201 protein-coding genes and 1 tRNA gene (2 of these 202 only partly in view) are annotated in these 226,624 nt (G+C 72.6%); 108 read left to right on the forward strand and 94 right to left on the reverse strand.

Annotated features, from left to right (window positions below):
• The 11 genes in view from BDZ31_RS04520 to BDZ31_RS04570 are tightly spaced (at most 60 nt apart) and all read left to right on the forward strand, a layout consistent with a single transcriptional unit that may run on beyond the window.
• A protein-coding gene (locus BDZ31_RS04520) for a hydantoinase B/oxoprolinase family protein (protein WP_183339407.1) crosses the window boundary here: on the forward strand, window positions 1–1,183 show its 3' portion. Its footprint begins 449 nt before the window's first position; the window shows 1,183 of its 1,632 coding nt (coding positions 450–1,632); its start codon lies beyond the left edge, outside the window; its stop codon occupies window positions 1,181–1,183.
• Between the two features lie 15 nt (window positions 1,184–1,198).
• Entirely contained in the window at window positions 1,199–2,851 is a 1,653-nt protein-coding gene (locus tag BDZ31_RS04525; protein ID WP_183339409.1) for an ABC transporter substrate-binding protein, read from the forward strand.
• A gap of 37 nt (window positions 2,852–2,888) precedes the next feature.
• Window positions 2,889–3,917, forward strand: a complete 1,029-nt coding sequence (locus BDZ31_RS04530) for an ABC transporter permease (protein WP_183339411.1) — start codon at window positions 2,889–2,891, stop codon at window positions 3,915–3,917.
• Entirely contained in the window at window positions 3,914–4,834 is a 921-nt protein-coding gene (locus BDZ31_RS04535) for an ABC transporter permease (RefSeq protein WP_183339413.1), read from the forward strand. The genes BDZ31_RS04530 and BDZ31_RS04535 overlap by 4 nt, the downstream gene beginning before the upstream one ends.
• Window positions 4,824–5,819 carry an ABC transporter ATP-binding protein gene (locus BDZ31_RS04540; protein WP_183339415.1) on the forward strand — a complete coding sequence of 332 codons (996 nt, stop codon included), beginning with the start codon at window positions 4,824–4,826 and terminating at the stop codon, window positions 5,817–5,819. The genes BDZ31_RS04535 and BDZ31_RS04540 overlap by 11 nt, the downstream gene beginning before the upstream one ends.
• Window positions 5,804–6,820, forward strand: coding sequence for an ABC transporter ATP-binding protein (locus BDZ31_RS04545; protein ID WP_183339417.1), 1,017 nt, complete (start codon window positions 5,804–5,806; stop codon window positions 6,818–6,820). Before BDZ31_RS04540 ends, BDZ31_RS04545 begins: the two co-directional genes overlap by 16 nt.
• 34 nt (window positions 6,821–6,854) lie before the next feature.
• Window positions 6,855–7,583, forward strand: coding sequence for an aspartate/glutamate racemase family protein (locus BDZ31_RS04550; RefSeq protein WP_183339419.1), 729 nt, complete (start codon window positions 6,855–6,857; stop codon window positions 7,581–7,583).
• Entirely contained in the window at window positions 7,580–8,671 is a 1,092-nt protein-coding gene (locus tag BDZ31_RS04555) for a M24 family metallopeptidase (protein ID WP_183339421.1), read from the forward strand. The genes BDZ31_RS04550 and BDZ31_RS04555 overlap by 4 nt, the downstream gene beginning before the upstream one ends.
• The gene (locus BDZ31_RS25810; protein WP_183339423.1) at window positions 8,668–9,984 is read left to right on the forward strand and encodes a Rid family hydrolase; all 1,317 of its coding nucleotides are present in this window, start codon (window positions 8,668–8,670) and stop codon (window positions 9,982–9,984) included. The genes BDZ31_RS04555 and BDZ31_RS25810 overlap by 4 nt, the downstream gene beginning before the upstream one ends.
• Complete coding sequence (locus BDZ31_RS04565) at window positions 9,981–10,832, forward strand: SDR family NAD(P)-dependent oxidoreductase (RefSeq protein WP_183339425.1); 852 nt, start codon at window positions 9,981–9,983, stop codon at window positions 10,830–10,832. The genes BDZ31_RS25810 and BDZ31_RS04565 overlap by 4 nt, the downstream gene beginning before the upstream one ends.
• Before the next feature lie 60 nt (window positions 10,833–10,892).
• On the forward strand, window positions 10,893–11,657 hold the full coding sequence (locus BDZ31_RS04570) for an SDR family NAD(P)-dependent oxidoreductase (RefSeq protein ID WP_183339427.1): 765 nt from the start codon (window positions 10,893–10,895) through the stop codon (window positions 11,655–11,657).
• 103 nt (window positions 11,658–11,760) lie between these two features.
• Here the strand turns inward: BDZ31_RS04570 and BDZ31_RS04575 are convergent, their stop codons facing one another.
• On the reverse strand, window positions 11,761–12,723 hold the full coding sequence (locus tag BDZ31_RS04575; protein ID WP_183339429.1) for a dihydrodipicolinate synthase family protein: 963 nt from the start codon (window positions 12,721–12,723) through the stop codon (window positions 11,761–11,763).
• Window positions 12,724–12,781: 58 nt separating this feature from the next.
• Between BDZ31_RS04575 and BDZ31_RS04580 the strand changes: the two genes are divergently transcribed.
• The 5 genes from BDZ31_RS04580 (at window position 12,782) to BDZ31_RS04600 (ending at window position 17,433) form a co-directional block, all read left to right on the forward strand.
• The gene (locus tag BDZ31_RS04580; RefSeq protein WP_183339431.1) at window positions 12,782–13,942 is read left to right on the forward strand and encodes an FAD-dependent oxidoreductase; all 1,161 of its coding nucleotides are present in this window, start codon (window positions 12,782–12,784) and stop codon (window positions 13,940–13,942) included.
• Between the two features lie 405 nt (window positions 13,943–14,347).
• On the forward strand, window positions 14,348–15,217 hold the full coding sequence (locus tag BDZ31_RS04585; protein ID WP_183339433.1) for a substrate-binding periplasmic protein: 870 nt from the start codon (window positions 14,348–14,350) through the stop codon (window positions 15,215–15,217).
• On the forward strand, window positions 15,217–16,002 hold the full coding sequence (locus BDZ31_RS04590) for an amino acid ABC transporter ATP-binding protein (RefSeq protein WP_343075519.1): 786 nt from the start codon (window positions 15,217–15,219) through the stop codon (window positions 16,000–16,002). The genes BDZ31_RS04585 and BDZ31_RS04590 overlap by 1 nt, the downstream gene beginning before the upstream one ends.
• Before the next feature lie 7 nt (window positions 16,003–16,009).
• Window positions 16,010–16,681, forward strand: a complete 672-nt coding sequence (locus BDZ31_RS04595; protein ID WP_183339435.1) for an amino acid ABC transporter permease — start codon at window positions 16,010–16,012, stop codon at window positions 16,679–16,681.
• Window positions 16,678–17,433: an amino acid ABC transporter permease gene (locus BDZ31_RS04600; RefSeq protein WP_183339437.1), complete on the forward strand. Its 756-nt coding sequence runs from the start codon at window positions 16,678–16,680 to the stop codon at window positions 17,431–17,433. The genes BDZ31_RS04595 and BDZ31_RS04600 overlap by 4 nt, the downstream gene beginning before the upstream one ends.
• A gap of 50 nt (window positions 17,434–17,483) precedes the next feature.
• Here the strand turns inward: BDZ31_RS04600 and BDZ31_RS04605 are convergent, their stop codons facing one another.
• Both BDZ31_RS04605 and BDZ31_RS04610 read right to left on the reverse strand, forming a co-directional pair.
• The gene (locus BDZ31_RS04605) at window positions 17,484–18,410 is read right to left on the reverse strand and encodes a type IV toxin-antitoxin system AbiEi family antitoxin domain-containing protein (protein WP_183339439.1); all 927 of its coding nucleotides are present in this window, start codon (window positions 18,408–18,410) and stop codon (window positions 17,484–17,486) included.
• Between the two features lie 47 nt (window positions 18,411–18,457).
• Window positions 18,458–20,200: a 2Fe-2S iron-sulfur cluster-binding protein gene (locus tag BDZ31_RS04610; protein ID WP_183339441.1), complete on the reverse strand. Its 1,743-nt coding sequence runs from the start codon at window positions 20,198–20,200 to the stop codon at window positions 18,458–18,460.
• A 152-nt stretch (window positions 20,201–20,352) separates the two neighbouring features.
• On the opposite strand from BDZ31_RS04610, the gene BDZ31_RS04615 reads away from it, so the two are divergent.
• Window positions 20,353–21,186 carry an IclR family transcriptional regulator domain-containing protein gene (locus BDZ31_RS04615; protein WP_183339443.1) on the forward strand — a complete coding sequence of 278 codons (834 nt, stop codon included), beginning with the start codon at window positions 20,353–20,355 and terminating at the stop codon, window positions 21,184–21,186.
• Between the two features lie 52 nt (window positions 21,187–21,238).
• Here BDZ31_RS04615 and BDZ31_RS04620 read toward each other — a convergent pair whose 3' ends face one another.
• From BDZ31_RS04620 to BDZ31_RS04645, 6 genes are all read right to left on the reverse strand, one after another.
• Window positions 21,239–22,048: an IclR family transcriptional regulator domain-containing protein gene (locus BDZ31_RS04620; RefSeq protein ID WP_183339445.1), complete on the reverse strand. Its 810-nt coding sequence runs from the start codon at window positions 22,046–22,048 to the stop codon at window positions 21,239–21,241.
• Window positions 22,045–22,989, reverse strand: coding sequence for a 3-hydroxyacyl-CoA dehydrogenase (locus tag BDZ31_RS04625; protein ID WP_183339447.1), 945 nt, complete (start codon window positions 22,987–22,989; stop codon window positions 22,045–22,047). Before BDZ31_RS04625 ends, BDZ31_RS04620 begins: the two co-directional genes overlap by 4 nt.
• Window positions 22,986–24,614, reverse strand: coding sequence for an aminomethyl-transferring glycine dehydrogenase subunit GcvPB (gcvPB, locus tag BDZ31_RS04630; protein WP_343075520.1), 1,629 nt, complete (start codon window positions 24,612–24,614; stop codon window positions 22,986–22,988). The genes BDZ31_RS04625 and gcvPB overlap by 4 nt, the downstream gene beginning before the upstream one ends.
• Window positions 24,611–26,008 carry an aminomethyl-transferring glycine dehydrogenase subunit GcvPA gene (gene gcvPA, locus BDZ31_RS04635; RefSeq protein WP_343075521.1) on the reverse strand — a complete coding sequence of 466 codons (1,398 nt, stop codon included), beginning with the start codon at window positions 26,006–26,008 and terminating at the stop codon, window positions 24,611–24,613. Before gcvPA ends, gcvPB begins: the two co-directional genes overlap by 4 nt.
• Before the next feature lie 10 nt (window positions 26,009–26,018).
• Window positions 26,019–27,182 (reverse strand): ATP-NAD kinase family protein, encoded by a 1,164-nt coding sequence (locus tag BDZ31_RS04640; RefSeq protein ID WP_221242807.1) that lies wholly within the window; start codon window positions 27,180–27,182, stop codon window positions 26,019–26,021.
• 79 nt (window positions 27,183–27,261) lie between these two features.
• Window positions 27,262–28,650: an aminotransferase gene (locus BDZ31_RS04645; protein ID WP_183339448.1), complete on the reverse strand. Its 1,389-nt coding sequence runs from the start codon at window positions 28,648–28,650 to the stop codon at window positions 27,262–27,264.
• Between the two features lie 131 nt (window positions 28,651–28,781).
• Between BDZ31_RS04645 and BDZ31_RS04650 the strand changes: the two genes are divergently transcribed.
• From BDZ31_RS04650 to BDZ31_RS04660, 3 genes are all read left to right on the forward strand, one after another.
• Window positions 28,782–30,248, forward strand: a complete 1,467-nt coding sequence (locus tag BDZ31_RS04650) for an NAD-dependent succinate-semialdehyde dehydrogenase (protein ID WP_183339450.1) — start codon at window positions 28,782–28,784, stop codon at window positions 30,246–30,248.
• Between the two features lie 147 nt (window positions 30,249–30,395).
• Window positions 30,396–33,785 carry a pyruvate carboxylase gene (locus BDZ31_RS04655; RefSeq protein ID WP_183339452.1) on the forward strand — a complete coding sequence of 1,130 codons (3,390 nt, stop codon included), beginning with the start codon at window positions 30,396–30,398 and terminating at the stop codon, window positions 33,783–33,785.
• 161 nt (window positions 33,786–33,946) lie between these two features.
• Window positions 33,947–35,326, forward strand: a complete 1,380-nt coding sequence (locus BDZ31_RS04660) for a GAF domain-containing protein (protein WP_183339454.1) — start codon at window positions 33,947–33,949, stop codon at window positions 35,324–35,326.
• 197 nt (window positions 35,327–35,523) lie between these two features.
• Here BDZ31_RS04660 and BDZ31_RS04665 read toward each other — a convergent pair whose 3' ends face one another.
• From BDZ31_RS04665 to gad, 3 genes are all read right to left on the reverse strand, one after another.
• Window positions 35,524–36,354 (reverse strand): TetR/AcrR family transcriptional regulator, encoded by an 831-nt coding sequence (locus BDZ31_RS04665; protein ID WP_183339456.1) that lies wholly within the window; start codon window positions 36,352–36,354, stop codon window positions 35,524–35,526.
• Window positions 36,355–36,472: 118 nt separating this feature from the next.
• Entirely contained in the window at window positions 36,473–37,114 is a 642-nt protein-coding gene (locus BDZ31_RS04670; protein ID WP_183339458.1) for a TetR/AcrR family transcriptional regulator, read from the reverse strand.
• A 155-nt stretch (window positions 37,115–37,269) separates the two neighbouring features.
• Window positions 37,270–38,646, reverse strand: a complete 1,377-nt coding sequence (gad, locus tag BDZ31_RS04675; RefSeq protein WP_183339460.1) for a glutamate decarboxylase — start codon at window positions 38,644–38,646, stop codon at window positions 37,270–37,272.
• Window positions 38,647–38,840: 194 nt separating this feature from the next.
• On the opposite strand from gad, the gene BDZ31_RS04680 reads away from it, so the two are divergent.
• Window positions 38,841–39,458 carry a TetR/AcrR family transcriptional regulator gene (locus BDZ31_RS04680; RefSeq protein WP_183339462.1) on the forward strand — a complete coding sequence of 206 codons (618 nt, stop codon included), beginning with the start codon at window positions 38,841–38,843 and terminating at the stop codon, window positions 39,456–39,458.
• Between the two features lie 7 nt (window positions 39,459–39,465).
• On the opposite strand, the gene ilvD is transcribed toward BDZ31_RS04680, so the two are convergent.
• On the reverse strand, window positions 39,466–41,367 hold the full coding sequence (gene ilvD / locus BDZ31_RS04685) for a dihydroxy-acid dehydratase (protein WP_183339464.1): 1,902 nt from the start codon (window positions 41,365–41,367) through the stop codon (window positions 39,466–39,468).
• Between the two features lie 93 nt (window positions 41,368–41,460).
• Here ilvD and BDZ31_RS04690 point away from each other — a divergent pair, with 93 nt between their 5' ends.
• Complete coding sequence (locus BDZ31_RS04690; protein WP_183339466.1) at window positions 41,461–42,018, forward strand: TetR/AcrR family transcriptional regulator; 558 nt, start codon at window positions 41,461–41,463, stop codon at window positions 42,016–42,018.
• A 79-nt stretch (window positions 42,019–42,097) separates the two neighbouring features.
• Here BDZ31_RS04690 and BDZ31_RS04695 read toward each other — a convergent pair whose 3' ends face one another.
• Entirely contained in the window at window positions 42,098–43,534 is a 1,437-nt protein-coding gene (locus BDZ31_RS04695; protein WP_183339468.1) for an FAD-binding protein, read from the reverse strand.
• Window positions 43,535–43,654: 120 nt separating this feature from the next.
• Here BDZ31_RS04695 and BDZ31_RS04700 point away from each other — a divergent pair, with 120 nt between their 5' ends.
• A complete protein-coding gene (locus tag BDZ31_RS04700) occupies window positions 43,655–43,939 on the forward strand; it encodes a putative quinol monooxygenase (RefSeq protein WP_183339470.1) in 285 nt (94 codons plus the stop codon).
• Between the two features lie 106 nt (window positions 43,940–44,045).
• Here BDZ31_RS04700 and BDZ31_RS04705 read toward each other — a convergent pair whose 3' ends face one another.
• The 3 genes from BDZ31_RS04705 to BDZ31_RS04715 all read right to left on the reverse strand — a co-directional run bounded on the left by BDZ31_RS04705 (window position 44,046) and on the right by BDZ31_RS04715 (window position 46,691).
• Window positions 44,046–45,122: a hypothetical protein gene (locus BDZ31_RS04705; RefSeq protein WP_183339473.1), complete on the reverse strand. Its 1,077-nt coding sequence runs from the start codon at window positions 45,120–45,122 to the stop codon at window positions 44,046–44,048.
• 169 nt (window positions 45,123–45,291) lie between these two features.
• Complete coding sequence (locus BDZ31_RS04710; RefSeq protein WP_183339475.1) at window positions 45,292–45,984, reverse strand: 3-oxoacid CoA-transferase subunit B; 693 nt, start codon at window positions 45,982–45,984, stop codon at window positions 45,292–45,294.
• On the reverse strand, window positions 45,981–46,691 hold the full coding sequence (locus BDZ31_RS04715; RefSeq protein ID WP_183339477.1) for a CoA transferase subunit A: 711 nt from the start codon (window positions 46,689–46,691) through the stop codon (window positions 45,981–45,983). Before BDZ31_RS04715 ends, BDZ31_RS04710 begins: the two co-directional genes overlap by 4 nt.
• Window positions 46,692–46,793: 102 nt before the next feature.
• Here BDZ31_RS04715 and BDZ31_RS04720 point away from each other — a divergent pair, with 102 nt between their 5' ends.
• The gene (locus BDZ31_RS04720) at window positions 46,794–47,726 is read left to right on the forward strand and encodes a LysR family transcriptional regulator (protein ID WP_183339479.1); all 933 of its coding nucleotides are present in this window, start codon (window positions 46,794–46,796) and stop codon (window positions 47,724–47,726) included.
• A gap of 8 nt (window positions 47,727–47,734) precedes the next feature.
• Complete coding sequence (locus BDZ31_RS04725) at window positions 47,735–48,205, forward strand: protein-tyrosine phosphatase family protein (protein WP_183339481.1); 471 nt, start codon at window positions 47,735–47,737, stop codon at window positions 48,203–48,205.
• Between the two features lie 60 nt (window positions 48,206–48,265).
• Here BDZ31_RS04725 and BDZ31_RS04730 read toward each other — a convergent pair whose 3' ends face one another.
• Window positions 48,266–48,559 (reverse strand): hypothetical protein, encoded by a 294-nt coding sequence (locus tag BDZ31_RS04730; protein ID WP_183339483.1) that lies wholly within the window; start codon window positions 48,557–48,559, stop codon window positions 48,266–48,268.
• Between the two features lie 604 nt (window positions 48,560–49,163).
• On the opposite strand from BDZ31_RS04730, the gene BDZ31_RS04735 reads away from it, so the two are divergent.
• From BDZ31_RS04735 to BDZ31_RS04780, 10 genes are all read left to right on the forward strand, one after another.
• Complete coding sequence (locus BDZ31_RS04735) at window positions 49,164–50,075, forward strand: LysR substrate-binding domain-containing protein (protein ID WP_183339485.1); 912 nt, start codon at window positions 49,164–49,166, stop codon at window positions 50,073–50,075.
• 188 nt (window positions 50,076–50,263) lie between these two features.
• Entirely contained in the window at window positions 50,264–51,820 is a 1,557-nt protein-coding gene (locus BDZ31_RS04740; RefSeq protein ID WP_246344720.1) for an ABC transporter substrate-binding protein, read from the forward strand.
• A 15-nt stretch (window positions 51,821–51,835) separates the two neighbouring features.
• On the forward strand, window positions 51,836–52,852 hold the full coding sequence (locus BDZ31_RS04745) for an ABC transporter permease (RefSeq protein ID WP_183339489.1): 1,017 nt from the start codon (window positions 51,836–51,838) through the stop codon (window positions 52,850–52,852).
• Window positions 52,849–53,751 (forward strand): ABC transporter permease, encoded by a 903-nt coding sequence (locus BDZ31_RS04750; protein ID WP_183339491.1) that lies wholly within the window; start codon window positions 52,849–52,851, stop codon window positions 53,749–53,751. Before BDZ31_RS04745 ends, BDZ31_RS04750 begins: the two co-directional genes overlap by 4 nt.
• On the forward strand, window positions 53,748–54,716 hold the full coding sequence (locus BDZ31_RS04755; RefSeq protein ID WP_183339493.1) for an ABC transporter ATP-binding protein: 969 nt from the start codon (window positions 53,748–53,750) through the stop codon (window positions 54,714–54,716). The genes BDZ31_RS04750 and BDZ31_RS04755 overlap by 4 nt, the downstream gene beginning before the upstream one ends.
• Window positions 54,713–55,705 carry an oligopeptide/dipeptide ABC transporter ATP-binding protein gene (locus BDZ31_RS04760; RefSeq protein ID WP_183339495.1) on the forward strand — a complete coding sequence of 331 codons (993 nt, stop codon included), beginning with the start codon at window positions 54,713–54,715 and terminating at the stop codon, window positions 55,703–55,705. Before BDZ31_RS04755 ends, BDZ31_RS04760 begins: the two co-directional genes overlap by 4 nt.
• The gene (locus BDZ31_RS04765) at window positions 55,702–56,619 is read left to right on the forward strand and encodes a nitrilase-related carbon-nitrogen hydrolase (RefSeq protein WP_183339497.1); all 918 of its coding nucleotides are present in this window, start codon (window positions 55,702–55,704) and stop codon (window positions 56,617–56,619) included. Before BDZ31_RS04760 ends, BDZ31_RS04765 begins: the two co-directional genes overlap by 4 nt.
• 151 nt (window positions 56,620–56,770) lie before the next feature.
• Window positions 56,771–58,600, forward strand: coding sequence for a serine hydrolase domain-containing protein (locus tag BDZ31_RS04770; RefSeq protein WP_183339499.1), 1,830 nt, complete (start codon window positions 56,771–56,773; stop codon window positions 58,598–58,600).
• Window positions 58,601–58,883: 283 nt separating this feature from the next.
• Window positions 58,884–59,741: a hypothetical protein gene (locus BDZ31_RS04775; RefSeq protein WP_183339501.1), complete on the forward strand. Its 858-nt coding sequence runs from the start codon at window positions 58,884–58,886 to the stop codon at window positions 59,739–59,741.
• Between the two features lie 25 nt (window positions 59,742–59,766).
• Window positions 59,767–60,462, forward strand: coding sequence for a hypothetical protein (locus tag BDZ31_RS04780; protein WP_183339503.1), 696 nt, complete (start codon window positions 59,767–59,769; stop codon window positions 60,460–60,462).
• Between the two features lie 149 nt (window positions 60,463–60,611).
• Here BDZ31_RS04780 and npdG read toward each other — a convergent pair whose 3' ends face one another.
• A complete protein-coding gene (npdG, locus tag BDZ31_RS04785; RefSeq protein ID WP_183339505.1) occupies window positions 60,612–61,283 on the reverse strand; it encodes an NADPH-dependent F420 reductase in 672 nt (223 codons plus the stop codon).
• 346 nt (window positions 61,284–61,629) lie between these two features.
• On the opposite strand from npdG, the gene BDZ31_RS04790 reads away from it, so the two are divergent.
• Window positions 61,630–62,301, forward strand: coding sequence for a cupin domain-containing protein (locus BDZ31_RS04790; protein WP_183339507.1), 672 nt, complete (start codon window positions 61,630–61,632; stop codon window positions 62,299–62,301).
• 61 nt (window positions 62,302–62,362) lie between these two features.
• On the forward strand, window positions 62,363–63,121 hold the full coding sequence (locus tag BDZ31_RS04795; RefSeq protein WP_183339509.1) for an isochorismatase family protein: 759 nt from the start codon (window positions 62,363–62,365) through the stop codon (window positions 63,119–63,121).
• A gap of 45 nt (window positions 63,122–63,166) precedes the next feature.
• Here the strand turns inward: BDZ31_RS04795 and BDZ31_RS04800 are convergent, their stop codons facing one another.
• Complete coding sequence (locus BDZ31_RS04800; RefSeq protein WP_183339511.1) at window positions 63,167–64,621, reverse strand: gamma-aminobutyraldehyde dehydrogenase; 1,455 nt, start codon at window positions 64,619–64,621, stop codon at window positions 63,167–63,169.
• A gap of 182 nt (window positions 64,622–64,803) precedes the next feature.
• On the opposite strand from BDZ31_RS04800, the gene BDZ31_RS04805 reads away from it, so the two are divergent.
• From BDZ31_RS04805 to BDZ31_RS04980, 36 genes are all read left to right on the forward strand, one after another.
• Window positions 64,804–65,439, forward strand: coding sequence for a cupin domain-containing protein (locus tag BDZ31_RS04805; protein WP_183339513.1), 636 nt, complete (start codon window positions 64,804–64,806; stop codon window positions 65,437–65,439).
• A 68-nt stretch (window positions 65,440–65,507) separates the two neighbouring features.
• Window positions 65,508–66,413: an EamA family transporter gene (locus BDZ31_RS04810; protein WP_183339515.1), complete on the forward strand. Its 906-nt coding sequence runs from the start codon at window positions 65,508–65,510 to the stop codon at window positions 66,411–66,413.
• Between the two features lie 127 nt (window positions 66,414–66,540).
• Complete coding sequence (locus tag BDZ31_RS04815; protein WP_221242809.1) at window positions 66,541–67,443, forward strand: dihydrodipicolinate synthase family protein; 903 nt, start codon at window positions 66,541–66,543, stop codon at window positions 67,441–67,443.
• 37 nt (window positions 67,444–67,480) lie between these two features.
• Window positions 67,481–68,416 (forward strand): DUF6282 family protein, encoded by a 936-nt coding sequence (locus tag BDZ31_RS04820; RefSeq protein WP_183339519.1) that lies wholly within the window; start codon window positions 67,481–67,483, stop codon window positions 68,414–68,416.
• A complete protein-coding gene (locus BDZ31_RS04825; RefSeq protein ID WP_183339521.1) occupies window positions 68,413–69,465 on the forward strand; it encodes a hypothetical protein in 1,053 nt (350 codons plus the stop codon). Before BDZ31_RS04820 ends, BDZ31_RS04825 begins: the two co-directional genes overlap by 4 nt.
• Window positions 69,466–69,486: 21 nt before the next feature.
• Entirely contained in the window at window positions 69,487–70,227 is a 741-nt protein-coding gene (locus tag BDZ31_RS25815; protein WP_183339523.1) for a hypothetical protein, read from the forward strand.
• Window positions 70,224–71,225 (forward strand): LLM class flavin-dependent oxidoreductase, encoded by a 1,002-nt coding sequence (locus tag BDZ31_RS04835; RefSeq protein WP_183339525.1) that lies wholly within the window; start codon window positions 70,224–70,226, stop codon window positions 71,223–71,225. The genes BDZ31_RS25815 and BDZ31_RS04835 overlap by 4 nt, the downstream gene beginning before the upstream one ends.
• 130 nt (window positions 71,226–71,355) lie before the next feature.
• On the forward strand, window positions 71,356–72,477 hold the full coding sequence (locus tag BDZ31_RS04840; RefSeq protein ID WP_221242810.1) for an extracellular solute-binding protein: 1,122 nt from the start codon (window positions 71,356–71,358) through the stop codon (window positions 72,475–72,477).
• 32 nt (window positions 72,478–72,509) lie between these two features.
• Entirely contained in the window at window positions 72,510–73,328 is an 819-nt protein-coding gene (locus BDZ31_RS04845) for an ABC transporter permease (protein ID WP_183339529.1), read from the forward strand.
• Window positions 73,329–73,330: 2 nt separating this feature from the next.
• The gene (locus tag BDZ31_RS04850) at window positions 73,331–74,182 is read left to right on the forward strand and encodes an ABC transporter permease (protein WP_246344726.1); all 852 of its coding nucleotides are present in this window, start codon (window positions 73,331–73,333) and stop codon (window positions 74,180–74,182) included.
• Window positions 74,183–74,214: 32 nt separating this feature from the next.
• Complete coding sequence (locus BDZ31_RS04855) at window positions 74,215–75,339, forward strand: ABC transporter ATP-binding protein (protein WP_183341004.1); 1,125 nt, start codon at window positions 74,215–74,217, stop codon at window positions 75,337–75,339.
• Window positions 75,340–75,350: 11 nt separating this feature from the next.
• Complete coding sequence (locus tag BDZ31_RS04860) at window positions 75,351–76,097, forward strand: SDR family oxidoreductase (protein ID WP_183339533.1); 747 nt, start codon at window positions 75,351–75,353, stop codon at window positions 76,095–76,097.
• A 10-nt stretch (window positions 76,098–76,107) separates the two neighbouring features.
• A complete protein-coding gene (locus tag BDZ31_RS04865) occupies window positions 76,108–76,788 on the forward strand; it encodes a cupin domain-containing protein (protein WP_183339535.1) in 681 nt (226 codons plus the stop codon).
• Complete coding sequence (locus BDZ31_RS04870) at window positions 76,785–77,429, forward strand: DUF1989 domain-containing protein (protein WP_183339537.1); 645 nt, start codon at window positions 76,785–76,787, stop codon at window positions 77,427–77,429. Before BDZ31_RS04865 ends, BDZ31_RS04870 begins: the two co-directional genes overlap by 4 nt.
• Complete coding sequence (locus BDZ31_RS04875; protein WP_183339539.1) at window positions 77,422–78,012, forward strand: DUF1989 domain-containing protein; 591 nt, start codon at window positions 77,422–77,424, stop codon at window positions 78,010–78,012. Before BDZ31_RS04870 ends, BDZ31_RS04875 begins: the two co-directional genes overlap by 8 nt.
• Window positions 77,996–78,196 (forward strand): hypothetical protein, encoded by a 201-nt coding sequence (locus BDZ31_RS04880; protein ID WP_183339541.1) that lies wholly within the window; start codon window positions 77,996–77,998, stop codon window positions 78,194–78,196. The genes BDZ31_RS04875 and BDZ31_RS04880 overlap by 17 nt, the downstream gene beginning before the upstream one ends.
• 6 nt (window positions 78,197–78,202) lie before the next feature.
• Window positions 78,203–78,994, forward strand: a complete 792-nt coding sequence (locus BDZ31_RS04885) for an SDR family oxidoreductase (RefSeq protein ID WP_183339543.1) — start codon at window positions 78,203–78,205, stop codon at window positions 78,992–78,994.
• A gap of 79 nt (window positions 78,995–79,073) precedes the next feature.
• The gene (locus BDZ31_RS04890) at window positions 79,074–79,916 is read left to right on the forward strand and encodes an EamA family transporter (protein ID WP_183339545.1); all 843 of its coding nucleotides are present in this window, start codon (window positions 79,074–79,076) and stop codon (window positions 79,914–79,916) included.
• A 31-nt stretch (window positions 79,917–79,947) separates the two neighbouring features.
• Window positions 79,948–81,276, forward strand: a complete 1,329-nt coding sequence (locus tag BDZ31_RS04895) for an NAD(P)/FAD-dependent oxidoreductase (protein ID WP_183339547.1) — start codon at window positions 79,948–79,950, stop codon at window positions 81,274–81,276.
• The gene (locus BDZ31_RS04900) at window positions 81,273–81,650 is read left to right on the forward strand and encodes a RidA family protein (RefSeq protein WP_183339549.1); all 378 of its coding nucleotides are present in this window, start codon (window positions 81,273–81,275) and stop codon (window positions 81,648–81,650) included. The genes BDZ31_RS04895 and BDZ31_RS04900 overlap by 4 nt, the downstream gene beginning before the upstream one ends.
• A gap of 178 nt (window positions 81,651–81,828) precedes the next feature.
• A complete protein-coding gene (locus tag BDZ31_RS04905) occupies window positions 81,829–82,923 on the forward strand; it encodes an extracellular solute-binding protein (protein ID WP_183339551.1) in 1,095 nt (364 codons plus the stop codon).
• A 23-nt stretch (window positions 82,924–82,946) separates the two neighbouring features.
• Window positions 82,947–83,864, forward strand: coding sequence for an ABC transporter permease (locus BDZ31_RS04910; protein ID WP_183339553.1), 918 nt, complete (start codon window positions 82,947–82,949; stop codon window positions 83,862–83,864).
• The gene (locus BDZ31_RS04915; protein WP_183339555.1) at window positions 83,861–84,664 is read left to right on the forward strand and encodes an ABC transporter permease; all 804 of its coding nucleotides are present in this window, start codon (window positions 83,861–83,863) and stop codon (window positions 84,662–84,664) included. Before BDZ31_RS04910 ends, BDZ31_RS04915 begins: the two co-directional genes overlap by 4 nt.
• Window positions 84,665–84,671: 7 nt before the next feature.
• Entirely contained in the window at window positions 84,672–85,826 is a 1,155-nt protein-coding gene (locus tag BDZ31_RS04920) for an ABC transporter ATP-binding protein (RefSeq protein ID WP_183339557.1), read from the forward strand.
• Window positions 85,819–86,559: an SDR family NAD(P)-dependent oxidoreductase gene (locus BDZ31_RS04925; protein ID WP_183339559.1), complete on the forward strand. Its 741-nt coding sequence runs from the start codon at window positions 85,819–85,821 to the stop codon at window positions 86,557–86,559. The genes BDZ31_RS04920 and BDZ31_RS04925 overlap by 8 nt, the downstream gene beginning before the upstream one ends.
• Window positions 86,560–86,574: 15 nt before the next feature.
• The gene (locus BDZ31_RS04930; RefSeq protein ID WP_183339561.1) at window positions 86,575–87,780 is read left to right on the forward strand and encodes an MFS transporter; all 1,206 of its coding nucleotides are present in this window, start codon (window positions 86,575–86,577) and stop codon (window positions 87,778–87,780) included.
• A gap of 110 nt (window positions 87,781–87,890) precedes the next feature.
• Window positions 87,891–88,583 (forward strand): cupin domain-containing protein, encoded by a 693-nt coding sequence (locus tag BDZ31_RS25820; RefSeq protein WP_183339563.1) that lies wholly within the window; start codon window positions 87,891–87,893, stop codon window positions 88,581–88,583.
• 302 nt (window positions 88,584–88,885) lie between these two features.
• A complete protein-coding gene (locus tag BDZ31_RS04940) occupies window positions 88,886–90,403 on the forward strand; it encodes an ABC transporter substrate-binding protein (RefSeq protein WP_183339565.1) in 1,518 nt (505 codons plus the stop codon).
• Entirely contained in the window at window positions 90,400–92,337 is a 1,938-nt protein-coding gene (locus tag BDZ31_RS24750; protein ID WP_183339567.1) for a dipeptide ABC transporter ATP-binding protein, read from the forward strand. The genes BDZ31_RS04940 and BDZ31_RS24750 overlap by 4 nt, the downstream gene beginning before the upstream one ends.
• A complete protein-coding gene (locus BDZ31_RS04950) occupies window positions 92,334–93,242 on the forward strand; it encodes an ABC transporter permease (RefSeq protein ID WP_183339569.1) in 909 nt (302 codons plus the stop codon). The genes BDZ31_RS24750 and BDZ31_RS04950 overlap by 4 nt, the downstream gene beginning before the upstream one ends.
• A complete protein-coding gene (locus BDZ31_RS04955) occupies window positions 93,223–94,236 on the forward strand; it encodes an ABC transporter permease (protein WP_183339570.1) in 1,014 nt (337 codons plus the stop codon). Before BDZ31_RS04950 ends, BDZ31_RS04955 begins: the two co-directional genes overlap by 20 nt.
• Window positions 94,237–94,261: 25 nt before the next feature.
• Window positions 94,262–94,963: a cupin domain-containing protein gene (locus BDZ31_RS04960; protein ID WP_183339572.1), complete on the forward strand. Its 702-nt coding sequence runs from the start codon at window positions 94,262–94,264 to the stop codon at window positions 94,961–94,963.
• A 5-nt stretch (window positions 94,964–94,968) separates the two neighbouring features.
• Window positions 94,969–95,688 (forward strand): FadR/GntR family transcriptional regulator, encoded by a 720-nt coding sequence (locus BDZ31_RS04965; RefSeq protein WP_221242811.1) that lies wholly within the window; start codon window positions 94,969–94,971, stop codon window positions 95,686–95,688.
• A gap of 146 nt (window positions 95,689–95,834) precedes the next feature.
• Window positions 95,835–97,370 (forward strand): Re/Si-specific NAD(P)(+) transhydrogenase subunit alpha, encoded by a 1,536-nt coding sequence (locus tag BDZ31_RS04970; RefSeq protein WP_183339574.1) that lies wholly within the window; start codon window positions 95,835–95,837, stop codon window positions 97,368–97,370.
• A gap of 3 nt (window positions 97,371–97,373) precedes the next feature.
• Window positions 97,374–98,822, forward strand: a complete 1,449-nt coding sequence (gene pntB, locus BDZ31_RS04975; protein WP_183339576.1) for a Re/Si-specific NAD(P)(+) transhydrogenase subunit beta — start codon at window positions 97,374–97,376, stop codon at window positions 98,820–98,822.
• 76 nt (window positions 98,823–98,898) lie between these two features.
• Window positions 98,899–99,966 carry a protein kinase domain-containing protein gene (locus BDZ31_RS04980; protein WP_183339578.1) on the forward strand — a complete coding sequence of 356 codons (1,068 nt, stop codon included), beginning with the start codon at window positions 98,899–98,901 and terminating at the stop codon, window positions 99,964–99,966.
• A 20-nt stretch (window positions 99,967–99,986) separates the two neighbouring features.
• Here the strand turns inward: BDZ31_RS04980 and BDZ31_RS04985 are convergent, their stop codons facing one another.
• From BDZ31_RS04985 to BDZ31_RS05060, 16 genes are all read right to left on the reverse strand, one after another.
• Complete coding sequence (locus BDZ31_RS04985) at window positions 99,987–100,544, reverse strand: hypothetical protein (protein WP_183339580.1); 558 nt, start codon at window positions 100,542–100,544, stop codon at window positions 99,987–99,989.
• Window positions 100,541–101,605: a hypothetical protein gene (locus tag BDZ31_RS04990; protein WP_183339582.1), complete on the reverse strand. Its 1,065-nt coding sequence runs from the start codon at window positions 101,603–101,605 to the stop codon at window positions 100,541–100,543. Before BDZ31_RS04990 ends, BDZ31_RS04985 begins: the two co-directional genes overlap by 4 nt.
• 213 nt (window positions 101,606–101,818) lie before the next feature.
• Window positions 101,819–102,274: a hypothetical protein gene (locus BDZ31_RS04995; protein ID WP_183339584.1), complete on the reverse strand. Its 456-nt coding sequence runs from the start codon at window positions 102,272–102,274 to the stop codon at window positions 101,819–101,821.
• A gap of 568 nt (window positions 102,275–102,842) precedes the next feature.
• On the reverse strand, window positions 102,843–104,789 hold the full coding sequence (locus BDZ31_RS05000; RefSeq protein ID WP_183339586.1) for an ATP-dependent nuclease: 1,947 nt from the start codon (window positions 104,787–104,789) through the stop codon (window positions 102,843–102,845).
• A gap of 141 nt (window positions 104,790–104,930) precedes the next feature.
• On the reverse strand, window positions 104,931–106,160 hold the full coding sequence (locus BDZ31_RS05005) for a tyrosine-type recombinase/integrase (RefSeq protein WP_183339588.1): 1,230 nt from the start codon (window positions 106,158–106,160) through the stop codon (window positions 104,931–104,933).
• Window positions 106,161–106,319: 159 nt separating this feature from the next.
• Window positions 106,320–106,568, reverse strand: coding sequence for a helix-turn-helix domain-containing protein (locus BDZ31_RS05010; RefSeq protein ID WP_183339590.1), 249 nt, complete (start codon window positions 106,566–106,568; stop codon window positions 106,320–106,322).
• The gene (locus BDZ31_RS05015; protein ID WP_183339592.1) at window positions 106,565–107,467 is read right to left on the reverse strand and encodes a replication-relaxation family protein; all 903 of its coding nucleotides are present in this window, start codon (window positions 107,465–107,467) and stop codon (window positions 106,565–106,567) included. Before BDZ31_RS05015 ends, BDZ31_RS05010 begins: the two co-directional genes overlap by 4 nt.
• Window positions 107,464–110,034 (reverse strand): type IV secretory system conjugative DNA transfer family protein, encoded by a 2,571-nt coding sequence (locus BDZ31_RS05020; protein ID WP_183339594.1) that lies wholly within the window; start codon window positions 110,032–110,034, stop codon window positions 107,464–107,466. Before BDZ31_RS05020 ends, BDZ31_RS05015 begins: the two co-directional genes overlap by 4 nt.
• 839 nt (window positions 110,035–110,873) lie before the next feature.
• Window positions 110,874–111,398, reverse strand: coding sequence for a hypothetical protein (locus BDZ31_RS05025; protein ID WP_183339596.1), 525 nt, complete (start codon window positions 111,396–111,398; stop codon window positions 110,874–110,876).
• 172 nt (window positions 111,399–111,570) lie between these two features.
• Complete coding sequence (locus BDZ31_RS05030; RefSeq protein WP_183339598.1) at window positions 111,571–112,350, reverse strand: hypothetical protein; 780 nt, start codon at window positions 112,348–112,350, stop codon at window positions 111,571–111,573.
• A gap of 2 nt (window positions 112,351–112,352) precedes the next feature.
• Window positions 112,353–113,486 (reverse strand): DNA-processing protein DprA, encoded by a 1,134-nt coding sequence (locus BDZ31_RS05035; protein WP_183339600.1) that lies wholly within the window; start codon window positions 113,484–113,486, stop codon window positions 112,353–112,355.
• Window positions 113,428–113,688, reverse strand: a complete 261-nt coding sequence (locus tag BDZ31_RS05040; protein ID WP_183339602.1) for a hypothetical protein — start codon at window positions 113,686–113,688, stop codon at window positions 113,428–113,430. Before BDZ31_RS05040 ends, BDZ31_RS05035 begins: the two co-directional genes overlap by 59 nt.
• Window positions 113,688–113,942 (reverse strand): helix-turn-helix domain-containing protein, encoded by a 255-nt coding sequence (locus BDZ31_RS05045; protein ID WP_183339604.1) that lies wholly within the window; start codon window positions 113,940–113,942, stop codon window positions 113,688–113,690. Before BDZ31_RS05045 ends, BDZ31_RS05040 begins: the two co-directional genes overlap by 1 nt.
• On the reverse strand, window positions 113,939–114,394 hold the full coding sequence (locus BDZ31_RS05050; RefSeq protein WP_183339606.1) for a hypothetical protein: 456 nt from the start codon (window positions 114,392–114,394) through the stop codon (window positions 113,939–113,941). Before BDZ31_RS05050 ends, BDZ31_RS05045 begins: the two co-directional genes overlap by 4 nt.
• A gap of 404 nt (window positions 114,395–114,798) precedes the next feature.
• A tRNA-Phe gene (locus BDZ31_RS05055) sits at window positions 114,799–114,871 on the reverse strand.
• A gap of 70 nt (window positions 114,872–114,941) precedes the next feature.
• Entirely contained in the window at window positions 114,942–115,457 is a 516-nt protein-coding gene (locus BDZ31_RS05060; protein ID WP_183339607.1) for a nitrogen regulation protein NR(II), read from the reverse strand.
• Between the two features lie 99 nt (window positions 115,458–115,556).
• On the opposite strand from BDZ31_RS05060, the gene BDZ31_RS05065 reads away from it, so the two are divergent.
• A complete protein-coding gene (locus tag BDZ31_RS05065) occupies window positions 115,557–115,931 on the forward strand; it encodes a hypothetical protein (protein ID WP_183339609.1) in 375 nt (124 codons plus the stop codon).
• Between the two features lie 30 nt (window positions 115,932–115,961).
• Here the strand turns inward: BDZ31_RS05065 and BDZ31_RS05070 are convergent, their stop codons facing one another.
• The 5 genes from BDZ31_RS05070 to BDZ31_RS05090 form a co-directional block, all read right to left on the reverse strand.
• The gene (locus BDZ31_RS05070; RefSeq protein ID WP_183339611.1) at window positions 115,962–116,675 is read right to left on the reverse strand and encodes a rhomboid family intramembrane serine protease; all 714 of its coding nucleotides are present in this window, start codon (window positions 116,673–116,675) and stop codon (window positions 115,962–115,964) included.
• A 123-nt stretch (window positions 116,676–116,798) separates the two neighbouring features.
• The gene (locus tag BDZ31_RS05075; protein WP_183339613.1) at window positions 116,799–117,587 is read right to left on the reverse strand and encodes a peptidoglycan DD-metalloendopeptidase family protein; all 789 of its coding nucleotides are present in this window, start codon (window positions 117,585–117,587) and stop codon (window positions 116,799–116,801) included.
• Window positions 117,588–117,760: 173 nt separating this feature from the next.
• Entirely contained in the window at window positions 117,761–118,306 is a 546-nt protein-coding gene (locus BDZ31_RS05080; RefSeq protein WP_183339615.1) for a hypothetical protein, read from the reverse strand.
• A gap of 263 nt (window positions 118,307–118,569) precedes the next feature.
• Window positions 118,570–120,873, reverse strand: coding sequence for a DEAD/DEAH box helicase (locus tag BDZ31_RS05085; protein WP_183339617.1), 2,304 nt, complete (start codon window positions 120,871–120,873; stop codon window positions 118,570–118,572).
• Between the two features lie 57 nt (window positions 120,874–120,930).
• Window positions 120,931–121,368 (reverse strand): Lrp/AsnC family transcriptional regulator, encoded by a 438-nt coding sequence (locus BDZ31_RS05090; protein ID WP_183339619.1) that lies wholly within the window; start codon window positions 121,366–121,368, stop codon window positions 120,931–120,933.
• 109 nt (window positions 121,369–121,477) lie between these two features.
• Here BDZ31_RS05090 and BDZ31_RS05095 point away from each other — a divergent pair, with 109 nt between their 5' ends.
• Both BDZ31_RS05095 and BDZ31_RS05100 read left to right on the forward strand, forming a co-directional pair.
• A complete protein-coding gene (locus BDZ31_RS05095; RefSeq protein ID WP_183339621.1) occupies window positions 121,478–123,574 on the forward strand; it encodes a DUF6421 family protein in 2,097 nt (698 codons plus the stop codon).
• Window positions 123,571–124,620, forward strand: coding sequence for a threonine aldolase family protein (locus BDZ31_RS05100; RefSeq protein ID WP_183339623.1), 1,050 nt, complete (start codon window positions 123,571–123,573; stop codon window positions 124,618–124,620). Before BDZ31_RS05095 ends, BDZ31_RS05100 begins: the two co-directional genes overlap by 4 nt.
• Window positions 124,621–124,711: 91 nt before the next feature.
• Here BDZ31_RS05100 and BDZ31_RS05105 read toward each other — a convergent pair whose 3' ends face one another.
• Complete coding sequence (locus BDZ31_RS05105; protein WP_183339625.1) at window positions 124,712–125,746, reverse strand: penicillin-binding transpeptidase domain-containing protein; 1,035 nt, start codon at window positions 125,744–125,746, stop codon at window positions 124,712–124,714.
• A gap of 78 nt (window positions 125,747–125,824) precedes the next feature.
• Here BDZ31_RS05105 and BDZ31_RS05110 point away from each other — a divergent pair, with 78 nt between their 5' ends.
• Window positions 125,825–126,646, forward strand: a complete 822-nt coding sequence (locus BDZ31_RS05110; protein ID WP_183339627.1) for an HAD family hydrolase — start codon at window positions 125,825–125,827, stop codon at window positions 126,644–126,646.
• Between the two features lie 33 nt (window positions 126,647–126,679).
• On the opposite strand, the gene BDZ31_RS05115 is transcribed toward BDZ31_RS05110, so the two are convergent.
• From BDZ31_RS05115 to BDZ31_RS05125, 3 genes are all read right to left on the reverse strand, one after another.
• Window positions 126,680–127,810: an NAD(P)H-dependent glycerol-3-phosphate dehydrogenase gene (locus BDZ31_RS05115; RefSeq protein ID WP_343075522.1), complete on the reverse strand. Its 1,131-nt coding sequence runs from the start codon at window positions 127,808–127,810 to the stop codon at window positions 126,680–126,682.
• An 84-nt stretch (window positions 127,811–127,894) separates the two neighbouring features.
• Complete coding sequence (locus BDZ31_RS05120; RefSeq protein WP_183339629.1) at window positions 127,895–128,269, reverse strand: hypothetical protein; 375 nt, start codon at window positions 128,267–128,269, stop codon at window positions 127,895–127,897.
• A 29-nt stretch (window positions 128,270–128,298) separates the two neighbouring features.
• On the reverse strand, window positions 128,299–129,144 hold the full coding sequence (locus BDZ31_RS05125) for a glycerate kinase (RefSeq protein ID WP_183339631.1): 846 nt from the start codon (window positions 129,142–129,144) through the stop codon (window positions 128,299–128,301).
• A gap of 178 nt (window positions 129,145–129,322) precedes the next feature.
• Here BDZ31_RS05125 and BDZ31_RS05130 point away from each other — a divergent pair, with 178 nt between their 5' ends.
• From BDZ31_RS05130 to BDZ31_RS05145, 4 genes are all read left to right on the forward strand, one after another.
• Window positions 129,323–130,180, forward strand: coding sequence for a D-alanyl-D-alanine carboxypeptidase family protein (locus tag BDZ31_RS05130; RefSeq protein ID WP_183339633.1), 858 nt, complete (start codon window positions 129,323–129,325; stop codon window positions 130,178–130,180).
• A 79-nt stretch (window positions 130,181–130,259) separates the two neighbouring features.
• Window positions 130,260–131,441, forward strand: coding sequence for a PspC domain-containing protein (locus tag BDZ31_RS05135; protein WP_281381467.1), 1,182 nt, complete (start codon window positions 130,260–130,262; stop codon window positions 131,439–131,441).
• Window positions 131,438–132,649 carry a sensor histidine kinase gene (locus BDZ31_RS05140; RefSeq protein ID WP_183339637.1) on the forward strand — a complete coding sequence of 404 codons (1,212 nt, stop codon included), beginning with the start codon at window positions 131,438–131,440 and terminating at the stop codon, window positions 132,647–132,649. Before BDZ31_RS05135 ends, BDZ31_RS05140 begins: the two co-directional genes overlap by 4 nt.
• On the forward strand, window positions 132,646–133,326 hold the full coding sequence (locus tag BDZ31_RS05145; protein WP_183339639.1) for a response regulator: 681 nt from the start codon (window positions 132,646–132,648) through the stop codon (window positions 133,324–133,326). The genes BDZ31_RS05140 and BDZ31_RS05145 overlap by 4 nt, the downstream gene beginning before the upstream one ends.
• A gap of 13 nt (window positions 133,327–133,339) precedes the next feature.
• Here the strand turns inward: BDZ31_RS05145 and BDZ31_RS05150 are convergent, their stop codons facing one another.
• Both BDZ31_RS05150 and BDZ31_RS25825 read right to left on the reverse strand, forming a co-directional pair.
• Window positions 133,340–134,287, reverse strand: coding sequence for an ATP-dependent DNA ligase (locus tag BDZ31_RS05150; RefSeq protein WP_183339641.1), 948 nt, complete (start codon window positions 134,285–134,287; stop codon window positions 133,340–133,342).
• Window positions 134,214–135,242: an EamA family transporter gene (locus BDZ31_RS25825; RefSeq protein ID WP_183339643.1), complete on the reverse strand. Its 1,029-nt coding sequence runs from the start codon at window positions 135,240–135,242 to the stop codon at window positions 134,214–134,216. The genes BDZ31_RS05150 and BDZ31_RS25825 overlap by 74 nt, the downstream gene beginning before the upstream one ends.
• Before the next feature lie 71 nt (window positions 135,243–135,313).
• Between BDZ31_RS25825 and BDZ31_RS05160 the strand changes: the two genes are divergently transcribed.
• Complete coding sequence (locus BDZ31_RS05160) at window positions 135,314–136,234, forward strand: LysR family transcriptional regulator (RefSeq protein ID WP_183339645.1); 921 nt, start codon at window positions 135,314–135,316, stop codon at window positions 136,232–136,234.
• An 88-nt stretch (window positions 136,235–136,322) separates the two neighbouring features.
• On the forward strand, window positions 136,323–137,420 hold the full coding sequence (locus tag BDZ31_RS05165) for an acyltransferase family protein (RefSeq protein ID WP_183339647.1): 1,098 nt from the start codon (window positions 136,323–136,325) through the stop codon (window positions 137,418–137,420).
• A gap of 3 nt (window positions 137,421–137,423) precedes the next feature.
• On the opposite strand, the gene BDZ31_RS05170 is transcribed toward BDZ31_RS05165, so the two are convergent.
• A complete protein-coding gene (locus BDZ31_RS05170; RefSeq protein ID WP_183339649.1) occupies window positions 137,424–138,221 on the reverse strand; it encodes an SDR family NAD(P)-dependent oxidoreductase in 798 nt (265 codons plus the stop codon).
• Window positions 138,222–138,330: 109 nt separating this feature from the next.
• Here BDZ31_RS05170 and BDZ31_RS05175 point away from each other — a divergent pair, with 109 nt between their 5' ends.
• Entirely contained in the window at window positions 138,331–139,047 is a 717-nt protein-coding gene (locus tag BDZ31_RS05175; protein WP_183339651.1) for an iron dependent repressor, metal binding and dimerization domain protein, read from the forward strand.
• A 41-nt stretch (window positions 139,048–139,088) separates the two neighbouring features.
• Here the strand turns inward: BDZ31_RS05175 and BDZ31_RS05180 are convergent, their stop codons facing one another.
• From BDZ31_RS05180 to sucC, 3 genes are all read right to left on the reverse strand, one after another.
• Window positions 139,089–140,189 (reverse strand): aminotransferase-like domain-containing protein, encoded by a 1,101-nt coding sequence (locus BDZ31_RS05180; RefSeq protein WP_183339653.1) that lies wholly within the window; start codon window positions 140,187–140,189, stop codon window positions 139,089–139,091.
• A 104-nt stretch (window positions 140,190–140,293) separates the two neighbouring features.
• The gene (gene sucD / locus BDZ31_RS05185) at window positions 140,294–141,172 is read right to left on the reverse strand and encodes a succinate--CoA ligase subunit alpha (protein ID WP_183339655.1); all 879 of its coding nucleotides are present in this window, start codon (window positions 141,170–141,172) and stop codon (window positions 140,294–140,296) included.
• Window positions 141,169–142,323, reverse strand: coding sequence for an ADP-forming succinate--CoA ligase subunit beta (gene sucC / locus BDZ31_RS05190; RefSeq protein WP_183339656.1), 1,155 nt, complete (start codon window positions 142,321–142,323; stop codon window positions 141,169–141,171). The genes sucD and sucC overlap by 4 nt, the downstream gene beginning before the upstream one ends.
• Window positions 142,324–142,407: 84 nt before the next feature.
• Here sucC and BDZ31_RS05195 point away from each other — a divergent pair, with 84 nt between their 5' ends.
• Window positions 142,408–143,088, forward strand: a complete 681-nt coding sequence (locus BDZ31_RS05195; RefSeq protein ID WP_183339658.1) for an HAD family hydrolase — start codon at window positions 142,408–142,410, stop codon at window positions 143,086–143,088.
• 25 nt (window positions 143,089–143,113) lie between these two features.
• Window positions 143,114–143,908: an MBL fold metallo-hydrolase gene (locus BDZ31_RS05200; protein WP_183339660.1), complete on the forward strand. Its 795-nt coding sequence runs from the start codon at window positions 143,114–143,116 to the stop codon at window positions 143,906–143,908.
• A 56-nt stretch (window positions 143,909–143,964) separates the two neighbouring features.
• Here BDZ31_RS05200 and BDZ31_RS25830 read toward each other — a convergent pair whose 3' ends face one another.
• From BDZ31_RS25830 to BDZ31_RS05250, 10 genes are all read right to left on the reverse strand, one after another.
• Window positions 143,965–144,447 carry a GNAT family N-acetyltransferase gene (locus BDZ31_RS25830; protein ID WP_183339662.1) on the reverse strand — a complete coding sequence of 161 codons (483 nt, stop codon included), beginning with the start codon at window positions 144,445–144,447 and terminating at the stop codon, window positions 143,965–143,967.
• A 76-nt stretch (window positions 144,448–144,523) separates the two neighbouring features.
• A complete protein-coding gene (gene accC, locus BDZ31_RS05210; protein WP_183339664.1) occupies window positions 144,524–146,329 on the reverse strand; it encodes an acetyl-CoA carboxylase biotin carboxylase subunit in 1,806 nt (601 codons plus the stop codon).
• A gap of 10 nt (window positions 146,330–146,339) precedes the next feature.
• Window positions 146,340–147,383 carry a phosphatase PAP2 family protein gene (locus tag BDZ31_RS05215; protein ID WP_183339666.1) on the reverse strand — a complete coding sequence of 348 codons (1,044 nt, stop codon included), beginning with the start codon at window positions 147,381–147,383 and terminating at the stop codon, window positions 146,340–146,342.
• Between the two features lie 85 nt (window positions 147,384–147,468).
• Window positions 147,469–148,776 carry a sulfate adenylyltransferase subunit 1 gene (locus BDZ31_RS05220; RefSeq protein WP_183339668.1) on the reverse strand — a complete coding sequence of 436 codons (1,308 nt, stop codon included), beginning with the start codon at window positions 148,774–148,776 and terminating at the stop codon, window positions 147,469–147,471.
• A complete protein-coding gene (gene cysD, locus BDZ31_RS05225) occupies window positions 148,776–149,681 on the reverse strand; it encodes a sulfate adenylyltransferase subunit CysD (protein ID WP_183339670.1) in 906 nt (301 codons plus the stop codon). The genes BDZ31_RS05220 and cysD overlap by 1 nt, the downstream gene beginning before the upstream one ends.
• Window positions 149,678–150,619 carry a sulfite exporter TauE/SafE family protein gene (locus BDZ31_RS05230; RefSeq protein ID WP_183339672.1) on the reverse strand — a complete coding sequence of 314 codons (942 nt, stop codon included), beginning with the start codon at window positions 150,617–150,619 and terminating at the stop codon, window positions 149,678–149,680. Before BDZ31_RS05230 ends, cysD begins: the two co-directional genes overlap by 4 nt.
• A gap of 52 nt (window positions 150,620–150,671) precedes the next feature.
• Complete coding sequence (locus tag BDZ31_RS05235; protein ID WP_183339674.1) at window positions 150,672–151,346, reverse strand: phosphoadenylyl-sulfate reductase; 675 nt, start codon at window positions 151,344–151,346, stop codon at window positions 150,672–150,674.
• Window positions 151,347–151,388: 42 nt separating this feature from the next.
• Entirely contained in the window at window positions 151,389–152,042 is a 654-nt protein-coding gene (locus BDZ31_RS05240; RefSeq protein WP_183339676.1) for an HAD-IA family hydrolase, read from the reverse strand.
• A gap of 4 nt (window positions 152,043–152,046) precedes the next feature.
• A complete protein-coding gene (locus BDZ31_RS05245; protein WP_183339678.1) occupies window positions 152,047–153,879 on the reverse strand; it encodes a nitrite/sulfite reductase in 1,833 nt (610 codons plus the stop codon).
• 103 nt (window positions 153,880–153,982) lie between these two features.
• Complete coding sequence (locus tag BDZ31_RS05250; protein ID WP_183339680.1) at window positions 153,983–154,198, reverse strand: hypothetical protein; 216 nt, start codon at window positions 154,196–154,198, stop codon at window positions 153,983–153,985.
• A gap of 100 nt (window positions 154,199–154,298) precedes the next feature.
• Here BDZ31_RS05250 and BDZ31_RS05255 point away from each other — a divergent pair, with 100 nt between their 5' ends.
• Window positions 154,299–155,267, forward strand: coding sequence for an SGNH/GDSL hydrolase family protein (locus BDZ31_RS05255; RefSeq protein ID WP_183339682.1), 969 nt, complete (start codon window positions 154,299–154,301; stop codon window positions 155,265–155,267).
• A 17-nt stretch (window positions 155,268–155,284) separates the two neighbouring features.
• Here BDZ31_RS05255 and BDZ31_RS05260 read toward each other — a convergent pair whose 3' ends face one another.
• The 7 genes from BDZ31_RS05260 to BDZ31_RS05290 all read right to left on the reverse strand — a co-directional run bounded on the left by BDZ31_RS05260 (window position 155,285) and on the right by BDZ31_RS05290 (window position 165,742).
• Window positions 155,285–156,808 carry a glycosyltransferase family 39 protein gene (locus BDZ31_RS05260; protein ID WP_183339684.1) on the reverse strand — a complete coding sequence of 508 codons (1,524 nt, stop codon included), beginning with the start codon at window positions 156,806–156,808 and terminating at the stop codon, window positions 155,285–155,287.
• Between the two features lie 89 nt (window positions 156,809–156,897).
• Entirely contained in the window at window positions 156,898–158,466 is a 1,569-nt protein-coding gene (locus tag BDZ31_RS05265) for an acyl-CoA carboxylase subunit beta (RefSeq protein ID WP_183339686.1), read from the reverse strand.
• Between the two features lie 66 nt (window positions 158,467–158,532).
• Window positions 158,533–159,021, reverse strand: coding sequence for a DUF2269 family protein (locus BDZ31_RS05270; protein WP_183339688.1), 489 nt, complete (start codon window positions 159,019–159,021; stop codon window positions 158,533–158,535).
• A gap of 126 nt (window positions 159,022–159,147) precedes the next feature.
• Complete coding sequence (locus BDZ31_RS05275) at window positions 159,148–162,150, reverse strand: hypothetical protein (RefSeq protein ID WP_183339690.1); 3,003 nt, start codon at window positions 162,148–162,150, stop codon at window positions 159,148–159,150.
• A 98-nt stretch (window positions 162,151–162,248) separates the two neighbouring features.
• On the reverse strand, window positions 162,249–163,037 hold the full coding sequence (locus BDZ31_RS05280; RefSeq protein ID WP_183339692.1) for an ABC transporter permease: 789 nt from the start codon (window positions 163,035–163,037) through the stop codon (window positions 162,249–162,251).
• Window positions 163,030–163,986, reverse strand: a complete 957-nt coding sequence (locus BDZ31_RS05285) for an ABC transporter ATP-binding protein (RefSeq protein ID WP_183339693.1) — start codon at window positions 163,984–163,986, stop codon at window positions 163,030–163,032. Before BDZ31_RS05285 ends, BDZ31_RS05280 begins: the two co-directional genes overlap by 8 nt.
• 142 nt (window positions 163,987–164,128) lie before the next feature.
• Window positions 164,129–165,742: an acyl-CoA mutase large subunit family protein gene (locus BDZ31_RS05290; RefSeq protein ID WP_183339695.1), complete on the reverse strand. Its 1,614-nt coding sequence runs from the start codon at window positions 165,740–165,742 to the stop codon at window positions 164,129–164,131.
• Window positions 165,743–165,944: 202 nt separating this feature from the next.
• Here BDZ31_RS05290 and BDZ31_RS05295 point away from each other — a divergent pair, with 202 nt between their 5' ends.
• Window positions 165,945–166,667 carry a molybdenum cofactor biosynthesis protein gene (locus tag BDZ31_RS05295; RefSeq protein WP_183339697.1) on the forward strand — a complete coding sequence of 241 codons (723 nt, stop codon included), beginning with the start codon at window positions 165,945–165,947 and terminating at the stop codon, window positions 166,665–166,667.
• 4 nt (window positions 166,668–166,671) lie between these two features.
• Here the strand turns inward: BDZ31_RS05295 and BDZ31_RS05300 are convergent, their stop codons facing one another.
• The 3 genes from BDZ31_RS05300 to BDZ31_RS05310 all read right to left on the reverse strand — a co-directional run bounded on the left by BDZ31_RS05300 (window position 166,672) and on the right by BDZ31_RS05310 (window position 168,781).
• On the reverse strand, window positions 166,672–167,136 hold the full coding sequence (locus BDZ31_RS05300; RefSeq protein WP_183339699.1) for a hypothetical protein: 465 nt from the start codon (window positions 167,134–167,136) through the stop codon (window positions 166,672–166,674).
• Window positions 167,137–167,582: 446 nt separating this feature from the next.
• Entirely contained in the window at window positions 167,583–168,251 is a 669-nt protein-coding gene (tenA, locus tag BDZ31_RS05305) for a thiaminase II (RefSeq protein WP_183341009.1), read from the reverse strand.
• Window positions 168,248–168,781, reverse strand: coding sequence for a ferritin (locus BDZ31_RS05310; RefSeq protein ID WP_183339701.1), 534 nt, complete (start codon window positions 168,779–168,781; stop codon window positions 168,248–168,250). The genes tenA and BDZ31_RS05310 overlap by 4 nt, the downstream gene beginning before the upstream one ends.
• Window positions 168,782–168,893: 112 nt before the next feature.
• Here BDZ31_RS05310 and BDZ31_RS05315 point away from each other — a divergent pair, with 112 nt between their 5' ends.
• Both BDZ31_RS05315 and BDZ31_RS05320 read left to right on the forward strand, forming a co-directional pair.
• Window positions 168,894–169,841 carry a UDP-glucuronic acid decarboxylase family protein gene (locus BDZ31_RS05315; RefSeq protein ID WP_183339703.1) on the forward strand — a complete coding sequence of 316 codons (948 nt, stop codon included), beginning with the start codon at window positions 168,894–168,896 and terminating at the stop codon, window positions 169,839–169,841.
• Window positions 169,842–169,897: 56 nt separating this feature from the next.
• Entirely contained in the window at window positions 169,898–171,433 is a 1,536-nt protein-coding gene (locus tag BDZ31_RS05320) for a sugar transferase (RefSeq protein ID WP_183339705.1), read from the forward strand.
• A gap of 18 nt (window positions 171,434–171,451) precedes the next feature.
• Here the strand turns inward: BDZ31_RS05320 and BDZ31_RS25835 are convergent, their stop codons facing one another.
• From BDZ31_RS25835 to BDZ31_RS05345, 5 genes are all read right to left on the reverse strand, one after another.
• Window positions 171,452–173,722 (reverse strand): tetratricopeptide repeat protein, encoded by a 2,271-nt coding sequence (locus BDZ31_RS25835; protein WP_183339706.1) that lies wholly within the window; start codon window positions 173,720–173,722, stop codon window positions 171,452–171,454.
• Window positions 173,697–174,341: a hypothetical protein gene (locus BDZ31_RS05330; protein WP_183339707.1), complete on the reverse strand. Its 645-nt coding sequence runs from the start codon at window positions 174,339–174,341 to the stop codon at window positions 173,697–173,699. Before BDZ31_RS05330 ends, BDZ31_RS25835 begins: the two co-directional genes overlap by 26 nt.
• Before the next feature lie 421 nt (window positions 174,342–174,762).
• Entirely contained in the window at window positions 174,763–175,692 is a 930-nt protein-coding gene (locus BDZ31_RS05335; RefSeq protein WP_183339708.1) for a hypothetical protein, read from the reverse strand.
• Window positions 175,689–176,540 carry a glycosyltransferase family 2 protein gene (locus BDZ31_RS05340; protein ID WP_183339709.1) on the reverse strand — a complete coding sequence of 284 codons (852 nt, stop codon included), beginning with the start codon at window positions 176,538–176,540 and terminating at the stop codon, window positions 175,689–175,691. Before BDZ31_RS05340 ends, BDZ31_RS05335 begins: the two co-directional genes overlap by 4 nt.
• A gap of 162 nt (window positions 176,541–176,702) precedes the next feature.
• Complete coding sequence (locus BDZ31_RS05345) at window positions 176,703–177,152, reverse strand: hypothetical protein (protein WP_183339710.1); 450 nt, start codon at window positions 177,150–177,152, stop codon at window positions 176,703–176,705.
• 429 nt (window positions 177,153–177,581) lie between these two features.
• Here BDZ31_RS05345 and BDZ31_RS05350 point away from each other — a divergent pair, with 429 nt between their 5' ends.
• The 5 genes from BDZ31_RS05350 (at window position 177,582) to BDZ31_RS05370 (ending at window position 188,398) form a co-directional block, all read left to right on the forward strand.
• Window positions 177,582–179,948 (forward strand): hypothetical protein, encoded by a 2,367-nt coding sequence (locus tag BDZ31_RS05350; RefSeq protein ID WP_183339711.1) that lies wholly within the window; start codon window positions 177,582–177,584, stop codon window positions 179,946–179,948.
• Window positions 179,949–180,025: 77 nt separating this feature from the next.
• Window positions 180,026–182,830, forward strand: coding sequence for a hypothetical protein (locus BDZ31_RS05355; RefSeq protein ID WP_183339712.1), 2,805 nt, complete (start codon window positions 180,026–180,028; stop codon window positions 182,828–182,830).
• Between the two features lie 485 nt (window positions 182,831–183,315).
• Window positions 183,316–183,813, forward strand: coding sequence for a hypothetical protein (locus BDZ31_RS05360; protein WP_183339713.1), 498 nt, complete (start codon window positions 183,316–183,318; stop codon window positions 183,811–183,813).
• On the forward strand, window positions 183,798–185,570 hold the full coding sequence (locus tag BDZ31_RS05365) for a TolB-like translocation protein (RefSeq protein WP_183339714.1): 1,773 nt from the start codon (window positions 183,798–183,800) through the stop codon (window positions 185,568–185,570). Before BDZ31_RS05360 ends, BDZ31_RS05365 begins: the two co-directional genes overlap by 16 nt.
• 41 nt (window positions 185,571–185,611) lie before the next feature.
• Window positions 185,612–188,398: a hypothetical protein gene (locus BDZ31_RS05370; protein WP_183339715.1), complete on the forward strand. Its 2,787-nt coding sequence runs from the start codon at window positions 185,612–185,614 to the stop codon at window positions 188,396–188,398.
• 201 nt (window positions 188,399–188,599) lie between these two features.
• Here BDZ31_RS05370 and BDZ31_RS05375 read toward each other — a convergent pair whose 3' ends face one another.
• The 4 genes from BDZ31_RS05375 to BDZ31_RS05390 all read right to left on the reverse strand — a co-directional run bounded on the left by BDZ31_RS05375 (window position 188,600) and on the right by BDZ31_RS05390 (window position 193,453).
• A complete protein-coding gene (locus BDZ31_RS05375) occupies window positions 188,600–189,589 on the reverse strand; it encodes an NAD-dependent epimerase/dehydratase family protein (protein WP_183339716.1) in 990 nt (329 codons plus the stop codon).
• Window positions 189,586–190,881: a nucleotide sugar dehydrogenase gene (locus tag BDZ31_RS05380; protein WP_183339717.1), complete on the reverse strand. Its 1,296-nt coding sequence runs from the start codon at window positions 190,879–190,881 to the stop codon at window positions 189,586–189,588. Before BDZ31_RS05380 ends, BDZ31_RS05375 begins: the two co-directional genes overlap by 4 nt.
• Window positions 190,882–190,894: 13 nt before the next feature.
• Window positions 190,895–191,752, reverse strand: a complete 858-nt coding sequence (locus BDZ31_RS05385; protein ID WP_183339718.1) for a WecB/TagA/CpsF family glycosyltransferase — start codon at window positions 191,750–191,752, stop codon at window positions 190,895–190,897.
• A 192-nt stretch (window positions 191,753–191,944) separates the two neighbouring features.
• Window positions 191,945–193,453 (reverse strand): glycosyltransferase family 39 protein, encoded by a 1,509-nt coding sequence (locus BDZ31_RS05390; RefSeq protein ID WP_183339719.1) that lies wholly within the window; start codon window positions 193,451–193,453, stop codon window positions 191,945–191,947.
• 102 nt (window positions 193,454–193,555) lie between these two features.
• Between BDZ31_RS05390 and BDZ31_RS05395 the strand changes: the two genes are divergently transcribed.
• Window positions 193,556–194,482 carry a glycosyltransferase gene (locus BDZ31_RS05395; protein WP_183339720.1) on the forward strand — a complete coding sequence of 309 codons (927 nt, stop codon included), beginning with the start codon at window positions 193,556–193,558 and terminating at the stop codon, window positions 194,480–194,482.
• 35 nt (window positions 194,483–194,517) lie between these two features.
• On the opposite strand, the gene BDZ31_RS05400 is transcribed toward BDZ31_RS05395, so the two are convergent.
• Window positions 194,518–195,306, reverse strand: a complete 789-nt coding sequence (locus BDZ31_RS05400) for a hypothetical protein (RefSeq protein WP_183339721.1) — start codon at window positions 195,304–195,306, stop codon at window positions 194,518–194,520.
• Window positions 195,307–195,368: 62 nt separating this feature from the next.
• Between BDZ31_RS05400 and BDZ31_RS05405 the strand changes: the two genes are divergently transcribed.
• Together BDZ31_RS05405 and gmd are read left to right on the forward strand one after the other, a co-directional pair.
• Window positions 195,369–196,505 (forward strand): glycosyltransferase family 4 protein, encoded by a 1,137-nt coding sequence (locus tag BDZ31_RS05405; RefSeq protein ID WP_183339723.1) that lies wholly within the window; start codon window positions 195,369–195,371, stop codon window positions 196,503–196,505.
• Between the two features lie 36 nt (window positions 196,506–196,541).
• Window positions 196,542–197,513, forward strand: coding sequence for a GDP-mannose 4,6-dehydratase (gene gmd, locus BDZ31_RS05410; RefSeq protein WP_183339725.1), 972 nt, complete (start codon window positions 196,542–196,544; stop codon window positions 197,511–197,513).
• A gap of 9 nt (window positions 197,514–197,522) precedes the next feature.
• On the opposite strand, the gene BDZ31_RS05415 is transcribed toward gmd, so the two are convergent.
• The 3 genes from BDZ31_RS05415 to BDZ31_RS05425 are packed head-to-tail and all read right to left on the reverse strand — an operon-like array spanning window position 197,523 to window position 200,540.
• A complete protein-coding gene (locus tag BDZ31_RS05415) occupies window positions 197,523–198,371 on the reverse strand; it encodes a methyltransferase domain-containing protein (RefSeq protein WP_183339727.1) in 849 nt (282 codons plus the stop codon).
• Between the two features lie 35 nt (window positions 198,372–198,406).
• Complete coding sequence (locus BDZ31_RS05420) at window positions 198,407–199,543, reverse strand: glycosyltransferase family 4 protein (RefSeq protein ID WP_343075524.1); 1,137 nt, start codon at window positions 199,541–199,543, stop codon at window positions 198,407–198,409.
• 7 nt (window positions 199,544–199,550) lie between these two features.
• A complete protein-coding gene (locus BDZ31_RS05425) occupies window positions 199,551–200,540 on the reverse strand; it encodes a GDP-mannose 4,6-dehydratase (protein ID WP_183339729.1) in 990 nt (329 codons plus the stop codon).
• Between the two features lie 206 nt (window positions 200,541–200,746).
• Here BDZ31_RS05425 and BDZ31_RS05430 point away from each other — a divergent pair, with 206 nt between their 5' ends.
• Window positions 200,747–202,234, forward strand: coding sequence for an oligosaccharide flippase family protein (locus tag BDZ31_RS05430; protein WP_183339731.1), 1,488 nt, complete (start codon window positions 200,747–200,749; stop codon window positions 202,232–202,234).
• A gap of 4 nt (window positions 202,235–202,238) precedes the next feature.
• Here BDZ31_RS05430 and BDZ31_RS05435 read toward each other — a convergent pair whose 3' ends face one another.
• Both BDZ31_RS05435 and BDZ31_RS05440 read right to left on the reverse strand, forming a co-directional pair.
• The gene (locus BDZ31_RS05435; RefSeq protein ID WP_221242813.1) at window positions 202,239–203,147 is read right to left on the reverse strand and encodes a class I SAM-dependent methyltransferase; all 909 of its coding nucleotides are present in this window, start codon (window positions 203,145–203,147) and stop codon (window positions 202,239–202,241) included.
• A 44-nt stretch (window positions 203,148–203,191) separates the two neighbouring features.
• Window positions 203,192–204,388: a glycosyltransferase family 4 protein gene (locus BDZ31_RS05440; protein WP_183339735.1), complete on the reverse strand. Its 1,197-nt coding sequence runs from the start codon at window positions 204,386–204,388 to the stop codon at window positions 203,192–203,194.
• Window positions 204,389–204,523: 135 nt separating this feature from the next.
• Here BDZ31_RS05440 and BDZ31_RS05445 point away from each other — a divergent pair, with 135 nt between their 5' ends.
• The 3 genes from BDZ31_RS05445 to BDZ31_RS05455 are packed head-to-tail and all read left to right on the forward strand — an operon-like array spanning window position 204,524 to window position 207,826.
• Window positions 204,524–205,702 carry a glycosyltransferase family 2 protein gene (locus BDZ31_RS05445; protein ID WP_183339737.1) on the forward strand — a complete coding sequence of 393 codons (1,179 nt, stop codon included), beginning with the start codon at window positions 204,524–204,526 and terminating at the stop codon, window positions 205,700–205,702.
• 1 nt (window position 205,703) lies between these two features.
• Entirely contained in the window at window positions 205,704–206,345 is a 642-nt protein-coding gene (locus tag BDZ31_RS05450; protein WP_183339739.1) for a hypothetical protein, read from the forward strand.
• Entirely contained in the window at window positions 206,342–207,826 is a 1,485-nt protein-coding gene (locus BDZ31_RS05455; protein WP_183339741.1) for a DUF2142 domain-containing protein, read from the forward strand. Before BDZ31_RS05450 ends, BDZ31_RS05455 begins: the two co-directional genes overlap by 4 nt.
• 41 nt (window positions 207,827–207,867) lie before the next feature.
• Here the strand turns inward: BDZ31_RS05455 and BDZ31_RS05460 are convergent, their stop codons facing one another.
• From BDZ31_RS05460 to BDZ31_RS05475, 4 genes are read right to left on the reverse strand one after another with little or no spacing between them, the layout of a single operon-like run.
• Complete coding sequence (locus BDZ31_RS05460; RefSeq protein WP_183339743.1) at window positions 207,868–209,991, reverse strand: rhamnosyltransferase WsaF family glycosyltransferase; 2,124 nt, start codon at window positions 209,989–209,991, stop codon at window positions 207,868–207,870.
• The gene (locus tag BDZ31_RS05465; RefSeq protein WP_183339745.1) at window positions 209,988–210,287 is read right to left on the reverse strand and encodes a hypothetical protein; all 300 of its coding nucleotides are present in this window, start codon (window positions 210,285–210,287) and stop codon (window positions 209,988–209,990) included. The genes BDZ31_RS05460 and BDZ31_RS05465 overlap by 4 nt, the downstream gene beginning before the upstream one ends.
• A gap of 15 nt (window positions 210,288–210,302) precedes the next feature.
• A complete protein-coding gene (locus BDZ31_RS05470) occupies window positions 210,303–211,145 on the reverse strand; it encodes an ABC transporter permease (protein WP_183339747.1) in 843 nt (280 codons plus the stop codon).
• Window positions 211,142–212,401, reverse strand: a complete 1,260-nt coding sequence (locus tag BDZ31_RS05475; protein WP_183339749.1) for an ABC transporter ATP-binding protein — start codon at window positions 212,399–212,401, stop codon at window positions 211,142–211,144. Before BDZ31_RS05475 ends, BDZ31_RS05470 begins: the two co-directional genes overlap by 4 nt.
• Window positions 212,402–212,586: 185 nt before the next feature.
• Between BDZ31_RS05475 and BDZ31_RS05480 the strand changes: the two genes are divergently transcribed.
• Complete coding sequence (locus BDZ31_RS05480) at window positions 212,587–213,765, forward strand: class I SAM-dependent methyltransferase (protein ID WP_183339751.1); 1,179 nt, start codon at window positions 212,587–212,589, stop codon at window positions 213,763–213,765.
• 38 nt (window positions 213,766–213,803) lie between these two features.
• On the opposite strand, the gene BDZ31_RS05485 is transcribed toward BDZ31_RS05480, so the two are convergent.
• Window positions 213,804–216,911 (reverse strand): glycosyltransferase, encoded by a 3,108-nt coding sequence (locus tag BDZ31_RS05485; protein ID WP_183339753.1) that lies wholly within the window; start codon window positions 216,909–216,911, stop codon window positions 213,804–213,806.
• A gap of 411 nt (window positions 216,912–217,322) precedes the next feature.
• On the opposite strand from BDZ31_RS05485, the gene BDZ31_RS05490 reads away from it, so the two are divergent.
• The 4 genes from BDZ31_RS05490 to BDZ31_RS05505 all read left to right on the forward strand — a co-directional run bounded on the left by BDZ31_RS05490 (window position 217,323) and on the right by BDZ31_RS05505 (window position 222,462).
• The gene (locus BDZ31_RS05490) at window positions 217,323–219,056 is read left to right on the forward strand and encodes a hypothetical protein (RefSeq protein ID WP_183339755.1); all 1,734 of its coding nucleotides are present in this window, start codon (window positions 217,323–217,325) and stop codon (window positions 219,054–219,056) included.
• Window positions 219,057–219,117: 61 nt separating this feature from the next.
• Window positions 219,118–220,110, forward strand: a complete 993-nt coding sequence (locus tag BDZ31_RS05495) for a COX15/CtaA family protein (RefSeq protein WP_183339757.1) — start codon at window positions 219,118–219,120, stop codon at window positions 220,108–220,110.
• A gap of 100 nt (window positions 220,111–220,210) precedes the next feature.
• Window positions 220,211–220,951, forward strand: a complete 741-nt coding sequence (locus BDZ31_RS05500; protein WP_183339759.1) for a response regulator transcription factor — start codon at window positions 220,211–220,213, stop codon at window positions 220,949–220,951.
• 8 nt (window positions 220,952–220,959) lie between these two features.
• Window positions 220,960–222,462, forward strand: coding sequence for a sensor histidine kinase (locus BDZ31_RS05505; protein WP_183339761.1), 1,503 nt, complete (start codon window positions 220,960–220,962; stop codon window positions 222,460–222,462).
• On the opposite strand, the gene BDZ31_RS05510 is transcribed toward BDZ31_RS05505, so the two are convergent.
• Together BDZ31_RS05510 and BDZ31_RS05515 are read right to left on the reverse strand one after the other, a co-directional pair.
• Window positions 222,459–223,334 (reverse strand): SDR family oxidoreductase, encoded by an 876-nt coding sequence (locus BDZ31_RS05510; RefSeq protein WP_183339763.1) that lies wholly within the window; start codon window positions 223,332–223,334, stop codon window positions 222,459–222,461. The genes BDZ31_RS05505 and BDZ31_RS05510 overlap by 4 nt on opposite strands.
• Complete coding sequence (locus tag BDZ31_RS05515) at window positions 223,331–223,942, reverse strand: carboxymuconolactone decarboxylase family protein (RefSeq protein WP_183339765.1); 612 nt, start codon at window positions 223,940–223,942, stop codon at window positions 223,331–223,333. Before BDZ31_RS05515 ends, BDZ31_RS05510 begins: the two co-directional genes overlap by 4 nt.
• Window positions 223,943–224,104: 162 nt before the next feature.
• Here BDZ31_RS05515 and BDZ31_RS05520 point away from each other — a divergent pair, with 162 nt between their 5' ends.
• Window positions 224,105–226,192 carry a hypothetical protein gene (locus BDZ31_RS05520; RefSeq protein WP_183339766.1) on the forward strand — a complete coding sequence of 696 codons (2,088 nt, stop codon included), beginning with the start codon at window positions 224,105–224,107 and terminating at the stop codon, window positions 226,190–226,192.
• Window positions 226,193–226,447: 255 nt separating this feature from the next.
• Here BDZ31_RS05520 and BDZ31_RS05525 read toward each other — a convergent pair whose 3' ends face one another.
• Window positions 226,448–226,624: the final stretch of a hypothetical protein gene (locus tag BDZ31_RS05525; RefSeq protein WP_183339768.1), read on the reverse strand. It continues 1,005 nt past the right edge of the window; only the last 177 of its 1,182 coding nucleotides appear in the window; its start codon lies beyond the right edge, outside the window; its stop codon occupies window positions 226,448–226,450.

The following is a 226,624-nucleotide window of genomic DNA, read 5'->3' on the forward strand; positions in this document are numbered from 1 at the left end:
CCTGCGGATCCCGCCGATGCGGATCATCCACGCCGGCGAGAGCGACCGGCGGCTGATCGACATGATCGCGCTCAACTCGCGCTATCCGACGGAGCTGGTCGGCGACATGATGGCCCAGGTGACCGCCTGCCGCACCGGCGTCGAGCGCTTCCGCTCGATCGTCGCGCGCTACGGCTGGGAGCAGGTCGAGGCCGCGACCGAGCGCTTCTTCGCGCAGGCCGAGGCCGAGGACCGCGCTGCCGTCGCCTCGATCCCCGACGGCACCTACCGCGCCGAGGGCGCGCTCGACAACGACGGCATCAACGCCGACCCGGTCCCGGTCGTCGTCACGGTGACGATCGACGGCGACCGCATGATCGTCGACCTCGAGGGCTCCTCGCCCGAGAACGAGGGCTCGGTCAACAGCGGCATCGTCCAGACCCACTCGGCGATCCAGCAGGCGTTCAAGTTCGTCGTCAACCCGGACGCGCCGGTCTGCGGCGGCAACTTCCGCAACCTCGAGATCGTCGTGCCGAAGGGCAGCTGCTTCGACCCCTCGCCGACGGCCGCCTGCCTCCACTACGGCCCGCACCTGATGCTCGCGATGGACCTGCTCGTGCGCGCGCTCAGCGAGGCGATCCCGGAGCGCACCGCCGCCGGCCACGTCGGCGACTCCTGGAACATCACCTTCGTCAACGAGCGCGGCCACGCGCCGTTCCTCTGCGGCGAGTCGCTGATCGGCGGCTGGGGCGCCCACCCCGGCGGCGACGGCGAGAGCGCGCTGGTGCACTCGGCCGCCGGCGACTTCAAGAACTTCCCCGTCGAGATCATCGAGCAGCGGTACCCGCTGCGCCTGCGCGAGTTCTCGCTGCGCGAGGGCTCCGGCGGGGCCGGCGCCCATCGCGGCGGCCTCGGCACGGTGCGCGTCTACGAGACGACCGACGCCTGCCGTCTCAGCCTCTGGTTCGAGCGCCACGACACACCGTCGTGGGGCCTGGCCGGCGGCGGCGACGGCGCGCCGCCCGAAGTCTGGGTGACGCGTCCGGGCGGCGAGCGGGAGCTGGTGCTCAAGTGCAATGCGCTGGCCGTCGAGGCCGGCACGGTGATCGAGGTGCTCACCGGCGGAGGCGGCGGCTGGGGCGACCCGGCGCAGCGCTCCGCGCAGTCCGTGGCCGAAGACCGTCGACTCGGCCTGATCAGCTAGCAGGAGCAGAGGTACGTGTTCAGCAGACCCACCCTTCCCGGCGCCGGGCGCCTGCGCGCAGTGTGCGCCGCGCTCGTCGCAGTGGCGCTCGCGGCGCTGCTCGCCGCCTGCGGCGGCAGCGACAGCGACTCGAGCAGCGGCGGCGGCAGCGCCGGCGGCTCCTCGGGCGACACGTCGACGCTGACGATCGGCGTCGCCGGCGATCCCGAGACGCTCGATCCCGAGTTCGGCCAGGCGCAGCGCGCGAACGAGACGCTCAAGAACATCTACGCGCAGTGGACGCGCTACGAGACGGCCGACGCCGGCGACGGCGACCTCAGAGCCGACCTCTCCAAGCCGCCGGTCGGCGAGGCGCTCGAGTCCTACAGAATCAGCAGAGACGGCAGAACGGTCACGCTGACCGCCCGCGAGGGCTTCAGACTGCCGTCGAGCGGCCAGCTGACCGCCGACGACATGCTCTACAAGACGAGCCGTCTGCTCGGCCTCAACGCGGCCTCGGTCTTCGATCTGAACATCCTTGGCGTCACGAGACCCGAGCAGATCAGAAAGGTCGACGACCGCACGATCGAGCTGTCGCTGCCCCAGCCGTCGCCGATCGTCGGCGCGATGCTGCGCGATCAGGACGCCGGTCTCGTCGACACCGAGCTGGTCAGAAGAAACGCCACGGGCGGCGACGAGTGGGCGAGAGCGTTCGTCGGCAGAACGGGCGCGCCGACCGGCGCCTACCTGATCGAGGACTACCAGCCGGGCAACCAGCTGGTCCTGAGAGCGAACCCGGACTACCCCGAGGCGCCGTTCTTCGAGCGGGTCGTCCTGAAGGTGATCCCGTCGGCCGACGAGCGCGCCCAGCTGCTGCGCAACGGCACGATCGACATCGCCGCCGACCTCACCTCCGACGGCATCACCCGTCTCGCCGACGCCGACGGCGTCCGCGTCGTCTCCGTGCCGGGCCTCCAGCAGACCCAGCTCGGCTTCGTCAGCGACAAGGCGCCGTTCGACGACGCGCGCGTCCGCCAGGCGATCGCCGCCGCGATCCCGTACGACTCGCTCAGGGACAACGTCCTCGGCGGCGAGTCGAGCGCCCCGGGCGTCTGGCCGACCCAGTCGGTCTGGTACGACGACTCGATCCCGAGCCCGTACGCGACCGACGTCGAGAAGGCGAGAAGCCTGCTCGCTGAGGCCGGCGTCGACAACCTCACTTTCGACGTCGAGATCAGCGACGCCGACGCCGACGCCGAGGCGCTCGCGATCCCGGTCCAGACCGCGCTCGCCGACATCGGCGTGACGATGAACATCAGAAAGCTCAACGCCGCGCAGTTCCAGGAGAACCTGGGCAGAAGAAGCGCGCAGGCGTGGATCCGCTCCGGCATGGGGCCGTACGTCGACGACCCGTACTACATGGCCTTCCTCACGTGGATGACCAGATCGGTCGTCAACTGGTACGGCTACTCCAACCCGGTCGTCGACAGAGCCGGCGCGGAGCTGGCGAGAACGCTCGACGAGGGCAAGCGCAGAGAGCTCGCCTCGACGATCCAGAGAGAGCTCGCCAACGACGTCCCGATGATCTCGCTCGGCGAGCCGAACTTCCGGCTGCCGGTCCGCGAGGACATCAGAGGCGTCCTCTGGGAGCCGGACGGCCTGCTCACCTACCGCCTGCTGAGACGGTAGGCGCCGGCCCGCAGCGACCGACTGGAGCGATGCTCGGATGAGAAGCTCGTCCTTCTGGCTCGTCTACCTGGGGCGCCGCGTCGCGGCGGCGCTCCTGGCGCTGTTCGGCGTCGCGCTGCTCGTCTTCGTCGTCACGCGCCTGCTCGGCGATCCGGTCAACCTGATCCTGGGAGCGCGCGCGACGCCGGAGCAGATCGCGGCGTTGAGAAGAGAGCTGGGCTACGACAAGCCGATCGTCGAGCAGTTCCTCACCTACATCGGGAACCTGCTCCAGGGCGACCTCGGCGTCTCGCGCTACACGCAGTTGCCGGTCACCGAGGAGCTCGCCAACCGGCTCCCCGCGACGTTGGAGCTGGCACTGGCGGGCCTCTTCCTCGGCCTGCTGTGGACCGTCCCGCTCGGCGTGATCGCGGCGACCCGCCCCGGCGGGTGGGTCGACCGCGTCAGCCAGGCGATCGTCGAGTTCGGGGTCGCGATCCCGAGCTTCTTCTGCGGCCTGCTGCTGGTGCTGCTGTTCACCTACCTGCTCGGCATCACGCCGCCGCCGGTCGGACGGCTCGACATCGGCACGGCCGCGCCGGCGAGAGTGACCGGCCTCTTGACGGTCGACTCGCTGCTGGCGGGCGACCTGAGAGCGTTCGGCAGCTCGCTGAAGTACCTCGCGCTCCCTGCGATCACGCTGGCGCTGACCTCCTGCCCGCCGATCCTGCAGCTGACGCGCAACACGATGATCGGAGCGCTGCGCTCCAACTACGTGCGCGGCGCGCGCAGCTTCGGCCTGCCGGAGCGGACGGTGCGCTGGTACGCGCTGAAGAACTCGCTCGTCCCCGTCTTCACGATGACGGCGATGACCTTCGGCTTCCTGATCGGCGGCACCGTGCTCGTCGAGACGGTCTTCTCGTGGCCGGGCATCGGCCTCTACGCCGTCCAGAGCATGCAGCGCTTCGACTACGAGCCGGTGCTCGGCGTCGTGCTGCTGGCGTCGGCGATCTACATCCTCGTCTACCTGATCGCCGATCTCGTCTCGATGGCGATCGACCCGCGCGTGCGAGAGGGGGCGTCATGAGCGTCGGAAGGCTCGAGGGCGCCGGCCAGGGGCCGGAAATCGCCCTCCACACCGCCGACGACCTCGGCCCGGAGCCCCGTCCCCAGGGGCCGCGGCGCGGGCTGCGCGCCCGCGCCGGCCGCGCCGGCTTCTTCCTCACCGGCTGGTGGGCGCTGCTGCTGCTGTTCGGCCTGGTCGCGATCTTCGCGCCGCTGATCGCGCCGTTCGACCCGGTCCGCGCCGACCTGACAGCGAGACTGCTGCCGCCGTCGGGAACCCATCTGTTCGGCACCGACCAGAACGGCATGGACGTCTTCTCGCGCGTGCTGTGGGCGACGCGCACCGACTTCACGATCGCCTTCGTCGGCGTCGCGATCTCGCTCGCGGTCGGCGTCCCGCTCGGCGCCGCCAGCGGATATCTCGGCGGCTGGCTCGACGAGGGCCTCAACCGCTTCGCGGAGATCATCCAGTCGATCCCGCTGTTCCTCTTCGCGCTGATGGTCTTCGCCGCGATGGGCAACAACCGCACGGTCCTGATCGGCATCGTCGGCTTCGTCAACGCGCCGATCTTCTTCAAGCTCACTCGCGCGGTCGTGCTGCCGATGAAGTCGCTCGACTACATCGCGGCCGCGACCTGCGCGGGGCTGCGCGCGCCCGCGATCATCGTGCGGCACGTGCTGCCCAACGCGCTCGGGCCGGTCGCCTCCCAGCTGTCGATCTCCTGCGCCTACGCGCTGCAGATCGTCGCCGGGCTCAGCTTCCTCGGCCTCGGCGTCCCGGTCCCCGAGCCGGAGTGGGGGTCGATGATCCAGCAGGGCGCGGGCCGCATCGTCGACGGGGACTGGTGGATCTCGGTCTTCCCCGGCTTCGCGGTGCTGCTCGCGGTGATGGCGTTCGGCGGCATCGGCCGCCAGCTTGCGAGGGCGTATGACCACTGAGACGACGCCGCGGGAGCGGCGCACCGCGCTGCGCGGGCTCCCCGGCGAGCCGCTGCTGGAGGTCGCCGGCCTGGAGGTCGCGACCGCCGCCGGCGTGAAGCTGCTGCACGGGATGGAGCTGGCGGTGCCGGCGGGCGCGCGCGTCGGCATCGTCGGCGAGAGCGGCTCGGGCAAGTCGATGACCGCCGCCGCGGTCCTCGGGCTGCTGCCCGACGGCGTGCGCGCGACCGCCGGCAGCGTCCGCCTGCGCGACCGCGAGCTGTCGGGCCTGCCCGAGCGCGAGCTGCGCGCGATCCGCGGCCGCGAGATCTCGATCGTCTACCAGAACGCGGTCACCTCGCTGAACCCGCTGATGCCGGTCGGCGAGCAGATCGCGCGCGTCTGCCGGACCCACACCGGCGTCTCGAAGGAGGCGGCCCGCGAGCGGACGGTCGAGCTGCTCGACCGGCTCGGGATCGCCGACGCGAGATCGCGCGCCAACGACTACCCGCACCACTTCAGCGGCGGCATGGCGCAGCGCGTCGCGATCGCGATGGCGCTGATCTGCGACCCGGCGCTGCTGATCGCCGACGAGCCGACGACCGGCCTCGACGCGACGATCCAGGCGCAGGTGCTCGACGTGATCGACGGCTCGGTGCGCGAGCGCGAGGCGGCGCTGCTGCTGATCTCGCACGACCTCGGCGTGATCCGCGCGATGTGCGACCACGTCGCGGTCGTCTACGCCGGCGAGCTGCTCGAGTTCGGCGCCACCGAGGAGGTGCTCGGCAACCCGTTGAGCCCCTACACCGCCGGGCTCGTCCGCTGCCTGGAGCCGGCCGACGGCGAGATCGCCTACATCCCGGGCCGCATCCCCGCGCCCGGCACGCCGCGCAGGGGCTGCGTCTTCGCGCCCCGCTGCGAGCAGGCGACCGACAGCTGCCGCACCCGCCAACCCGAGCTCTCAGAGCTCCGACCCCACCACTGGGCCTCATGCCACCATCAGTGACCTCGGAGACGACCGCCGCGCCGGTCCTCGAGCTGCGCGAGCTGCGCAAGACGTTCGCGCCGCGCGGCCTGCTGGCGCGCCGCAGAGGCGTCGCGGTCCCGGCCGTCGACGGCATCGACCTGCGGCTCGAGCAGGGCAGCACGACCGCGCTCGTCGGCGAGAGCGGCTCGGGCAAGTCGACGCTGGCGCGGCTGATCCTCCATCTGCACAAGGCCGACTCGGGCGAGATCCTGTTCGGCGGCGAGCAGGTCCAGGGCCTCTCCGAGCGCGACTTCCGCCGCTTCCGCGCGGACGTCCAGATGGTCTTCCAGAACCCGCTCACCTCGTTCGACCCGATGCACACGATCGGCTCCTCGATCAAGGAGACGATGCGGCTGCGCCCGCCCGCGGGCGACCCCGACGCGCGCGTCCGCGAGCTGCTGGAGGAGGCCGGCCTGTCGGCCCGCTTCGCCGACCTGCGGCCGCGAGACGTCAGCGGCGGCGAGCTGCAGCGCGCCGGCATCGCCCGCGCGCTGTCGGTGACGCCGAAGCTGGTCGTGATGGACGAGCCGACCTCGGCGCTCGACATGTCGATCCAGGGCCAGGTGCTGGAGCTGCTCGCGCGCCTGCAGCGCGACCACGACCTCACCTACCTGATCGTCACCCACGACCTGCGCACCGTGCGGATGGTCGCCGAGCGCGTCGTCGTGATGTACCTCGGCCAGGTCGTCGAGGAGGGCCCGACGCACGAGGTCTTCGACGATCCCCGCCATCCGTACACGCGTGGGCTGCTGTACGCCCACGACCTCGCCGACCGCGACGCCGAGCGCGACGCGAACGTCCGCATCCGCGGCTCGCTGCGCTACCCGACCGCGGACGAGAGGGGCTGCCGGCTCGTCGGCCGCTGCCCGCTGGCGGTCGACCGCTGCAGGGAGCCGCAGCCGCTCGCGGAGACCGGGCCCGATCGCCGCGCCCGCTGCTGGCGCGGCGCGCAGGGGCCGCTTGACACGGCCGGCGCCTGAGGCCGCCGGCGACGCACGACCAACAAGGAGCAGGATGCGGATCCGATACGTCAATCCGGTCGGGAGCGACGCGATCGACGCGTACTTCGCGCGCCAGCTGGCCGGCGCCGGCGGAGCCGACGCCGAGATCGAGGTCGTCCACGCGCAGGCCGGCGCCGACTCCGACAGCCCCTTCCTGCCGCCGGCGACCGCCTCCCACGGGGCGATCCTCGAGGCGCTGGCGAAGGCGCAGGCCGACGGCTGCGACGCGGCCGTGATCGGCTGCAGCGGCGATCCGACGCTGCTGGAGGCGCGCCGCGCCTTCGAGATCCCCGTCACCGCTCCGCTCGACAGCGCGCTCCATCTCGCCGCGCAGCTCCATCAGCGGGTCGCGATCCTCGTCGCCGACGGCTTCGAGGCGGCGATCCTCTTCAAGGATCTCGCCCGCCTCTACGGCCTCGACCACCTCGTCGCCGAGGTCCACACGATCCCGATGGACTACCCGGAGACGCACGGCGGCGCCGACCACGAGGCCGAGACGATGGCCGTGATCGAGCGCCACCGCGAGGTGCTGAGCGGACGGGCGCTCGAGCTGGCGCGCGGCTCGGTGGAGCGCGGCGCCGGCGTCGTCTACGCCGGCTGCACCTTCTGGACCGGCGAGATGCTCGACCCGTTCCGCGCGGCGCTCGGCGTGCCGGTGCTCGACCCCGGTCGCGGCGCCGTCGCGATGGCCGCGGCCGCCGTCCGCGCGAAGGCCGGCATCCCGGCGGGGGCGGCGGCATGAGCGCGCTGCGGACGCGCTACGAGCGGGCGCGCAGACTGGCCGAGGCCGCCGGGCTCGACGGCCTCTACGTGACCGCCGGCGCCAACTTCACGTGGCTGACGGAGGAGAACGCCCATCCCGGCGGCTGGCCGCTGTGGGCGTCGGTGCTGATCGTGCCGGTCGACGGCGACCCGGCGCTGGTCGTCAGCAAGATGCACGCCGACATCTTCGACCTCGAGCGGATCCCGGTCGACCACGTCTTCCAGTACGTCGACGGCGAGGACCCGGCGCCGGCGCTGCGCGCCGCGCTCGCCTCCGCCGGCGTGTCGGCCGGGCAGCTGGGGGCCGACGACGCGCTCTGGCTCGGCGACGCCGACCTGCTGGCGCAGGTCGCGCCCGAGGTGCGGCTGCGCCGCAGCTCGGCCGTCTTCGACCGCCTGCGCGCGGTCAAGGACGCCGCCGAGGTCGAGCATCTGCGCAAGGCGTGCGCCGCCCACGACGCCGGCTACCGGCGCGCCTTCGAGGTGATCCGGCCGGGAGTGACGGTCGCGGAGGCCGGCGCCGAGGTCGTGCGCGCGATGCTGGCGGCCGGCTCCGGCGAGCTGGCGCTGTCGGGCGTCTTCCATCACCTCAGCGACCGTCCCTTCGCGGCCGGCGAGGTCGTCGACCTCGACCTCTTCCCCGGCTCGCACGGCGGCTACCACGCCGACACGGCCCGCAACCTCTTCCTCGGCGAGCCCTCCGCCGAGGCGCGCAGACTGTACGCGGCGACCCACGCCGCCTACGACGCCGCGATGGCGGCGGTCCGCCCGGGCGTCCCGGCGCAGGAGATCCACCGGGTCGCCGCGGCGACGATGGAGGCGGCCGGCTACAGACAGGTGTGGAAGATCGGCCACGGCGTCGGCCTCGCGCCGATCCACGAGCCGCCGCTGCTGCAGGTCGGCAACGACGAGCCGCTGGAGGAGGGGATGGTCTTCACGATCGATCCCGGCGCCTTCCTCGCCCGCGACACCCCGATCCACATCGAGGACACCGTGCTGGTGACCGCCGACGGCGCGGAGGCGCTCAACCGCTTCCCGCTCGACCTGGAGTCGCTGATCGTCGCGTGAGCGGGCGGGTCGTCAGCGGCCTCGTCGACGGCGCCGACGTCTACAGCTCCCGGCTCGCGGCCGCGGCCGGCTACGCCTTCCTCGGCGGGCCGGCCCGCGGGCCCGACGGCCGGCTCGCAGCAGAGGCGGCGGTCGCCCATCCCTACCGCCGCTCGCCGACCGCGCACGCGCGGGCGCAGGCGCAGGCGCTGCTCGACGGCGGCGCCGCGCTGCTGGCGCCGCTCGGCGCCGGCCTCGACGACCTCGTCCAGCTGGAGCAGTACGTCGCCACCGGCGCCCACGCCTACGGCTACCTGACGACGCTGCGCGGACCGCGCGGGATCGCGACCCGGCGGCCGGCGAGCGCGCTCGCCGCGAGCGGGCCGATGGCGCCGCCGGAGGCGGTCGTCAACGCGCTGCTGATCGCCGCGCTGCCGCAGGGCGGCCGCGCGAAGGAGATCGTCGTCCCCTTCAGGGGCGACGCCGCCGCGCACCTCCCCGACCCCACGATGCGCGAGGCGCCGTACGCCGAGGTCGTCGGCGCCGGTCCGTACCTGTTCACGCTCGGCGACGTCGCCTTCGAGCTCGGCGCCGGCGTCCACCCCGACGTGCGCCAGCCCGACTGGACCTGGTTCGGCAGCGAGATCGCGGCCGAGGCCGAGCACAACCTCGCGCTCCTCTCCGAGCGCCTGGAGGCGGCCGGGAGCGACCTCGCCCACGTCGTCCACGCGACCGTGATGGTCGCCGACACCGCCGACCTGCGCGAGCTCGACGACGTCTGGGAGCGGGCCTTCCCGCAGGCGCCGCCGGCGCGCACCGTCGTGCCGGTGACCGGGCTCGCGTCGCCGCGCCGGGCCGGCGCGCGCGGCCATGGCGAGAACGCCGTCCGCTACATGACGATGTGCCGCGCGGTGCGCCGCGACGCCGGCCCCGCGACCGTCGTGCCCGACGGCTCCGGCGTGCTCGGCGCCGCCTCCGGCGCCGTCTCCGCCGCCGGCCTGCTGTGGGTCTCCGGGCAGTGCGCGGCCGACCCCGACGGCCTCCCGGCGGGCTCCGGCGCGACCGCGCAGGCGGCGGTCGCCTTCGAGCGCGTGCGCGCGCTCTGCGAGGCCGGCGGCACGTCGCTCGGCGAGCTGCTCGTGCTGCGCGCCTTCGCCGCCGACCGGGAGGCGATCGACGCCGTCCACGCGCTCGTGCGCGAGGCCTTCCCGGCCGACCCGCCGGTCGTGATCGCGCTGCCCGTCGCCGGGCCGCCGGCGATCGACGGGGTCCGTGTCACGCTCGACGCGATCGCGCACGTCCCCACCGCCGCCCCGACCGAGGTCCAGCCATGACCGCCCCAGCTCCCCTCCCGCTCCTGCACGGCCGCGTCGCGCTCGTCACCGGCGGCGCCAACGGCCTCGGCGCGACGATCGCGCGGACGCTCGCCGCGGCCGGCGCCCGCGGCGTCGCGCTCGACCGCGACGTCGCCGGCGCGACGCCGCCCGACGGCTGGGTCGCCCACGCCGCCGACGTCACCGACGAGCAGGCGCTGCGCGCCGCCGTCGCCGCCTGCGTCGAGCGCTTCGGCCGCCTCGACGTCGTCGTCGCCAACGCCGGCGTCGTGCCGCCGTGGCGCGAGACCGCCGCGATCGAAGCGGACGAGTGGGACCGCGTCAGCGCCGTCAACGTCCGCGGCGTCGCGACCACGATCGCCGCCGCCGTCCCCGCCCTCAAGGCCGCCGCCGCGGCCCCGCCCGCCGCCGCCGCGCCGGGGCCGCCCGCCGCGCAGGGGCTCGCCGCCGCGGCCCCGCCGGCCGCCCGCGCGACCGCCTCCGTGATCGCGCTCGCGTCGATCAACGCGCGCAAGGCCCATCCGCGGCAGGCGCTCTACAGCGCCACCAAGCACGCGGTCGTCGGGATCGTCCGCGCGACCGCGCTCGACCTCGGCCGCGACGGCATCCGCGTCAACGCCGTCGCGCCCGGCGCGATCGCGACCGACGCGCTGCTCGACCGCATGGCGAGACGCGCCGCGGCCGGCGGCCTCGCCGCCGACGAGGCGCTCGCCGCGGCGGCGGGCGAGACCGCGCTCGGCCGCATCGCGACCGCCGAGGAGGTCGCCGACGCCGTCCTCTTCCTCGCCAGCGACCTGGCGTCCGGCATCACCGGCCAGGTGCTCGCCGTCGACGCCGGCGTCCCCTGATCCGCGCCCGCGCCCCGCGGCGCGGGCGCCGCACCACCAGCAACTGAAGGAGCATCCGACATGCACGATCTCAGCGGCAGGACGATCCTGCTGACCGGCGCCTCGAAGGGCATCGGCGCCGCGACCGCGGAGGCGCTCGGCGCTGCCGGCGCCCACGTCGTCGCCCACTACGGCGGCGACCGCGCCGGCGCGGAGGCGGCGACCGCGGCGATCCCGGCCGACCGCAAGCTGCTCGTCCAGGCCGACCTCGCCGACCTCGGCGCCGTCCGCGGCCTGTGGCGCGAGGCGGTCGCCTGGCGCGGCCGCGTCGACGTGCTCGTCAACAACGCGGCCGTGATGCTCGACTCCCCGCTCGCGGCCGACGACGACCAGTGGGACGCGGCGTGGGCGCGCTCGCTCGACGTCAACGTGAAGGGCCCGGCGTCGCTGCTGCGCGACGCGACCCGCCACCACCTCGAGCGCGGCGGCGGCGTGATCGTGACGATCTCCAGCTGGGCCGCGCAGCGCGGCGCCGGCAACCCCGACCTGACCGCCTACTCGGCGTCGAAGGCGGCGATCAAGGCCGCGACGCAGACGATCGCGCGCGCCCACGCCGTCGACGGCGTGCTCGCATACGTCGTCGCGCCGGGCATCGTGCGGACGCAGATGTCGGAGGTCTCGGCGCAGCGGACCGGCGGCGAGGAGGCGCTGACCGCCAGCCTCGCGATGAAGGAGTGGGTCCCGCCGTCGGACCTCGCCGACCTCGTCTGCTACCTCGCGACCGGCCGCTGCCGGCATCTGACGGGTGCGACGCTCGACGTCAACGGCGCCTCCTACGTCCGCTGATCGCAGCGCGCGGCGCGCTGGCGCTCCGCTGTCGCGCGGCGACGGCGGAGCGCCGGTGCTCCGCCCGGGCGCGCCGCCGCGGCGCGTCCGGGCGGTCGGCCGCTCAGGCGGCGGCCGACGCGGGGGAGACGGGGGCGGCGGCCTCGAACTTCGCCGTCAGCTCCTCCATCTCGACGATCACGGCGCGCAGCTCGGCGACCTTCGCCTCGCCCTCGGCGCCGAGCGATCTGAACGACTTCAGCGGCGGGCGGACGTCGCCGACCGGGTAGCCGGCCGCGGCCGCGAGCGCCTTCGAGTAGCACTGGTAGCCGTAGAGCGGATGGCCGTCCTGGAGGATGAAGTCGATCTTGTCGAGCAGCACCTCGATCTGCTTGGCCTCCTCGACGCGGCCGGCGTCGATCAGGTCGCAGATCACGCGCGAGGGGCGCGGCGTGTAGTTGCCGAACGGGTTGACGTAGCCGACGGCGCCGAGCAGGTAGGACTCGACGATCCGCTCGCCGGCGAAGACGTTCATGACGCCGTCGGTCGCCTCGATCACGTCGTAGACGCGCGCGACGTCGGTGCTCGCCTCCTTGATGTAGCGGATCTGCTCGTGGTCCCGCGTCAGCTGCGCGACGAATCTCGCCGACATGTCGACGTTGGTCGTGTGCGGGTTGTTGTAGAGCATGATCGGCACGTCGACCGCGTCGCAGATCGCGGCGTAGTAGCCGGCCATCTCGTCCTCGGTCGGGGTGATGTAGTACGGCGGCGAGATCATCAGGCCGTCGGCGCCGAGGGCGACCGCCTCGCGGCTGTAGCGGACCGCGTTGGGCGTGTGCATGTTGGCGGTGCCGACCAGCACCGGCACGCGGCCGGCGACGTGTCTCACGGCCGTCTCGACGAGCGCCGTGCGCTCCTCGTCGCTGACCGACAGGAACTCGCCCGACGTGCCGAGGACGACGATGCCGGGGACGCCCTCAGCGAGGTTCCAGTCGATCAGGCGCTTCATCGCGTCCAGATCGACGTTGGCGCCGTCCTCGGTGAACGGCGTGATCGTGACGGTGTAGCTCCCACGAAACTCCGACATGGTCTCCTCTGCGAACGAATGTGCGAACAGCGAACATCACGTACGATACGCCCTCACCGTGGTCAGCGCACCTCCACAGACAACTGAGGTCCTCGTCGTCGGCGGCGGGATCACCGGCGCTGCGACCGCGTACCGGCTCGCGCAGGCCGGCGTCGAGACCGTCCTGATCGACCGCTTCGACCTCGGCACGCAGGCCTCCGGCGCCAACGCCGGCTCGATGCACGGCCAGATCCAGTTCTCGCCCTTCCGCGACAACGGCGAGGTCTGGGCGCGCAGATGGGCGCCGTCGCTGGAGCTGCTGGACGCCTCCGTCGAGATCTGGAAGGGGCTGAACGACGAGCTCGGCGTCGACGTCGAGCTGAGACTGGGCGGCGGGCTGCTGGTCGCCTCCGACGAGAGGCAGCTGCGGATGATCGAGCGCAAGGTGGCGCTCGAGAACGCCCACGGCGTCGCCTCGCAGCTGCTCTCGCGCGACGACCTGCGGCGGGTCGCCCCGTACGTCGCCGACGAGATGGTCGGCGGCGAGCTCTGCCCGATCGAGGGCAAGGCCAACCCGCTGCTGGCGACGCCGGCCTTCGCGGCCGCCGCGCTGCGCGCCGGCGCCCGGATCGAGCGCCACTGCGAGGTGCAGGCGATCGAGCGCACGCGCGACGGCTTCGAGCTGAGCACGACGCGTGGCCGCTTCCGCGCGCCGAGACTGGTCCTCTGCGCCGGCGCCGACACCGCGCCGCTCGGCCGCATGCTCGGCGTCGAGTTGCCGATCGAGGGCCATCCGATGCAGGTCAACGTGACCGAGGTCGTGACGCCGCTCGTCCCCCACCTCGTCTACTTCGCGGGCGACAGACTGACGCTCAAGCAGGCGGGGATCGGCTCGCTGCTGATCGGCGGCGGCTGGCCGGCGACCGTCCACCCCCGCACCGGCCGTCCGGCCGTCGACCTCGACGGCGTCCGCCGCAACCTCGCCGTCGCGCGACGGGTGGTGCCGGCGGTCGGCCGCGCGCGGCTGCTGCGGACGTGGGTCGGCGTCAACAACGGCGTGCCCGACGAGATGCCGATCATCGCCGCGCTCGACGACGTCGCCCCGGGGCTGGTCGTCGGGACCTTCCCGTACCTTGGCTTCTCCGCCGGCCCGGTGATGGGCGAGATCCTCGCCGCGCTCGCGCGCGGCGTCGAGGTCCCGTTCGACCTCGCCCCGTTCCACCCGTCGCGCTTCGGCTGACGGCGCCACCGCGCCGCGTTCGCACCGCGTCCGGCAGGTGCGCATGGCGCACGGAAGGGTCTCTCCGGCGACCGCCCGGACGCGCAGATCTCGTCGCACCGTGTTTTTGATCGGCAAGGTGTGCGCATTTCGCGTCATTTGTGCGACAGGCAGATGGCGTGGGAGCGCGCCAGGCCCCTGCTATCCAGGAAGGAGCGCACTCGGTCGTGCGCATTGCGCCCTCTCGCGCGATATGCGAACATTCGCCTGGCTGACACCGCTTCGCCGTCCGTCATGGCGATCGCAATCCCCCCACGAACGTCTCGCCGCACCCCACAGCGGCGGGGCTGAACGGAAGCAGGAGAGACAGTGGATCACCACGAGAGTGCTCCAAGAGCAGAGGCAACGCAGGCCACCCGCCGCCGGATGCTGCTCGCTGGCGCCGGCGTGCTCGCGGCCGGCGCCGTCACCGGCTGCGGCCTGACCAAGAGCGAGGACAGCTCCGCCAGCTCCGGCGCCGCCGCCGCCGGCGAGAGCGCGCTCGCACGCATCAAGAAGGACAAGAAGGTCCGCTTCGGCGTCGACCTCTCGTTCGCGCCGCTGCAGTACCGCGACCCGAGATCGAAGGAGCCGACCGGCTACTCGATCGAGGTCTCCAAGCTGCTCGCGGCCGCGCTCGGCGCCGAGGCCGAGTGGGTCGAGGTGCCGTTCCAGGAGCTGATCTCGGCGCAGAAGGCCGGTCGCTTCGACATGGTCGGCATCCCGGTCGTCAACACCGCCGAGCGCGCGCTCGAGGTCGCCTTCGCCGCCGCTCCCGCCTTCCTCGAGGGCACCTACCTGTTCCAGCGCAGAGGGCTCGGCCTCTCCAGAATCGAGCAGCTCAACGACGGCAGCAAGACGATCGCGCTGCTCGCCGGCTCGGCCCAGGTCAACACCGCCAAGCTGCTGTTCCCGAAGGCGAAGCGCAAGGAGCTGCCCGACGACGTCGCCGCGACCGCCGACGTCTCGACCGGCCGCTCGGACGCGCTGTTCGTCGGCGACTACGCGATCGGCGACGCCCGCCGCAAGGGCCTCGAGCTGATCCAGCCGAGACCGGTCGCGACCGCCTGGAACACGTACTTCCTGCCGCAGGGCGACATCATCCTGCAGCAGTTCGTCACGACCTTCCTGCAGCAGAAGGCCAGCGACCTGACGCTCGCCAACCTGTGGCAGCAGTTCGTCGCCTCGGACATCGAGAGATACGGCGTCCAGTCGGCGCCCGTGAAGGACCCCTACCTGGCTGCCGCCTACGCCTGATGAGCGCTTCGACCTCGTCCCTGCTGGAGCTCCGGCAGGTGACCAAGCAGTTCGGTGAGACGACCGTCCTCCATCCGACGGACCTCCAGGTGGAGAGGGGCGAGGTCGTCTGCGTCATCGGGCCGAGCGGCTCCGGCAAGTCGACGCTGCTGCGCTGCGTCAACTTCATCGCCCCGCCGACCACCGGCACGATCGTCTTCGACGGCGAGGAGTACCGCCCGCCGAAGGACCATCGCTGGATCCCGGCGCTCGGCATACCGGAGGAGCAGCGCCTCACGAGACTCCGCACGCAGGTCGGCATGGTCTTCCAGCAGTTCAACGTCTTCCCGCACCTGACCGTGCGGGAGAACGTGGCGCTCGGCCTGCGCAAGACCTGCGGGCTCGGCAAGAAGGCGGCCGACGCGCGCGCCGTCGAGGAGCTGGGGAAGGTCGGCATGGCCGAGAAGGCCGCCGCCTACCCCGAGCAGCTCTCCGGCGGTCAGAAGCAGCGCGTCGCGATCGCCCGCGCGCTGGCGCTGGAGCCGAAGCTGATGCTGTTCGACGAGGCGACCTCGGCGCTCGACCCGGAGCTGGTCGGCGGCGTGCTGCAAATCATGCGCGACCTCGCGGCCGGCGGCATGACGATGATGGTCGTCACCCACGAGATGCGCTTCGCGATGGACGTCGCCGACCGCGTCATCTTCATGGACAGAGGCGGGATCGTCGAGCAGGGGACGCCCGAGCAGTTCAAGTCGCCGCAGCACGAGCGCACGCGGGCCTTCCTGAAGTCGATCAACCACGGGTGAGCGCGCGATGGTGTTCGCCTTCGACACGACCGTCATCTCGGACCATTCGAGCGAGCTGCTCGACGGGCTCCTGCTGACGGTCGAGGTCGCCGCGCTCGGCTTCGCGATCGCCGCGCTGCTGGGCCTGCCGCTCGCGCTCGCCGGGCGGTCGCAGTCGCCGCTGCTGCGCGTGCCGGCGACCCTGTGGGTCGGGCTGGCGCGCGGCGTGCCGCTGCTGATCGTGATCTTCTGGCTCTACTACGCCGCGGCGCAGGAGGGCCTCTTCAGCCTCACCGCCTTCCTCGCCGGCGCGCTGTCGCTCGGCCTGACCGGCTCGGGCTACATGTCCGAGATCTACCGCACCGCCTTCTCGGCGGTGCCGTCCGGGCAGCGTGAGGGCGCGGCCGCGATCGGCCTGTCGCGCTGGCAGACCTTCCGGCTGGTGATCTTCCCGCAGGCGCTGCGGACCGCGATCCCGCCCGGCATGAACGTCTTCGTGATGCTGCTGAAGGGCGCGACGCTGCTGTCGGTGATCGGCCTCGCCGACATGTTCTACACCGCCAAGCTGGTCGCGGTGAACGAGTTCAAGCCGTTCGAGCTGTACACGGCCGCGGCCGTGCTCGTGATCGCCGTCACGCTCGTCGCCGCGCTCGCGGCCGGCGTCGCCGAGCGGCGCATGTCGAAGGGGGTGCGTCGATGACGACGACCGTGTTCGCGGCCCTCGACTTCGGGCCGGTCTGGGAGATGCGCAGCGAGCTGCTGAGCGGCATCGGGACGATGGCGCTCGTCTCCGTCGTCTCGTTCGCGATCGCGATCGTCGGCGGCCTCGTGCTCGCCGGGATGCGGCAGTCGAGATCGCTCCCGATCAGCTGGGCCGGCTTCGTGCTGATCCAGGTGCTGCGCGGCATCGCGCTGTACGTGCTGCTGCTGTGGCTGTTCTTCGGCCTCGCGGCGCAGGGCGGCTTCCAGTTCGAGCCGATCCCGGCCGGCATCTTCGCGCTGGCGCTGCTCAACAGCGCCTACCTGGCGGAGATCTTCCGCGCCGGCTACGAGGCGGTCCCGCCCGGGCAGAAGGAGGCGGCGCTGGCCTGCGGCCTGCCGAAGCGGACGTGGTTCGGCAAGATCCACCTGCCGCAGGTCACGCAGATCACGCTGCCGGCGATGGGCAACGTCTTCGTCGACATCATCAAGGACACCTCGATCCTGTCGGCGATCGGCGTCGCGGAGCTGCTGCGCGAGAGCCAGCGGTGGGCGCAGTTCTACGAGCTGCCGTTCGAGTTCTACACCGCCGCCGCTGCGATCTACATCGCGATCGTCACGCTCGTCACGTTCGGCTGGCGCCGCCTCGAGCGCCGCTTCAGCCGCCACCTCCACACCGCCCCGCGCGTCCGACGCTCCCGCGGCCTGCTGTTCGGGATCGGCGGCAGACCGTCGACCACCACCGCCTCCTGAGCTGAGCCCCCGCGCGCGTGGCCTTCGGGCCGGCGCGGGGGCGGCGCCGGTCACCGCTCGCCGTGCGCCAGCGCCGCGCCGATCGCGGCCGCGACCCGCGCGGGCCGCTCCGTGACGTCGGCGTGCGTGAAGCGCAGCACGCGCCAGCCGCGCAGCTGGAGCGCGTTCGCCTTCTCGCGGTCGCGCTGGAAGGCGCGGCGGCCGCGGTGGAACGCCCAGCCGTCGCACTCGACGGCAAGCCCCGCCGCGCGCCAGACGGCGTCGACCTCGACCCCCTCGATCGACGCGTTCAGCTCCGGCGCCGGCAGGCCGTGGTCGCGCACCACGGCGAGGAGCGCGATCTCCAGCTCGCTTCGCGTCAGCGTCGCGCCGGTGCGGGCGTAGTCGGCGATCGCCGCGCGCAGCCGCGCATGGCCTGCACCGGGGCGATGCGCGACCCGCTCCATCGCGGCGCGCAGCTCCCGCGCGTCGAGCCCACGCACCCGCTCCGCCTCCCCGAGCGCGTGCGCCAGCCGGTCGCGCGTGAGCACGTCGGCGAGGTCGACCAGCGTCCGCGCCACGGTCGTCACCGGGATCCCGGCGACGGCGGCGGCGTCGGCCGGCGTCACCCTCCTGCGCTCGTACACGCGCAGCGCCCCGCTCGCCGCAGCCGCTCGAGTCGGCGACGTGACCTCGATCCGCCCTCCCGGCGCCCACCACCGTCCGATGCCGTGGAGACGAGCCGCGTCGCGGTGGCTCAGCACGGCTCCTCGTCCGCTCGCGAGCACGGCCGCGAGCCAGAAGCCGTCCTGCGTCAGCCTGCGATGCCCGGCGGCATAGACGCCACGATGGAGTTGGACGAGCGTGCCGCGCCGCAGCCGCGTCTCGATCGCCCCGCGGTTGAGGCCCGCCGCAAGCAGCTGTCTCCGCGACATCACCCCATACTGATCGTGCGCCAGCGCCGCGACGACCGGATCGATGGCGCTTTGTACAGGCATGTCCTGTACAGAGCGCCAATGATCGCCGGGCTCGCCCCCGGCGGGGCTCAGCCGGCGGTGAGGTCTTCGATGCGGCGGGGCTTGAAGGGGGCGGAGGGGGCGAAGAGGTCGAGCTCCTCGGGCGGCCGGGCGGCGCGGCGGGCGCCGATCTCGGCGAGCAGGCCGCCGCAGTAGCGGCCCTGGCAGCCGCCCATGCCGGCCCGCGTGACGCGCTTCACCGCGCCGATGTGGCCCATGCCGGCGTCGAACGCCTCCTCCACGGCGCGCAGCGGGACGTTCTCGCAGCGGCAGACGGGCGTGTCGGGCGCGGCGAGCTGGTCGACCAGGCGGGGCGCCGCGTAGGCGGTCCAGAGCGCGTCCTGGAAGCGGCGCGCTCTCGCGTGCTCGCGCTCGGCCGACCGCTCGACGGCCGCCTGCGCCTCCGGCACGGTGCGGCCGAGGCTGCGGACGGCGTCGAGGCCGGCGAGCGTGCCGGCCGCCTGCGCGACGCGCGCTCCGCCGATCCCGCCGCCGTCGCCGACGACCCAGAGGCCGTCGACCGAGGTTCGACCCCGCGAGGAGCGCTCGACGACGAAGCCGCCCTCCTGCTTCGACCAGCGGTGGGTCGCGCCGAGCGAGCGGGCCAGCTCGTTGGAGGGGAGGAAGCCGAAGCCGACGCAGACGGCGTCGACCTCGTAGCTCTTCTCGCTGCCGGGGACGGCGCGGCCGTCGGCGTCGATCTTCGCGACCGTCGCCCGCTCCACCCGGCCGTCGCCCTCGGCGCGCACCAGCGCGCGGCCGTGGAGCACGGGCACCCGTCCGCGCGCGAGCGTCGCGCCGTAGCCGGCGCCCTGGACGATCAGGTCGGGGGCCGCGGCCGCCATCCGCGCCAGCGCCGGCGCACGGCGCGGGTCGGTCAGCCTGGCCAGCTCGGCGAGCGCGACGACCTTCGCGCCGCCGCGCACCAGCTCGGCGGCGACCTGCATGTTGAGCGGGCCGTTGCCGGAGACGAGCACGCGGGTGCCGGGGGCGACCTGGTACGCGCGCAGCAGCGTCTGCGCCGCGCCGGTCGTGATCACGCCGGGGAGCGTCCAGCCGGGCAGCGGCACGCCGCGCTCATAGGCGCCGGTCGCCGCGATCAGCGCGCGGGGACGGAGCGTCAGGTCGCCGTCGGGCGTGGTCGCCAGCAGCTCGTCGACGGCGGGCGCGCCCCAGATCTGGACGCCGGCGAGCAGCTCCACGCCGGCGGCGCGGGCGCGCGCGATCAGCCTGCGGCCCGAGCGGTACTGCGCGTCGAGGCGCCGCTCGTCGGAGACGAGCGCCTCCGGCGGCTGCTTGTAGTACTGCCCGCCGAGCTTGGCACGCTCGTCGGCGAGGACGACGTCGAGCCCGGCCTCCGCGGCGGCGACGGCGGCGGCGAGCCCGGCCGGTCCCCCGCCCACGACGAGCAGGTCGCAGACGCGCTCGCGGGCCGGCGCGGGGGCGCCGGCCGTCTCCTCGTCGCGCGCGGCGAGCGCCGCGAGGTCGGGGCGCGCCGGCTGGTGCGCGACGGCCATCCCGTCGCGGACCGGCGTCATGCAGGCGCGGAAGCCGGGCTCGCCGTCGACCTCGACGAGGCACTCCTGGCAGACGCCCATCCCGCAGAAGATCCCGCGCGTGTCGCCGTCGATCGTCTCGCGGCAAGAGAGCTCGCCGGCGGCGACGAGCGCGGAGGCGACGGTGTCGGTCGCGCGCGCCTCCAGCCGCCGGCCGGCGAAGGTGATCTGGATCGTCTCGGGGGCGGCTTCGAGGCCGGTGCTGCGAATTCGCACTTGTCAGTCGCTGACGGAGAGGGAACGGGTTAGGATGTGCGCATAGCGGTCAGTCCGTGCGGTCTACGAACGATTGTACATTCCGACCGACGTCACGACGCTTCAGGAGAGAGAGCCGATGTCCCAGTCCACCGCTACAGTTCCCCGCCACCGTGGCCGCTGAGCTCGTACCGGAAGGGGCAGACCGGGACTACGTCGCGTCGCTCGCGCGCGGCCTCAGCGTGATCCGGGCCTTCAGCCGCGCCCGCCCGAGCATGACGCTGAGCGAGGTCGCCGCCTCCGCCGACATGAACCGCGCCGCCGCGCGCCGCTTCCTGCTCACGCTGGTGCGGGAGGGGTATGCCGAGACCGACGGCAAGTACTTCCGGCTGCGCCCGAAGATCCTCGAGCTCGGCTTCTCGGCGCTCTCGTCGCTGACCTTCGCCGAGATCGCCGAGCCGCCGATGGAGGACCTCGCCGCCGAGCTCGGCGAGACCTGCCTCGCCGCGGTCCTCGACGGCGACGACTGCGTCTACATCGCGAAGGCGAGCGCGCCGCGCGTCGTCTCGGTCGACATAGACGTCGGCAGCTCCCTGCCGGCCTTCGCGATGTCGACCGGCCGCGTCCTGCTCGGCGCGCTCGGCGACGAGGAGCTCGACCGCTGGCTCGACGAGTTCCGTCCGGCCAAGTACACCGACCGCACCGTCACCTCCCGCGCCCGCCTCAAGCAGGATGTCGCGGAGGTGCGCGAGCAGGGCTGGTCGATCGTCGACCAGGAGTACGAGATCGGCTTCCGCTCGCTGTCGGTCCCGATCAAGGACCAGGGCGGCGCGATCGTCGCCGCGCTCAACATCTGCTGCCCGAGCCCGCGGGTCTCGCTCGAGCAGATGCGCAAGGAGTTCCTGCCGGCCGCGAGACGGACGGCCGAGGAGATCCAGCGCTCGCTGCCGGAGGAGTACCGCAGGCGCGCGAGCGACCTGCGCAAGCCGACGCGGCGCGTCCGCTAGCGCGGCGAGCCGAGCGCGCGGGCCGGCGCGGGAGCCCGCGCCGCCCGCGCGCTCAGCGCGCCAGGTCGGCCTCGATCGCCGAGGCGGCCCGCCGCAATGCCGGCAGCAGGACCCGCTCGGCCTCCTCGCGCGTGCGCCGCGCGACGTGGGTCGAGACGTTGATCGCCGCGACCGTGCGGCCGCTGCGGTCGTGGATCGGGACGCTGATCGCCAGCAGCCCCTCCTCCAGCTCGCCCTCGACGACGGCGTAGCCGCCGCGGCGGATGCAGACGAGCAGCTCGCGCAGCTTCGCCGGGTCGGTGACGGTGCTCGGCAGGTGCTGCTCCAGCCTCGCGCGCGCGAGGTAGGCGTCGAGCTGGTCGTCGGGGAGCGCGGCGAGCAGCACGCGGCCCATCGAGGTCGCCGCCGCCGGCATCCGCGAGCCGACGTTGACGTCGGCGGTCATGATCGCCGGCCCGGTCGCCTTCGCGACGTAGACGACGTCGTCGCCGTCGAGGATCGAGACCTCGCTGGAGTCCTGCACGTCGGCGACGAGCTGCTCGATGTGGCGCTGGGCGACCTCGGGCAGCGTCAGGCTCGACAGGTAGGCGTAGCCGAGCTCGAGCACGCGCGGCGTCAGCGAGAACTGGCGCCCGTCGCTGGCGACGTAGCCGAGCTCGGAGAGCGTCAGCAGGAAGCGGCGCGCGGCGGCGCGCGTCAGGCCGGTCGCGGTCGCGATCTGGGTCACCGTCTGCGACGGCGTCTGCGGACCGAAGCTGCGGATGATCGCGAGCGCGCGGTCGACCGACTGGACGAAGTCGCGCGAGCGCGGGGCGGGCGCCGGCGCGGCTCCGTCGGGCCGCTCGGGCGCGACGTCGGTCACAGTCCCAGCTCCCGCCGCGCGCGCTCGAAGCCCATCAGCGTCTCGTCGCGCCACGCGACCCGCTCCTCCCACTGCGCGAGCGGCAGGCGGGCGCGCCGCTGGCGCGTCACCTCCGCGACCAGCTCGGGCGTCCACGGGTCGTCCTGGCCGCGCTCGGCGCCCATGCGGGCATAGGCCGGCCCCATCTTCTCGGCGTGCGAGGCGATCCCGCCGCGCGTGTTGAGGTCGACCGTCTCGAACGGGCCGATCGCGGCCCAGCGGCGGCCGAGGCCGTCGCGCATCACGCGGTCGACGTCCTCGACGGTCGCCACCCCGTCGCGCACGAGGCAGTAGGCCTCGCGCAGGACGGCGCCCTGGAGGCGGTTGAAGAGGAAGCCCTCGACCTCGGCGCCGACGCGCACCGGTCTCATCCCGGCGGCCTCGAACAGCGCCTCCGCGCGGTCGACGACGTCGGGCGCGGTGAACGGCGCCGGCACCAGCTCGACGACCGGCAGCAGGTACGGCGGGTTGCCGGGATGGGCGACGAGGCAGCGCGAGCGCCCCGGCAGGTCGGCGGCGAAGCGCGACGCCGGCAGCGCCGAGGAGGACGAGGCGAGGATCGCGCTCGCGGGCGCGAGCAGGTCGAGCCGCTCGAACAGCTCGCGCTTCAGCTCGACCCGCTCCGGTGCGCACTCCTGCACGAGCACGGCGTCGCGGACCGCGTCGGTCAGCTCGGCGTGGCGCGCCACGCGCGCCGCGATCGCGGCCGGCTCCTCCGACAGCAGCCGGTGCCCGGCGAGCAGCGCGAGCCGCTCGTCGAGCTCGGCGGCCGCGGCGTCGAGGCGCGTCGGATCGGGGTCGTGGAGCGCGACGCGGTGGCCGGCGCGGGCGAAGACGATCGCCCACGCGACCCCGATCGAGCCGGAGCCGACGATCGCCACCGGCCCGGCGAGACCGCTCACGACCCGGCCTCCGGCGCGCCGACGCCCACGCCGCCTGCGGACCGCGCCCCGACCGGGCCCTCCTCGCCGGCCGCCGCCCGCTTCTTCAGGTGCGAGCGCCACGTCGTCGCCCACTGCCGCGGGTCGTCGATCCCGGAGGGGTCGACCTGCGCGATCGCGTGGTTGTGCGGCGCGGTGCGGACCAGCTCGGGATCGGCGTACGCCTCCTCGATCACGTGCGCGAGCACGTCGATCCAGGTGTCGACGTCCTCCTTGGACCACAGCTCGCCCGGCTCGGGCGTGATCGGCTCGGGCGTGATCCACGGCTCGTGCGCCAGCCACGGCGCGTCGACGCCGAAGTCGACCATCCGGTTGGAGATGTCGTGGACGTCGACGCCGGTCTCCTCGCGCACCTGCTCCAGCGACCAGCGCGTCATCTCCAGGCGCGGCTTGTCGACGCCCGGGTTGGTCTGCTGCACGCCTCTCACCTGCGCGAGGCGGGTGTCCATGTAGTTGTTCGCGAGCACCGACAGGTCGGCGGCGTCGCGGATGCCCTTGGCGCCGAGCGCGCGGACCCACGCGTACGCCTTCACGACGACCGGGACGTTGCCCCAGAACTCGCGCACCTTGCCGATCGACTGCGGCGCGTCCTCGACCTGCTCCAGCCCGTAGCGGCCCTCCTCGTCGCGCGTGACGAGCGGGCGCGGCAGGAACGGCACCAGCTCCTCCGAGCAGCCGTAGGCGCCGACGGCCGGGCCGCCGCCGCCCTTCGGCGCGCCGAAGGTCTTGTGCAGCATGTACATGCAGGCGTCGAAGCCGAGCTCGCTCGCGCGGACGCGGGACATGACGCCGTTGAAGGTGGCGCTGTCGTAGAAGGCGAGCCCGCCGGCCTCGTGGACCAGCTCGACCCATTCCCTCACGTCCGGGTTGTAGATCCCCATGTCGTCGGGGTTGCCGATCATCAGCGCCGCCGTCCGCTCCGACAGCGCCGCTCTCAGCGACTCGATCGTCGGGTAGCCGTCGGGGCCGAGCGGCAGCGTGATCACGTCGAAGCCGGCGGCGGCCGCGGTCGCGGCGTTGCACGGGTGGGTCTGGATCGTCGTGATCACCTCGGTGCGCTGCTCCAGCTCGCCGCGGGCGGCCAGCCACGCGCGCGTCACGCATGCGTGCGTGTAGGCGGCGTCGGCGCCGCCGCCGGGCTGGAAGACGAACCGCGCCATCCCCGACAGCTCGCAGGCGAACCGCTCGAAGTCGTGGACGAGCTGCAGCACGCCCTGGAGCGTCTCGACCGGCTGGGCGGGGTGGACCTCGGCCAGCTCCGGCCGCGCCGTCACGTGCTCGTTGACGCGCGCGTTGTACTTCATCGTGCACGTGCCGAAGAGGTTGATCCCCATCATCCCCAGCGTCATCTGGGAGAGGTGGAGGTAGTGGCGCTGGACCTCGAACTCGCTCAGCTCCGGCAGCGCCGGCGCCTGCTCGCGGCGCAGGCCGGCGGGGACCAGCTCCTCCAGCGGGGCGAGGTCGTCCTCGACCTGCGGCAGCAGCTGCCCGCGGCGGCCGGGCCGGCCCATCTCCATCACGACCGGCTCGTCCCACTTCGCGCCGTGGAAGCGGGGCAGCGGGCGGGTCGGCTCGAAGGCGCTCACGCGATCACCTCCGCGAGCGCGGCGACGGCGCGGTCGACGTCCTCGCGCGTGTGGACCTCGGTCACGCACCACAGCGCCGACTGGCCGAGCTGCGGATGGCTCTGCGACAGGTCCTGCCCGCCGAAGATGCCGCGCTCCAGCAGGCCGGCGTTGATCTCGGCGACGGTGCGCCCGGTGCCCTCGAACGACACGACGAACTCCTTGAAGTGATCGGGGTAGCGGACCTCGACGCCCGGCAGCGCGGCGATCCGGCGCGAGGCGTCGCGGCTGCGGCGGACGATCGTCTCGCCCAGCTCCGCGAAGCCCTGCGGGCCGAGCAGCGACATGTAGGTCGCGTTGACGATCGCCCACAGGTAGACCGAGTTGCCGGTCCAGTCGTTGCCCTCCTCGCGGCGGCCGTAGGAGGACTGCTCGAACAGCGTCATCGAGAAGCCGCGCTCGCCCTCGCCGCGCGTCGGCGCGATGCTGACCTGCAGCGTCGGGTACTGGCGCGCGTATCGCTCCTCGTCGCGCGTGGCGATGAAGCCGCCGCTGCCGCCGCCGCAGTTCATGTGGACGCCGAGCGGCTGCGTCGGGCCGACGGCGATGTCGGCGCCCCAGGCGCCCGGGGGCGAGAGGATCCCAAGGCTGAGCGGGTCGACGCCGGCGATCGTCTCGGCGCCGGCGGCGCGCGCCAGCCGCGCGATCTCGGCGACCTGCGTCTCCAGCGCGCCGAGCGCGGTCGGGTGCTCCACGTAGACGGCGGCGGTGCGGTCGGAGAGCTTCGCCCGCAGGTCGTCGAGCTTCAGCCGGTCGCTGGTCGGGTCGACCTCGACCTCGACGATCGCGATGTGGTCGCGGACCTCCGGCGGGGCGCAGTAGGAGCGGATGACGGCCAGCCGCTCGCGGTCGAGCGTCGTCGGCACGAGCACCTCGCGGCGGCCGGTGATCCGCGCCGCCATGCGGATCGCGTGGCCGGCGGCGCAGCCCCACGAGTAGACGGGCAGGCCGGCGAAGTCGAGCTCGAGCAGCTCGCCGAGCTGGGAGGCGAACTCGAACCACGCCTGGTTGCGGCCGAGGTCGGAGGAGGGCGTGCCCCACTCGGAGGTGACGAACTCGGTCCGCTGCGCGATCTCGTCGCAGACGGCCGGCACGTGGTGCTGCCAGACGCCGCCGCCGAGGAAGGAGAGGTTGGCCTCGCAGGAGACGTTCCGCTGCAGCGTCGTGCGCAGGTGGCGGTGCAGCTCGGCCTCCGAGCGCAGCGGCGGCGGCAGTCTCAGCTCGCCCCGCAGACGATGGTCGGCGGGGATCTGCGCGAACAGCTGCTCGACGTCGGCGACGCCGACGGCGTCGAGCAGCTCCTGGCGCAGCGCCGGCGCCGAGTTCGCCATGTAGGGGTGGGCGGTGCGGGTCACGTGGCCTCCATCAGCTCGTGACGGCGCACATCAGCGTCTCGCGCGCGGCGACGCGGACGCGGACGTGGCCGCTCAGGTCGTGGTCGAGGTCTGGGTCGCCGGTGTCGACGCGCAGCTGCGGCGGGTCGAGCGCGAGCAGCTTGCGGCGGTCGGCGACGACGGTGATGCGGGAGCGGTCGACGCGGCGCAGGACGGCCGGCGACAGCGGCTGGTTGCCGCGCCCGAGCAGGCTGCCCTGGCCGCCGACGACGCCGAGCACGAGGTGGGCGGCGGGCGGCGCGCCGGGGGCGGCGGGCGTTTCGGCGGTCGCGCCGGCTCCGGCGGTCGCGCCGGCGAGCAGCGCGAGCAGCTCGGCCTCGGTCGCGTCGCGGGCGACGAGCCGGCCGTCGCGGGCGGCGTCGACGCCGCGCAGCGACGGCTCGAGGCCGAGCGCGCGCTCGATCCGGGCGGTCGTCGTGCCGGGGCCGAAGAGCGTCAGCGCCGCCGGGTCGACCTCGGCGGCGACGCGGGCGCAGGCGGCCTCCAGCGCGCCGTCGCCGCCGCCGGCCGAGGCGGCCTTGGGCCCGAGCCGGCAGCCGGGCGCGCGCGGCACGAGCGCGACGCCGTGGAGGACGGTCGAGAGCGGCGCGCGGTCGGGAGCTGCGTCGATCTGCCTACCGCTGCGGTAGGCAGATCGACGCAGCTCGGTGTCGGCGGGCTCGGCCGCGTCGGCGATCTCGGCTTCGGTCAGCGCGTGCGGGCCGGGGTCGCGCAGGTAGGCGGCGGCGGCCTCGCCGGCCGCCTCCGGGGTGGCGCCGAAGCAGGCCGAGTGCATCTTCACGCCGGCGGGGATCCCAAGGATCGGGACGCGGCTGTCGGCGGCGGCGCTGACGTCGCGCGCGGTCCCGTCGCCGCCGGCGAAGAGGATCAGGTCGACGCCCGCGGCGGCGAGCGCGGCGGCCGCGGCGCGGGTCTGGGCGGCGCTGCCGGGAGTGGGGACCTCGACGACCTCCAGCTCCGCCGGCGCGCGCTCGGCCAGCCGCGCGAGCGCGCGCCGGGCGCGCTCGGCGGCGACGGGGACCGCGCCGCGCTCGAGCGCGCGGTGCAGCAGGTCGGGACCGTCGGTCCCCTTCAACCCGACGCGCCCGCCCATGCCGGCGATCGGGTTGACGATCACTCCGACGCGTCGCGTCAAACGGAGCCCTCCGGCCTGGAGGAACGAGCGGCCGGGCGGGCTCCCGCGACGTGCGCCGAGGCGGCGGACCGAGCTGCGGTCACGCCTTCTCCCGCGCGAGCGCGTCGGCGACGGAGTCGACCGCCTCGCGCGCGATCGCGACGATCTGGTCGATCTCCTGCTCGGCGATCGTGAACGGCGGCGAGAACGAGATCGTGTCGGCCGCCGGCAGCGCGCGCGTGATCATGCCGCGCTCGAGGCAGGCGCGCGTGATGCGGGCGGCGACCGCGAGCGACGGGTCGAACCGCTTCGGCTGCTCGCCGCGCTCGGCGACGAACTCGACCGCGGCGACGAGGCCGAGCCCGCGCACCTCGCCGACGAGCGGATGGTCGCCGAGCGCCTCGTTCAGACGCGCGCGCAGGTGGTCGCCGCGGGCGCTGACCTGGGCGACGAGCCCCTCCTCCTCGACCACCTCGAGGTTGGCGAGCGCGGCCGCCGCGGCGAGCGGATGGGAGCTGTAGGTGTAGCCGTGCTGGAAGACGCCGCCGTCGCCGGACAGGACCTTCCAGACGTGCTCGGAGACGACGACGCCCGAGAGCGGCACGTACGCCGAGGTGACGCCCTTGGCGATCGTCATCAGGTCGGGCTCGATGCCGAGCACGTGGCTGCCGAACCAGCCGCCAAGGCGGCCGAAGCCGGAGACGACCTCGTCGGCGATCATCAGCACGTCGTGCTTGCGCAGGACCGCCTGGATCGCGGGGAAGTAGCCCTCCGGGGGCGGCAGCACGCCGCCGGCCGCCTGGACCGGCTCGGCGATGAAGGCGGCGACGGTGTCGGGCCCCTCGGCGACGATCAGCGCGTCGAGCTCGGCGGCGAGGCGGGCGGAGAAGGCGGCGTCGTCCTCGCCCGGCCGGCGCTCCCACAGCGAGTACGGCGGGGTGACGTGGCGCACCTGCGGCAGCGGCAGGTCGAACTGCGCGTGCATCGCCGGCAGGCCGGTGAGGCTGGCGGAGGCGACGGTGACGCCGTGGTAGCCGCGGTGGCGGGCGATGATCTTCTTCTTCTGCGGGCGGCCGAGCAGGTTGTTGTAGTGCCAGACGAGCTTGACCTGCGTGTCGTTTGCGTCCGAGCCCGAGGAGCCGAAGAAGACCTTCGACATGCCGAGGTCGCCGGTCAGCTCGATGATCTTGTCGGCCAGCAGCGCGGGCTGGTCGGTCGCCATCGAGGAGAACGAGTGGTAGTACGGGAGCTTGACCGCCTGCCGATGGATCGCCTCGGCGACCTTCGGGTGGCCGTAGCCGACGTTGACGCACCACAGGCCGGCCATCGCGTCGAGGTAGGTGCGGCCGTCGGCGGCGGTCAGCGTGCTGCCGCTGCCGGAGACGATCATCGCCGGACCGCCGTCGCGCTCGTGCGCGCCGGGGATCGAGAAGGGGTGGAAGACGCGGCGGCGGTCGAGGTCGCCAGGGGTGGAGGTCGTTGCAGTCATCTCGTCGTTGTTCGCATTGCGGTCAAGTGCTCGGTATGCGAACCTTCGCACACTGGCTATGCGCTGTCGAGTGCGCCACGCGCACCTTTGTACGCAGTGTCGCACTGACTGACCCGAAGGAGACCACCCCGATGACGCTCACCGCCCTTCAGCTCGCGGACGCGGCGCTGCTGCGCGAGGACCTCTACGTCGACGGTGCCTGGAAGGCCGGCGCCGGCGGTGAGCGTGCTGCGGTCGTCGATCCGGCGACCGGCGTCGAGATCGCGCGGGTCGCCGAGGGCACGCGCGCCGACGCGGCCGCCGCGGTCGCCGCCGCGCAGGCCGCCTTCCCCGCCTGGTCGCGCCGCACCGCCAAGGAGCGCGCCGCGCTGATGCGCCGCTGGCACGACCTGATCGTCGAGCACGCCGACGACCTCGCGCGGCTGCTGACCGCCGAGCAGGGCAAGCCGCTCGCGGAGGCGCGCGGCGAGATCCTCTACGGCGCCGGCTTCGTCGAGTGGTACGCGGAGGAGGGCAAGCGCGCCTACGGCGACGTGATCCCGACCAACGGCGCCGGCAGACGGCTGTTCGCGATCCGCCAGCCGATCGGCGTCTGCGCCGCGATCACCCCGTGGAACTTCCCGATGGCGATGATCGCCCGCAAGGTCGCCCCCGCGCTCGGCGCCGGCTGCACGATCGTCGTCAAGCCGGCCCCCGCGACGCCGCTCTCCGCGCTGGCGCTGGCCGAGCTGGCCGACCGCGCCGGCATCCCCGCGGGCGTGGTCAACGTCGTCACCGGCCCCGCCGAGGAGGTCGGCAACGAGCTGGCCGTCAACCCGGCCGTGCGCAAGCTGACCTTCACCGGTTCGACCGCCGTCGGCCGCCTGCTGCTGGAGCAGACGGCGCCTACCGTCAAGAAGGTCTCGCTCGAGCTCGGCGGCAACGCGCCGTTCATCGTCTTCGACGACGCCGACCTCGACGCCGCCGTCGAGGGCGCGATCGCCTCCAAGTTCCGCAACTCCGGCCAGACCTGCGTCTGCGCCAACCGCGTCCTGGTGCAGGCCGGCATTCACGACGCCTTCGTCGAGCGGTTCGCCGCCGCGACGGCGGCGCTGAAGGTCGGCAACGGCTTCGACGACGGCGTCGAGCAGGGGCCGCTGATCGACGCGCGCGCGCTCGCGAAGGTCCAGGACCACGTCGACGACGCGACCTCCAAGGGCGCCACCGCCGTCACCGGCGGCAAGCCGCACGAGCTCGGCGGCACCTGGTTCCAGCCGACCGTCCTCGCCGGCGTCACGACGGAGATGAAGATCGCCGAGGAGGAGACCTTCGGCCCGGTCGCGCCGGTCTTCCGCTTCGAGACCGAGGAGCAGGCGGTCGCGCTCGCCAACGCGACCGAGTCGGGCCTCGCCGCCTACCTCTACACGCGCGACAGCGGCCGCGTCTGGCGCGTCGGCGAGGCGCTCGAGTTCGGCGTCGTCGGGGTCAACACCGGCCTCATCTCCTACGAGGGCGCGCCGTTCGGCGGCGTCAAGCAGTCGGGCCTCGGCCGCGAGGGCTCGCGCCACGGCCTCGACGACTTCATGGAGCTGAAGTACCTCTGCCTCGACGGCGTCTGAGCCGGCGGGGCGAGCGGGTCGCGTCGTAGGGCGCGACCCGCCCCCCATGCGGAATTCCGTTTCCGCGGAGGGTTCGCCATAGTGCCTCTCCGAGTGCGTGGCACGCGCACGGGAGACGACGATCCGCGAGCTGGAAGCAGGCGGCAGATGATCAAGAAGGTGCTCGTCGCCAACCGCGGCGAGATCGCGATCCGGGCGTTCCGCGCCGCGAACGAGCTGCGCATCCGCAGCGTGGCGCTGTACGCGCCGGAGGACCGCGACTCGGTCCACCGGCTGAAGGCCGACGAGGCGTACGAGGTCGGCACGCCCGGTCACCCGGTCAGCACCTACCTCGATCCCGACGTGGCGGTCGAGCTGGCGCTGCGCGTCGGCGCCGACGCGATCTATCCGGGGTACGGCTTCATGTCGGAGAACCCGGAGCTGGCGCGCCGCTGCGCCGCGGCGGGGATCGTCTTCGTCGGCCCGCCGCCGGAGGTGCTCGGGCTCGCCGGCAACAAGACCCGCGCGCGCGACGCGGCGATCGCCGCCGGGGTTCCGGTGCTCCAGGCATCCGAGCCGGTCGCGAACGGCGCGGAGGCGATGGAGGCGGCCGAGCAGATCGGCTTCCCCGTCTTCGTCAAGGCCTCCCACGGCGGCGGCGGCCGCGGCATGCGGCTCGTCACCGACCCGGCGAAGCTCGCCGCGGCCGTGACCGAGGCGCGCGCCGAGGCCGAGGCCGCCTTCGGCGACGGCACCGTCTACATCGAGCAGGCGCTGATCCGCCCGCGCCACATCGAGGTGCAGCTGCTCGCCGACGCGACCGGCGACGTCGTCCACCTCTACGAGCGCGACTGCTCGCTCCAGCGCCGCCACCAGAAGGTGATCGAGATCACCCCGGCGCCGAACCTCGACCCCGAGCTGCGCGACCGCATCTGCGCCGACGCGGTCAAGTTCGCCCGCCACGTCGGCTACGTCAACGCCGGCACCGTCGAGTTCCTGCTCGATCCCGCCGACGGCCGCTACGCCTTCATCGAGATGAACCCGCGGATCCAGGTCGAGCACACCGTGACCGAGGAGACGACCGACGTCGACCTCGTGCGCGCGCAGCTGCGGGTCGCCGGCGGCGCGACGCTCGCCGACCTGAGGCTGTCGCAGGAGACGATCCGCCAGCGCGGCGTCGCGCTCCAGTGCCGCGTCACGACCGAGGACCCGGCCAACGGCTTCCGCCCCGACTCCGGCCGCATCACGGCATACCGCTCGCCGGGCGGCGCCGGCGTCCGGCTCGACGAGGGCTCGGCCTTCGTCGGCGCCGAGATCTCGCCGTTCTTCGACCCGCTGCTGGTGAAGATCTCCGCGCGCGGCCGCGACCTGCAGTCGGCCGTCTCGCGGGCGCGGCGCGCCGTCGCCGAGCTGCGCGTCCGCGGCGTCAAGACCAACCAGGGCTTCCTGCTGGCGCTGCTCGACGACCCCGACGTGCTCGCCGGCGACACGCACACCACCTTCGTCGACGAGCGGCCCGACCTGTCGGCCGCCGGCCCCGGCCAGGACCGCGCCAGCCGCCTGCTCGGCCGCCTCGCCGAGGTGACCGTCAACCACGAGCCCGCGACCGCCCAGCTCTCCGGCGACCCGCGCGGCAAGCTGCCGCCGCTCTCGGCCGGCGACCCGCCGGCCGGCTCGCGCCAGCGGCTGCTGGAGCTGGGCCCGGCCGCCTTCGCGCAGGCGCTGCGCGCGCAGACCGCCGTCGCGGTCACCGACACCACCCTGCGCGACGCCCACCAGTCGCTGTTCGCGACGCGGATGCGGACCCACGACATGCGCGCCGTCGCGCCCCACCTCGCGCGCGAGCTGCCGGGCCTGCTGTCGATGGAGGTGTGGGGCGGGGCGACCTTCGACGTCGCGCTGCGCTTCCTGCACGAGGACCCGTGGGAGCGGCTCGCCGAGCTGCGCGAGCTGGTCCCGAACGTCTGCCTGCAGATGCTGCTGCGCGGCCAGAACCTGCTCGCCTACTCGCGCTTCCCGACCAAGGTCGTGAAGGCGTTCGTCGCCGAGGCGGTCGAGACCGGCATCGACGTCTTCCGCATCTTCGACGCGCTCAACGACGTCGAGGGGATGCGGGCGGCGATCGAGGCGACGCTGGAGACCCCCGCGATCGCCGAGGGGACGCTCTGCTACACCGGCGACCTCTCCGACCCGCGCGAGCGGCTCTACACGCTCGACTACTACCTGAAGCTCGCCGAGCAGCTCGTCGACGCCGGCGTCCACGTGCTCGCGATCAAGGACATGGCCGGCCTGCTGCGCGCCCCCGCCGCCCGCCAGCTCGTCACCGCGCTGCGCAGGGAGTTCGACCTGCCGGTCCACCTCCACACGCACGACACCGCCGGCGGCCAGCTCGCGACGTACATCGCCGCGATCGAGGCCGGCGTCGACGCCGTCGACGGCGCCGCCGCGCCGATGGCGGGGATGACCAGCCAGCCGTCGCTGGCGGCGATCGTCGGCGCGACCGCGACGACCGAGCGCGACACCGGCCTCTCGCTCGACGCGCTGCTGGCGCTCGAGCCGTACTGGGAGGCGGTCCGCAGCATGTACGGCGCCTTCGAGACCGGGCTGAAGGCGCCGACCGGCCGCGTCTACCGTCACGAGATGCCGGGCGGCCAGATCTCCAACCTGCGCCAGCAGGCCGACGCCGTCGGCCTCAGAGGGCGCTTCGAGGAGGTCGAGGCCGCCTACGAGCGGGCCAACGCGCTGCTCGGGAACATCGTCAAGGTGACGCCGTCGAGCAAGGTCGTCGGCGATCTCGCGCTGTTCGCCGTCTCGGCCGGGATCGACTTCGACGAGCTGGAGGCGAGACCGGCCTCCTTCGACCTGCCCGACTCGGTGATCGACTTCCTGCGCGGCGGCCTCGGCGTCCCGCCGGCCGGCTTCCCGCAGCCGTTCACCGACCGGGCGCTGGAGGGCCGCGCGCCCGCGCCGGCGCCGCTGGAGGTCGAGGGCGAGCTGGCCGAGCGGCTGGCGCAGCCGGGCGCCGAGCGGCGGGCAGCGCTCGCCGAGGTGCTGTTCCCCGGCCCGGCGAGGGAGTTCGCGGCCGCGCAGGCGGAGTGGGGCGACGTCTCGCTGATCCCGACGCCCGAGTTCTTCCGCGGCCTGCGCGAGGACGAGGAGCTGGCGATCGAGCTCGGCCCCGGCGTCACGCTGCTCTACGAGCTGGAGGCGATCGGCGAGGCCGACGCGCGCGGCATGCGGACGGTGCTCGTGCGCGTCAACGGGCAGATGCGTCCGGTCGAGGTGCGCGACCGCTCGGTCGACGCGGCCGGCGAGCAGATCGAGCGCGCCGACCCGACGCAGCCCGGCCAGGTGCCGGCGCCGGTCACCGGCATCGTCACCGTGCTGGTCGAGCCCGGCCAGCAGGTCGCCGAGGGCGATCCGGTCGCGACGCTGGAGGCGATGAAGATGGAGTCGACGATCACGGCACCGCTGTCGGGCACCGTCGAGCGTCTCGCCGCGGCCAGCGGCAGACGGCTCGAGCAGGGCGACCTGCTGCTCGTGCTCGCGCCGGCCTGACCGGCGACCGCGCGGCGTTCGGGGCCGGTTCGTCGCCGGCCTTCGTCGCCGCCGGTCGGATCGGGCAGAAAGACACACATGTCTATCGCGGTCGAATAGGCTGGCGCCTGCCCGCGCGGTGAGCCACGACCGGCGCGGGCAGGAGGAGGGACCGACCAGGCATGAATCGAAGCCGGCGCATCGACGCCGACGATCTCGCGCGCCGTGTCGCGAACGCGGTCGGCGACGGGAGCGTCGTGCGGCTGCACGACGCCGAGGCGCGACTGCTGCGCCCCGTCGCGACCGCCCACCGCGACCCGTCCGACCGCGCTGCGCCGGGCGCGCGCCAGACTGGACCGCCCGATCTCGACGACGAGCGCGGCTGGACGGCGCAGGCGTTCCGCACCGGCCGGCCGGTCCGGCTCGCGCAGGTGCGGCTGCCGGTCCGCGACCGCGGCGAGCTGGACCGCCTCCCGTTCGAGCGCTACGTCGGCGCGGTCCTGATCGTCCCGCTGCGCGTCGACGGCGAGACGGTCGGCACCGTCACCGCCTTCCGGGCTCCCGGCAGCGTGCCGTACACGTTGCGCGAGCAGGCGCTGGTCGAGTCGCTGCTCGGCAGAGCGCTCCGGCGCAGCGGCGGCGGCGCGCCGCAGGAGCGGGAGCCGACGGTGGGGGAGCGCGAGCCCGCGGCGGGGGAGCTGCTCGCGCGCAGCGACGCCGCCGTCTGGGCGACCGACCTGCAGGGGCGGACGCTGTTCGTCAGCCCCGCGATGAGCGAGCTGCTCGCGCTGCCGGCCGGCGACGTCGCCGGCTTGCCGATGACCGACTTCGTCGACGTGCCGCCGCTGTCGCTGACGGGGATGGTCCCCGACGAGCCCGAGCGCGGCGACCGCCGCCTGCGGCGCGCCGACGGCACGCAGCTGTGGCTGCAGACCAGCTCGACGCCGCTCGTCGACGCCGGCGGCCGTCGGCGCGGCACGCTCACGACGGTCGCCGACGTGACGGAGCGCAAGACCGAGGAGGTCACGCTGCGGTTGCGGCTAGACGCGACCCGCGGCCTGCTGCGGCTGGTGAGCGAGGTCCTGCGCGGCAGCGACCGCGCCGCGCTGCTCGACGCCTCGGTCGCGGTCGCGGCCGAGCTGCTCGACGCGTGGCGGGTCGGGGTCTTCGAGCTCGGCGACGACGGGCTGCTGCGGCTGCGCGCCGGCCGCGGCTGGCCGCGCGGCGCGATCGGCGGTCGCGAGCTGCCGGCGCTGCGCTCGCCGGCCGAGCTGGCGCTGCGCTCGGACGAGCCGCTGGTCGTGCGCGACCTCGACCGCTGGGAGCGGCTCGTCCGCACCGAGAGCGTCGGAGAGGAGGTGCGCAGCGGCTGCTGGATCGGGATCGGCGGTCGCGGCGTGCTGGCCGTGCTCGAGCGCGAGCCGCGCGCCTTCTCGGCCGACGAGGTCGACCTGCTCGCCTCGCTCGCCGAGGCGCTGACCGCCTGCATGCCGCAGCAGGCGCGCCGCCGCGGCGGCGCCGCTGCGCCGCCCGCGCAGGCGATGCTCGCAGAGCCGGTGTAGGGCTGGGCGCGGTCGCGCCGGAGCGCCGCGCGGGCTCCCGCCGCGCGTGCGACGGCGCGGACGGGCGCAGTGCGGTGCGACCCGCGCGGGCTCACGCCGCGCGTGCGACGGCGCGGACGGGCGCAGTGCGGTGCGACCCGCGCGGGCTCACGCCGCGCGTGCGACGGCGGGCGCCGTGCGGCGCGGCCGCCCGCGCCCTACCGCGCGGCCGGTCTGCGGCCGCTGCGCCGCGGCGGCACGGGGCGCTCGTCGTCGCCGCTCGGCGTGGCGCCGGAGCGCGGCCTGCGCCCGCTGCGGCGCGGCGGGATCGCCCTGGTCGGCGGCGTCTTCGGCGCGGCCGCGGACGGCCGCTCGGCCGCCTCGGCCCGCAGGCGCTCCATCTCGGCGACGGCCGCCTCGTGGCCGAGGAACGGCATCATCGCCCAGTACATGAGCTCGGGCAGCAGCCGCGGCAGCTCGTCGATCGTGCCGCGCAGGACGCGACCGTAGACGATCTCGTACATGCCGCCGGTGACCGCCTCGGCGGTCAGCCCGGGCAGCGCGCGCGGGGCGTCGGCGCGGCCGGCGTCGAGCAGGTAGTAGAAGCCGCGCACGGCGGCGTCGCGGCGCGCGAGCGCGCGCGGCCCGACCGCGTGGACGTCGACGATGCACAGCCGCGTCAGGTCGGGATGGTCGGCGAGGAAGCCGAGGAAGGCCCGCAGCGCCGCGCGGATCGCGTCGACCCAGTCGTCCTCCTGCTCGAACGCCTGCGTGACGCCGCCCATCAGCAGCGAGACCGCCATGTCGTAGGCGGCGAGGAAGCACTCCTCCTTGTCGGCGAAGTGCTCGTAGAAGGTCTTGCGCGAGACGCCCGAGCGCGCGATCAGGTCGGTGACGCGCGTCTCCGGGTAGCCCTGCTCGGCGACGCACGCGACCAGCGCGTCGAGGATCCGCTCGCGCTGCGACTGCGCGACGAAGTCGCGCGAAAGCCCGTGCCGACCGGCCGGGAGCTGCCGTCCCGGCTGCTGGGTCCATGGTGCGGGCGTCATGAGCCCGTGTCCCCCAGTCTCCTCACGGTCGCTCATCCTACAGAAACTCGCTGTTTCCGTTTTTGGTGCATTGCAGTCATTCCCCCCGGATGCGGCGCCCCCCGATCGGCTTCCCCCGTCACTCCTCCTCGTCGCGGTCCACGAGCTGGCCGAGCCCCGCGTCCATCAGCTCCCCGAGCAGCTCCGGCAGCTGCTCGGTCTCCCCGCGCGCGATCCGCGAGTAGAGGATCCCGTAGATGCCGCCGGCGATCGCTTCGCTCACCAGCGACGGCGCGGAGTCGCCGCGGGCCTCTTCGCGCGGGAACTCGATGAAGCGGGCGAACTCGAGGATCGCCGCGTCGCGGCGCTCGCGCGCCCGCGGCCCGGCCGCCAGGACCTCGACGACGCACATGCGCGCGAAGGCCGGCTCGGCCGCGCAGCAGTTCAGGAACGCGCGCAGCCCCGATTCGACCCGCTCGCGCAGCGACCGCCACCTTCCGCCCTCGTGGTAGGCGGCGCCGACGAGCATCCGCGCGCGCAGCAGCGCGGCGTCGTAGGCCTGGAGGAAGCAGTCCTCCCTGTTCTCGAACAATTCGTAGAACGTCTTGCGCGACATTCCCGCGCGTCTGAGCACGTGCGCGACGGCGGTGTCGGCGTAGCCGCGCTCGCCGACCTCCGCCACGAACGCGGCGAAAAGGCGCTCGCGCTTGGCGACGAGCGCGAAGTCGGGCGGTTCGAGGCCGTCGGCGAAGGCGTCGTTCGGGGCTGGAGCCATCTGCATGGCGCGAGACTAGTGCGTCGCAGAGCGCTTGACAACCAAAAACTCACCGTTCTATGGGGACCGCGAAAAGAGCGGCCTGGTGAGAGGAAACTCCGGGGACGCTGGAGGTTCCGGGTGGGCGCGGGCGGAGACCGCCCGCGCCCTCCCGCGGCGCTCTAGTAGCCGTGGCCGCTGTGGACCGGGCCCGGCACCCGGTGGCCGGCAGCCCTTCTGCGCAGGTCGGCGATCGAGGCGGAGACGTCGTCGGCGAGCGCGTCGGCCAGCTCGCGCGTCTGGTTGACCTTCACCAGCATCCGCATGATCTGCTGGTCGTCGTTCTGCGGCGGCAGCATGTAGGCGGGCACCATCCAGCCGCGCCGCTGGGCCAGCTCGCCGACGAGGTCGGTCGCGGTGAACGGCTCGTCCTCGCGCACGCGCGAGATCACGAGCGGCAGCCGCGGCTCGTCGTCGTCGAACAGCTCAAGAGCGTCCTCCGCTCGCAGCCGGTCCGCGAGCGCGGCGGCGTTCTTGTCCATCGTCCGCACGAGCGAGGCGTAGCCCTGCCGGCCGAAGCGGACGAAGTTGTAGTACTGGGCGAGTATGAACGCCGAGCTGCCGGAGAAGTTGAGCGTGAAGGTCGCGTCGCGCTCGCCGAGGTAGTCCTCGTAGAAGACGAGCTGCTCGGGCAGCTGCTCCTCGTCGCGGAAGACCAGCCAGCCGACGCCCGGGTAGACGAGCCCGAACTTGTGGCCGGAGACGTTGATCGACTTGACCGACTCCAGCCGGAAGTCCCAGTCGAAGTCCGGGTGGCTGAAGGGGAAGACGAAGCCGCCGCTGGCGGCGTCGACGTGCATCGGCACGTCCAGGCCCCTGCCCTTCAGCTCTCTCAGGTGGGCGTCGATCTGCGCGACCGCGTCGCACTCGCCGGTGAAGGTCGTGCCGACGACGGCGACGACCCCGATCGTGTTCTCGTCGATCAGCGGCGCCAGCTCCTCGGCGCCGACGGTCGTCTGCCCGCGCGGCAGGTCGGCCTGCCGCGGCTCGACGTCGAAGTAGCGGCAGAACTTGTCCCACACGACGTGCACGTCGGCGCCGTAGACGAGGTTGGGCCGGTCGGCCGGCTTGCCGGCCGCGGCGCGCGCGTTTCTCCAGCGCCACTTCATCGCCAGCGCCCCGAGCATCACCGCCTCCGAGGAGCCGGCCGTCGCGGTGCCGGGGGCCTCCGGCTCGCCCGGCCCGTGGAAGAGGTGGTGGAGCATCCGCACGCAGCGGTTGGCGATCTCGGCGGTGCGCGGATACTCGGCGTGATCGATCCAGTTGCGATGGAGGTTCGTCGCGATCACGTCCTGTGCCTCGGGCTCCATGAACGTCGTCACGAATGTGGCGAGGTTCTTCGCCGGGTCGCCGTCGAGCAGCATCTCCGACTCGACCAGCGCCCGCGCGACGCGCGGGTCGCGGCTGTGCTCCGGCAGCTCCCGCACCGGCGCCGGCTCGGTGAAATAGCGCTCGGCGAAGTTGACCTCTCGCCCGTTCTCGGTCCGCTCGTCCAGCATCAGGCCCGTCCCTTCCTGGTCGCGTGGCGGTCGCGGCGACGCTACCGCAGCGGTCGACCGCGCGCCGGCCGATTTTCGGCGCGGGCGCCGACGCGCGCGCCCGCGGCGCGGAGAGGAGCGGCTGCCGATCGCCTCGCCGGGGACGCCCGGCGACGCGACGTCCGGACCGGTCGGTCGGCATCATGCGACGGGCGATGGCGACGCGAACCGAGCCGCGCGGAACGCGCGGCAGCCATGATCCCGAGCAGACGCGCCGGCTGCTGATCGACAGCGCGCTGGCGCTGTTCAGCGACCGCGGCTTCCACGGCACCTCGGTGCAGGAGATCGTCGAGCGCGCGCACGTGACGAAGGGCGCCTTCTACCACCACTTCGACAGCAAGGAGGACGTCCTCGCGCTGATCCACGAGCGGTTCCTCGACGCGTGGCGCGCGTCGCTGGAGCGGATCGTCGCCGAGCTCGCGTCGCCGGCCGACCAGCTGCGCGAGGCGATCCGCGAGTCGGTGCTGGCGGTCGCGCGCCACCGCCAGCAGGTCGCCGTCTTCTTCCAGGAGCGCCGCTGCCTGACCGGCAGACGCGCGCTCGAGGTCGACCGCAAGCGCGACGCGATCGACCGCGCGATGGACGCGATCGTGCACGCCGGCGTCGAGCAGGGCCTCTTCGACCGGCGCACGACCGCGCGCGTCGCCGTCCTCGGGATCGTCGGCATGTCGGCCTGGGTCCACCAGTGGTACCGCCCCGAGGACCCGATGCCGGCCGACCGGGTCGCCGACGAGCTGGCCGCCCTCGCGCTCGACGGCCTGCTCGTCCGCTGACCAGGGCCTACGCGACCGGCGTGCCGCCGGCGTCGCGCTCGGCCATCGCCGCGACCGCGCGCTCGACGGCCGCGACATCGCGGACGGCGCCGGTGTCGGCGGAGGTCGCCATCGCGGCGTAGGCGCGCAGCGCCGGGGAGACCTGGCGCGGGCGCGGCGCGGCGGGGGCGTAGCCGCCGTTCGCCTCCAGCTCGCGGCGCCGCTCGGCCAGCTCGTCGTCGGAGACGGCGAGGTTGATCGTGCGGGCGGGGATGTCGATCTCGATCGTGTCGCCGCTGCGCACCAGCGCGATCGCGCCGCCGCTCGCCGCCTCGGGCGAGACGTGGCCGATCGAGAGGCCCGAGGTGCCGCCGGAGAAGCGGCCGTCGGTCAGCAGCGCGCACTCCTTGCCGAGGCCGCGGCCCTTCAGGTAGGAGGTCGGGTAGAGCATCTCCTGCATGCCGGGGCCGCCGCGCGGGCCCTCGTAGCGGATCACGACCACGTCGCCCGGTCTGACGCCGCCGGCGAGGATCGTCTCGACGGCGTCCTCCTGCGACTCGACGACGACCGCCGGGCCGCTGAATCTGAGGATCGACTCGTCGACGCCGGCCGTCTTCACCACGCATCCCCGCGTGGCGACGTTGCCGTAGAGGATCGCGAGGCCGCCGTCGGCCGAGTAGGCGTGGTCGACGTCGCGAATGCAGCCGTCGGCGGCGTCGAGGTCGAGCGACTCCCACCGCTCCGACTGCGAGAAGGCGGTCGCCGAGCGTCTGCAGCCGGGCGCGGCGTGGAACAGCTCGACGGCGACCTCGGCCGGTCTCGGGCCGCGCACGTCCCACGTCTGCAGCCACTCGTCCATCGTGCGCGCGTGGACGGTCGTCACGTCTTCGTTCAGCAGGCCGCCGCGGCGCAGCTCGCCGAGGATCGCGGGGATGCCGCCGGCGCGGTGGACGTCCTCCATCAGGTAGTGGCCGTTGGGCGCGACCTTGCAGACGCACGGCACGCGGCGCGAGATCGCGTCGATGTCGGCCATCGTGAAGTCGACCTCGGCCTCCTGCGCGGCGGCGAGCAGGTGGAGGACGGTGTTGGTCGAGCCGCCCATCGCGACGTCGAGCGTCATCGCGTTCTCGAACGCCTCGCGGGTCGCGACGGCGCGGGGGAGGATCGAGGCGTCGTCCTCGCCGTAGAACCGTCTGCACAGCTCGACGGCGGTGGCGCCGGCCGCCTCGTACAGCTCCTTGCGCGCGGTGTGGGTCGCGAGCGTCGAGCCGTTGCCGGGCAGCGAGAGGCCGAGCGCCTCGGTCAGGCAGTTCATCGAGTTGGCGGTGAACATGCCCGAGCAGGAGCCGCAGGTCGGGCAGGCGGCCTCCTCGATCAGCGCCATGTCGTCGTCGCTGACCGACGGCGAGACGGCCTCGGCCATCGCGGTGATCAGGTTGAGGCCCTTGCGCACGGTGCCGTCGACCAGCGTCGCGGTGCCGCCCTCCATCGGGCCGCCGGAGACGAAGACGGTCGGGATGTTCAGCCGCAGCGCGGCGTTCAGCATCCCCGGCGTGATCTTGTCGCAGTTGGAGATGCAGACCATCGCGTCGGCGCAGTGGGCGTTGACCATGTACTCGACGCTGTCGGCGATCAGGTCGCGCGAGGGCAGCGAGTAGAGCATCCCGTCGTGGCCCATCGCGATCCCGTCGTCGACCGCGATCGTGTTGAACTCGCGCGGGACGCCGCCGGCGGCGATCACCGCGTCGGCGACGACCTCGCCGACCGGCTTCAGGTGGGTGTGGCCGGGGACGAACTGGGTGTAGGAGTTGGCGATCGCCACGATCGGCTTGCCGAAGTCCTCGCGCGCTACGCCGGCCGCGCGCAGCAGGGCGCGGGCGCCGGCCATGTTGCGGCCGTGGGTGACGGTGCGGGACCGCAGCGGTGCCATGGTGGTTCGTCTCCTCGTCGGTGCCGGGGTTTCGAGTCGCCGCAGGAGGTCGGAACGGGGATTCCGGGCGACGGTCTGCGATAGAGTACCGGAATGGCCGTTCCGCCGCCATGGACATCGCTCACCTCCGACGAGAAGCGGGCGCGGACGCTCGCCGTCGCCAACGAGCTGTTCGCGCGCCAGGGGATCGCGGTCTCGATGCCGGCGCTCGCCGAGGCGGTCGGCGCCGGCGTCGGCTCGATCTACCGCCAGGTCGGCAGCAAGGAGGACGTGATCGCCGCGCTCGTGATCGAGCGCTCGCGGGTCCTGCGCGAGCGCTTCCTCGCGACGCTGGAGGAGCCCGACCCGTGGGCGGCGCTCGCCGCCGCGACCCACGCGACCGTCGACGACTGCGTCGCCGACGCGCTCACGCAGACGGCGTGGGACGAGGCCGCCTTCGCCTCCAAGGCGGTCCGCGAGGCCCGCGCCGGCGCGACCGAGGCGCTCGCGCTGATGACCGAGCGGGCCCGTGCCGCCGGCGAGCTGCGCGACGACGCGACCCACGAGGACCTGCGGATCGTCTTCTGCGCGCTGCGCGAGCTCGGCGGCATCGGCCCCGACGCAGCCCACCGGCTCGCCGAGCTGGTGCTGCGCGGGATGCGCGCCGGCTGAGGCGACTCGCGCCGCCGCGGCGCCCGGCTCCCTCCGCGCGTGCGGCGGCCGCGCGGGGGCCGCTCGTCCGGCCGCCCGCTCACCACGGCGGCGGGAAGCGGCCCGCCGGGTCGTAGCGCTCGCGCACCGCGCGCAGCCGCTCCCACGCCTCCGCGCTGAAGCAGTGCGGCGCGCGCTCGGGGTGGCGCAGCACGTCGGTCTCGTTCAGGTAGCAGCCGGCGCGGAACGGCTCCATCGCCGCGGTCGTCGCGTCGGCCCAGTCGCCGTTGCGGTCGTCCGCGGCCGGGTCGTCCCACTTCGCCGCCCACGACAGGAAGCCGCGCGCCGCGACCGAGGCGGCGGCGTCGTGCGGCAGCTCCGGCGCGGTGCGGAAGTCGACCATGCCGAAGCTGCGGCGGTCCGGCGCGGCGGCGACCCGCTCGGCGAGCGCGGCGGCGGCGCCGACCGGGTCGTCGCTCCAGATCGTGTCGCTGACGACGCGCAGCCGCTCGCCGGTGATGCCGCCGCGGGCGTACAGCCGCGGGAAGTCGATCGGCAGCGGGCCGACCTGCTCGAGCGCGCCGGGCGGCGCGGCCGCGGCGAGGTCGCGGAGCGCGGCGCGGGCCTCGTCGGGGTCGTCGTGGAAGGCGATCGCGCGCACGCGGCAGAGCGGCGGGCGCGACTGGAGGCCGCGCGCCGCGGTCGGCCCGGCGGCGCCCGCGGCGGGCGCGAGCGAGGTGCCGGGCGCCCCTTCGCCGACCCGGCGAGCGTCGCCCGCGCCGTCGACGTCCCCCTCGAAGGCGGCGAACCGCTCGAGGTCCGGTCGGCCGGCGTCTGCGTCGCGCTGGAGCCACTCGGCGACCGCGCGGGCGGCGCCGAGCGGATAGGTCCAGCCGGCCGCGTGCATGCCGCGCGGGAGCGGGCGGGTCGCGAGGCGGAAGCCGACCGCGACGGCGGGGAAGCCGGCCCCGGCGCCGCGCGCCGCCCAGAAGAGGTCGGGGTCGCGCTCGGCGTCGATCGTGCGCAGCTCGCCGTCGGCGCAGACGACGTCGACCGCCTCGACGCCGAAGCAGGCGTACTCGCCCCACGAGCGGCCGTTGAAGCCCATCCCGCCGCCGAGCAGGAAGCCGCCGATCCCGACGGTCGCGTGGTGGCCGGTCGGGAAGGCCCGGCCGCGCTCGGCGAGGAAGCGGGCGAGCGTGGCGGAGGCGATCCCGGGGCCGACGTGGGCCGTCTCGCCGTCGAGCGCGGCGCCGTCGAGCGCCGAGACGTCGAGCATCACGCCGCCGTCGCGCAGGAAGGTGCCGGCGTAGTTGTGGCCGCTGCCCTTGATCGCGACCGGCGCGCCCGCGGCCGCCGCGTGCCGCACGACGGCGACGACGTCGTCGACCGTCCGCGCCTGCACGATCAGGTCCGGTCGGCGGGCGGGGAGGTTGCGCGCCCACAGGCTCGCCCGTCGCGCCGGCTCGTAGCCGGGCTCGCCGCGGCGCAGCACCGGAGCGCCGTCGAGCGGGAGATCGTCGCCGAGCGCCGCCATCGCGGCGACAATATACAGTCGCCAGAGGCATCCATCGGATGCGTCCCGACGCGATGCTCGACCCTCAGCGGCCGGCCGCTCCCGCCGATGAGTTCGCGCCGCCGCTGCGGTCGTAGGGGCATGCTGATCATCGCCGGTCACCTCCTCGTCGACCCCGCCGACCGCGACGCCTACGTGCGCGACTGCGCCGCCGTCGTCGAGCTGGCGCGCGCCGCCCCGGGCTGTCTCGACTTCGCCCTCACCGCCGACTCGCTCGACCCCGCGCGCGTCAACGTCTACGAGCGCTGGCGGGACGACGCCGCGCTCGACGCCTTCCGCGGCTCGGGCCCGGACGGCGCCGTCGCCGCGCGCATCGTCGCCGCCGACGTCCGCAAGCACCGCGTGGCGTCGACCGAGGCTGCGTGAGGGCGCTGTTGCGCGAGCGTCTCCGTTCGCGCAACAGCCGTCGGCGGCTCGGCCCCGACGCTGGAGGAGGCCGGCGCCGACCTGGTGCAGTCGCCCAGCGCGGCGCTCACTCCCGGTCGGCCCGCTCCCGCGCGGCGCGCGCCTCCGCGAGTCGCGTCGCGGCCGCTTCGTGCTCGGCGCGACGCGCGGCGGCGGCGCGCTCGGCCGCCTCCAGCTCCCGTGCCGCCGCCGCCAGCTCGTCCTCCGCCGCTGCGACCGCGGCGTCGGCCCGCTCGATCCGCCGCGCCCGCTCCGCCGCCGCGCGCTCCGCTGCGGCCTTCTCGGCCGCGGCGCGCTCGGCGGCGGCTTTCTCGGCCGCGGCGCGCTCGGCGGCGGCTTTCTCGGCCGCGGCGCGCTCGGCGGCGGCTTTCTCGGCCGCGGCGCGCTCGGCGGCGGTCTTCTCGGCCGCGGCGCGCTCGGCGGCGGTCTTCTCGGCCGCTGCGCGCTCGGCGGCGGTCTTCTCGGCCGCTGCGCGCTCGGCGGCGGTCCGCTCCAGCTCTGCGGCTTCCGCGGCGGCGGGCGCCGCGGCGGAGTCGTCGGCCGCGGGAGCCCCCATTCGGGCGGCGTCCTGGGGTGCCGCCCTTCTCGGCGCGGCAGGCGCGGCGTCTCGAGCGGCCGCTCTTCTCCCTGCGGCGCGCGGCGCGGGCGCCGCCGGCGGCACGATCCCGCCGAGGTCGCCGAAGCCGCTGGCGACCTGCTCGCGCAGCAGCCGGCTGCGCGCGATCTCGGCGAGCACGTCGGCGTCGACGGCAGCGGCGCGCAGCGTGGCGCGGATCTTCTCCAGCGTCGGCGGATCGGTCGCCGGCGCGGCGGCCGCGACCGCATCGGCGGCGGCGCGGACGCGCTGCTCGGCGTCGCGCAGCGAGGTCGCGTCGGCGCCGCCGCCGAGCAGGTCGCGGTGGGCGGCGTGCAGCGCATCGACCGCTTCGGCGAGCGCGCCGACCAGCTCGGGACGCTCGCGCGCCGCGACGTTCAGCGCCCACGCAGCCCGCGTCGGCCGCCGCAGTCTTCTCACGCGCGCGGCGCCGGCTCTGTCGCCAGCCTCCCGCAGCCGCTTGGCGAGCGCGTCGCGCGCCGCGACGAACTGCTCGGGAGCCGCCGCGTAGAGCGCCGCGATCGCGTCGTCGTCGGAGTCGGACCTCACGTCGCGAGACGCTAGCGCGGTCGCTGGTGGGCGCGGCGGTGGCACCAGCACCCCGGCCTGAGGGAGGAGGGGCGACTTGGGGGTGCATATCACCCCCAGGGCGCCACTGGTCCGCTCAGGCGGTCGCGCTGTGGGAGCGGGCGGAGAGCGCGCTCGAGCTGCCGATCCTCTAGCTGGCCACGACGGGCTCGGAATCGCCGTCCGCGCCGGCCACGCGGAACTCCGCCTCCGTGCGCTCGCGCACCTGCTCGACGGTGACGCCGGGCTGGGTCTCGACGAGCACGAGCTCGCGGGAGCCGTCGGCGGCGCGCGGGAGGTCGAAGACGGCGAGGTCGGTGATCAGCCGGTCGACGACGCCGCGGCCGGTCAGCGGCAGCGTGCAGGCGGGCTTGACCTTCGACTCACCGGCCTTGCTGAGGTGCTCCATCACGACGACGGTCCGCTTGGCGCCGTGGACGAGGTCCATCGCGCCGCCCATGCCCTTGACGAGCTTGCCGGGGACCATCCAGTTGGCGAGGTCGCCGCCGGCCGACACCTCCATGCCGCCAAGGATCGCCAGGTCGACGTGGCCGCCGCGGATCATCGCGAACGACTCGGCGCTGTCGAAGTAGGCGTGGCCGGCGACGGCGGTGACCGTCTCCTTGCCGGCGTTGATCAGGTCGGGGTCGACCTCGTCCTCGGTCGGGTAGGGGCCGATGCCGAGCAGGCCGTTCTCGGACTGGAGCAACACGCCGGCTCTGGCGACGCCGACGTCGGCCAGCAGCGTCGGCATGCCGATCCCGAGGTTGACGACCATGCCGTCGGCGATCTCCTGCGCGGCGCGGGCGATGATCAGCTCGCGCGGGGTGACGGTGGCGCTCATCGGCTCGCCACCATCCGCCGCTCGATCCGCTTCTCGCCCGGCGGCGCCTGCACGACGCGCTGGACGTAGAGCCCCGGCGTGTGGATCGCGTCGCCGTCGAGCTCGCCGACCTCGACCAGCTGCTCGACCTCCGCGATCGTGACGCGGCCGGCCGCGGCGGCGAGCGGGTTGAAGTTGCGGGCGGTGCGGCGGTAGACGAGGTTGCCGAGCGCGTCGCCCTTCCATGCGCGCACGAGCGCGAAGTCGGCGACGATCGCGTGCTCGAGCACGTGGTCGCGCCCGTCGAAGGCGCGCGTCTCCTTGCCGTCGGCGACCGGCGTGCCGACGCCGGCCGGCGTGTAGAAGGCCGGGATCCCGGCGCCGCCGGCGCGCAGCCGCTCGGCGAGCGTGCCCTGCGGCACCAGCTCGACCTCCAGCTCGCCGGAGAGGAACAGCCGCTCGAAGGTCTTGTTCTCGCCGACGTAGGAGGAGACCATCTTGCGGATCTGCCCGTTGGCGAGCAGCAGGCCGAGGCCGGCGTCGTCGACTCCGCAGTTGTTGCTGACCGCGGTCAGGTCGCGCGCCCCCTGGTCGCGCAGGGCGGCGATCGTCGCCTGCGGGATCCCGCACAGGCCGAAGCCGCCGACCGCGAGCGTCGCGCCGTCGCGGACGTCGGCGACCGCCTCCGCCGCGCTCGCGACCACCTTGCCCGCCGTTCCCGTCGTCATCGCTCCTCCTTCGTCTCGCGTCGGTGCGCGTCACGGCCACTGTGAGGCGCGGCGATTGAGAAGTCCAAGACCAAACCAGTCCGACTGTTATAAGTGGCGCTTATGGAACTGCGGCAGCTGCGCTACCTCGTCGCGCTCGCCGACGAAGGCCACTTCACGCGCGCGGCGGCCCGCTCGCGCGTCGCCCAGCCGGCGCTGTCGCAGCAGATCCGCAAGCTGGAGGAGGAGCTGGGCGTCGCGCTCGTCGACCGCACGACGCGCCGCGTCGCGCTGACCGCCGCCGGCGCGGCGCTGGTCGCGCGCGCACGGCGGGTGCTCGCCGAGCTCGACGCCGCCGACGCCGAGCTGCAGCAGCTGACCGGACTGCTCGCCGGCCGTCTCACGATCGGGATCACGACGACCCCCGGCCCGCTCGACCTGGTGCCGCTGCTGGAGCGCTTCCACGCCCGCCACCCCGCCGTCGAGCTGGTCGTGCGCGAGGGGCTGAGCGTCCGCCTGGCCGCGGAGCTGCGCGCCGACGCGCTCGACGTCGCGCTGCTGTCGGGCGCCGCGCCGGAGGACCGCGGCCGGCTCGAACTGGAGCCGCTGGCGCGCGAGCCGCTGGTCGTCGCGCTCGGCCCCTCGCATCGGCTCGCCGGCCGGCGCCGGATCGCGATGCGCGAGCTGCGCGACGAGAGCTTCGTCGCCTTCCGCGAGGGCGCGACGATCCGCGAGGCGGTCGCGCGCGCCGCGCTCGACGCCGGCTTCGCGCCGCGGATCGCCTTCGAGATCCAGGAGGTCGCCCGCGCCCGCGCGATCGTCGCCGCCGGCCTCGGCGTCGCCGTGCTGCCGCGCTCCGACGCGACCGCGCCCGGTCCCCCCGTCGCGACGGCCGCGCTCGTGAAGCCGGCGCTGACGCACGCGATCTCGCTCGCCGTCCGCGGCGGCCGCCGTCACGCTCCCGCCGCGCGGGCGCTGCTGGCGCTGGCGCGCGAGACCTACGGCGCCGGCGACCGGCGCCGGTCGCGCCCCGCGCCGTCGGTCGATTCGTCATGATCGGCCCGATGGCATGGGAGATCGGCCCGGGCGTGATCGAGCTGCCCGACGGCGCGCGCCTGCGCGGCCGCGGGCTCCGCGACGGCGCGATCCCCGAGCCGCCGCCGGAGTGGGGCCTCTACCTGCTCGGCAGGCCGCCGGCGGACGCGCCGTGGCCCGGCCGGTGGCTGCGCTGCCGGGACTTCTCCGTGCCGCGCGACCTCGCCGACGCGCGTTCTGCGTTCGAGGAGGCCCATCGCCGCGCGCGCGACGGCGTGCGGGTCGAGGTGGCATGTGGCGGCGGCAAGGGGCGCACGGGCGTCGCGCTGGCGTGCATCGCGCAGCTCGCCGGCGTCCCCGCCCACGAGGCGACCGCGTGGGTCCGTCAGCGCTACGACTCCCGTGCGGTCGAGACGCCGTGGCAGCGGCGCTGGGTGCGGCGCTTTGCGGCTGGCGGTTCGGTGCCGCCGGCGCAGCGTTCCAGCGGCCGTTTGGATTAATTGAGCGCATGCACGACGGCACCTGCGCCCCGACGACCGTCGGGGCGCTGGCGGTCCGAATCAGCACCGGAGCTGGTTGGTGCGCACCCACATGTCGCTGCTGTTGCCGTCGGTGTGGCCGAACGACCAGAAGACCCCGCTGTGGACGACCGTGTAGTGGCCGTGGAACGCCTGGCCGGTGTGCAGGATCCAGTCGACCGGACCGATGCCCGGGCCGTCGCCGTACAGGTAGACGTTGCTCTGGTTGGCGACGCAGGTGAACGCCGGCGTGCCGCCAGCAGCGGCTGTTCCGGCGGTACCGAGTGAGAGGGCCGCGGCGCTCGCGAGCCCGACGATGCAGTGACGGAGCTTCATCCGTACGTCCTTCCAGTTGTTGAGTTGACGCCATGGCCTCGCACCGCGCGCATCATTGAGCATGCCGAGTCCAAGTACGGGCGACAGATGCTTCATAATCAATTGAGGATCGACCCGGATCCATCGGGTCGCGCGGTGTGTCTCCCAAGCCGACCGTACATTGATGAGCCGTCGGAAGCAAGCGGTTGATGTCCGTCAATTCGCACAAGTTTCATTAGCTGACGGGCGCGCGCGACCAGGTTTATGTGGTCCGCCGGCGACATCCAGGTCAAAAGCCCTGAAAGAGGTCTTACTGCCCTGTGGTGAAAAGGTGAGGCATGGGCCCGTCGTCGCAGGCGTGTACGAAAGACGTCACCTGAGTGTGACAGCGAAGTGGCAGATCAACGCGTCGTCGCAGCGACGCGCAGCAAGCGGAGGACCGGGTCGGAGGCGCCGTGCAGGCGGAGGCCGGCCGCGTGGAGCAAGACGAGCTGCTCGATCGCCGCCGCGGCGATCGGCTCCCCGGACAGCAGCGCGTCGCGCCGGCGGCGTCGCGTGACGCGGTTGATCGGCCGCCAGCGGGTGTGAGAGCATCGCTCGCCGATGTCTCGGGGCCGTCACTAGCGTGGAGCTTCGCCACCTCCGATACTTCCTGGCGGTCGCCGACACGGGCTCGGTCACGCGCGCGGCGAGCGCGTGCTTCGTCGCCCAGCCGTCGCTGTCGCGGCAGCTGAAGCGGCTGGAGGAGGAGCTGGGCGTCGCGCTCTTCCGCCGCGACGCCGGACGGCTGCAGCTCAGCCCTGCCGGCTTGCAGTTCGTCGAGATCGCGCGGGATCTCGTCGCTCGCGCCGACCGCGCGCAGGCGACGGTGGCGGCCCTCAAAGAGGGCGAGGCGCCGCGGCTGACGGTCGCCGCGCCGCCGACGACGATCGCCGACGTGATCGCGCCGTTCCTCGCCACCACGACGCCGGACGACCCCTTCATCACCGCCCACGAGACGGTGCCCGCGGCGGCCTACGACGCGCTCGCGCGCGGCGCCGACGTGGCGATCTCCTCCGCGCCGCCGCCGACGCAACTGATCGGCGAGCCGCTCGCGCGCCTTCCGATCCTCGCCTACGTGCGCGCCGACCATCCCCTTTCGCGCCGGCGCGCGGTCGCGATCGACGAGCTGGCAGCGGCGGGGCCGCTGCTGCTGCTGACCGGCGAGCACGGCACGCGCCAGCGGTTCGATCGCGCGGCGGTCGACGCCGGCGTCCGCTACCAGGTCGCGTTCGAGACCGGCTCCTCGCAGATCGCGCAGGCGCTCGCGGCCGCCGGTCACGGGATCGCCGTCGTCTCCGACGATCCCCGCTACGGCCTCCACCCGCTCGCGATCGAGGGGCAGCGAGACAGGCTGTGGATCGACCTCTTCGCGGCCTGGGATCGCGATCACTACGCGGTCGACACGATCCGGTGGTTCGTCAGCCGTCTGGTCCGCTACTGCATCCATACCTACGGATCAGAGGCCGCTCCGCCCGGGATGCGCCAGATCGCATAGGCCAGGTCGCCGCCGCCCGAGCCGGCCGCCCAGCCATGCCTCGAAGCTATCGCCTGCGCCCGCCACAGGCATTGGACAGCATGGGATCGCCCGGCGAGCATGTCGCGCCGTTGAACGTGACTCGGGAGAGAGCCATGAAGCGCACGCGACGTCTTGCGAAGTTCGGGGCGGCCACAGCGGTGGCCGCGATGGTGGCGGCCGGCTGCGGCAGCAGCGGGGGAACCGGCACGGGCTCGGGCTCGGGCCCCGCCGGCACGTCGATCCTCGACGTGGCGACGACCGCCGCCGTGACGACCTGGGATCCGGTCAAGAGCTTCTCGACCGAGGTCTACTACCTCGCGAACGTCTACGAGCCGCTGCTGTGGGCCAACCCGCCCGGCGCCGCCGAGCGCTTTCGTCCCGGTCTCGCGGTCAGCTGGAGAAGATCGGCGGACGCGAAGACCTGGACCTTCAGACTGCGCTCCGGGGTGACCTTCCACGACGGCTCGCCGCTGACGGCGGCCGCGGTCAAGCAGTCGATCCTCGCGGTCAAGGACCGCGGCGGCGCCTCCTTCCTGTGGAGCGCGCTCGACCGCATCGAGACGCCCGACGAGCAGACGGTCGTCTTCCGCATGTCGGCGCCGACCGAGGTCGACGTCGCGGCCTCGTCGATGTACGGCGCCTGGATCGTCGCGCCGAGAGCGCTCGCCGCCGCCGCCAGAGACGAGCGCTGGTTCGAGCGCGGCCGCGACGCCGGGACCGGCCCGTACTCGATCGCCGAGTACACGCCCGGCAAGCAGGTCGTGCTGAGAGCGTATCCGGGCTACTGGGGCGCGTCCGAGAACGGCGGAGCGTTCCGCACCGTCAACGTGCAGATCGCCGCCGACGCCGTCGCGCAGCAGCAGATGCTGCAGAGCGGGCAGGTCGACATCGCCAGCTCGCTGCCGCTGGAGAACGTCGCGCAGTTCGAGCACGACGACCGCTTCGCCGTCGAGGTCTGCGAGAGCAGCCTCAGCTATCTCGGCTTCTTCAACACGACGCGCAGACCGCTCGACGATCCGAAGGTCCGGCGCGCGCTCGCGCTGGCGCTGCCCTACGACGAGATCATCGACGTCGGCGCCGAGGGCTTCGGGACCGCCGCGCGCGGCCCGGTGCCGAAGGGCGTCTTCCCCTACGACGAGGAGATCCCGGCCTCGGCGCAGGATCTCGCGGAGGCGAGACGGCTGCTCGCCGAGGCCGGGCACCCGAACGGCGGCTTCACGCTGCGGCTCACCTACGCCGCCGAGAACGACCAGCAGAAGCAGTTCGCGCCGCTGATCAAGGACGCGCTCGCGAAGATCGGTGTGAAGGTCACGCTCTCCGGCAAGCTGTTCAACCAGCAGTGGGAGGAGGCGAAGGGCGACCCGCGCAAGGCCCAGGACATCTTCCTGCTGCTCTACTGGCCGACCGCGAGCGACGCCGGGTCCGACAACCTCGCGACCCTCTTCCGCTCCAGCGAGAGACCGTTCTTCAACCTCAGCTACTGGAGAAGCGCGACGTACGACAGGCTCGTCGACGAGGCGATCGGCCTGACCGCGACCGACCGCGACGGCGCGCAGCGGCTCTACACGAGAGCGATGCGGCTGCTGATCGACGAGGCGCCCGGCATCTACCTCTACGACGTGCGCCGGCCGGTCGTCGTCGCCAAGGGGCTGACCGGCCTCGAGTGCAACCCCAACTACTCGTTCAACCTCTTCTTCCACGAGCTCGGGACCGGGGCCGCCTGAGCGGGGCGCAGGAGGATGGCACGCTTCCTGGCGCGCCGGGCCGCCACCGCGATGGTGGTCCTGCTCGGCGTCAGCTTCATCACGTTCATGCTCGCGCGGGTCGTCCCGGCTGACCCGGCGGCCTCCTACGTCGGGCAGCACGCGCGCCCGGCCGAGGTCGAGGAGGCCCGCCGGGCGCTCGGGCTCGACCGGCCGCTGCTGGAGCAGTACTGGACCTACCTGAAGGACGTCGCCTCGGGCGACTGGGGCACGTCGATCGGCACCAAGCGGTCGGTGCTCAGCGAGATCGGCAGCCGCTTCCCGGCGACGCTGGAGCTGCTGCTGGCGGCGATCGCGATCGCCGCCGTGCTCGGGACGGTGCTCGGCGTGGTCGCCGCGCGCCGCCACGGCCGGGGGCTCGACGCCGCGCTGCGGCTGTTCAGCACGGCCGGCATCTCGATGCCCGCCTTCTGGCTCGGCCTCGTCCTCCAGATCGTCTTCTGCTATCGGCTCGGGCTGCTGCCGCCGACCGGCCGCTACGCAAGCGACCTGCAGTTCACCTCGCCGGTCGAGCAGATCACCGGATTCGTCTTGTTCGACAGCCTCGTGACGGGGAACTTCGCCGTCTTCGGCAGCGCGGTCGAGCACCTGCTGCTGCCCGCGCTGACGCTCGCCGCCTATCCGACCGGCGTGATCGCGCGGATGGTCCGCGCCAGCATGCTGGAGGCGCTGAGTCAGGACTACGTCCGCGCGGCGCGCGCGTACGGGGTGCGCGAGCGGGTGGTCGTCTGGCGGATCGCGCTGCGCAACGCGCTGCCGCCGGCGACGACCGTGCTCGGGCTGACGCTCGCGTACCTGTTGACCGGGGCCTTCTTCGTCGAGGTCGTCTTCAACTGGCCGGGGCTCGGCCAGTTCACCGCCGACGCGCTGCTCAGCTCCGACTACCCGGCGATCATGGGCGTCACGCTGCTGGGGGCGATCGGCTACATCCTCGTGAACCTCGCCGTCGATCTCGTGCAGGCGCGGCTCGACCCGCGGGTGCGGCTCTCATGAGCGCGGAGCTGGCCACGCTCCCGCGGGCGGCCGCGTCGCCGGCGCCGCGCTCGCGCCTGCGCGGCGCGTGGGAGGTCTTCGCCCGCGACCGGCTCGCGCTGGTCGGCCTGGCGATCGTCGTCCTGCTCGTGCTGGTCGCGGTGCTCGCGCCGTGGATCGCCCCCGATCCCGCGCAGGGGCGCGGCGCGGCCGCGGTCGCGCAGCGCAACCTCGCGCCGTCGCTCGACCACCTGCTCGGGACCGATCCGCTCGGGCGCGACGTGCTGAGCCGAGTGATCTTCGGTGCCCGCTCGGCGCTCGGCGTCGCGCTGGCGGTCGTGTCGCTCGCGATCGCGATCGGCGTCCCGCTCGGGCTGCTCGCCGGCTATCGCGGCGGATGGGTCGACGAGGCGATCATGCGCGTGACCGACACCTTCCTCGCGTTCCCGCCGCTGCTGCTGGCGATGGTGATCGTCAGCCTGCTCGGCCCGAGCCTCCGCAACGCCGCGCTCGCGCTCGCGATCTCGTGGTGGCCGTGGTACGCCCGCCTCGTGCGCGGCGTCGCCGCGTCGCTGCGCGAGCGGCCGTTCGTGGAGGGGGCGCGGGCGCTCGGGCTCTCCGACGCGGCGGTGATGCGGCGCCACCTGCTGCCGAACGCGCTCGGCCCGATCGTGGTCCAGGCGACGGTCGACGTCGGCTCGGTGATCCTCGCCGCCGCGTCGCTCGCCTTCCTCGGCCTCGGCGCCCAGGCGCCGGCGCCCGACTGGGGGCTGATGGTCTTCGACGGGCGCGCCGCGATCTTCGACCACTGGTGGTATTCGACCTTCGCCGGGCTGGCGATCTTCCTCGCGGTGCTCGGGTTCAACCTCGTCGGCGACGCGCTGCGGGACGCGCTCGATCCGCGGGAGGCGCGCCGATGAGCGCGCTGCTGGAGATCGAGGGGCTGAGCGTGACGATCCGGCGCGGCCGGCACGAGAGCACGCCGGTCCGCTCGGTCGACCTGCGCGTCGACGCCGGCGAGGTCGCCGGCGTCGTCGGCGAGACCGGCTGCGGCAAGACGCTGACCGGCCTCGCGACGCTCGGCCTGCTGCCGCCCGGCAGCGTCGCCCGCGGCAGCGTGCGCGTCGCCGGGCGCGAGGTGACGACGATGGACGAGCGGACGCTGCGCGAGCTGCGCGGCCGGGAGGTCGCGATGGTCTTCCAGAACGCCGCGACGGCCTTCGACCCGGTCACGACGATCGGCCGCCAGCTGACGCGCGTGATCGGGATGCGCGACCGATCCCGGGGCGGCGCCGCGACCGCAGCCGCCGTCGAGCGGCTGCGGTCGGTCGGCCTGCCCGAGCCCGATCGCGTGATGGGGAGCTACCCGCACCAGCTCTCGGGCGGGATGCTGCAGCGGGCGATGATCGCGCTCGCGCTGTCGGCCCGGCCGCGGCTGATCGTCGCCGACGAGCCGACGACCGCGCTCGACGTGACGGTCGCACGGCGCGTCCGGCGCCTGCTGCTCACGCTCCAGCAGGAGCACGGCTTCGGCGTCGTCTTCATCACCCACGACCTCGCCGAGGCGCGCGACCTCTGCACCTCGGTCAACGTCCTGTACGCCGGCACGGTCGTCGAGTCGGGACCGGTCGAGCAGGTGCTCGACGGGCCGGCCCATCCGTACACGCGGGCGCTGCTCGCCGCGCTGCCCCGGCTCGACGCGCCCGCGAGACGGCTCGCGTCGCTGGCGGGGACGGTGCCGCGCAGCGACGCGGCGGTCGCCGGCTGCCTGTTCGCGAACCGCTGCGCGGAGGCGTTCGAGCGCTGCCGGCACGAGCGTCCGCGGAGCCGTGCGGTCGACGACGATCGCACCGCGGCCTGCCATCTCTGGGAGGAGGCGCGATGACCGCCGCCCTGCTCGAGGTCGACGGCCTGGTCAAGCAGTTCGGCCGCCACGGCGCCCGCGCCGTCGACGGCGTCGACCTGCGGCTGGTCGAAGGCGAGGCGCTCGCGATCGTCGGCGAGTCGGGCTCCGGCAAGACGACGCTGGCGCGCTGCCTGCTCGGGCTGATCGAGCCGAGCGCCGGGACCGTCCGCCTCTGCGGCGCCGATCTCGCGTCGCTGCCCCGGCGGCGGCGGCGGGCGGTGCGCGCACGGGCCCAGATCGTCTTCCAGAACCCGCTCGCGTCGCTCAACCCGCGCATGACGGTCGAGCGGCTGGTGGCGGAGCCGCTGCGGCTCCACGCCGGCCTGCGGGGAGAGCGGCTGAGCGAGCGCGTCGACGCGCTGCTCGGCGACGTCGGTCTCGACGCCGGCCACCGGCGGCGCTATCCGCACGAGCTGTCGGGCGGACAGGCGCAGCGCGTCGCGATCGCCCGTGCGCTGGCGTGCGAGCCGTCGCTGCTGGTGCTCGACGAGCCGACCTCGGCGCTCGACGTCTCCGTGCAGGCCCAGATCCTCAACCTGCTCGCCGACCTGCGCGACCGGCACGGGCTGGCGTACCTGCTGATCTCCCACGACCTCGCCGTCGTGCGGAACCTCTGCACGCGCGTGGGGGTGATGTTCGCGGGACGGTTGGTGGAGGTCGGGGAGGCCGGCGCCGTCTTCGCCGCGCCGCGCCATCCCTACACCGCGGAGCTGCTCGCCTCGGCGCCAGGCGCGGGCCGCGCCGCGCTCATGGCCGGCGAGGAGGCGGCCGACCCGGGCGGGCCGCGCCGCTCCGGCGGCTGTCACTACGCGCCGCGCTGCGCGCGACGCGCCGAGCTGGACGGTCCCGAGGCGTGTGCGCGCGACCGGCCGACGCTCCCGGACGGCGCCGACGGCGCCGCCTGCCACTTCGCCCTTGCAACGCGGCGCGAGGGGCGCGCCCATCACGACGAAGGTGTTTCACTGTGAACCGGATCATTGGCATCGCGGCCGTCCAGGTCGCTCCCGTCGCGTACGACGTCGAGGCGACCTTCCGCTCGTTCGAGCAGCACGTGCGACAGCTGGCGGCGAGCGTGCCGTCCGCCGTCCTGCACGTCTTCCCCGAGTTCTACCTGCCGGCGCTCGGCAGCTATGACGAGCCGGCGCCCTCCGGGTGGGCGAGCGCCGTCGCCGAGCCGATCCCGGGTCCGACGACCGAGCGCGTCGCCGAGCTGGCGCGCGAGGTCGGGAAGTGGATCGTGCCGGGATCGCTGGTCGAGCGGGCCGGCGACGCGCTGCACAACACGACGGTCGTGATCGGGCCCGACGGGGAGCTGGTGGCCGCCTACCGGAAGCTGTTCCCGTGGATGCCGCACGAGAACAGCGTCCCCGGCGATCGCTACGTGACGTTCGACGTCCCGCGCGTCGGCCGCTTCGGGCTGGCGATCTGCTACGACGGCTGGGTCCCGGAGATCTCGCGCACGCTCGCGTGGATGGGGGCGGAGGTGATCCTGCAGCCGACCTACACGCGCAGCATCGACCGCGAGCAGGAGCTGGTGCTCGCGCGCGCGAACGCGATCGCCAACCAGCTGTACGTCGTCAACCCCAACATCGGCGGCCTGTTCGGCACCGGGCGCAGCACGATCATCGATCCCGAGGGACGGGTGCTCGCGCAGGGGGCGAGCGGCGAGGAGTACCTCAGCGCCTTCCTCGACCTCGACCTCGTCGCGACGGTGCGCGAGCACGGCACGGCCGGACTCAACCAGCTGTGGAAGCAGCTGCGCGACTTCCCGCCGCCGTTCCCGCCCGCGCTGGAGAGCTATGCGGCCGGCGAGATCATGCGCGACCTCGGCCCCCTGCGGGCGCCCGCGGCGCGGCCGTGCGCGCCGCCGACCCGCGCGTAGCGCCCGCGGCGGCGTCGCATGCCTGCAAGGCATGCGACCGTGGGAAGCGGGCATTGGATCGGCGCGGCCGGCTCGTCGAGACTCGCACCGCACTCGTGTGAGCGGCGGCGCGGCCGAGGCCGCGCCGCCCCGATCGACTCGGAGGTGAGTCGTGTCCAGATCCACTGGCATGCGGCCGGCTGCCCGTGCGCGCAGACGCGCGGTCGCCGGCCTCTCGACGACGGCGGCCGCGCTCGCCGCGGGGCTCGCGCTCGCGGCGACGGCGGCCGCGATCCCGGTCCCGGACGACCCGCTGACAGGCTCGGGCGCCGTCGCGCGCACCCTGCTGACGAGAGCCGACCTGACCAGCGGCGCGAGCACAGCGCCGGTCTCCGACGGCGCCTTCGCGCTGCCTGCGGCCGCCGCCCCGCCGAGACACGACTTCGAAGGGACGCTGACGCTCGAGAACACCGCGACCGGGGGCGGCTTCAAGGAGATCGTCGACACCGACTCGCGCACGTCGAGAGCCGACAGCCCCTGGAAGCACCTGCCGCCGTTCTCGGTGACGCTCGTGCAGAACGGCAGCCACCTGATCCCGACCAAGCGCGGTCTCACATACACCGGCAGCCCGACCTACAACCTCGTCGTCAGCCCGGGGCGCGTCTGGAGCGAGAGCGGCGACGGCGGGATGACGCGGGCGGCGCTGCCGTTCGCGCTGGTGGAGCGCAACGCCAACTGCGTCCACAACGGGGTGCTCACGTTCCTGTTCGACGACGCGACGACGACGCAGGCGCGCTACCAGGTGACCCAGGAGACCTGCCGCTACCAGAAGAACGACATGTGGGGCCAGCTGCCCGTCACCGTCAGACGATTCGCCGTCCCGGGCGCCGCCGCGATCGAGGACGCGTACGCGACCGAGGTCGGCGACCGCCTGCCGACGAAGCCGATCGCGGCGCTCGCGACCGACCACCCGTCGGCCGGGCTCGACCTGAGCAGATTCGGCGGCGGCATCTCGGCGGCCCACATGAGCGCGTACGGCGTCGTCGTGAACGGCGTCAACTACACCGGCGGCTGCGGGACGCGGTACGGGACCTACGCCTTCTGCGACCAGCTGCTGCTGCCGTCGTACTCGACCGCGAAGTCGGCCTTCGCCGGGACCGCCTTCATGCGGTTGGCGCAGCTCTACGGCGGCTCGGTCGCGAACGAGTCGATCGGCAGATGGGTGCCGGAGACGGCGGGCGCCGCGGGCACGTGGAGCGACGTGACGCTCGACAACGCGCTCGACATGGCGACCGGCAACTACGCGCTCGCCGGTTACGAATCTGACGAGAACAGCCTCAAGATGACGGCGTTCCTCACCGCCGAGTCCTACGCCGACAAGATGGCGAAGGCGCTGGTCTTCCCGCGCAAGGCGACGCCGGGGACCAAGTGGATCTACCACACCTCCGACACCTTCCTCGCCACGCGCGCGCAGAACGCGATCCTCCGGTCGCACCAGGGCAGCGGGGCGGAGATCTTCGCGATGCTGCGCGACGACGTCTTCAAGCCGCTGAAGCTCGCGCCGGAGACGTGGGAGAGCGAGCGAACCGACAACAGCCCCACCGGCGCGGCATGGGGCGGCTACGGCCTGGTGTGGACCACGGACGCGATCGCGAAGGTCGCGAAGCTGCACAACAACGACGGCGGCAGAATCGCCGGCGCGCAGGTGCTGAGCCCGACCGCGCTCGCGGCGTCGATGCAGAGAGACCCGGCCGACCGCGGTCTCACCACCAGCGGCCCCACGCCGTTCAAGTACAACAACGGCTTCTGGGCGCTGCAGTTCACGCCCGCGGCCTACCCCCAGTACAGATGCTCGTTCTACGTGCCGTTCATGTCCGGCTACGGAGGAATCACCGTCGCGATGGCGCCCAACGGGGCGACGTACTACTACTTCAGCGACAACAACGAGTTCGCCTGGGCCGGCGCCGTCAACGAGACCGCGAAGATCGCGCCGATGTGCTGACCGCCGCCGACGCCCCCGGCCAGGAGGCTGGGGGCGCTCCGCGGATCCCCGGGGAGCGTCGCTGCGACGGCCACCTGCAGTCACCCGGGTGAAGGTGCGCCTGGCGGGTCCGCAGCGGGCATCGCGCCGCTACAGTCGCCGTCGTCGATGCAACCAGGTTCGCGTTCCGCCAGGTACCGGATCTCACCGGGCAGGGGGATGCATGTCGGGGCGTGAACGCTGTCGATCGGCTCGGCCGGCGACGGGTCGGCCGCTGTCGCGCGGGGGCCTCGTGGGAGGGGCTGTGGCACTCGCGATGATCGTGGTCGGCTGCGGCAGCGGGGCTGATGGCGACGGTGGGGTCGAGCGGTCCGCAACGATCGAGCGGGACCCTGCCGGTGACGTCATCGACTACCGCGCCGCCGACCGGCTGCTGGCGGAGCCGGATCTCGATCCGAGAACGTTCGCGCGAGCGGTGGCGGCCGACCGCCCCGACCTCGACCTGCGGGAGGCTCGACTCGCGACCGCGGGCCGGACGCTGAGGCTGAGCGTCAGAACCGAGGCGCCGATCGGGACCGCGACGCTCGAGCTCACCGCATCCGCAGATGAGAGCTGCGCAGACGCACAGCTCACCGTCTACATCCGGGTCGGCGGGGATGGCGAGACGACCGTCCGCGCGACCGACCTTCCCGACCGACCAGCCAGAGCGGTCAAGGCAGCGGTCGAGATCGACGGATCGCAGCTGACGCTCACGCTGCCGCTGAAGGCCGCTGCGAGGTTCCCACGATGGCATCTGTCGAGCTACGACACGCCGCCGGAACAGGCCATGACCGCCCGCTACGGCGACATGGTTCCGGAGTGGGGCATCGAACGCGTCGAGTTCACCCGCGGGACCGGCGCTCCCGTGGGCGCTCGCGCGCTACAGCGCACGCTCCACCATGCCGGACGGGCGCAGCGTCCCGCTCGTCTGCCAGGCCTTCGGTCGGCTGTTCGAAGGGCAGCTCGGGATGCTGCAGGTCGACGACGTCTTTCGTCCGCTGCCGCCGACGATCGGTGGATGCGCGGAGGAGAGCCTGACCGGCTTCGTTGGGGAGGGCGACAGCCTGCGGCTCGCGCGCGAGCCGCTCGGCGGATGCACCCTCTTCGGGCCCCCGGCACGTGATCGGCCTGCTTGCGAGAGACGAGATGTGCGCACGATCCGCAGCGGCATCCTCGGCCGCGGCATCGTCGGCCTCGCCGTCAGGACCGGCCAGAACCGTTGGCGCACGGTGCCGCTCGGCGAGGACGGCGCGTACATCCTCGCGCAACGCGGCCTCTTCACCGCCAGATCGATCCCGCCGCTGCGCGTGACCGCGACCCTGTGCGGCCCGAACGCCCGCCATGACCTCCTCGGGCTCTACCAAGCGGCTCGCAGAGGCTGCACCGTCACCTACGAGCTTCCGAACGGACCCCGTCCGGCGAGAGAATCGCCCGCATCCAGACGCGCGCGCCGGGCAGCGCGCCTCGACGTGCCGGTTCGCGTCGAGCGAGATCCTCGGGCGGCAGCGTCGGTCGCCTACCGGATCGCGTTTCGCATCCCGATAACGATCGCGACCGCGCTGGAGTTCTACACCTGGCGGATCACCGGCCCTTCAGCGCCGGCCTGCAAGCGCACCCGGTCGGCCGCGAGCACCTACCAGAGCTATCTCTGGACCGCGGGCAGAACCGTACGTCTGCCGCTCTGGCCGCCGAACAGCCGATCCGACTGGTGCCCGGGCAGATACACCGTGACGGTCGCGTTCACGCAGGCCTACGCCACCCGGGCGCACGGCAGAAGGAAGTCGGTCGTCCGTACCCGCTCCAAGAAGATCGGAACGGCCCACTTCACCGTCCCGCGGCACTGACGCCGGCGCTGCGAGGGGCGGCCTGCCGGGCTGTGCTGAGCGGCGCGCATCCACCACAGCCCGCTGCGCCGCGCCACCGGGGGCGGCTGAGCCCGCGCGAGAGCTGGTCGGCGCAGCGCGGCCCCGACCGCGGTCGGCGCCGCGCCGCCTCAGTCCAGGCCGGTGATGCGGATGCCGGTGTGCGTTCTGTTGCGGATGTTGAGACCGATCAGCAGCGGGGTGAGCGACTCGGCGATCCGGCTCGCCTCCAGCTTGCCTCCGTCGATCGCGCGCAGCCCGGGTACGAGCGAGAGCAGCTCGATCACCGCAGCCTTCTGCGCTCTGTCGTCGCCGCAGACGAGGGTGTCCTGATCGAGGGCGCGGTCGAGCCGCTCCAGATCCGCGGCGCTGATCGTGTGCAGGCCCGAGACCACCCCGACGTGCGCCGGCAGCAGCGCGCGCGCCTGCTGCGCGGCCGAGCCGTGCCAGACCCCCAGCACGTGGGTCGGACGGCCACCGACCGCGGGGGCGAGCGGCACGGTCGCGTCGAGCACGATCTGGCCCTCTCGCAACGCGGGAGCGATCGATCTCAACGTCGCGGCCTGGCTCGCGAACGGGACCGTCAGCACCACGATCGTGCCCGCGGCCGCGACCGCGTCCTCGTTGCGGGTGCCGTCGAAGCGGCCGTCGGGGCACGAGGCCGCGGCGCGCTCGGCTGCGGCGCGCGCTCTCGCCTCATCGCGCGAACCGATGGTGACCGGCACGCCGACGCTGCCGAGCCGGAGCGCCAGCCCGTAGCCAAGCGCGCCGGTGCCGCCGAGGATCGCCACCTTCTCTGCCATTGGGTTCCTTTCGGGGTTGGACTCGGTGCCGGGCGTCGGAGGAGCCGGACCGATCCGGTCGTCTGTCGTGATCTCGCACGTCGGTTGGGAATGCGCCCCGTCCGCTTCGGACGACGACGCTGGTGTGTCGCGCGAGGTCGCGCGCGCCTTCCGCTCTGCAGCATGGTTGACGTTCGTAGGCCTCCCGTTCCAACCAGGGTGCATCGCGGAAGGCGCGTGGTGCGCGATGCGGCACTGGCACCCTGCCGTCCCTCGTGTGAGTTCTTCAGTACAACTGAAGGACTTGTACACTATCACTACTTCACGATGCGGTATGGACCGCGTTGGTGGGCAAGGGAGGGACGCAATGGCCAAACCGGTCGTACGCGCGCATCAGAGAGACATCGACGAGCTCCCGTGGAGGCAGATCGCCGGCGGCTCCGGGTCGTTCGAGCGCGTCATCGCGCTCGACGAGGCGAACGGTTCCGCGACGCGGTTCCTGAAGCTCGAGCCAGGCGCCTCGCTGCCGGCGGAGCGGCTCGACCGCTGGGAGGAGACGTACGTGCTGGAGGGCGCGTTCGAGCGTGACGGGGTCGCGTACCGGGCCGGCTCCTACATCTGCCAGCGGCCGGGCGAGGCGCGTGCCGCCACCGCCTCGGCCGACGGCGCGCTCGTCTTCCAGCTGCGCGACTTCAACGACGTCCTCGACAAGGAGTCGGTCGCGTGGACCGCGGAGGCGCTCGAGGCGCTGCCGTGGGAGCGGATCCCCTACCGCGACGACGACTTCGAGCAGAAGGTGCTCTCCCAGGGCCCGTCCGGCTCGCTGACCGCGCTCGGTCGCATCGAGGCGGGGGCGCGCACGACCGAGCCCGACCTGCACGACTTCGACGAGGAGGTCCTGATCTTCGACGGCGCGTGCAGCTCGCACCGCGGCGTCTACCGTGCGGGGACGTACACGTGCATGCCCGCCGGCGCCGAGGACGGTCCGTTCGTGTTCGACGAGCGGCTGACCTGTCTGGAGATCAAGAACTACTCCTAGCGGCGATGGCGACGTGCACGAACACGACAACAGCGGCGGGGACGCCGGGAGGCGAGACGGAATGAGTGGTTGGGACGCGTACATCACGGAGCGGGACAAGAGACTGTTTCCGCTGACCGGATACGGCGAGCGCGGCGGCTTCGGCGAGCGACCGGTGCTGCTCGTGATCGACGTCTCCTACGCCTTCACCGGCGACGGCCCCGAGCCGATCTTCGAGTCGATCAAGAGATGGCACAACAGCGCGGGCGAGGCGGCGTGGAGAGCGATCGCCCAGATCCAGCGTCTGATCGCGGCCGCGCGCGAGCGGCGGCTGCCGATCTTCTACACGACCGGCCCGCAGGCGCCGATCGCCGGCGACTTCGGCATGGGCCGCTGGAAGGACAAGTGCGGCCGCGAGACCGAGGACCTCGAGCCCGAGCGGGCCAACCGGATCGTCCGCGAGATCGAGCCGGGACCGGCCGACGTCGTGATCGAGAAGGGCAAGTCGAGCGCCTTCTTCGGGACGCTGCTGCCCTCCTACCTGGCCGACCTCGGCGCCGACTCGATCATCACCTGCGGCGTCGCCACGAGCGGCTGCGTCCGCGCAAGCGTCAACGACGGCTTCTCCTACAACTACAGAATGATCGTCGTCGAGGAGGGGACGTTCGACCGCGCCGAGGCCTCGCACTGGGTCAACCTCTTCGACATGCACATGAAGTACGCCGACGTGCTCAGAGTCGACGAGGTGCTGGAGTACATCGGCACGCTGCCCGACGACCTGTTCGTCGACCGCATGCCGATCCTGAAGCGCGCCGCCGCCGGCGGGCTCGCGGCCCGCTGAGCGGGTGCGGCTGCGGGACGGCGCCGCCGCCCCGCAGCCGCGGCCTCAGCCGGCGGCGCCGTCAGCGATCATCACGTGCTTGACGTCGGTGTAGTCGTCGAGCGAGTACGCGCTCATGTCCTTGCCGTAGCCGGACGCCTTGTAGCCGCCGTGCGGCATCTCGGAGACGAGCGGGAGGTGGGTGTTGACCCACACGCAGCCGGCGTGGATCGCGCGCGAGGCGCGCATCGCGCGGCCGACGTCGGCGGTCCACACCGAGGAGGCGAGGCCGAACGGCGTGTCGTTGGCGAGCTGCAGCGCCTCCTCCTCGTCGGCGAACGGCTGCACGGTGACGACCGGACCGAAGATCTCCTCTTGGACGACGTCGTCGTCCTGCCGCGCGCCGGCGAGCACGGTCGGCTCGTAGAACGACCCGTCGGTGAGCGCGTCGGGGACGCGCCCGCCGGTGACGAGCTCGACGTGCGCCGGCCGCTCGTCGACGAAACGCGCCACGCGCGCGCGGTGGCCGAGCGAGTTGAGCGGCCCGAGCGTCGTCTCGGGCGCGAGCGTGTCGCCGAGCACGAGCTTGCGCGCCTCGGCGGCGAGCCCGTCGACGACCTTGTCGTAGACGTCCTTCGCCGCCAGCACGCGCGTCGCCGCGGTGCAGTCCTGCCCGGCGTTGAAGAATGCCGCGGTCGCGAGCCCGGGAAGCGCCGTCTCCAGGTCGGCGTCGTCGAAGACGATCGCCGGCGCCTTGCCGCCGAGCTCGAGGTGGAGGCGCTTGACGCCGTCCGCGGCGAGCCGGGCGATGTGCTGCCCGGTCGAGACCGAGCCGGTCAGCGAGACCATCGCGACATCGCGATGCAGCACCAGCGAGTCGCCGATCGCCGAGCCGTGGCCGGCGATCACGTTGAGCACGCCGGGCGGCAGCAGCTCGGCGCAGAGGCGACCGAGCGCGAGCGTCGTGACCGGCGTCGTGCGGGCCGGCTTGAGCACGACCGTGTTGCCGGCCGCGAGCGCCGGGCCGATCTTCCAGACGGCCATCATCAGCGGGTAGTTCCACGGCGCGATCTGGCCGACCACGCCGATCGCTTCGCGCCGAGTGAACGACGTGTGGCCCGCGAGGTACTCGTCGGCGGCGCGTCCTTCCAGGCAGCGCGCGGCGCCCGCGAAGAAGCGCAGGTTGTCGATCGCCAGCGTGACGTCCTCCTCCAGCAGCCCGGTGATCGGCTTGCCGGCGTCGAGCGCCTCGAGCCGCGCGAACCGCTCGGCGTCGTCCTCGAGCGCCTGCGCGACCCGCAGCAGCGCCTCCGCCCGCGCGCGCGGCGTCGCGCCGGACCAGGCGGGGAACGCGGCGCGCGCGGCCGCGACCGCGCGGTCGACGTCGGCCTCCGTCGAGACCGGCACCGTCGCGATCGCCGCCCCGGTCGCCGGGTTGACGACGGCCTCGGTGCGGTGGTCGGAGGCGGCGGTCAGCTCGCCGCCGACGAGGTTGAGCAGTTCTTCGGGCACGCTGTGCATCGATTCCTCCCTTGGTGGGGTCGAGAATTCGATGTTACTGAACATCTGGCCCCATGATTTTCATTCTTATTAAAACATCCCGCGAACATCTCGGGATCCTGCAGTCCTGCGGTGTTTCGCGTGCACGGCGTGTGCACGCGGATTGAACTTTTCCCGCGTTGTCCCTGGTAGGGTGTCCGAGTATGGGGGCTGATCGGCAAGCACCAGCGGCATCGGCAGATGGCGCCTCCGAGGACGAGCTCGACGGCGTGCGCCTCGGCGGCCAGCTGCGCGCGATCCGGACCGACCAGGGCTTGACGCTGCAGGAGCTGGCGGGGCGCGCCGGCGTCTCGCAGAGCCTGATCTCGCAGGTGGAGCGAGGCATCGCCAGCCCGTCGATCACGACGCTGCGGCGGCTTGCCGCCGCGCTCAACGTCCCGATCGCCGCGCTGTTCGTCGAGCACGACCAGGCGGAGAGCAGCGCCGAAGAGCTGGACGGCAAGCGGATCATCGTCCGAAGAGGCGAACGCAAGGGGCTGCGGGTGCAGCGCTCTCGCGTCGAGTACGAGCTGCTGACGCCCGACCTCAACCGGGCGATCGAGTTCCTGTGGATCGAGTACGCGCCGCGCTCGCGCACGCATCCGACGCCGATGTCGCATCCGGGCGAGGAGAACGCCGTCTGCATCGAGGGTACGGTCGTCGTCACGATCGAGGGGCGCGAGTACGTGCTCGGCCCCGGCGACAGCATCTCGTTCGACAGCGGCCGGCCGCATCAGGTCGAGAACCGCTCGGGCGAGCGGGCGGTGCTGGTCTCGGCGATCACGCCGCCGTCGTTCTGACGGCGGCTGACCGCGTCCTGGGGCGAGGACAAATTTCAATGTAGTTGCCCCGCTGTTACAGTGGGGCTGTGGAGGTGGTCTCATCGCAGGCGTCGCCGGCCGCGGCCGGCGGAGCGCCGTGGCGCCCGTCGCGGCCCGCCGGCATCGCGTTCGCGTTCACCGACGTCCTGTTCGTCGGGACCTCCTTCATCGCGTTCGCCGCGGTCGGCGGCTACCCGACCGCGACCGGGCAGGCGCTGCGCTACGCGCTGGTCGCCGCGGTCCTGCTGATGACGCTGCCGTCCGCGCGGCGCCGGCTGCCGTCGCGCCGCGACATGGTCGCGATGCTCGTGCTGTCGGCTGGCGGAGTCGTCGGCTCCAACGTCCTGACGGTCGCCGCGGTGCGCGAGATCGGGCCGGCGTCGACCGGGATGATCGTGGGCTGTCTGCCGGTGGCGCTCGCGCTGCTGGCGCCGCTGGCCGAGCGGCGCCGGCCGGCGCGGCGGAGCCTCGTCGCGGCGGTGCTCGTGTCGCTCGGCGTCGCGGTGCTCTCCGGCGGCGGCGCGCTGTCGCCGTTGGGCGCCGCGGAGGCGATCGGCGGCCTGCTGCTGCAGGCCGGCTTCATGGTCGCGATCGGCGGGTTCCTCGCGCGGCTCGGGGCGCATCGGGTCGCCGCGTGGACCTGCCTCGCGGCGGCGGGCGTCTCCGGTGGCGCGGCGCTGCTGCTCGACCCGTCCTTCGCCGCTCCGCGGGTCGGCGAGGCGGTCGCGATCGTCTATCTCGGGCTGTTCGTGACCGCGGCGGCGTTCCTCTGCTGGAGCTTCGCGGTGCTCACGCTCGGCGCAGAGCGGATGGGGCTGTTCGTCGGCGGCGTGCCGATGCTCGCGCTGGTCAGCGCGGTCGTGCTCGGGCACGACGCGCTGACGGTCAGCGCGACGCTGGGCTGCGCGGCGATCGTCGCCGGCGTGGTGTTCGGGTTGGGCGGCGAGCGATAGACGGCGTGGAGGCGGTCTTCAACTCAGTTGCAATCGAGTTGAAGAGTCTCTACACTCAGCCTTAAGAGAGGCCGTGCCGTCCTGGTCATGGCGTGAAAGGAGCTACGTGGCTGAGACTGTGGGAGTGATGCCCCCGTGCGTCACCATCTTCGACGAGGGCGGGGCCGTCGACGAGGCGCGCACGAAGGAACACGTCGACTGGTTGCTCGACGCCGGCGTCCACGCGCTGCTGGCACTGGGCACCTGCGGCGAGTTCTTCTCGTTCGAGACCGATGAGCGCGAGCGGCTGGCGGCGAAGTTCGTCGAGTGGGTCGACGGCCGCGTGCCGCTCTACATCGGCGTGATGGACACGTCGACCGACAAGGCGGTCCGGCTGGCGAAGGCCGCGGAGGCGGCGGGCGCGACTGGCGTCATGAGCGTCGCCCCGTACTACTCCAGCCCGCCGCGTCGGGAGGTCATGCAGTACTTCCGCGACATCGCCGCGGCGGTCGACATCCCGTTCATCGTGTACAACAACCCGCCCGCGTCGGGCGTCTCGCTGGAGACCGCCGACCTCGCAGAGCTGGCCAACGACGGCACCGCGAAGATCGTCAAGGAGTCGCACGGCGATCCCGCGCGGATCCACGACCTCAAGCTGACCGTTCCCGCCGACGTGCCGGTCCTCTACGGCGAGGACTACGGCGCCTTCGAGGCGATCTGCGGCGGCGCCGACGGCTGGGTCGCCGGCGTCAGCAACTTCATGCCGCACGAGGCGGTCAAGCTGTGGAACCTCGCCCGGAGCGGCGACCTCGAGGCGGCGCGCGAGCAGTGGTACCGGATCCTGCCGCTCGTGAACATGACCTCGATCAAGCCGATGTTCGGGCGCCCCGACGAGCGCCCCGACTTCATCCAGATCTTCAAGGCCGGCCTCGACCGGATCGGGCGCACCGGGGGCCCCTGCCGTCGCCCGCTGCTCCCGCTGCCGCCGGAGGACGTCCACTACCTGCACAGACTGATGGACGAGATCGGGCTGACCCCCGTCGCGGCCTGACGCCCGGCGAACCGACGACGAAGGAGAGCACCCACCGATGATCGACATCAGAGGCGCATTCGACTGCCACGTCCACACCGCGCCGTCGCTGTTCGAGCGGCCGTGGACCGCGTTCGAGACGGCCGAGGCCGCGCTCAGACAGGGGATGAAGGGCTTCGTCCTCAAGCATCACTTCCAGCCCTCGGTCGCCCAGGCGAGCGACGTGCAGAAGGCCTACCCGGAGCTGACGGTCGTCGGCGGCGTCGTGCTGAACCGCTACACCGGCGGCCTCAACCCGTACGCGGTCGAGTCGGCGATCAAGATGGGCGGCCGCGTCGTGTGGTTCCCGACGGTCGACGCGAAGAACCACTTCGACTACTTCGGCACCGCGAGCAGCTACGACGTCAGCGATGCCGGCGACGGCGGCCCGCAGCTGATCGGCGGCAACAAGGGCTTCGAGCGCCTCACGAGCGGCCCGGGCATCACCGCGCTGGGCGAGGACGGCGAGCTGCTGCCCGAGGCCAGAGAGATCGTCGACATCTGCGTCCGACACGACGTCGTGCTCGGCACCGCCCACCTCGGCCGCGAGGAGACCTTTGCCGTCTTCCGCTACGCGGCCTCGAGAAGAGCGAGACGGCTGCTGCTCGGCCATGCGCTGTGGAAGCCGCTCAACCTCTCGCTGGAGGAGCTGATCGAGATCGCCGACCTGGGCGTGACGATCGAGTTCGCGGCATCGATCTCGCTGCCGATCCCGTGCCACGCGTCGCCGGGGCTGGTCGTCGAGACGATCAAGGCGATCGGGCCGGAGCGCTGCATTCTCTCCTCCGACGCGGGCGCGGCGGTCTTCCCGATCGTCCCGGAGGCTCTGCGCAGCTACACCCAGTGCCTCGTCGACACCGGGCTGGACGAGGACGACGCCCACCGGATGCTCGCCGTCAACCCGGTGAGACTGGTGCTCGAGGGCGCACCCACGCCGCAGGGGAGCAACGGTTGACGCCAGCGATCCGCACCGTGCACTGGGGGACCGGGGCGATGGGCAGCCACGCGCTGCGCATCGCCGCGCGGACCCCGGGGCTCGCGGTCGCCGGCGTCGTCTCGCAGCGTTCGGCCGCCCATGCCGCGGCGACGCTCGCGCGTGAGGCGCCGGGCGCCGCCGGCGCCGTCGCCGGCGACGACCTCGCCGGGGTCGTCGCCCGCTGCGGCGGCGCGGACGTCGTGCTGCTCGCCACCCACGGCCATCTCGTCGACCTCGAGGCCCAGCTGACGGCCGCCTTCGAGCTCGGCCTGCGGGTCGTCTGCATCGGCGAGGACGCGATCTACCCCGCGGCCGTCGACGCCGAGCTGGCCCGCCGCCTCGAGCGGCTCGCGCAGCGGCGCGGGGTGGCGATGGTCGGCACCGGCGCCAACCCCGGCTACGTCATGGACTGGCTGCCGATGGTGCTCACCGCCGCGACCGCCGGCTGGACGAGCATCCGCGTGCGGCGGGCGAGCAGCCTCGCCCCGTTCGGCGAGACGGTGCTGCGCAGCATGGGCGTCGGCCTCTCGCCCGAGCAGTTCGGGGCTGCCGCGGCCCGCGGCGAGATCGACGGCCACGTCGGCTACGGCGCCTCGGTCGCCTTCCTCGCCGCCGGCCTCGGCGTGCCGCTGGAGATCGTCGACGACGTCTGCGAGCCGATCGTGCGCGAACGCCCGACCGAGCTCGACGGCCACTCCCATCCCGGCGGCGTGGTCGTCGGGGTCGACCAGCGCTGCCGCGCCGTCGCGCCGACGGGGCAGACCGTGACGCTCGAGCACCCGCAGCGGCTCGGCCGGCTCGAGGGCGAGGAGCCGCTGCACGACCTGATCGAGATCGACGGCGGCGAACTGCTGCGCGCGCGGATCAGCCCCGCGCTCGACGGCGGCATCGCGACCGTCGCGCTGATGATCAACCTGATCCCGGCGCTGGTGAACGCCGAGCCGGGAATCCACACCATCGCCAGCCTGCCGCTCACGCCGTTCCACGCCCCCGCGGCGCAGGGACGGGTCGCGGCAGCCAACGTCTGAGAGGTGACGCTCGTGCCTGCTGTGAGAAGTCGTCGTTCGGCCGAGGCGGTCGGGACGACGCGGGTCCTCTGCGCCGGGGACGAAGAGACGGGCCGGGCCCTCGCCGCCTCCGTCGCGCGGCACCCCGCGCTCGAGCTGGCGGCGGTCGTCTCCGCGCGGGATGCCGGCGCGATCGGCGCCGCGGTCGCCGACGCGCGGGCCGCTGTGGCGCTGCTGGCGCCGGCCTCGCCCGCGTCGGCCTCGGCGCTCGCCGGGGCGGTCGTCGCGGCCGGCGCCTCGGCGGTCGTGCTGCTGCCCGCTCCGGGCTGGCCGGAGGACGAGCTGACACGGCACAACGCCGCCGCGTCCGCGGCGGGATGCGCGCTCCTGCTGATCGAGGGCGAGGACGCCTTCGTGAGCGACATGCTCCCGGCCGTGCTGGCGATGGCGTGCGTCTCGGTCGACCGCATCGACGTCAGCCTGCCGGCCGCGGGGCGGCCGGCCCCGGCCGGACCGGGCCCGATGCTCCGCGCGCTGCTGGGCGGCGAGACTGCGCGAGCGCGCTTCGTGACGGCGGAGAGCGCGCCGCCGAGCGCGCGGATATCGATCGTCGGCGACGGCGACATCGAGTTCACGATGGAGGGCGAGGCGATCCGCGACGGTGGTCGCGCCGGGCTGATGGTCAACGCGATCCCCGCGCTGCTGGAGGCCAGACCGGGCGTCCACCGCCTGGTGGAGCTGCCGCTCCCGCACGCGTGGTCTTCCGCGGGAGGTGCGGCGTGAGCTTCGACGTCGGCGTGCAGGTCTTCCCCGGACAGCCGCGGGACGCGGTCGCCGAGGCGATCGCCTACGAGCGACTGGGGATCTCGTCGGTGTGGATCGCCGACCACTTCCACGGCGCCGGCCGCGACACGAGCTGGATCGTCCCGGAGGTGTTCACGACGCTCGGCGCGGTCGCCGCCTCGACGGAGACGCTGCGGTTCGGCACCTGCGTCGTCTCGACGACGAAGCGCGATCCGGCGGTGCTCGCGCACGGAGCGCTGACGCTCTCCTCGCTCTCCGGCGGGCGCTTCGAGCTCGGCCTCGGGACCGGCTTCGGACCCGACCTGCACGCCTTCGGCATCCCGACCAGAGCAGCCGTCTCGCGACTGGAGGAGTCGCTGGAGGTCGTGCGCGGGCTGTTCGCGTCGAGCCCCGAGCGGCCGTTCGACCACGACGGCAGACGGTGGCAGCTCAGCGGCGCCTTCCTGAACCTGCCGGGCGCGGCCGCGCCGCCGGTGTCGCTGGCGGCGATCGGCCCCCGCATGCTCGAGCTCGCCGCGACGCGGGCCGACGGCTGGCTCCCGTTCGGGCTGACGCCTGACATCTACCGCGCCTTCCTCGACCGCATGGCGCCGCGCTCAGCCGCGTTCAGAGCGCGGCTGTGGGTGCCGACCTTCGTCGAGGAGCCGGGCGAGGACCGCTCGGCGGAGGCTGAGGCGAGCGGCCGGCTCTATCTGTCGATGGCGCCGCAGGTGCTCGAGCACGCGCTCGGGGCGGAGGCCGGCGGGAGCGCCGGGAGCTCGCTGGCGTGGTCGCCGGAGCGCGGCAGGGAGATCGCGCGGGCGATCCCGCGCGAGCTGGCGCTCGCGGTCACCGTCCACGGCCCGCCGGAGCGCTGCGTCGAGCAGCTGCGCGCCTTCGAGGCCGCCGGCTGCGACGGCGTCGTGCTGCGGATCACCGATCCGACCCGGCGCCGCGGCGACGTCGAGCGCCTCGCGCAGGCGCTTCAGAGCGCCTGAACGAAACGTCCAGATGATGCATTGCTATTGAAGAACCTCTTCAATAGTGGTAAAACTACCTGTGGCCGGAGCGGACGAGCGGCGTCCGCCCGTCCGCGGTGGTCGAGGAGAGACCGGTGAAAGGTTGTGGATGGAGACCATGTCCGAGATCGATCGAGGCAGCGGGTATTCAGGCCAGACGCGGCGCGAGCTCCTTGTCAAGGGAGGCGGCGCGCTGTTCGGGCTCAGCACCGTCGGCGCGCTGCTGGGCGCCTGCGGCGGGAGCGGCGGCGAGAGCAGCGGCGCCGGCAGCAGGTTGAGCAGATTCATCCTCGCCGACTGGGGCGGCAACACGGCGAGAATCCGCCGTGACACGTGGGGGCGAGCCTTCACCGAGCGCACGGGCCTGTCGGTCGCCAGCACGGCGCTCGACTACGGCAAGTTCCGGGCCCAGGTGGAGAGCGGCAACGTCAGCTGGAACTGGCTCGACGCCGAGGGCTGGTTCGCGCTCGGCAACGAGGACCTGTTCGAGGAGATCCCCTACGACACGCTCGGCATAACCGAGAGAGACGTCCTCCCGGTGCCCAACGCCTTCACGCCGAAGGCCGTGATGTCGTACCACAGCTGCTACGCGATCGGGCACAAGACCGACGGCGACCTCAAGCCGCCGGAGGACTGGGTCGAGTTCTTCGACACCAAGGCGGTGCCGGGCAAGCGGAGCCTCTTCAACTGGCCGTACGGCACCGTCGAGATCGCGCTGATCGCCGACGGCGTCCCCTACGACGAGCTCTATCCGCTCGATCTCGACCGGGCGTTCAGAAAGATCGACTCGATCCGCGACGACGTCGTCTTCTACAACTCCGGCGCGGAATCCCAGCAGCTGCTCGTCAGCGGCTCGGTCGACTTCGTCCAGGCGTGGCACAACCGCATCGGCAGCGCCGCCAAGCTGGGCTCGCCGGTCGACCTGCGCTGGGGGCAGAACCTCCAGATCGTCACGCACCACACGATCTCCAAGCACCAGAAGGACCCCGACGCCTGCGTCGAGTTCATCAGAACGGCGCTGTCGCCCGAGCCGCTGGCCGAGTACGCGAGAGCGTCGCTCAACGCGCCGCCGACGCAGGCGGCCTACGACCTGCTCGACGAGGAGACCAGACGCTGGATGTCGACCAATCCCGCGCATCTGGAGCTGTCGGTCGGCGTGATCGACGATCGCTGGTGGGGCGAGAACCTCGACCGGGTCTCGAGAGCGTGGACGGAGTGGATCGGGGCGTAGGCCCCGGCCCGGGACGACGACCGATGCGACCGATGCTCCGCGTCGAGAAACTGCTGCTGCCGGCGCTGGGGCTCGTCGCCCTCGCCTTCGTCTATCCGGCGGCCGAGCTGCTCGGACGCTCGTTCACCGAGCCGCCGGGAGGCTTCTCCCATTACCAGGACGTCTTCGGCAGCTCCTCGCTGATGACGATCGTCGGGCGCAGCGCGCTGACGGCGGCGTTGGTGATGGCGGTCTCGCTGCTGCTCGGCTTCCCGGTCGCGTGGCTCGCGGCCAACTCCTCGCCGCGCGTCGCGAAGCTGATCCTCGGCGTCGTCGCGGCGTCGCTGTTCGTCAGCGTCATCGTCCGCGGCTACTCCTGGCTGGCGATCCTCGACCGCAACGGCGTCCTCAACACCGTGCTCGGGGCGATCGGGCTGGAGAGCATGCAGCGGACGTTGGTCCACAACAGAGCCGGCGTCGTGATCGGCATGTCCCAGTACGGGATCCCATTCATGATCCTGCCGCTCTACGACGTGATGAGCCGCTTCGACAACCGCCTGCTGGCCGCGTCGGCCAACCTCGGCGCGCGGCAGTGGACGACCTTCTGGCGCGTCTACGTGCCGCTGATCCTCCCCGGGATCGGCGCGGGCTGCACGATCGTCTTCATCGCCACGCTCGGCTACTACGTGCTGCCGTCGATCCTCGGCGGGCCGGGCGACGTGATGATCGGCGAGCTGATCGCCGACAAGATCCAGACGACCGGCGACTGGGGCCAGGGGACGGCGCTGGCCAGCGTGCTGCTCGCCGTCGCGCTGCTGTTCTTCGTCGCCTTCTACCGCTTCAGCCTCCGCGGCAGGGAGGGGTCGTCGTGACGATGCGCCGATGCGTGCAGGCGCTCGTGGTCGCGATCCTGCTCTTCCTCGTCACGCCGGTGCTCGTCGTCATCCCGATGGCCTTCAGCTCCAGCGCCTTCCTGGAGTTCCCGCCGCCGGGCTGGACGACCGAGTGGTTCGCCGAGTTCTTCCGCGACCCCGACTGGATCGACGCCCTGACGCTGAGCCTGCGCGTCGCGGGCGGGGCGATGGTCCTCTCGCTCACCGTGGGGACCGCCGCCGCCTACGCGCTGGTCCGCCGCGGCGTCCGCTTCCGCGGCGCGACGCAGGGCTTCCTGACGCTGCCGATCGTGATGCCGACGATCGTCTACGCCGTCGGCGCCTACCTCGTCGCACTGAAGCTCGGGCTGGTCGGCTCCGAGCTGCTGCTGATGTGCGCCCACGCCGTCCTGGCGCTGCCGTTCGTCCTGCTCAACGTAACCGCGAGCCTCCAGACGATCGACCAGCGGCTGGAGCTGGTCGCGCAGAGCATGGGCGCGCGGCCGTGGACGGCCTTCCGCAGCGTCACGCTGCCGTTGATCGCGCCGGCGCTGATCGCCAGCGCGCTGATCGCCGTCGTGATCTCGCTCGACGAGACGGTCGTGGCGCTGTTCCTCACCGAGGACACGAGACCGACCCTGCCGGTGAAGGTCTACAACAGCATCCGGTACGACCTCAACGCGGTGGTGCCGGCGGCCGCGGCGGTCGTCCTCGCCGGGACGGTCGCGATCGCGGCGGCGCTCGGGCTCGTGCGGTGGGTCATCGCCCGCGCGACCGGGATGCGCGCCGGCGCGCCCGCCGGCGACGGCGTCGAGATCGGCGCCGGCGAGCCCGAGACGGGAGGAGCACGATGAGCCTGCAGAGCAGCGCAGTGAGGAGTGAAGCGATGCGACAGCCGGCGACGGCGGACGCGAACCGTGGGGCGATCGGCCTGGAGCAGGTCGCCAAGTCGTTCAAGGGCGCCGTCGCGGTCGATGTCGTCGACATCGACATCCGCCCGGGGGAGTTCGTCACCCTGCTGGGCGAGAGCGGCTGCGGCAAGACGACGACGCTGCTGCTGATCGCGGGCTTCCACGCGCCGACCTCCGGCCGCGTGACGCTCGACGGCCGCGACGTCACGAGACTGCCGCCGTACGAGCGCAACCTCGGGATGGTCTTCCAGAACTACGCGCTGTTCCCGCACATGACCGTGGAGGAGAACATCGCCTACCCGCTCAAGCGGCGCAAGCTCGGCCGCGGCGAGATCGCCGCGAAGGTCGCGCGCTCGCTGGAGCTGGTCGGCCTGGCCGGCTACGGGAAGCGGCACCCGCGCGAGCTCTCCGGCGGGCAGCAGCAGCGCGTCGCCGTCGCGCGGGCGACCGTCTTCGACCCGCCGGCGCTGCTGATGGACGAGCCGTTGAGCGCGCTCGACCGCAAGCTGCGGCAGTCGCTGCAGGACGAGATCCGTCAGATCCACCGGCAACTCGGCACGACGGTCGTCTACGTCACCCACGACCAGGACGAGGCGCTGGCGATGAGCGACCGGATCGCGTTGATGCGCGGCGGGCGGATCGAGCAGATCGGCAGCCCGACCGACGTCTACCGCCGGCCGCGGACGCTGTTCGCCGCCGCCTTCCTCGGCGACGCCAACCTGCTGCGGGGGAGGGTCGTCTCCAGCGCCGGGGGCACGGCGGTCGTCGAGCTGCGCTCCGGGACGAGGGTCGGTGCGCTCGCCGATCCCGAGATCGCCGCCGGGAGGGAGGTGACGGTCGTCGTGCGGCCGGAGCACCTGCGCCCGGCCGACGCCTCGGCGCCCGGCGGCGCGGCGGTCCGCGCGACCGTCGAGGACGTGACGTACCTCGGCCGCAGCATCTGCTGCACCGGCTCCTTCGAGAGCGGCGACCGCTGCATCGTGCCGATCGAGACCTCGGGCGCGACGGAGTTCCCGCGCGTCGGCGACACGCTCCACCTCAGTTGGGAGGCGTCGCTCGCGACCCTCGTCGCCGACGTCGACGACCACGACGGAAGGTGAAGGAAGTGAGTGTGGACCCAGCACGCCTCGACGGGCGCACGGCGATCGTCTGCGGCGCGTCGACCGGCATCGGCCTCGGCATCGCCGAGGCGCTGCGCGAAGCCGGCGCCGACATCGTGATGTTCGCGCTCGACGGCGAGGAGCTGAGACGCGAGGCCGACCGCCTCGGCAGCCCGGCGCTGGCCGGCGACTTCACCGACGAGCGCGACCTGAGGGCGCTGGTGGAGCTGACGCTGAGCGCCTACGGGAGGATCGACGTCGTCGTCCACAACGGCGCCGGCGCGCCCGACGCCTCGGCGACCGCCACCACCGAGGAGCTGCTGCGGCTCGGCTTCGAGCGGATGCTCGTCCCGACGGTCAAGCTGACCCAGCTGGCGCTGCCTCACCTGAAGCGCAGCGACGCCGGCCGCGTGATCGCGATCACCTCGACCTCGGTGCGCGAGCCGATCCCCGGGATGGCGACCTCGAATGCCTTCCGGCCCGCGACGGCCGGCTGGCTGAAGATGCTCAGCAGCGAGGTCGGCGAGTTCGGCATCACCGTCAACTCGGTCGGTCCCGGTCGCATCGCGACGCGCACGCTGCTGTCGTTCTACGAGGGGCGCTCGCGCGACCAGGACCTGGCCGAGATCCCGCTGCGCCGGTTCGGGACCGCGCGCGAGGTCGGCGAGGTGGTCCGCTTCCTCGCCTCCGACGCGGGCGCCTACGTCAACGGCGCCCACATCCCGGTCGACGGCGGCTTGAGCCGCGAGCTCTGTTAGGAGGATTTTCATGGCAAAGAAGCTGGTTCGCCTCTACCCGCAGGACATCGAGCGGATGGAGTGGGTCGCGGCCGCCGACGGAGGCCGCGAGCGCGTCGTCGCGAGCGACGGCGACGGCTCGGTGACGCGGTTCCACCGCCTGGACGCGGGCGAGCGCCGGGCGGCGCGGCCCGAGGAGCGCTGGCACGAGGTCTTCGTGCTGGAGGGATCGTTCGAGGAGGACGGCGTCCGCTACGAGGCGGGGAGCTACCTCTGCCTCCCGCCGGGCGCGCGGCGCGGGGAGGTCACCTCCGCGGAGGGGGTGCTGAGCATCGAGGCGCTCGACCACCACGATCGTCTCGACAAGCCGGAGCGGCGGCTGACCGCCGCCGAGGTCGAGGCGCTGCCCTGGCAGGCGGCCGAGAGCGGCCAGCCCGGCTTCCGCGAGAAGTTCCTGGCGCGCGACGAACGCGGCTCGCTCACCCGCCTGCTCGACGTCGGGCTCGACGGCAACACGGTCGAGCTCGACGACCACGACCACGACGAGGAGGTCCTGATCGTGCGCGGCGCGTGCCGCAACGGCGAGGAGCTGCACCCGGCCGGGACCTACACCTTCAACCCCCCGCACGCCGTCCACGGCCCGTTCGACATCTACGAGCCGCTGCTCTGCTACGAGATCAAGAACGTCCCCCGCAGCGAGGACCTGCGATGAGGCAGGACGTGCTGCTCGAACCGCGGTCGTACACCGCGTCGGAGGTCGAGGTCGGGGAGTCGCTGCGCATCACCGTCGTCGACGGTCAGCAGGTGCCCGACATCGTCCTGTGGGCGCGGGAGGACGCCGGCGAGCGGCTGTCGCCCACCGCGTCGCAGCTGCTCAACGGCAGCCACCTGATGGTGCCGGGATGCGTCCTCTACTCCCACCGCGCGTCCGGGCTGGCCCGGGTCGACGCATGCACCGCGGGCGCCGGGGTGATCGTCGGCGGCTCCTGCAGCGCGCCCCTCAACTACGCCCGCTTCGGCATCCCCGACACGCCGAACTGCCGCAGCAACCTGCTTGCCGCCGGCGCGCCGTACGGCGTCGAGGAGGCCGACGTGCAGCACATCTACTGCCCCTTCATGACGATCCGTCGCGACGACGACGGGAGCTACGTGATCGACCTTCCCGAGGCGGAGCCGGGGGACTACGTCGAGCTGGCGGCGCTGGTCGACCTCGTGGTCCTGACCTCCAACTGCCCGCAGGAGCGCACTCCGACCAACGCATTCAACCCGTCGCGCCTGCACCTCTGGGTCGGTCCCTCCGACGCGTCCCGGCCGACGCTCGACGCGATCGTCGCGGAGGCCGCCCATGCCTGACGTCACGCTGACAGCCGGCAGCGCGGCCGCGATCTCGCTGTCGCCGGGCGACGCCCTCAGCGTCCGCGCGATCGTCGCCGGTCAGGTCGCCGAGCTGGTTGCCCACAGCGCCGCCGATCCGCGCGAGCGGCTCTCGACGCTGCTGACCGGGCTGGCCGAGGAGGCCCACACGCTGCGCGAGGGGATGACCCTCTGGAGCCAGGAGTACCGCCCGCTGCTCCGCGTCGAGGAGCTGACCAACGACGAGCACGACCTCGCCCTGGAGGCGTGCACGCCGTGGCTCGGCCGCGCGCTCGGAGCGGAGCTGGTCGGCGACTGCTGCTGGACGAGCTTCCGCGCGTGGCTGGAGGGCGAGGGGCTGCCGGAGAAGTGGGTGCCGTATCCGGTCGGGATCTTCAAGCGCGCCGACGAGCGCGACGGGCGCTACGGCCTGCGCCCGGGCTCCAGCAGACCGGGCGACCTCGTCCGCTTCAGCGCCGCGAGCGCCTGCACGGTGCTCGTCTCCGCCTGCCCCCTGACCCGGGGCGCCGCCGATCCGGCCGCGCCCGTCATCGAGGTGACATGGAATGAACAGAACAGTTGAAGCGCGCGACCTCGAGCTCGACGAGGTGCGTGTGATCGTGCTCCCTCCGCCGCAGACGGCCGCGGTCAACCGCCTGTTGCGCGAGGAGCGGGGCTGGCGGCTGCTCGAGGTCAAGGTGGCCGAGGGCGCCGGCGGCGCGGTGCAGGTCGTCTACGTGCTCGGGCACGAGAGAGAAGGAGCGTGATCGGTCGTGGATCTCGGTCTCGAGGGGCGCGTCGCCCTGATCGGCGGCGGCAGCGAGGGCCTCGGCTTCGGCGTCGCGGAGGTGCTGGCGCACGAAGGCGTCAGGCTGGCGATCTACGGGCTCGACGACGCCCGTCTGCGGGAGGCGCAGGCGGAGCTGAGCGCGATCGCCGTCGAAGAGGTCCTGGCGCTCCCGTGCGACGTGCGGGTCGCCGCGGACTGCGAGCGCGTCGTGCGCGAGACGGTCGCCCGGTTCGGGCAGCTCGACTTCCTGCTGACGAACATGAAGGGCTCCTACGGGACTCCCTTCCCCGACGACGACGCGATCTGGGCCGACGCCTGGGAGATGTGGGCGATGGGGCCCGTGCGGCTGATGCGCAGCGCGGTGCCCGAGATGCGCCGCAACGGCGGCGGCAGCATCGTCAACCTCACCTCCTGCGGCGTGCACCAGACGATCCACGAGACGCGCTTCTCGGAGATCCCCCGACTGGCGCTGACCGGCTACGCGAAGTACCAGGCGACCGAGCTGGCGCCGGCGAACGTCCGCGTCAACAACATCCTGCCCGGCTGGGTGATGACGCCGCGTGCCGAGCAGCGCTTCCGCGCCGAGGCGCAGGAGCGCGGCGTCAGCCCGGAGGAGATCGAGCGCGAGGAGGCGGCGCTCGTCCCGATGGGGCGCTTCGCCACCACCGCGGAGATCGGCAAGGCGGTCGCCTTCCTCTTCTCCGACGCCGCCTCCTACATCACCGGCACCAACCTGCGGGTCGACGGCGGCTGGTGTGAGAACCCGGTCGTGTGAGCAGCGGTCGCCCGACGGCGACCGGCGCGAGCGCGCGAACGCGCGCGGCCCAGGCGGGCGGCCTCGTGCGTGACGGCTGATGGGCGTGCTGCTCGCGCTCTGCGCCGCGGTCGGGTGGGGCTGCTCGGGCTTCCTCGGCGGGCTCGGGGCCCGACGCGTCTCGGCGGCGACGGTCGTCGTCGCCGGCCAGGGCGTCGGGCTCGCGCTCGGTTTGGCCGCGATCCCGCTGCTCGGCGCCGACTGGCCCGGCGCCGCGGTCGCCGGCGCGGCCGTGGCGGTGGGGATGGCCAACGGCCTCGGCCTCGCCGCGCTGTACCACGCATACGGCCACGGCGAGATCGCTCGCGCCGCGCCGCTGCTCGCCGCCGCGCCGCTGGTGCCGCTGGCGGTCGGGACGCTCAGCGGCGAGGCCCCGCGATCGCTCCAGCTCGCCGGCGCGCTGGTAGCGATCGCCGGCATCGTGCTCGTCTCCGCGCCGGCGCCCGGCACCGCCGCGCCGGTCGCCGAGGCCCGCCTGCGGCTGCTGGTCGTCTTCGCCACCGTGACGTTCGGATTCGTGCTGCTGGGAATGGCGGAGGTCTCCCGGCACGATCCGCTGATCGCGCTCGTCGCCTCGCGGCTCGGCGCCGCGGTCGCGCTGCTGCTGCTCGCGGCGGCCGGCGCGGTCGGGGCGATCGAGCGTCCGCGCGGGGCGGCGCTGGGGCTGCTGATGGCGATGGGCGCCGTCGACCTGGTCGCGACCGGCCTCTACGGGCTGGCGGCGCGGGCGGAGCTCTACAGCGTCGCGGCCGTCCTGGCGTCGTTGTTCCCGGTCGTCACGACCGGGCTGTCGCTCGCCCTCCTGGGCGAGCGCCTCAGCCGCGTCCAGCTCGCCGGCGTGGCCTCCACGTTCGCGGGCGGGGCGCTGGTGGTGGCCGGATAGTGAATCGCTACGAGATCGGTAGGTGACTCGGTTGGACAGGTTCCAGGAACCGGAGACGGCGGTCGTCGTCGGCGCCGGCGCCGCGGGGCTGTGGGCGGCGATCGCCCTCGCCCGCCGCGGCGTCCGCGTGACGCTGCTGGACGGCGCGGCGGTCGGCAGCGGCGCCTCCTGGGGGAACGCGGGCTGGCTGTGCCCGTCGCAGGCGGGGCCGCTGCCCGAGCCCGGGCAGATCGCCTACGGGCTGCGCTCGCTGGCCGACCGGCGCTCGGCGCTCTACATGGCGCCGACGTCGATCCCGGGGATGGCGCTGTGGCTGGCGGCGTTCGCGCGCCGTTGCAATCGACGCGACTACGCCGCGGGCGTGCGGGCGATGTCGCATCTCGGCTACCCGTCGTTCGCGCTCGTCAGCGCGCTGTTGGCCGAGGAGGAGGACGCCCCGGCCGCCGAGCGCTCGGGCCTGATGGTCGCCGCGGCCGAGGCCGCGCCCGTGCAGGCCTTCCTGGCGGCGGTCAGACCGCTGCGCGACCAGGGGCACGAGCTGCCCGATCGGCTGCTCGACGACGACGAGCTGGGCGAGCTGGAGCCGGGCCTCGTCGGGAAGGCGAAGGCGGTGCACGTCGCCGACCACTGGCAGGTCGATCCAGCCCGCTTCCTCCAGTACCTCGCGCGCCGCGCGCGAGCGCTCGGCGTCGACATCCGCGAGCGGTGGGAGGTCAGCGGCTTCGAGGTCGCCGGCCGGCGGGTGACGGCGGTGCGCTGCCTCAACGCGACGATCCCGGCCGACGCGCTGGTGATCGCCGCGGGCGCGGCGTCGCGCTCGCTCGCCGCCGACCTCGGCGTGCACCTCCCCGTGGTCGCCGGCAAGGGCTACAGCCTCGACGTGGTCGAGCCCGACTGGATGCCGCGGCACGCGCTGATGTACATGGACACCCACCTGGCCGTCTCTCCCTACGGCGACCGCCTGCGGGTCGCCGGGACGATGGAGTTCAGCCGCCGCCGCTCGCCCGATCCCGAGCGCGTCCGCGCACTGGAGGACGTCGCGCGCGACACCTTCGGCGGCTGGCGCGACGCCGCACCGGCCTGGATGGGCGCGCGGCCGATCGTCCCCGACGGCCTGCCGGTCGTCGGGCGCCTGCCCGGACTGGTGAACGCCTACGCCGCGACCGGCTACTCGATGCTCGGCATGACCATCTCACCGGCATCGGGAGAGCTGCTGGCAGAGGAGGTGATGACCGGCTCCAAGCCGGCGATCGCCGCGCCGTTCGACCCCGCTCGCTTCGCGCGCTGGCTGCGGCCGCCGCTGCGGCGCTGCGGCGCCCGCCGAGCGACCGTCAGCACCCGAACCACGGAGACACGATGAAGCGACAGGTCAGGACCGACAAGACGCCGGCCCCTTCGGGCTCCTACTCGCAGGCGATCGTCAGCGGCGGAGTCGTCTACACGGCGGGCCAGGGGCCGTTCAGACCCGGCAGCGACGAACCGGTCGGCGAGGACGTCGCCGCGCAGACGCGCCAGACGCTCGAGAACCTCGCGGCGGTGCTCGAGGCGGCCGGGTCGAGCATGGAGGCGGTCGTCAAGACGACGGTCTTCCTGCACGACCTCGGCGAGTTCGCCGAGTTCGACGCCGTCTACGCCGAGTACTTCCCGGACCCGAAGCCGGCGCGCTCGACGATCGGATGCGACCTCGGCTTCTTCAAGGTCGAGATCGAGGCCGTCGCAGCCGTGACGAGCTGAGCTCCGCCTGGCGGCGGCCTCCCGGAGCGGAGGCCGCCCGCGATGGCCGCATGTCAAAGCGCCATGAGCGTTCTTCGTCCTTAAGTATAGTTGCAGTCATCCTACAGTGTGGTTAAACTCCTCGCCACGACCGATCAGTCCCGTCGCGCACCGCGGCAGGCGAGGTGAGGAGGAAGTGGTGAAGATCTCTCTGTGGAAGCGGGACGTCCGATGGCCGGCGATCGCCGGAGCGGCGCTCGCCTCCGTCGCGCTGGCGGCCTGCGGCAGCAGCGACGACGCCGGCGACGGCGGCTCCGCCACCGGCAGAAGAGGCGGCAAGGTCACGATCGCCACCTACGGCGGCAAGACCGAGGAAGTGATGAAGGCGGTCTACTTCACGCCCGAGTTCACTGACAGAACCGGCATCGCGGTGAGCTTCGACGCACCGCTCGATTACGCGAAGCTCCAGACGCAGGCGGAGTCCGGGAACATCCAGTGGGACATGACGAGCGGCGATCCCTACATGGCGATCGCCCAGTGCGGGACGGTCTTCTCGAGAATCAGATCGGACCCGTCGATGTTCAAGGAGAAGTACCGCGACATCGTCGGCGACTGCGTCCTGCCGCGAGACGCCGGCTCGTTCATCAAGGCATACAACAGCGAGAGGTTCGCGGACGACCCGCCGTCGAGCTGGGCCGACTTCTTCGACGTCGAGAGATACCCGGGCAAGCGGGCGATCCCGAGCTTCTACTACAACGGGATCATCGAGGGTGCCCTGCTCGCCGATGGTGTCTCGCCCGAGGATCTCTATCCGCTGGACCTCGATCGCGCCTTCGCGAAGATGGACACGATCAGAGACGACATCCTCGTCTACAACACGCTGGCGCAGTCGATCCAGCAGCTGGTCTCCGGCGACGTCGCGATGGGCATCTACACCGACTCGGCCGCCTGGCAGGCCGCCGACGCCGGCGCGACGATCGAGCCGATCTGGGACGAGGCGTTCATCTACATCAACCTCTGGACCGTCACCGAGGGAACGCCCGACCGGGCCGCCGTCGAGGAGGTGATCGACTACGTGCTCGACCCGGAGCTGCAGACCGCCGCCGCGGAGATGTGGCCGGTCTCGCCCGCGCTGAAGGACGCCAGACAGCCGAGATACCCCGACGAGCAGTTCAAGAAGTACAGCCTCGCCGTGCCCGAGCACGAGGAGGTCGCGATCCCGTTCGACCAGCAGTGGTACGCGGACAACCACGAAGAGCTCAACCAGCGATTCACCGCGTGGATCTCCGGCTGAGCGTCGGCTGAACGAACGAGACCATGTCGATCGTGCAGCGCGTGGGTCACGCGGGCGCGCCTTCCCGGCCGGCGGGGCCGGGAGGGCGCGCCCTCGCCGCGCTCTTCTCCCGCGAGTTCGCTCTCACCATCCCGGCGCTCGTCCTGCTCGGGTTCGCGATGGGCTATCCGCTCGCGACCATCGTCGAGCGCAGCGTCACCGACTTCCCCGGCGGCAGTGGGGCGTTCCTCGACAACTACAAGTGGTTCTTCGAGGAGGAGCTCAACCGCGTCGTGTTGCTGCGGACCTTCCGCACCGCGGCGATCGTCACGCTCGCCTGTCTGCTGATCGCGTACCCCTATGCCTGCGCGATGACGGTGGTCGGCTGGCGGATGCGCCTGGTGATGCAGGCGGCGGTCGTCGCCCCGCTGCTGGTGGGAACGATGACGCGCAACTACTCCTGGGTGATCCTGCTCCAGGACAAGGGCCCGATCAACGACGCGCTCGGCGCCGTCGGGCTGGGGCCGCTGCACATGATCGGCTCGCTCAGCGGCGTGATCATCGGCCTCGTTCAGATCAGCCTGCCGTTCATCATCCTGCCGCTGTACGCCTCGCTTCGCGAGATCGACGGCCGCCTGATGGGGGCGGCCCGCTCGCTCGGAGCCACGCCGGCGCAGGCCTTCACACGCGTGTACCTGCCGCTGTCGCTGCCCGGCGTGGTGGCGGGGTCGCTCGTCGTCTTCGTCGTCACGCTCGGCTCGTTCATCACCCCGGCGCTGCTGGGCTCGCCGCAGCAGAGCCTGCTGCCCCAGCTGATCGCGCAGCAGGTCAACCAGCTGCTGGCATGGGGTCGCGGGAGCGCGATGGGCGTGATCCTGCTGTTGGTCACGCTGCTGCTCATATGGGTCGGATCGCGTGCGAGCCGCGGCAGCGCGGCGCTGAGCGGCGGAGGTCGCAGATGAGCGCGCGCAAGGGGCGGGCCGCCCTGATGGTCTTCTGCGGGCTCGTGATGGTGCTGCTGATCGCGCCGGCGCTCGTCGCCGTGCCGATGGGCTTCAACGGCCGCGCGACCTTCGAGTTCCCCCCGCAGTCGTGGTCGACGCGGTGGTACGAGAACCTCGTCACCGACGTCACGTGGCGCGACGCGATCGTCAACTCGTTCAAGGTCGCGGCGATCGTCGCGATCGTGACGACGGTGATGGGCACCGCGGCCGCCTACGGATTGGCGCGGGGTCGGTTCCCCGGCAGAGGGGCCGTGATGGCGCTGGCGACCGCGCCGATGATCATCCCGATCGTCCTCGTCGCGATCGCGCTCTACGCGATCTTCCTGGAGCAGAAGATGGTCGGGACGCTGGAGGCGTTCGTGATCGCCCACTCGCTGATCGCGCTGCCGTTCGTGATCGTCACCGTGACGGCAGGGCTGAAGTCGCTCGACGACGGGCTCGAGCGAGCCGCACGCACCCTCGGCGCCAGCCCGGCGGTCGCGTTCTTCACCGTGACGCTGCCGTTGCTGAAGCGATCGCTGGCGGTGGCGGCCGCGCTGGCGTTCGCGGCGTCGTTCGACGACGTCGTGGTGGCGATCTTCATCTCCAGCCCGGAGTTCCAGACGCTGCCGGTGAAGATCTACTCGAGCCTGACCGACACGGTCGACCCGACGGTCGCGGTCGCGTCGACCATCACGTTGGCGATCGCGGCGCTGGGCATGGCGGTCGCGTTCGTGGTCATGACGAAGAGAGGAGTCGAAGGCGATGCAGCCAGATGATCGGAGCATGGCCGTCGGGGCCCGCGTGGAGATCAGGAACCTGACGAAGCGGTTCGGCTCCGTCGTCGCCGTCGAGGACACGTCGCTGTCGATCGAGCCCGGTCAGTTCGTCACCTTCCTCGGGCCCAGCGGCTCGGGGAAGACGACGACGCTCAACGCGATCTCCGGCTTCACGGACGTCGACGGCGGCGAGATCCTGCTCGACGGGACCTCGATCCTCTCGCTGCCGGCGCACAAGCGCAACATCGGCGTCGTCTTCCAGCACTACGCCCTCTTCCCGCACATGACCGCGGCCGACAACGTCGCGTTCCCGCTGAAGCGGCGCAGGGTGCCCAAGGCGCAGGTGAGGGAGAAGGTGCGCAGAGCGCTGGAGCTGGTGCACCTGGCCGACTACGGCGGGCGCCTGCCGCGGGAGCTGTCGGGCGGCCAGCAGCAGCGGGTCGCGCTGGCGCGAGCGCTCGTGTTCGAGCCGCGGCTGCTGTTGATGGACGAGCCGCTCGCCGCGCTCGACCGGCGCCTGCGCGACGCCATGCAGGTGGAGATCAAGCGGATCCAGGAACAGCTCGGGATCACCGTCATCTACGTGACCCACGATCAGGACGAGGCGATGACGATGTCGGACGTGGTCGCGATCTTCAACGAAGGGCGGATCGCGCAGATCGGCACCGCCGCCGACCTCTACGAGCGGCCGGCCGACCTGTTCGTGGCGCGCTTCATGGGCGAGTCCAACCGCCTCCCGGTCATCACATGCGACGAGGGCGCGGTCGCGTTCGCCGCGGGCGCGGAGACGTTGCGGCTGCGTGCGCGCAACGCCACGGAGGCGGGCGTCCGCGGGATGCTGGTCGTGCGGCCGGAGAACGTCCTCGTGGGCCGCGAACGGGATCCCGGCCTCGACAGCTCGCTGACCGGTCGCATCGGCCGAGTGCGCTACTTCGGCGCCTACTGCGTCACCGAGGTCGTGCTCGACGACGAGCTGATCGTCCGCTCGCGCCAGCCGGTCGAGGTCGCGCTGGAGGCGGTCGAGGGGGACCGGGTCCACGTGCAGTGGAACAGCCGCCACGCCCTCTTCCTGCGCAGCGGCGAGGGCGACCAGCTGAGCGGATCGGCGTCGAGCTTCCTCGACGCCGCCGACGGCGGGGCGGAGGCGGTCGCGCATGGTTGACCTCGATCTCAGCGGTCGCACGGCGCTGGTCTGCGGCGCGTCGCGCGGCATCGGCCGCGCCTGCGCGGAGACGCTGGCGCAGGCCGGCGCCGAGGTGATCTGCTTCGCGCGCAACCCGCAGCGGCCCGCCGCGGCGAGCGAGCACCGGTCCCTGCTGGTCGGAGGCGACCTGACCGACGCCGGCGACCTCGACCGGCTCGTCGCCGAGGTCGAGCGGTGGGGCAGGGGCCTCGACATCCTCGTCCACAACGGCGGCGGCCCCGGCGACGCGACGACCGAGTCGGTCACCCGCCGCGAGCTCGACGAGGCGATCGACCTCGTCCTCTGGCCGGTCGTCGAGCTGACGCGCCGGCTGCTGCCGGCGCTGCGGCGGTCCGGGCAGGGCCGCGTGCTGTCGATCGGCTCGCCGACCTTCCGCGAGGTGCAGGACGGCCGCGTGCTGTCGAACTCGCTGCGCCCCGCCGTCGTCGGCTGGCTGATGACGCTGGCGCGCGAGGTCGCGGCCGACGGGATCACCGTCAACTCGATCGCACCCGGCCGCATCGAGACCGACAGCTTCAAGGAGTACTACGCGAACCGCTCGCCGGAGGCCGACCTGGCCGCGATCCCGGCAGCCAGGTTCGGGGCGCCCGCGGACATCGCCGACCTCGTCGCCTTCCTCTCCTCCGCGCGCGCCTCCTACCTGACCGGGACCGTGATCCCCGTCGACGGTGGGCTGATGCGGTCGTGGTGAGGCGGCCCGCGCGCGATGCTGGCGTATCGGCAGGTCCTCGCGGTGCCCGGCCTGCCGCGGCTGCTGGCGACGGCGCTCGCGGCGCGCATGCCGATGGGCGTCACGACACTGGCGATCCTGGTTGCCGTGCGCGAGGCGACCGGCTCGTTCGCGCTCGCGGGCGCGGCCGTGGCCGCCTATTCGGCGGCGAGCGCGGTCGCGCTTCCGTTCCTGGGCGGCGTGGCGGACCGGCGCGGGCGACGGCAGGTGCTGCTGCCGTGCGCGCTGCTCCACAGCGGCCTGCTGCTGGCATTCGCGCTGGCGGCGCGTCTCGGCGCGCCCGGCGCGGCGCTGGTCGGCGCCGCCGCGCTCGTCGGCGCGACGCTGCCGCCGGTCTCGGCCTGCCTGCGGTCGCTGTGGCCGCAGGTGCTGCCGGCGCCCGAGCAGCGCCAGTCGGCGTACGCGCTCGACGCGATCGCGCAGGAGGTCGTCTTCGTCAGCGGGCCGCTGCTGGTCGCGCTGATCGTCGCGGTGGCCGCGGCGCCGGAGGCGCTGGCGGCGGCGGCGGGCTTCGCGCTGGCGGGCACGCTCGCCTTCGTCGCGGTCCCGGCCGTGCGCCGGGCCCGGCCGGCGCCGCGCCGGCCCGCCGGTCGTCGCAGCGCCGTCTCGCTGTCGGCGCTGCGGACGGTCCTCGTCGCGGTGCTGCTGACCGGCGTCTACTGGGGGCTGCTGCAGGTCGGCATCTCGGCGCGGGCCGTCGAGCTGTCCGGCGCCGGCCTCGCGGGCGTGCTGCTCGCGTTGTTCAGCGCGGGCAGCTTCGCCGGCGGCCTCTGGTACGGGGCCCGCAGCTGGCGAGCAGGGGCCGTCGCGCGCTACGCGGCGGCGTTCGCCGCGGTCGCGGCGGCGACGGCGCCGCTGGCGGTCGCCGACGGTGCGCTGACGGCCGCGCTCTGCGCGCTGCTGGCCGGCTCGGCCTTCGCGCCCGCGGTCTCGACGGAGTTCCTCGTGCTGAGCGAGATCGCTCCCGCCGAGCTGCTGACCGAGGCGTTCGCATGGGCCAGCTCGGCGATGGTCCTCGGCGTCGCCGCCGGCTCGGTCACGGCCGGCTGGTTGACCGACCACGTCGGGGTCGCGGCCGCGCTGGCGGCCGCGCCGGCGGCGATCGCGCTCGCCGCAGCCTGGATCGCGCTGCGCCGCGACGCGCTGGCGGTCGGCTCCGTCCCCGCGGGCGGCGGGATGTGAGGCCGCGATGACGAACCCCGCCCACCACCGTTCCACACGTTCAACCCGTCCGGAAGCGCGCACGGTCCGTCCCGGTCCGACCGCGCGCCGCCGGCGAGACAGGAGGCATCGTGCCGACGATCGTTGACCACCCCGTCCAACTGCTGCCCGAGCAGGTCGCGGCGCTCGCGTGGGAGCCGCTGAGCGCCGGCGTGCACGCCCGCGTGCTGGCCGCCAGCAGCGAGAGCGGCGCGCAGACGCGGATGCTCCGGCTTGCCGGCGGCGCGCGACTGGAGCCGCTCGACGCGCGCCTCTGGCAGGAGTTGTACGTGCTCGACGGCGAGGTCGCGATCGCCGGGCGCGTCCATCGCGCCGGCTCATACCTCTGTTGGCGGCCGGGCGACGCCGTGCCGATCGAGGCGCGGGCGGATGGCGCGACGGTCCTGCAGCTCGAGGACGCCGGCGCGCGCATCCGCAAGCCGGCGGTCGCGCTGACGGCGGAGGAGGTCGAGGCGATGCCGTGGCAGCCGATGGCCGGCCGCAGCGCCGGCTTCTACGAGAAGGTGCTGTCAGAGGGCCCGTGCGGCTCCAAGACCCACCTGGTGAAGATCGAGCCGCTCGGCGACGGTGCGCCCAATCACCGGCACGCCGAGCTGCACGACCACGGCGAGGAGATGCTCGCGCTCGAGGGCTGTTACTTCTCGGGCGAGGAGCGGGAGCGGCACGCGGCCGGCACCTACACGAACAACCCGCCCGGGACCCATCACGGGCCGTTCGAGTTCAGCGAGCCGTACTGCTGCCTCGAGGTGAAGAACTACGCCTGACGACCACGGCCGTCGACGATGCCGCGCCGACCAGCGTTACATTGCTCTTGCATCTGCATTTCAATACTGCTAAATATCTTCGGGCCGCGGGTCGCCAGCGCGGCCGAGAGAGATGTGGAGCGCGCCGAGCTCGGGCGCTCCCACAGGAAAGGCTGGTTGTGATGCAGTTGCGCACTCGATCCTACGGTCCCGGGTGGAGCCTGTCGGCGCGGCTGCGCGCCAAGTGTCGGGCGCCGCGCGCGAGCGTCGCGCTGGCCGGCCTCGCGCTCGCGGCGGCAGCCGTCTCCGGATGCGGGACCAGCGTGCCGGCGGGGGTGGGCGGCGGCGCCGACGGCCCGCGGACGCTCGACGTCGCGTACAACACCGGCCTCACCAACATCGACCCGGCGCTCGCGTGCTCCTCGCCGTACGACTACCACGTCGTCACCGCGGCGTACGACAACATCGTCGAGCTGTCGCCGAGACGCGAAGCCTCCGGCGCGCACGAGGTCGCTCCGGCGCTCGCCGAGCGATGGAAGGTCAGCAGGGACGGCAAGACCTACACCTTCTTCCTGCGCAGAGACGCGACCTTCGCGAGCGGCAACCCGGTCACCGCCGACGACGTCGTCTACAGCCTCCGCCGCCTGCTCGACAGAGACGGCTGCCAGGCATACGTGCTGACGATGGGCGAGTCGGGCCTCTTCCGCGCGATCGAGAAGGTCGACGACCACACGGTGCGCGTGCGCATCGCGCATCGCGACCCGCTCTTCCTGCTGCGGATGACCTCGCGCGGGAACGGCCCGATCGACCGCAGAGTGCTGGAGCGGCACGGGGGGCTCACGAGAGCGGGCGACCAATGGCTGGCGCGCAACACGGCCGGCGCGGGCGCCTACGAGCTCGAGTCCTACGACCCCGACAGCGAGGTGCGCCTGAGAGCGCGCGCGGACTACTGGCGCGAGCCGGTCGGCGCCGAGCACGTCGTGATGCGCATCGTCACCGACCCGACGACGCTGCAGACGCTGACGGCGTCGGGCGAGGCCGACCTCGCGTTCGGCGTCGCACTGAAGGACCTCAGGGCGCTGGAGCAGCAGGGTCGGCAGATATTCGCCGACCCGAGCAACCGCTACACGTACGTCGGGCTCAACAACGACAAGGCGCCGGTCGACGACCCGCGGGTGCGCGAGGCCCTGTGGCTGGCGATGCCGCACAGAGAGCTGCTGGAGCGGTTCGGCTACGGCTACGCGAGAGCGTTCGCCGGCATGATCCCGCCCGCGATGCCGTTCCACCCCGGCTTCGACGTCCCCGAGCGCGACGTCGAGCGGGCGAGACAGCTGATCGAGGAGGCCGGCGCGAGCGGCGAGCGGATCTCGCTCGCCGTCAAGAGCGGCGAGACCGAGCAGCTGCAGATGGCGACCGCGCTGCAGTCGGCGTGGAAGGAGATCGGCGTCGATCTCCGCATCGACACGCTCAGCGCGTCCGCCTTCTCGGACACCGTCTCCAACTTCAAGACGCAGGCGTACATCCTGCGCGACGGCTCCTCGGTCAACGACCCGGCCTTCTTCCTCGGCTTCTTCGCCGTCTGCGGGAACCCGTTCAACTGGTCGAGATACTGCGACAGAGAGGTCGACCGGCTGATCGACGCGGGCCGCACCGAGCCCGACCCGGCCAGACGCGAGCGGATCTACCGCCGGATCTCCGAGCGGATCGTCGCCGACAACCCGATCCTGCCGATCTTCGCGAGCGACACGATCGCGGTCGCCAGCCCGCGGCTCAGAGGCTACGAGTACTACGACGACCAGCAGCTCGTGCTGCGCAAGCTGACGGTCGACGAGGCGTCGTGAACCTGCACGGCAGCGAGCCGGCGCCCGCAAGCGCCGGTGCGGTCGGCGCGACCGGGCGGGAGACGCTCCTGCGGGTCCGGGGCCTGAACGTGACGTTCGGACCGGCCGCGGACCCGATTCGCTCCGTGCGGGGCGTCGACCTCGACGTGCGCTCCGGCGAGGTCGTCGCGCTCGTCGGCGAGTCGGGGTCGGGCAAGACGGTCAGCGCGCTCGCGCTGCTCGGCCTGCTCCCAGCTGGGGCGCGCGTGACGATGGACGAGGCCGTCCTGGCCGGCGAGGACCGGGCCGCGATGAGCGACGAGGAGCTGCGCCTGCTGCGCGGCGCGCGCGTCGGGACCGTCTTCCAGGACCCGCTCTCCAGCCTCAACCCGGTGCAGCGGATCGGCGACCAGATCGTCGAGGCGATCCGGCTGCACAGACGTGTCGGCGTGCGCGAAGCGCGCCGGCTCGCGGTCGCGAGACTGGCCCAGGTCGGCATCCCCGACCCCGAGCGCCGCTGCCGCGACTACCCGCACCAGTTCAGCGGCGGCATGCGTCAGCGCGCGATGATCGCGATGGCGCTCGCCTCCTCGCCGCCGCTGCTGATCGCCGACGAGCCGACGACGGCGCTCGACGTCACCGTCCAGGCGCAGATCCTCGACCTGCTCCAGGAGCTGCGGCGCGAGCTGTCGATGGGCGTGCTGCTGATCACCCACGACCTCGGCGTCGTCGGTCGCGTCGCGGACCGCGTCGTCGTGATGAGCCGCGGCGAGGTCGTCGAGCGGGGCGAGACGGAGCAGATCCTCAGCCGGCCGAGCGACCCGTACACGGTCAGGCTGCTGGACTCGCTGCCGCGGCTCGACGTCGCGAAGAGCGCCCCGCCGGCGGCCGGCGACGCGGCCGAGGAGATCGCGCTGGAGACCTCCGGGCTCGAGGTCGTCTTCAGCAGACGCCGCGGGCCGCTCGGCGGCAGAGCGCTCGGCGTGCGGGCCGTCGACGACGTCTCGCTGACGGTCGGCGCCGGCCGCACGCTCGGGCTGGTCGGAGAGTCCGGCTGCGGCAAGACGACGCTCGGTCGCGCGATCGTGCAGCTGGTCGAAGCGACCGCCGGTCACGTCACGATCGGCGGGACGCGGCTGGGCGGCGAGAGCGCCCGGCGTCTGCGCGACCTGCGCCGCCACTTCCAGCTCGTCTTCCAGGATCCGCGGGCGAGCCTCGACCCGCGCCAGCGGATCGGCCGGATCCTCGAGGAGCCGCTCGCCCTGCACGGCCTCTGCGGCGACGGCGAGCAGCGCCGTCGGCGCGTCGCGGAGCTGCTGGAGCTGGTCGGCCTCGGTCCCGAGTTCGCGACGCGCCTGCCGCACGAGCTGAGCGGCGGCCAGCGCCAGCGCATCGGCATCGCCCGCGCGCTCGCGCTCGAGCCGTCGCTGATCGTGCTCGACGAGTCGGTCAGCGCGCTCGACGTCGCGATCCAGGCGCAGATCCTCGCGCTGCTCGAACGGCTGCAGCGCGAGCTCGGCATCGCCTACGTCTTCATCTCCCACGACCTCGCCGTCGTGCGGCAGATCGCCGACACGGTCGCCGTGATGTACCTCGGCCGCGTCGTCGAGAGCGGCCCGTCGGAGGCGATCTACCGTGGGCCGCGGCACCCGTACACCGCCGCGCTGCTGTCGGCGGTTCCCGTCGCCGACGTCAGACGCGAGCGGGCGCGCGAGCGGATCGCGTTGCACGGCGACCCGCCCAGCCCCGCCGACCCGCCGTCCGGCTGCGCCTTCCACACACGCTGCTGGCTGCGGCGCAGACTCGACGACCCGGCGGTCTGCACGACGACGCGGCCCGCGCTGGGCGGCCGCGCCGACAGCAGCCAGCATCGCGCCGCCTGTCACTTCGCCGACCGCCAGGCCGCGCTGCTGCCGGCATCGCTGCTCGGCGCGACGCAGGGTGCCTCGGCATGAGCGCGACGGTGCCAGAAGCCGCGCGTCCGGCGCCCGGCCCGCGCGGCGGCGGACGGTCGCCGGCGCCTGTCCGCCGCGCGTGGGCGGCGGTCGGCGAGGCGGGGCTGCGCGTCGTCGCGATCGGCCTGGTCGCGTTCCTCGCGCTCGCCCTCGTCGGGCCGCCGCTGTGGGGGAAGGACCCGCTTGCGGTCGCCCTTCCCGACGCCCTCCAGCCGCCCTCGGCGGCGCATCCGTTCGGCACCGACGAGCTCGGCCGCGACGTCCTCGCACGCTTCCTCGTCGGGGCGCGGATCTCGCTTGCCGTCGGCGTCTGCGCTGTCTTCGCCTCGTCGGTCGTCGGCACGCTGATCGGCGCCTTCACGGGCCTGGTCGGCGGCGTGGTCGACGCCGTGATCGGCCGCGCGCTCGACGGCGTGCTCGCCTTCCCGGCGCTGATCATGGGCATGGCGCTCGCGGTCGCGATGGGGCCCGGGCCGCTCTCGGTCGGGCTCGCGATCGCCGTCACCGGGGTGCCGTGGTACGCGCGGACCGTCCGCAGCGAGGTCCTCTCGCTGCGCTCGCGCGAGTTCATCGACGCCCAGCGGGTGCTCGGCGCGCCGACCGGCCACATCCTCACCCGGCACGTGCTGCCGTCCGTGCTCGGCGGCGTCGCGGTCCAGGCCTCGCTCGGCATCGCCTACGCGGTGCTCGCGATCGCCGGCCTCGGCTTCCTCGGCCTCGGCATCCAGCCGCCGACGCCCGAGTGGGGCGGGATGATCACCGCCGGCCGCACCTACCTGATCTCGGGCCAGTGGTGGATGTCGATCTTCCCCGGCCTCGGCATCCTCGCCCTCGTGACCCTCAGCATGGCTCTCGGCGAGGGCCTGCGCGACCACCTGGACCCTCATGGCAAGCTTCGTCGCTAGACGCGTCCTCGCGACGCTCGCGGTCCTCTTCTTCGCCTCGCTGATCGCGTTCGTGCTGCTGCGCGCCTCGCCCGGCGACCCGGCGCGCAAGCTGCTCGGGCCGCAGGCGAGCGAGCAGGCGGTCGCGGCGCTGCGCGCCGACATGGGCGTCGACCGCCCGTTGCTGGAGCAGTACGGCACCTACGTCGCCGACCTCGCGACCGGCGATCTCGGCTACTCGTGGCGCACGCGCACGACGGTTACCGACGAGCTGGCCGCGCGCCTCCCGGCGACGTTGGAGCTGGCGGCGTCCGCGATGGTCTTCGCGCTGCTGCTGGCGATCCCGATCGGCGTGCTGTCGGCCGGCCGGCGACGATGGGTCGACCGCGTCTCCCGCTCGGCGGCGATCGTCGGGCTCGGCATGCCGCAGTTCTGGCTCGGCCTCGTGCTGATCCTCGTCTTCTTCACCTGGCTGGGCATCGCGCCGGCGCCGTTCGGGCGGATCGACGACACCGTCGCGCTGCCGGCGAGAACGACCGGCCTGCTGCTCGTCGACTCGCTGCTCGCCGGCGATCTCGCCGCCTTCCGCAACGCGCTCGCCCACCTCCTGCTGCCGGCGCTGACGCTGGCGATCCCGCTGGCGGCCTACCTGTCGCGGATCGTGCGGCGGAGCACGATCGACGTCTATCGCAACGACTACGTCCGGACCGCCCGCGCGAAGGGCGCCAGCGAGGCGCGCGTGCTGTTCCGGCACGCGCTGCCCAACGCGCTGCTGCCGATCCTGACGCTGAGCGGCATGTGGTTCGGCGAGCTGATGGCCGGTGCCCTGCTCGTCGAGGCGGTCTTCAACTGGCCGGGGATCGGCGGTTGGGTCGCGCAGTCGATCCAGGCGCAGGACTACGCGCCGGTCCAGGGGGCGATCCTGCTCGGCGCGCTCGTCTACAGCGTCGTGAATCTCGTCACGGACCTGCTCTACGGGGTCGTCGATCCGCGGATCCGCCTCGCCACCTCCTGACACACCACCAACGAAGGAACCAGCTGTGCCCAAAGAACTGACCCGCTTGTACCCGGAGGACATCGCACGCCTCGATCCGACCCCGATGCCCGGGTGGGACGGCGTCGAGCAGCGACTGCTCGCCCGCGATCCCGACAACGGCTCCGTGACGGCCCGCGTCGACGTGCGCGCGGGCGCCGCCGTCGAGACGGCCTCGTCGGAGGGCTGGCGCGAGACGTTCGTGCTCGCCGGCGCGCTGCTGCTCGACGGGCGCAGCTTCGCCGCGGGGGCGTACCTCTGTCGGCCGCCGGGCGAGGGCGAGCAGGCGGTCGCCGCCGAGGAGGGCGCCGTCGTCCTGCAGCTGCGCGAGGTCAACGGCGCGCTCGACAAGCCCGCGGTCGCGCTGACGGCCGAGGAGGTCGACGCGCTGCCGTGGACGCAGAAGCCCGACGGGACGCCGGGCCAGGCGTTCGAGAAGATCCTGACGCGCGGCCCGTCGGGCTCCTTCGCGCGGGTCCTGAGATTGGACGGCGTCACCCCGGGGGTCGCGCTCCACACCTATGACGAGGACTGCCTCGTGCTCGCCGGCGCCTGCCGCGTCGGCGACGAGACGCACGTCGCGGGCACCTACACCTTCAATCCCGCGGGGACGCCGCACGGCCCGTTCGCGTTCATCGAGCCGCTGCGCTGCGTCGAGTTCGCCAACCATCCGCCCGAGGCCACGACGGCCGCCGACTCCGAGACCTGAGCGCGATGGGTGCGAGCAGCCCGCCGCGCGTGACCGGGCGGCTGCGGCGGACGTCGCTCGTCGACCAGGCGATCGCCGCGCTGCAGGCCGAGATCGACTCGGGAGCCTGGGCGGTCGGGGAGAAGATCCCGACCGAGCCGCAGCTCGTCGAGCGGTTCGGGATCGGACGCAACGCGCTGCGCGAAGCGATCCGGGCGCTGGTCCACTCGGGGCTGCTGGAGACTCGCCAGGGCGACGGCACCTACCTGCGAGCGACGAGCGAGTTCGCGGGCGCGCTGCGGCGCCGGACGAGCTGCTCCGAGCTGCTCGAGCTGGTCGAGGTCCGGCGCGCGATCGAGGTCGAGGCCGCCCGGCTGGCCGCGAAGCGCCGCAGCGACCGACAGGCGGCGGAGCTCGAGCGGCTGCTGGCGGAGAGCGCCGCGGCGTGGAGAGCAGGCGACGTCGGACGGCTCGTGGGCGCGGACGTCGCCTTGCACACCGAGATCGTCAGGGCCAGCGGCAACGCGATGCTGCTCGAGCTGTACGAGAGCTTCGGCGGCGCGATCGCGGAGGCGATCCGCACCGAGCTCCTCGACACCGCCACGTACTCGCGGCCGACGCACAGCGCGCTTGTCGCGGCGATCGTCGCCGGCGACCCGCAGGCCGCGGCGGCGGCGACCGCCGCGGCGCTCGACGAGGTGCGGATCGGGCGGGAGCGACGGTCGATCGGACAGCCGAGTCGCTGAAGCCGCCGCCCGTCCCGGGACGGCTGGCTGGAGGGCCCGGCGCCCCAACGGGGGCCCTGCGACCCAGAGAAGTGCTACGCAATGGGCTGCGTAAAGAGACCTGCAGGAGAAATGGATGGTGTTGTCATGAGGAGTCTGAGATCTCGATGGTGATCGGAGTGCCCCGCGAGACCAGTGCCGGAGAGACGCGCGTCGCCGCGACCCCGGCGACGGTCAGACAGCTTGTGGGACTTGGCTATGACGTGGTGGTCGAGGGAGGAGCCGGCGCGCTCGCGAGCTTCGACGACGACGCGTACGCGGCGGCGGGAGCGACCGTCGGGTCGGCCGAGCAGGCGTGGCGGGCCGACGTCGTCTTCCGCGTCAACGGCCCCACCGTCGAGGAGATCGGGAAGCTGAAGGACGGCGCGACGATCGTCGCGCTGCTGCAGCCGGCGATCAGACCGGAGCTGGTCGAGGCGCTCGCGCGGCGGCCGATCACCGCGCTGGCGATGGACGCCGTCCCGCGCATCAGCCGCGCGCAGTCGCTCGACGTGCTCTCCAGCATGGCCAACATCGCCGGCTACCGCGCGGTGATCGAGGCCGCCCACGCCTTCGGCCGCTTCTTCACCGGGCAGGTGACGGCGGCGGGCAAGGTCCCGCCGGCGAAGGTGCTGGTCGCCGGCGCCGGCGTCGCCGGCCTCGCCGCGATCGGCGCCGCCAGCAGCCTCGGCGCGATCGTGCGCGCGACCGATCCCCGTCCCGAGGTCGCCGACCAGGTCAGATCGCTCGGCGGCGAGTTCCTCTCGGTGATGGAGCTGGAGGTCTCCGCCGACGGCTACGCGAGAGCGACGAGCGAGGATTACGACCGTCTCGCCGGCGAGATGTACACCGAGCAGGCGAAGGACGTCGACATCATCGTGACGACGGCCCTGATCCCGGGCCGTCCGGCGCCGAAGCTGATGACGGCCGACCAGGTCGCGCTGATGAGACCGGGCTCGGTGATCGTCGACATGGCCGCCGCGATGGGCGGCAACGTCGAGGGCTCGGTGCCCGGCAAGGCGGTCGTGACCGACAACGGCGTCACGATCATCGGCTACACCGACCTCGCCGGCCGCCTGCCCGCGCAGGCATCGCAGCTCTACGGCACGAACCTCGTGAATCTGATGAAGCTGCTGACGCCGGAGCGAGACGGGCAGCTCGTGCTCGACTTCGACGACGTCGTGCAGCGCTCGATGACGGTCGTGCGCGACGGCGAGAGAACGTGGCCTCCGCCCCCGGTGCAGGTCTCGGCCGCGCCGGCGGCGAGAGCCGAGCCCGCGAGAGCGGACGAGGCCGCGCCGGCGCGGGAGCCGCGCCCGGGCTGGGTCAGATACGCCGCGATCGCCGTGGGCCTGCTCGCGTTCGGGCTCGTCACCGCGCTCGCGCCCGACCCACTGCCGCAGCACTTCACGGTGCTGATGCTGGCGATCGTCGTCGGCTACTACGTGATCGGCAAGGTCCACCACGCGCTGCACACGCCGCTGATGTCGGTCACGAACGCGATCTCGGGCATCATCGTCGTCGGCGCGATCCTCCAGCTCGGCGAGCAGGGCGACACCGTCATCCGAGTGCTCGCGACGGTCGCGATCCTGTTCGCGTCGATCAACGTCTTCGGCGGCTTCGCCGTGACCCGGCGCATGCTCGGCATGTTCAACAGAGGCTGATCCATGACCGCAACCCTCATCTTCGGTTCCATCGACACGCAGTCGATCGCGACGGCCTCGTACATCGTCGCCGCGCTGCTGTTCATCCTCTCGCTCGCCGGCCTGTCGAGGCACGAGTCGGCCCGCCAGGGCGTCGCGTTCGGGATCGCCGGCATGGCGATCGCGCTCGCCGCGACGATCGCCCTCGCGACCGAGGACGCCGCGACGGTCGCGGTCGTGCTGCTCGTCGTCGCGGTCGCGATCGGCGCCGCCATCGGCCTCTGGCGCGCCCGCGTCGTCGAGATGACGGGCATGCCCGAGCTGATCGCGCTGCTGCACAGCTTCGTCGGCCTCGCGGCCGTGCTCGTCGGCTGGAACGGCTACTTCGCCGTCGAGAACGGCGACCACCACGACCTCGTCGGATCGCTGCTCGACATCCACCACGCCGAGGTCTTCATCGGCGTCTTCATCGGCGCGGTCACGTTCACCGGCTCGATCGTCGCCTACCTGAAGCTGTCGGCGAGGATCAAGTCGGCGCCGCTGATGCTCCCGGCCAAGAACTGGCTCAACCTCGGCGCGCTCGTCGCGTTCGTCGTGCTGACGGTGATCTTCGTGATCTCGCCCAGCCTGCCGCTGCTGATCGCGGTGACCGTGCTCGCGCTCGCGCTCGGCTGGCACCTCGTCGCCTCGATCGGCGGCGGCGACATGCCGGTCGTCGTCTCGATGCTCAACTCCTACTCGGGCTGGGCCGCGGCGGCGTCGGGCTTCCTGCTCGGCAACGACCTCCTGATCGTGACAGGCGCGCTCGTCGGCTCCTCCGGCGCCTACCTCTCCTACATCATGTGCCAGGCGATGAACCGCTCGTTCATCTCCGTGATTGCGGGCGGTTTCGGCATCGAGGCCGCGGCCGCGGCCGACACCGACCACGGCGAGCACCGGGAGATCGACGCGGCCGCCGCCGCCGAGCTGCTGACCGAAGCGAGCTCGGTCATCATCACGCCCGGCTACGGGATGGCGGTCGCGCAGGCGCAGTACCCGGTCGCCGAGCTGACCCGCCAGCTGCGCGACCGCGGGATCGAGGTCCGCTTCGGCGTCCACCCGGTCGCCGGCCGCCTGCCCGGCCACATGAACGTGCTGCTCGCCGAGGCGAAGGTCCCGTACGACATCGTGCTGGAGATGGACGAGATCAACGACGACTTCGCCGACACCGACGTCGTCCTCGTGATCGGCGCCAACGACACCGTCAACCCCGCCGCGACCGAGGACCCGGGCAGCCCGATCGCCGGCATGCCGGTGCTGAGGGTGTGGGAGGCGAGCAACGTGATCGTCTTCAAGCGCTCGATGGCCTCCGGCTACGCCGGCGTCCAGAACCCGCTGTTCTTCCGCGACAACACGCAGATGCTGTTCGGCGACGCCAAGGCCAAGGTCGACGAGATCGTCGGCGCCCTCGTCGCCGAGCGCGTCCCCGCCTGATCCCCGCCGCGACAGACCACTCGTGACGTAGGAGGAGCCCGGCGCCGCGCGCCGGGCTCCTCCTTAGTGTGACACCGTGACGCTGCTGCAGAGCCAATACGCCGGCCGGTACACGTTGGAGGAGCTGTTAGGGGAAGGGGCTCACGCCGTGGTGTATCGAGCGTGGGACGCCGTCAGTGCGACGGAAGTCGCGCTGAAGCTCTACAACGAGGATGCCCTCGATCATCAGACGGCCGAGGCGGCGACGAATGCAAAGGTGGCCGATTGCGCCGCGGTGATGCCTTTGTTCGAAGTGTTCACGGATGTGCTCCCCCGTGAGGCGACTTCGATGCCTCTCGCAAAGCCGTCTGTGAGACGGTTCGAGTCGCTGTCGTGTGCCGAGGTCCGCCTTGCTGGTTTGCGCCTGTTCACGGCGCTCGCGTTCTGCCACGGTCGCGGCGTCGTGCATGGAGACATCAAGCCGGCCAATCTCTTTCGAGATCGACACGGCCATCTTCAACTTGGAGATTTCGGCGTGGCTGATTTTCTCCCTGGCGCACGACGTGGGCACACGCTGGAATACGCTGCGCCGGAGTTGCTCGCTGGTGAGCCGCGCAGCCCCCAGACAGACGTTTGGGCTGCCAGCGTGACGCTCTTCGAGCTGATGTGCGGCGAGCTGCCGTTCGGATCGACGCTCGACTCATCCGAGGCGGAGGTCGCTGAGAGGATCAGCAGCGGGCAGGCGCAGAAAGTGGCAGATCTTCGGCCATTCCTTCCGCGTCGGCTGCAGAGCTACTTCAGATCGGCATTCAAGGTGGATCCGGCGCAACGAGAGAGCACGAGCGCGATCGTTGCTCACAATGCGATTTCGGAGGTCGCCGCGCTTGCAGACTGGGTCAGGATCGGCGGGAGCGGCGCGATCGAGCGGTGGGAAGGCGTTGAACGCGATCGCGACGGGAATCCCACGGGAGTTCAGTTAGCGGCCGAGCTTGTGTTTCGTCCAAACCTGCGCCGATATGAGGCACACATCTATCGCCAACGACCAGGTGGTCAACTCCGCAGAATTCCTGGAGCAAGAGGTTTCCAGGTGCCTAGCGAGGCGACAGTTCGGCAGCTCATGTACGCGCGAATGCGCGCTTTGACCGAAGGACGATCGTTGCGTTGACGGAGAGCACGTCCGGTCCGTCACGTCGGGCGAAGCCCAGACACCAGCTCCTGCACCAGCGCCCACGTCGCATCTGCGACGAGCTGCGGATCGCCGACGTTCTGCTCGGTGCGTCCGGCCATCGTCGGGATGGGCGCTGCGGGATCGGCGGCGAGGTGCCGGAGCCAGCGGAGGGCGTCGCTGGTGACGGCGGCGCTGGTGCGGGCGGCGCGCTTTGAGTGCGGTGGGATGCGAGCGCCGCGTCGGCCGCCGCCTCTGTGCAGGGCGGCGGGCACGAGCAGCTCGACCGGGATCCCGTCAGGTGAGAGCCATGCGCCGGGCTGATGCTCGGTGACGTCCTGGAGGAAGCCGGCCGCGTGCATCGCGTCATCGAGCTTCGGCGCGTCGTGGAGGTCAGCGGGGATGACGGCGAGGTCGCTGTCCCTGGTCTGTGTTGCGATCGGGACGTCGGCCTCGCCGGTGTAGAGGTAGACGGCCTGGGCGCCGACGAGCACGAGCGCGTCGTGCTGGGCCTCCAGTGCCTGGAGTGCGTCGAGCAGCGTCCGTCGGGCGGCGATCGTCGTCGGGGTGTAGGTCATCTCGCGCGCCAGTCGCGTTTGTTGGTGCGCATCCAGTCGAGCAGCGCGCGGCCTTCCTCGGGGTTGCGGCCGGGCCCGTTGAGCAGGTCGACGACGGTCTGTGACGGGGCGGTGTAGGCGACGTCGTCGCGACGCTGGGCGCGGACGAGTGGGAGGTCGTCGCGCGGTTCGATCAGGAGGACGTTCGCGCGCGTCTGCGCGGGTGTCAGTCTGAGCGCGCGCTGGAGTCTGTCGGCGTCGGGGGCGTAGACGAGCGCGGTCGTCGGCTCGGCGTAGGGGAGCTGCCAGCGGGCGGCGAGCGAGCCGCCGACGGCGTAGGGCTGGCGGACCTTGGCCAGCGTGCGCTCCACCGCCTCGAGGCCGCGAGGTGCGAGCAGCCGGATCACGCGACGGCCGCGGGTGAGGTCGTAGTCAGCGGCCCAGCGCTCCAGCAGCTCGTCCCACGTGGCGGATTGGATCGTGCCGCGTCTGTCGCGCTCGATCAGCCCCTCCCGGTCGAGCAGGTCGACCGCGCGCGCGGTCGAGCCCAGCGACGTGCCCGCGGCGGCCGCCAGATCGCGCATCTTCCACGGTGCCGGCAGGTCGACCAGCGCGCGCACGACCCGCGCCGCCGGCAGTCCCTGCAGGCTGCCGATCGGACTCTCCGGTGTCCGCCACGGATCGCGGTCGGCACCCACAGCGCGAAGTGCGACAGCCGGCTCGTCGACGCTGACGTTCACGTTGCCGGTCGCGTCCACATAGGACAGGCCCTCAGCGCGCAGCGCCTCCCGCGCACGTGGCGACAGGTACCGGGCCGCAACCAAGCCGGTGGACGCTTCGATCTCGCGCAGTTGCCGAGCGACCGACGGGACGTCGCGCGCCTCTATGCGCTGCTTGGCCTCGACCGCAAGATCGGCCGAGCGCCCGTCGGGGGCGGTCAGGCGCAGCGTGGCGTCCACGTCGCGTCGGCGAGCCGCTCTGACCGCGACCTTCCACGAGGCGGGCAGCAGCGCGCGGACCGCGTCTGCTGCGACGGTCTGGAGCTGGCGGTCGGTGGGGGCGGCGAGAGCGGTTGCTTCCATATCGCTAGACGTTCCGTTGTGCACGGAACAGGCGGTTCCGTGGAACAAGTGTAGCGCGCGGGCAGTTCCGTTCCGCAAATCTGCTTGTTCCAGTGAATGCGGAACAGCGATAATGTCGGAACAACCATGCCTGGGAGAGCGAGCGGCGGGCGCGCGTCTCGCGGACGGCGAGGCCGAGCACGCGGTGCTCGGCGCTCTGGACCGGGTGCGGGCTCATGGTCGCTCGTCCTCGGGCTCGAAGGCGGCGGCCTCGGCGCGCTCGCGACGGTAGCGGAGCATCGCCTCCTCGACGTCGGTGCCGACCAGTTCGACCAGCACGTCGCCGCAGACGGCGACCGTCAGCATCGCCTCCCACAGCGCCTGGCGCTCCTCGGCAGCCGTCTTGAGCTGGCCTTCGATCTCCTCGCCGGCGCGTTCGTGCAGGCGGGCAAGCACGCGCATGAGCGGCGCCGGCTCCATCGTGATCGGGAACTCCTCGGCCGGGTCGTCCTCGCGCCAGCCGAGGTCGTCGAGCAGGCGCATGCAGCCCTCGTAGCGGCGGCGCAGCGACAGCGCGGTGCCCGACTGGTCCTCGTGGACGGCGAGGTAGATGTCGCCGATGCCCGACAGCTCGGTGAGGAGCTGCTCGCGCAGGACGGCGCGCGTCGCGGGCTTGATCGTCAGCGCCACGCGACCACCGCCCTCCGGCCGCCATGGACGAGGACGTCAAGAATCTCCGCGCGCCAGGCGGCGCGTCGGGAACAATGGAAGTGCATCGAAGTCACCCTTCGGTGCCGGGCCCGGGGGTGTGCAACCACCCGCCGGGCCGCTTTACGGGATGGACAGCGGCGGCGACGCTAGGTGGAAGGGGCGCCGATGGCAAGGTCCCGTGCCAGCGGGCGCACCTCCGCGCGGTGCCGAATGCCAGCCGCGCGACGCGCGATCACACCTCAGCGCACCGGGCGGATCTCAGACGATCTGAGGCCACGAGCAAGCGGAACTTGCGCTCCGTCTTGCGCTCTGTAGCACCTCGGACCCTCTCCGAAAGCCGAAAAACACTGCCAGCACTGGGATCGCGGAAATGGCGACTCCCAGACTCGAATCCGGAAGAGGGGGTGGTGCTCAGGCGTTTCCGCTGCAAATGGGTGGTATGGGGTGGTGCTGGATGCGCTGAGATCAGCGGGGTGTGGCACCTGCGGTGGCACCTTGGGCCGGCTCGGCCCGGATCGGGAGAGGAGCCCTTAGACGCTGCTCGTCCTTATCTCGCTTGCGCCGGTCTGCGAGCAGGGCGTCTGCCCGTCGTGTGCGGTTTCGCGTCATCGAGACACGCGTTCAACGCGGCGAACAGGCGCTCGGCTCGGTCGAGCAGGGCTCTCGGGAATGCTCCGTTGTTCCCGTTGAGTTGCAGAGCAGGCTTAAGGTGGTCGAAACCGTCGAAGTTCCAGCTCTTGAGGGTCGCCTCGACCCGCTTGGCCAACCGGGGGTTCCCGTTGCCATCGACCGCCTCGGGCGTGAGTGCGGCTGCCTGAGTGTTGGGATAGGCAGCCTTCACGAGATCGACATAGACGTCCGTTGGGAAGAGGTCCTCTATGTCTGCTTCCGCCTGTCCGCTATCAAGGGCGGAGGCGACGGAAACAATCTGATCTCTTGAAAGCTGCCCCGTCTCGACGAGACGAGCAACCTGCTCCTCATGCTTCGTTGAGCCGTCCAGCAAGACAGCCGTATGCAGCTGATTCGCGCCGTAGAGCCGAACGAATGTCTCGACCTTGCTGACGCCGCCAACAGGCACTATGACCCATCGAGGATCCAGGGACGTTCGTCCGGATTCCCGCAAGACTCGACTCCAAGCTTGCAGATAGAGCATGTCCGACGGACCTTCGACGAGCAGGGCGTTCGGAGCAACGAAGAGCGTCTGACCGATGCTGTAACCCAATGCCGCCTGGAGCGGAAACAGCGTATCGCGATCAATGCGGACGACCTGGTTGCTTATCACCGTGCCGGCAGTCGTGTCGTCCGTAACGATGCGCACCCGCTCCAGATGGTTCGCGTCAACCATGAAGGGCGAATGCGTCGTATACAGGACTTGCGCGACGGGCGCCAAGCGTTCTTCCACCACGCGGAGAAAGTCTGCTTGGGCCAATGCATGCAGGGCACTTCCAGGCTCGTCGAGAAGGAGGACAAGTGGCTTATCGCCCACCATGTCGCGGATCCTTGTGAAGTACACAAGGAACGAGAAAAACCACCGGAATCCGTGAGACCCTTGGTCGATTGGGACCGTGACCCCTCGGCGACCCTTCGCACGGACGTGGAGATTGATGCCTGCGGCAAGTTCGCCGCTTTCGGTCGCGTCGGCGGCAGATTTGTCGAATTCGATGCTGCTGTCGCGGTTCTGCTGCCAGAACTCGAAAAGCTCATTGGTGATCCGGAGGCCTGCAGCTTCCAGGCGGCTCTTCTGGCGCTCATAGCCAGCGTCGTCAGTAAACGACTCGGGAGGAGTGTTTGCGATATCGAGGAGTGCAAGGAAGGTCTGATCCTCGCGTTGCAAATCACCACCCTCACGACGCTCGATCAGGGCCGGCACGGAGACCCGTCCAGGCATCAGGCTGTACTCGCCAAAGTAGAGATATTTTGGCTCGTACGATGAGAAGAACGCGACCATCGAGCGTCGAAGATCGTCTTTCACGCTCCAGCCGAGCTGGGCGTTGTCGAGTCTCTCCTCAAGAGGGGTCGTAGCTACCGCAGCGCGGAGCCCCTCCAGCGTGGTGACAGCTCTAAGCTCATCCGGCGAGCCGATCCGTTCGACCAAGTGCTTTACCGCGGCGGCCTCGTCAGAATTGAATACCCAGACGTGGCTGTTGTCGTAGGCGATGCGCGTTCTCAAGTCCGACGTCAGCGCTCCCGCGCCGAAGCGGCCGGCGAAGAAACCCAGCTCCTGGTCGGTGAGGACATACGTGGCTTCGACGACAACCGGAGGCCTGCCTGCGTCGAGCTCGGCCTCACCCTCTCCGAGCACCCACCGTGGATAGTCTCGAACGAGATCCAGGCTTCGTCTGCCGTCAGCAGGATTCAGTTGTTCAAGGGCCGTAAGGAAGCTCGTCTTGCCCGATTCGTTCTTGCCGACGAGACACGTGATGGCGTCGGTTTCTACGCGGCCGCCGTCCACGATCGAGCGAAAGTTGGTCACGTGGACGTCGGTCAGGCGCATGCTGGCACTCCTCGTTCGCTCGCCGCGTACTGCGGCCTGAAAATCGGGATGACGACAGACCGCAAGCTTGTCACGCCGGGCTGACGGGTATCGGCAGTTCCGGTGCGAGGCCACGTGGCTCATGCCGAGCGCGGGTCTGCGTCACTCCACCAACCGCAGCGGCACCTCTGCACCCGCACTCCGTGCCTCCCGCCCGAACGCCGCCGCCACCATCTCCTCCTCGTGCGGGCTCGGGGCGTAGTCCGCGTACCGCTGCGTCGTCGCAATATCGCGGTGCCCCATCCATTCCTGCAACGTCCGCATGGGGACGCCGGTGGCGGCCATGTGGGTGCCGAAGGTGTGGCGGAGGTCGTGGAAGCGGTGTCTGGTGTCGAGGCCGGCGGCTTTGAGGGTTTGCTGCATGCGGCGGTAGACGCTGCATTTGGCGAGGACGCCGCCGGTGGCGGGGTGGGCGAAGACGAGGTCGTCGGGGTCGCGGCGGTGGGTGCGGCCGTAGACGGTTCTCAGCTCGTCGGCGAGTCTGCTGATCATCGGGACCGAGCGGCTGGAGCGGCGGGACTTGGGTGTGCCGAATTCGCCGCGTGAGTAGTTGCGGCGGACGCGGATGCGGTTGGCGTTCCAGTCGACGTCGCGCCAGCGGAGGGCGATCAGCTCGCCTTGGCGCAGGCCGGTCATGACGGCGGTCATGTAGAGCGCGTGGTCCAGGTCCTGGCAGTCGCCGGGTTGGGTGTGGGCGAGGAGGCGGTCGACCTCGGGGAGGGTGAGGTAGCGGATCTCGGCGGGCTCGGGGATGGCGGGCAGTTCGATGCCGTGGCAGGGGTTGGATCTGACCCAGCGGCGCTGGGGTGTCATCGCGAAGTTGAAGAGCGCGGAGATGGTGCTGATGACGCCGCGGATGGTGCGTGGGGCGAGGTCCTTGGCTTCGAGGACGCTCATGAGGTCGAGGATGTCTTCGGGGCGGTATTGGTGGACGGGGCGGTCGCCGAAGAAGGGGACGATGTGGTTGCGGAGGTTGCAGTCGATGTTCTCGCGGGAGGCGCGTTTGCGGCCTCGGCGTTCTGAGTTCTTGATGTAGCGGGCGCCCAGTTCGGTGATCGTGAGCGGCTCGCCCATGACGGGCAGGTCGTCTTCGGTTTCGAAGATGAGGCGGCGCAGCTCGACTTCGGCTTGGGCTTCGGTGAGGCCGGTGCGCTCGCCGCGTTGGCGTTTGGGGCCGAGGTGGCGCTTGACGCGGCGGCCGGCGGTGTACCAGGAGCCGTACCAGGCTTCGGTGCCGTCGGCGAGTCTGCGGACGAGGAGGCTGCCGGTGCCGGCGATGCGTCTGACGGAGCGGACGGTGCGCTCGGGGTTGGTCAGGCTGGTGCGCGGCATCCGTTCCTCTCCGGGCTCGTGACGGCAGGGGCGAGCGTCCTCGCGCGCGGGTGCGCGAGGACGCATGGCGGGCTGGGCCGGAGCGGCGCTGCTCCGGGGCTGGGACCGCGCGCCGCAGAAGCGGTGGCGGGGCGTGTCAAAGCTGCTTCGCGCACGATGCTAGGTGGAGCGCTTGCGGGTGCCAAGGGATGTGCCAGGACCCTGACGTCGGGTCGTGCACCAGGCGGCGAGCTGGCGGCGCTCGAAGCGGCCGTAGCGGCCGAGACGGATGTGCGGGATGCGGCCTGAGCGTGCCTGGCTCAGCACCCAGGAGGGTGGGACGCTGAGCAGCCGGGCGGCCTCCTCGGCGTCGATCAGCTCGCCGTCCAGCTCCTCCCCGCCGTGGGGCTCTCGGGTCGGGGCGGTCATCGGTCGAGCCAGCCGACCGCTCTGGCGGGGTCGTGGGTGGTCTTGAGGATCGGCGCGAACGGGCCGCGGTCGATCAGGTCGGCGAGCAGGCAGGCGGCGATCTTCACGGCGGGCGTCGCGGTGAGCTGAGGGTTGGTGCGGCAGAGCGCGATCGCGTTGCTGCGGCGGCGCTCGAGCGCGGGTCGGTCGCGGCCGGTGAGGACGAGCAGGACGCCGGGGAAGATCGCGTAGCTGTGGGTCCACAGCGGTCTTGGCCGGTCGGTCGGGCCGGTGGGCGGGAGGGTGTGGTGGTAGAGGGTGGCGTAGCGGGCGAGCTTTGCGGCGAGGTCGTCGACGGGCATCGTCGCGCGGTCGAGTTCGATGAAGCGGTAGTGGAAGGTGGTGGTGCCGTCGGGCTGGTTGCGCTGGTAGGTGAGCAGCGCGTCGGCGATCAACTGCTCGGGCGTGCGGCGGCCCGGGGCGGGTCCGATCGGGTGGGCGATCTCGTGGCGCCAGGCGAGCGGTCCGCATTCGTCGCCGCGGGCGCGGGCGGCGCGCACGAGCGCGAGCCCGACCTCGTTGACGGCGAGGGTGTGGTGGCGCAGCGGCCCGGTCGCCTGCGCGTGGGTGATCTGCTTGCGGCGCCGCTCGGGCCGCGAGGGGATCAGCTCGATCGCCTCGGTGCCCTGCTCGGTCAGGAACCACAGCCCGAGCCCGCCGGGCAGTCGGGCGGCGTCGACCAGCTCGGCGGCGTGGAGTCTGCGCAGGACGTGCCGCGTCCAGTGGGTGGTCTTGTCCGGGGTGTGGAGTTCGTGGATCTGGAGGGTGGTGAGGAGCCGGTGCTGCGCGAGGCTCTCCATGATCGGGACCGCGACCGGCGGCAGCGGCCCGGTCGCGGTGTCGGTGACGGTGACGATCACTGCGGCGCCTCCGCTTGGATCGTCACCTGCTCCTCCGCCGGCGCGTCCGCTCGCTCGCCGGCCGGCGCGAAGTGCGCCGCGATCTCATCGTCCAGCGTGGCGAGACGGTCGAGCGTCTCGGCGATCGGGATGCCGTGCGCGGCGGTGAACGGAAGCGGACCGGCGGGGTAGGTCGTCGGTTCGGGGTAGAGGTCGCTGACGGGGACGCCGTGGAGGAGGAACGGCGGGGTTGGGTGGCCGTCGAGGGTGACGGAGGCGAGGAAGGTGAAGCGGTCGAGGTTGACGATCGTCTGCGGCTCGATTCTGCCGGCCCATTCGCGTGCGATCTGGTTGGCCGCGGAGGCGTCCAGCGCGGTGGTGAGCAGGTGGGAGCGGTTGGTCGTGATCGCGTCACGGGTCGCTCTGGTGAGCCGCTCGGGGTTCTGGTTGAAGAGGAACCCGCGGATCCCGTACTTCGCGGTCTGCTCCAGCAGCGCCGCGAGGTTGCCCGAGGTCGCGCCGTCGTAGATCTGGATCTCGTCCAGGAAGACGTGGAACGGCTTGTGGGCGGACGGGTGGAGGGCGGCGCGCTGCTTGGCGGTGTGGAGCAGGTCGTAGACGAGGAAGTTCGCCAGCAGCCGGTCGCGGCTCGATCCCGAGCCGGGGCAGGCAAGCACGATCGCGCCCGCGTCCATCGCGGCGCCGACGTCGTAGGCGGACTGCGGGTTGCCGAGGACGGCGGCTGCGGCCGGGGCGGTGCGCAGGCGGTCGATCAGGTTGGTGACCGGCGTGATCGCCTCGGGGCTCAGGCGCGCGAAGCGCTGCTCGAAGAACTGCCGGACCGGTGGTGAGACGTGCGGCAGGACGGTGGCGCGCCAGTCGTCGTCGCCGAGCAGGGTCGGGATCTGGAAGACGGTCGGTGCCTTGGCGGCGGGGAGCCTGTCGGCGAGGTCGGCGAGCGCGTGGGCGGCTTGGGCGGTGAGGTTGATCGCGCGGGCGTTGACCTCGTCCCACCGCATCGTGGACGAGAACGCGTCGACGATCGCGTCGACCCGCTGCTGGGTCGTTCGGTGTCCGGTCCTGGCGAGCGGGTTCCAGCCGATCTGCGGTCCGGCGTGGTGGTCGGTGAGGTCCAGCTCGATGACCCGATCCAGCTGGTCGCCGAGGTGGCGTTTGATCTTCTCCAGCGCGTCGGCGTGGGGGTCGAGGAAGAAGCAGCCGTGGCCGTTGCGCGCGAGGTGCAGGAACTGGCCGATCCCGGTCTCGGTCTTGCCGAACCGCGAGCGGCCCGCGACGTAGGTGAAGAACGACCCCCGGAGCGGCACCCCCACCAGCCGCTCACCCGCCCGCGCCGAGACGACGCGGCCGAGCGGCAGCAGGTCCGGCTGATGGTCGAAGGTCGGCAGCCCGCGCGGCGCCGCCGGAACCCGCCCGCCGGAGCGGACGACGTTCTCGGACTCGCAGCTCTTGGTCGGCGGCTTGAGCAGCGCCGCGACCTCCTCGGCGTTGACCAGCCGCTTGCGGGCAGGGGCGAACAGCCCGCCGGCGACACGCGCGTCGAACCGTCCGCGGCGCCACGGCGCGTCGGCGCCGGCGAACCCGAACGGGACGCGCTGCCCGACGACGCGGAAGTGGTTCTCGCCGTCGAAGGCGCGGAACGCGGCGACGAGCGCCCCGACCTGCTCGACCGCCCGCCCCGCGAGCGGGCTCGACGCCCGCACCAGCACCTGCACGCCGAAGAGCGGCAGCGGATCGCCGAGCTTCCCTGCCAGCGACTTGTGCTCGGCGCGCCGCGCGACCAGCTCTGCTCGTGTCGGCGGGGTGCGGTGAGCGGGCTCGCCGCGCATGATCTCGCCGAGCGTCTTCTGCTCGCGGCGCTCCTCACGCCGCGCCTTGCGCAGCAGCTTGCCCTGCAGCCGGCGCCGCTCCGACGGCTTCAGCGGCAGCAGGTCGACGCAGACCTCGGCCGACTCGTCCTTGGGGATCAGCGGTTCGAGCGCCTGCGCGAACCCGGTCAGCGGGTCCGGATCGACGCCGGTCTCCAGCAGCGGGTGACGGCTGTCGCGGGCGAGGATCAGCTCGGCGCGGGCGACGTGGGGCTCGGCGTCGACTTGGGTGCTGTTCGGCGCGACCGTGGCGTGCTGGGCGGGCGGCGTGGGGGCCTGGGTCGGGTTCGGTTCGGGTGGGCGTGCCGGGGCGGGCGCGGGCAGCTCGCGCAGCTCGACGCCGCCGTAGCTGCCGACGCCGACCTCCAGCGCGCGGCGGGCGTGCCGGGGCAGCTCGACGCTGTAGCGCAGCCGCCCGTCGGGATCGTTGTCGAGCCGCACGCGGACGGCGTGCGCGCGCTTTGCCAGCAGCCCGCCCGTCGCGCGCCGCGCGGCGGTCAGGGTGGAAGCGAACGCGAGCACCGGTCTGATCTCCGGCGCGAACGAGTCCGCCGGCACCAGCTCCAGCCGCACCCGGTCAGCCAGCGCACGGCGCTCCAGCACACAACGGACGAGGAGCACCGCGACGAGGCCCGCGACCAGCACACCGGCGAGCACGGGCACGAGCGGAGAGCGAGCAAGCTCGACCGCTGCGTCCAGCACCTCCCCAGCCATAGCATTGACCACGATCAGCCCGACCACGGCCGCCATCGCGACCATGACCATCATGTCCTTCGGTTCAGTCGGTCTCAAAGACCCACCTCCGCTTCGCGGATATATGCCAGCGACCTTCGGCCGCCGCGATCGCCGGCACCGCCGACGATCAGCACCCCTCGCGCCGACACAGCGCGGGAGCGGTGATGAACCCGCGCACGGACGCGCGGGTGAAACTTGAGAGCGAAGCGCAGGCGAAACCGCGAACGGACCCCGCCCGCCCCGCTGAAGGCAATCAACGACATGGAATGAAACAACCTCCGATTAGGAACACGATCCGGCGCGAGCGCCGGTACTGCGTCACCGCGTCGAGCGGTGCTGTGCGGGGCCAACAGGACCCGCGAACCTGGCGGCGGCCACGGGCCGCCCCAAAGCGTCATCTTCTGCACGTCGGGTACCTCGGTGAATTAGCGGCCTGAACGCGTTCGGCGTGGCCTGGTACGTAAGTTGTAGGTGGACCCGACGACCATGTCTAGGCCCCCGAAATCGAGCGGTCCTTTAGGTTTCGTCGTCTAGGGTGCGCTCAGGCACGAACGGGCACATTTCGGCGCATTTGGGCACGCTCAGATACGAAGAAATTTAGGTTCGCGCGCTGGTGCTGGCGCGTGGGCGCTCTAGTCAGGCGGACTATTTTCAGGCTGCTGCCAAGCGACCTAACAGTCGTAGAGAGTCCTCGGTCTCCGAAGCCGGTCTGGCTGGAGAATCGGTGCGATCCCACGGAGGCATCGCTGTCGTCGATCGCGTTGCCGCGGCTCCCGATCGAAGGCCTCTGCGCGGCTGCGCCCTAGTTACGGAGGTGGCGGGGCCTCTGTCTGCCAGGTCGCCATCAGGTTGTCGTGCATGTCTCTGATTCTCGAAGTCAGATGTTCTCGCGTGACTCTGCGGCGTTTGCGCGAGTGGTACCCAAATTTCGAGATCTCATCGAACATCACATAGCAGTCCATGGCGGACGCGCCCGCCTCCTTGACATGAAGACGATCTCGTTCGTCCAGCGCCTGGGCACTGAGGCGTGCCGCGATCGCGATCGTCATCTCGACTCGTCGCATCGTTACTCGGATCAGTCGCCATTCCTGATGTCTCAGAAGACCTGCCAAGAGGACGTCGTGTCTGCGCCATCGGTCAAGCTCGGTGAGGCGCATTGTGCTAAATGGAAGCCAGCTTCCGGCGTCGAGCGCCATGTTTGAGGCCGTGGAGAACAGGAAGAGATCGTCACCGATGAGACGGGCCGCTGTGCGCGCATCGCGAGACACACGGCGGCGCTCCAGTAGGGCAGCCCAGCCCACGCTGATGGACGCGCCCAAGAGCACACCCACGAGTGGCAGGATTGCCCCTAAAGTCGGGCTTAACCCGTTCAACCTCTAGTTCCTTTAGTTCCCGGTCGTTGTTCTGACGGCGGAGAGCGTAACGCACAGAAAGCCGGTTGGGGGCCGGTCTTGCCGTAGCCCTCGTGGCATGAGAGACCAGACCTGGGATGGAGCTGGTCTTTCATGCCTCTTCCACGCTTCGCAGACGCAGCTGATGCACCCGGCACGTCCCCCAGTCAAAGGCTCTGGGCAGCGCTCTGAAGCGGTCGCCGCAGGTGACACCGCCGACTTCCCAGTCGGGGTTGACGTGGCGCCCTATGACGATCAGCGCGACAGTCGCCGCGCCGGCTTGGCGAAGGGCGTGAGCTGCTGACTGGGCGTGGCCGCCGCGGGTCCAGGTGTCGTCGATCAGCAGGACGTGACGGCCGTCGAGGCGTTCGGTCGTCTTGTAGCGATCGGGGGCGAAGCTGCGATCGTTGGGATCGGCGTCTCCGGTCGCGAGCAGGGCGCGCTCGTAGCGCTTCTTCAGCGGTCCGCATCTCTTGACGATCCAGCGGAGATTGCCGCGATCTTCGTCCTTCTTCGGTGAGCTGGAGGGGACTGTCGTGACGAGGTCGAACTCGGGTGCGCCGGCTGCGTCGGCGACGCATTGCTCGTGCTGGAGCGCGAAGCGCCAGAGCATCGCGCAGAGGCGGATTCGCATTCGGTGGCGGTCGCTCGGCGGACCGTCCTTGTAACGGCGCAGCGCAAGGTGCATCTGCCCGAGGTGCTCGCTGTAGGTGATCGGAACGACGGCCGCCAGCTCGGACGGCTGGCTGTTGCAGGGGTAGCAGTAGGTGTAGGCCGGTTCGATCCACGTTCCGCAGGTCGCGCAGACGCCGTCGCCGGCGGGCAGTACGTTGCGCATCGCGCTCTCGTACGTCTCGCTCGCCTCGTTGACGGTGAGCTGCGGTTTGGCCACGGCTACGCGATCAGGGTCAACTGCTCGGCGTAGAGCCGATCCAGGTGGCCGATGATCTCGGCGCCGCTGTCAACGACGTAGGAGCCCGCCCGCTGTGCCTGGGTCTGCGCCCATCTGTGTTCAAGCAGCGCTCTGAGCAGGAAGACCGGACGGCCATGCTCGCGTGCGAGTCGCGCTTGCATGCGGGCACCGCTGGTGTGCGATGCCTCGACCACGACCGTCGCGCGCGAGAAGCCGGACATGACCGCGTTGCGCTGCGGGAAGGTCCAGCGACGCCCTTCCTGGCCGGGCCAGAACTGGGAGATCACGGCATGCTCGCGGCCGATCTGCTCCTGAAGTCGTGCGTTCGCTCTCGGGAAGCTGTGGCGCAGGCCGGTGCCGATGACGGCGACCGTTCGGCCGCCGGCCTCAAGGGCGGCGGTGTGGGCGGCGGTGTCGATGCCTGCGGCGAGGCCGCTCACGACGACGTACTCGGCAGCGACCAGCTCGCGGGCGATCTCTCGTGCCTTCTCCAGGCCTTCGGGCGAGGCGGAGCGTGTGCCGACCAGCGCGACCGAGCGCTCGTCGTGCTCCTGCAGGCGCCCGCGGACGAACAGCGCCGGCGGGCGGTCGTAGACCGTCCGGAGGTTGGCGGGGTAGTCGTCGTCCAGGACGGTCACGACGCCGAAGCCCTCCCGCTCCCACGCGTGGACGTGCTCCTCGAGCTGGTCGAGCGTCACAGGTCTGCGATCGATGTCGAAGAGGCGGTCGGCGCTGCTGGCGTCGAACTGCTCCAGCAGTCGCAGCGCGCTGCCCTCTTCCTCAATCGCGCCGGCCAGCCGTCTGGGCGGCATCGCTCTCCGCGCCATCAGGGCGAGAACCGCCGCCGTCTCGCGGCTGCTCATGAGAGATCGATCGTCGAACATGTGTTCGTAGGGTACCTCGGCGATACGCAAGACACTACCCGAGGGATGGGTGAAATCTTCGCCTGCCGACCGGACGCGACGGACAAGGCTGAAGGCGGCATCGCGTGTTCCGGAAATCGCCCTGTTCCGCTCTGCACGGAACAGGCCGATTCCTGGAACAAGCACGCGCCGGTCACGCGTGTGGCTGCGCGCCGCGCGCCAGCCGCCCCACGACCCGCGCCATGCGCTCACCGCGGTCGGCGACCGCCTCGACGCGCTGCTCCAGGCGCGTGAGGCGGTCGGTGTGGTCGAGGTGGACGAGGCGGTGGTGGACGGCGCCGCGGATGAACTCGGCGTGGGCGATGCCGAGGCGGTGGCTGTGGTGCTCGATCGCGGCCCACATCTCGGCGTCGAAGCGGGCGGTGGTGGTGTGGAGGGTGCCGGGCGCGGTCATCAGCCGGTCTCCTGGCGGCGTTGCTCGTAGAGGGCGAACAGCTCGGAGAGCGGGAGGGTGAGGCCGTCGGAGAGCTGGAGGAGGATCCTGAACGTGGGGTTGATCTCGCCGCGTTCGATCGCGCCGATGTAGTTGCGGTGCAGTCCGCTGGTGAACCCGAGGCGCTCCTGGGAGAGCAGGCGGCGGGCGCGCGTCTCGCGGACGGCGCGGCCGAGCACGCGATGCTCGGCGCTCTGGACCGGGCGCGGGCTCATGGGCGCTCGTCCTCGGGCTCGCAGGAGGCGGCCTCGGCGCGCTCGCGACGGTAGCGGAGCATCGCCTCCTCGACGTCGGTGCCGACCAGTTCGACCAGCACGTCGCCGCAGACCGCGACCGTCAGCATCGCCTCCCACAGCGCCTGGCGCTCCTCGGCGGCCGTGTCGAGCTGGCCCTCGATCTCCTCACCGGCGCGTTCGTGCAGGCGCGCGAGCACGCGCATCAGCGGCGCCGGCTCCATCGTGATCGCGAACTCCTCGGCCGGATCGTCCTCGCGCCAGCCGAGGTCGTCGAGCAGGCGCATGCAGCCCTCGTAGCGGCGGCGCAGCGACAGCGCGGCGCCCCACTGGGCCTCGCCGACGGCGAGGTAGATGTCGCCGATGCCCGACAGCTCGGTGAGGAGCTGCTCGCGCAGGACGGCGCGCGCCGCGGGCTTGATCGTCAGCGCCACGCGACCACCGCCCTCCGGCCGCCATGGACGAGGACGTCAAGAATCTCCGCGCGCCAGGCGGCGCGTCGGGAACAATGGAAGTGCATCGAAGTCACCCTTCGGTGCCGGGCCCGGGGGTGTGCAACCACCCGCCGGGCCGCTTTACGGGATGGACAGCGGCGGCGACGCTAGGTGGAAGGGGCGCCGATGGCAAGGTCCCGTGCCAGCGGGCGCACCTCCGCGCGGTGCCGAATGCCAGCCGCGCGACGCGCGATCACACCCCAGCGGATCCAGCGGATCTCAGACGATCTGAGACGACGAACAACCGGAATCTGTCTTCCGGTTTGTCGTCTGTAGCACCCCGGCTGGCACCTCGGACCCTCTCCGAAAGCCGAAAAACACTGCTAGCACTGGGATCGCGGAAATGGCGACTCCCAGACTCGAACTGGGGACACCACGATTTTCAGTCGTGTGCTCTACCAACTGAGCTAAGTCGCCGAGATCGCCGATGGTACCGAAGTTCGCGCCGGCGGTGACGGCTCGTCGGAGGGGCGGTCGGCCCGCCCGGTCAGTCGAGCACGACGACGGCGGCGCGGGGCGGGCCGCAGACGCCGATGCGGGCCGGGATGCGGACGCCGAAGACGTCGGCGGGACGGACCGTCATCCGCGTCGGCTCCTCCTCGCCACCGGCGGCCGCGGCGGAGATCGCGGTGGGGAGGGCGCCGCTCGGGCCTGCCTCCGCGTCGGCGGCCGACAGCAGCTCGGCGATCGGGCGGCCGATCGCCTCCTCAGGCGCGACGGCGAGCAGGTCGACGGCGGCCGGGGAGAGGGAGCGGACGGTCAGCGCGGCATCGACGAGCAGGAACGCCTCGCCCGGGCGCGGGGCCAGCGCGTCGGCGGCCTCGAGCAGCAGGCCGTCGCCGCACGCTTCGCAGCCGCGGGCGAACGGATGCGGGGTCGCGTCGGCCGGACCGGGCGCGCCGCAGGCGCCGCAGAACCAGCGGTGCGGACGCGCCGACTCGCCCGTTTCGGGGACGAGCCGCAGGTGGGCCGCGGCGCGGTTGTTCTGGCTTGGATTCGTCATCGCTTCGTCACTGCGTCGCCGGACCGGCGCCGGCTCCCCCCGGTGGGTTCGGGATCGACCCGGCGCGCCGCCCGCATCGCCGTGGCTAGGATCGCCGGCATGAGTCCTCGCACGCTCGTGGCCGGGATCGCGCTCGGCCGGCTCGCACTCGGCGCCGCCCTTCTCGCCGCGCCGCGCAAGGTCGTCGGTCCCGGCTGGATCGGCGGAGAGGCGGAGCGGCCCGCGGCCGGCGTGCTGCTGCGCGCCGTCGGGGCGCGCGACCTGGCGCTCGCCGTCGGCACGCTCGCCGCGCTCAAGCAGGGCTCGTCGCTCTCCCCGTGGATCGTCGGCGGCGCGCTCGCCGACGGCGCCGACTTCGCTGCGACGCTCGCCGCCGGTCAGGCGATCCCCACGCAGGGCCGCGCGAGCGTCGGGCTGCTCGCCGGCGGCGCCTTCGGCGCGCAGCTCGGCCTGCTGCGCGCCGTCAACGGGTGACGCGCGCGCCCGCCCGGCCGCTCAGCCGCCCTAGATCAGCAACGCGCCCGCGAACAGCACCACGACCAGCCCCACCACCAGGCCGGTCGCGGCGCTCTCGCTGCGCAGGCGCGCGCCCTCGCCGACCAGCAGCGAGCCGGCCAGGCCGCCGGCGACCAGCCCGCCGAGGTGACCGGCCTGCGAGATGCCGGGCACGAACAGGGTGCTGCTGAGCGAGTAGACGGTCCACGCCGCGGCGAAGACGAGCAGCAGGATCCGCCGCTGCCGCACGCCGACGAGCAGCGCGCCGCCGGCGAGGCCGAAGATCGCACCGGAGGCGCCGACGGTCAGCGCGTTCGGGTCGAAGGCCAGCACGGAGAAGGCGCCGCCGAGCAGGCCGGCCGCGTACACCAGCAGCATCCGCAGCGGCCCGACCGCGACCGACAGCACGCCGCCAAGGATCAGCAGCGCGACCAGGTTGCCGAACAGGTGCGGGCCGTTCGCGTGCAGGAAGCCGCTCGTCACGACCCGCCACCAGTCGCCGTGATCGACCTGCCAGCCGTTCAGGCCGCCGTGCTCGACGAGGCTCCCGTCCATCATGTCGCTGAACGGGGCGCTCGCCAGCTGCACGAGGAAGACGCCGACGTTGACGAGCACCAGCAGGACGAGCGCGCCGAAGACCGACCCGCCGCGCGCGCCGCCGCTGCCACCGCCGCCTCTCGGGCGCTGCGGCGGCGAACCGGGCGTGGTCGGCACGTAGCTCACGCGACCCATCATCGCGCAGCGACCTGAAGCGACGCGAAAGAGCGCCAGTTGGCTCGGCGCCCGAGAGCGACCGCCGCGACCGCCCGCACGCTGCCGGCTCGCCGACGGCGGCGGCCCGCGCGCCTACGCCGTCCCGGCCGCCCAGCGCTGCAGCTGCGGCAGCGGGTCGATCGGCGCCCCGCCGCTCGCCTGCCAGCCGCCGACCCAGATCTCGAAGTGGAGATGGGGACCGGAGGAGGCGCCGGTCGAGCCGACCTGCGCCAGCGCGTCGCCGGCCGCGACCGCCTGACCCGGCGCCACGACGACCGACCCGCGCTTCAGGTGCATGAAGACGTAGTCGCGGCCGTCGGCCGCGCCGCGAACGACGATGTAGATCCCGGCGCCCTTCGGCTGGTTGGCCTTCCACGTCACCGTGCCGTCGACCGGCGCGACGATCGGCGTCCCGCTCGCGGCCGCGACGTCCTGACCCTGATGGACGTGACCGGGACGGCCGGCGCCGAAGCGCGAGCCCTCCCCGCCGAAGGTGTAGGAGCCGACGACCGGGAAGCGGCCGGCGACGGTGCCGGGGTCGGGCGTCGAGGGCGCGGCGACTCTCCGCGGCGGCGTCTTCCTCGCCGGCCGTCTCGCCGCCGCTCTGCGCTTCGGGGCGGCCCGTCTCGGCGGCTTCGCGCGGCGCGGCGCGACGCCGACCGCGGCGCCGCCGGTGCGGCGGCTCGACGCTCTCCCGCCGCTCGGGGCAGGCCGGTCCGCCGGCGCGCCGCCGCTCCGACCGCCGTTGCCGGCGGCCGTCGCAACCGTCGTCGCCGCGCCGCCGCTGCCGGCGCCGGGCGCGGCCGTCGGAGCCGCGCCGCCGTTGCCCGCCGACGCGGGGGATGCCACGACGAGCAGGGCGAGCGCGGCTCCGAGAGCCACTGCGAGGGGGAAGGCGCGAAGGAACCGAGCCATCACCACGAACGTCGCCCGTCGCGATGCACCGGCCAGCGGCATGCAGGCCCGTGCACAACTTCACGGCGCAGAAGCTGCAGCGCGGCGGCCGATCCCCGCGAAGCTGCAACGGATCGCCCAGCTCAGGCGCCCCGGCGTCGTCACCGCACGCGCACGCTCAGCGGACCGGCGCTGCTCGCCTGATACGCCGAGTCTTCGTCGCGTCGCACGGTGAGGCGAACGACCTTGCCGCGCGCAGAACGCGGCAACCGCATGCGGAACCGCAGCTTGCCGCTCCTGCTACTGGCCCACCGCATTCGGCTCTGTCGATCCCACCTGAGCGTCATCTGGGCTCTGAGGCCATCCGGCGCGGGGCGGTTGTCGCCGGTGGAGACGGTCGCGACGAACGTGCCCCGACGGCTGATCGACGGGGTCCGCCGGACACCGATCCCGATCCAATGCTGGATCGCCTCGACCGTGAATTCGTACGGCTCATCGTATGGGCTCTGGCCGCCCCACACAGGATCGTCGAACACCAGGAACGCATCGGGGTGGGACTGCTCAGCGGTGAGGACGAAGCGGCGACCGTTCTCGTCGCCGTAACCGTCACCGCAGAGACGCGCCTCGCCCGTGTCCCACGAGTAGTCGTCGATGGCCTGTTTGAGGCACATCGTCGTCAGATCGGTCGTTCTCCACGCGACGGTCACGCGATCACGCGCGATCAGAGCAGGGAGCCGCCAGAACTCGGTGCGGTGATCGCGCCCGATGCTTCCGAAGTAGCGCTGGCCGATCGTTGCGCTTGGTGCGACGGATGGGTGGACGCCTCCTGCTGCGACAGCTGGCGCGGACCATGTCAGCAGGAGCGCAGCAGTGACTGCGGCGGCCGCTGCGATGCTTGCTGGGCGGCGCCTGTACGCGGGTCCAGAGGGAGTCATCGGCGCAATGTAGACAAGCGCCCGCTCGCGATGTCTCAGTTCGTGGAGTGACGGGGCTGCTCGCTCAGCAGCCGCCGCATCAGCGCGTCGGCGCCGCCCTTCGACAGCGGCTCGTTGAGGTTGCCGCACTTCGGCGATTGCACGCATGACGGGCAGCCGTGCTTGCAGCCGCACTCGGACACGAGCCGGTGGGCGTCGGCGACGAGCCGTTCGAAGCGCAGATAGCCCTGGCGCGTGATCCCGACGCCGCCGGGATGGCCGTCGTAGATGAAGATCGTCGGCCGCCCCGTCTGCGGATGGGCGTTGGTCGACAGCCCGCCGATGTCCCAGCGGTCGCACATCGCCAGCAGCGGCAGCACCGCGATCTGCGCGTGCTCGGCCGCGTGCAGCGCGCCGAGCAGCCGCTCGCTGTAGGCGTCGGGCCCGAGCACCGGGTCGTCGAGCTCGTACCAGAGCGCCTGCGTCGTGAACGCGGTCTCGGGCATGTCGAGCGCGGTGAAGTCGATCGTCTCGTGGTCGGCGAGCGACTTTCTCTGGTAGCCGGTGACGAGGTCGGTGACGACGACCGTCCCGAACGACAGCGTCACGCCCATCGTCTCGCGCCGCTCGCCGAGCCGCTCGATCGCGGTCATCGTCTCCTTCCGCGGCTGCGTGAACCAGTCGCCGTCGAACGGCTCCAGGAACGCACGCCGGTCGTGCAGGTCGAGCTGCTTGACCTCGTACGCTCTGCCCATGTGCAGGTAGACGGCGCCCTCGTGCGCGGTCGAGAACGCCCGCGCCGCCTCCATCGTCCCGATCACCTCGCCGACCGTCACGTCGATCAGCGCGAACGTGTCGGTCGAGGAGGAGCGCAGCGGCACGCGCGCCGCCGGGTACTCCTCCGGTCTGCGCAGCTGGAACCGCCCGCGCCGCTCGACCAGCAGGCCCGCGCTCACCAGCCGCTCGGCATGCGCCCGCCACGACGGCCCGAGCACCTCGGCGTCGCCGGGCGCGAGCGGCCCCTCGTGGGCGGCGCAGAGCAGGTGCGCGGCGTGGATCTGCTCGCTCTCGTGGTCGAGGATCGCCGCCTCGACCGGCCGCTCCAGGAACTCCTGCGGATGACGGCAGAAGAACTGGTCCAGCGCGTCCTCGCCGGCGACGTAGACCGCGAGCCCTCTGCCGCGGCGGCCGGCGCGGCCCCACATCTGTCTCAGCGACGCGACCGTCCCGGGGAAGGTGACGCAGATCGCCGCGTCGAGGTCGCCGATGTCGATCCCCAGCTCGAGCGCGTCGGTCGCCACCACGCCGCGCAGGTCGCCGCGCGACAGCCGCTCCTCCAGCTCGCGCCGCTGGTAGGCGGCGTAGCCGGCGCGGTAGGGCGCGATCTTGTCGACGAGGTCGTCGTGGCCGGACTGGCGCAGCCGCGCGCTCGCGCTGCGGAGGATCACCTCGACGCCCTTGCGCGACTTCATGAAGCAGATCGTCCGCGAGCCGGCCGCGACGAGGTCGGCGAACAGGTCGGCCGCCTCGCTCAGCGCCGAGGCCCGCGTCCCGAGCGCCTCGTCCATCAGCGGCGGGTTCCACATCGCGATCTTGCGCTGCGACGCCGGCGCCCCGTCGCGGTCGACGAGCGCGATCTCCTCCAGGCCGGTCAGCCGCTGCGCCAGCTCCAGCGGGTTGGCGACGGTCGCGCTCGCGAGCAGGAAGCGCGGCTCGGTCCCATACGCCGCCGCGATTCGCCGCAGCCGCCGCAGCACGTTCGCGACGTGGGAGCCGAACACGCCGCGATAGACGTGCGCCTCGTCGACGACGACGACCGCGAGGTTGGCGAGGAAGTCGGCCCACGCCCGATGGTTGGGCAGCACGCCGACGTGGAGCATGTCCGGGTTGGTGAGGACGACGTTGGCCGATCTGCGGATCGCCGAGCGCTCCTGCGCCGGCGTGTCGCCGTCGTAGATCGCCGGTCGCAGCCGCGGCAGTCTCAGCGCCGCCAGCGCGCGCGCCTGGTCCTGCGCCAGCGCCTTCGTCGGGTAGAGGTAGAGCGCCCGCGCGCGCGGGTCGACGTGCAGCATCTGCAGCGTCGGCAGGTTGAAGCAGAGCGACTTGCCCGACGCCGTCCCGGTCGTGACGATCATCGGCCCGTCGATCGCGGCGAACAGCGCGTCGCGCTGGTGGGCGTGGAGCGCGCCGACGCCGATCCGCGCCAGCGCCGCGCGCACCTCGTGGTGCAGCTCGTCGGGGATCGGCGCCGCGCTGCCGGCCCGCGGCGGCACGACCGACTCGTGCACGAGCCGCTCGTCGGCCCGCCCGCGCGCGAGCAGCCCCTCCCAGGGCTCCACGATCTCGTCGGTGGCGGCCATCACTCGATGGTACGCGCCCGGGGTCCGAGCGCTCGACGCCGCCGCCCGCCCCGGCGCCTACCCCCGCCCGCGCGCGACCAGGCGGGAGAGGACGATCTGCGAGCGGGTCCGCACCACCGAGCCGTCCTGCTGGAAGGCGCGGATCAGGCGCTCGAGGTCGCGCGCGTCGGCGACCCGCACGCGCGCGATCGCGTCGGCGTCGCCGGTGACGCTCCACGCCTCGACGACCTCCGGATGCGCGTCGAGGCGAGCGGCGACCTCGTCGAGCTGGATCCCGGGCGCGAAGAACAGCTCGACCAGCGCCTCGGTCGCCGCGCCGAGCGCGTCGTGGTCGACGACCGCGGTGAAGCCCTCGATCGCGCCGCTGGACCGCAGCCGGTCGACGCGGCGCTTCACCGCCGGCGCGCTGAGCGCGACGCGCCGGCCGACGTCGCCGTACGAACGGCGCGCGTCCTCGACGAGCAGCGCAACGATCTGCCGGTCGGTCTCGTCCATTCGTTCGATTCTTGCACCGACGCGCACGATCGAACCCTCGACCGCGTCGCGCTCCGGTTCTACCGTCAAAGGCAGCCCGACCTCACACAGGAAGCCGGAGGGAAGCGCCATGCCCGATCGTCCCGCGTCGGCCCGGATCGTCTTCGACGAGGCCCACGGGGAGGCATGGACCGTCCGCCCCGAGGTGGCCCGCGCGATCCAGCCGGCCCACCCCGCCGACGCCTCCTACGCCCGCGCCGCCGAGCTGCTCCGCGCGCACGACCTCGCGGTCGCCGCCCACGCCGACGGACCGCTCGACGCGGCCGCGCTCGACGGCGCCGACGTGCTCGTGATCGCCCACCCCTCCGAGCCGGCGTGGGAGCGCGTCGTACCCGGCGGCTCGCCGCGCCTGTCAGCGGACGAGCTCGACGCGATCGAGGCGTTCGTCGCGCGCGGCGGCGGGCTGATCGTGCTCGGCGAGGAGGAGCAGGCGAAGTACGGCAACAACCTCGACGCGCTGCTCGGCCGCTTCGGGATCGAGATCGAGAGCCGCGCCGTCGCCGACTGGGAGCACCACGAGGCCAGCCCGCACTGGATCGTCGCCGAGCTGTCCCGTCCGGCCGGCGGCGTCGACCTGCTCGCCCGCGTCGAGCGGGCCTGCTTCTACCGCGCCACGACGCTCCGCGCGCGCGACGGCGCGCAGGTGCTCGCGCGCACTTCCGCGACGGCGTCGGAGCCGCACGCGCCGCTGCTGGCGGTCGCCGAGCACGGCGCCGGCCGCGTCGTCGCGCTCGCCGACTCCGACCTCTTCGGCGACGACTGCATCGACCTCCACGACCACGCCACGCTGTGGCTCAACCTCGTCCACTGGGCCGCCGGCCGCGCCTTCGCCGCGCCGCTGGCGCCCTCGCCGCAGGCCGTCGCCGCGAAGGACGACCTGCACTGGCGGGCGCTGAAGCGCGAGGTCGACGCGCTCCGCCTCCAGCAGGAGCCCGACGGCAGCGTCGACCTGGCCGTCCACGACCCCGCCGCGCTGCACGCACGCGTCGAGGCGATCGCGGCCGCCGTCACCGGCCTCGCGCCGCGCTTCCCCCATCAACACGACTACCTCGACGCCGTCCTCGCCGACCTGGCGCGCTGGGCCGGCGACGGCTTCGGCCGCCCCGACTTCACCGCCGCGCTCGAGCGCTTCCGGCCCGACCTGCAGCGCCGCGACGGGATCGAGCACCTCGTCCTCTTCCCGATGTACAAGCAGAACGGCCCGCGCGAGAAGAGCTTCGAGGCGCTGATCGTCGAGGTGCCATGGCCCGGCTGGCTCGCCGAGCTTGAGCGCGACCGCTATGACAACGCCAAGTTCGTCCCGGTCTGCCTCGTCGACCACACCGCCGGCTACGACTCCGACTGCGCCGTCCTCTTCCCCGAGACGGTCTCGGTCGCCGGCACGCCGGCCAACCACTTCGGCGGGATCTTCTGCGACCGCGAGGCCGAGCGCTTCCGCCGCACCTCGACGCGGGCCGCCGCGGTCCTGCGGCTCAACCTGCCGCCCGACGCCGCTGCGCTGCTGCGCTCCGAGCGGCTGTCGCGCGACGCCTACGAGCTGTGGGACCTGATCCACGACCGCACCCACAGCCACGGCGACCTGCCGTTCGACCCGTTCATGATCCGCCAGCGGATGCCGTACTGGATGTACGCGCTGGAGGAGCTGCGCTGCGACCTGACGGCCTTCGGCGAGGCGGTGCGGCTGGAGTCGGAGGGGTTCGCCTTCGCCCGCCACGTCCAGTACGCGATCCTCTTCGACCGCCTCTTCCGCTTCCCGATCACCGGCCCGCGCAGACGCAACTACGACGGCCTCGGCGGCCAGCTGCTGTTCGGCTTCCTGCACGCGACCGGCCGCCTGCACTGGACCGACAACCGCCTCACGATCGACTGGGCGGCGGTCGCCGGCGGCGTGCTGGAGCTGCGCGAGCGGGTCGAGGCGCTCTACCGCGCCGGCATCCAGCGCACCAAGCTGCAGCACTGGGAGGCGGCGCACGACCTCGTCTCCGCCTACGTGCCGCCGGCCGCCGGCTCCCGCTGGGCCGCCGGCGCGCGCGACTTCGCCGAGACGCCCGAGCCGAGACCGTACGTCGACGAGGTGCTCGACGACGAGTTCCCGCTGTCGCTCTTCTACGTCTCGCTGCAGCGGAAGCTCGCCGATCGGGCCGAGGCTGCGACCATCGCCGCATGACGACATTCGCGAGCGACAACTACGCGCCCGCCCACCCGGCGGTGATCGACGCGATCGCCGCGGCCAACGACGGACACGCAGGCGCCTACGGAGCCGACCCCTGGACCGCCCGCGCCGAGCAGCTGCTGCGCGCGCAGCTCGGCGACGACGCGCGCGTCTTCCCCGTCTTCAACGGCACCGGCGCCAACGTGCTCTCGCTGCGCGCCGCCTGCACGCCGTGGGGCGCAGCGATCTGCACGACCGTCGCCCACCTGACGCGCGACGAGGGCGGCGCCCCCGAGCGCGTCGGCGGCATCAAGCTGCTGACCGCGCCGACGGCCGACGGCAAGCTGTCGCCGGCCGACGTCGAGCGTCTCTGCGCCCGGCTCGGCGACGAGCACCAGGCGCAGGCGCAGGTCGTCTCGATCGCGAACGCGACCGAGCTGGGGACCGTCTACACGCCTGAGGAGACGCGCGCGCTCGCCGACGCCGCCCACGCCCGCGGCCTCGCGCTCCACGTCGACGGCGCCCGCATCTGCCAGGCGGCGGCATCGCTCGGCGTGACGCTGCGCGCGCTGACCGCCGACGCCGGCGTCGACCTGCTGTCGTTCGGCGCGACGAAGGCCGGCGCGCTCGGCGCCGAGGCGGTCGTCGTGCTCGGCGGCGGCGCGCACGTGCGCAACGCCGACGGCCTCCCGTACCTGCGCAAGCAGTCGCTCCAGCTCGCCTCCAAGGGCCGCTTCCTCGCCGCGCAGCTCGTCGCGCTGCTCGAGGACGGGCTGTGGGAGCGGCTCGCCGCGCACGCCAACGCGATGGCGCGGCGGCTCGCCGACGGCGTGCGCGACGCGCCCGGCCTGGAGCTGGCGCAGGCGGTCGAGTCGAACGCCGTCTTCGCGCGGCTCCCGGCCGAGGCGATCGTCGAGCTGCAGCGCGACTGGCGCTTCTACGTCTGGGATGCCGCCGCCGGCGAGGTCCGCTGGATGTGCTCCTGGGACACCGACCCCGACGACGTCGACCGCTTCGCCGCCGCCGTCCGCGACGTCCTCGCGGCCCACGCCGCCGCCTGACCCGGCCCGCCTGCGGGGACCTTTGTCATCCGATGCACGCTGAGCCGGCATCGGATGACAGAGGTCTCCGGCCGGCGCGGGCGGCAGCGGCTCAGCCGGCGAGCGCCTTCAGGACCTCTCGCGCGATCGGGGCGGCGGCGGTCCCGCCGGTCTGGTCGGGGTTGGCGCGCAGCGAGACGGCGAGCGCCCAGCGGGGACGCGCGAACGGGGCGAAGGCGATCGTGCTCGCCTGGATCGCGCCGTCGGGCAGCCGCACCGTGCCGGTCTTGCCGGCGATCGCCAAACGCGGATCGTCCATCGCCGCGCCTGTCCCGTCGGTGACGGCGAGTCGCAGCCCGCGTCGCAGCTCGCGCGCGACCGCCGCTCGCCACAGCCGGCCGCCGCTCGCGCGCGGCGGTCGCTGCGCCAGCCACGGACGCGGCACCGTGCCGTCGCCGGCGACCGCGGCGGCGAGCAGCGCGAGTTGGAGGACGGTCGTGCGCTGCAGCTCGTCGACGTCGACGTAGCGCCCGTCCGGGCCGATCGGCTCCGCCACGTTCGCGACGCTCGCGGCCAGCCGCGTCGGCGGCAGGTCGACCTCGACCGGGCTGCCCCAGCCACCGCGCCGCAGGCCGGCCTCGATCCGCGCGGCGCCGAGCGCGACGGCGACGTGCGAGAAGGCGGTGTTGCTCGAGTGCGCGAGCGCCTGCGCGAGCGTCAGCGGGCCGAGTCGCACGCCTCTGTAGTTGTCGGCGCCCGGCGCCGCCGGCATGTCGCCGTCGAGCGGTCCGTCGGCGTCGATCAGGCCCTCCTCCAGCGCCAGGCCGCCGAGCAGCGTCTTCAGCGTCGAGCCCGGCGGGACGGCGTCGCGCGTCGCCGACCCGCCGCCGCTGCCGGTGAGCACGACGATCCGGCCGTCGCGCAGGTCGAGCGCCGCGACCCCGCCGCGGCGGCCGGCGAGCGCGTGGCGGGCCGCCCGCTGCGCCGCGGCGTCGAGCGCGGGAGCCGGCGGCGGCGCGTCGGGGTCGGTCACGGTCGGCGCCGGGCGCTCGACGCGGTCGTCGTCGGGCGCGGAGCCGCCCCCGCACGCGGCGAGGGCGACCGTCGCGAGCAGCAGGAGCAGGGCGTGCGGCAGGCGTCGGAGCATGCGCTGCAGTCTGACGCGGGCAGGCTGCGCTCGCGGTGCGGGACGCCGGCTCCCGTGCCGAGCCGTCACACTGGAGCGATGCCCCTCCGCTGCCTCTACGTCGACCTCGACGGAACCCTGCTCGGCCCCGGCGCGTCGCTCCTGCGCGGTGCCGACGGCTCCTTCTCGAACGCCGGCGTGCGCGCGCTGGAGGCCTGTCACCGCGCCGAGGTCGAGGTCGTGATCTACACCGGCCGCCGGGAGACGCAGGTGAGAGAGGACGCGCGCCTGATCGGCCAGACCGCCTACATCTTCGAGGCCGGCGCGGGGCTGGTCGTCGACGGCGAGCTGGAGTGGCTGACCGGCGGCCTGGAGCCGACCGCCGAGCAGACGATCCACGCGCAGATCGAGGCGAGCGGCGCCCCGGCGCTGCTGCTGGAGCGCTTCCCGAGACAGCTCGAGTACCACGCGCCGTGGCACGTCAACCGCGAGGTCTCGCATCTCTTCCGCGGCCTCGTCGACGCCGAGGAGGTCGCCGCGCTCCTGACCGAGCACGGCCACGACGAGCTGCGCCTCGTCGACAACGGCACCGTCCACTCGCGCAGCGCCGCGCTCGCCGCGCTGCCGCAGGTGCGCGCCTACCACCTCGTCCCGAGAGCGGCGTCGAAGGCCGGCGCGGTCGCGCGCCACATGCAGATCCGCGGCTACCGCCCCGACGAGTGCATCGCCGTCGGCGACTCGCGCGAGGACCTCGGCGCCGCCGTCGCGGTCGGGACGTTCTGGTTCGTCGCCAACGCGCTCGAGAAGGACCCGACGCTGCGCGAGGCGATCGCGGGCAGGCCGAACGTCCGCGTCGCCGAGGGCGCCCACGGCGAGGGCGTCTACGAGGCGGTCGTCACCACGCTCGCCGAGCGGCGCTGAGCCGAACCGAGCCGCGGGGCCGGCGGCGATCCGCTACGCCGGCCGCTCGCGCTCGCTGGGGGCGTCGGCGCCGAACCAGCCGCGGATGCGGCTGCCTGCGCGCGAGAGGAGGCCTCTCGGCACCGCTCTGGAGACCCGCCGCCGGGCCGGCTGCGGCACCGTCGCGCGCACGAGCGCGACCCAGTCGGGCAGCGGCAGCTGGCCGCGGATCAGGCGGCTGAGCGCGTCGGTGACCGGCGCCTCGACGCCGGCGTCGGCGAGCGCTCTGGCCAGCAGCGGGACCGACTCGAGCGCCTCGACCGCCTGGCCGATCCGCTCGGGGATCTCGCCGGCGGGGACGCCCTCGGCGAGCAGCTCGCCCGCGCGGCGGTTGCGGCTCTGCGGCGCCAGCGCGGTCGCGACGAGGTCGCCGGTGCCGGCCAAGCCGATCATCGACTCCGGCCGCGCGCCCTGGCGCTCGGCGAACCGCCACACCTCGGCGAAGATGTGCCCGGCGGCGGCGCCCGCGGCGTTCAGGCCCTGCGCCTCGGTCGCGCCGGCGGCGAGCGCGGCGGCGTTCTTGGCGGCGCCGGCCAGCTCGACCCCGACCGGGTCGTCGGACTGCTCGCAGACGACGCCGGCCCGTATGAAGACGCTGGCGATCAGTCTCGCCAGCTCCTCGTCGGTCGCGGCGGCGACGAGCCCGGCACCCTCGCGCACCATCTCCTGCGCGTGCGCCGGCCCGCCGACGCAGGCGACCCGCTCGGCGCCGAAGCGCGAGCGCAGCAGCACGGTCGGGGCCGTGCCGGCCGGCGGTACGAGCCCCTTCGACAGCGACACGAGCGAGGCGCGGCGGCTCAGGCCGGCCGACTCCAACCCCGCGATCACCTGCTCGACGCGCGCGGAGGGGACGGCGAGGAAGACGAACTCGGCGCGCGCCAGCCCGGCCGACGCCGGCTCTATCCGCAGCTCCTTCGGCAGCTCGACCCCGGGCAGGTAGACGCGGTTCTCACGCCCCTCGGTCAGCTGACGCGCCTGCTCGACCGTCCGCGTCTGCAGCGTCGTGCGCAGCCCGCCGCGCGCCAGCAGCACGGCGACGGCCGTCCCGAACGAGCCGGCGCCGACGACGACCGCCCGCCGCAGCGGCGGCGGGACGGGGATCTGTGGGCGCGGCAGCGGAGGCACGTCGCGGGCGAGCGTAGCGGTCCGGCGGCGCCCGCAGCGCCTTCGGAGCACCGCTGAGAGCGATCGTGCGCCGTCCCGGCGCGCTCACCGTCGCGGCGCGTCGAGGTCGCGCGCGTCGACGACGACGATCTCCCCGTCGACGACCTCGCTGCGGAAGCACGGATGGCCGCTGACCATCAGCGTCCGCGGGTCGTCGCGGTCGTAGAGGACCCGCGCCGGCTCGCCGGGCGCCAGGCCGTGGCGCGTGAAGCGGTTCATGAACTGGCGGTGGACGACGCGCACGGGCGGGCCGCCGGGCACGGCGACGTCGAGCGTCAGCTCGACCTCGCGCGCCTCTCCGGCGCGGGTGGCGCCGGTCTCGCGCAGCGCGACGACGGTCGCGCGGCCGGCGACGCCGCGCGCCGCGAGCGCGGCGGCATGCGCGCGCTCGCGGGTGGGCCTGCGCCGGAAGAGCCGCATCGGGCGCAGCGTAACGCCTGACGGCGGGCTCAGACGATGGTTGCCAGCTGCCGTCCGGCCAGCTCCAGCTGCTCGGCCGTCGACGCCTCCAGCACCGCCTGCAGGTCGAGGATCCGGCCGCCGAAGGCGTCGAGCGTGCGGCTGCCGACGACGGCGAAGCATGGGACGCCGCTCTGGCGCGCCCGCGTCGCCAGCTCGCCGGGCGCCTTGCCGGCGAGCGTCCGCAGGTCGAGCAGCCCCTCGCCGACGATCACCGCCCGCGCCGCCCGCATCCGCGCGTCGGCGCCGAGCTGCTCCAGCACGAACGCCGCGCCCGATTCCAGCCGCGCGTCGCACGCCCTCGCCAGCGCGGCCGCGATCCCGCCGCCGCTGGCGCCCCACGCGATCCCGCCGGCCGGCGTGCGCACGTCGCAGAGGACGACGAGCGGCTGCTCGATGCCGCCGCCGGAGGCGATCGCCTCGACCGCCCCCTCGCCGCCGTCGCCGGCGGCGACGTCCCCGGCGCCGACGATCAGCACCTTGGCGCCGGTCTCGGCGGCCGCCAGCAGCAGCTCGCCGGCCGGCGCGCTCGACCGCGGCGCCCCGTCCGCGGCGTCACGCGAGCACCCGAGCACCGAGCAGAGCTCGACGATCGCCGTGCCGCCGTCCTCGATCAGGCCGATCCCGACCGCTCTGCCGCCGACCTCGACCGCGGCGGTCTCGCCGCCGAGCGCGGGCAGCAGCACCTCGAGCGTGCCGAGGCCGCCGTCGGCGAGCGGGCAGCGATCGACCTCCCAGCCCTCGCGTTCGAGCCCGCGCGCGAGCGCGGCCGCGACCTCGGTCGCGCGCAGCGTGCCCTTGAACGGGGCGGGGGCGACGAGGAGCGGGGCCGGCATCGCCGCGCATCCTAGTGCCGCGGCGGCGGGCGGGCCGGTGCGCGCCGGCCGCGGCGGGTCGCTGGGCATCCGGCGGCTCCCGGAGCCGCCCTGCGGGTGATTCCGTCTTGTGAGGACCGGTCGGCCGCCGCACAATCGCCGGCGTCACCGCCCTCCCTCCGTCGATCGGAGCCCAGAGATGAGAAGACTGCGCCTGCTGGCGGCGGCCGTCGTCGTCGTGCTCGCCGCCGTCGCGCTCGACGGCGCCCTGACCGGCTCGGCTGCCGACCTCGACCGCGGCGGCGGCCGCTCGGCGGCGCCGCCGCCGGGGCTGCCGCCGCACACCGCCGCGATCGTCGCCGACGCCGAGACCGGCGAGGTGCTGTACGCCGACCAGCCCCACCGCGGCGTGCTGATCGCCAGCACCGCGAAGCTGATGACCGCGCTGATCGCGCTCGAGCGCCTGCCGCTCGACGCGGTCGTGACCGCGCCGGGCTACGTCGGCGACGGCAGCGAGTCGACGATGGGGCTCGGCAACGGCGAGCGGATCGCGGTCGCCGACCTGCTCCGCGGCCTGCTGATGGCCAGCGGCAACGACGCGGCCGTCGCGCTCGCCCATGCCGTCGCCGGCTCCCAACCGGCGTTCGTCGCGCTGATGAACGAGCGCGCGCGAGAGCTGGGGATGCACGACACCAGCTACGGCAACCCGATCGGCCTCGACCACGGGACCCGCTCCAGCGCCGCCGACCTCGTCACCGTCACCCGCGCGCTGCGCCGCCACGGCTTCTTCCGCGCGACCGTCGCCGCACCGCGGGCGACGCTGGAGAGCGGCGCCTGGCGGCGCACGCTGCACAACACCAACCGGCTGCTCGGCGGGTCGCTCGCCGTCGACGGCGTCAAGACCGGCCACACCGAGGCCGCCGGGTACGTGCTCGTCGGCTCGGCGACGCGCGGCCGGCGGGCGGTCGTCTCGGTCGTGCTCGGCGCGCGCAGCGAGGCCGATCGCGACGAGGCGACGATCCGGCTGCTGCGCTACGGGCTGAAGCGGCTGCGGTGAGCGCGGTCGCGCCTCCGGGAGATCACGGAGGCGCGACCGTGCATTCCCGGATGGCGGCGGCCGCGCGCCGACCTGCACAATGGTGGCAGTGACCGCTGGCCCGTCCCACCGAGGCGCGCCGCTGCCCCAACCGCTGCGCCGCGCCCACGAAGGCCGGTGGCTCGGCGGCGTCTGTCGCGGCATGGCCAACCGCTGGGCGACGCCCGTCGCGCAGCTGCGCGCGCTGTTCGCCGTCGCCGCGCTGTTCGCCGGGCTCGGCCTGCTCGTCTACGCCGCCTGCTGGCTGGTGCTGCCGAGCGACGCCGAGGACGACCGGCCGTCGCTGCTGCGCGGCGTCGTCTCCGTCGCGGTGCTCGTCGCCGTGCTCGCCGGGCTGGCGACGCTCGCCGCGCTCTCCGCCGCCGCGACGCTGTTCGGCTTCGGCTGGGCGGTCGCGGTCGCGCTCGGCGCCTTCCTCGCCGGCGCGCTGGTGCTGCTGCCGGCGACGCGCCCGGCGTGGGCGCTGCTCCCGCTGGTCGCGGCGGCGCTGCCGGCGGTCGTCGTCGCGGCGAGCGGCGTGCGCGTCGCGGCGCAGGCGGGCCTGCAGGTCGCGGCGCCGCGGACTCCCGCGGAGATTCCCGGCGCCGGCTATCGCGCCGGGCTCGGCGAGCTGCTGGTCGACCTGCGCGGGCTGCGGGCGCCGCGCGACGCGACCGTGTCGCTGCCGATCGAGACCGGCTTCGGGCGCACGGTGGTCGCGCTCCCGGACGACCGCTGCTTCGACGTCGAGCTGCGCTACGGCTCGACGCTCGGCGGCTGGCCCGCGGTCCGCTCGCTCGCGCAGCGGATCAGCGCATCCGGCGAGTCGCAGGTGGTCGCCTACGGCGAGCCGCTGCGGCAGGACGGCGGGGCCTGGTCGCGGCGCAGCGACGACCCGCACGCGCCGACGCTGCAGATCGACTTCCGCAGCTTCGGCGGCGACCTGTTCGTGCGCGACTACCCGACCGCCGTCGGCCCGCTGTACCAGCCGGAGTGGCCGTACGGCTCCGTCTACTACGGCCCCGCCGGCGAGGCGCAGCTGGAGCGGCACCTGCGCGGCGCCTGCGCGCCGGGCGCGAGACGGCGCGAGCGCCTGGAGCGCAGACGGCGCGCAGCGCAGCGGGCGCAGGCGGAGCGACTGCGCGTGAGACCGCGCTGGACGCGGCCGCGAGCCCGTCCGCCGCGGCAGACCCGGCCGGCCGCTCCGGCGCCGCGCCCGACTCCGCGGGAGGAGACGCGATGAGCGCCCGCCTCGGCGATCCCGCCTGGCGCGCGACGGCCGTCACCGGACTGGCGCTGCTCGCCGCGCTCGCGCTCGCGCTCGTCGCCCACGACCGCGGGCCGCGGGTCGCCGCGGTCGCCGTCGCGGCCGGCACGCTGCCGGTCGTCGCGCTCGTGCTCGTCCCGCGGGCGGTGCGGCACCTGCGCGGGGACGCGGGCCGGTCGCTCCTGCTCGCGCTGCCGGTCGCGGCGCTCGCGCTCGCGCTGCTCGTCGTCGCCGGTCTCGACGGCCGCCGCGCCGTGCTGCTGCTGGCGATGGCGGCGCTCGGCGCCGCCGCCGGGGTCGTGCTGATCGGCAGCGAGCTGCGCCAGCGGACCGCGAACGCGGGCCGTCGCGCGGCGCGGACGCCGTGGCAGCGGCTGACGGCGGTAGAGCGGGTTCGCTCGCTGCCGTGGCAGGCCGGCGCCGGGGCGCTGCTGATCGGCTGGTCGGCGCTCGTCGGGATCGGCACCGCCGGGCCGCGGCTGTCGGGCTCAGGCGTCGCCTGGACGGCGCTGCTGATCGCGCTGATCGGCCTCGGCGCGCTCGTGCTGGTGCTCGTCCCGCTGCTGGTCGGCGCGGCCGCGCGCGGCGACCGCGACCGGCTCGCGCAGGCGCGCGAGGACGAGCGGCTGCGGGTCGCCGCTCACCTGCACGACTCGGTCCTGCAGACGCTCGCGCTCGTCCAGCGGCAGGCGTCGGACCCGGCGGCGGTCGCGCGGCTGGCGCGCGGCCAGGAGCGGGCGCTGCGGGCGTGGATGGCCGGCGAGGCCGAGCTCGACGCCGCGACGCTCGGCGGCGCGCTGCACGCGACCGTCGACGAGGTCGAGCGCCACGAGGAGGTCGAGATCGAGGCGACCGTGCTCGGCGACCGCGCGCTCGACGAGGCGGGGCGGGCGCTGGTCGCCGCCGCCCGGGAGGCGCTGCGCAACGCCGCCCGCCACGCGCCGGGCAGCGCGATCGTCGTCTTCGCGGAGCTGTCGCGCGACGGCGCCGCCGTGTGGGTGCGCGACGAGGGCGGCGGCTTCGACCCCGCGCGGATCCCGTCCGAGCGGCGCGGCGTGCGGGACGCGATCGTCGGCCGCATGGCCGGGGTCGGCGGGGAGGCGGCGATCGACTCGTCGCCGGGAGCGGGGACCGAGGTCGCGCTGCGCCTCGGCGACGCGATCGACAGGAGCGCAAGCGCATGACCGGCGACAGCGGACGGCGGCCGTCGGGCGCGAGGCGCCCGACCGTCGTGATCGTCGACGACCACCAGCTCTTCCGCGCCGGCGTCCGCGCCGAGCTGGCCGCGGCGTGCGAGGTCGTCGGCGAGGCGGCGGCGCCGGCGGAGGCGATCGCCGTGATCGCGGCCGCCGCGCCCGACGTGGTGCTGCTCGACGTCCATCTCCCCGACGGCGGCGGGCTCGCCGTGCTGGAGGCGTTCCGCGGCCGGGCCGACGCGCCGGCCTTCCTCGCGCTGTCGGTCTCCGACGCGGCCGAGGACGTCGTCCCGATGGTGCGCGCCGGCGCCCGCGGCTATGTCACGAAGACGATCGAGACGCCGGCGCTGCTCGACGCGATCGCGCGCGTCCGCGACGGCGAGCCGTACCTCAGCCCGCGGCTGGCCGCCTTCGTGCTGCAGGCGTTCAGCGCGCCGGAGGAGCGGGCCGACGACGAGCTCGACCAGCTGACGCCCCGCGAGCGCGAGGTGCTCCACCACCTCGCGCGCGGCTACCCGTACAAGCGGATCGCCCAACGGCTGGGCATCAGCCCGCGGACGGTCGAGACGCACGTCGGCTCGGTGCTGCGCAAGCTCCAGCTCTCCTCCCGCCACGAGCTGAGCCACTGGGCGGCGACGCGCGGCCTCCTTGGCAGGGAGGAGTGAGGGGCGCGAAGCCCTACTCGAACAGCTGCTCGATGCGGCAGTCGCGCGGCGGCTTGTCGTCGCGCCACCGTCTCAGCTTCGCGCCGTGGCGTATGCGGCGGCCGCTGATGTGGTCGCAGGAGACCTCGACGACCAGCTCGGGCCGCAGGCCGACCCACTCCAGCTCCTTGTCGCTGCGCCAGCGGCTGGGGTCGGCCGAGCCGGACTCGCCCGACCCGTACGGCGCCAGTCTGCCGACCAGCTCCCGTCTCTCCGCCGCTCTCAGCGACGAGGTGTGGCCGACGACGTGCAGCTCGCCGTCGTCGTCGTAGAGGCCAAGGATCAGCGAGCCGACCGTCGCGGGCTCCTTGCCCGGACGCCAGCCGACGATCACGCAGTCGAGCGTGCGGACGCGCTTGATCTTCGCCATCCCCTTGCGCTCGCCGGGCCGGTAGGGCGCGTCCCACTCCTTCGCGACGACCCCCTCGGAGGTCCCCTTCAGCCACTGCGCCGCCTCCTCCGACGTGCGCACCAGCGGGGTCCGCTCCAGCCCGGGGGCGTCGAGCGCGTCGAGCGCCGCGCGCCGCTCCCCGAACGGCAGCTCCAGCAGCGTGCGGTCGCCCTCGGCCAGCAGGTCGAACGCGACGAAGCGGGCCGGCGTCTCGACCGACAGCAGCTCGATCCGCGACGCGGCCGGATGGATCCGCTGCGAGAGCGTGTCGAACATCTGCACGCCGTGCTCGTCCTCGATCACGATCTCGCCGTCGACGACGTAGCGGCCCGGCGCGAAGCGCAGCTCGGGGAAGTAGCGCTCCAGCGGTCTGCCGCCGCGCGACTGGATGCGGACCTCCTCGCCGTCGACGAAGACGATCGCGCGGAAGCCGTCGAACTTCGGCTCGAACGCCCAGCTATCGCCGCTCGGGAGCGACGACCGCGAGCGAGCCAGCTGCGGGCTGAGGGGCGGGTTGAGCGGCAGGGTCACGCTCGTGCGAGCCTACCGGCTCGGCGAGATCGACCCGCGCGCGGGCGCGCAGCCGCAGCGCTCTCACGCCGGGCACCTGCAGCACGACGACGGCGGAGACGATCAGCAGGCCGCCGAGCAGCTGGACCGGCCCAAGGCGGTCGCCGAAGACGATCGCGGCCGCGACGACGGCGACGAACGGGTCGAGCGCCGACATGATCGACGCCCGGCTCGGTCCGAGCCGCTCGACGCCCGCGGTGAAGGCGGTCATGCCGATCGCGGTCGACACGACGGCGATCGCCCCGATCCACAGCCATGCCTCGGCGTGGAGGGCGTCGATCCGCAGCTCGCCGGTCGCGCCGCCGAAGACGGTGAACGAGATCGCGGCGCCGGTGCAGACGAGCGCGACCAGCTGCAGCGGATGGAGGCGGGCGCCGATCTCGTGGGTGCTGAGCACGTAGGCGGCGTAGAGGACGGCGGCGGCGAGCGCGAGCCCGGCGCCGAGCGGGTCGACCGCGCCGATCGAGCCGCCGAGCAGCACGAGCACGACCCCGCTCGTCGCGATCGCGACGGCGCCGAGCCGACGGCGCGACGGCGGCTCGCGCCGCAGCGCGATCGCGGCGACGACGACGATCGCCGGATAGGCGTAGATCAGCAGCTCGGCGAGTGACGCGTCGATCCGCGTCAGCGCTGTCGCGTACAGGCCCGACTCGAGGCTGTAGAGCAGCAGCCCCATCGTCAGCGCGGCCGCGGCGGCGCGCGGCGCGCCGATCCGGGCCACGCCGCGACGGGCGGCGATCGCCCACAGCAGCGCGGCGCCGATCGCGAAGCGGACCGACAGCAGCGTCAGCACGCTGGCGCCGGCGGCGTAGGCGAGCTTCGCCATCACGCCCATCGCGCCGAAGGAGGCGGCGGCGAGCAGGCAGAGGACGATGCCTTGGCGCTCGCGGCGGATCTGCGGGGCGGCGGGGGACACGTCCTCGACGGTAGGGGCCGAGGGGCCATCGCGTTACCCTTGATGTACTTGAGTAACCAAAGGTTTTGCCTATGACGCTGCAGCAGCTCCAGTACTTCCTCGCCGCGATCGAGCACGGCACCTTCAGCGCCGCCGCCGACGCGCTCTACCTCGCGCAGCCGTCGCTGTCGGAGCAGATCCGCCGGCTCGAGACCGAGCTCGGCGTCGCGCTGTTCGTGCGCGCCGGCCGCAGACTGGTGCTGACGGAGGCCGGGCGCGCGCTGCGCCCCGAGGCCGAGCGGACGCTCGAGGCGGCCGGCCGCGCCGCCGCCGCGGTCGCCGACGTGCGCGAGCTGCGCGGCGGGACGGCGACCTTCGGCACCTTCGGCGACGCGCCTGACTGGCTCGTCGGCAACATCGCCGCCAGCTTCCGCCGCCGCCACCCCGACGTGCGCCTGCGGCTGGTCGGCCTCAACTCCAGCGAGATCGCGGAGGAGGTGCGCGAGGGGCGCGTCGAGGCGGCGCTGATCGTCCTCCCGGTCGACGATGCCGGCCTCGACGTCCGTCCGGCGATGGAGGACGAGCTGGTCTACGTCAGCGCCGAGCCGGAGCTGACCGAGCGGCCGGTCCCGATCGAGCGGCTCGCCGAGCGGCCGCTGATCTTCTACGACGCCCGCTGGGGCCTGCAGGACCCGACCCGCCGCGCGCTCTTCGACCGCGCGCAGCGGGCCGGCGTGCGGCTCGAGCCGGCGATCGAGGTCGAGGAGGTCGGCGCCGCGCTCGACCTCGCCGCGCGCGGCTTCGGCGACGCCGTCATCTCGAGCTCGATCTCGCTCCGACGCCGCGCGCTCCCGAGCGCGCTCGGCCACGTCTCGTTCGACCCGCCGCTGCACGAGACCTTCGCCTTCGTCACCCGCCGCGGCGCCCCGCTCTCGCCGGCGACGAGGGAGCTGGTCGCGCTGGCCGAGCGGCAGCTCGCCGACCTCGAGGCTCGCCGCGCCGCGGCGCAGTGAGCCTCAGCACAGTGATGACTGGTCTGCTGCCGCGAATCTCCGTCGCCCCGTCACAACGCGGCTCCGTTCTCCGAACAACGAGTCAGATATGGAGAGCGACAGAGCGGGGCGATACAACGCGCTCGACGGACTGCGCGGCATCGCCGCCGCGGGCGTCGTGCTGCTGCACGTGTGGATGTACAGCGGTCGCGGCCGGGGCGAAGGGGGCCCGACGCTCATCGACCAGATCGCGCGGGAGGCGCGGCTGGGCGTCGTGCTCTTCTTCGTCCTCTCCGGCTTCCTGCTCTACCGGCCGTGGGTGTCCGCCGCGCTCGACGGGCGCGTGTCGCCGCGCCTGTCGACCTACGCGCTGCGCCGCGCGGCGCGGATCCTGCCGGCCTACTGGTTCGCGCTCGCCGGCGCCTTCGCGCTGACGCGCGCGCTCGACCATCCGCTCGCGCGCGAGCCCGAGCAGCTGTGGATCTACGCGCTGATGGTGCAGAACCAGTTCGCCTCCGCCGCCGGCGGCATCGACCCGCCGATGTGGAGCCTCGGCATCGAGGCCTCGTTCTACGTCGCGCTGCCGCTGCTCTGCCTCGTCGCCGTCCTGCTCGGCGGCGGCGCCCGGCGCGGCATCCGGCACGGGACGGCGGTGCAGCTCGCCTGCTGCGGCCTGCTCGTCGCGCTCGGCGTCGCGCTCAACACGGCCGACCATCTCGGCGACTGGCCGCGCACGACGACCAGCTCGCTGCCGTTCTTCGTCCAGTACTTCGCGCTCGGGATGGCGGCCGCCGTCGTCGTCCACCGCCGCTCCTGGTCGCGCCGCGTCGGCATCGCGCTCGTGCTGCTCGGCTGCGCGCTCGTCGTCGCCGACGGCGCCTGGCACGTCCGCCCGCACCTCCCGCTGCGCCACGAGCTGCGCGACGTGCCGGCGGCGCTGGGCTTCGCGCTCGTGATCGCGGCGCTGGTCGCCGCGCCGCTGCGCGCACGGCTCCTCACCTGCGCGCCGATCGCGCTGCTCGGCACGCTCTCCTACGGGATCTACCTGTGGCACTTCCCGGCGATCATCCTGCTGCGCAACCGCGACCTTTGGCCGGACGGGATGTGGCCGCGGTTCGCGGCGGTGATGGCGCTCTCCGCGGCGGTCGCCGCGATCAGCTGGCTGCTCGTCGAGCGCCCGATCCTGCGCTGGGCGCAGCGGCGCTGAGACTCACCGCCGCGGCGCCGCGGTCGCGCCGCGCAGGCGCCGCAGCACGGCGTCGGCGAGGCGCGGGGAGAGGCCGTGGGCGATGCCGAGCAGGCCGACGATCCGCGGAAAGGCGACGGCGCGGCGGTCGTCGCCGATCGCCGCCAGCACCGCCTCGGCGAGCGCGTCGGGGTCGGCCGCGCGCGGGCCGCCGCGGTACCAGACCGGCATCCGCTCCTTCTCGTGGTCGTGGAGCGCCGTCGCGATCTCCCCCGGGTAGACGACCGTCAGCCCGACGCCCGTCCCGGCCAGCTCGTGCCAGAGCGCCTCGCCGAAGGCGCGCTGCGCCGACTTCGTCGCGCCGTAGACGGCGGCGTCCGGGAACGATCGCTGCGCCGCCCCGGAGGAGACGATCGCGAGGTGGCCGCGGCCGGCGGCGACCATCGGCTCAAGCGCCGCGCGCGCCGTCCAGACGGTCCCGAGCCAGTTGACGGCCGTCATCCGCTCGATCCGCTCGGGCGCCAGCTCGCGGAACGGCCCGTAGAAGGCGACGCCGGCGTTGGCGACGGCGAGGTCGAGGCCGCCGGCCCGCTCGGCGAAGGCGGCGACCGCCGCCTCGACCGCCGCGCGGTCGGCGACGTCGCACGGCAGCGCGACGTGGCCGTCGCCCGGCAGCTCGGCGGCGAGCGCCTCCAGCTCCGCGCGCGAGCGCGACACCAGCCCGACGCGCGCGCCGCGCGCCGCGAGCTGCCGTGCCAGCGCCCGCCCGATCCCGCTCGACGCGCCCGTCACGAGCGCGCGCGTGTCCGCTCCGACCTCCATCGGCGGGAGCCTACCGACGCGACCGTCTAGCATCGGCAGCAGCGGCCGGGTCAGCGCGGCCCCGGGGCGCCGGCCCGGCACCGGCGGACGACGACGAAAGGCGGCGCAGGTGGCGCACGAGCACGTGACGGTGGCGGAGGAGGAGTACCTCCAGATGCTGTTCTGGCTGTTCGAGGCCAACCTGCCGATGACCGGCGCCAACCTCGCGCGGGCGATGCAGCTGTCGGCGCCGACCGTCCACGAGATGATCGGCCGCCTCGAGCGCGACGGCTACATCACGCGCGCGAGAGACAAGTCGATCTCGTTCACCGACGAGGGCCGCCGCCAGGCCGAGGAGGTGACCAGCCGCCACCGGCTGATCGAGCGCTTCCTGACCGACGTCGTCGGCGTCCCGTGGGACGAGGTCCACGAGGAGGCCGAGCGGCTCGAGCACGCGATGACGCCGCGCTTCGAGGCGTACGTGCGCGCCTCGGTCGCCGACGCGACGACCTGCCCCCACGGCCACCCGATCAAGGTCGGCGAGCGCGCCGCCGGCGTCCCGCTCGCCGACTGCGAGGTCGGCGCGAGGGTGTTCGTGCTGCGGCTGGAGAACGAGGCCGAGGACGTTCTCCACTACCTGATGGCCCACGGGGTCGAGCCGGGCCTGGAGGGCACGGTCGCCGCCTCCGACGACGACCACGTCACGATCGCCGCTGCCGACGGCGGCGACCGCACGATCACGCGGATCGTCGCCGAGACGGTCACCGTCAGAGCCGACCCGTCGCCGCCGCTGCGCACCGCGATCCCGGCCGAGCAGCTCGTGATGGGCGACCGCTACGGACGGTAGGCCGGCGTTCGGGGCCGCGCACCCGCGCGGCCCCGGGAAGGTCAGCCGACCGGCAGCGACTTCGCCGCGTCCGCGAGGCGGGCGACGCCCTCGCGGATCTGCTCGACGCCGACGCCCGAGTAGGCGAGGCGGAAGGCGTTCTCGCCGCCCTCGATCAGGAAGTCGGTCCCCTTCACGATCGCGACGCCGCGCTCGGCGGCCGCCTTGAAGAGCGCGTCGGCGTCGAAGCCGTCGGGCATCTCGACCCACAGGAAGTAGCCGCCCTCGGGCGCGACGAACCTCGCCTCCGGCAGCTGCGCCGCGAGCGCCTCGCCGAGCGCCTCGGCGCGCTCCTTCAGCGCGACCTTGACGGTCTCGATCGAGCGCGCGTAGGAGCCGTTGCGGCAGAACTCGTTGACGATCGACTGGGCGACCATGTTCGGCGAGATGTAGGTGTTGGTCGCCAGCTTCGCGATCCGCGCGATCAGCTTCTCCGGGCCGACGAGATAGCCGACGCGGATGCCCGGACAGACCGTCTTGGAGAACGACGAGGCGTAGACGACCTGGTCGTCGCTCGCGAGCGACAGCATCGTCGGCAGCGTCTCGCCGGTGAAGCGCAGCTCGACGTACGGGTCGTCCTCGAAGATCAGGAAGCCGTTGGCCTTCGCCAGCTCGACCAGCGCCTTGCGCTTCTCCAGGGAGAGCGTGTAGCCGGCCGGGTTCTGGAAGTTGGGGATCAGGTGCGCGAGGCGCGGCTTGACGCCGTCGGCGATCAGCGCCTCGATCCCCGTGACGTCGACGCCGTCGGGCTGGAGCGCGACCGGGCGCAGGTCGCCGCCGCGCGAGCGCAGCGACAGCAGCGTGCGGTCGTAGGTCGGCCGCTCGACGACGACCACGTCGTCGGGCTCGACGAGCGCCTCGAACAGGAAGGCGTCGGCCTGCATCGACCCGTTCGTGACGATCACGTTCTCCGGCGCCACGCCGTGCTTCTCCGCGATCCACGCGCGCAGCGGCCTGTACCCGATCGACGTGCCGTACGAGAACGTCCCGGCCGGGTCGGCGGCGAAGGCGGCGTCGGCCGCGGCGCGCAGCCCCTCGACGTCGATGATGTCGAGCGACGGAGCGCCGCGCGCGAAGGAGATCGGAGCGGGTTCGGAGGCCATGCCGCTCAGAGTACGCAAAACCTGCACCGGGGCGCAGGGCCGTAGACGACGCAGCGCCCCATGCGGGGCGCTGCCGTGCTACGTGCGCGTGTCGTGACCGTGGGCTACTTGGCGCCCAAGATCTCCATCGCGATCTCGGCCGTCTCGGTCGGCGTGCGGCCGACGCGGACGCCCTTGGCCTCCAGCGCCTCCTGCTTCGCTCTCGCCGTGCCGGCGGTACCGGAGACGATCGCGCCGGCGTGGCCCATCGTCTTGCCGGGGGGAGCGGTGAAGCCGGCGATGTAGGCGACGACCGGCTTGGTGACGTTGGCCGCGATGTACTCGGCGGCCTCCTCCTCGGCCGAGCCGCCGATCTCGCCCGACATCACGATGATCTCGGTCTCCGGGTCCTGCTCGAACAGCTCGATGATGTCGATGAACGACGAGCCGGGGACCGGGTCGCCGCCGATGCCGACGATCGACGAGTTGCCGAAGCCGCGCTGCGCCAGCTCGTTGCCGATCTGGTAGGTCAGCGTGCCGGAGCGCGAGACGACGCCGACGTTGCCCTGTCTGAAGAACGACGCCGGGATGATGCCGACGCTCGCCTTGCCCGGCGAGAGGATGCCGGGGCAGTTGGGGCCGACGAGGCGGACGTCCGGGTTGCGTCTCAGCTGCGTGTAGACGCGCAGCTCGTCGTGCGCCGGGATCCCCTCGGTGATCGCGATGATCAGTCTCACGCCCGCGTCGGCCGCCTCGAGGATCGAGTCGGCGGCGAAGCGCGGCGGGACGAAGATCATCGCCGTGTTGGCGCCGGCCTTGTCGACCGACTCCTGCACGGTGTTGAAGACCGGGATCCCCTCGACCTCCTGGCCGCCCTTGCCGGGCGTCACGCCGGCGACGACCTGCGTCCCGTAGCGCTTGTTGTTGGTCGCGTGGAAGGTGCCTTCGCGCCCGGTGATGCCGGTGACGACGAGGCGGGTCTCTCTGTCGACGAGGACGCTCATGCTGCAACTCCGGTCTTCGCGAGCTCGACGACCTTCTCGGCCGCCTCGTTCATCGTCGTCGCGGTGGCGACGTTGGGGAGGTTCGCGTCGGCGAGCAGCTTGCGGCCCTCGACGTCGTTGGTGCCGTCGAGGCGCACGACGAACGGCACCTCCGGCTTCACGATGTCGAACGCCTCGATCAGGCCCTTGGCGACCTCGTCGCAGCGCGTGATGCCGCCGAAGATGTTGAAGAGGACGGCTCTGACCTTCTCGTTGGAGAGGATCACCTCGACCGCGCTGACGATCGCGTCGGCCTTCGAGCCGCCGCCGGCGTCGAGGAAGTTGGCCGGCGCGCCGCCGGCCTGGGCGACGACGTCGAGCGTCGACATGACGAGCCCGGCGCCGTTGCCAAGGATGCCGATGTCGCCGTCGAGCTTCACGTAGGTGAGCCCGCGCTCGTGCGCCATCTGCTCCTGCGGGTCCTCGGCGGAGGGGTCGCGCAGCTCGGCGTTCTCCGGGTGGCGGAAGAGCGAGTTGCCGTCGAGCGTCACCTTCGCGTCGAGCGCCTTGACGTCGCGCTCCGGCGTGACGATCAGCGGGTTGACCTCGATCAGCATCGCCTCCTCGGCCTCGAAGGCGGCGTACAGCTTCGTCAGCATCGCGCCGACGGGCCGGACGAGGTCGGCCGGGATGTTGGCGGCGAACGCCAGCTTGCGGCCGTGGAAGTCCTGGAAGCCGAGCAGCGGGTCGACGTGCAGTCTCGCGATCGCCGTCGGGTCCTCCTCGGCGACGGCCTCGATGTCCATGCCGCCTCTCGTCGACAGCATGACCAGCGGCGCCTTCGCAGAGCGGTCGAAGACGATCGAGGCGTAGTACTCCTCGGCGATCTGCGAGGCGCCCTCGATCCAGACCTCGTGGACGGTGAAGCCCTTGATGTCCATGCCAAGGATGTCGGTGGCGTGTCGCGTCGCCTCCGCTCTGTCCTTGGCTATCTTCACGCCGCCGGCCTTGCCGCGGCCGCCGATCAGCACTTGCGCCTTGACGACGCAGGGATATCCGATTTCATCAGCCGCCGCGACGGCCTCGTCAACCGTCTTGGCGGGCTTCCCGGAGGGGACCGGGATTCCATGTCGGGCGAAAAGTTGCTTGCCCTGATATTCGAGCAGGTCCATAGCGTTCGCGGACTCTACTGAGCGCTACCAGAAACCGCCCCCAGAACGCGCAGCGGCTGGCGAAACAGGCATAATGGCCGGCCAATGGCCATTCCCAGAACAGTCACCTTCGTCACCTTCGACGTCTACGGCACCCTGATCGACTGGGATGCCGGGGCATACGACGCTTTCGCCAGAGAGGCGAGACGCGACGGCTTCACGATCGACCGCGACGCGCTGATCCCGCTGTTCCATTCGATCCAGCAGGAGATCCAGGCCGGCTCGTACGAGCTGTACGCCGAGGTGCTCCGTCGCACGGCCGTGCGCATCTCGGAGGAGCTGGACTGGGGCCTGGAGCCGTCTCGATCGGGCTTCCTGCCCGACTCGGTGCAGCGCTGGCCGGCCTTCAGAGAGTCCAACCCGGTGCTGGCGAGACTCGCCAAGCAGTACAGAACCGGGCTGATCTCGAACATCGACGACAAGCTGCTCGGCCAGACGCGGCGCCACATCCCGCTCGACTTCGACCTCGTCGTCACCGCCCAGCAGGTCCGCTCCTACAAGCCCGACCCGGCGCACTTCAAGGAGTGCGAGCGGCGCATCGGCGGCAAGAGAGGCTGGGTCCACGTCACCTCCAGCTACCCGACCGACGTCGAGCCGCTGCTGAGAATGAGAGTCCCGGTGATCTGGGTCAACCGCGACAGAGTCTCGCTGGAGAGCGGGCAGAAGAAGCCCGACGCGGAGGTCTCGAACCTGCGCGAGGCGGCGAGACTGCTCGGCGTCGGCTGAGGCCGGCGGCGGGAGGCACGGCCCGATGCGCGCCGTCAGCGTCCACCAGGACGTCATCGTCGTCACCAGCCGCATCTGGAAGACGACCGCGACGCTCGTCCGCGACGGCGGCGAGGCGTTCCTGATCGACTCGCCGATCCTGCCCGACGAGCTCGACGTGCTGCCGGCGCTCGCCGAGCAGGCCGAGTTCCGCGTCACCGGGCTGCTGGCGACCCACGCCGACTGGGACCACCTGCTCGGCGTCTACGCCTTCCCGGAGGCCGCGCTCGGCGTCGGCGAGACGACCGCCGCCCGGCTGACCGCCGAGCCGGGCGCCGCCGCGCGCGAGCTGCGCGACTTCGACGAGGAGTACTACATCGACCGCCCGCGGCCGTTCTCGGTCCCGGGCGTGCAGGCGCTGCCGGTGCCCGGCTACTGCGCCGTCGGCGACCGGGAGCTGGAGCTGCACCCGGCCGACGGCCACACCGCCGACGGCGCCGCCGTCTGGATCCCGTGGGCGCGCGTGCTGGTCGCCGGCGACTATCTCTCCTCGCACGCGATCCCGGAGCTGTCGCCGAGCGCCTCGATCGACAAGTACCTCGCGACGCTGAGACGGTTCGGCCCGCTGCTGACGCAGGCCGACGTCGTCGTCCCCGGCCACGGCGAGCCGCTCGACGGCGCCCGCGCCGCCGCGATCCTGCGCGAGGACGTCGCCTACCTCGAGGGGCTGCTCGGCGCGGAGCCCGAGAAGGCGCCGCTGCCGCTCGCCCGCCGCACCGGCGCGCAGAGGAACCTGCACGAGTACAACCTCTCGCTGCTGCGCGACGGCAAGGCGAGCTGAGCGCGCTCGCGGCGGCCGCTCCACGCTGGGGGTTGGTCCCCGGGCGGCGCCGCGCGTCAGGCGTCGTCGTCGAGCGAGCGCGCGAGGACGACGTCGCGCTTGCCGCCGGAGCGCCCGAAGCGGAAGCCGAACCGCTCGTAGAGCGCGATCGCCGGCGCGTTGTCCTCGTAGGTGTCGAGCTCGATCCAGCGGCAGCCGCGCTCCCTCGCGCGGTCGAGCGCCGCCTGGACGAGCGCCGCGCCGAGGCCGCCGCGGCGGGCGGTCGGCCGCACGTACAGGTCCTCCAGCACGCACTCGCTGCCGGCGCGCCAGAGGTTGAAACCGAAGCGCAGCTGGCAGACGGCGGCGGCCTGCGCGCCGCCGCCGGGGGCGGCGAGCAGGAACTCGGCCTCGCCGCGCTCCAGCACCCGCTCGACGCCGAAGTGGAAGGCGTTGTCGGAGGGCCAGTCGCGGCCGATGTGGTCACGGAACTCGACCAGCAGCTCCGCGACCGTCTCGGCGTCGTGCAGATCGGCCCGCCAGACGCGCGGCGCGCTCACCGCGGCCGCTCCGGGCGGGAAAGGCGAGCCGCCAGGCGAGCGTCTCCGGCGTGATGCAAGGCCGCCGGCCGCCGCATCACGCGGGGTCGGGCGATCTGATGACGGCGATCGTGTCGCCGGCGCTGATCGCCGCGCCCTCGGTGATCGGGATCTCGACGACGACGCCGGCCTTGTGGGCGGTGATCTCGTTCTCCATCTTCATCGCCTCGATGATGCAGAGCAGCTGGCCCTCCTGCACCGTGTCGCCCTGTCTCACCTTGACTCTCCACATGTTGCCCTGCATCGGCGAGGGGAGCGTGTCGGCGCCGCCGCCGGCACCGCCGCTCTTGCGCTCGCGGCGCGGTCTCTTCGCGCCGCCCGCGGCCGGGCCCGAGCCGTTCATCGCGACGACGGGGCCGCCGCCGGCGAACGGCGCGCCGATCACCTTCACGTCGAAGCGGCGGCCGGAGACCTCGACCGTGTAGGTCGACTCGACCTTCGCCTCCTCCTCGTCGCCGTCGCTGGAGACAGGCCCGTCCACTCTCGGGAAGGCGAGCGCTCTCAGCCACTTGCGGTCCTCGACGAGGTCGCGGCAGGTCTCCGCTCTCGCCCACTGGTCGGTCGCCAGCAGCGCTGAGTGGAACGGGATCAGCGTCTTCAGCTCGGTGATCTCGTACTCGTTCAGCGCGCGCAGCATCCGTCTGGTGGCGCTCTCGCGGTCGACGTCCCAGACGATCAGCTTCGCGACCATCGGGTCGTACATCGGCGAGACCTCGCCGCCCGGGCCGACGCCGGAGTCGACGCGCACGCCGGGGCCGGACGGCTCCTTGTAGTCGCCGATCCTGCCGGGCGCCGGGGCGAAGTTCTTCGACGCGTCCTCGGCGTTGATGCGGCACTCGATCGCGTGGCCGCGCAGGACGACGTCCTCCTGCTTGATCGACAGCGGCTCGCCGGCGGCGGCGCGGATGCCCTCCTTGACGATGTCGACGCCGGTCGTCATCTCGGTCACGCAGTGCTCGACCTGGACGCGGGTGTTCATCTCGAGGAAGTAGTACTCGCCGTCCTGCAGCAGGCCCTCGATCGTGCCGGCGCCGACGTAGTGGACGGCGGCGGCCGCGTCGGTCGCGATCTTGCCGATCTTCTCGCGCAGCTCGGCGTCGACGGCCGGCGCCGGCGACTCCTCGATCAGCTTCTGGTGGCGGCGCTGGACCGAGCAGTCGCGCTCGCCGAGGTGGATCACGTTGCCGTGGCGGTCGGCCAGCACCTGCACCTCGACGTGGCGCGGGTCGGGCAGGTAGCGCTCGAGGTAGACGGTCGGGTCGGAGAAGAACTTCTCGCCCTCGCGCGAGGCGCCCTCGAAGGCGGCCTCCAGCTCGTCGTCGGTCAGCGCGACGCGGAAGCCCTTGCCGCCGCCGCCGCCCGCGGCCTTGACCGCGACCGGGTAGCCGATCGTTCTCTCGATGATCCTGCGGGCCGCTCTGACGTCCTTGACCGGCTCGGTCGTGCCGGGGACGATCGGGACGCCGGCCTTCTTCATCAGCTCGCGCGCGGCGGTCTTGGAGCCCATCGCGTCGATCGCGGCGGCCGGCGGGCCGATGAAGGTGATGCCGGCCTCCTCGCAGGCGGCGGCGAAGGCGGCGTTCTCGGCCAGGAAGCCGTAGCCGGGGTGGATCGCCTCGGCGCCCGACCTCTTCGCCACCTCGAGGATCTTGTCGACTCTGAGGTAGGACTCGGCCGCGGGGCCGGGGCCGATCAGGTACGCCTCGTCGGCGCGCTTGACGTGCAGCGCATCGCGGTCGAGCTCGGAGTAGACGGCGACGGACGCGATGCCCATCTCCTCGCAGGCGCGGATCACCCGGACGGCGATCTCGCCGCGGTTGGCGATCAGGATCTTCGAGAACACGCGGCGGAGGTTAGAGGTTGGTGGTCGAAAACGACCCCGATCTGACGTTGCGATCGTTGCGTCGGCGAGCGGTCCATCGCGCGAACGCCCAACGCACCCAGAAGAAGGCGGCGACGGCGTAGATCCAGCCGAGCAGCACGTCGACGACGTAGTGCTCGCCGCTGTAGACGAGCGCGAAGCCCATCACGAGCGGATAGGCGGCGAGCACGAGCCGCACGAGGGCGGTCCAGGCACGTGCGTTCCGGCTTCCGTCGTCCCCTCCGCCGAGCCGCCGTGGAACTCGCAATCCGGAGGACGGCCACAGCTCCAGCGTGATCAGCAGCGAGTAGGCGGCGTGCAGCGACGGCACGGCGGCGACGTCGTTGGCGTACTGGTAGCCGGTGCCGACGAGGCCGAATCTCGGCGGCATGCCGAGCTGGCCCCAGATCTCCGGGATCACGCGGGTCGTCTCGCCGATCAGGCCGTGCTGGGCCGCCATCCACGGCGGCGCGGCGGGGAAGAGCGCGTAGGTCGCGAAGCCCAGCAGCGCGAGCGCCGCGACGGAGACGGCGAAGCGGCGGAAGCGCATGCGGTCGAGCTTCCACAGCACGCCGGCGAGCAGCGGGGTCGCGAAGAAGTGCGACATGTAGACGACCCACGCGATGACCGCGTACCACGGCAGCGTCCCGGGCGTGTAGAGGTGCTCCTGCAGCCACACCGTCGGGACGGTGCCGAGGAAGAGGATCTTGTCGGCGTCGATCTGCGGCAGCCAGAACGGCTCGAAGATCAGCCCGTCCGCCGCGCCGCGCAGCAGGTCGTAGAGCGCGAGCACCCCGAAGAACGGCAGCCAGTCGATCACGACGCCGCGCAGCCAGCCGCCGACGTCGCCGAGCGAGAAGGCGAGCAGCCCAACGATCACCCAGGCGGCGATCCAATCGCGCGTCAGCGGCAGCCCCTCGAAGGCGACGAACCAGATCGTCGCCCCGATCCACAGCAGCGGGCCGAGCAGCCGCAGCGCGCGCAGCCAGGCCGGTCGGGCGGCTCTCCGGTCCGTGGCTGCCGCGCTCGGCTCCATCGAGCGACCTTAGCGCGCACCCGTTCCCGCGAGCTCCCCGGCCAGCACGCGATGCAGCGCGCCGCCGTGGAACTCGCAATGCCCGTCAGGGCACGACGATCAGGCCGGCCCCGACGGTGTCGTTGGAGGCCTCGTCGATCAGGATGAAGCTGCCGGTGTCGCGGTTGCGCTCGTAGGAGTCGAACGCGAGCGGCGCGCTGAGGCGCAGCTTCACGTGGCCGATCTCGTTGAGCGACAGGCCGTCGGCGTCGCCGTTGCGCTCCAGCGTCTCGACGTCGAGCTTCCAGTCGATCCCGTCGACGATCGCCCGCGCGGCGCGCGTCGTGTGCTTGATCGCGTAGCGGCCGCCGGCCTTCAGCGGCGCGTCGGCCATCCAGCAGACGACCGCCTCCAGCTCGCGCGCGACGGTCGGCGCGTCGGACGGCCGGGCGATCATGTCGCCGCGCGAGACGTCGAGGTCGTCCTCGAGCAGCAGCGTCACCGACTCGGGCGGGAAGGCGTGGTCGCGCGGCCCGTCCAGCGTGTCGATCCCGGCGACCTTCGTCGTGCGGCCCGACGGCAGCACGACGACCTCCTCGCCCGGTCTGAAGACGCCGCCGGCGACCTGGCCGGCATAGCCGCGGTAGTCGTGGTAGCGCTCGTCGTTCTGCGGGCGGACGACCCACTGGACCGGGAAGCGCCAGTCGTCGAGGTTGCGGTCGCCTGCGATCTCGACGGACTCCAGGTGGTGCAGGAGCGTCGGGCCCGAGTACCACGGCATGTTCGCCGAGCCCTCGACGACGTTGTCGCCCTTCAGCGCCGAGATCGGGATGAACGTGATCTCGTTGAAGCCGTCGAAGGGCGCGGCCCACGCCTTGAAGTCGGCCACGATCGCGTCGAAGACGGCCTGGTCGTAGCCGACGAGGTCCATCTTGTTGATGCAGACGACGAGGTGGGGGGTGCGCAGCAGCGCCGAGATCGCGGCGTGGCGGCGCGACTGTCTGACGAGGCCGTTGCGGGCGTCGATGAGGACGAGCGAGAGGTCGGCGGTCGAGGCGCCGGTGACCATGTTGCGCGTGTACTGCTCGTGGCCGGGGCAGTCGGCGATGATGAAGCGCCGCTTGTCGGTCTGGAAGGAGCGGTAGGCGACGTCGATCGTGATGCCCTGCTCGCGCTCGGCGCGCAGGCCGTCGGTCAGCAGCGCGAGGTTGAGCTCGCCGTCTCCGCGTCGCTCGCTCGTCTCCTTCACGTGTGCGAGCTGGTCGGCGAGGATCGACTTCGCGTCGTGCAGGAGCCGCCCGATCAGCGTGCTCTTGCCGTCGTCGACCGAGCCCGCCGTCGCGAAGCGCAGCAGCTCGGTGGTGCCCGTGTCCCCGTCTCTCGGTCGCCCGTTCATCGTCGCGGTGGCGGCCATTAGAAGTAACCCTCTCGCTTGCGGTCTTCCATCGCGGCCTCGGTCGCGCGGTCGTCGGCGCGCGTCTGGCCTCGTTCGGTGATGTTGGTGGCGGCGATCTCGGCGACGACGCTCTCCAGCGTCGTCGCGGTCGACATCACCGCACCGGTGCAGCTGATGTCGCCGACGGTGCGGTAGCGCACCATCTCGGTGAAGACCTCCTCGCCCTCCAGCCGCTCCATGAAGTCGAAGGCGGCGTAGAGCATCCCGTCGCGTCTGAAGACCTCGCGCTCGTGGGCGAAGTAGATCGACGGCAGCTCCAGCTGCTCGCGCTCGATGTACTGCCAGACGTCGAGCTCGGTCCAGTTGGAGATCGGGAAGACGCGCACGTGCTCGCCCTTGCGGACGCGGCCGTTGTAGAGCGCCCACAGCTCGGGGCGCTGCGCCTTCGGATCCCACTGGCCGAAGTCGTCGCGGAAGGAGAAGATCCGCTCCTTGGCGCGGGCGCGCTCCTCGTCGCGGCGGGCGCCGCCGAAGGCCGCGTCGAAGCCGTGCTCCTCGATCGCGTCGAGCAGCGTCACCGTCTGGAGGCGGTTGCGCGAGGCGCGCGGTCCGGTCTCCTCGACGACGCGGCCCTTGTCGATCGACTCCTGCACCGAGGCGACGATCAGCCGCTCGCCGATCTCGGCGATGCGGCGATCGCGGTACTCGATCACCTCGGGGAAGTTGTGTCCCGTGTCGACGTGCATGACCGGGAAGGGGAAGCGGCCAGGGCGGAACGCCTTCTCGGCGAGCCGCAGCAGCACGATCGAGTCCTTGCCGCCCGAGAAGAGCAGCACCGGCCGCTCCAGCTCGGCGGCGACCTCGCGCATGATGTGGATCGCCTCCGCTTCGAGGGCGTCCAGATGTGAGAGCTCGTAGGTCATGCCTGTTCCGTTGCTGTGGTGTCGGTAGCGAGTGTGGGGGCCCGCTCCTCCGCCGGCCCGCTGGCTCTTCCGGAGCGCGAGCGGTGGAGCAGATAGGCCGCGATCGCGACGATCGCCGGCACAAGGAAGATGACATAGATCGGAATCTCGGCGCCGGCCTTCTTCGTCAGCGCGAGGCTGGCGGCCACCAGAACGATGCCCAGGAGGGGCCGCAGCGCGTTGTCGGAGATCTTGAACGCGAGGTTCGATCCGATCCAGACGCCGGGCAGCGAGCCGATCAGGATCGTGCCCGCCAGCGCGAGGTCGACGTTGCCGCTGACGAAGTGCGCGGCGGCGGCGATCCAGAGCAGGATCGCGGCGTGGAAGACGTCGGTCCCGACGACGCGGATCGGCGTCAGGCGGAAGATCATGATCAGCGCGACGGCGATCAGCGCGCCGCTGCCGGCCGAGGTGAGGCCGAGCACGAAGCCGACGCCGAGGCCGACGACGACGGCCGCGACCTTGTGGCGGACGTCGAACTCGAGGATCGTGTCGCGCTCCCCTTTGGCGTCGACGAACAGCGCCCGCGCGAGCACGGCGATTCCGGTCACGAGCAGCGCGCCGGCGACGAGGCCAAGGATCACCGTCTCGAAGTCCTGCCCGCCGAGCGCGTCCTCCAGCCAGTGCAGCACGCGCACGCCGCCGAGCGCGCCGGGGATCGAGCCGACGGCGAGCCACAGCGCGATCGTCATGTCGACGCTGCCGCGGCGCCAGTGGCGCCAGCCGCCGAGCGTCTTGGTCGCGGCGGCGTAGGCGAGGTCGGTGCCGATGGCCGTCGTCGGTGCGGTGCCGAGCACGAGGATCAGCAGCGGGGTCATCAGCGACCCGCCTCCGATCCCCGTCATCCCCACCAGCAGGCCGACGCCGAGTCCGAAGGCGATGACGAGAGGCCAGTCCATCGCCCGTCAGTCTTTCACTTGTCCGGTCGGATTAACCGGCTGACCCTCCTGGTCAGCCATGCAGGCCGCACTCGACCTTGCCGTTTCCGGCCCAGCGTCCGCTGCGATCGGCGGCCGGCACGGTGCAGTGCGTGCAGCCGATCGAGGCGTAGCCGCGGTCGTGCAGCGGGTTGTACGGCAGGTCGTGCTCGTGGATGTAGCGCCAGACGTCTCTCTCGCTCCAGTCGGCGAGCGGCGCGGCCTTCCAGATGCCGTGCTTGGCGTCCCAGGCGATCTTCGGGGTGTCGGCGCGCGTCGGGGCCTGGTCGCGGCGGACGCCGACGACCCAGGCGTCGACCTCGCCGAGCGCCTCCTTCAGCGGCGTCACCTTGCGGATCGAACAGCACTGGTCGGGGTTGCGCTTCCACAGCTCGGGGCCGAACTCGGCCTCCTGCTGCTCCAGCGTCATCCCGCGCCAGGCTTCGAACTGCGTGTCGTACCGCTGCTCCATCGCTCTCCACGTCTCGTAGGTCTCGGGGAAGAGAACACCGGTGTCGAGGGTGAAGATGCGGGCCTCCGGCTCGATTCTGAGCAGGAGGTCGATGAGGACCGACTCCTCCTGCTGGAAGGAGCAGGCGAGGAAGAGGCGGGGGTGGAAGCGCTCGACCATCCGGGCGAGCACCTGCTCGGCCGACAGCTCCTCCGCGCCGTCGGTGAGCGTGCTGTCGATCGGGGCTGCCGCGCTCATGGTCGGGAGAAATTAGCAGAAACCCGAGTGGATTTCATGAATTTAGACCGGCGCGGTCAACAAGGAGACGAGCGCGTTCATCTCCTCGAAGGTGCGCGCGCCGGCCTCCTCCAGCAGCGACGCGGGGGTGCGGGCGCTGTAGCCGAGCACCGTCATCCCGGCGGCGCGGCCGGCCTGCACGCCGGCGGGGCTGTCCTCGACGACGGTCGTCCGCCGCGGGTCGAAGCCCATCCGCGCGGCGGCGTGGAGGAAGAGGTCGGGCCACGGCTTGCCGCGGCCGACGTCGTCGGCGCTGAAGATCCGCGCGTCGTCGAAGCGGTCGCCGAGGCCGGCGGTCGCCAGCCCGTTGCGGATCCGCTCGTGGTCGCCGCTGGAGGCGACGCAATACGGGATCCCCCGCGCGTCGAGGTCGTCGAGCGCCGCCGCGATCCCCGGCACCGGCGGGACCTCCCGCGCCGCGTAGGCCGCGAACAGCCGCTCGCGGTAGGCCTCGGCGAGGGTCGCCGGCGGCGGCGCGCCGAGCCGCTCGGTCACGACCTCGACCATGTGGCCCCACGAGCGGCCCATGTAGTCGCGGACCGACTCCTCCGTCGTCGTCGGAGCGCCGATCCGCGTCAGCTCCTCGGCGAGGATCGCATTCGCGATCGGCTCGCTGTCGACAAGCACGCCGTCGCAATCGAAGATGACGGCGATCACGCGGCTATACCGCGCACTCGCCCTCGCCGCGGACCACCTCGAACGGGATGTTCTTGTTCCAGTCGATGAACAGGTTCATGTTCTCGAGGTTGAACTCGGCCGGCATCGCGAGGTCGCGCACGAGCTCCTCGAACGCTCTCGTCCCGACGCGCTCGGCGAAGGCGTTGAACTCCTCGCCGTCGGTGCGGTCGGACTCGTAGAAGCGGATCCAGCGCTCGACCGCCTCGGGGACGCGCTTGGAGGGCAGGCGCACCTTCAGGCGCGCGCCGTAGCCGACCTCGCCGCCCTCGTAGGTGCCGCCGATGTGCGGGATCGAGGCGGGGATCGTCTTGTCGCCGACCTTGATCGAGGCGCCGTAGAAGCCGATGTTCGCGATGTGGTGCTGCGAGCAGCCGTTCGGGCAGCCCGACATCTTGATGTGGATCCGGCGGGTCAGCGGGTCGTCGATTCTCATCGCGACGAGGCGATCCTTGACCGCCTCGTTGAGGCCCATCGAGCTGGTGATGCCGAGCTTGCAGGAGTCGGTGCCCGGGCAGGAGACGACGTCGGTGATCTCGTCGACGCCGGCCTCGCCGAGGTCGAGCGCCTTCAGCCGCGTCCAGACGTCGTAGAGCGCCTCGTCGCGGACCCAGCGCAGCACGATGTTCTGCTGCACCGTCGTGCGGGCGTAGCCGCCGCTGAAGTCGCGCATGATCGCCGCCAGCCCGCGGAACTGCTCGGGCGTGAGGTCGCCGCGCTCGATCTTGATCTCGACCGTCGAGAAGCCGGCCTGGCGCTGCGCTCTGACGTTGGTCGAGACGTAGTGCTCGAACTCGGAGAGGTCGCCGTTGGGCGTCCCGTAGGCGGGCTGCAGCGCCGGCGCGTTCGCCTCCTCGTCGTGGACGAACAGCCGCTGCATCGGGTCGAAGTCGCGCTCGTGGACCCAGTCGCCCTTCAGCTCCTCCTCGACCTGGCTGCGCAGCTCGTCGATGCCGAACTTGTCGACGAAGACCTTCAGGCGGGCGCGGGCGCGGTTCTTGCGCAGCCACTCCTGGCGGTCGAAGATGCGGAAGACGGCCTCGGCGACCTTCAGGTACTCGCCGTCCTCGGCTCTGACGAACTCGAACAGGGTCGGCGCGACGCGCGGCATGATCGAGGTGCCGCCGCCGACGCGCACCTCGAAGCCCTTCACGCCGTCCTCGATCCGCGCGATGAACGCGATGTCGTGGATGCCGGTGATCGAGCGGTCGGCCGTCGGCGAGCCCTCGAACGCCGTCTTGACCTTGCGCGGCATCAGCTGGGTCGTGGGGTGGCGCACGAAGTAGCGGACGTATGCGCCCGCCCAGGGCGTCGTGTCGAACAGCTCGTCGGCGCAGACGCCGGCCCACGGGTCGCCGGTGACGTTGCGGATCGTGTTGCCGCAGCCCTCGCGGGAGGAGAGGCCGACGGCGCTGATGTCGCGGATCAGCTTCGCGGCGTCGTCGAGCGGGACGTGGTGCATCTGGATGTTCTGGCGGGTGGTGACGTGACCCTTTCTGAGCGGCACGTACCGCTCGATCACGTCGGCGAACATCTCCATCTGCTCCGGCGTGACGCCGCCCCACGGCAGCTTCACGCGGATCATCTGGACGTTCGGCTGGCGCTGGCCGTAGACGCCCTGTCTCAGGCGGAAGCCGATGAACTGGTCCTCGGGGTAGGCGCCGCGCAGGAATCTCTGCGACTCGGTGTCGAAGTCGTCGAACTCGCGCTCGAGGATCGGGATGACGTGGCCGGGGACGTCCTGGACGACCTCCGGGTTGTCGATCGAGCCCAGCTTGCCGGGTCTCGTGCTCTTCTCGCTGACCGAGCTTGGCTCCATGCGCTGCGTTCCTCCTTGGGCGGGCGGGTCGCCAAATGTAGCAAACCCTGGAGGAATTTCGGGATTTAGATTGCGCCAGCGCGGCTGGCGCGGCGGCCGGCGGTCAGCGGCCCCACGGATCGCCGTCGCCCCAGCTCTGGGCCGGGGCTCGCACGCCCTCCAGCAGGGCGCTGCGGGTCCAACGGTCGACCCGCTCGGGAGCGGGGACGTAGACGGGGGCGGTCTCGCGCATGAACTGCTCCAGCGCGGCGACGACGGCGGCCGCCTCCTCCGGGCTGGCGTTGGGCGCGACGATCTCGAGCTGCGGGCGACGGTTCACGCTCCCCAGCGTATCGGTCCCGGCCGCCGCGGAGACCCAGCTCGAACGGCCGGAGACACGAACGTTCACATGGCTCCGCCGACTCGGTTAGCGTGTCTCCATGATCCCACCACGTCTGATGAGCGGCGCGATCGCGCTCGCGGCCGCGGCCGCGGTGCTCGCCCCGACCGCGGCGGTCGCGAAGAAGCCCTCGGCACAGGGCAAGAAGGCGGCCGCGACGCAGTACTACGTCTCGCTGGGCGACTCGTACGCGAGCGGCTTCCAGCCGCCGGCGGCGGGGGCCGGCGCGGGCAACACGAAGGCGGGCTTCGTCTACCAGCTGCCGGCGCTCGCCAGAAAGCGCGGCTGGAAGCTGAGAGTCGTCAACTTCGCCTGCGGCGGGGCGACGACGACCTCGATCCTGCGGCAGAAGGACTGCCCGGATCTCGCGCTCGGCCCGGGCGCGAAGGGCTACGGCGGCAAGACGCAGATCCAGGCCGCCGAGGCGTTCATCAAGAAGAACAGACGGAACGTCGGCCTCATCACCGTCTCGATCGGCGGCAACGACGTCACCTCCTGCGTGAGAGAGCCGGCGACCGCGGTCACCTGCGTCGCCGGCGCGATCCAGCCGCTCGGCGCGAACGTGAGAACGCTCGTGAGACGGCTGCGCAAGGCGGCCGGCCCGAAGGTCCGCATCGTCGGCACCACCTATCCCGACGTGATCCTCGGCATGATGCTCCAGCCCGGCGGCGACACGCTCGCGAGACTGTCGGTCGACGCCTTCAGATCGATGATCAACCCGACGCTGGAGAACGCCTACAGAGAGGTCGGCGGGCGCTTCGTCGACGTCACCGCGGCGACCGGCGCCTACACGCCGCTGACCGAGACGACGACGGTCGAGGGCCTCGGGACCGTCCCGGTCGCCGTCGCAAAGGTCTGCGACCTGACCTGGTTCTGCGCCGCGCAGGACATCCACGCGAGAGCGTCCGGCTACCGGGTGATCGCCGACCTCGTCGCGAGAACGCTGCCGAAGAACGGCCAGAGAGCCTCCTCGGCGCCGAAGAAGAGAGCGAAGAAGAAGGGCAAGTAGCCCGCGAGCGCCGACGCTCAGGGCGCCGGCTCGAACAGCGTCGCGCCGGGCCACACGCCCGGCGCGAGCGCGACCGGCGTCGGCGAGACGTACTCGACGACGCGGAAGCCGTCGACCTCGCGCTCGCGCCGCTGCGGGAAGAGCGCGGCCAGCTCCGCCTCGGCCGGCGCGGGCGCGATCGGGTGCAGCGCCCGCTGGCCCGGGCCGCGCGCCGGCTCGACGACCAGCCACGCGCGCCTGGCGCTGAGCGGCTGCGACGCCGGGACGGTGCGCAGGTAGTGGGTGACGACCGGCTGCCCCAGCGGCGTCGCCGCGATCACCGGCGCGGCGTCGCCGGCCTGCGCGTCGGCGGCGCTGACGGCGGCGAGCGCGGCGCGCCAGTTGGTCTGCTCGTAGTGCCAGTCGGTGTGCGCCCACACGACCGCCGTCACGCAGACGGCGAGGTAGGCCGCCAGCGGGATCGCCCGCAGTCGCAGCAGGCCCAGCGCGACGAGCGCGGCGCAGAGCGGCAGCGCGTAGAGCAGGTTGCGCATGTAGAGGCGGTCGTAGAGCCCGGTGACGGCGAGCGCGACCGGCACGGCCAGCCCGATCGCGAGCAGCGCGAGCAGGGCGGCCGGGCCGTCGGCGAGCGGACCGTCGGGGTCGGCCGCGGCGGGCGGCGCGGCGGCGGGTCGCGCGGCGGCGGTCGGCGGCGCCGGAGCGGCGGACGACACGCCGACGGCGGCGCGCCCCGCCGCGCGGGCGGCGAGCGCGGCGCGAACGGCCAGCGCGAGGCCGACGGCGCCGCCGGCGAGGAAGAGCGCGAGGCCGAGCGCCTCCAGCCACGTCCGCGGCACGTTCATCCCCGTCGCGAACTGGCGGACCAGCTGCTCGACCCGCTCGAGGAGATCGGTGCCGGCGATGAAGCCGGCGCGCTCGTCGCCGGTCTGCTCGCGCACCATCGCGACCAGCGGCAGCAGCGCGACGAGCACCGCCGCGGCGGCGGCCGCGGTCGCGACACGGGCGCGCGGCCGCAGCCACAGCAGCACGACCACCTCGGCGAGCACGAGGAAGCCGCCGTAGTAGTGGGTCCAGATCGTCGCCGCGGCGGCGAGGCCCCACAGCGCGAGGCGCCGGCCCGTCGCGGACTCCAGCACGGCCGCGAACGCCCACACGCTCAGCAGCGCGGTCAGCACGAGCAGCGCGTAGGAGCGGGCGTCGAGCGCGTAGACGACCAGCACCGGCGAGACGGTCACGATCGCCGCCGCCGCGAGCGCCGGCACGCGGCCGACCAGGCGCCGCAGCGCGAGGTAGGCGACCGGCGTGGCGGCGATCGAGGCGAGCGCGGAGACGGTCCGCAGCGTCGCCTCGCCGCTGTCCCCGACCACCTGCGACCACGCCCACGTCAGCAGGTAGAAGAGCGGCGGGGTCGACTCGGTCCGGCCGATCGTCTCCCACACCGCGCCGAGGCCGCCGGCGTCGACGACGGCGGCGGTGTAGGTCTCGTCGAACCAGAGGCTCGACCCGTCGAGGAACGGCAGCCGCAGGGCCGCGGCGAGCACGGTCGCGAGCGCCAGCAGCGCGACCGTGGCGCGGCCGGCCTCCCGTCGCGGGGAGGCCGACGCCAGCGCGTCGATGCTCGCCGCGCCGCTCAGAGCGGGATGTTGCCGTGCTTGCGCTGCGGGCCGGGCTCGCGCTTGGTCTGCAGCGTGTGCAGCGCGGCGATCAGCTTCGGGCGCGTCTCGTGCGGCACGATCACGTCGTCGATGTAGCCGCGCTCGGCCGCCGCGTAGGGGTTCGCGAAGCGGGCCTTGTAGTCGTCCATCAGCTTTCTGCGCCGCTCGTCGGGCGTCGGGCTGCCCGCGATGTCGCGACGGTAGATGATGTTGACCGCGCCCTCCGGGCCCATCACCGCGACCTCGGCCTGCGGCCAGGCGAAGTTGAAGTCGGCGCCGAGGTGCTTGGAGGCCATGACGTCGTAGGCGCCGCCGTACGCCTTGCGCGTGATGACGGTGATCTTCGGCACGGTCGCCTCGGCGTAGGCGTACAGCAGCTTGGCGCCGTGGCGGATGATCCCGCCCCACTCCTGCGCGGTGCCGGGCAGGAAGCCGGGGACGTCGCAGAAGGTGACGATCGGGATGTTGAACGCGTCGCAGGTGCGCACGAACCGCGCGCCCTTCTCGGAGGCGTTGATGTCGAGCACGCCGGCGAGCGAGGCCGGCTGGTTCCCGACGATCCCGACCGGGAAGCCGTCGAGCCGCGCGAGGCCGCAGATGATGTTGGTCGCGAAGTGCTCGTGGACCTCGAAGAACTCCCCGTCGTCGACGACCAGCCGCACGACGTCGCGCATGTCGTAGGGCTTGTTCGGGCTGTCGGGGACGACCGTGTCGAGCTCGGCGTCCATCCGCTGCGGGTCGTCGCTCGGCGCCACGCGGGGCGGCAGCTCGAGGTTGTTCGACGGCAGGAAGGAGAAGAGGTAGCGGGCGTCCTCCAGGCAGGCGTCCTCGTCCTCGGAGGCGAAGTGCGCGACCCCCGACTTCGAGTTGTGCGTCATCGCGCCGCCGAGCTCCTCGAAGGTCGGCTCCTCGCCGGTGACGGTCTTGATCACGTCGGGGCCGGTGATGAACATGTGAGAGGTCTCTCTCACCATGAAGATGAAGTCGGTTATCGCCGGCGAGTAGACGGCGCCGCCGGCGCACGGGCCCATGATCAGCGAGATCTGCGGGATCACGCCCGAGCACTTGACGTTGCGCAGGAAGACGTCGCCGTAGCCGCCGAGCGAGACGACGCCCTCCTGGATGCGCGCGCCGCCGGAGTCGTTGATGCCGATGACGGGGCAGCCGATCTTCGCGGCCAGGTCCATCACCTTGCACATCTTCTCGGCCATCACCTCGCCGAGTGAGCCGCCGACGACGGTGAAGTCCTGGCTGAAGACGCAGACGCGGCGGCCGTCGATCGTGCCGTGGCCGGTGACGACCGCGTCGCCCCACGGCCGGTTCTTCTGCATGTCGAAGTCGTGCGTGCGGTGGCGCACGAAGGTGTCCAGCTCCTGGAAGGAACCCGGGTCGAGCAGCTTCTCGATCCGCTCGCGCGCGGTGTACTTGCCCTTGGCGTGCTGCTTCTCGACCGCGGCGGCGGAGGCGGAGTGGATCGCCTCTTCGCGGAGCTCGTTGAGCTGGCCGAGCTTCTCTTCGAACGTCTCTGGAGCCTTCTGGCGCATATCGGCGGCGATGCTAGTGGGTCGCTCCGGCGATGACCGCCGTTACGCGGCCCCGAATGGGGGGTTCTACGCGCCGGGCTTGACGACCATCAGGAAGACCGCGATCACGACCAGCAGCGAGACGCCGGCGGAGAAGAGCGCGTGCTGGCGCGACAGCTGGCCGTACTCGGCGCTGAGCGTCCCGCCGCCCTGGGCGTCGAGCGCGGCGCGGTCGCGCAGTCTGCGCTCGAGCGGGATCATCACCGCGTGCTCGATCCCAAGGATCACGATCAGGATCGCGAAGCCGCCGCTCCACCAGCCGCTGGAGAAGTCGCTCCAGCGGTCGGCGGCGAGGTAGACGCCGGCGATCAGGACCAGCATCGCGGCGGGCGTCACGAGCTTGCGGGCGATCTGGATCTGCGACTCGTGCACGGCGGCCAGCGAGCGCGGATCGAGTCTGCGCGCGACGCCGTCGATGATCGGATAGACGAACGTCACGCCGAAGGCGACGATCGCCGCCGCGATGTGGACGAAGAGGACGATCGCGTAGAAGTCGAGGTGCCCGGGAGCGGTCATGAGGCCAGAAGCTATCCGACCGAGCCGACGACGCGCCGCGCGGGTGCGCGCGCGTGCCGGGTGGTCTGAGGACATCGGGCGCGCCGCGCTCCCTGCGCGAGCGCGGCGCACCGGAGCGCCCGTGCGCTACCGCAGCTTCGCTCTCACCTTCAGCGACGCGCGGGCGCCGTCGGTCTGCCGCGTCTTGACGGTCACCGTCAGCGGCCCTCTGCGTCTCGCCAGCCGTCGCGCGAGCCCGCCGCGGGCCGTGACGCCCCGCAGCGTCATCGAGACCGTCCGCGGCGCGCCTCTGCGCGGCAGTCTCAGCGTCACGGTGCGGCCGCGCGTGCGGACCGCTCTGCCGGCGAGCCGCTTCTTGCCGCGCTTCGCGACGACCGTCGCGGGGGCGAGCCGCAGGCCTCTGGGCAGCGCGAGCGAGACCGACCGCAGGCGCTTGCCGGACGGCGCGGTGACCTTCGACGACAGGTTGCCTCTGCCGCCGCGGAAGCGCAGCGAGGCGGTCGCCTTCGTGCAGCCCCGCACGACCAGTCTTGGGCGGGCGCTCGCCCGCTTGCCGTTCTGGCCGGTGAAGGCGGCCTTCAGCGGCGGGCGGCGGCAGAGGTCGCCGACGGTCGTCAGCGCGCCCTGGCGGCCTCTGAACTTCAGCGTGAAGCTGGAGAGCGCGAGGTCGGGGATGCGGTCGAAGGTCGTGATGACCGTGCCCGCTCTGCTGATCGAGATGATCCCCTCGAGGTCGAGCGACACCTCGCCGCGCAGCTGCACGACGAGCTTCGGCAGCCCGGTGCCGACTCTCACGAGGTAGGTCGGCCCGCGCAGCGGTCGCTCGATCAGCGGGCTGACGGCCGTCGCCGTCGCGACCATCGACCGTCTCGAGCAACTGTCCTGCTCCAGCTCCTCCGGGCGGCAGGAGGCGTTGATCGTCGGCAGGTTGGTCGAGAGGGCGCGCGGGAGGGTGACGACCGCGGTTCTCATCGCCGCCTGGCCGGCGCGCTGCGTGATTCTCGTCGTGAACCGCGGCTGGACGCCTCTGCGGGTGGCGTTCCTGCCGGAGATCGTGCCGGTGATCCGCGGCGCGAACGGCAGTCTCTCGCAGCCGCTGACCGTGATGCTGCTGTTCGCCGTCGCGCCCGGGCCGCCGTCGAGCGGCGTGAAGACGCCGCCGGCCGGGCGCTCGCCGCAGCTGGTCGGGTTGCGCATGAAGCCCTCGCGGTCGACGGTGACGATCAGTCTGCGGATCGCGAGCGGGATGCCGAACTGGAGCGCCGGGATCGGGTCGCTGACGACGTCGAGCCCGCCGTCGGCGCCGAGCGCCAGCCGCTGGCCGACGATCACCGTGCCGGCGTCGACCGGGCCGAGCCGCGCCGGCACCTTGACCGACAGGCCGGCCGGGTCGCCGGGCACCTTCGGCTCGGTCAGGTAGATGCTGCCGGGCAGCGTCGGCGGCTCGCCGCCGGAGCCGACGATCGACTGGACGCTGCCGATCCGGCTCGACTCCTCGCAGTTGCCGGCGGCCGCGTTCGTCAGCGAGCACTTCGTCAGCCCTCTCAGCGCCAGCGACCCTATGAGGCCCGGCGGCAAGTCGAACGCGACCGAACCGACCGGGACCGTTCTGTCGGGCCGGTCGAAGCTGAGCGTGAACGCGGTCGTCGCGCCGGCCTGCGGGTTGGCGACCAAGGTCCCCATCGACGGCGCGAACAGGCGCACGCAGTCGCCGGCGGTCGTGAACGAGCCGGTCGGTCTGATCGCCGGCCCGCCCGACCACGGCCCGACGACCGCCTGGGAGACGTTCTCGCCGCAGGTCGTCGGCGTCACCAGCGCCGAGCGGGCGCCGCCTCTGAAGGTCAGTCTGAAGTTGGTGAACGCGATCTGCGGCAGGTCGCTGAAGACGGTCGTCACCTGGCCGGTCGCGTTGTCGGGGTTGACGGTCGCCGAGACCTTGATGTGCGCGCCGAACAGCGGCACGTCGAGGAACAGCCGCAGCCGGTCGGTCGGCGTCTGGGTGCCGAAGTAGACGGTGCCGGGGAAGTTGCCGAGGATCGGGGAGGTGAAGTCGATCGTGCCGACCTCCGAGGAGGCCGGGCAGTTGGCCGGCACCGACGTGTCGCTCTGCGCGAAGCCCGCGTCGGTGCACGCCTCCAGGTTGGCCGCGAGCGCCGCGTTCAGCAGCACGCCCGGCGGCGCTATGACGGTCGTTCTGCGGACGTGCGAGTTGTCGCGCTCCGGCGTGCCCGCGCCGGGGCGGACGTCGAAGCTGATCGCCGAGGTCGAGTCGGGCGTCGACGGGTCGGCCGCCGTCGTCAGCGACGCCCCGAACGGGACGTTCTCGCAGTCGGTCGGTCGGTAGCTCGCCGTCCCGCTGGTGGTCTCGCCGGCGTGCGAGACCGCGGAGACGGTGATCGGCGCGTCGATGCACGCGGTCGGGTTGGTGAAGAAGCTTCTGCCCGCCGGCGTGAAGCCGTAGAGCGTCTGCACGAGGCTGTCGACGTGGACGCTCAGGCCTGAGGCCTCGTCGGGGATGCCGCTGATCGAGGCGCGCAGCCCAAGGTTGTGCGGGATCACCGTGATCGGCGAGACCAGCTTCACGCGTCTGACGAGCGGCGCGAGGGGCGCCGGCGGGCCGACATCGATGCCAAAGGCGGTCGGATATCTCGCCGGGTCCGGCGAGGGGATGCGGTAGATCGAGCCGCTCAGCGGGACCGGGATGTTGCCCGGCAGCTCGATGACGCCCGGGATGCCGATCGGGACGTACGCGGTCGCGTTGGTCGTCGCCTCGCCGACGATCGTCTCGGCCCCGCAGTCGGTTCTGCTCGTGCTCTCCGGATCGAATCTCTCGCACACGTCGGCGTTTCTGACGTTCGCGACGATGCCGGGCGCGAGGTCGATCTGCAGCTCGTCGACGCTGTCGGCTCTGCCGTCGCCGCTGCCGTCGAACTCGACCGCGATCCGCATGTCGGGATGGGCGCCCGCGGCGAACGGGCCCGACGGCGGCAGCGGGCCGCCTCTGGAGGGCGCCACCGGCGTCGCCGTCACGCCTTCGATCGCGAACGCCTGCGCGCTGGCTGCGAGCGCGCACGGCGACAGGACCGCGGCGAGCGCTGCGATCAGCGCTCGCGGGGGAACGAGCTTCATCTCACCTCTCCTTGCGACGTGACGGTGACGACCTTCCGTCTCGCACGGGGTCCATGCCCGTCATCCGGGCATGGCAAACAGGCGCGTTTCAAGCAGGGTCAGCGCACGTCGCGGCGGTCGAACAGGGCGACCGCGAGCGCGGTGAAGAGGAGGCCGCCGGCGAGCAGCAGGCCGAAGTCGCCCCAGTCGGCGCCGTTGCGCAGCGGCTCGTCGCCGTAGGCCCACTGGAACGGCGAGAAGCCGAGGTGGTCCGACAGCCCCGCGACGAACGGGGCGATCGAGGTGTAGAGGAAGCCGGCGGCGGCCAGCCCGGCGGCGATCCCGAGGCTGAGGCCGCGGCGGCCGGTCGCGCCGCTGAGGCAGAGCGCGATCCCGCCGTAGAGGACGCCGAGCAGCAGGTTGCCGGCCGTCGCGGCGGCGAGCTTGCCGGCCGACAGGTCGATGTCGACGAGCGGGCCGATCGCGACCAGGCCCAGCCACGTCACGAGCCCCAGGGCCAGCAGTCCGGCGAGCAGCGCGACCGCCTTCTCGATCACCACGCGGGCGCGGTGGATCGGCGTCGCCAGCAGCAGGTCCATCGTCCCGCGCTCCTCCTCGCCGGCGATCGCCCGCGCCCCGCGGCCGATCGCGAAGCTGAGGAAGATCAGCGGTCCGAGCGTCGAGAACAGCTGGCCCTGGAGGTAGCCGGCCGGCGTGCCGAGGTCGGCGATCCCGACGGCCGACTGGACCGACGGCGGCAGCTCGCCGAAGCTTCTCGTCAGCGTGTCGTCGCCTTCGATCGACGGCCAGAAGGCGAGCACGACGGCGACGAGCGCGAGCGTCGAGAGGCTCCAGCCGATCATGGCGGCGCGCTCGCTGCGCAGCGTGCGGAGCGCCAGCTCAGGCATCGGCGCCGCGCTCCCGTGAGGTCGCTCCCGGCGCGGCCGCGCCCGGCGGGCCGCCCTGCGCGCCCTTCGCGTCGTAGCGGTCGAGGAACAGCTCCTCCAGCTCCGGCTCCTGGGCGGTGAGGCTGACGACCTCGTGGCGGGCGACCGCCTTCACGACCGCGTCCATCCCGCCGTGGACGGTGAAGCGCGCGAGCGGGCCGCGCACGTCGACGCCGCTCACGCCGGGCAGGCCGGCGAAGTCCTCGGCGGCGACCGGCGCGGCGAAGGTGACGGCGACCTTGCGCGGCGCGCTGCGCTTGAGGTCCTCGATCCGCTCGACCGCGAGCAGCCTGCCGGCGCGGATCATCGCGACGCGGTCGGCGACGTGCTCGAGCTCGCTCAGCACGTGGGAGGAGAGCAGCACGGTCGCGCCGTCGCGGCTGACCTCGGCGACCAGCTCGTGGAAGGTGCGCTGCAGCAGCGGGTCCAGCCCGCTGGTCGGCTCGTCGAGGATCAGCACCTCCGGTCGGTGCATGAACGCCTGGATCAGCCCGACCTTCTGCTTGTTGCCCTTCGACAGCTCGCGGATCGGCCGCTCGAGCGGGAGGCCGAAGCGATCGGCGAGCGCGGCGACGTACGCGCGGCCGACGCCGCCGCGCAGCCGCGCGAGGAAGGTCAGCAGCTCGCGGCCGGTCGCCTCCTCGTACAGCGCCAGCTCGCCGGCGAGGTAGCCGAGCCGTCGTCGCACGTCGACGCCGCGTCTGCGCACGTCGAGGCCAAGGATCTCGGCGCTGCCGCGGGTCGGCCGCAGGAGATCGAGCAGCAGCCGGATCGTCGTCGACTTGCCGGCGCCGTTGGGGCCGATGTAGCCGAACACCTCGCCGCGCGCGACCTCCAGGTCGAGGCCGTCGAGCGCCGTCACCTTCGGGTAGGCCTTCGTCAGGTCGCGCGTGCGGATCGCGGCGTCCATCTCGCCGTCGATCCTCTCCGATCCGGTCGACGGAGGAACGTCGGCGCGCCGGGCGGCCGCGCCATGCCGGCCGCGCGGGATCCCACCGCGCCGGCCGCGCGGGCCGCGCCGCCGGATCGGATCGGGCGGCGCGGGTCAGGCGTCAGATCTCGGCGTGGTAGGTGCCGAAGACGTCGCGCATCGCGGCGCAGACCTCGCCCATCGAGCAGCGGTCCTTCAGCGCCTGGCGGATGAACGGCAGCAGGTTGTCGCTGCCCGCGGCCGCGTCGCGCAGCTCCTGCAGGCGGCGCTGGGCCAGCTCCTGGTCGCGGTTCTGCTTGAACGCCTTCAGCCGCTCGACCTGCGCGCGCTCGGTGGCGGGATCGACCTTCAGCAGCTCGGTCACCTCGAGCTCCTCGTCGGCGAAGCGGTTGACGCCGACGACGACGTCCTGCTCCTGCGCGTAGCGCTCCTGGTAGCCCCACGCCGACTCCTCGATCTCGTTCTTGATGAACGCGATCGCGTTGACCGAGCCGCCGAGCTCGTCGACCTTGGCGATCAGCTCGGTCGCGCGCTGCTCGATCTCGCTCGTCAGCGCCTCGACGAAGTAGGAGCCGGCGAACGGGTCGACGGTGTCGGTCGCGCCCGACTCGTAGCCGATGATCTGCTGCGTGCGCAGGGCGATCTTCGCCGCCCGCTCGGTCGGCAGCGCGAGCGCCTCGTCGAAGCCGTTGGTGTGGAGCGACTGGGTGCCGCCGCAGACCGCGGCGAAGCCCTGCAGCGCGACGCGCACGATGTTGTTCTCCGGCTGCTGCGCGGTCAGCGTCACGCCGCCGGTCTGGGTGTGGAAGCGCAGCTTCAGCGACTTCGGATCTCTGGCACCGAACCGCTCGCTCATGATCCGCGCCCACATCGTGCGAGCGGCGCGGAACTTCGCGACCTCCTGGAAGACGTTGTTGTGGCCGTTGAAGAAGAAGGCCAGCCGCGGCGCGAACTCGTCGACGGCGAGGCCGGCGTCGATCGCCGCCTGCACGTAGGCGATGCCGCTGGAGAGCGTGAAGGCGACCTCCTGGACCGCGGAGCAGCCCTTCTCGCGGAAGTGGTAGCCGGAGATCGAGACCGTGTTCCATCTCGGCACGTGCTGCTTGCAGTACGCGAACAGGTCGGTCGTCAGCCGCATCGACCCCTCGGGCGGGTAGATGAAGTTCCCGCGCGCGATGTACTCCTTGAGGATGTCGTTCTGGACCGTGCCGCGCAGCTTCTCGGGCGCGACGCCCTGCTCCTCGCCGACGAGCTGGTAGAGCAGCAGCAGCACCGACGCCGGCGCGTTGATCGTCATCGACGTCGAGACCCTGTCGAGCGGGATGCCGTCGAAGGCGGTCCGCATGTCGTCGATCGTGTCGATCGCGACGCCGGTGCGGCCGACCTCGCCGAGGCAGCGAGGATCGTCGGAGTCGAGGCCGAGCTGGGTCGGCAGGTCGAAGGCCATCGAGAGGCCGGTCGAGCCGTTCGCGAGGAGGTACTTGTACCGCTCGTTCGACTCCTTCGCCGTCGCGAAGCCCGCGTACTGGCGCATCGTCCACAGCTGCGAGCGGTACATCTCCCTGTGCACGCCGCGCGTGTACGGGAAGGCGCCGGGCTCGCCAAGCTCGAGCGGCCGCGGGAGGTCGCGCTCGTCGTAGAGCGCCTTGATCTCGATGCCGGAGTCGGTGAAGTGACGCGGATCGTCCGGGCCGACGATCGGGGCGATGAAGCGGTGGTCCTCGGTGACGCTCATGCGTTCGAGGTTACTTCGGGGTCTGCGAGAAGACCGCCGATCGGGCGACGCGCCGACTGGCCCGTCTCGCCGGGCGGTCCGCGTGCCCGTGCCGGCGCCGGGCGCGCCGTCGCGCGGGCGCGCACCTGCCGCGTGGCGTGCCGTCGCGCGGGCACGTACCCGCCGCCGGGCGCGCCGTCGCGCGGGCGCGTACGCTTGCTGCATGGAGGTGACGATCCGACTGTTCGCGATGCTGCGCGAGCGCGCGGGGACGGCTGAGCTGCGCCTCGAGCTGCCCGACGGCGCCCGCGTCCGCGACGCCCTCGCGACGCCCCAGGTGGCGGCGCTGGCGGAGGGGCTCCCGCTCGTGCTGGCGGTCAACCGCGAGTACGCGGCCGACGACCTGCCGCTGTCGCCGGGCGACGAGCTCGCGCTGGTGCCGCCGGTGTCGGGCGGGGCCGGCGGGGAGGGCGCCGTCGACGACGCCGATGCGACGCCGCGCCCCGCCGACGCGCGCGGCTCCGCCGCCACCGCCGCGCCCCACGTCGCGATCCGCGACGAGCCGCTGTCGCTCGACGCGCTCGTCGCCCGCGTGCGTGACCCGCGCGCCGGCGCCGTCGTTACCTTCTCCGGCGTGACGCGCGAGGTCGACGAGCTCGTCTACGAGGCCTACGGCGAGATGGCGCTGGAGCAGATGGCGACGATCGTGCGCGAGGCGGTCGACCGCCACGGCCTCTGCGCCGCCGCCGCGGAGCACCGCGTCGGGCGCGTGCCGCTGTCCGAGCCCTCGGTGCTCGTCGCCGTCTCGGCGCCGCACCGCCCCGAGGCGTTCGCCGGCGCCCGCGAGATCATCGACCGCATCAAGGCCGCCGCCCCGATCTGGAAGCAGGAGGTCGAGGCCGGCGCGGCGAGCTGGGTCGACGGCACCACCCCGCCGGTCGGCTGAGCGTTCACCGGGTGCGCAGCTCCGGCGGCAGGTAGCGCTGCGCATCACGCTCGGCCTGCTCCAGGCGCCGCTGCATCTCGCGTTCCTCGCGCGCGATCTCCCGCCGGCGCATCCAGCGTGGGAAGCGCAGCCGGCGGCGACGGGGCTCGCCGAGCAGGGACCGCTCGTCGCTGTCGACCATCCACGGCTCCAGCTCCTCGCGCGTCAGCACGACCGTCGGTCTGCCCGGAAGCGTCACGCGGATCTCGCCGTCCGCCTCGAGCTGATGGCGGGCGGGGTAGATGAAGAACTGGACCAGCCCGCCGTCGGCGTCGAAGCGGAGGTTGTGGTCCTCGGGCGTCTCGTCGTACTCGACGATCGGGCGGGGCGGGTCGATCCAGCAGTTCAGCTCGTCGACGAATGCGGAATATCTGACGCGATCGAAGGTCACGTCGCCGATCGCGAAGCGCTTCTGGTCTGACTCTTCCATCGCGGTCCTTTCCGTTGACCGTATGCGGTCACGATGTATGGCTCGTCCGCGGTCCAGTCGACGACGGCGAACAACCAGGCGCTCGGACCCGCGCCCAGCTTCCAGTAACGCCAGCGACCGGCTCGCGGGTCAGGCGTGATCGCATCGGGCTCGCGGACCATCGCGAGCACCGCGTCCTGCCAAGGCCACATCTCTTCGTGCTCGAGGACGACGTGCACCCAGTTTCTCGGCCGCAGCACCACCTGTCTACACCACGGGTCTTGTGTGACGCGCGCTCTCACGAGCGGCCGACCGTACGGTCGGCCGACCGCCCGCAGACGGCACTGCGCGCGGGTTGGTGCGGAGGCGCGCGAGCGGGCGCAGAGTGCGCGGCCGTGGCGACGGACCGCTGCGACGCAGCGTGATGCGGCGTCGGTCGCCGGCTGCCGCGCGGCGCGGCCTCCGCGTCAGCCGGCCGGCGCCTCCAGCCGCCAGGCGGCGTCCCAGAAGGCCAGCTCGCAGCGGCTGCTCTCGGCGAAGGCGGCGTGCATCCGCGCTCGCCCGGCGGGGTCGGCGGCGGCGCCGAGGCGGTCGGTCAGCTCACGGCACCAGCTCGCCAGCGCCTGGAACTCCGGGTCGGCGTAGGTGGCGATCCAGCGGGCGTAGCCGTCGTGGGCCGGCGGGCCGGCCTGCGCGAGCCGCTCGCCGATCTCGGCGTAGCCCCACATGCACGGCAGCAGCGCCGCGACCAGCTCGGAGAAGTCGCCGAGCGCGGCGGTGCGCAGCAGGAAGTCGGCGTAGGCGCGCGTCGTCGGCGTCGCGCGCTCGGCCTCCAGCTCCGCCTCGCTCACGCCCCAGTCGGCGGCGAAGGAGCGGTGGAGGTCCATCTCGGTCACGAGGATCGCCTGGGTCAGCTCGGCGAACCGCCGCATCGTCGCGAGATCGGGCGCCCGCGCGCACCCGAGCGCGAGCAGGCGGCCGTAGTCGACGAGGTAGAGGTAGTCCTGACGGACGTAGTGGCGGAACCGCTCGACCGGCAGCGTGCCGTCGCCGATCCCGCGCACGAACGGATGGTCGTGCTGCGCCTCCCAGACCGCCGCGGCGGCGAGGCGCAGCTCGTCGGCGAAGGAGCTCAGAGCGCGCCGCCCGCCGCTGCCGGGGCCGTCGGGTCGTCGCCCGCGTCGCCGGGCTGCTCGCGCGCGAGCCAGTCCTCGATGTCCATCGGCCGGTCGACGAGCCGCTCGGCGATCGTCAGCAGGTCCGACATCGACGCGACCTCCTCGACCTGCTCCTTCAGGAACCACTGCATGAACTGCTCGCTCTGGAAGTCGCCGTCCTCGCGGGCGACGCCGACCAGCGCGGCGATCTGGTCCGAGACGCGCTTCTCCTGCTCGAGCGCGAGCGCGACCGGCGCGACGACGTCGGAGAACGCGGTCTCGGGGCCGGCGACGCCGGGGATCGCGACGTCGGCGTCGAGGTCGAGCAGGTACTGGACCATCATCATCGCGTGATTGCGCTCCTCGACCGCCTGCGCGTAGAAGAACGCGGCGAGGCGGGGAAGCGTCTCGCCGTCGTAGTAGACGGCGTTGGCGACGTACTGCTGGGAGGCCGCGAACTCGTTCGCGATCTGCTCGTTCAGGCGCTCGACGAAGCGGGTGGCGGGCATGGCACTCCTGGTGATCGCGGTTCGGTGGATCGGCTCGCGCGCGGGCGAGCAGCGATCGTAGAGGACGCCACCGACATGCGAGGGGACCGCCGTCGGGGCTATCCTCCGACGAATGGCTACCTGTCTCGTGACCGGAGGCGCCGGCTTCCTTGGCTCGCACCTGTGCGATGAGCTGCTGCGCCGTGGGCATCGCGTGATCTGCGTCGACAACCTCGAAACCGGATCGCTCAAGAACATCCACCACATCCGCGTTCCCGAGTTCGTCCACCTCAACGTCGACATCATCGAGCCGTTCTTCGTCGACGAGCCGGTCGACTTCGTCTACCACCTCGCCTCGCCCGCCTCGCCGATCGACTACCTGCGGCTGCCGCTGCACACGCTGAAGGTCGGCTCGCACGGCACCCACCACGCGCTCGGGCTGGCGAAGAAGCATCGCGCGCGCTTCCTGATCGCCTCGACCAGCGAGGTCTACGGCGATCCGCAGGAGCATCCGCAGAAGGAGACCTACTGGGGCCACGTCAACCCGATCGGGCCCCGCGGCGTCTACGACGAGGCGAAGCGGTACGCCGAGGCGCTGACGATGGCCTACCACCGCCAGCAGGGCGTCGACACCGCGATCATGCGGATCTTCAACACGTACGGCCCGCGGATGCGGCCGCACGACGGCCGCGCGATCCCGACCTTCCTGCGCCAGGCGCTGCAGGACCAGCCGATCACCGTCTTCGGCGACGGCTCCCAGACGCGCTCCTTCTGCTACGTCTCGGACCTGATCCGCGGCATGATCGCGCTCGCCGAGTCCGGCCATCACCATCCCGTCAACATCGGCAACCCGAACGAGTTCACGCTGCTGGAGCTGGCGGAGACGGTGATCGAGGTGACCGGCTCGCGCTCGCAGATCGTGCACGAGCCGCTGCCGACCGACGACCCGCAGGTCCGCCAGCCCGACATCGCGCTGGCGGGTCAGCTGCTCGGCTGGGCGCCCGAGGTCGAGCTCCGCGAGGGGCTCCGACGCACGATCGAGGACGCCGGCGTCGAGATGCTGACCGGAACGTCGAGCTGACGCCGTCGACGAAAGGCCGGAACTCCGTCGAGTCCGGCCCGTTGCACTAGGAGGACATGCATCGAGTGGCGAACGGCGCGGTGAAGGTCGAAGAGCAGCAGCATGGGCAGAGCCTGGCGGTGCCGGTCCTGTCCGACAGAGACGTGCGCCGCAAGCGCCCGCCGGTCCTGTCGTTCCTGCTGCGGCTCGCGACGCTGCGCAAGCTGCTGCGCGTCGTCTCGCTGCTGGCGCTCGACTTCGCCGGCGTGTGGGCGGCGCTGTTCACCGCGCTGCTGCTGAAGGCGGTCATCAAGAGCGATCACGACCTCGCGGCCGCGGTCGATCTCGCCGCCGGCCAAACGCGCGAGTTCCTCGCCTTCGCCTACCTCGTGACGGTGCTGCTGTTCGCGCGCTCGGACCTCTACGCCGACCGCCCGCGCCGGCCGGGGCTGACGAAGATCGTCGCCTCGCTCTTCCAGGTGACGGTCGTCGCGCTGATCTTCGCGGTCGCGAGCGGGGAGAAGTTCCAGAGCTACTACATCTTCTACGGGACGCTCGGCTTCGCGATCGTCTACGTCTCGTCGCTGCGCTGGGTCCACACGCGCGTCACCGGATGGCTGCTGAGCCAGGCCGGCTACGCGCGGCGGGCGCTGCTGGTCGGCAGCGGCCAGCACATCGACCAGGTCGCGCACGCGCTCGCCACCTCCCCCGGGCGCCAGATCGAGATGGTCGGCTACATCTCGCTCACGCCCCGGCCCGAGAACGGCCTGCGCTCGCTCGGCGCGCTCGACGAGCTGGCAGAGGTGCTCGAGCGCGATCGCGTGCAGGAGGTGATCATCGCCGACCCCGACTTCCCCGAGCAGCACGCGGTCGAGCTGGTCGACCAATGCCACCGCCGCGGGGTCGACGTCCACGTCGCGCCGTCGACGATGGAGATCCTCGTGCAGCGGGCCGAGTTCGTCCCCGGGCAGTCGGTCCCGCTGTTCACGCTCAAGCCACCGGTCTTCGAGGGGATCGACTTCGCCGTCAAGCGCACCTTCGACCTCGTCGGCTCGTTCGTGATCCTGCTGCTGCTGTCGCCGCTGCTGATCGCGCTGTCGCTCGCGGTCAAGCTCAGCTCGCGCGGCCCGGTCCTCTACCGCTCGCCGCGCCCGGGCATCGGCGGCGTCCCGTTCGACTGCTTCAAGTTCCGCACGATGTTCGACGACGTCGTCGTCTCCGACGAGGAGCTGGAGCGCCTCAACGAGGCCGACGGCGCGCTCTTCAAGATCCGCGACGACCCGCGCATCACGCCGGTCGGCAGGGTGCTGCGCCGCTACTCGCTCGACGAGCTGCCGCAGCTGATCAACGTCGTGCGCGGCGAGATGTCGCTCGTCGGCCCGCGCCCGCTGCCGCTGCGCGACTTCGACCGGCTCGAGGAATGGCACAAGAAGCGCTACCTCGTGCTCCCCGGCATCACCGGGCTGTGGCAGGTCTCGGGCCGCTCGGAGCTGAACTTCGACGATCTCGTGCGGCTCGACTTCGTCTACCTGGAGCGCTGGTCGGTCGCGCTCGACCTCGTGATCCTGCTGAAGACGATCCCCGCCGTCGTGATGCGGCGCGGGGCGTTCTAGCGGCGCGAGCGCGCCGCGTCAGGGCGCATCCGGCGGGGGCGTGGCACCCGCCGGCGGAGCGGTGGGGTCGGCTGGCGGCGCGGTCGGGTCGGCCGGCGGCGCCGCGCTGACGCCGGCCTGCGTCTGCGCCTCGTGGAGCCGCAGCTGGGTCGCGGGCGATCTCGGATCGAGGAAGACGGCCGCGTTGAGCGCGGCGACCGCTCTCTCGGCGTCGCCCTGCTCCAGCAGCAGCTGACCGAGCGTGAGCCACGCGTCGCGGTTGGCCGGCTGCAGCTCGACGGCGTGCTGCGCGATCGCGCGCGCCTCGGCCGGTCTCCCGTCGGTCTGCTCGATCTCGGCCAGCTTCAGCCGCGCCGTGACCGACAGGGGATTGAGGTCGATCGAGCGGCGCGCGTCGGCGCGCGCCTGCGCCGGTCTGCCGGCGTCGAGCGCGTCGACCGCGTCGAAGTAGGCCTGCTGCGCGCGCAGCGGCTGCCAGGTCGTCCACGCGGCGACCAGCCCGGCCGCGACGACGGTCGCGGCGAGCGCCGCCCGCGGCGCGGCGGCCGGCAGGCGCGGCGCGCGCAGACGCGGGAGCGGCTCGCTCAGCGGACCGCGGCCGGCGACCCAGCCGGCGCAGAGGAGGCCGACGAGCGCCGTCCCGTGGATGAACCAGGTCCAGTCGATCGCGGAGTGCAGGCCGAAGGCGACGGCGCTCAGCGCGATCGCGACCAGCCCTATCCGCTCGGCGCTCCAGGGCTGCGGGGCGCGGCGGGCAAGCGGCACCTTGACGCTGCGGGCGCGGAGCGCGGCGACCGTCCACGCGCCGATCCGCCAGGGCGGCTTCAGGCCCGTCGCACGCGCGGCCGCTCCCAGCCACGCGATCAGCAGCAGCAGGTTGACGCCGAGCCCGAGCAGCCCGAGGTCGGCGAGCGTCTGCGGGATGTAGCCGTGCGCATGGTCGGCGCGGAACTGATCCTTCTGCAGCGGTCTGCGGGCGGTGCCGAAGGTGTCTGCGCCGACGCCCTTGAGCCGGTCCCACTTCCACACCTGGAGCGCGTCGTCCCAGTAGCGGGCGCGCATGCTGCCGGCCGAGCCGAAGCGGCTCGGGTCGTTGCCCGGCTGGGTCGCGTTCGGGTCGGTCAGCTGGTGCCAGGTGTGCGAGATCGACCCGGTCAGGCCGCGGTCGGAGGTGGCGAGCTTCGCGACGCCGACGAGCGGGACGAGCGCGACGAGCACGAGCAGGACGGCGCCGATCCCCTGGCGCCGCTCCCGCGACAGCTGCGCGCGCGAGGTCGCGAAGGCGAGCGCGAGCCCGGCCGCGAGCGCGACGATCGCGACCGCGATCAGCAGCAGGCCGAGGTCGTGGCCGGCGTCGACGCGCAGGTCGAGCGGCAGGTCGTTCTCGGTCAGCGACTGGTTGTCGAAGGCCCACGGGGCGATGATCGCCGCGCCGGCCGCGGCCGCGATCGCGACCGCCGCGCTGCGCAGCCGCAGCGGGACGATCGCGAACCACAGCAGCGCGACGGCGACGCCGACCGCCAGCGCGCCGCGCCCGAACGAGAGCAGCATCGCGCACAGCAGCACCGTCAGCGCCGGGACCGCGAGCGCCCGCAGCGCGGCGTGGCCGTCGCGGCGGGCGCCGAGCCAGAGACAGCCCGGTATCCCGAGCACGGCCATCAGGCCGACGGCGTTCCAGTAGTCGAACGGCGCGCGCAGCCGGCCGATGTTGGCCGACGCGAGGCTGGGGAAGACCTTCGTCAGCAGGCCGTAACCGCAGACGACGACGGTCGCGAGCACGACCGCGCCGATCACCGCCGACCAGCGGCCCGGCGCGATCCGCACGAGCGCCATCGCGCCGGCGAACGCGGCGAGGTAGGAGAGCGTCTGGTCGGCGGCGATCCAGCTGTCGGAGGGTTGGATCGACCAGCTGATCGAGATCGCCGTCAGCGCCGTCAGCGCGACGAACAGCAGCAGCGTCACGCCGCCCCACAGGCGGCGGCCCGGCGGCGACAGCAGCGCGGCGAGTCCGGCGGCGACGGCGCCGAGGACGGTCAGCGCCATCTGCGGCGCGGTCGCCTTGGCCAGCGCTCCGCCACCGGCGGTGAAGCAGACGGCGACGATCAGGGCGGCCAGCAGGACCGTCGCGATCGGATCGGGATGGGCGGCGAGCAGGCCGCGCAGGCGGGCGAGCGCGGACGGGCGCGCGGGCGAGCGCCCGCCGGGGCCGCCGGGCGCCTCCGCGCCGGGGCCGTTCGCGGCCGGCGGCGTCGGCGTCGGCTCGTCAGGCGCGTCTGCGAGCGAGGACACGTCGCCCGATGGTGGTTGCCGCGACGGCGAGGGCGCCGGCGCCGAGCAGCGCGAGGAAGACGATCAGCGGCGTCGGCAGCGCATTGCCCTCGGAGGTCAGCGCGGCCGGGATGCTGGGGGTGACCGAGGTGTCGGCGAGCTGCACCGGCGCGGCGCTGCCGGCCTGGTGCGCCGTCGGGGGCTGGGGGGCGGCGGACGCCTGGCCGTCGCCGCCGGTCGCGGCGCCGTCGCTCCCGGCGGCGGACGCGCCGCCGGTGCCGCCGCTCCCGCCGGTGCCGGCGTCGAAGCCGCCGCCTCCGCCGGTGGCGCCGCCGCCACCGTTCGTGTCGCCGCCGCCGCCACCGCCGCCGCCGCCCTGGTTCGCGTCGCCGCCGCCCGTGCCTCTTCTCAGCTGGCGCAGCTGTTCGCTGATCGCGTCGGCGCAGTTGGAGTAGTCGGCGGTGTCGCCGTCGAGCTCCTTCAGCGCGTTGGTCAGCTGTCTCTTCGTGTAGGTGCCCTTGAGCAGGCCGGTGTCGGAGCCGCTGCAGTCGTCGAGCACGCGGTTGGCGGAGGCCGGCGCGGCGACGACCGCGACGGCGGCGAGCGCCAGGAGGACGATGAGGGAGATCGGCTTGCTCATGGGAGGTGCCTCACAGGGAACGGGGGCCGCGCGGGCCCCCGAATGTCGTCAACGCTACCAAGGGGTCGTGTCCGAGACCGGCCCTGTCGCGCCCGTTCTCGATCACGAACGGGCCGGTCGCGGCGAAGTTGCGCTGTTTGGAGACCCGCGACCCGGCGCTGGCGCGCGCTCGCCCTCGGCGCCGGGGAGGAGCACCCGCCGGGTGGCCGGCGCTCCTCCCCGAATGCGCCGAAGGGGCGCCGCGCTGGCGACGGAAGCCCGGGACCGGGGGCGGCCTCCGTCGACCAGGACCAGCGCGGCGTGAGGCGCCTCCCAGCCCGAGGCGCGCCGGGCCGGGAGGACACCTTGCCCGGCTGGTACCCCGGCGGTCGGCGGAGAAAACACCGCGGGAGCGACGGCGCGCCGCGACCGGTCCGCGCGCCTACCAGCGGCGGTGGGCGACGAGCGTGCGCTGCGCCTCCGCGGCGGTCACGTGCGGCCGCGCGGCGAGGAAGGCGCGCGCCTCGGCGGTCGCGTCGGCGTGGCGGTAGTCGTCGGCGATCGGACGCAGCGCGTGGCGGATCGGGGTCGCGTCGACGACGCCGATCGGCCATCCGCGCTCGCGCGCCAGCGCGGCCCAGTGGGCGTCGAGGCCCCAGCCGGCCCGCAACGGCGGGAACGGCAGCAGCGTCTCGAAGGCGTCGGCGTGGAAGGCGCTGAGCGGGCCGATCTCGACGAAGCCGGTCTCGCGCACGACGGTCGTCGCTCTGCGGCGGGTGACGCGCCATGCGGCATGCGAGCGGCGGCGGTGGGCCGGCTGGGCGAGCCGCAGGCCGAACCGCTCGGCGAGGAAGAGGAAGCGGTCGAGGAAGCCGCGCGGCAGCTCGACGTCGTCGTCGATCGCAAGCAGCCAGTCGAAGCCGCCGGCGCCGCCGTGGGCGGCGATCAGCGCGTTGAGGTTCTCGAACTTCCCGCGACCGCCGACGTCGCAGGTCGCGACCTCGACATCGTGGCGCGAGCGCAGCAGCTCGGCGCGCGCTCGCGCCATCAGGTTGGGGCGGTCGGAGCGCTCGACGCCGACGACCAGCACCCGCCGGCGCGGCGGCGCGGCGGCGGCCGCGCGGGCGAGCCGCGGCCCCTCCAGCCGCGCGAGCGCGGCGGCGTCGAGCGCCAGGTCGGCGGCGAGCGCCTTCGCGGTCAGCCGCGGGCCGACGACGATCCCGGTCTCGCCGGAGGCGAACGGCGGCTCATGCGGCGCGTCGGGCTCGCGCTGCCCGTCGGGCTGACGCGGCCCGTCCGGCTGGCGCGGCGCGTGGGGCTGGCGCGCCTCCTGCGGCTCGCGCCCGTGCGCGCCGCCGTCGGTTCCGTTCATCGCTGCTCCCCGCGTTCGACGGTCGCCCGCAGACGCCCGGCGCTGTGGGCGGCCATCACGATGCCGTTCAGGCAGCGGCGGCGGACGACGTGCCAGCAGCAGCCGGCGAAGGTGCGCAGCTCGCGCGCGAGCGACGGCGCGACGCCCTTGCGCACGTCGTTGCGGCGGCCGGCGCGACCGCGGTGGTGGGCGGCGCGCGCCAGCTTGCGCAGCGTCGCGTCGGCGGCGGTGCGGCGGTGGTCGAGCGCGGCGGCGGCGACGTAGCGGATGCGCCCGCCGGCGGCGCGGTGGCGCTCCTCCCACTCCTCCTCGTCGCCGCCGTTGTGGATCGTCTCGTCGAAGCGGCCGACCGTCTCGAACGCCGACCTGCGGATCGCGAGGTTGGCGCCCCACGCCAGCGGCACGTCGCGGTCGGCCGGTCCGGCGTCGAAGGCCGTGACCGGCGGCTCGTCGCGGCCGCAGGCGCGCGGCCCGCCGCCCTCCAGCCGCGCCCGGATCGGGCCGGTGAAGACGTCGCGCTCCGGGGTCGCGGCGACGGCGGCGAGCAGCGCCGACAGCCAGCCGTGCGGCGCCTCGACGTCGTCGTCGACGTAGACGACGAGGTCGCCGCGGGCAGCGTCGAAGCCGGCGTTGCGCGCCGCGTTGAGGCCGCGCGGCCGCTCGAAGGCGACGAGCTGCGCGCCGTGGCGCTCGGCGACGGCGGCGCTTGCCGGGTCGGGTCCGTCGAGCACGACGACCAGCTCGGCGCCGGCCGCCGCCGCCTGCGGCGCCAGCGAGGCCAGCGCGACGTCGAGGTAGTCGGCCCGGTCGCGGGTCGGGACGACGATCGTGGCAAGGGGGCTTGGCATCGGCAGCGGGAACGGTAGCGGGGCGGTGAGCGGGCGCCCGCTGCCGGTCCGGTGCGGCCCGGCGCGGTCAGCTCGGGCCGGCGCAGGTCGGTTCGCAGTGCGCCGGTCGTCGGTCGCGGCGCGCCTGGTCGTGGCGCTGCCGGCGCCGTCGCCCCGGCCCGGTCACCGCGCGTTCGGATCGACCAGCTGGCCGAGGCCGGAGTCCATCAGCTCGTCGAGCAGCTGCGGCAGCTGCGCCGCCTCGCCGCGAGCGAGGCGCGTGTAGACGGCGCTGCAGATGCCGCCGGCGATCGCTTCGGAGACGAGCGCCGGCGCGGCGTCGCCGCGCGCCTCCGCGCGCAGATGGTCGATCATGCGTGCGAACTCGCGCACGGCCGCGTCCCGGCGCTCGCGCACCCGCGGACCGGCCGTCAGCGACTCGACGATGCACTTCCGCGCGAGCGTCGGCTCCTCGGCGCACCAGCGGAGGAAGGCGCCGAGGCCGCGCCTCGCCCGCTCCAGCCGATCGGACGGCGCCGGGGTGTTGTGGCAGGCGGCGCGCACCGCGACGCGCACGCGCTCGACCGCGGCGTCGAACGCCTGCAGGAAGCGGTCCTCCCCGTGCTCGGACAACTCATAAAACGCATGTCGCGGCATGCCTGCCACCCTCCGGCACGTCAGTGTTCGCGGTGTTGCTGCAGCCCTGCTCTCCGACCGCGATGGCTGTCTCGCGACACGGTCGCAACTCCCGCAGTACATCGCGAGAATCCATCTCGCGCGAGGTGGTGCGCATCGACGCTGACATCATCCGGTGTCATATGCATGGGGTGAGGCTAGGGCACCTCCTCTCGCTTGACAACCAAAAACTCACCGTTCTATGGTGGCGTATTGGGGAATGAACGGCAACGTTCGGCCCCGGAGAGCCCGGAGAGGAAGAGCATGAGGTCTCGGCCGCTCGCGGCCGGCGCGGCCGTTCGTGGGATCCCGCGTCCTCGCCTCCTCCTGCTCCGAGCGCGGGCAGCGCTGCGCCGCGAGGTCGTGTCCCATCTGAAGGAGTGGTCTGTGAGGAAGAGAACGTCAGGTGTCGCGCGCGGCCGTGGTCGCGCGCGCCGCGTCATCCCCCGCGTCGCGGGCGCGACCGCCGTCGCCGCGGTCGCGCTCGGCCTGTCGCCGGCCGCCGGCCTCGCCGCCGGCGAAGCGTGCTCCAACGCACTCGTGCGCGAGCAGCAGAACTCCAACCGCCTGCCCGACTGCCGAGCCTACGAGAAGGTCTCGCCGCGCGACGACAACGGCGGCTTCGCCGGCGTCATGACGACGTTCCAGCCGCTGTTCAGCGCCGTCGGCGCCGACGGCAACGGGATGATGTTCGGCGCCTCCGGCGGGATCGGCCCGTCGCTGCGCGGCATCAACAACACGACCCATGCCGCGGTGCGCGAGGAGAACGGCTGGAGAGTCGGCCAGCTCCTGACGACGACCGATCCGAACTTCGCCGTCGAGCTCAACTACTCGACGGTCGCCCCCTTCCCGTCCGAGGACATGTCCCAGATCCTCTGGAAGGCGCCGCGCTCGATGGGGCCGCCGAACCCGACCAACGGCACGAACGGGATCTACCGCAGCGCGAGATTCGGGGCGGGACCGCCGACGTGGATCAGCCAGCCGACGATCCCGCTCGTCGGGAACGGGCCGGACCTGAGCAGCGGCTCGCACGCGATCGGCGCGAGCGCAGACCTCTCGACGGCCTTCTTCAACTCGACCGGGGTGCTGACCTCGGTGTACGGGGATCCGGATCGAACCGCCATCGGGCTGTACCGCAACAGCGACGGCGTGCTCACCCCGGCCGGCCGCCTCCCGTCCGGGCTCGTCCACCCGAGAGGAACCTGGGCCGCCGGCTACACGCCGGGGTACGGCGCGCCGATGGTCGGCAGCTACCGCAACCAGGTCTCCCGCGACGGCTCGCGGCTGTTCTTCGTCTCGCCCGCCCAAGAGACGGAGATCAAGCAGCTGTACGTCCAGCAGGGCGACAACCCCGGGAAGCTGATCTCCAAGGACAGAAGCGGCGCGCCGGCGGCCGACGGCGTCAGCGTCCTGAACGCGGGCTCGAACGTCAACACCCAGCAGAGAGGGTATGCGTTCGCGACGCGCGACGGCGCTCGCGTGCTCTTCCGCAGCTCGTCGGCGCTGACCGACGACGCGCCCGCGGCCGGCGTCAAGACCTATCGCGCCGAGGTCGGGAGCGGTGCGCTCACCTACCTGCCGAACGCCGACGGCTACCCGCTCGCGATCAACGACGATGCCTCGCGCATCCTCTTCCTGGCCGCCGGCAGCGGATCGACCGTCGACATCAAGTACTGGGTCGAGGGGCCCGGTGGCGGCACCGTCCACACGCTCGCGACGTCGCTTGCTGGAGGTACGTCCACTGTCCACGCTGGCATCCCCCGACTCACGCCCGACGGCACGACCGTGGCGTTCGAGAGCGAGGTCGCGCTCGATCCCGAGGTCGCCGCGGTCAGCGCGACCGGCACGCAGGTCTACCGCTGGTCGATCGGCGACGCCCATCCCACCTGCGTCTCATGCCGACGTGACGGCGAGCCGGCCGCGGCGATCGGCGCCCGCCTGCAGAACACCGCTTCCAAGCCGACCGACACGGCCGTCAGCCCGGGTGGAGCGAGTCCGACGGCGCCGCAGGCCAGCTACGTCGTCCCGCCGGCGATCTCCGACGACGGCAGCCGCATCGCCTTCGACACGAGAGAGCCGCTCGATCCGGCCCGCGACACCAACGGACAGCGCGACGTCTACCTGTGGGAGAACGGGACGCTGCACCTGCTGACCAGCGGCAAGAACACGGCGCCGTCCTACATCATCGGGACCAGCCTCTCGGGTGACGACGTCTTCTTCTCGACGATGGACGCGCTGGTCGCCTCGGACCGCAACGGCTCCTATGACGTCTACGACGCGCGCGTGGAGGGCGGCTTCGCCGAGCCCGCGACGTCGACGTCGTGCACCGGCGACGACTGCCAGGGTCAGGACGGGGCGGTCGGCGATCCGGCGTCGCTCGGGTCGGTCACCTTCTCCGGGCGCGGCAACGTCGTGCCCGAGCCTGAGCGGCGCGCGCCGGCGAAGGTCCGTGCGTCGATCGTCAAGAAGTCGGTGAAGGCCAACGGCTTCACGATCGCGGTCAAGGTCTCCGGCAAGGGCCGCATCGCGGTCTCCGGCGCGAACGTCAAGAAGAAGAGCCGCGGCGTCGCCCGCGCCGGGACCTACCGGGTCGCGGTCGTGCTGGCGCCGAAGGCGAGAAGAGCGCTCAAGGCGAAGCGCAAGCTGAAGGTCGCGGCGAAGGTGCGCTTCGTCCCCGCGCAGGGGTCGGCCTCCTCGGCGACCGTCCGCGTGACGGTGAAGCGCAAGGCGGCGAAGCGAGGCGGAGCCCGATGACCGCGAGGGAGACAGCGAACACGGAGAGGATCTCGATGGTGAACCGATCGCAGGCGGCCGGGAGGGGCTGGCGCCGAATGCTTGCCCTGATCGCGCTCGCGACGCTCGCCCTGCTCGGGCTGACCTCATCGGCCTCCGCCGCGGGGATGGAGATCGAGCCGGGCACCGCGAGAGTGACGACGTCGACCTCGCAGGCCGGCGCCCACCCGGACGTCGTCGTCGAGTTCAGAATCGCGCCCGACGACACCGGCGAGCGTCCGGTCGGCAGCGCGCACACGACGGTCGTCGAGCTTCCGCCCGGACTGATCGGCAACCCGACGAACTTCGCGAGCTGCAGCATGCAGGACGTCGTGCGGATGATGAACGCGACCGGACCGAACCAGGACGCCTGCCCGCGCGAGGCTGCGGTCGGCTTCGCCGATCTCGACGTGCGCTTCCCGCTCGCGCCGGCCGCCGGTCTGAAGACGTGGCGCCAGCGGATCTTCCGCATCACGACCAACCCCGACGAGCCGGCCGTCTTCGGCACCTCGATCCTGAGCCTGCCGATCCGGATGATCGCGTCGGTCCGCTCCGACGGCGACTACGGCCTGACGATCACCGCACCGAGACTCCACGAGAGTGCGATGTTGCGGCATTTCAGAGGCACGTTCTGGGGTGTGCCGGCCGACCATCAGGGCGGCGGGGCCGACGCCACGATGGGCGACGGAAGCTCGATACTCCCGCCCTCGCGCGACGGCTGGAGATTCGGCGGGAGACTGCCGGGAGCCCAGCGCAAGCCGTTCATGACCAACCCCGGCTACTGCCCCGGCACGCCGCTCGGCGCAGGCATCTCCGCGTCGGCGTGGGCCGAGCCGGCGGCCTTCTCGCCGGTCGCGATCGCGCCGATCGGCCCGATCACCGGCTGCGAGAAGCTCGAGTTCGAGCCGCAGATCGCCGTCGCGCCGGAGAACGGCGACGCCGGTCAGCCGTCGGGCTACCGCGTCGACCTGACGGTGCCGCAGACCAACGAGGCGGACGTCCTCGCGACGCCGAACCTGAAGGACGCGGTCGTCAGGCTGCCGCAGGGCGTCGCGCTGTCGGCGCCGGTCGCCAACGGGCTGCAGTCGTGCACCGACGCGCAGCTCGCGATCGACTCCAAGCAGCCCGAGACCTGCCCTGACGCGAGCAAGATCGGCACGGTCGAGATCGACTCGCCGCTGCTCGACGAGCACATGCAGGGCTCGATCTACACCGGCGAGCAGCTCTCCGGCGATCCCGAGTCGGGCGCGATGTACCGGCTCTTCCTGACCGCCTACGAGGCCGGCGTCCGGATCAAGCTCCGTGGCGCGATCTCGGTCGATCGGTCGACCGGCCAGATCACCGCGACGTTCGACGACAACCCGCAGCTGCCGTTCGCGCGGCTGACGCTGCGGCTGAAGTCCGGCGACCGCGCCGTGCTCGTCAACCCGCAGGCCTGCGGCACGCACACGACCGACGCGACGCTCACGTCGTGGGGCGGCCAGAGCAAGTCGCCGTTCGCCCAGTTCGGCCTCGACCGCAACTGCGCGGGCGGCGGGTTCGCGCCGTCGTTCACGGCCGGCGCCGACAACGCCGGCGCCGGCGAGAGCCCGAGCTTCCACCTGCGCGTCACGCGCGGCGACGGCGAGCAGGGGCTCTCGACGATCGAGACGACGCTTCCGGCCGGCCTGCTGGCCCACATCGGCGACATCCCGCTCTGCGGCGACGCCGAAGCCGCCGCCGGCACCTGCTCGGCGGCGTCGAAGATCGGCTCGACCACAGTCGGGGTCGGCACGGGGCGCAAGCCGCTCTACCTGCCGCAGAGCGGCAAGGCGCCGACCGCCGTCTACCTCGGCGGCCCGTACAAGGGCGCGCCGTACAGCCTGGTGATCGTCGTGCCCGCGCAGGCCGGTCCGTTCGACCTCGGGACGGTCGTGGTGCGCGCGGCGCTGTTCATCGACCAGGCGACCACGCAGGTGACGGTGAAGGCCGATCCGCTCCCGGCGATCGTCGGCGGCGTCCCGCTGAACTACCGCGACGTCCGGGTCGCGATCGACAAGCCCGCGTTCATGGTCAACCCGACCTCGTGCGACGTGAAGTCGGTGACCGGCTCGCTGGGCTCGACCGGCGGGAGCGCCGTCGCGGCCTCGAGCCGCTTCCAGGTCGGCGACTGCGGCACGCTGCCGTTCAAGCCGAAGTTGACGTTGAGAGTCGGCGAGAGGGGCAAGACGGGCAATAGACGGATGCCGCCGTTGGATGTGACGTTGTCGATGTCGAGAGGTCAGGCGAACAATCGTGGTGTGCGGGTGACGTTGCCGCGGGCGTTCAATTCGCGGTTGCGGGTGATCAACGATGCCTGCTCGTTGGAGGAGTTCCATGCGGGCCAGGCGGGGTGCAAGCAGGTCGGGACGGCGGTGGCGAAGACGCCGTTGCTGCAGGAGCCGCTGCTGGGCCGGGCGTTCTTCGTCAAGCATCCGGAGCGGAGACTGCCCGACCTGATGGTGGCGCTGCAGGGCCAGGGCTCGGCGTCGTTGGTGAAGGTGAATCTGACGGGCAAGGTGGTCATTCCGAGAAACCTGAGCCTGCGGACCAACTTCGACACGGTGCCGGACGTGCCGATCGATTCGTTCACGCTGAGCCTGCAGGGCGGCAAGAACGGCGTGATTGGCAATATCGGCAATATCTGCTCGGCGAAGGTCAAGCGCGGGCTGAAGGCCGGTGTCGTCTTCACCGGCCAGAGCGGCAAGCGGGTCTCGCGCCAGCAGAAGATGACGGTCGTCGGCTGCGGGAAGGCGACCGGCAAGAAGAAGGCGGCCGGCAAGAAGAAGGCGGCCGGCAAGAAGAGAGCCGCGAAGAACGCGGCCAAGAAGGTCGCCAAGCGGTAGCGGCTCGGACGGCCGGGATGCGGATCGACTCCGCTTCCCGGCCGCCGTGCAGACTTCCTCCACCACCCAACCGCAGAGCCGCCGCGACCTCGGCTCTGCACGGCAACGAGACCGGGGGCGGCGCCCGAAAGCGCCCGCCCCCGGCGTCGTTCCGCGGGGGCGGACGAGGGCTCGATCAGCCGCCGAGCGAGCTGAGGTGAGAGCCCTGCACCGTCTCGGCGATCGTCTTCCAGACCATAAACGACGGATGGCCGCAGCGGCTGGCCAGCTCACGATGACTGTCGAATGCGTGGCGCCGCTTGCGGTTTGACAACCAAAAACATGACGTATTATGGTTTCGCTCTGCCCGGAGTGAACGGTCGCGTTTTCCCGGGAGGTCTTGGAGAGAACGAGCGATCGGGTCCGTCGCCGACGGACCCGCGATCGGCAGGACAGGCACGCGCGCGCGTGCCTGCCGAGCGTCGTGAGAGGAAGAGGGAGGACCGATGAGTCGAAGCACGAGCGCCAGCTCGGCTTTCGAGGCAGGCCTGCACAGCGGTGATTCCGCGCGGGTCCTCAGAGCGGGCGCGGAGCGCCGGGGAGGGTCGCGGGCGAAGGCGCTCGCGTTCGCCTGCCTCGGTGCGATCGCCCTGGCCGCCGGCGGCGCCGGCGGCGCCCACGCCGGCGCGCTGCCGGACAACCGCGGCTGGGAGATCGTCACGCCGCCGGAACAGAACATGGACGCGTGGGGCCGCTTCTGGGCCAGCCCGGACGGCAACATCACGGCGTTCCAGTCGTTTGGTGCCTTCTCCGGCGCGTTGAACGGCTCCTCCAACGGATATCTCACGACCCGTGGGAGCGACGGCTGGACGACGCAGGCGCACACACCGCCCGGCGGCTCGGGACGGCTCTTCACCCTCAACGACATAGCCGACGACGGCGGGCGCACGACCTGGGAAGGGCAGACGCTCTCCGCGGGCCCCCCAAGATGGACATCTTGCTGAAGGACCCGGGGCAGCCGGCGGTCAACGTGTCGGCAGCCGTCCAGGGCGCCGACACGAACGCGCTCTACATGGGGCGCTCGGCCGATCTCGGCCACCTGCTCTTCGGCATCAGCCCGCCCGTCAGAGCTGGCACCGTGCCCGATCCGATTCAGCTGTACGACCACACCGGCGGCGTGACCAAGCCGGTCGGGATCCTTCCCGGCGAGACGACCCCCGCTCCCGGCGGCTCGGTGCTTGGCTCCTACGACTACCAACACGACCAGGGATCGGTTCGCAACGCCGTCTCGGCCGACGGCTCGAAGATCTTCTTCGAGAGCCCGGCGCCACCGCGGGACGCCTACGTCCACTACCCCTACTGGCCGACCGGCCTGTACGTGCGCGAGAACGGGACGACCTCGACGCTGATCGATCCGTGGGCGACCTTCTGGGGGGCGGCGGTCGACGGGTCGACGGTCGTCTACACGACCTCCGACAGAGGCACCGGTGACCGCGGGCTGTCGACCTTCGACGTCGCGACGAAGACGGCGAAGGAGATCGTGCCGACGAGCGCGCAGGTGCAGGGAGTCGGCGGCATCTCCGACGACGCCTCGCGGATCTACTTCGTCGCACTCGCCAGATTGGCCGACGGCGCCACCGCCGGTGAGTCCAACGTCTACCTCTACGACGGCAGCAGCAGACTGCGCTTCGTTGCGACGGTGAACACGAGTACCAACGCGAGCGGCAACCCGGGCGAGGCGGCCGGGTGGGGCAGCGAGGGCATCTTCGAAGTCGGCCCGATCTCGGACATCAGCGCCGACGGCCGCACCTTCCTGTTCGCCTCGAGAAGGCAGCTCACCGGCTACGACAACAGAGACAGATTCGCGCTCTACGTCTTCGACGCCGACAGACCGACGGCTCCGCTCGTCTGCGTGTCGTGTCGCCCCGACGGCCTGCCGCCGGTCGCCAACGCGATCATGCGCGACAATCCGCATAGCAACGCCCAAGGGCCGACGGCTCCGATGACCAACGTCACGGACGACGGTCGGCGGATCTTCTTCCAGACGCAGGACCCGCTCGACCCCCGTGACGTCAACGAACGGGCGGACGTGTACGTGTGGCAGGACGGAAAGGCCCACTTGATCTCGTCCGGCACGGGCGAGGAGTCGCATTTCCTCCACGCGACCCCGAGCGGCGACGACGTCTTCTTCATCACGGCGAACGTGCTCGTCCCGCAGAACGTCACCGGCGGCCTGCGCGTGATCTACAACGCGCGCGTCAACGGCGGATTCGCACCGCCGGTCAGATTGACGCCATGCGAGCAGGATGGGACCTGTCAGGGGCCGCCGACCGCACCGCCGACCCACGACGAGCCGGGCAGCATCGGCTTCACCGGTCCGGGCAACGTGGTCGAGCAGCTGCCGCCCGGCGCCAAGAAGCCGCCGACGTTCCGGGTCGGCGCGATCAGCCGCAAGGCGCGCGCTCAGCTCGCCAGAACCGGACGGGTGACGATCGCGGTCCGGGTCGGCGCGGCCGGCAAGGTCTCGGCCGCGATGCGGGCGAAGATCGGCAAGCGCACGCGGACCGTCGCCCAGGCGTCGCGCACCGCCGGCAAGGCCGGCACGGTCCGGCTGACGCTGCGGCTGTCGAAGGCGGCGCGCAACGAGCTGAGCCAGGGCCGCCGGCTGCGGGTGCGCACGGTCGTGCGCTACTCGAAGGTCAGAGGCGCCAAGCAGGCGACGTTCACGCTCGTCGGCGCCAAGCAGAAGCGGGGTCGCTGATGCGACGTCCAACCACCAGGAGAGGCACAGTGACGGGTCCGATGACAAGCACGGGACGGCGGCTCGGCCGCAGGCTGCTCGCGGCCTGGGCGGGTGCGCTGATCGCGCTCGCCGCGCTCGCGCTGGCCGTCGCGCCGGCGCAGGCCGCCGACGAGTTCGGGCTCGTGCCCGGCTCGTTCACCGCGACGCTCTCGACCGATCAGGCCGGCGCCCATCCCGACTCGATCGTCAGCTTCAGACTCAGAGTCAAGGACGACGGCTTCTCGCCGGTCGGCGGGATCAAGGACCTCGTCGTCGACCTGCCGCCGGGGATCGTCGGCAACCCCCAGTCGATGCCGAAGTGCACGCCGGGCGAGCTCGATACGCGCAACGGCGGTCTCTGCCCGCTGGCCACTCAGGTCGGCTCGATCACGCTCGATCTTGTCCGGGCCGACTACACCGGGCCGTACTCGGTCACATGGCCGGTGTACAACATGGTGCCGCGCGGCAACAAGACGGCGGAGTTCGGCTTCTTCGTGCTCGGGACGCCGATCTTCATCACGGTCAGCGTCCGGCCCGGCGACCGCGGCCTGCGCACGGAGATCCCGCGCATCATCAGCCCGATGCCGGTCCGCGGCACGAGATTGACGCTGTGGGGCGACCCCGCAGCGCCCTCGCACAACGCGATGCGCGGGTACCGCTGCATCGACGTCATATGTTTCGGCGGCAACAACCCGGCGCAGCTCTCGGTCAGACCGTTCATGCGCAACCCGACCGAATGCGGCAGACCGGGTGCGGCCACGATCAGAGTCGACTCGTGGGAGAACCCCGGCAGATACGTCACGGCGACCGCTGACCCGATCACGATGGTCGGCTGCGACAAGCTCGCCTTCGACGCCAGATTGGAGGTCGCACCGAACCAGACGGCGCCCGGCGCCCCAGCCGGCTACACCGTGGACCTGACGGTCCCGCAGAGCGACAACCTCAGAGATCTCGGCACGCCCGACCTGAGAAAGGCGGTCGTGCGGCTGCCGGCCGGGGTCGCGATCAACGCGTCTGGCTCCGACGGCCTGCTGGGCTGCACGCCGGCGCAGATCGGCCTCGACGACAACGACGATCCCGGCTGTCCACAGGGCTCCAAGATCGGGACCGTGCAGATCAAGACGCCGTTGCTGGAGGAACCGTTGACGGGCGGGATCTACCTCGCCCAGCCGCATGACAACCAGTTCGGCTCGATGCTCGCGCTCTACCTCGTCGCGCAGGGCTCGGGCGTGACGCTCAAGCTGCCGGGCGAGATCAAGGCCGATCCGTCGACGGGGCAGCTGACCGCGACGTTCGACGACAACCCGCAGCTGCCGTTCACCAACCTCCGGCTGTCGTTCAACGGCGGTCCGCGTGCGCCGCTCGTGAACCCGGCACTCCCGGGCACGTACACGACGGTGTCGGAGCTGACCTCGTGGTCGGGCGAGACGGAGGTCTCCAGCAGCACGTTCGAGATCTCCGGTCCGGCGACGCCCGGGTTCGCCCCGCGGCTGTCGGCCGGCGTGCAGAACCCGGCAGCGGGTGCCTTCTCGCCGTTCTCGCTGACCGTGGCGCGCGCCGACGGCGACAGCGCGCTGAAGTCGATCAAGGGCGTCCGGCTGCCTGAGGGCCTGCTGGCGATGATCTCGTCGGTGCCGCTGTGCGACGCGGCGCTGGCAGCCGCCGGCACCTGCCCGGAGGCATCGCGCGTCGGTCACGTGCAGGTCGCCGCTGGCGCCGGCGCGACGCCGGTGTGGCTCCCGCAGCAGGGCAAGAAGGCGACCGGCGTCTACCTGACCGGCGCGCACAACGGCGCGCCGTACGGCCTGTCGATCGTCGTGCCGGCGCAGGCCGGTCCGTTCGACCTCGGGACCGTCGTGCTGCGGTCGGCGCTGCACGTCGACCAGCGCACCACGGCGATCACCGCGGACACGGACGACCTGCCGACGATCCTCCAGGGGATCCCGCTGAACATCCGCGAGGTGCGGATGATCCTCGACCGGCCGGGCTTCATGTTCAACCCGACCTCGTGCGATGCGACGAGCGTCGACGCGCAGGTGCGGTCGGTGGCGGACGCCGTCGCCAACCTGAGCAACCGCTTCCAGGTCGGTGGCTGCGCGGCGCTGCCGTTCAAGCCGAAGCTGACGTTGAGAGTCGGCGAGAGGGGCAAGACGGGCAATAGACGGATGCCGCCGTTGGATGTGACGTTGTCGATGTCGAGAGGTCAGGCGAACAATCGTGGTGTGCGGGTGACGTTGCCGCGGGCGTTCAATTCGCGGTTGCGGGTGATCAACGATGCCTGCTCGTTGGAGGAGTTCCATGCGGGCCAGGCGGGGTGCAAGCAGGTCGGGACGGCGGTGGCGAAGACGCCGTTGCTGCAGGAGCCGCTGCTGGGCCGGGCGTTCTTCGTCAAGCATCCGGAGCGGAGACTGCCCGACCTGATGGTGGCGCTGCAGGGCCAGGGCTCGGCGTCGTTGGTCAAGGTGAATCTGACGGGCAAGGTGGTCATTCCGAGAAACCTGAGCCTGCGGACCAACTTCGACACGGTGCCGGACGTGCCGATCGATTCGTTCACGCTGAGCCTGCAGGGCGGCAAGAACGGCGTGATCGGCAATATCGGCAATATCTGCTCGGCGAAGGTCAAGCGCGGGCTGAAGGCCGGTGTCGTCTTCACCGGCCAGAGCGGCAAGCGGGTCGCGCGCCAGCAGAAGATGACGGTCGTCGGCTGCGGGAAGGCGACCGGCAAGAAGAAGGCGGCCGGCAAGAAGAAGTCGGCCGGCAAGAAGAGAGCCGCGAAGAACGCGGCCAAGAAGGTCGCCAAGCGGTAGCGGCTCGGACGGCCGGGATGCGGATCCGCTCCGCCTCCCGGCCGCCGCGCAGACTTCCTCCACCACCCAACCGCAGAGCCGCCGCGACCTCGGCTCTGCACGGCAACGAGACCGGGGGCGGCGCCCGAAAGCGCCCGCCCCCGGCGTCGTTCCGGGGCTCGGGCGCGGATGACGGTCAGCCCGCGACGCCGTCGAGCGGGATCAGCCGCCGAGCGAGCTGAGGTGAGAGCCCTGGGAGAGGTCCTGCTCGCGCAGCCAGGCGACCGTCTGGGCGATCCCCTCGCGCACGCCGATCTGCGCCTCCCAGCCGAGCAGATCCCTCGCCTTCTCGACCGACGGCCAGCGGCGCACGACGTCGACCTCGAAGGTCGGCAGGTGCTTCAGCTCGAAGGCGGCCGGGTCCTCGCCGCACTCCTCCCAGATGATCCGGGCGGTCTCGGCGATCGTCAGCTCCTCGGACGCGGAGATGTTGAAGTCCTCGTTGAGCGCGGCGGGGTGGCCGGTCGCGACGACGATCCCGTCGGCGATGTCGTCGATGTGGGTGAGCGTCCGCGTCTGTCTGCCGGAGCCGAAGATCTCCAGCGGCTTCTGGCCCGACAGCACCTTCTTGATCACGTCCGGGACCATGTGCGCGATGCCGGGCTCGGGATCTGGCATCTCGCCCGGGCCGTAGGCGTTGAAGGGGCGGCAGATCGTGTACGGCAGGCCGTGCTCGACGTGCGCGGCGCGGCAGTAGATTTCGCCGGTCAGCTTCGAGAAGCCGTAGGCCGAGGTCGGCGTCGGGCACTGCGGCAGGTAGGCCTCGGTCGTCGGGTACTCGGTCGCGTTCTCGAACACCATCGACGAGCTGACGTAGGTGAAGCGCTCGACGCCGAGGTCGATCGCGGCGCGGAAGACGGCGTTGTAGAGGCCGTTGTTCATCTCCGTCAGCGTGTACGGCAGCTTGTGGAAGTTGCCGATCCCGCCGACGATCGCCGCCAGGTGGATGACGAGCGGGCAGCCCTCCATCGCCTGCTTGGCCTGGTCGACGTCGCGCAGGTCGCCCGTGTGGATCTCGCACGCCTCGCGCATCCACAGCGGCGCCGGGCGCTGGTCGGAGACGCGGACCTCGTAGGCCGGGTCGCGCATCAGGCGTCGGACGACCGCGGCGCCGATCGTTCCGGCGCCGCCGGTGACGAGCACGCGCGTCATTGCTTGGGCGACTCCTCCACGCCGGGGCCGCCGACGAGCGCGACCTCGTCGGCGAATGCGAACACCTGGCCGCTGCCGAGGCAGTTCCACGGGTCGACCAGCAGCGCGTCGTCGGCGGCGAGCGCCGCGATCGCCTGCACCGTCGCCGGCTCCGAGAAGCGCGAGTGGTTGGCGGCGACGACGACGACGTCGGCGTCGCGCAGCGCCTCCTCCAGCGGTTGCGTCGGCGAGGCGACGAGCGGGTCGTGGACCGCGACGTCGGCGAGCTCGCGCTCCAGCAGCCGCACGAGCTTGTGCGCGAGCGAGTCGCGCTCGTCGTCGGTGTCGCGCTTGAAGGCGAGGCCGAGCACCGCGACCTTGCGGCCGTTGAGCGAGCCGCCGTCGATCCGCCGCTTCATCCCCGTGACGAGGAAGTTCGGGACCGACTCGTTGACACGCGAGACGGCCAGCAGCATGCCGGGGGCGTTCGAGCGCTCCTCGGAGAAGGCGAAGTCCTTGCGCAGGCAGGTGCCGGCGGTGAAGCCCGGCTGCGCGAGGCCGCCGCGCGGGTAGTCGCGGTTGACGAGGTCGATCACCTCGAAGACGTTCGCGCCGTACTGCTCGCAGTCCATCATCAGCAGGTTCGGCAGCGCGAAGGTCGTGTAGCGCATGATGTTCGCCCAGATCTTCGCCAGCTCGGCCTGCACCGGCGTCGTCTGCACGATCTCGGCGTCGAAGACCTCGAACAGCTCGGCGGTGCGGCGGCCGGCCTCCTCGCCGACGCCGCCGATGATGCACGGCAGCGTGTCGATCTCCTCGAGGAAGCGGCCGGCGGCGATCCGCTCCGGCGCGTGCGCGACGAAGACCTCCTCCCCGACGCGGAAACCCCGCTTGCGCTCGAGGTAGCCGGCGACGAACTCGGTCGTGCCGGGCGCGATCGTCGAGCGCAGCACGATCGTCTGCCCCGGCCGCAGCAGCGGCAGCAGGTCGTCGAGCACCGAGCGGATGTCGCTCATGTCGATCTCGATGTGCGACAGCGACGGCGTGCCGAGCGTCAGCACGATCGCGTCCGCCGCGGCGGCGTCGGTCACGTCGGCGGTCGTCGACATCCGGCCGGAGGCGTGGACGCGCGCGATCAGCTCGTCGGCGCCGGTCTCCATGAACGGCATGCGCCCGGAGGAGATCGCCTCCAGACGGCCGGCGTCGTTGTCGACGCCGACGACCGTCAGGCCGCGGTCGGCGAAGCTGAGGGCGAGCGGCAGACCGATCCGGCCGAGGCCGATGACCGCGACGTCGGGGGCGGGGGCGCTCATGACCTCGAAGAGGCTAGCGGTCGGGACGGCCGCGGCGTTGCGCGACCCACTGCCGCGCGAATCCGAACACGAATCGCGGGTTGTGGCGCGCGTAGCGCTTCCACAGCCGGCGCGGCTCCTGCTTGAGCCGGAACAGCCACTCGAGGCCGTGGCGCTGCATCCACGGCGGCGCCTGCGGGACGAGGCCGGCGTGGAAGTCGAAGGCGGCGCCGACGCCGATCAGGACCGGCGCGTCGAGGCGGTCACGCATCGCCGCCATCCACTTCTCCTGCTTCGGCACGCCGATGCCGACCCAGACGACGTCGGGACGGGCGCGGTTGATGTCGGCGGCGACCGCGTCGAGCTCGGCCTCCGACAGCTCCCGGAAGGGCGGCGACCAGCCGCCGACGATCCGCAGGCCGGGGAAGCGCTGGCGCAGCCGCAGCGTCAGCTTGAACAGCGCGCTCTGATCTCGACCGCCGTAGAGGTAGTGGCGCTGGCCGGTGCGCGCGGCGCGTTGGCAGGCGCGCTCCATCAGCTCGGGGCCGTAGACGCGCTCGTTGATGTCGTGGCCGAGCGCGCGCAGCGCCCAGGCGAGCGGCTGCCCGTCGGGGACGGTGAAGGCGGCGCCGGCGACGGCCTCGCGCAGGCCGACGTCCTCGCGCGACTCCATCACGGTGTGGACTGCGGCGACGCAGACGTACTCGCGCACGTCGGCGGCGACGGCGGCGTCGATCCAGTCGAGCGCGCGCTCGTAGTCGGTCAGCGCGAGCGGGAGGTCGAGCACGGGGACCTGCTCGACGGTGGGCAGCTCCGCAGCGGGCGCGGGGGCCGGCGCCGGCGCGCTGCGGGCGGGATGAGGGGAGATGACTTCGAAGGAGGAGGTCGACATGAAGGGTCGCCGCGGCGGCGATTGATGGATCGTTCCGCCAACGTCAACGGGCGAAACGTCGGAAGGTTGCGGTGAAACGTCGCCGTCGCCGGAAGCCCGCTCCGTACATGCCCCGGTGCGCGCTGACGCGCCGGAGTCTAGGGCATGGGGCGGCAGCGGGGCCGCAAGGGTGCGCCCAGGGAGCGGCGAGGCTCAGCGGCCGGGCGGGAGGTAGGAGACGTTCGGGGGCTCCTGGGAGAAGCGGATCGAGGCGACGCGAGGCGGCTGCACGAGGATGGGGGACGCGGAGCGATAGCGCTGCAGCACCCACCGTTCGGTCCGCGTTTCGTCAGGTCCTGTGAAGCCGGGCGCCTCGAACTGCGTCCCGACCTGGTCGGGCAGCCGCTGTTCGGCGCCGGGCCCGGCCGCGCCCGCGACACCGACGACGTCGACCTCGCGCACCGGCCGCCCTGCGAGGGGCAGCGTCGTCAGCTCCGGCCGGTAGTAGCGGAGGACGAGGCCGCCGTTGGCCGGCGCGATGACGATCGCGCGCGGCTCGCGGGAGACGCCGAGTCCGCGCGCGAGGCCCTCCCAATCGGCGCGCTGGTAGCCGGGCGAGACGGCGACGGCGGTCACGATCGCGACCGAGATGCCACAGAGCAGCCCGAGCAGCGCCGGCCCGGTTCGGCGCTCGGCGGCGAAGCCGGCTGCCAGCGCCGTCGCGAGCGGAACGAGCGCCGGCAGCAGGTTGCGCGTGTTGAGGTAGTCGGCGCCCGCGACCGCCGCCAACAGCGGCAGCGCAATCCCGCACAGGCCGATGCCCCCGACGAGCATGGCCCGCCACCGCACCTGCGGGGCAGCCCTGCGCAGCAGCAGCCACGCGCCGCCAGCCGCGAGCGCGGTGCCGAGCAGGCCGAGCGGCAGCGCGAGCGGGCCGCGGTAGCCGAGCAGGAACTGCTTCGGGATCTGCACGAGGCGGACCGCGATCGCGTCCTGGGCGATGTCGTACGGATTGCCGCGCTGCTCCAGCAGCATCGGCAGCAGCGCCGCCGTCACGAGCGCCAGGGCGGCGGTCGCGCCGACGACCGCGCCGCGCCGCGGATGTCTCCACAGCAGCCACGCGATCTGCGGGGCGAGCACGAAGCAGGAGAAGTAGTGGGTCGCCAGCGTGAGCGCCGAGACGATCGCCCACCAGACGAGCAGGCGCGGGCGGTCGTCGTCGAGGCCGCGCAGGAACAGCAGCAGCGAGACCGCGCTCAGCAGCGCGACCAGCTCGTAGTTGCGCGCCTCCTGCGAGAACCAGACCAGCAGCGGGTTGACCGCGATCAGCGCCGCCGTCGCGAGCGCGACGCGCGTGCCGCCGACGCGCCGGCCGATCGCCCACGCGACGGCGACCAGCAGCGTGCCGGCGACCGCCGACAGCGCCCGCAGCGCCGCCTCCGACTCGCCGAGCGCTCTCGTCGTCAGCCATTCGAGCACGTAGAAGAGCGGCGGATTGCTCTCTCTGTGCGGCAGCGCGTCGAGCATCTCGCCGAACGGCAGCCGCGTCAGCTCCCACGTGGCCGCCTCGTCGAACCAGAGGCTCTGGGTGCCGAGGCCGGCGAAGCGCAGCACGGCACCGAGGACGACGATCGCGGCGAGCGGGAGCCAGCCGACGACGGAGACGGCGCGGAGAGAACGGGGCGATGCCGGAGACGCGAGGGCGGGATCGTCGACGCGCACCGGCACACAGTAGCCGCGGGTGCGACGACGCCACCGCCCGCCGCCGCATCCATCGCCGTCGCGTGGGTGGTCGCGGGCCGACGCCGCTACTCTCCGGCGCGCATGAGAGCCGACATCGTCGTCGTCACCTGGCACGGCCGTGAGGTGCTCGCCTCCTGCCTCGAGCACCTCGAACGGCAGACCGAGCGTCATCGCGTGATCGTCGTCGACAACGCCTCCGGCGACGGGACCGCGGAGCTGGTGGGTGAGCGATTCCCGCACGTCACCTTCGTCGAGCTGCCGGAGAACCGCGGCTTCGGCGCCGCTGTGAACGCCGGTGCGGCAGTCGGCGACGGCGAGGCGATCGTGCTCGTCAACAACGATGTCGACGCCGATCCAGGCTTCGTCGCCGCGCTGCTGGCTCCCCTGCGTGGTGACGCCCGCGTCGGCATGGTCGCCGGGATGACGCTGATGCCCGGGCGCGAGGCGGTCGACGCCTTCGGGATCCAGCTCGACGCCGGTCTCGCCGCCTACAACCGGCTGCGACACGCGTCGCCCGCGGAAGCGGAGAACGCCGGACTGCTTGCCGGCCCCAGCGGCGGCGCGGCCGCATACCGCCGCGCCGCGTTCGACGCAGTCGGCGGGTTCGACGAGACGCTGATCGCCTACGGCGAGGACGTCGACCTGCTGCTGCGCCTGCGCGCCGCCGGTTGGAAGGCGGCCGCGGCGCCGGCCGCTCGCGGCGTCCACCTCGGTGGCGCGACGATCGGAGTCGACTCGCCGCAGCAGCGCTGGCTGTCGGGCTTCGCTCGCGGTTTCCTGCTGCGGCGTTGGGGCGTGCTGCGCTCCCGCAGCGCGCTGCACGCCCTGACCGTAGACGCGCTCGTGATCGGCTGGGGCGTCGCGCGCCACAGGACGCTCTCGCCGCTGCGCAGCCGCGTCGCCGGCTGGCGCGCCGCGGGACGCGGGTCGCGGCTGCTGCCTGCCGGCGCGGTCGACGAGTCGATCAGGCTCGTCGAGGCCGTCCGGCGGCTCCGCAGCGCCCGTTAGGCGTTCTCGCCGCCCAGCGCCTCGGGAGCAACTGGCTACAACCGCGCCGGCGCCGGCGTTCCCCAGCTGATCGACGCGTACCACTCGCGTCGCTCCTGGGAGGCGGTCGCGTACTGCCGGGTGCGGTTGTCGGCGATCAGCAGCTGCTCTTGGGCGCCGCTGCGATAGGTGCGGCTCTCCGGCCACTGGTGCGGCTCCAGGCCGCGTCCGTCGCGGTCGACCACGCGCGGCTCCAGCCCGCGCGCCAACAGCTGTCGGACGATGCCGCGGTTGCCGCTCTCGAGCCGGTATGCCGATCCCTTGGTGCGGCCGACACTCCAGTCGAGCGCGAGCATGTCGTCGCGGCGCAGCATGAAGCCGTTCGTGCGCAGGTGGGTGTTGGGAAACGGCGGGAACTGGAACCGCCGCAACGGCTTGAGCGGGCGGGCGGCGGCGGAGAAGTGGCTCTCGTTGGAGCCGGTCGCCCCGACGATGCCGACCCGCGGCGCGCGCAGCTGGTCGTCGAGCATGGCGAGCCAGCCGTCGGCCAGCGGCTCTGCGTGCGAGTTGAGGAAGCAGAGCCGGTCGGCGTCCGCTGCGTGCTCCGCAGCGAGCCGATATGCCGTCAGGTCCTGCACGCGCTCGGGCAGCAGCAGCGGCTCATGCTCGACCTCGGCCAGCACGTTCGTCACTGCGGGCGGCGGGGTCCCGTCGAAGCCGTTCAGGACGACGAGCAGCCGATGGTCGCGACCGGCCGGGCGCTGCCGATAGGCGTCGAGGAAGCGACGGATCGGCTCCGTTCCAAGCGGCGCCCAGACGAGGTGGACGAGGCAGATCCCAGGCACGCACGCATCATTGCAGTCGCATGCCGGCGGAAGCTCGATCCGTTCCCGTACCATCGGCCGCCATGGCGCTCCCGCGACGGATCGGCATCAACGCGCTGTACCTCGACCCAGGCGTCTCTGGCGGATCGGAGACCTATCTGCGCCAGCTCGTGCCCGCGCTTGCCGCGGAGGCGCCGCAGCTGGAGATCGAGCTCGCCACCACGCGCCGCGGCGCTGACGCGCTCGTCGCTGAGGGGTGGACCGACCTCGCGCGCATTCACCGCCTTCCGGTCGACCAGGGCGAGCGGGCGCGTCACCTCGTGACCGAGCAGCTGCGGCTGCCCGACCTCGCGCGCCGCCGGGGGTGGGAGGTGCTCCACAGCCTCGCCAATCTCGCGCCGATCCGCGCGCGTGTCCCCTCCGTCGTGACGCTGCTCGACCTGCTGTTCCTGGAGCAGCGCACGATGTCGCGTGTGACGACCACGGCACTGCGTCTGACGGTGCTGCCGGCTGCACGGCGCGCCGACGCGCTGATCGCGATCTCCGCCGCGGCGCGCGACGACATGTGCGCGATCGCCGGATTCGACCCGGGGGCGTTCACCGTCGTCCCGCTGGGCCCGGGGCGCGACGCCAGCGCCGTCGTCCCCACCCCGGCCGAGGAGCTGCGCGCCGCCCACCGGCTCGGCGACGCCCGCGTGGTGCTGTGCGTCGCGGCGAAGCGGCCGCACAAGAACCAGGAGCTGCTCGTGCGCGCCGTGCCGCACCTCCCACGCGACGTCATCGTCGTGCTCGCCGGGCATCCCGAGGGGTACGACGCGCAGCTGCGCGCGCTCGCCGATGCGCTCGGCGTCGCGGAGCGCGTGCGATTCGTCGACTACCTCACCGACGCCGATCTCGAAGGGATGTGGAGGTTGGCGGCGTGCGGCGCCTTCCCGACGACCGCGGAGGGATTCGGCCTGCCGGTGCTGGAGGCGTTGGAGCGCGGGGTGCCCGTGGCGGCCTCCGACCTGCCGGTCCTGCGCGAGGTCGGCGGCGACCTGCCGCATTGGTTCGATCCGCACGATCCGGAGGGTGCCGCGGCGGCGATCACGGCGGCGATCGGTGACGGCGCCACGGCGACGCGAGGTCCAGCGCACGCCGAGCGCTTCAGCTGGCGCGCGAACGCCCGGCAGACGCTCGCGGTCTACGAGCGCGTCGCCGCGGCGGCGGGCGGTCGCTGACGACGAGCAGGCGTGCGGTTGCGTAGGCTGCCGGCCATGTCTGCAACCAAGCGCGCTCTCATCACCGGCATCACCGGCCAGGACGGCTCGTATCTCGCCGAGCTGCTGCTCGAGCAGGGATATGAGGTGCACGGCATGGTGCGGCGCGCATCGACGGAGAAGTTCGACCGCATCGAGCACTTGCGCGATCGCATCACCCTCCACCAGGGCGACCTGCTCGACCAGCGCTCGCTCGTCGACACGCTCCGCGCCGCACGTCCCGACGAGGTCTACAACCTCGCCGCGATGAGCTTCGTCGCGTTGTCGTGGGTGCAGCCGACGCTGACCGCCGACTTCACGGGCGTCGGTGTCACGCGCATGCTCGAGGCGCTGCGCGAGGTCTGCCCGGAGGCCCGCTTCTACCAGGCCTCCAGCTCGGAGATGTTCGGCAAGGTGCGCGAGGTCCCGCAGACCGAGCAGACGCCGCTCTACCCGCGCTCGCCCTACGGCGTGGCGAAGGTCTACGGCCACTTCATCACGATCAACTACCGCGAGTCCTACAACCTGCACGCGACCAGCGGCATCCTCTTCAACCACGAGTCGCCGCGCCGCGGCCTGGAGTTCGTGACGCGCAAGATCACGTGGCATGCCGCGGCGATCAAGCTCGGTCTCAGGGACAAGCTGGCGCTCGGCAACCTCGACGCCAAGCGCGACTGGGGCTACGCGAAGGACTACGTCAAGGCGATGTGGCTGATGCTGCAGCAGGACGAGCCCGAGGACTTCGTGATCGCGACCGGCCAGACCAACACGGTGCGCGAGTGCGTCGAGGTCGCCTTCGACGAGGCCGGGCTCGGCGACTGGCAGAGATACGTCGAGATCGACCCGCAGTTCGTGCGCCCGGCGGAGGTCGACCTGCTGATCGGCGACCCGACGAAGGCGAAGGAGAAGCTCGGCTGGGAGCCGGAGACCACCTTCGAGGAGCTGATCCGCCTGATGACGCGGGCCGACCTGGAGCTGCTGTCGAAGTAGCCGTCCCCGCTACGCGCGCCGGTCGCCCGGGAAGGGGCTGCGGGCGCGCCACGGCGCGTCCGCGGCGAGCACCGCCGTGTTGTCGGGCGTCTCGCCATCGGGCACGAAGCGACCGAGCACGTAGATGTCGAACGGATGCCGGACCGTCATCCGGTGAATCTGCAGGCCGGCGCGGTCGAGCAGCCGCGCGATCGTGGCGCCGTCGAAGACGTGGTGGTGCAGGAGACGGGTGTTGACGTTGTCGCGCCGCTCCGCCTCCCAGCCCTGCGGCGGCGCGCCTGCGTCGCGCGAGTAGTCGTGCAGCTCCAGCGACTCCTCGAGATGAGTCAGGTCGTCCTCTCCGACCCCGGCCTCGTAGTCGGCGACCATGTGCTCCAGCGTCGTGAGCGGACGACGATGGTCGAAGGTCCCGTCGCGGTGAGGCGCGACCATCAGGACCCATCCCTCGGGGACCAGGACGCGGCGCCATGCCTCCAGCTCGGCGAGCGGGTTGGCGATGTGCTCGATGACGTGCGACGAGAGGACGACGTCCCAGCTGTCGTCGGGGAGCCCCTCCAGCCGCCCCTGCGCAATCACGTGCAGCCGCCCGGCCGGCTCGCCGTCGGGCACGTAGGGCGCCGAGTCGTCGAGTCTGTGCCAGACCGTCTCCGCGCTGAACTGCACGGCGTCGCAGCTGCCCAACAGCGGATAGACCGGGCAGACCCCGTCACGGCCGAAGCGGGGGGAAGGACCGCCGATCTCCAGCCCTCGCAGCCCCGCCAGCGGCGAGGTGAACCCGTCAGGAAGGGCGCGCATGTGACCTCTCAGGCGCCAGCGGAGGTTCTCGACGCGCTGTCTCAGGCGGGCGGTGGCGTGCATCGTGGCACCGTAGCGAGGTCGCCGGACCCGCGCCGTCACGGGCTGGCGAGCGCCCGCTCGTAGCTCGCCGCGGTCTCGCGGGCCGTCCGCTGCCACGAGAAGGTCCCCGCGCGCGCCAGACCGCTGGCCGCGAGCCGGGCGCGCAGGTCTTCGTCGGCGAGCAGTCGCTCGATCGCGGCGGCGATCGATGCGGTGTCCGAGGGATCGAACAGCAGCGCCGCGTCACCGGCGACCTCGGGCATCGAGGCGCGATCCGAGCAGGCGCCGGGAACACCGCGGGCCATCGCCTCCAGCACGGGCAGCCCGAACCCCTCGTAGTACGACGGGAAGACGTGTGCCGCGCACATGCGCCACAGGCCTTCGACGTCGGCTCGCGGCAGCCAACCGGGGAAGACGACCGCGGACGCGACGCCGCGCTCGCGCGCCCGCGCGAGCAGCGCCGCCTCGTGATCGGTCTGGTAGCCCGGCACGACGAGCACCGGCCGTCGCTCCGATGGCAACAACGCCAGCGCGTCGATCAAGCCCTCGACGTTCTTGTGAGGGCGCTTGGCGGCGAGGCTGAGCAGCACCGGCGAGCGGCCGAGCCCGAGCCGCTCGCGCAGCTCCGCTTCGGAGGTCACCGGCGCCGACGCCGGCGGGAGCGTCGTGGCGAGGTGGACGACGTCGATTCGAGCCGGATCGGTGCCGATGTACCTGACGACGTCGCGCTGCGTCGAAGCCGAGTCGGCGATCACCCGCCGCGACGCCCGCACAGCCGCCGGGACGAGCACGCGCATGCCGAGCCCGCGCAGCCCGAAGTGCGCCTCCGGGACGACGGCGTAATGGAGGTCGTGCACGGTCGTCACACGCGGCGGGCCGCCGGCGAAGCGCCCCGGACCCGTCGACGCGAGCGAGTGGACCAGGTGCGATCTCGTCCAGCGCGCGAGCCGCGGGACGTGGAATTGCTCGCCCCACACCCACTGTTTGCGGTCGCGCGCGTCGACCGGCGCGACGACTGACTGGACCAGCCCGTTCCACGGTGCGTCGCCGTCGGCGGCCGCGCGCTCGTTGACGATCGCGATCAGCTCGAGACCGGGGAGCTGCGCCAGCTGCGGCAGCAGCTCGCGGGCATAGACCTCCATCCCGCCGGTCTCGCCGGGGACGAGGTAGACGAGGTTCAGCGCGACGCGCACGGGCGCCTCACGACGATCTGGGCGCGTTGGCGCCGAGGCGGGCGAGGTCGGCGACGACCATCTCGCCGACGAGCTCCTCGAACGTCGTCTCCGGGCGCCAGGCGAGCGTCTCGCGGGCCTTCGAGGGATCGCCGACCGGCGGCCACCGCTCCGGCGGGCGTACGAAGCGCGGATCGACCTGCACGCGGTCGGCGCCCTGCTCGTCCTGCCGCGTGACTCCGGCCGCGGCGAACGCGGCGTCGACGAGATCGCCGACGGTCCGGCCCGTTCCCGAGGCGAGGACGTAGTCGTCGGGCCGATCGTGCCGCAGCGCTCGCACCATCCCGTCGACGATGTCGCGCGCATGCGACCAGTCGCGCACCGCCGAGAGGTCGCCGAGCGTCAGCGTCTCGGCGCGGCCCGCGGCGATGGCGGCGACTCCGGCGCTGACCTTGCGCGGGAGGAACCGCACAGGCCGCCGCGGCGACTCGTGGTTGAAGGTGATCGCGGAGACCAGGAAGCGGTCGTGCCGGGCCCGCAGGGCGCCGACGAGGCCATGCGCCGCGAGCTTGGCGACGCCGTAGGGACTGCGGGGGCGCATCGGCGACGACTCCGACTGCGGAGAGACGCCGGCGTCACCGAAGACCTCGCTGGAGGCGGCGACCAGCACGCGCGGCGCTCGCGCCAGCCTGCCGGCGGCCGCCAGCACGGCCGCGGTGCCGCCGGCGACGGCGGTCACGACCTCGGTCGGGTCGTCCCACGAGTCGGGCACGAACGTCGGCGCGGCGAGGTGGTAGATCTCATCGGGCTCGGCCATCTCGACCGCGGTCTTGACCGAGGCGGGGTCGCGCAGATCGGCGGCGAGCAGCGTCACGCGTCCCTGCAGCTGTGGCAGGCCGGCTGCCGCGAGCGGCTCGCCGCCGGTGGCGCGAACGGTGCCGACCACCTCGTCGCCGTCCGCGAGGAGCCGCTCGGCCAGATAGCCGCCGTCCTGGCCGGTCACCCCGGTGATCAGCACCCGGCGGCTCGCGCGCTGTCTGCGCGCTGCGCGCGCAGCACCGATGCGATCATTGTCGACGTGTCCGCGATCCACGAGGTCCGAAGCGACAGGCGCCCGGTCGTGCGAGGGGGCGCGTTGACGCCGCGATCGTATAACGGGCGCTCGGCGGCCCGCTCCGCGGCAGCCGGCGGGCATGACGCACGAGCGGCCTCGGTCGCTGCGCGATGAGAGCGCGGGAAGAGCCGGACCTCGACGGGACGCTGACGTCGCCGGAGGCCGGGAACCGGGCGATCCGGGGCGGCGCGATCCGCGTCGCCGGCTACGGCGCCGGTCTGTTGCTGACGGCGCTCGTGACGCCGTTCCTGCTGCGCCACCTCGGGGTCGCCGAGTTCGGCCAGTACACGACCGTGATCGCGATCGTCACGATGGTGCAGGGGTTCACCGACGCCGGGTTGACGATCGTCGGCCAGCGGATCTACGTCCACGCCGACGCGGCCGGCCGCCGCAGGCTGATGGGCGACCTGCTCGGTATGCGGCTCGTGCTGACCCCCGTCGGGATCGTCCTCGGCGTGCTCTTCTCCGTCGTCGCCGGATATCCGAACGCGATCGTGAGCGGCACGATCGTCGCCGGCATTGGGACGATCTTCGCGGTGCTCGCGGCGGCGCTCGCGATGCCGCTCGGCGCTGAGCTGCGGTTCGGCGCGGTGACGGCGATCGACTTCTCGCGCCAGCTGGCGATCGTCGTGGGCATCACGGTGCTGGTGATCGCCGGCGCCGGGCTGCTGCCGTTCTTCTTCGTCTACATCGTCGCCGGCCTGGTCGCGATCGCCGTCGCGCTGGCATGTCTGGGCACCTCGAGCTGGTTCATGCCGCGCTTCGACCTGCGAGATTCGATCGCCTTCCTGCGCGAGGCGCTTCCGGTCGGGCTCAGCCTCGTCGTCAACACGAGCTACGTGCGGGCGCTGATCGTGATCTGCTCGCTGCTGGCGACCGAGGAGCAGACCGGCCTCTTCTCGGCGTCGTACCGGATCTCGGAGATCCTCCTCGGCGTTCCGCAGATGATGCTCGGCGCCGCCTTTCCGATCCTCGCCCATGCCCACGCCGCCGATCGCGACCGGCTCGCGTACGCGCTCCAGCGGATGGGCGAGGCGGCGCTTCTGGTCGGCGTCGCGGTCGGACTCGTGCTCGCGGTCGGTGCGGTGCCGATCATCGCCGTGCTCGGAGGCAGCGAGTTCGGCGGCGCAGCCGATGCCCTGCGGATCCAATCGGTCGCGATCGCGGGAGCCTTCATGACTCAGGTCGGCACGACCGCGTTGATCGCCGTCCACCGGCAGCGCGAGCTGCTGCTGGTCAACCTGTTCGCGCTCGTGGTCGTCGTCGTCTTGGGCGTCACGCTCATTCCGGCGTGGGGCGCCGACGGCGCGGCGTTGGCGGCGAGCATCGGCGAGGTGGCGCTGGCGGTGGTCGCGCTGACGCTGCTGTCGCGCGCCGAGCCGGAGCTGCGACCGCGCTTGATGTACGTGCCCAAGCTGCTCGCCGCCAGCGGCGTGGCGATGCTGTGCCTGCTGCTGCCGGGCTCCGACGCGATCGCCGCGGTCGCGGCGCTCGCCGTCTACCTCTCGCTCGCGTGGCTGCTGAGAGCCGTCCCGGATGAGCTGCTCGCGGCGCTGCCCCGGCGCGGCCGGGCCGGGGCACCGCACGCTGGGCCGTGAGCGCTCACGCCGGTCGCCGCAGCGCGAGGGTGTAGCTGGCGCCGCGCATGCCGCGGCGCTCGAGCGGCGCGACGATGCGACAGAGCGCGTGGCCGCAGCGCTGCAGCCAGCGCGCGACGCGCTCGTCGCGGCTGCTGCGCGCGAATGAGACGGCCCAGCCGAAGTCGTTGGAACGGCGCCCGTCCTCGTCGGAGGCGGTCGCGTGGACGAGCTCGAGGCCGTTGCGGGCGCCCTCCGCCGCGAGCGCGTCGTGCGGCAGCAGCGCGAGGTGACGCGGCGCGTCGACGTGCGCCCAGCGCGGTCCGAGCAGGCGGAGCTGCAGCGAACGCGGGTTGGGGGCGATCAGCACGAGCGCTCCTCCGGGAGCGAGCGCTGCGGCGGCGCGTTCGATGAATCGCGCCGGCTCGGCGAGATGCTCGACGACGTGCCACATGACGATCGCGTCGTAGGGACCTTCGATCACGCTCGCGGGGTCGTCAGACTGCGTGACGGCGATCCCGAGCACCTCCGCGATGAACCGGCAGCTGACGTCGTCGAGCTCGACGCCGGAGACGTCGTAGCCGGCCCGGCGCGCGAGCTCGAGGAAGCCGCCGGTCATCGGGCCGATCTCGAGCAGCCTGCCCGCGGGGACGAGTCTCCGCACCAGCTCCAGGCGGTGGAGGGCGTTGCGGTCTCGTGCGATCGCCTCGTCAGCCGACGCGGGCATCCCGTAGTAGTCGGGCGGGTAGTACGGACCGAGGTCGTCCGGAACGTTGGCGAGCGTCAGCGTCCCGCACGGGCAGGCGACATAGTCGAACCGCTCGTCGGAGATCCGTCGGTTGCGGTCGCAGGTCGTGAAGGCGTGCTCGGTGGGACGGCCGCAGAGGCGGCACGCGACGGCCGGGGGACTCTGTTGCGGGTCGGCTGAGGTCAAGGCTTGCTCCATTCTCGGCGGCATACCCGTGGGTCGCAGGTGGGCTAACGGCAGCCAGGCCGCGGCGCCACGTCTCGCGGGCCGTCGTCTCGTGCGCCGCCCTCGCCGCCGTACGCCTCCGCGACGACATCGAGCGAGGAGGCGAGCGACAGCCGGGGCACGTTGCGCTCGAACCACTCGGCCGTCCGCCCTCGCAGCTCCGGACCGGCGGCGCGGACGCGCAGGATCGCCTCCGCGAGCGGCTCGGGCTCCACCGACTCCGCGACGACGCCGTTCGCGCCCTCGTCGACCAGTTCGACCGCGGCGTTGTCGGGCGCGTCGACGACGACGCTGGGGACGCCGTTTGAGGCAGCTTCGACGACGACCAAGCCGTAGCCCTCACGCGACGAGGGCAGGACCATGCAGAGCGCGCCGGCGAGCGTCGCCTCGAGCTTCTCGGTGGGGACGAAGCCGGGGGCGCTGGCGACCGCGTCGAGCCCCTCCTGCGCGATCGCCTGGAGGACCCGCGGCCGCTCGGGCCCATCGCCGAGGATCGCGAGCCGCAGCTCCGGCGCTTGGCGGTGGACGTGCGCAAAGGCGTGCACCAGCGCCGGCACCCGCTTCTCGGGGATGTGGCGGCCGGCGTAGACGACGAGCGGCTGCGCGGGCGCGGGATCGGGCCGCTCGGTCGAGCCGTCGTAGAGGCCGGTCAGCAGCTGCGGCTCGCTGCGCATCCCCTCGGCGTGCAGACGCGCGGCGTGCAGCCGCGAGAAGCAGAAGGCGTGCTGTGGCACGCGGGCGCACAGTCGCTGGACGAACGCGCCGATCGAGCCGCCGACGCGGCCGAGATAGCCGCGCCAGTAGTCTCGCGACCAGACCTCGAACCAATCGACGACGAGGCGGTAGCGGTGCAGCGGGCGCGCGAGCGCCGCCGCCAACAGCGAGAAGTACGGGAACGCGGCGGTGTGGACGACGTCGTAGCGGCGACCGTGACGCAGCAGGTGGAGCAGCACGCCGAGGCCGAAGACCAGCGGCGGCGCGATCCGCCGCCGGCCGCCGACGTACAGCTCCATCCGCGGGCCGACGACGCGGACGTCGACGCCGGCGAGGTCGGGCTCGACATCGCGGTCCCACTGTCGCAGGGTGAGGTACGTGACCTCGTGGCCCTCGGCCGCGAGGCGCTCGGCGAGCGCCCGGTACCACCGTTCCCCGCCGCCGATCGTGTAGGGGAAGAGGCAGTCGTAGATGAGGCAGATGCGCATTCCCGGCGGCACCCTAGACGACGGCGGAGCCGGGCGGCTGCCGGACGGTGCGCTAGCCTTGCCGCGAAACCGCGCGACTTTTCCCGGTCGGGCGCGTTGCACCCCTTAGGAAGCGGCAAGCCAGCCGCACTCTCCATGAGCGCGATCGACGACACCATCAGCGTTGCCGCCAACGGACGCGAGACCGACGGTCTGCGCGTCTCCGTCGTGATCCCCTGCCTCAACGAGGCCGAGAACATCGAGCAGTGCATCGCCGCCGCGCGCGCGGCGCTCGAGCGCAACGGCATCCCTGGTGAGGTCGTCGTCGCCGACAACGCCTCCGAGGACGGAAGCGCCGAGCTGGCCGAGGCGGCCGGAGCGCGCGTCGTGCGGGAGCCCCGCCGCGGCTACGGGAGCGCCTACCTCGCCGGCTTCGCCGCAGCGCGCGGGGAGTACATCGTGATGGGCGACGCCGACCTCACCTACGACTTCGACGAGATCCCGAGATTTCTCGGCGAGCTGGAGGACGGCGCCGACATGGTCATCGGCGACCGGATGAAGAACATCCATCCGGGCGCGATGCCGTGGCTGCACCAGTACATCGGCAACCCGCTGCTGTCGGGCTTCCTCAATCTGCTGTTCAGAACTGGCGTCAGCGACGCTCACTGCGGCATGCGCGCGGTGCGGCGCGACAAGCTGCCGCAGCTCGACCTGCGCACCACCGGGATGGAGTTCGCCTCCGAGATGGTGATCCGGGCGGCGAAGGAGAAGCTCGACATCCGGCAGTTCCCGATCGAGTACCACCCGCGCGGCGGCGAGTCGAAGCTCTCCAGCTTCCGCGACGGCTGGCGCCACCTGCGCTTCCTGCTGGTCCACTCGCCGACCCACCTCTTCATCCTCCCTGGCGCCGTGATGGCGCTGCTCGGCGCGCTCGTGGCGCTGACCGTGCTCGCGCAGATCAGCATCTTCGGTCGCGAGTGGGACCTCCACGCGCTGATCGCCGGCTCGTTGCTGCTGATCGTCGGCACGCAGGTCGTCGCGCTCGGACTGTGCGCCCACGCCTACGGCACCTACTTCATGAACGAGAAAGATCCGTGGTTCGACCGGATGCGCAGACGCTTCCGGCTCGAGCACGGGCTCCTGCTCGGCGGCGGGATCGCGATCGCCGGCTTCCTCGCCGCGGCCGTGATCGTGATCGAATGGATCGACCGCGGCTTCGGCAGCCTCGGCGAGGAGCGCCTCGCGGTGCTCGCGATGACGCTCGTCATCGTCGGGATCCAGATCTTCTTCTCGTCGTTCCTGCTGTCAATCCTGGGCCTTCGACGCCGGTCCTGACATGCGCGTGCGCGTCGTGCTGGGCGTGGCGCTCGCGCTCGTCGCGATCGCGGTCGTCGTCGCCCTGTCGCAGCGGGGCGACCGCCTCGCTGGCACGAACTTCGTCCACGTCGCGGGCGTGCCAGTCGAGCTTCCGGGCGGGAGACGGGCATGCCAGGTCACCCGCCTGGTCGACGACGCGCAGCGTGTGGAGCTTTTCGTCGACACGGGCGGGAGGCGTGCGCCGTCGCTGGACGTCACCTTCACCGACCCGGGCGGTGCGATCGTCGCGCGCGGCAACCATCGCGCAGGAGCGGACCCGGGCGAGGTCGTCGTGACGCTCGACCGGCGCGTGGACGGCAATCATTCCGCCACGTTCTGCGTTCGCAACGAGGGCGCCCGCCGCATCGGGCTCGGCGGTGCTCCGGCCGCGCCGGATGCTGCCGCCACGATCGGCAGAAGACCGACCGCCGGCGTGATTGCCGCCCGCTACCTGCGACCCGGACGCGAGACGTGGTGGGACCTGCTGCCGACGATCGCGAGCCGCTTCGGCATCGGCAAGGCGCCGGTCTTCGGCGCGTGGACGCTGCCGGTCGCGGCGCTGCTGCTGCTCGCCGCGTGGGCCGGCGCGATCCGGCTGCTGCTGCGCGGGAGCGGATCGTGACGCGCGCGCTGATCGCCCAGCTGCGTCGCATCCCCGCGGCCGCCCGCGCGTGCGCGCTGATCGCGCTTCTCAACGCCGTCGTCTGGGCCGTCGTCGTGCCGCCGTTCCAGGTGCCGGACGAGATCACCCACTTCGGCTACGCGCAGTACCTGGCGGAGACGGGTGAGCCGCCACCGGCGAAGGAGGGCACCGCACAGTACTCCGACGAGCAGCAGCTCACGCTCGAGCGCCTCGGCTTCTTCGGTGTGATCGGCAGAGCGGACCAGCGCGGGATCTGGACGACGCCTGACGATCGGGCGCTGCGAGACGCGCTCGCGTCGCATCCTAGCCGGCAGGGCGAGGGCGGGCCGAGCTCGGCGACGAACCAGCCGCCGCTTTACTACGCACTGACCGCTGCCGCGTACTGGCTCTCGCCTGGCCACGACATCCTCACGCGGTTGTATGCCATGCGGCTGGTCTCCGCGCTGTTGGCAGCGCTGACCGTCCTCTGCGTGTTCCTGTTCGTGCGCGAGCTGCTCCCGGGGACGCCGTGGGCGTGGACCGTCGGTGCGTTGGCTGTCGCGTTCCAGCCGACGTTCATGTTCATCGCCGCCGGCGTGCACGGCGACAACCTGCTGTTCTTCGCCTCGGCGGCCGTGCTGGCTGCGCTGGCGCGCGCGTTCCGCCGCGGGCTGACACGGCGCCGCGCCGTCGCGATCGCGCTGGCGACCGTCGTCGGAGCGCTCGGCAAGCTGACCTTCCTCGCGTTCCTGCCCGGCATCGCGCTCGCATTCCTGCTGCTGCTGTGGCGGGCGGCGCCCGACCGCCGGCGTGACGCGCTGGCGAGCACCGGCATCGCGGCGGCGATCGTCGCCGTACCGGTCGTCCTCTACACGGTGATCAACACGGGTGTATGGGATCGCGGCGGTGGCGCGACTGGCGGCGTCGCCGTCAACTCGTCGCGCGCGATTTCGATCAAGGAGCGGATCGGCTACACCTGGCAGCTGTTCCTGCCGCGTGTGCCGGGCATGCACGACCAGTTCGACTACGTCCCGCTGTGGGAGACGTGGTTCAAGGGCTTCATCGGTCGCTTCGGATGGCTCGACTACGCGTTCCCGGAGTGGGTCTACGGCGCCGCGCGGGCGATCTTCGCAGCGGTCGGCGGGCTCGCGCTCGTCGAGTTGGTGCGTCGGATTCGCGCGATCGGGCTCGCCCGCCTCGACTGGCGCCTCCCGTTCGGCGCAGTGGTGGCGGCGATGGCGATCGGCCTCGCGGTCGCGATCGGCTGGCAGGGGATCGGCTATCGGGCCGACACCGGCTTCACGTTCGAGCAGGCGCGCTACCTGCTGCCACTGCTCGCACCCTACGGTCTCATCGTCGCGCTTGCCGCGCGCGGCGCGGGCCGCCGCTGGGGGCCGGCCGTCGGCGCGCTGCTGGTCGTGGTGGCGATGACGCACGGGCTGTTCGCCCAGCTGCTCACCATTTCCCGCTACTACGGATAGGCGGCGGCGCGACGGACTGATCGTGCGTCGCGCCCCAGCCGTCAGCCGACGCCGAGCGCCGCCTCCCGCTCGGCGAGCGCGTGCCGCAGACCGAGCTCCACCTCATCGGTCGCGCGGTCCCACGAGTGGGCGGCGGCGAACTCGATTCCGGCGCGCGCGCGGCGCTCCCACAGCTCACGGTCGTCGAGCAGCCGTTCGATTCCGGAGGCGAGCGCGTGCGGCTCCAGGTCGGCGAGTTCGAGCGCGCCGTCGTCGCCGAAGATCGACTCGGCGCTGACGCCGGACAGCTCGACGCACGGCAGCCCGCACGCGAGCATCTCCTTCGGCATCAGCGAGAAGTTCGTCAGCGACAGGCACAGACCGACCGTCGCTTCGGCGAACAGCGTCGCCAGCTGCGGCTGGCTGAGGACGCCGAGGTGCTCGTACGGAAAGGCCGTCCGCGGCGGAACGTCGTCGCCGAACAGCACGATCCGCACGTCGGGTCGCCGGCGGTGCAGCTCCTCGAGCGCCATCAGGCCGATCGGGACGGCTCGCCGCGGGGTCGAGTGGCGTCCGTAGTAGACGACGGTGTCGCGCCGGCGCGGGACGTCAAGCGGCCGGTAGATCGCATGGTCGACGCCGTAGTTGAAGGCGTCGGCCGAGGCGCCGTAGATGTCGGTCAGGAGGTCGCGCAGCCACGGGCTGCCGGCGATGCAATGCATGCCGTAGCGGTAGGTGTCGGCCGCCAAGCGCGATTCGGTCGAGGTCGCGAAGAACTCCGGCTCGTGGTCGTTGACGAGATAGGCGCGAGCGCGGCAGCCTTCGAGCAGCAGCGTGGGATGGACGGTCTGCCAGCCGGTCGCGACGACGATGTCCGCGCCGTGCCAGTCGTCGAAGCCGTAGTGGACGGGACCGTCGAACGGCGCGAACCAGTCGTTGATCTGTCTGCGCAGGACGCCCGGCCAGAAATCGCTCATCTCGCCGAACAGGTCACTGACCCAGATGCTGCAGACATGGCCGCGGCGCTCGAGACGCGACATCACCTGGAAGAGGATGTTGTGGCCGCCGCTGCCACGCTGCCACGGTGGAACCACCATCGCTATCCGCAACTGTTCGCGCTCGGCGGATCCAGGCACCGGATCGAGCAGCGCCGCGGGTCCGTCGCGCAGCACGCGCGCTGCCGCCTCGTAATCCTCGTGCGCGCGCGAGGCGTCGACATGCCGCGGCGCCGGCAACGCGGCCGGCGCCCTGGGCGGTCTCGACGGCGTGCGGGCGTCGTCGCGTCGCTCCAGGGAGAGCCGCCGCCGCAGCGGTTTGGGAACCCGCTCCGCGCGCGAGCCCAGCGCCGAGAAGACTCGCCGCCCGCTGTGATGGACGGTCGACCGAGCCGCCCAGCGGGCCCGCTCGGCGATCGGCAGCCCCTCACGGGCCATCCAGCGCAGGTCTGCGGTCGTCTGCGATCCCGTCCAGCGCAGGACCTCCAAGGGCCGGAACCTCTCGACATGCCCGAGCGTCTCGCGAAGGCCGCGGTACTCGTCGAAGTAGCGGCGCATGAACTCCAACGCACCGTAGTCGTGCGCATGGAGCACGGCGGCGTCCGGCACGTAGGCCTTCAGCCAGCCGGCGCTGAGCGCGTCGCGTCCGAACGCCTGGTCCTCGGAATACGGCAGGTCGCGGAAGCGAACCTCCTCCCAGCATGCTCTGCGATAGCAGGCGTTGACGTTGGAGAGGAAGGTCGGGTCGCCAGCGCGCTGGATCGCCGGGCCGCCGTCTGGGCCGGCGAAGCCGGCGAAGAACTCCGTCAGCTCGCGCGCGATCATCGGGCTGGTCTCCGGCCGCGGCAGGTGCGGGCCGTAGGCGACGCCGATGCGTTCGTCGAGTGCCAGTGCCGCGCGGAACGCGTCGAGGGCGCCCGGGGCCGGTGTCGCGTCCTGGGTCAGGAACCAGATCAGCTCGCCGCTCGCCCGCTCGGCGCCGAGGTTGCGTGTGCGGCCGTGTCCGAACTCCGCGGGTGGGATCTCCAGCGGCTCGACGCCGGCAGCCCGCGCGATCTCCAGCGAGCGGTCGCTCGAGCCGGAGTCGATCACGATCAGCTCGTCTACGCCCTCGCGCCGCAGCGCGTCGAGCAGCTCAGCGAGGTAACGCTCCCCGTCCTTGACGGGGATGACTGCGGTGACGCGGCTCACGAGGCGCCGGTGAGCTTGCGCTTGTAGCCCTTCAGGCGCCAGCCGAACCGCCGCAGGCGCCGCATGACCGCCCGCACGGCGCGGACAGCGGCCCGGAACTCCTCCGCTCCCGGCTTGCGCATCAGCGCGTTGAGGTCGACGTGCCAGCGTTCGAGCCAATAAAGCTGCTCTTGGGCCTCCGCGACGACCCGGGCCGATCTCTCGGCCTGGTCGACAAGCTCGCGCTCGAGCTGCGCGACGCGGGCGCGCAACCGCTCGATCTCCTGCTGTTGTTGCTCGATCGTTGGAGTCGTCATCGTGGATGACAACACTTACAGGTTCTCGGCGATTCGGGGCGCCTCCCGCGAGAAGACCCACAGGCCGAGCGCGAAGACCGCGGCGATGATGATGAGGGGCACCAGCACGCGCAGGCCGCCGCCGGTGGCGCTGATCAGGCCGGGCGCGTACGGGTCGATGAAGGCGCGGCGCATCTGCGTCAGCAACGCCGCGATCGGGTTGGCCATCACGGCCGCGTGCTCGAAGTCCTCGTACTGGGCCGAGACGTAGAGGATCGGCGAACCGTAGAAGAGGATCTGCGACAGCACCTCCCAGATCGGCTGGATGTCGCGGAAGCGGACGAACAGCACGCTGAGCAACATCCCGATGCCGATCGCGAACACCGCGAGGGCCGCGATGATCGGGACCATCTCGATCCAGGTCCAGCGGAGCTCGACGCCTGAGGCGAGCGCGAAGACGAGCACCGCGATCAGGTTGGTGCCGAGGTTGAACAACGCGGTCAGCGCGACCGACAGCGGGATGACGAGGCGCGGGAAGCGCATCTTGCGCAGGAGCCCCTCGCGCATGATCAGGCACTGCACGCACGCGTTGGTCGTGTCGACGAAGAAGGTCCAGAGGATGATCGACGTCAACAGGTAGACCGGGTAATGCTCGATGTCGCCGCCGAAGCGCAGCACCTGCGTGAAGACGACGTAGAGGACGCCGAAGAACATCAGCGGTCTCGCCAGCGACCAGAAGTAGCCGAGCACCGAGCCGAAGTAGCGCAGCTTGAAATCGGTCGTCGCGAGCGTGACCGTCAGGTTCCAGAAGCGGCGGAAGTCGTCGCCGAAGGCGGACGGCGCGTGACGATGCCGCGTCGACTCCGTCGTCGCGCTCATCCGCCGCGCTCGATCGTGAACTCGTGGGGCACGTTGACCACGCCGCCGGTGAAGTGGCCGCCGTGGATGACGACCGTGGCGAGGTCCGCGCGCAGGTCGAGCGCGTCGGCACCGCTGCCGGCGCGTGCGATCGACGGCGTGAGGCGGTACTCGCTGGCGACGAGCATGTTCTGGAACTCCATCCGCACGACGACGGTCTCGCCCGCTCTGAACGAGCCCGTCGGCTCGTGCGTCAGGTCGGTGGTCGTGGCGAAGATCGTCGTGCCGACCTGGTTGCGCAGCGTGAAGCCGAAGATCGGGTCGTCGATGTCGGCGTGGAAGCGTGCCTCGATGACGGCGCGGACGGGCGTGCCGTGTGCGGCTTCGACGATCCGTTCGCCGTCGCGGCTCTCGAACCAGGCGTCGACGATCTGCGCCTCTTGGTCGCCGAAGCGCTCCTCGTCGTCGCCCGGGAGCTGATGGACGGTGCGACCGAAATTGAGCTCGTTGTAGCGGCGCCCGATCGCGGCCGGCTCCCCGAGGTCGATCATTCTGCCCTTCTCCAACAGCACGGCGCGGTCGCAGAACCGCTCGACGGCGCTCATGTCATGGGTGACGAAGAGGATCGTGCGGCCGGCCTCCTTCATCCGCTGGAACTCGGCGAAGCACTTCTGCTGGAAGGCCGCGTCGCCGACGGCCAGCACCTCGTCGATCAGCAGCACCTCGGCGTCGACCTGGATCGCGACCGAGAAGGCGAGCCGGACGGTCATGCCCGACGAGTAGTTCTTCAGCTTGAGGTCGAGGAACTCCTCCAGCTCGGCGAAGGCGATGATGTCGTCGAAGCGCTCGCGCGCCTGCTGGCGCGTCAGTCCGAGCATGATCGCGTTGATCATCACGTTGTCGCGCGCCGTCAGGTCCATGTTGAACCCGACGCCGAGTTCGATGAACGGCGACAGCCGGCCGTTGACCTCGAGGTGGCCTTCGTCGATGTCGTAGATCCCGGCGAGGCACTTGAGCAGCGTGCTCTTGCCCGAGCCGTTGCGCCCGACGATTCCGAAGAACTCGCCCTCGGCGACCTCGAAGCTGACGTCGTCGACCGCCTGCAGCACGTCGTAGGTGGTCGTCCTGAACGGGTGCAGGACCCGCTCCTTCAGCGTGCTGTACTGCTGATGCGGGAGTCTGAACGCCTTGCGGACGTCGCGAACCGAGACTGCGGGCCCAGCACTCGTCGCAGTCGCCGCGGCCGCTGCCGACGGGTGAGATGTGAGGCTCGTCAAAGCGTTGGAAACGTAGCAGTGGGGAGAAGCCGCCGACGTCGCCGCCCAAGGTGTCGCAGCGTCCGCGAAGGCGTGAGCGCGACGCCCCGCTCTGCGCGCCGCCGCAGCACGTCGATCGGCCGCTCGACGTCGCGCACATCCGCGTGGAGCGGCGCCGTGGCGCATCACGCTCTAGGATGTCCGCGATGCCGCACGACGTCGACGAGTTGCGTCAACGCGTCGACGAGCTCGAGCGCGAGCTTCGGGCGCAACGAGATGAGGCCGAGAGGGGCTGGGGGAGCTACCACGACCTCCGTCGCCGCCGGATCGTCCGTGCGGCGCTCGCTGCGGCGCGAGTGCGGGAGCTCGCCGCCCGTCGCCTCGTGGGCCGCGTGCGGAAGCGCGTGCCGGTTACCGCGCAGAGTTCCGAAGCCGCGCCTGCGGAGGCGACGCCGCCGGCGGATTCCGCGACGGCTCCCGCGGGCGCCGCGGCGGCCGCGGTCACGGCTGGAGACGAGCTCGCCCACGCTGGCGACGACGAGGTCGCGCACGTCTGGCCGCTCGGTCACTTCTATTCCCCGGTGCCGGACACGCGCGAGCTCGCTCGCGAGCCGGCGCGCAGCCGCGTCTGGCCGTGCGAGCCGCGTGAGATCGTCGGCATCGACTGGCGCGAGGAGGAGCAGCTCGCCCTGCTGCGCAACCTCCAGAGTCAGGACGTGCTGACGTTACCGTCGGAGCCTTCGGACGATCCGACGGTCTACCACACGGCCAATCCGAACTTCTCGCACCTCGACGCGTGGACGCTGCAGGCGATGCTGCGCCACTTCCAGCCCAGGCGCGTGATCGAAGTCGGCTGCGGCTGGTCGTCCCTCGTGACCGCGCGCGTCAACCGCGAATGCCTCGATCTGGCGGTCGATGTCACCTGCATCGAGCCGTACCCACCCGAGTTCCTGAGCGAGCGTTCGATCCCCGGGATGAGCCGCCTTGTCGTCTCGCCGGTGCAGGAAGTCCCGCTGGAGCGCTTCCTCGAGCTCGACGCTGATGATGTGCTGTTCATCGATACCGCGCACGTCATCAAGACCGGGGGCGACGTCCAGTTCCTCTTCCACGAGGTCGTTCCGCGGCTGCGTCCGGGGGTCATCGTCCACGTGCACGACATCTTCCTCCCGTGGGACTACCCACAGGAATGGGTGCTGGGCGGTCGGGCCTGGAACGAGCAGTACCTGCTCCGGTCGTTCCTCAGCTTCAACGACGCGTTCGAGGTGCTGTTCGGTGTCGCGTGGATGACCCACCACCACCGCGAGGCGTTGGTGGCCGGCCTGCCCGGCGGGGAGGCGGCGATGCGGGACGGCGGCGGCTCGTTCTGGATGCGCCGGCGCCGGTAGCGTCGCGCGACCGATCCCGTCGCGGCGACGGCGGCGGCCTATGCGCCCAGATCGAGGAGGGTGCGCAGGCGCTCCCGCATCACGTCGACAGACGCGGTCTGCCGCACGACCTCCTGCCCCGCCGAGGAGAGGCGTCGCCAGAGCCCGTCGTCCTCGTACAGCTCCACGATCCGCGCGGCGATCCCTTCAATGTCGTCGGCGACGAGCATGTTCTCCCCGTCGACCGCACCGAGCCCCTCGGCGCCCGTCTCGGTCGTCACGACCGGCAGGCCGGCGCCGAGGCTCTGGGTGACCTTGCCCTTCATGCCCGCGCCGTAGCGCAGCGGTGCGGCGAGCAGACGTGAGCCGTCCAGCAGCGGCTGGAGTTCCTCAACCCACCCGGTCACGTCGACGTTCGGTCCGGCGAGCGCCTCGATCTCGGGCGTCGGCTTGGATCCGGCGATCGTCACGCGCACGTCGCCGAGCCGCTGCCAGACGATCGGCATGATCGACTGGATCAGCAGCAGTGCCGCGTCGACGTTCGGCGGGTGCTCGAAGCCGCCGACGAAGAGGATGCCCGTTCGTCCCTCCGGCGGCGGTACGACCGCGGCCACCTCGTTCGCGTTCGGGACGACGAGCACCGTCGCCTCCGGCGCCGCCTCCTCGATCGGCGGCCGCTCCTCGTCGCTGACGACGAGCGTCGCGTCGCTGCCACGCACGATTCCGAGCTCGAGTGCTTCCATCGTCGCCGCCTTGCGGACGGCGTGTGGCTCGCCGAGCTCGGCGCGTCGTCGCTCACGCACGAAGTGGAGGTCGACCGTGTCGTAGGCGATCACCGCGCCCGGAGCGTGCTCGCGGATCAAGTGCATGTGCTTTGGGGCGACGTACGGGCGGCTTACGATCGCGAGCTTGAGGTGCGGCCCGATCCGCGCGATCTCCTCGCCGACCCACGCGTCGCCGTAGACCACCTCGATCCCGCGCGACTGCAGCTGGGAGGTGTACGGCTCGATCGGATTGAGGTCGTCGGGGACGAACGTGACGCGGCACCCAAGGTCGAGGAGCGTCTCGAGCAGCCGGAACATCCGCAGCGAGCCTGAATCCTGGTCAGGCGTCGGGACGCGGTGGTCTATGACCATCACGTGCGGGCCCCGGTTGCGGTTGCTCGCGCGGGGGACGTTCGAATGCGCCATCCGCAGGTGGTCGGCCTCCAGCTGCGCCTTCCACTTTTCGACGAACTTGTGCTGGTTGATCGCCTGGTAGCGCTTGCCGCCGGTCGTGAGGTCGGTACCGGCCGACGCGCCCTCGTGGTGAACGACGTGCGCCGTCGGCTCGTACATCACGCGGTAGCCCTTCGCCCGCAGCGAGAAGCAGAGGTCTGTGTCCTCGTAGTACATCGGCACGAACCGCTCGTCGTAGCCGCCGAGCTCCGCGAACAGGTCGCGCCGCACGAGCAGGCAGGCGGCCGATCCATAGTCGACCTCGCGCACGTAGTTGAACTCGTGGTGCTCCGGAGGCCCGCCGTTGCCGAAGTTCCAGCCGCTCCCGTCGCGGAAGACGATCCCGCCGGCCTCCTGCACGCGTCCGTCGGGGTACAGGAGCTTGGGCGCGACCGCGCCGATGTCATCCGCTGACGCGGCGCGCGCGACCAGGGCGCGCAGCCAGCCAGGCGAGACCTCCACGTCGTTGTTCATCAGCACGAGGTATCTGCCGCGCGCCTGGGCGGCGGCGCGGTTGACACTCCGCAGGTAGCCGGTCCCCGGGGAGTCGTCGAGGATGCGAGCCCCGCGCACTGCCGCCCAAAGGCGTGCGTTCTCCTCGTCGCCGGCGTCGTCGACGACGATCACTTCGAACGACGGGCCCTCGGTGCGGGAGGCGATCGATCGGAGGCAGGCCTCGGTGATGTCCGCACCGATGTACGCGGGAATCACCAGCGACACGAGCGGTTGCTCGGAGGTCGGCAGCTCGATCGGCGCAATCGGGGTTGCGTCCTGCTTGTGCTCCGGCGGCGAGGAACTGCGGCCGACCGCTCGCGCTGCCGTGCGCAACGTCCACTGAACGGCGCGCCCCCGCCGAGAGTCGCGGCCTCCGAGCGTGCGGTACAGCACGCCGCGCACCCGTTGGAAGCCGTTCCAGACGACCGATTCGCGGATGCGATGCAGCTCGGCGACCTCGCCTGCGTGCGCTTCGATCAGCCGGCGTGTCTCCAATCTGGCGGCTTCGATCTGCCGTGACTGCTCCGCACAGCGGTCGTAGCTCGCGTCGAGCTCGGCCCGCAGGCGGGCTGTTCGTTCCTCGACGGCCCGCTCGGCGAGCGCGCGCGCCGTCTCGGCCTCCTCCAGCCGGCGTTGCGCGAGCGTCGCCTCCTGCCGTGCATTCGCCGCACGGTCGACGTACTCGTTGATGATGCCGAGCTCGAAGTCATTGAGCTGAGACTCGGCGGGCAGCTCCGGCAGATCGCCTTGAGCGGCGACGCCGACGAGATACATCGCCGGCGGCGGACTCGCCAGGTGCCACTCCTGGCCGACTCTGCGCACGGAGAATCCGCGGAACTCCGGTCGCTCGACCGCCTCGAGCGATGCGATCCGAGACCCCGCTGCTGCGCGTTGACCGTAGAGCCGCACCGCGGGAAAGCGCTCGCTCAGGAGCGCGTGGAACTCGCTCACGGTCAGCTCGTGCTCATGGAACGGGTTGCGCTGCCCCGTCGCATCTGTGTACATGCGTCGGTCGGGCGTCGACATGACGACGATCCCGTCGGGTGCCAGCAGGCGCGTGATGCCTTCGAGGACCCGGACATGATCGTCGACGTGCTCGATCAGCTCGAACGCGACGACCATGTCGAACTCGCGTGGCGCGAGTGCCTCGAGTTCGAGCGCCGAGCCCAGGCGGTACTCGAGATTCCGCGCGGCGTAGTTCAGCCGCGCGTGCTCGACGGTCAGCTCGTCGACGTCTATGCCGAGAACGGAAGCAGCCGACCCGGCGAGGATCGCGCTGCCGAAGCCCTCTCCGCTCCCGATGTCGAGCACCCGGCGACCGTCCGCGAGTTGCGCGGCCCAGAGATACCGGTGGTAGTGCTCGTAGATGACCTGGACGTCGGGCGCCCACGGCACACAGCGCTCGCCGGTCCAGTCGATGAGGCGGGGTGCCCCTGCGCGACGCTCGACCTCCATCAGGCCGGCAGCGTAGCGGGCGGCGGACGACAATGCCTCGCCACCGCCTGGAGCGCGTCGAGGCGCCATGAACGCTACGATCCGCGGCTTGGCGGCGAAGGAAGCACCCCTTGCGGCGGATAGTGAGCTGGTCGGGCTGGCGCGTCGCGCGGATCTGAAGGCGTTGCGGGATCGGCTGACGCCCCACGGTCCGCACGACGACAACGGCCGGGACGTCCTCGATCGGTGACGGGCAGTGGAGTTCGGGGCGACGCACGCCCATCGCTGCTGGAGCGCCTCCCACGGCTGCCTCGTCGGCGGCTTCCAGACGATCTTCGCCAGCCGGCGCGGCCTGACGCCGTGCGGTCGGCATCGAGCCGCCGTGGCGACGATCGGGCGCGGCGGGCCGCGCTGCTCGGTGCGGCCGGAGTCGTGCTGCTCGTCGTGCTCGCGATCCACGGCTTTCTTCCCGGTCAGCTGAATGACGGGCCGTGGGGCCTGTTGCTCGAAGGCGATCTGCGTTGCCTGGATCGGATGGGGCTCGACGCACTGCGTGGTAGCTGCGACCAGGTCGGCGTGCCGGCCGGCTACCCCTTTCTGACGAGCGGCCCATTCATCGCCGTCGGATCGCTCGTCATGCGCGTGCCCGGAATCGGGTCGTACGAGGCATACCTGATCGCCGGCGGCCTCTTCGACGCGCTCGCCCTCGCCGGCGGGTATGCGCTGATGCGGACGCTCGGCGCGGGCCGCGCCGTCGCGCTCGCCACCGCCGGCGCGTACCTTGTCACGCCGTCGATCGTCGGAATCGGGTCGTTCGGCGGAACCTTCACTGGCTTCACCTTGCTGCCCGCGTTCGCGTTCCTCGACATCTGGACGATGCGGACGCTCGAGCGCGCCGGCCGCCGAGGAGCGGTTGCCGTGATGGTCGCCTATGCCGCGACGAGAGTCGCCGCGCTCTTCCTCGACGGCTATTCGTTCGTCGCCGCGGCGCTCGTCACGGCCGCCCTCTGGCTCCCGTGGCTGCTGCGGCGCTCGATCGACCTGCGGATTCGCCTCATGGGCGCGGCCACGGTCGTCGGATCCCCGCTGATCGCCTATCTGCTCTACCGCTGGTACGCACCGGCGCTGGTCGACCCGGCGCCGCTCGAGCTGTTCCGCGCGATGGGGCTCGACCTCTGGACGCTCGTGCGACCGTCTCAGTACCTTTGGCTGGCGGACGGCCTCGGTGTGTCGACCCCCCACGCGCACTTGTGGGGTGACGGGACCAACGCGCAGTTCAACTACGCGGGCTTCGCATGCGTCGCGTTGGCCGCCGTGGCGCTCGGGCGCCGGTGGCGTGCCCCGCACGTCGCCGGGATCGCCGCCGCAGGCGCTGTGGCGTTCGTGCTTGCGCTCGGCCCCTCGCTGAAGGTCGACGACGCTCGCCCCCATGCGCTTGACATCTCGCAGGTGACCTACGAGAGCTACCTGATGCCGGCGAGCGCGGCAGACCTCTCGCTTCCGTGGGACGGTGCGTTCGCCGCCGTGCCCGGCCTCGAGCACATGCGCGCCGTCTATCGATGGAGCATCGTGACCCGCATGAGCATGGTCGTCTTGGCAGGTCTCGCGGTCGCCCTGCTCCTGCGGCGGAGTCGATTGCTCGGCCTCGCGGTCGCGTGCATCGCGATCGCCGAGCTCGCCCCGAACGTCCCACTGCTGCTCGACCAGCACCGCGCGCGGCACGAGCAGCGGGTCGCGTTCGCGAACGCCGTACTGCCCGAACTCGAGGACGCCACGCGGAGCGGCGAGCGCGTGCTGTTCCGCAGCGCGGCGCCGACCGGCGTCGACTACGTGGTCAACTTCCTCGCGGCCAGCGCGGGCGTCCGCTCCTACAACGCCGGTGGCGACAAGAACGCCGTCCATGCCGCCGCGTCGCGACCGCCTGAGGTCGCGGCCGTCGCGGCGCAGGACGCGGCGCCGGACACCGTGGCGTCAGCCTTCGCGACCGGAGGCCTCGATGCGCTCGTGCTCACCGACTTCGATCTGCGGCTCGCCGCATACGCATGGCCGCCCGAGCCGTCCCAGCGGTCCGCGACGCGGGAGGCGTTCGCGGCCGTGATCGCCGATCCGCGATTCGCGGTGGACCGCCGCGAATGGTTCACGGTCGTCCGGTCAGCGGATCGCTGAACGGAGCCGCACCGTCAGCCGGCGCGCCGTCGCCGTCCGCCGTGCGTCATCCTGTAGGACCGTGCTGGACCGTCTCCCCACGTTCTCGGTCGCCCAGTTCAGAAAGCTGACCTGGGTCGCGCTGTTCTTCCTCACCGCCGTCGTGCTGACCGGCGCGGCGGTGCGGCTGACCGGATCGGGGCTCGGCTGCCCCGACTGGCCGCAGTGCCACGGCAGAGCGGTGCCGCCGCTGGGCTTCAACACGTTCGTCGAGTACGGCAACCGCCTCTTCTCGGCCGCGATCGGCTTCATCTCGCTGTTCGTCTGGTTCGCCGCCTGGCGTCGCCGGCCGTACCGCCGGGACCTCTTCCTCGTCGCCGCGCTGCTCCCGCTCGGCTGCCTTGGGCAGGGCGTCCTCGGCGGCTTCACGGTGATGAACCACCTCGCGCCGGGCTTCGTGATGGCGCACTTCCTGCTGTCGATGCTGATCCTGATCGCCGCCGTCTGGCTGGTCTGGCGGGCGCGCTACGAGGACGACGACGAGCGGCCGCGCAGCGAGGATCCGTGGACGGTCTGGCTCGTGCGCGCCTGCGCCGTGCTCGGCGCCGTCGTGATCGTGCTCGGCACGCTCGCGACCGCCGCCGGTCCGCATCCGGGCGACAACGACGGCGAGCTGGTCCACCGGCTCGACTTCAAGGGCGTCGAGACGCTCGTCTGGCTGGTCCACCGCCATGGCGTCGCCGCGACGACGCTCGGCCTCGCCGTGATCGCGGCCTGGTTCATGGCCCGCCGCCGCACGACCAACGCTCAGCTGACCGAGTCGCTCACGCTCTGCGGCATCCTGATGGCCGCCCAGGGCCTCGTCGGCTCCGTCCAGTACGCGCTCAAGCTGCCGGCCGACTTCGTCTGGGTCCACGTCACGCTCGCGACGATCACGTGGATAGCGCTGCTGTGGGCGGTCGGCGCCGCCGGGCGCGTCGGGACCCCCGTCGCCCGCCGCGGCGACGACGCCGGCGCTCCGTCGGTCGGCGCCGAGGCGATCGCCAAGCCGGTCCCGCCCGCGGCGCTGCGGTAGACGCGGCGGACCGCTTCCTGCTCTCCCAGAGCGGTGGCCGGAGCACGCCGCGAGAGAGCGCGCGGAAACCGCCCCCGACCGATCATCTAGCATCGATCCCATGCGGGAAGCACCGAGCTCTGCGCCGTGGAACGACGGCACGGACAGCTCGTTGACGATCCTCGTCGTCGACGACGAGTCCGATCTGCGCGAGATGCTGACGCGCTCGTTCTCGCGCGAGGGCCATCGCGTCCTGTCGGTCGCCGACGGCCGCGCGGCGATCGACCGCGCGAGCAGCGAGACCTTCGACGTCGTGCTGCTCGACGTCGCGCTCGGCCCCGGCCCCGACGGATACGAGGTCTGCCGCACGCTGCGCGCACGCAGAAACGTCGTGCCGATCATCATGCTGACCGCGCTCGACAGCGAGGCCGACGCGGTCCTCGGCCTGGAGGCCGGCGCCGACGACTACGTCACCAAGCCGTTCGGGCTCGCCGAGCTGCGCAGCCGCATCCGCGCCGTCCTGCGGCGCGCCGGCACGCGGCCGATGGCGAGCAGCGGCGAGATCGTCGCGGTCGGGCCGATCCAGCTCGACCGCGCCCGCCGCGAGGTCTGCATGAACGGCGAGCCGGTCCACGTCACCTTCTCGGAGTTCGAGCTGCTGGGCGCGCTGATGGCCGACCCCGGCCGGCTGCGCAACCGTCAGGAGCTGCTGCGGGCGATCTGGGGCGACAGCGCCTATCGCGACCCGCGCGCGATCGACGTCCACGTCCGTCACCTGCGCGAGAAGCTCGAGCCCGAGCCCGACCGGCCCCGCCACATCGTCACCGTGCGCGGCGCCGGCTACCGGCTGCAGGCCGGCTAGGGAGCGCGATGCGGCGCCTCGGCGCGCTCGGCGGACTCGGCGCGCTGGGCCTGCGCGGACGGATCGTCGGCGCGCTCGTGCTGACCGCCGCCGTCACGCTCGCGGTCGCGGCGCTCGGCCTGCTGCCGCCCCTGGAGCGCCGGCTGCGCGACGCCGAGCTGCGTGCCCTCGTCGACAAGGCGGTCGAGCTGAGAGGCGGCTTCGAGTCGCTCGACGGCCACCAGCTCGCGATCAACTCCAACGCGCTCGGCGGCCTCGGGCTGGAGCTGGTGCGCACCAGCGGCGCCTCGGAGGTCTACCTGCTCGACTCCGCGCACGCGCTGCGGCTGCGCACCGCCGACCGCGCGACCGCCGCCGCCGACCCCTTCGACGACGTCGCCGAGGCCCGGCGAGGGCGCCGCCTCGTCGCCAGCTCGGTGACGCACGAGGGCGACGAGGTCGTGCGCGTCGCGATCCCGCTGCGGATCGACGGCGGCCTCTACGTGCTCGCCGCGCGCAAGCAGGTCTCTGAGATCCGCGACGCCGTCGGGGTCGTCCGGCGCGCCTTCGGGACCGCGGCGCTGAGCGGGCTGGCGATCGCGCTGCTGCTCGGGCTCGGCCTCGCGGCGACGCTCGTGCGGCGCCTGCGACGGCTGCGCGACGCGACCGTCAACCTCGCCGAGCACGGCCCGGTCGACGAGGTTCCGGCCGACCGCAACCGCGACGAGGTCGGCGACCTCGCCCGCTCCTTCGCGGCGATGCAGCGCCGGCTCCACCAGCAGGAGGAGGCGCGGCGGGCGTTCGTCGCGACCGCCTCGCACGAGCTGCGCACGCCCGTCGCCTCGCTGCGCGGGATGCTGGAGCTGCTCGACGACGAGCTGGCCCACGGCGAGGTCGACGGCGAGGAGGCCCGCCGTCAGGTCGCCCGCGCGCTCGCGCAGGCGCGCCGCCTCGGCCGTCTCGCCGCCGACCTGCTCGACCTCAGCCGCATCGACGCCGAGGTCGCGCTGCGCAGGGAGCCGGTCGAGCTCGGCGAGCTGTCGCGCGCGGTGCTGGCCGAGTTCGAGCTCGGCGCCGGCCCCGGCGAGCGGCGCCCGGCGCCGGTGCTCGACGAGGACGGCCGCGGCGAGGACGGCGTCTGGGCACTCGCCGACCCGGGCGCGGTCGCGCAGATCCTGCGGATCCTGCTCGACAACGCGATGCGCGCCAGCCCCGACGACACGCCCGTGCACGTCTCGCTGCGGCCGCCGCCCGGCGACGGGCCGGCGGCGCTGATCGTCCGCGACGAGGGGCCGGGCGTGCCGCCGCAGGAGCGCGAGGCGGTCTTCCGGCGCTTCTCGCGCGGGACCGGCGCCAGCGGCGGCGGCTTCGGCCTCGGCCTCGCGATCGGCCGCGAGCTGGCCGAGCGGATGGGCGGCTCGCTCGTGCTGGAGGAGGCCGGTCCGCCGGGCGCGACCTTCACGCTGCGGCTGCCGGTCCCTCCGCCGCACGACCACGACGGCGACGACGACGGCGGCGCGGCTTCCGCTTAAGCGTCGACCTGCGAGCGGCGCGCGACCGACGCGAAGCGGTCGTTGAGGAGCCGCATCGCCAGCTCGTAGGCGGGCGGGAAGAGGCGCTGCGCGAGGTGGCCGACGCGGATGTCGGCCGAGGTGTAGACCAGATAGCGGTCGCGCTCGATCCCGTCGAGGATCCGCTCGGCGACCTGCTCGGGACTCTTGGCGTGGCGCTCGAACTGCCGCACGAGCGCGGCGGCGGCCGGCTTGGTGCGGTCGACGCCGACGATCTCGGTCGTCTGCACGATCGGCGTGCGGACGCCGCCGGGGCAGACGAGGCTGACGCCGATGCGGTGGCGGCGCAGGTCGAAGCGCAGCACCTCCGAGACGCCGCGCAGGCCGAACTTCGCGGCGCTGTAGGCGGCATGCCACGGCAGCCCGAAGAGGCCGGCGGCCGAAGAGACGTTGACGACGTGGCCGCCGCGGCCGGCGGCGATCATCGGCGGCACGAACTGCTCCAGCACGTGGATCGGTCCCATCAGGCTGACGTCGACGGTGCGCCGCCAATGGCGGTGCTCGAGCCGCTCGATCGGCCCCCAGACCGATATCCCGGCGACGTTCATGACGACGTCGACGCTGCCGTGCGCGCCGTGGACCTCCTCCGCGAGCGCGACGACCGCGTCGTGGTCGGCGAGGTCGGCCGCTCCCGACCAGGCGACCGTCCCGCCGGCCCGCGCGACCCGCGCGACCGTCTCGGCCAGCCCCTCCTCGTTCACGTCGGTCAGCAGCAGGACGGCGCCGCGGCCGGCGGCGGCGAGCGCCGTCGCGCGGCCGATCCCGCTCGCCGCGCCGGTGATCAGGCAGCGCCGGCCGCGCAGCTCCGGAACCGGCGCCCGCCGGCGGCTCATCGCGCCCCGCCCCGCCCGGCGAGCAGCCGCAGCCGGCCGCGCAGCCCGCCGCCCGACGGCGAAGGCGGCGGGTCGAGCGGGACGCGCAGCGAGTTGAGCGTCATCGCGAGCATCTCGTAGTGGCCGACGAGCAGGCAGAGCTCGATCAGCTCGCGCTCGTCGAAGGCGGCCGCCAGCTCGTCCCACAGCTCCTCGCCGATCGCGCCGTCGGCATGGAGCGCGTCGGCCGCGCGCAGCACGAGCCCCTTGCGGCCGCGCCAGGACTCGCCGATCGTCTCCTCGGCCCGCACCCGCGCGATCTCCTCGGCGGTCAGCCCGGCGCGGCGGCCGATCCGCTCGTGGTGGTCCCACTCGTAGTCGCAGCCGGTGTTCGCGGCGACGCGCAGGATCGCCAGCTCGGTCTCCGCGCGCGCCAGCGTGCCGCCCGGCATCAGCCCGCCGGCGAAGATCAGCCAGCGGCGGAACAGCCCGCGGTGGCGGGCGAGCGTCGTGAAGATGTGCGGCACCTCACGGCCGATCACGGCCCCGGCGACGCGCACGAGCACGGTGTTGACGAGCCCGATCTCGCGGCGTCCTCCAGGCGCGATCCGGGGCGCGGGCGCAGACATGGCGGAGGATGGTACTCGCGCGTACCGAGGGTGTCAACGCGCAAGGCACCGGCGGCGGTCGCGCGGCGCCGCGCCGCCCTGGCGCGCGGACGCCCGCGGCGGTCGTTCGCCGCGATCGTCCGCGACCACGATCGGCGGGCCGCTTCTCTAGGGTTTCGGGGCATGCCGCTCCCCGCCCGCGCACGCCCGCTGCGCCTGCGCGCGCTCGTCCTCCTCCTCGCCGTCGCCGGCTGCGCGTGCCTGCTCGCCGCGCTCCCGGCCCGCGCCGCCGCGGAGCCGAGCGCGGTGCTGGCGCTGATGCCGCTCTCGCCCGACACGCCGGCCGGCGTCGAGCCGCTGCCCGACCAGGAGCCGCCGGAGGGCGCGGGGCTGCCGGAGGTGCTCGGCTACCTCAACGGCCACCCGGAGTTCGCGCTCGGCGCGATCAGCGCGACGCAGTCCGGCTACAGCCAGGTGCAGGCGCTGCTCGACATCACCGCCGGGACGCGCACCTCCAAGAGCACCTACGACCCCTCGACGCCGCCGTCGCTGCGCTTCGTCCAGGACGGCGACGGCGGCCTGATCGTCGACTGGATCTCGGCCGTCCTGCGCGCCGACAGCGCGCCGGCCGACATCACGCCGGGCCTGCTCGCAAGCTCGATCCCGGGCGGCGTCGGCTACGTCGGCATCGACGAGCAGCCCAACCTCGAGGCGGTCGCGGCCGCGAACCGGGACGGCGCGATCCCGTCGGTCTCGATCGGCCCCGGCTGGTCGGTCGCGCTGCGCGTCAAGGAGATGCTGAGAGAGCACCGCTTCGTCGTCGCGCTGCTGCCGCCCGGCTTCGACGGCGACCGCCAGCTCGACCAGCTGATCGCCGACCGCGCCCCCGACCAGCTGCTGATCGCCGAGCAGGCGCCGCCGCCGTTCCGCGGCCCGCAGTTGCTGTGGGCGGGGATCGCCGGGCTGCGCGAGGGAAGCGGCGGCAGCTTCACCTCCGCTACCACCCACCTCGACGGCGTCGCTGCCGGCATCGACCTGCTGCCGACCGTCCTCGACCACCTTGGCGTCGAGGTCCCCGACGGCGTCCGCGGCCAGCAGATCCGCCTCTCCGGCACGCGCGACGCGGCGGTGATACACGACCTCGACGACCGCCTCAGCGTGATCTCGGCGCGGCGGATGCCGGCGCTGCAGACCTTCCTCTACACCTGGCTGGCGGTCGTGCTGCTCGCCGGGATCGTGCGCGACCGCGCCGGCGTGCGCTACGCGCTGCGGCTCGGCGGCCTCGCGATGATGTGGCTGCCGTTCATGGTGCTCGTCACCGCCGCGTTCGCGCCCTCCAGGCAGGCGGAGCTGTTCACGCTCGCCGGCGGCTGCTTCCTGCTGGCTCTGCTGACCGACCGCCTCGTCCCATGGCCGCGCGGGCCGGCGGTGCCGGCGATCGCCGGCCTGCTCGCCTACGCGGCCGACCTCGTCAACCACTCGCACCTCATCATCCGCTCGCTGCTGGGTCCGAGCCCGCGCTCGGGCTCGCGCTTCTACGGCCTCGGCAACGAGCTGGAGATCGTGCTGACGGTCCTGCTGCTGATCGCGATCGCGGCGGCGCTGCGGCGGCGCGAGCGGACCCGAGGCGGCGCGATCGCGTTCGTGCTCGGCGGGATCGTGCTCGCGGCGGTGATGGGCTCCGGCCGGCTCGGCGCCGACGTCGGCGGCATCTTCACGGTCGCCGGCGGCGCGGCGGTCGCGACGCTGCTGATGCTGCCGGGCGGGGTGACGAAGAAGGCGCTCGGGATCGCGGCGCTGACGCCGCTCGCCGGCCTCGCCGCCCTCGCCGCGATCGACCTCGTCTCCAGCGGCGACGGCCACTTCACGCGCACCGTCCTGCACGGCAGCGTCAGCGACCAGATCGACACGTTCGAGCGCCGCTACACGCTCGCGTGGAACATCCTCAAGAGCGGCTACGCCCCGCTGCTGCTGTTCCTCTGCATCCTCGCGGTCACCTACGCCTACAAGTACCGCAGACGGATCTACGGGCTGAGGGTCGAGGCCGACCCGGTCTGGCGCGCCTGCCTCTTCGGCGGCCTCGGCGCCGCCGTCTCCGGCTCGCTCTTCAACGACTCCGGCCCGGTGCTGCTGTTCATCGGCGTCGTCGCGCTCGTCTTCCTCACGACCTACCTGCGCGCCGGCCCGGACGGCCCGGCGGCCGCCGGCGCCGCGCCGCCCGGCGAGACGGGGACCGCGGCGCCGCCGGCGCCGGTTCCGGCCGCGCCCTAGCGCGAGCTGCTCGGCGCCGAGACGACTGCCCCTACGGCCGTGCGGCGCCGTCCGCGGAAGCCGGACGGGTTCGACGCGATCGGACAACGGCGTCGTCTCTGATGCGCAGACCGAGGGCCTCCCGCTCCCGCTGCTCGTCGCGGATTGCCTGCACCTTGAGGCGCCAGCCGTCGCCACGTGCACGGCGCTCGGTTGCCGAAGTGCGTCGGGGGATATCCCATGCTTCCGCCATTGGCCCAGTCTCCCACGAAAAGCTCAAGAGGCACTCAGGTTCGGACGCTTCGCCCACCGAAGCGGTCCGCCAGGCGCCAGGACGGCAACGGAGATCGTGCCGCCGACGGTTTCGAGTGTTCCCCGCATTCGTTGCCACAACGCCGTGATCGAGACCAAGCTCTCGGCGATCTCGCAGAGATCGGGAGGCGGCATGACGTC

The organism is Conexibacter arvalis, from assembly GCF_014199525.1.
In the GTDB taxonomy this organism is placed as follows: Bacteria; Actinomycetota; Thermoleophilia; order Solirubrobacterales; family Solirubrobacteraceae; genus Conexibacter; species Conexibacter arvalis.

Excerpts from the sequence above, each read along its gene's own strand:
- BDZ31_RS04530 (WP_183339411.1), top strand. The coding sequence starts at position 2,889 with ATGAGAAGCTCGTCCTTCTGGCTCGTCTACCTGGGGCGCCGCGTCGCG.
- BDZ31_RS04535 (WP_183339413.1), top strand. The coding sequence starts at position 3,914 with ATGAGCGTCGGAAGGCTCGAGGGCGCCGGCCAGGGGCCGGAAATCGCC.
- BDZ31_RS04540 (WP_183339415.1), top strand. The coding sequence starts at position 4,824 with ATGACCACTGAGACGACGCCGCGGGAGCGGCGCACCGCGCTGCGCGGG.
- BDZ31_RS04545 (WP_183339417.1), top strand. The coding sequence starts at position 5,804 with ATGCCACCATCAGTGACCTCGGAGACGACCGCCGCGCCGGTCCTCGAG.
- BDZ31_RS04550 (WP_183339419.1), top strand. The coding sequence starts at position 6,855 with ATGCGGATCCGATACGTCAATCCGGTCGGGAGCGACGCGATCGACGCG.
- BDZ31_RS04555 (WP_183339421.1), top strand. The coding sequence starts at position 7,580 with ATGAGCGCGCTGCGGACGCGCTACGAGCGGGCGCGCAGACTGGCCGAG.
- BDZ31_RS04565 (WP_183339425.1), top strand. The coding sequence starts at position 9,981 with ATGACCGCCCCAGCTCCCCTCCCGCTCCTGCACGGCCGCGTCGCGCTC.
- BDZ31_RS04570 (WP_183339427.1), top strand. The coding sequence starts at position 10,893 with ATGCACGATCTCAGCGGCAGGACGATCCTGCTGACCGGCGCCTCGAAG.
- BDZ31_RS04575 (WP_183339429.1), bottom strand. The coding sequence starts at position 12,723 with ATGTCGGAGTTTCGTGGGAGCTACACCGTCACGATCACGCCGTTCACC.
- BDZ31_RS04585 (WP_183339433.1), top strand. The coding sequence starts at position 14,348 with ATGCTGCTCGCTGGCGCCGGCGTGCTCGCGGCCGGCGCCGTCACCGGC.
- BDZ31_RS04590 (WP_343075519.1), top strand. The coding sequence starts at position 15,217 with ATGAGCGCTTCGACCTCGTCCCTGCTGGAGCTCCGGCAGGTGACCAAG.
- BDZ31_RS04595 (WP_183339435.1), top strand. The coding sequence starts at position 16,010 with ATGGTGTTCGCCTTCGACACGACCGTCATCTCGGACCATTCGAGCGAG.
- BDZ31_RS04600 (WP_183339437.1), top strand. The coding sequence starts at position 16,678 with ATGACGACGACCGTGTTCGCGGCCCTCGACTTCGGGCCGGTCTGGGAG.
- BDZ31_RS04605 (WP_183339439.1), bottom strand. The coding sequence starts at position 18,410 with ATGCCTGTACAAAGCGCCATCGATCCGGTCGTCGCGGCGCTGGCGCAC.
- BDZ31_RS04645 (WP_183339448.1), bottom strand. The coding sequence starts at position 28,650 with ATGACTGCAACGACCTCCACCCCTGGCGACCTCGACCGCCGCCGCGTC.
- BDZ31_RS04650 (WP_183339450.1), top strand. The coding sequence starts at position 28,782 with ATGACGCTCACCGCCCTTCAGCTCGCGGACGCGGCGCTGCTGCGCGAG.
- BDZ31_RS04655 (WP_183339452.1), top strand. The coding sequence starts at position 30,396 with ATGATCAAGAAGGTGCTCGTCGCCAACCGCGGCGAGATCGCGATCCGG.
- BDZ31_RS04660 (WP_183339454.1), top strand. The coding sequence starts at position 33,947 with ATGAATCGAAGCCGGCGCATCGACGCCGACGATCTCGCGCGCCGTGTC.
- BDZ31_RS04665 (WP_183339456.1), bottom strand. The coding sequence starts at position 36,354 with ATGACGCCCGCACCATGGACCCAGCAGCCGGGACGGCAGCTCCCGGCC.
- BDZ31_RS04670 (WP_183339458.1), bottom strand. The coding sequence starts at position 37,114 with ATGCAGATGGCTCCAGCCCCGAACGACGCCTTCGCCGACGGCCTCGAA.
- gad (WP_183339460.1), bottom strand. The coding sequence starts at position 38,646 with ATGCTGGACGAGCGGACCGAGAACGGGCGAGAGGTCAACTTCGCCGAG.
- BDZ31_RS04680 (WP_183339462.1), top strand. The coding sequence starts at position 38,841 with ATGGCGACGCGAACCGAGCCGCGCGGAACGCGCGGCAGCCATGATCCC.
- ilvD (WP_183339464.1), bottom strand. The coding sequence starts at position 41,367 with ATGGCACCGCTGCGGTCCCGCACCGTCACCCACGGCCGCAACATGGCC.
- BDZ31_RS04690 (WP_183339466.1), top strand. The coding sequence starts at position 41,461 with ATGGCCGTTCCGCCGCCATGGACATCGCTCACCTCCGACGAGAAGCGG.
- BDZ31_RS04695 (WP_183339468.1), bottom strand. The coding sequence starts at position 43,534 with ATGGCGGCGCTCGGCGACGATCTCCCGCTCGACGGCGCTCCGGTGCTG.
- BDZ31_RS04700 (WP_183339470.1), top strand. The coding sequence starts at position 43,655 with ATGCTGATCATCGCCGGTCACCTCCTCGTCGACCCCGCCGACCGCGAC.
- BDZ31_RS04710 (WP_183339475.1), bottom strand. The coding sequence starts at position 45,984 with ATGAGCGCCACCGTCACCCCGCGCGAGCTGATCATCGCCCGCGCCGCG.
- BDZ31_RS04715 (WP_183339477.1), bottom strand. The coding sequence starts at position 46,691 with ATGACGACGGGAACGGCGGGCAAGGTGGTCGCGAGCGCGGCGGAGGCG.
- BDZ31_RS04720 (WP_183339479.1), top strand. The coding sequence starts at position 46,794 with ATGGAACTGCGGCAGCTGCGCTACCTCGTCGCGCTCGCCGACGAAGGC.
- BDZ31_RS04725 (WP_183339481.1), top strand. The coding sequence starts at position 47,735 with ATGGCATGGGAGATCGGCCCGGGCGTGATCGAGCTGCCCGACGGCGCG.
- BDZ31_RS04730 (WP_183339483.1), bottom strand. The coding sequence starts at position 48,559 with ATGAAGCTCCGTCACTGCATCGTCGGGCTCGCGAGCGCCGCGGCCCTC.
- BDZ31_RS04740 (WP_246344720.1), top strand. The coding sequence starts at position 50,264 with ATGGTGGCGGCCGGCTGCGGCAGCAGCGGGGGAACCGGCACGGGCTCG.
- BDZ31_RS04745 (WP_183339489.1), top strand. The coding sequence starts at position 51,836 with ATGGCACGCTTCCTGGCGCGCCGGGCCGCCACCGCGATGGTGGTCCTG.
- BDZ31_RS04750 (WP_183339491.1), top strand. The coding sequence starts at position 52,849 with ATGAGCGCGGAGCTGGCCACGCTCCCGCGGGCGGCCGCGTCGCCGGCG.
- BDZ31_RS04755 (WP_183339493.1), top strand. The coding sequence starts at position 53,748 with ATGAGCGCGCTGCTGGAGATCGAGGGGCTGAGCGTGACGATCCGGCGC.
- BDZ31_RS04760 (WP_183339495.1), top strand. The coding sequence starts at position 54,713 with ATGACCGCCGCCCTGCTCGAGGTCGACGGCCTGGTCAAGCAGTTCGGC.
- npdG (WP_183339505.1), bottom strand. The coding sequence starts at position 61,283 with ATGGCAGAGAAGGTGGCGATCCTCGGCGGCACCGGCGCGCTTGGCTAC.
- BDZ31_RS04790 (WP_183339507.1), top strand. The coding sequence starts at position 61,630 with ATGGCCAAACCGGTCGTACGCGCGCATCAGAGAGACATCGACGAGCTC.
- BDZ31_RS04795 (WP_183339509.1), top strand. The coding sequence starts at position 62,363 with ATGAGTGGTTGGGACGCGTACATCACGGAGCGGGACAAGAGACTGTTT.
- BDZ31_RS04800 (WP_183339511.1), bottom strand. The coding sequence starts at position 64,621 with ATGCACAGCGTGCCCGAAGAACTGCTCAACCTCGTCGGCGGCGAGCTG.
- BDZ31_RS04805 (WP_183339513.1), top strand. The coding sequence starts at position 64,804 with ATGGGGGCTGATCGGCAAGCACCAGCGGCATCGGCAGATGGCGCCTCC.
- BDZ31_RS04815 (WP_221242809.1), top strand. The coding sequence starts at position 66,541 with ATGCCCCCGTGCGTCACCATCTTCGACGAGGGCGGGGCCGTCGACGAG.
- BDZ31_RS04820 (WP_183339519.1), top strand. The coding sequence starts at position 67,481 with ATGATCGACATCAGAGGCGCATTCGACTGCCACGTCCACACCGCGCCG.
- BDZ31_RS04840 (WP_221242810.1), top strand. The coding sequence starts at position 71,356 with ATGGAGACCATGTCCGAGATCGATCGAGGCAGCGGGTATTCAGGCCAG.
- BDZ31_RS04845 (WP_183339529.1), top strand. The coding sequence starts at position 72,510 with ATGCTCCGCGTCGAGAAACTGCTGCTGCCGGCGCTGGGGCTCGTCGCC.
- BDZ31_RS04850 (WP_246344726.1), top strand. The coding sequence starts at position 73,331 with ATGCGCCGATGCGTGCAGGCGCTCGTGGTCGCGATCCTGCTCTTCCTC.
- BDZ31_RS04855 (WP_183341004.1), top strand. The coding sequence starts at position 74,215 with ATGCGACAGCCGGCGACGGCGGACGCGAACCGTGGGGCGATCGGCCTG.
- BDZ31_RS04865 (WP_183339535.1), top strand. The coding sequence starts at position 76,108 with ATGGCAAAGAAGCTGGTTCGCCTCTACCCGCAGGACATCGAGCGGATG.
- BDZ31_RS04870 (WP_183339537.1), top strand. The coding sequence starts at position 76,785 with ATGAGGCAGGACGTGCTGCTCGAACCGCGGTCGTACACCGCGTCGGAG.
- BDZ31_RS04875 (WP_183339539.1), top strand. The coding sequence starts at position 77,422 with ATGCCTGACGTCACGCTGACAGCCGGCAGCGCGGCCGCGATCTCGCTG.
- BDZ31_RS04880 (WP_183339541.1), top strand. The coding sequence starts at position 77,996 with ATGAACAGAACAGTTGAAGCGCGCGACCTCGAGCTCGACGAGGTGCGT.
- BDZ31_RS04890 (WP_183339545.1), top strand. The coding sequence starts at position 79,074 with ATGGGCGTGCTGCTCGCGCTCTGCGCCGCGGTCGGGTGGGGCTGCTCG.
- BDZ31_RS04900 (WP_183339549.1), top strand. The coding sequence starts at position 81,273 with ATGAAGCGACAGGTCAGGACCGACAAGACGCCGGCCCCTTCGGGCTCC.
- BDZ31_RS04910 (WP_183339553.1), top strand. The coding sequence starts at position 82,947 with ATGTCGATCGTGCAGCGCGTGGGTCACGCGGGCGCGCCTTCCCGGCCG.
- BDZ31_RS04915 (WP_183339555.1), top strand. The coding sequence starts at position 83,861 with ATGAGCGCGCGCAAGGGGCGGGCCGCCCTGATGGTCTTCTGCGGGCTC.
- BDZ31_RS04920 (WP_183339557.1), top strand. The coding sequence starts at position 84,672 with ATGGCCGTCGGGGCCCGCGTGGAGATCAGGAACCTGACGAAGCGGTTC.
- BDZ31_RS04925 (WP_183339559.1), top strand. The coding sequence starts at position 85,819 with ATGGTTGACCTCGATCTCAGCGGTCGCACGGCGCTGGTCTGCGGCGCG.
- BDZ31_RS04930 (WP_183339561.1), top strand. The coding sequence starts at position 86,575 with ATGCTGGCGTATCGGCAGGTCCTCGCGGTGCCCGGCCTGCCGCGGCTG.
- BDZ31_RS04950 (WP_183339569.1), top strand. The coding sequence starts at position 92,334 with ATGAGCGCGACGGTGCCAGAAGCCGCGCGTCCGGCGCCCGGCCCGCGC.
- BDZ31_RS04955 (WP_183339570.1), top strand. The coding sequence starts at position 93,223 with ATGGCAAGCTTCGTCGCTAGACGCGTCCTCGCGACGCTCGCGGTCCTC.
- BDZ31_RS04965 (WP_221242811.1), top strand. The coding sequence starts at position 94,969 with ATGGGTGCGAGCAGCCCGCCGCGCGTGACCGGGCGGCTGCGGCGGACG.
- BDZ31_RS04970 (WP_183339574.1), top strand. The coding sequence starts at position 95,835 with ATGGTGATCGGAGTGCCCCGCGAGACCAGTGCCGGAGAGACGCGCGTC.
- pntB (WP_183339576.1), top strand. The coding sequence starts at position 97,374 with ATGACCGCAACCCTCATCTTCGGTTCCATCGACACGCAGTCGATCGCG.
- BDZ31_RS04985 (WP_183339580.1), bottom strand. The coding sequence starts at position 100,544 with ATGACCTACACCCCGACGACGATCGCCGCCCGACGGACGCTGCTCGAC.
- BDZ31_RS04990 (WP_183339582.1), bottom strand. The coding sequence starts at position 101,605 with ATGGAAGCAACCGCTCTCGCCGCCCCCACCGACCGCCAGCTCCAGACC.
- BDZ31_RS05000 (WP_183339586.1), bottom strand. The coding sequence starts at position 104,789 with ATGCGCCTGACCGACGTCCACGTGACCAACTTTCGCTCGATCGTGGAC.
- BDZ31_RS05005 (WP_183339588.1), bottom strand. The coding sequence starts at position 106,160 with ATGCCGCGCACCAGCCTGACCAACCCCGAGCGCACCGTCCGCTCCGTC.
- BDZ31_RS05010 (WP_183339590.1), bottom strand. The coding sequence starts at position 106,568 with ATGACCGCCCCGACCCGAGAGCCCCACGGCGGGGAGGAGCTGGACGGC.
- BDZ31_RS05040 (WP_183339602.1), bottom strand. The coding sequence starts at position 113,688 with ATGACCGCGCCCGGCACCCTCCACACCACCACCGCCCGCTTCGACGCC.
- BDZ31_RS05045 (WP_183339604.1), bottom strand. The coding sequence starts at position 113,942 with ATGAGCCCGCGCCCGGTCCAGAGCGCCGAGCATCGCGTGCTCGGCCGC.
- BDZ31_RS05060 (WP_183339607.1), bottom strand. The coding sequence starts at position 115,457 with ATGACGAATCCAAGCCAGAACAACCGCGCCGCGGCCCACCTGCGGCTC.
- BDZ31_RS05065 (WP_183339609.1), top strand. The coding sequence starts at position 115,557 with ATGAGTCCTCGCACGCTCGTGGCCGGGATCGCGCTCGGCCGGCTCGCA.
- BDZ31_RS05085 (WP_183339617.1), bottom strand. The coding sequence starts at position 120,873 with ATGGCCGCCACCGACGAGATCGTGGAGCCCTGGGAGGGGCTGCTCGCG.
- BDZ31_RS05090 (WP_183339619.1), bottom strand. The coding sequence starts at position 121,368 with ATGGACGAGACCGACCGGCAGATCGTTGCGCTGCTCGTCGAGGACGCG.
- BDZ31_RS05095 (WP_183339621.1), top strand. The coding sequence starts at position 121,478 with ATGCCCGATCGTCCCGCGTCGGCCCGGATCGTCTTCGACGAGGCCCAC.
- BDZ31_RS05100 (WP_183339623.1), top strand. The coding sequence starts at position 123,571 with ATGACGACATTCGCGAGCGACAACTACGCGCCCGCCCACCCGGCGGTG.
- BDZ31_RS05105 (WP_183339625.1), bottom strand. The coding sequence starts at position 125,746 with ATGCTCCGACGCCTGCCGCACGCCCTGCTCCTGCTGCTCGCGACGGTC.
- BDZ31_RS05110 (WP_183339627.1), top strand. The coding sequence starts at position 125,825 with ATGCCCCTCCGCTGCCTCTACGTCGACCTCGACGGAACCCTGCTCGGC.
- BDZ31_RS05120 (WP_183339629.1), bottom strand. The coding sequence starts at position 128,269 with ATGCGGCTCTTCCGGCGCAGGCCCACCCGCGAGCGCGCGCATGCCGCC.
- BDZ31_RS05125 (WP_183339631.1), bottom strand. The coding sequence starts at position 129,144 with ATGCCGGCCCCGCTCCTCGTCGCCCCCGCCCCGTTCAAGGGCACGCTG.
- BDZ31_RS05130 (WP_183339633.1), top strand. The coding sequence starts at position 129,323 with ATGAGAAGACTGCGCCTGCTGGCGGCGGCCGTCGTCGTCGTGCTCGCC.
- BDZ31_RS05135 (WP_281381467.1), top strand. The coding sequence starts at position 130,260 with ATGGTGGCAGTGACCGCTGGCCCGTCCCACCGAGGCGCGCCGCTGCCC.
- BDZ31_RS05140 (WP_183339637.1), top strand. The coding sequence starts at position 131,438 with ATGAGCGCCCGCCTCGGCGATCCCGCCTGGCGCGCGACGGCCGTCACC.
- BDZ31_RS05145 (WP_183339639.1), top strand. The coding sequence starts at position 132,646 with ATGACCGGCGACAGCGGACGGCGGCCGTCGGGCGCGAGGCGCCCGACC.
- BDZ31_RS05160 (WP_183339645.1), top strand. The coding sequence starts at position 135,314 with ATGACGCTGCAGCAGCTCCAGTACTTCCTCGCCGCGATCGAGCACGGC.
- BDZ31_RS05165 (WP_183339647.1), top strand. The coding sequence starts at position 136,323 with ATGGAGAGCGACAGAGCGGGGCGATACAACGCGCTCGACGGACTGCGC.
- BDZ31_RS05170 (WP_183339649.1), bottom strand. The coding sequence starts at position 138,221 with ATGGAGGTCGGAGCGGACACGCGCGCGCTCGTGACGGGCGCGTCGAGC.
- BDZ31_RS05180 (WP_183339653.1), bottom strand. The coding sequence starts at position 140,189 with ATGGCCTCCGAACCCGCTCCGATCTCCTTCGCGCGCGGCGCTCCGTCG.
- sucD (WP_183339655.1), bottom strand. The coding sequence starts at position 141,172 with ATGAGCGTCCTCGTCGACAGAGAGACCCGCCTCGTCGTCACCGGCATC.
- sucC (WP_183339656.1), bottom strand. The coding sequence starts at position 142,323 with ATGGACCTGCTCGAATATCAGGGCAAGCAACTTTTCGCCCGACATGGA.
- BDZ31_RS05195 (WP_183339658.1), top strand. The coding sequence starts at position 142,408 with ATGGCCATTCCCAGAACAGTCACCTTCGTCACCTTCGACGTCTACGGC.
- BDZ31_RS05200 (WP_183339660.1), top strand. The coding sequence starts at position 143,114 with ATGCGCGCCGTCAGCGTCCACCAGGACGTCATCGTCGTCACCAGCCGC.
- BDZ31_RS05215 (WP_183339666.1), bottom strand. The coding sequence starts at position 147,383 with ATGGAGCCGAGCGCGGCAGCCACGGACCGGAGAGCCGCCCGACCGGCC.
- BDZ31_RS05220 (WP_183339668.1), bottom strand. The coding sequence starts at position 148,776 with ATGGCCGCCACCGCGACGATGAACGGGCGACCGAGAGACGGGGACACG.
- cysD (WP_183339670.1), bottom strand. The coding sequence starts at position 149,681 with ATGACCTACGAGCTCTCACATCTGGACGCCCTCGAAGCGGAGGCGATC.
- BDZ31_RS05230 (WP_183339672.1), bottom strand. The coding sequence starts at position 150,619 with ATGGACTGGCCTCTCGTCATCGCCTTCGGACTCGGCGTCGGCCTGCTG.
- BDZ31_RS05235 (WP_183339674.1), bottom strand. The coding sequence starts at position 151,346 with ATGAGCGCGGCAGCCCCGATCGACAGCACGCTCACCGACGGCGCGGAG.
- BDZ31_RS05245 (WP_183339678.1), bottom strand. The coding sequence starts at position 153,879 with ATGGAGCCAAGCTCGGTCAGCGAGAAGAGCACGAGACCCGGCAAGCTG.
- BDZ31_RS05255 (WP_183339682.1), top strand. The coding sequence starts at position 154,299 with ATGATCCCACCACGTCTGATGAGCGGCGCGATCGCGCTCGCGGCCGCG.
- BDZ31_RS05265 (WP_183339686.1), bottom strand. The coding sequence starts at position 158,466 with ATGCGCCAGAAGGCTCCAGAGACGTTCGAAGAGAAGCTCGGCCAGCTC.
- BDZ31_RS05270 (WP_183339688.1), bottom strand. The coding sequence starts at position 159,021 with ATGACCGCTCCCGGGCACCTCGACTTCTACGCGATCGTCCTCTTCGTC.
- BDZ31_RS05275 (WP_183339690.1), bottom strand. The coding sequence starts at position 162,150 with ATGAAGCTCGTTCCCCCGCGAGCGCTGATCGCAGCGCTCGCCGCGGTC.
- BDZ31_RS05280 (WP_183339692.1), bottom strand. The coding sequence starts at position 163,037 with ATGCCTGAGCTGGCGCTCCGCACGCTGCGCAGCGAGCGCGCCGCCATG.
- BDZ31_RS05285 (WP_183339693.1), bottom strand. The coding sequence starts at position 163,986 with ATGGACGCCGCGATCCGCACGCGCGACCTGACGAAGGCCTACCCGAAG.
- BDZ31_RS05290 (WP_183339695.1), bottom strand. The coding sequence starts at position 165,742 with ATGAGCGTCACCGAGGACCACCGCTTCATCGCCCCGATCGTCGGCCCG.
- BDZ31_RS05295 (WP_183339697.1), top strand. The coding sequence starts at position 165,945 with ATGGAGGTGACGATCCGACTGTTCGCGATGCTGCGCGAGCGCGCGGGG.
- BDZ31_RS05300 (WP_183339699.1), bottom strand. The coding sequence starts at position 167,136 with ATGGAAGAGTCAGACCAGAAGCGCTTCGCGATCGGCGACGTGACCTTC.
- BDZ31_RS05310 (WP_183339701.1), bottom strand. The coding sequence starts at position 168,781 with ATGCCCGCCACCCGCTTCGTCGAGCGCCTGAACGAGCAGATCGCGAAC.
- BDZ31_RS05315 (WP_183339703.1), top strand. The coding sequence starts at position 168,894 with ATGGCTACCTGTCTCGTGACCGGAGGCGCCGGCTTCCTTGGCTCGCAC.
- BDZ31_RS05320 (WP_183339705.1), top strand. The coding sequence starts at position 169,898 with ATGCATCGAGTGGCGAACGGCGCGGTGAAGGTCGAAGAGCAGCAGCAT.
- BDZ31_RS05330 (WP_183339707.1), bottom strand. The coding sequence starts at position 174,341 with ATGAGCAAGCCGATCTCCCTCATCGTCCTCCTGGCGCTCGCCGCCGTC.
- BDZ31_RS05335 (WP_183339708.1), bottom strand. The coding sequence starts at position 175,692 with ATGAACGGAACCGACGGCGGCGCGCACGGGCGCGAGCCGCAGGAGGCG.
- BDZ31_RS05340 (WP_183339709.1), bottom strand. The coding sequence starts at position 176,540 with ATGCCAAGCCCCCTTGCCACGATCGTCGTCCCGACCCGCGACCGGGCC.
- BDZ31_RS05355 (WP_183339712.1), top strand. The coding sequence starts at position 180,026 with ATGCTTGCCCTGATCGCGCTCGCGACGCTCGCCCTGCTCGGGCTGACC.
- BDZ31_RS05360 (WP_183339713.1), top strand. The coding sequence starts at position 183,316 with ATGAGTCGAAGCACGAGCGCCAGCTCGGCTTTCGAGGCAGGCCTGCAC.
- BDZ31_RS05365 (WP_183339714.1), top strand. The coding sequence starts at position 183,798 with ATGGACATCTTGCTGAAGGACCCGGGGCAGCCGGCGGTCAACGTGTCG.
- BDZ31_RS05370 (WP_183339715.1), top strand. The coding sequence starts at position 185,612 with ATGACAAGCACGGGACGGCGGCTCGGCCGCAGGCTGCTCGCGGCCTGG.
- BDZ31_RS05375 (WP_183339716.1), bottom strand. The coding sequence starts at position 189,589 with ATGACGCGCGTGCTCGTCACCGGCGGCGCCGGAACGATCGGCGCCGCG.
- BDZ31_RS05380 (WP_183339717.1), bottom strand. The coding sequence starts at position 190,881 with ATGAGCGCCCCCGCCCCCGACGTCGCGGTCATCGGCCTCGGCCGGATC.
- BDZ31_RS05385 (WP_183339718.1), bottom strand. The coding sequence starts at position 191,752 with ATGTCGACCTCCTCCTTCGAAGTCATCTCCCCTCATCCCGCCCGCAGC.
- BDZ31_RS05395 (WP_183339720.1), top strand. The coding sequence starts at position 193,556 with ATGAGAGCCGACATCGTCGTCGTCACCTGGCACGGCCGTGAGGTGCTC.
- BDZ31_RS05405 (WP_183339723.1), top strand. The coding sequence starts at position 195,369 with ATGGCGCTCCCGCGACGGATCGGCATCAACGCGCTGTACCTCGACCCA.
- gmd (WP_183339725.1), top strand. The coding sequence starts at position 196,542 with ATGTCTGCAACCAAGCGCGCTCTCATCACCGGCATCACCGGCCAGGAC.
- BDZ31_RS05415 (WP_183339727.1), bottom strand. The coding sequence starts at position 198,371 with ATGCACGCCACCGCCCGCCTGAGACAGCGCGTCGAGAACCTCCGCTGG.
- BDZ31_RS05430 (WP_183339731.1), top strand. The coding sequence starts at position 200,747 with ATGAGAGCGCGGGAAGAGCCGGACCTCGACGGGACGCTGACGTCGCCG.
- BDZ31_RS05440 (WP_183339735.1), bottom strand. The coding sequence starts at position 204,388 with ATGCGCATCTGCCTCATCTACGACTGCCTCTTCCCCTACACGATCGGC.
- BDZ31_RS05445 (WP_183339737.1), top strand. The coding sequence starts at position 204,524 with ATGAGCGCGATCGACGACACCATCAGCGTTGCCGCCAACGGACGCGAG.
- BDZ31_RS05450 (WP_183339739.1), top strand. The coding sequence starts at position 205,704 with ATGCGCGTGCGCGTCGTGCTGGGCGTGGCGCTCGCGCTCGTCGCGATC.
- BDZ31_RS05465 (WP_183339745.1), bottom strand. The coding sequence starts at position 210,287 with ATGACGACTCCAACGATCGAGCAACAACAGCAGGAGATCGAGCGGTTG.
- BDZ31_RS05470 (WP_183339747.1), bottom strand. The coding sequence starts at position 211,145 with ATGAGCGCGACGACGGAGTCGACGCGGCATCGTCACGCGCCGTCCGCC.
- BDZ31_RS05480 (WP_183339751.1), top strand. The coding sequence starts at position 212,587 with ATGCCGCACGACGTCGACGAGTTGCGTCAACGCGTCGACGAGCTCGAG.
- BDZ31_RS05485 (WP_183339753.1), bottom strand. The coding sequence starts at position 216,911 with ATGGAGGTCGAGCGTCGCGCAGGGGCACCCCGCCTCATCGACTGGACC.
- BDZ31_RS05500 (WP_183339759.1), top strand. The coding sequence starts at position 220,211 with ATGCGGGAAGCACCGAGCTCTGCGCCGTGGAACGACGGCACGGACAGC.
- BDZ31_RS05505 (WP_183339761.1), top strand. The coding sequence starts at position 220,960 with ATGCGGCGCCTCGGCGCGCTCGGCGGACTCGGCGCGCTGGGCCTGCGC.
- BDZ31_RS05510 (WP_183339763.1), bottom strand. The coding sequence starts at position 223,334 with ATGAGCCGCCGGCGGGCGCCGGTTCCGGAGCTGCGCGGCCGGCGCTGC.
- BDZ31_RS05515 (WP_183339765.1), bottom strand. The coding sequence starts at position 223,942 with ATGTCTGCGCCCGCGCCCCGGATCGCGCCTGGAGGACGCCGCGAGATC.
- BDZ31_RS05520 (WP_183339766.1), top strand. The coding sequence starts at position 224,105 with ATGCCGCTCCCCGCCCGCGCACGCCCGCTGCGCCTGCGCGCGCTCGTC.